This window comes from Cryobacterium sp. MP_3.1 (assembly GCF_035984795.1).
Classification (GTDB): domain Bacteria; phylum Actinomycetota; class Actinomycetes; order Actinomycetales; family Microbacteriaceae; genus Cryobacterium; species Cryobacterium zongtaii.
In genome coordinates this window covers 1-162,752 of sequence record NZ_JAXCHV010000005.1, presented here as the reverse complement: position 1 = coordinate 162,752, position 162,752 = coordinate 1, and the positions used below count along the sequence as shown (strand labels likewise).

Here is a 162,752-nt window from a genome sequence, read left to right as displayed (position 1 = left end):
AAATCAACAAACGACGACCGCGTACCTGCAGGAAACGTCTTCGGCATCAGCAACTCCTTCGAATCAGGATGTTGCAACGACCGTATGACTTTGCCGACGTCCAGGGGGCCTCAACTGGCAAGTCGGCGCAGCATCTCCCCGGCGGACCGTTGGTGAGGGCGGCGCCAGCTTGCGCGTTTTGCGGCAAAGAAGCCCTTCGCGAGCGGGTTGAGGGGTCCTGTGAAGCACGTCGACGCAATGCTCATCGCCGAGATGCCGCAAAGATGCGCTTCCCGGGCGGGCGCGGGCGATTTTTCCGCAAGTGGGCACCGCGTGCGTTGCCGAGATGAAGCAAACGGCCCCTTGACGCACTGTCAAGGGGCCGTTTGCGGCAAGTCGATGCGCGGGGCGCGCGAGTTACGCGGTGGGCGCCTGCGGGGAGCGGCGGCGGGTGCGGCTGCGGCGACGCGGCGCACTGTTGCCGTCGTGGTGCTCTGAGCCGCCACCGTCGTGGGTGCCGGCCGCCGGGGTGGCGGCGGGGGCATCCGGGTTGGTGCTCGAGCCCACGCGCACGCGGGTGCGGGGAGCCTGGTCCGCGGAGCGACCCGAACCGGAGCGATCGGCGGAACGACCGTCAGAGCGACCACCGGAACGGCTGTCGCTGCGGCCGCCACGACCGGAGTCGCGTCCGGCCGGTGCACCGGCGACGGCTTCCTTGATCGGGGTCGCACGCAGGCGGCCCTTCGACCCGGCGGGGATCTTCAGGTCGGTGTAGAGGTGCGGCGACGAGGAGTAGGTTTCCTGCGGCTCCGGGGTGCCGAAGTCGAGGGCCTTGTTGATCAGTGTCCACTTGGGCATGTCGTCCCAGTCCACGAAGGTGACGGCGATGCCGGTCTTGCCGGCGCGGCCGGTGCGACCCACGCGGTGCAGGTAGGCCTTCTCGTCCTCGGGGATCGTGTGGTTGATCACGTGGGTGACGTCGTCCACGTCGATGCCGCGCGCGGCGACATCCGTGGCGATCAGGATGTCTTTCTTGCCGGCCTTGAACGACGCCATGGCGCGCTCGCGCTGCTCCTGGTTGAGGTCGCCGTGCACGGCGGTGGCGTTGAAGCCACGGTCACCGAGTTCTTCGACGAGCTTGGCGGCGGCACGCTTGGTGCGGGTGAAGATCACGGTCTTGCCGCGGCCCTCTGCCATCAGGATGCGGCCGATGACCTCGTCCTTGTCCATGTTGTGCGCGCGGTACACGAGGTGCTCGATGTTGGCCTGCATGAGGCCCTCGTCGGGGTCGCTCGCACGGATGTGGATGGGCTTGGTCATGAACCGGCGGGCCAGCGCCACGATCGGGCCCGGCATGGTGGCCGAGAACAGCATCGTGTGGCGGGTGGACGGCGTCTGCGAGAACAGCTTCTCGATGTCGGCGAGGAAGCCGAGGTCGAGCATCTTGTCGGCCTCGTCGAGCACCATTTCGCGCACGTTGGCGAGGCTGAGCAGGCGCTGGCTGGCGAGGTCGAGCAGACGCCCGGGGGTGCCGACGACGATCTGCGCGCCGGCCTTGAGCTGCTCGATCTGGCCCTCGTAGGCCTTGCCGCCGTAGATGGAGACGATGGTGGTGCCACGGTTGCTCGCGGCGAGTTCGAGGTCTTCACTGACCTGGACGCACAGCTCGCGGGTGGGCACGACGACGAGCGCCTGCACACCGGGCTCGGGGTTGAGGCCGAGACGCTGGATCAGCGGCAGACCGAAGCCCAGGGTCTTGCCGGTACCGGTCTTGGCCTGGCCGATGATGTCCTGGCCGCTGAGGGCGAGGGGGATCGTCTGGGTCTGGATGGGGAACGGTTCGAGGATGCCCTTGGCGGCGAGAGCCTCGACCATGTCCTGGTCGATATTGAGTTCGGAAAAGGTCACGTTTTGGTTGCCTGTCTAGCTCGAAGCGGGATGCGCCCGTCTTTGCCTCAGGCGCAAGTCCACCGATCCTGCGCCGGTGAATGACACCAGACTATAGTGCGGCCCTGGGCAACAGCCCGTGGGCGCACCGCACCAGGCTCGTTATTCGCAACGAAGCCGGGGACGTGGACCTATGCTTGGCAAGTGATCTCCTGGTTAGGTGAACGCCCGAAACGGGCAGAGACGCCGCGGCTGTCGGCCCGGGGCGACCGGCGCGCCACCACGAAGGTGGACATCACCGAACTGGTGCCGGACCTGCTCACCTACCTCGGCCAGGCCGCATATTTCGAACTGGGCATGTTCGAGAGCCTGTCGACGGCGGTCATCACGGCGCCCACCCTCGCCGCCAAGGAGGGCCTGAGCCTGGCCGCCGGGCGTGCGCTGTCCAAGCACCACGGACTCATCGACGAGATCCGCCGCCGCGACGGTGAACCGGCCAGTGTGATGGGCCCGTTCGTTCCCGCACTGGACAACTTTCGCGCGATCACCGCGGGCGAGGACTGGCAGGAGCTGCTGCTCAGCTGCTACCTGACCGGCGGCCTGCTCGACGACTTCTTCATCAGGCTCTCCGACGCGTTGCCCGGCGATGTCGGCCCGCGCATCGCCCACCTGCTCGGCGAGCACGGCGGCGCCGACGTGCTGGTGCACGAGCTGGCCGCGGCCATCGCCGCGCAGCCGGCGCTCGAGTCCCGTCTGGCACTGTGGGGTCGACGCCTGGTCGGCGACACCCTGCTCGTGGCACGCTCGGCCATGGCGGTGACGCAGGACTCCCGCATCGAACCGGTCTTCACCGAACTGATCGCCGCGCACACCCGACGGATGGACGGCCTCGGCCTCACCGCGTGACAGCCGCTCGCGGCCACGCGAAAAAGACCCTCATCGAGATCGATGAGGGTCTTTTCGTCAGCTGACGTTACGCCGGCAGCCCGGTCCGGCTGATCGTGTGCAGCATGGCCAGGTCCGCGGCCTCGCGGCGACGGCCCAGAACCACGTCCACCACGACGGCCGCGACGGCGGCGACCACGAAGGACACCCACCAGATCCAGCCGCCGTCCCACGCCCAGCCGAGCCAGGTCAGCACGACCCAGACCAGCGACGCGACACCGGTACCCACGGCCGGCACCAACACGGAACCGTGCGTGAGGCGACGGGGCAGGGCGTACCGAGCCGCCAGCCCGAGCAGCGCGCCGCCGAGGGCGACGAACAGGAGCTCCATCGCTGGTTTAGGCTACGAAGCCGACGCGGCGGGAGGACTCAGAGCCCAGCTCGACGTAGGCGAGGCCGATGGTGGGGACGATGTACACGTGCCCCTTCTTGTCACTGAGCTTGAGGTATCCGGTCTGCCCCGCGAGGGCGGCCGCGACGGTCTCCTCGATCTCGTTGGCGGGCTGGGCCGTCTCGAAGCTGATCTCCCGGGGGGAGTTGAAAATGCCAATGCGAATGTCCACGGATGCGCCTTTCGGTTGCCTACCCGCTCAGATTACGACATGCCCCACGCTCGGCCCGCTACGTTCACTGTCGGCGCAACCCGTTACCGTTGGACCGTGATGAACCCGGTGTCCGAACTGCTCGACGATCCCGCCGTCTCCGACCCTGCTGAGGCACCGGCGCGGTCGGCCGAACCGGGTGTGCCCGGCCATACCCTCGGCCTGGATACCTCCCAGGATGCCGTTCTGCGGCTGGACCTGGACAGGTCGGCCGCCGTGATCGGCGCCCCGGGCTCTGGCAAGACCCACACCCTCGTCGAGTTCGTCGCCGACAGGGTGCTGACCCACGGAATCTCGCCCAGCGAAGTGCTGGTGCTGGTGCCCACCCGCACCGGCGCCACCGTGCTTCGCGACAGGCTGGCCCTGCGCCTCAGGGTGCCCACCAACGGCCCGCTGGCCCGCACCATGAACTCCGTGGCCTTCCAGATCGTGCGGGACGCCGAGGTGGCGGCCGGCCGCACCAGCCCGACCCTGCTCACCGGCGGCGAGCAGGACCAGATCATCGCCGAGATCCTGGCCGGGGACATCGCCTCCGGCACCGGACCGGCCTGGCCCAGCCCGCTCGACGCCGAGGTGCGCAGTCTGCGCGGCTTCCGCACCGAACTGCGCGACCTGATGATGCGCGCCGTGGAGTACGGCGTCACCCCGGCACGGCTGGCCACCCTCGCCGCCGCGAACGACCGCCCGGAGTGGGCCGCCGCGGCCGCCTTCATCGACGACTACCAGGACATCAAGGACCAGAGCCGGCCCGGCCAGTTCGACTCCACCGAGCTCGTGCAGTTCGCCGCGGCGATCGTGCAGAACGCCCCGCGCCTGCCGGCCAGGCCGGCGGGCACCGCCGGACCCACGACCCTGGCCGCCGTGACGCCGGGCAACCCGCTCGGCCCGCTCGGTGCGCTCAAACTGATCGTGCTCGACGACGCCCAGGAGGCCACCGAGTCCACTCTGGCGTTGCTGGCCCAGTTCGCCGCCCGTGGCGTCACGATCGTGGCGTTCGGCGATCCCGACCTGAGCACAGGGTCGTTCCGCGGCGCCCACCCGGATGCCCTCGGCCGGCTCGGCCACTACCTGCGACTGCCCGACGTGGCCACCCTCACCCTCGACACCGTGTACCGGCACGGCACCGAGCTGCGCGCGGTCATCCGCGAGTTCACCGGCCGGATCGGCGCCGCCGCCGCCGGCACCCAACGCGCGGCCGCCAGTGCCGAGCTCGCACCGACCACTCCGGAAACCGCCGCAGCGCCGCTCGCCGTGCAGACCGTCGTCACCGCCAGCCCCGCCGACCAGCTTGCCGTGATCGCCCGGCGCCTGCGCGAACGCCACGTGCTCGACGGCCTGCCCTGGGGGCGGATGGCCGTGATCGTGCGCACCGGCGCGCTCGTGCCGGCGCTGTCCAAGGGGCTGGCCGCGCTCGAGGTGCCCACCCAGGTGGCCGCCGCGCAGACCGCCCTCCGCGACGAACCGGCCGTGCGCGCCTTCGTCCTCGCCCTCGACATCACCCTGGGCCGCCGCCCGCTCGACGCCGACGCGGCGGTGGACCTGCTCCGCGGCCCGTTCGGCGGCCTCGACCCGATCACCCTGCGACGGCTGCGCGCGGCGCTGCGCCAACAGGAACTCAGCCACGAGGAACTCACCGCCGACGGCGCCCGCACCGCGGACGACCTGCTTGTGGAGGTCTTCCACAACCCGGCCCTGCTCGAACGCATCGACAACCGCACCGCCCGGCGCGCCGCATCCTGCGCCAAGAACCTCCGGCAGACCCGCACCGCCTACGCCGCCGGCGCCACCATCGAGGAACTGCTCTGGGGCCTCTGGCAGCGCAGCGGCCTCGCCCCGGCCTGGGCCGAGCAGTCCACCGGCACCGGCATCGACGCCGACGAGGCCAACCACAACCTCGACGCCGTCGTGGCCCTGTTCTCCGCCGCGCAGCGTTTCGTCGAACGCACCCCGGCCGCCCCGCCCGTGCTCTTCGTCGAACACCTCGTCGACACCGATGTGCCCGAAGACACCCTCGCCCCCCGTGCCCTGGCCGAGTCCGTGCTCGTCTCCACCCCCAGTGGCACCATCGGCCGCGACTTCGACCTGGTCGTGCTCGCCGGAGTGCAGGAGAACGTCTGGCCCGACCTGCGCATCCGCGGTTCGCTGCTCGGCGCCGGCGACCTTGCCCTGCTGGCAGCGGGGGAGACCCCCGACCCGGCCGGCGCCCGCACGAGTGTGCTGCACGACGAGCTGCGGATGTTCGCCCAGGCCGCCTCCCGCAGCACCACCGAGCTGCTGGTGACCGCCGTCGACAACGACGAGAACCAGCCCTCCGCGTTCCTGCGTCTGCTGCCGGAGCCTGACCCCGCCCCGCTGGCCCGGTACCCGCTGTCGCTGCGCGGGTTGGTCGGGCGCCTCCGCCGGGACCTCACCCAGACCCTGCGACCCCGGCTGCAGCCCGCCACCGGGGCCGAGGCCGACCCCGTCGCCGCGCTGCCCGCCGTGTTGCCGGCCAGGGCCACGGATGCCGCGGCCACCCTGGCCCGCCTGGCCAGCGAGAAGGTGCCCGGCGCGTCACCCGACGACTGGTACGGTCTCCGCCCGGCCAGCACGGTCCGACCGCTCAACGATCCCGAGGCCGGCGACGGACCCGTGCGCGTGTCGCCGTCGCGGATGAGCGCGTTCGAAACCTGCCCGCTGCACTGGCTGATCGGCCAGATCGGCGGCGGCGACTCCAGCACCGCGGCCAACCTCGGCACCATCATCCACAAGGTGATGGAGGACGCCACCGACCCGGCCCGCACGCCGGACCCGGCCGGGATCACCGCCGACGCGCTCTGGGCCGGCGTCGAGGCCCGCTGGGACGAACTCGTCTTCGACGCCGACTGGCAGTCCAGGGTGCAGAAGACCCAGGCCCGCGAACTCACCGACAGGCTCGCCGCGTACCTCGGCGACGGTGCCCGCGACGGCACCCGACTACTCAGCGCTGAGGGCCGGTTCGCCCTGGAGCTGGACGGCGCCGTGCTCTCCGGCACCATCGACAGGGTGGAGAGGCTGCCGGACGGCCGCGCCGTGATCGTGGACCTGAAGACCGGCAAGGGCGACCCAACCAGCGACACCGGGGTGGCCGAGCATCCGCAGCTCGGCGCCTACCAGTTGGCCTTCTCGGCGGGTGTCATCGACGGCCTCGAACCCGGCATGGAGCTGGCCGGTGCGCGCCTGGTGATCGTGTCCTCCGGCACCCAGAAGCAGAACTACCGAAATCCCACCCAGCCGGCCTTCAGTCTGGACGAACTGGCGGCCTTCACCACCAGGGTCACCGACGACGCCGCCGGCATGGGCGGGGCCACCTTCGTGGCCGAGATCGCCGACCACTGCCTCAACCCCCGCTCCTACGGCTCGTGCCGGATCCATGTCATCAAGCAGGTCAGCTCATGAGTACTCCGTCTTCTTCTCAGAACCGGGCGGTCTCCGCCCTCGACATCGCGGCGGCGCTGAAGATGTTCCCGCCCACGAGCGAGCAGCAGGCCGTGATCGAGGCGCCTCTCACGCCCACCCTGGTGGTGGCCGGTGCCGGCAGCGGCAAGACCGAGACCATGGCCAATCGGGTGCTCTGGCTGCTGGCCAACGGGCATGCCAGACCGGACCAGATCCTCGGCCTCACCTTCACCCGCAAGGCCGCCGGCGAGCTGGCCGAACGCATCAACGATCGCATCCGCCAGCTCAGCGAGGCCGGGCTGATGCCCACGGGCGACGATGCGGACACCACACCGTCGGCGCCCGGCTCCGTGCCTAGCCTCGACTCAGCCGACCTGTTCAACGCTCCCGCGGTCTCCACCTACAACTCGTTCGCCAGCCGGCTGTTCACCGACAACGCGCTGCTGCTCGGCCGCGAACCCGAATCGGTGCTGCTCAGCGAAACCAGCGCCTGGCTGCTCGCCCGCCGGGTGGTCGTGGCCAACGGCGACGGTCGGCTCGTGCAGTACGGCAAGGGCGTCGACGCCGTCACCGACGCTGTGCTCTCGCTCAGCCGCGCCCTGGCTGAGAACCCGCCCCCGTTCGTGCCCGGCGAGGAGCCGGTGCCGCACGACCTCGCGCGCCTGGCGAACAGCTTCGGCTACCTCGCCGACCTGCCCTACGGCAACCCGCGTAAGAAGAAGGCCTACGACTCGGTGCTCGAGGCCATCAGCGCCGTCGCTCCGCTGCCGGTGCTGGCCGAGCTGGCGGATGCCTACGGGTCCGAGAAACGCCGCCAGGGCCTGATCGAGTTCTCCGATCAGGTGGCCCTGGCCCTGCAGGTCTGCCGCAAGGTGCCGGCCGTGGTGGCCCGCTACCGCGAGCAGTACCGCATCGTGTTGCTCGACGAGTACCAAGACACCTCGGTGCTGCAGACCGAACTGTTGCGCACCCTGTTCGCCCACCACCCGGTGATGGCCGTCGGTGACCCGCACCAGTCCATCTACGGTTGGCGGGGCGCGAGCTCCGCCAACCTGCTCGGCTTCTCCACCGACTTCGCCGCTCTGGCCAACACCGAGGCGCCGTCGATGTCGCTCTCGTTCACCTGGCGGAACCCGGTCGCGGTCCTCGAGACCGCCAACACCCTGGTCGCGCCGCTGAGCGCGCAGCTGCGCGCCCGCCCCGACGGCATCCAGGTGGAGACCCTCAAGGTGCCGCCCGGCAAGGCCGCCGGCCGGGTGGACGCGGCAATGTACGAGAGCATCGCCGACGAGGCCGCCGCGATCGCCCGCTGGTTCGCCGCCAGGCTCGGCACGGCGCCGGCCGATGTGGATGCTGAGCCGGAGTCCGGCGCGATGCTGTTCCGCGCCCGCCGGGACATGGAGTTCTACGCCGAGGTGCTGCGCGAACACGGTGTGCCCGCGCACGTGCTCGGCCTCGGCGGCCTGCTGTCGACCCCGGAGGTGGCCGACGTGCTCGCCGTGCTGCGCGTGGTGCACGACCCGTCGGCCGGCAGCGACCTGATCAGGCTGCTCACCGGCGGCCGCTGGCGGATCGGCGTGCGCGACCTGCAGGCCCTCTCCGGTGTGGCGGGCTGGCTGGCCACGCACGACTGGGCGCAGAAGGCCGTGACCGACGAACTCAAGGCCAAGCTGCGCGCCTCCGTGGCCACCGAGGAGAGCCGGTCGCTCGTGGACGCTCTGGACTTCGTCGCCTCCGTGCCCGAAACGCACGGCCAGCTGGCCGCCTTCAGCGACGAGGGCCGCCAGCGCCTGCGCCAGGCCGGTCGGCAGCTGGCCTGGCTCCGCAGCCGATCGGGCCTGGGCCTGCTCGACTTCGTGCGTTTGATCGAACAGGAGACCCTGCTCGACCTGGAACTGGTCGCCAACGAGAGCCACGGCCGGGCCCTGGCCAACCTGTATGCCTTCCACGATGCCGTCTCGGCGTTCCTGGACAGCGACGAGCTGGGCACCCTGGCCAGCTTCCTGCGCTGGCTGGCCCGCGCTGAACGCCAGGACGACCTCGGCCCGCGCGGCGAGGCCGCCGAACCGGGCACCGTGCAGCTGCTCACCATCCACGGCTCCAAGGGGCTGGAGTGGGACTACGTCGCCATTCCCGGGCTGACCGAGAAGACCCTGCCCGCGCCAAGCCGGGAGACGACGGGCTGGTTGCGCTTCGGTGAGCTGCCCTACCCCTGCCGGGGCGACCGGGCGGAGCTGCCGGAACTCAAACGCCTCGGCCATGAGACCCAGATGTCGTTCGACATCGATTTCGGGCTGTACAAAGAGCAGCTCGCCGACCGGCACGACGCCGAGGAACGCCGGCTGATCTACGTGGCCACCACCCGCGCCCAGCAGCAGTTGCTGCTCACCGGGGCGTTCTGGGGCGGCGGCACGACCGTGCGGAAGGCCAGCCGGTACCTGCTCGAACTGGCCGAGGCGGGGCTCATCGACACCCTGCCGGAGGGCAGCGAGTTCGAGGAGAAGCCTCAGACGGACCAAGACGCCACCGAGGTGTGGCCGTTCGACCCGCTCGGCACCCGACGCCCCGTCGTCGAGGCCGCCGCCGCCCTGGTGCGCGCGCACGACGACACGGGCACGGATGCCGACAACGACGTCGCCCGCATCGAAACGCCCTGGTCGCGGGAGGTGACCCTGCTGCTGGCGGAACGTGCCCAGCGCCTGGCCGGACCCGGCACCCTCGACGTGCCCACCCGCATCCCGGCCTCCAGGTTCAAGGACTACGTCGACGACCCCGCCGCGGTGCTCGCCAGGCTGCGCCGGCCGATGCCGGAGCGGCCGTACCGGGCCACCCGCCTGGGCACCCTGTTCCATTCCTGGGTCGAACAGCGCTCCGCCGGGGCCTCATCCGGTGACCTCATCGACGTCGGGCCGGACGAACTCGACGTCGACACCGACACCGACACCGGTGACGGGCTGCCGCTCGAGCTGGAACAGCTGGACCGGTTCAAGGCCACCTTCGAGAGGTCGCCCTGGGCGACGCTGGCACCAGAGGAGGTGGAGATCGAGATCCACCACGTGCTGGGCGACCAGGTCTTCATCTGCAAGCTCGACGCCGTCTACAAGACCCCCACCGGCTATCAGGTGGTGGACTGGAAGACCGGCAAGGCGCCCAAGGACGCGGCCGATCTCGAACTCAAGCAGACCCAGCTGGCCCTGTACCGGCTCGCCTACGCCCGGTGGAAGGGCATCGACCCGGCCATCGTCGACGCCGTCTTCTACTTCGTCGCCGACGACCGCATCGTCGCGCCCGAACGGCTCTACTCCGAGGCGGACCTCTTGGCGGCCTGGTCGTCGGTGGCCGCGACATCCGCGCCGCCGGCCGTGGCGATCGGGCCCGTCGTGTCGTCGGTGTAGTCGGTGTCGAAGCCGGTGCCGTCGAAGCTGGTGACCCTGCTGAACGACCCCGTGTCGGCGAACTCGCTGGTGCCGTACTCGGAGCTGTCGTCGCTGTTGCGACCGGCGGACCCGGTGGCCTGGGTGCGCGGGGTGTCCTTGAGCATCGACTCGACGTCGGAGACGCTGAGGATGGGCCCGGTGTCGGGAGAGAGCGAGTTCATGGTGTGGCTGTGCACGTTGTCGACCAGACCGTCGAGCATCGACACCGCGTCGTCGACGATGGCCTCGTCGTGGGTGTCGACGCCGTGCAGCAGCCAGCGGACCAGTTCCAGCTCGGCGTAGAGCATCGCCCGCTGGGTGATCAGCGGGTCGTTGCCCTGCCGCGCCGCGGTGTAGGTGGCCACGGCCGTCTCGGCCGCATCGCCGCGCGCGGCGAGCAGCCAGTTGAGGTCGCGGGCCGGGTCGCCGACACAGAGTCCAGACCAGCCGAGCACCCCGCACACGGCGTCGTCGCTGATCAGGAAGGACTCCGCGGTGAGTGACCCGTGGATCACCGTCGGCGCGAACTGCCAGAGAGCGTTGTCGTCGGTGGCGAGTTCCCAGCGCCGCAGCAGCGCTGCGGGCAGCTTGCCGGTGTTCGCGGCCCGGTCGATCAGGTCGATGGTGGCGGTGCGGCAATCCTGGGCGCTCTGCTGCACGAGGCCGGCGTCGCCGATGAATGCCGACGGCAGCCCGTGGATGGCGGCGATCGCGCGGCCGATCGACCCGGACACTCCCTCATGGCCGGTGAGGGCATCCGCATCATACGAGGCGCCGGGCAGACGCTCGTAGACCACGGCCCTGGTGCCTTCGAACGGCGCCTGGCCCACAAAGACCGGCACGTCGAACGGCAGCCTGCTGCGGTTGCCCGTGGTCAGGGCGCGCAACGCCACGAGGTCGGCTGACTGCTCGGTTTCGGCCGCCTGCGACGTGGGAACCCTGATGATCAGTTCCTTCTCATCGCGGGTGATCAGCAGGGCAGAGTCGAACAACCCGCCGCCGCCGAGACTGTGGTTTCGGGCGTGGGCGACGTCGAGCTCCGGCACTGCATTGGTGGCCAACGCGGCTAGAGTGAGGTGGGATCTGGCCATGCCTTCTAGGTTAGGTCGAGTTCCTCCCGGTGAGGCCATTCGCCACGCCTGCAGACAACTTCGGCACGTGTTGCCCGATTCTTGAGGGGTCTCATGTCGTTCAGGTTCACGGCCACGCTGCCACTGTCCAGGCACGCCGTTGATCGCGACAACGACGCCCGCGCCCAACCCGATTTGTTCGAGCGGCTCTGGGCGGATGCCGGCACCCGGGTTCTGCCGCTCTGGCGCGGTACCGTGCTGCTCGCCGCCGCCGCCGGGAACGACCGACCCCGGCTGTTGTTGGTCGCGCCGGCCGATCTCAGCACCGACCCGGCGGCCGCCCTGCGGGTATACCTCGGCCTGTCGCTGGACGCCGACGCCGCCGAACCCGTCGGCACCCCGCTCGTGGCCGTGCCGCTGGACGATGACCAGGCTGCCGCGCTGGAACCCGACGCGTCCAGGTGGGTGGGCCTTCGCGACTACGCCACCCTGCTCTCGGACCGGGACACCGGCATCCTCACCGAATCCCTCGGCATCCTGCACTGGCACGATTCGCACCCGCACTGCCCGCGCTGCGGCGCGGCGACCGACGTGACCACCGGCGGTTGGGTGCGACACTGCCCCGAGGACGGCAGCCAGATCTTCCCTCGCACCGACGCGGCCGTGATCGTGCTGATCACCGACGACCGTGACAGGGTGCTGCTGGGCTCGAACGCCATGTGGGAGGCGAACCGGTATTCGCTGCTGGCCGGCTTCGTCGAACCCGGCGAATCGTTCGAGTCCGCCGTGGTGCGCGAGGTGTTCGAGGAATCCGGCATGCGGGTCACCGACCCGGTCTACCGCGGGTCGCAGCCGTGGCCGTTTCCGGCGTCGATCATGGTCGGCTTCACCGCCCGCCTGGCCGATGGCCGGCAGGCCGGCTCTCTGGTGCCCGACGGCACCGAGATCCTGGATCTGCGCTGGTTCAGCCGCGCCGAGCTCGCCGACCCCGAAAACGGCATCATGCTGCCCGGCCCATCGTCGATCGCCCGCGCGCTCCTCGACGACTGGCTGGCTCAGCCGGAGCAGCCCGGTGTCTGACCGGTTGACCCCCACCGCCGAGTCCTTGCTCACCGGACTCGACGAGCAACAGCGCATCGCCGCCGAAGCCCTGATCGGGCCCGTCTGCATGCTCGCCGGCGCCGGCACCGGCAAGACCCGCGCCATCACCCACCGCATCGCCTACGGCGTGATGAGCGGCGCCTACTCCCCGAACCGGGTGATGGCGCTGACCTTCACCGCCCGCTCCGCCGCGGAGCTCCGCGGCCGGCTCCGCCAGCTCGGCGCCGGTGGCGTCGCCGCGCGCACCTTCCACGCGGCCGCGCTGAGCCAGCTGAACTACTTCTGGCCGCACGTCGTCGGCGGCCAAGCGCCCCGCATCCTCGAGGGCAAGGGCCGGCTGCTCGGTCACGCCGCCGAGGTCCTCAAACTCAAGCTGGACACCGCCACCCTGCGTGACCTGGCCGGCGAGATCGAGTGGCGCAAGACCAGCGGCCTCAGCCTGGACCAGTACGCCACCGCCGGCCGCGCCCTGCCCGGTCGGCTCGACATCGACCAGACCCTGGACATGCAGGCCGGCTACGAACGGCTCAAGGACGACCGCAAACAGATCGACTTCGAGGACGTGCTGCTGGCCATGGCCGGCATGATCGAAGCCGAACCCTCCGTGGCGCTGCAGGTGCGGGAGCAGTACCGGTTCTTCGTCGTCGACGAGTTCCAGGACGTCTCCCCGCTGCAGTACGACCTGCTCAAACTGTGGCTCGGCGACCGGCGGGACCTGTGCGTGGTCGGCGATGCCAGTCAGACCATCTACTCCTTCGCCGGTGCCCGGAGCGACTACCTGCTCGACTTTCCCAAGCACTACGAGGACGCCACCGTGGTGCGCCTGGAACAGAACTACCGGTCAACCGCCGCCATCGTCGCCACCGCCAACCAGCTGATGCGCGGCCGGCCCGGCGCGCTGTCGTTGCACGCCGCCGTCGCCGAGACCGGGGTGGAGCCCGCCGTGCGGGAGTACCCCAACGACATGGCCGAGGCCCGCGGGGTGGCCCAGAGCATCTTCGAACTCGTCGAAGCCGGGGTGCCACCGGAGAACATCGCGGTGTTGTACAGGGTCAACGTGCAGGCCGCGCTGCTCGAGACCGCACTCGGTGATGTCGGCGTGAGCTTCCAGATCCGCGGATCGAAGCGGTTCTTCGACCTGCCCGAGGTGAAGCAGGCGGTGATGTCGCTGCGCGCGGCCTCCGTGTCGATCATGGGCGAACCGCTCTTCAAATCGGTCAGCGACGTGTTGCGGGGCCTGGGCTGGAGCCAGACCGCGCCGGAAACCCGCGGCGCGGTGCGCGATCGTTGGGAGGCGTTGAACGCGATCATGGGGCTCGTCGACCAGGCCGCCCCCGGCACCACCTTCCGTCAGTTCACCGACGAGCTGATGGAACGACAGGCCGGCCAGCACGAACCGACCGTCGCGGCGGTCACCCTGGCCACCCTGCACTCGGCCAAGGGACTGGAATGGGACGCCGTGTTCGTGGTGGGGCTCTCCGAGGGCCTGGTGCCGATCAGCTACGCCGGCACCTTCGAGCAGGTCGACGAGGAACGCCGGTTGCTCTACGTGGGTGTCACCCGGGCGCGGAAACGCCTCTCGCTCAGCTGGTCCGCGGCCGGAAGCCAGCAGCGTTCCCCGCGAGAACGATCACGCTTTCTGGCAGAAATCGGCATCCGCACCGCTCGTGCGGCCGGTGCGCGCGGCGTCTGACCGTCAACGCTTCAGCGTCGATCGCCAGCGATGCGGCCGCGAACTCGTTCGAGGACGCGAACACCCGCTCGTGCACGATGCCGGCCGCCGTCGCGGCCACCTCGATGCCCAGCCGAGGCGTTTCGGTGGGTGCCGTGCGGTGCAGCAACTGGCTGGCGATCGCGGGCCAGGCCGGGTCGTGGTCGACGTGCTCGAGGTCCAGGCAGGTCAGGCACGGGCCGGCCCCGGGCTCCACGAGCGGGCCGACCCGAACCTCGGTGTCGCTGAACAGCACCGGCAGGTGCGGCACATCCCGCCGCAACCAGTGACCGTGCCGCTCCGGGGCGAGCACGAAGTGGTCCACGATCACGGCCAGGTCGGGGAGCTGCCCTGGCGTCGCAACCGTGATGCCCAGGTCGACCAGCAGGTGCCGGATGCGGTCGGCGGTGGCGCCGGCGCCGTCCACGCAGACCACCGGACGGGCGCCGCGGCGCACCGGGGTGGCCCTCCTGCTGCCGAACCAGGTGGCGGTGAGCGGGGCGGTGTTCGTACCGGGCTCCGCCGGCTGCGTGTCGAGGCCGACCAGCGCGGGGGCCAGGGCGGAGAGCAGGGCGGCGGTCGCCGCATCCGTCGCGCCGGACTGTCGCCCGAGCATCAGGGCACCCGACCGGGGAATCCCCACCCGGAGAGCAGCGATGACGCTCTCCAGCGGAGCCGTCACCCCCGGCACGATCGCCAATGGCCGGTCGATTCCCAGCTGGATGGTGTCCGGCGTGCGCCAGACAAGCGGATACCGCGGGTCGAGTCGAAGGATCATCCGGCGATCTTCCCTCAGACCGGCCGGCGCCGTCGGATCCATCCACAGGTCCGGATTGCCGCCCGGGAATATGCAGGTCCAGCCCAGACTCCACCCCTAGGCTGACGCAATGATTGAGAAGACCGCACGCCGCGTACTGGTCACCGGAGCCACAGGCTACATCGGGGGCCGACTGGTTCCCAAACTCCTCGAGGCCGGTTATACGGTGCGGGTGCTCGTGCGCTCGCCCCAGAAACTGACCGACGTGCCGTGGGCCGACGACGTCGAGATCGTCGAAGGCGACCTCGGCGACCGGGCCTCGGTGGCCAGGGCCAGCGCCGACATCGACGTGCTCTACTACCTGGTGCACTCGATGGGAGCCAAGGGCGACTTCGAGCAGACCGAACGCACCGCGGCCCTGAACGTGGCCGGCGCCGCGGCCGAGGCGAAGGTTTCGCGCATCGTCTACCTCGGCGGCCTGCACCCCGACAGCCCGACCCTCTCGCCGCACCTGCGTTCCCGCGCCGAGGTCGGCCGCATCCTGCTGGACTCCGGCGTGCCCACTGTCGCCTTCCAGGCCGGGGTCGTCATCGGCTCCGGGTCGACGTCGTTCGAGATGATCCGGCACCTGACCGATGTGCTGCCGTACATGCCGGCGCCACGGTGGGTGCGCAACTTCATCCAGCCCATCGCGGTGCGCGACGTTTTGCACTACCTCGTCGCCGCCGCCGAGGTGCCCGCGGACGTCAACCGCACCTTCGACATCGGCGGCCCCGACGTGCTGCGGTACGGCCAGATGATGAACGGCTACGCCGTCGAAGCCGGCCTGCATCAGCGCCCGATCGCGCCGCTGCCGGTGCTCACCCCGTGGCTCGCGTCGCAGTGGGTCAACCTGGTCACGCCCATCCCGCGCAGCCTGGCCGTGCCCATCATCGCGTCGCTGCAATACGACTGCGTCATGCACGAACACGACATCGACGCGGTGATCCCGCCGCCGGCCGGCGGCCTCACCACCTATCGCCGGGCCGTGCGCCTGGCGCTGGGCCGGGTGCGCGACGGCGACGTGGAAACCAGCTGGCAGAACGCCGCGACGGAAGGGGCGTCGAGCAACCCGCTGCCCAGCGACCCCGACTGGGCCGGTCACCTCGTGTACACCGACCTCAAGGAGAAGCGCACCTCCGCCAAGCCGGCGGACCTGTGGCGGGTCATCGAGAGCATCGGTGGGGAGAACGGTTGGTACTCGTTCCCGCTGGCCTGGGCGGTGCGCGGTTGGATGGACAAGGTCGTCGGGGGAGTGGGCCTGCGCCGCGGCCGCCGGCATCCCGACCGCCTGCAGACCGGCGACGTGCTCGACTTCTGGCGCGTCGAACGCATCGATCGGGGCAGCTTTCTGCGGTTGCGCGCCGAGATGCGGGTGCCCGGCCGGGCCTGGCTCGAGATGCGTGCCGAACCCACGGATGACGGTGGCTCGATCTACCGCCAGCGTGCGGTGTTCTTCCCGCGCGGACTCGGCGGCCGGCTGTACTGGTTCTCGATCCTGCCGTTCCACGGCGTGATCTTCAGCGGCATGGCCAACCGCATCACCGCCGCCGCCGAAACCGAAGCTGCCGAAACCGAAACCGCAACCCTGGACACCCAGCCGGGGACCCCGGTCGGTGCCCCGCCGGCGGCCACGACAGCGGAGGCGGCCGTCGGCTCCTGACCCGGCCCCGCTGACCGCTCATCCGTCCGGCGAGCTCGACGGGGAGCCGGCTGACGGGACCTTGCCAGCTTCGACCCTAGCCACCGTGCACCGCGGAGCGCATCATGGAAGCAAGCGGTGAGGAGTCCAGATGTCCGGTGCGGTGGTGTTCGTCGGCGATGGCCTCAGCGCGGGTGCTCGATGGGAGGAACGGTTCCCCGACCTCGAGGTGCGGAACCTGGGCGTGAACGGGGACACGACCGACGAGGTCCTGGGCCGGCTCGATCAGGTTGTTGACGCCGACCCCGATGCCGTCGTCCTGCAGGTGGGTACCAACGACGTGGGCTGGAACCGTTCGGACGAGTACATCGTGCGCAACATTGAGACCATCCTGTGCACCCTGCGCAAGCAGCTGCCCGGCACCCGTCTGCTCATCCAGTCCGTGCCCCCGAGGGAGAAGGAGTTCGTGCCCGTGATCCGGTCGGTCAACCGACACCTGCGCCAGTTCGCGCCGACCGTCAAGGCTCGCTACCTGGATCTCTGGCCGGTGTTGGCCGCCGAGGACGGTACGCTCAGCGCCGAATGGTCGGCCGATCACCTGCACCTCATCGAAGCCGGTTACGTCGTCTGGTTCACCGAGCTTCGGCCCGCACTCGTCGACCTGCTCGAACGCCCGCCGGAAACACTGTCCGTCAGCCGGCACCCCGCCTGACGCACCCGTCGCGGCACTGGAGCGAAACGCACGCCGCCGGTGACCGGTGCCCGACCGCCTCGCTAGCATGAGAGCATGCACCGACCTGTCAGTTTCCGCCTCCGACTGTCGTTGGCAGCGACGATTCTCGCCGGGCTCACCCTCCTGGGCGCGGGCCCTGCGACGGCACTGGCCGCCCCGGCCGGCACTGCCGGCGCGACATTCGCGCCCCAGTCGGTCTCGGCCGGCGTCGACGATTTCAGTTTTGCGTCCCTGCACGCCGACTACAGGCTCGGCCGCGACGAGGAGGGCCATTCCACCCTGGCCACCACCGAAACCCTTGTCGCCCAGTTTCCCGAGACCGACCAGAACAAAGGCATCCGGCGGCAGATCCCCACCCACTACCGGGGCGAGCCCACCAACCCGACCAACGTCAGGGTCACCGACGAGAACGGTACCGAGCGGGACTTCGACACCGACACCGACAGCGACGACTCCGATGACGAGTTCCTCACCATCACCATCGCCGCCGACGACTTCGTCCACGGCGAACAGACCTACGTCATCAGCTACACCCAGAAGAACATCGCCCACTTCCCCGACGACACCACGGATGAGGAGTTCTTCTGGGAGGTGAACGGCACCGGATGGGCGCAGCCGTTCGGCACCGTCTCCGCCACGGTGCACGTGGCAGCTGACCTGGTTCCCGCCCTCACCGGTCAGACCGCCTGCTACCAGGGCGTGTCGACATCCGGCGCGACCTGCGACACGCTCCAGAGCGCCGCCGACGGCGACGAATGGGTCATCGAGGCCACCGCACGCGACCTGGGTCCGCACGAGGGCCTCGCCGTCGCTGTGGGCTTCGACGAGGGAACCTTCGTCCCCAGGGACGATTCGTTCACCGCCAACGCGTTCCCGACGATCGCGTTGCTCGCGGCGCTGGCCGCGCTGGCCACGGCCGTGATCGGCGTCGCCCTGCGCAACACACGCTGGCGCAACCAGCCGGGCCGACCCACCATCATCGCCGAATACCTGCCGCCGACGGGCGTGAACCTGCTGCAGGCCGGCGGCGTTCTCGGCGCCAAGGCCGACGGCAAGTCCCTCACCGCCCAGTTCCTGCAGTTCGCCGTGAACGGAAATGTGCGGGTCCTCGAGGGCGACGGCAAGAACCACTACCTCCTCGAGCTGCGCAGCCGGGCGGGCCTTGACCCCACCGAGCGTGCCGTTCTCGACGCCCTGTTCGCCGCCCATCGGCCCATCGGCATCACGCGGGACTTCAAGAAGACGGACGCGAAACTGGGCACCGCCCTGACGGCCGCCAAGAGTGAGGCCCGCAAACAGCTGCTCACCGACGGACTGCGCGAGAAGAAGGGCGGCGCCCTCCGCGGGTGGCTGCTCGGTGTGGCCATCGTCGCCGGCTTCGTCGCGATGATCGCGAGCATAGTGTCGTTCGCCACCGAGGTCGCCGGCGCGTGGCCCGCGCTGCTCCTGGTCGTTGGCCTGGTCGCCGCGATTGTCACGATTGCCGTGACCGCCGACGTGCGCCCGCTCACGGCCCGCGGCGCCGAACTGCGCGACTACCTGAAGGGCGTCTCCCTGTACATCTCACTGGCCGAAGCGGACCGACTTCGGGTGCTGCAGAGCCCCGAAGGCGCCCTGCGCACCCCCTCCCGGCCGAAGGAGACTCCCGGTGCGGTGGCGACCGACCCCGTGCAGGTGCTCAAGCTCTATGAGCGACTGCTGCCCTTCGCCGTGCTGACCGGTCAAGAGAAGGAGTGGTCCAAGGTGCTGGGCGACTACTACGCCGGTGCCCACCAGCAGCCGGACTGGTACGTCGGCACCGCGCCGTTCAGCGCCGCGTATTTCGCCACCGGCGTCTCGGCGTTCGCGACGTCAGCGTCGACGGGGATCGCAACCAGCTCGGCCGGTTCCGGTTCGAGCGGTGGTGGCTCCGTCGGCGGCGGCGGAGGCGGCGGCGGGGGAGGGGGCGTCTGATGGGCACCCCGGCAGAACCTACCTACACCCGCTCGGCCCTGGCGCCCGGCCTGCTCGGCGCGATAGCCCTGCTGGCCGGACTGGCCCTGCTCGATGTCGACAGCTTTGTGATCATCCGCTACATCGTCAGCATCCTGGCCCTCATCATCTGCGTCTTCGTCATTCAGGCCAGGGCATGGTGGTGGCTCATCGGGCTGGTGCCGATCGCGGTGCTGTGGAATCCGATCGTCGTGATCGAACTGCACGGGCAGGGCTGGGTGTCCGCTCAGTTCATCGCCGCTCTGGTCTTCATCATCGTCGGAATCCGGACCAAGGTCCCGACCGCTGTGCACCGCTAAATCCGGGGGCGGGCATAGACTAAGGATGCGTCTGGAGCCGGGCTCGACCGTGGCCCCGCGGCCATCAGTGCACAAGTGACTGAAAAGCTGCGGCGTCCCGCTGTTCGATCATGGGGTTCGGCGTATCGATCGCACAGGCATCCTGCGGATGCGCAACACGACCAGCGCGCATTGAGTGATGCGCTGGTGTGAAGTGGAGAAAAATGGCACACACCCGCCCCAACGGAGCGGGCCGCGCTGGAGCCGGCAGCGGTCGAACACGTCAACGACCGCGCTCGCGCGACGACGACGCCCCGATCATCCCGATCCTCGCCCGCAAGGTGCGCGAGGTCGAAGCCAAGGCTCAGAGCGGCACCAAGCTCGGCCCCACCAACCGCACGAAGTACCAGGTCATCGCGCTGCTGATGCGCGAAGAACGCGCCCGCGTGAAGACCGACCCCGAACTGACCGACGCGAACCGCGCCGAACTTCTCAAACGCCTCGACGGTATCGCCCAGATCCTTGCGAAGACCGCCGCCCGCGACACCAGTCTGATCACCCTGCTCGAACCGGATGCCGGCGTCTCCACCGTCGCGCAGCGGTTCCGCCGCGACTGGCTGCTGGAATCGGGCGCGGAACTCAGCCCGGACGAGCTCATCATCACCCGCGAACCCGAGGCCAAGCCTGAGGTGCCGCAGAACCAGGTCATCCCGCAGTCCGTGCGTGCCCGCCAGATGGCCAATCCTTTCCTGGCCCCCGACTTCAGCGCCGTGAAGGCCGCACCGGTGTCCTCGGCTCGTCGCCTGGCCAACTGGGAGCTGCTCGGCCCGCTGTTCAAGGCCTTCGAGTTCGGTTCCGGCGGCCAGGCCGCCAGCATGGACCTGCCCGAAGCGCCCAACGTCGACAGGTTCTCTCCGCGCGGCATGGAGCTCATGCGCCACCAGGCACGGTTCGTCGAAAGCGCCCGCCTCGGCCACCGCAGCTACCTGCTCGCCGACGAGCCCGGCCTGGGCAAGACCGCGCAGAGCCTGCTCGCCGCCTCCGTCGCCGGTGCCTACCCGCTGCTGGCGATCGTGCCCAACGTCGTGAAGATGAACTGGGTGCGGGAGGTCGAACTGTGGACGCCGCACCGGCGCGCCACGGTCATCCACGGTGACGGCGACACCCTCGACGCCTTCGCCGATGTCGTCGTGGTCAACTACGACGTTCTCGACCGGCACCTGGCCTGGCTCGGCACCCTGGGCTTCAAGGGCATGGTCGTCGACGAGGCCCACTTCATCAAGAACCTGCAGTCGCAGCGGTCCAAGCACGTGCTCAGCCTCGCCGAGCAGATCCGCCGCCGCACCCCGGGCAACAACCCGCTGCTGATGGCGCTGACCGGAACCCCGCTGATCAACGACGTCGACGACTTCCGCGCCATCTGGCAGTTCCTCGGCTGGATCGACGGCGACAAGCCGACCGCCAAGCTCATGACACGCCTGGAGGAAACCGGGCTCACCCCCGCTGATGCCGGCTTCTACACCGCGGCCCGCGCCGCGGTCATCGACATGGGCATCGTGCGCCGCCGCAAGGTCGACGTCGCCGCCGATCTGCCCGCCAAGCGCATCGCCGACCTCCCGGTGGAGCTCGACAGCGAACTGGGCCGCTCCATCCAGAAGGCCGAACGTGAGCTCGGCGCCCGCCTGGTGCAGCGGTACAAGGCCCTCGTCGCCGCGCGCCACCCCGGCGTGCGCAACCCGGAGATCGACGACGAGCAGCGCGCCGCGTACATCCGCGCCGTCGCCCACGCCGATCTCGAGGAATCCAAGGGCACCAGCACCGGTGAGAACGTGTTCACCATGGTGCGCAAGATCGGTCAGGCCAAGGCCGGGCTCGCCGCGGACTACGCGGCCCAGCTGGCCCACTCGGTGGGCAAGGTGGTGTTCTTCGCCAAGCACATCGACGTGATGGATGCCGCGGAGGAGATCTTCGCCAAACGGGGCCTCCGCACGGTATCGCTGCGGGGCGATCAGAGTGCCCTGGCCCGCCAGGCCGCGATCGACTCGTTCAACACCGACCCCGAGGTCGCCATCGTGGTGTGCTCGCTGACGGCGGCCGGAGTCGGCGTGAACCTGCAGGCAGCATCCAACGTGGTGCTCGCCGAACTGAGCTGGACGGCGGCCGAGCAGACGCAGGCCATCGACCGGGTGCACCGGATCGGCCAGGCCGAACCTGTCACCGCCTGGCGGATCATCGCCGCTCACACTATTGACGCGCGCATCGCCGAACTCATCGGCAGCAAGCAGGGCCTCGCGGCCCGCGCGCTCGACGGGGCAGACGAAGACGTCTCCGCGGCAGATTCAGTTCAGGCCAGCGCGTTGGTCTACGTACTCACGCAGGCGCTGGACGGTGAGCTGTAACACCGGGCCGGAAGTCCCTATCTCAGAGCAGCGCCGCCGGTGTTGACTTGATCCAGGCCAATGCTCGCCGCCATGATGGTGGACGGGCGATCCGCCGAAACACACATGCATGTAATAAGGAGTAGCCAAGAAATGAAGATCGGTATCCTCACCAGCGGCGGAGACTGCCCGGGCCTCAACGCAGTGATTCGGGGTGCCGTCCTCAAGGGAGGACGCGCATACGACTCAGAGTTCGTGGGCATCCGCAACGGCTGGCGCGGGCTGGTACAGGGCGAGTTCATGAAGCTCGACCGGCACAGCGTTCGTGGCCTGTCCCGCCAGGGCGGCACCATCCTGGGTAGCTCGCGCACCAACCCTTACGAGGGCGAGAACGCGGGCCCGGAGAACATCCAGAAGACCATGGACGCCGAGGGTATCGACGCCATCATCGCCATCGGCGGAGAGGGCACCCTCACGGCGGCCCGCCGCCTCACGGATGCCGGTATCAAGATCGTCGGCGTGCCCAAGACCATCGACAACGACCTCGCCGCCACCGACTACTCCTTCGGCTTCAACACCGCGGTCGAGATCGCCACCGAGGCCATCGACCGTCTCCGCACCACCGCTGACTCCCACGGCCGCTGCATGGTCGTCGAGGTCATGGGCCGCCACGTGGGCTGGATCGCCCTGCACTCCGGCATGGCCGGCGGAGCACACGCCATCCTCATCCCCGAGCAGCCGCAGACCATCGAGCAGATCTGCGAGTGGGTCGAGAGCGTCCGCGACCGCGGCCGCGCGCCGGTCCTCGTGGTTTCCGAAGGATTCCTGCTCGCCGAAATGGGCGAGGCGCACTCGCACAAGGGCCTGGACGCGTTCAACCGTCCGCGCCTCGGCGGCATCAGCGAGCTCATCGCCCCGATGATCGAAGAGCGCACCGGCATCGAAGCGCGGGCGACCGTGCTCGGCCACACCCAGCGTGGTGGCGCCCCCTCGGCCTACGACCGGGTGCTGGCCACCCGTCTCGGCATGTCAGCGGTCGACGCCGTCATCGAGGGCAAGTGGGGTTCGATGGTTTCCCTCAAGGGCACCGACATCCGCAACGTCAGCATCGCCGACGCCACGATGGACCTCAACCGGGTCACCCAGGAGCGTTACGACGAAGCGGCCGTGCTCTTCGGCTAAACCCGTACTCGTCACAGAACTGCCCGGACGACTCAGGTCGGCCGGGCAGTTTCTGTGTGACGAAAAGTCAGGCGGCGGGTGCGAGCTTGGCCTGCACCTGCGCGAGCGACGGGTTCGTCGCGGCCGAGCCATCCGGGAACAGCACTGTCGGCACGGTGCGGTTGCCGCCGTTGAGGCTCATCACGAGCTCTGACGTGCCGTCGACCTCTTCGACGTTCACCTCGGTGTAGCCGATGCCGACCTTGTCGAGCTGGCTTTTCAGGCGCGAGCAGTAGCCGCACCAGGTGGTGGTGAACATCGTGATAGTTCCGGTCTCAGGCACAAAATCCATGGGTACAGCGTAACCGAGGATTCTGGAGCCACGCGGGGCGCTCGCTACGATGACACCATGACCGACCTGCCCCAGGTGTGCGTGTGCTACCTCACCCGCCTCTCCGAGACCGGCGAGCCCCAGGTTCTGCTCGGCCGCAAGAAGAAGGGTCTGGGTCTGGGCAACATCGTCGGGCTCGGCGGCAAGCTCGAACCCGGCGAATCCGCCCTGGATGCCGCGGTGCGGGAGATCGAGGAAGAGTCGGGCCTGACCGTGGGAGCCGACGCGCTCACCCCGATGGGGGTGCTCACCTACCTGTTCCCGCACAAACCTGCCTGGAGCCAGCGGTCGAACGTCTTCGTCACCGACCGGTTCAGCGGCATTCCGCGCGAATCCGACGAGCTGAACCCTGAATGGTTCACGATCGCCCGGCTACCCGTCGACGAGATGTGGGATGACGCCAAGCACTGGCTGCCCGGTGTGCTGGCCGGACAGCGAGTCGAGGCCACCTTCACCTTCGGTGCGGACCTCGCCACCGTCGTGGCCCGCGACTGACGTCCTGCCGCCTGAATTCCGGGTGAACGGCGAATGAACGCACCCTGAATTGACCTGCCCGCCTCAGGCTGTCAGGATCAACGAGGCCCGGTTTCGAGCCAGCCATCTCTCTTGCGTGCCGGTTATGTATGTACCCGACCACGGTTCGGGTAATACAAGGAAAGACGCCGGTGGATTTCACCCTTATCGTCGCGCTGGTCATCGCACTGGCACTCATCTTCGACTTCACCAACGGATTCCACGACACGGCCAACGCCATGGCCACCCCGATCGCAACCGGGGCCATGAAGCCCAAGGTCGCGGTCGGTGTTGCGGCAGTCCTCAACCTCGTCGGAGCGTTCCTGTCCACCGAGGTCGCCAAGACGGTCTCCGGCGGCATCATCAAGGAGGGTGACGGAGGAATCCAGATCAGCCCGGAAATGATCTTCGCCGGACTGATCGGCGCGATCGTCTGGAACCTGATCACCTGGCTGCGCGGCCTGCCGTCCAGTTCCAGTCACGCCCTGTTCGGCGGCCTCATCGGCGCCACCATCATCGGGGTGGGGGCGCAGGCCGTGGCCTTCGACGTCGTCCTGGCCAAGGTGATCCTGCCCGCGCTGATCGCTCCGATCACCGTCGGCATCGTCGCGTACCTCGCCACCCGCCTGGCCTACGCCATCACCCGCCGCGACGCCGGCAAGCCTGATGGCCGCGGCGGCTTCCGCTACGCGCAGATCTTCTCCTCGTCGCTGGTGGCCCTCTCGCACGGCACCAACGACGCACAGAAGACCATGGGCGTGATCACACTGACCCTCATCGCCGGCGGTTACCAGGCCGTGGGTTCGGGCCCGCAGTTCTGGGTGGTGGCCTGCTGCGCCCTCGCGATCGCGATCGGTACCTACACCGGCGGCTGGCGCATCATCCTCACCATGGGCCGTGGGCTCACCGAGATCAAGCCCGCCCAGGGCTTCGCCGCCGAGACCAGCACCGCCGCGACCATCCTCGCGTCCAGCCACCTCGGCTTCGCTCTCTCCACCACCCAGGTCGCCTCCGGGTCGGTCATCGGCTCCGGCTTGGGCCGACGCGGCTCCACGGTGCGTTGGGGCATGGCCGGCCAGATCGCGCTGGGCTGGCTGCTCACCCTGCCGGCTTCCGCCATCATGGGCGCGTTCGCCGCAGGTCTCGCCCTGCTCGGCCCGATCGGCATCGTGCTCGACGTCGTCATCGGCACGGCCGTGGTCTACGTGCTCTTCCAGTGGTCCAAGCGCGACAGGATCTCACACGACAACCTGCACGACATCGATGACGCGGGCCACGTCGTGAAGATCAAAAAAACGCCCCGCAAACCGTCCCGCAAGGACCGACAGAAGGTTGCACTGTGATCGACTGGGCCGCTTTCCTCGTTGTCGCGGCAGCCGCGCTGGTATCCTCGGCCGTCGTCGTCTCGCTCTACTCGCTGGGCCTGCGCCTGCTCACCACGGCCGGGCGCATCCCGACGGTGGAACCCGCCGAGTTCACCGGCGCGATCACCGTGCTCAGCCCGGCGCGGGCCGCTAAGGACGCCAAACGCGCCCGTAAGGCCCTCAAGGCCAACCCGCTCACCGACATCCAGAAGTCGGTCGCTCAGTACGCCGGCTACCTCTGCTTCGCGCTGTGCGGCCTGATCGTGCTCTACGGCGTCTACCTGATCGTCCCCGCCCTGCACCGGTAACGACCAGCCCCGCGAACCGAGAGAAAGCCCCGAAAAACCGCTCGGGAAGGTGCTCAGCTCACAGTTCGCGGGCCGGAAGCGGGCTACGCCGTGCGGCGCACCCGGGCCACCCAGGTCATCACGTGGTAGATCACGATGGCGGCCACGGTGCCCAGCGCGATGCCGTTGAACGTGAGGGTGCCGGCGCTGAAGGTGTAGTCGGCGATGCCGATGATCAGGGCGGTGGCGGCGGTGAACTGGTTGACCGGCTTACTGAAGTCCACCTTGTTGTCGAGCCAGATCTTCACGCCGATGATGCCGATGAGCCCGTACAGGGCCGTCGTGACGCCGCCGAGCACTCCCGCCGGGATGGTGCTGATGACGGCGCCGATCTTGGGGGAGAGGCCCAGCAGCACCGCGGTGATGCCGGCCACCCAGTACGCGGCCGTGGAGTAGATCCGGGTGGCGGCCATCACGCCGATGTTCTCGCCGTAGGTGGTGGTGCCGGAGCCGCCGCCGAAGCCCGCCAGCACCGTGGCGAGACCGTCGGCGAGCAGCGCACGGCCGGTGAGCTTGTTGACCGAGCTGTCGGTCATCTGCGCGACACCGCGGATGTGGCCCACGTTCTCGGCGATCAGCACCAGCACCACGGGCAGGAACGCCGGCAGGATCGCCCACACCGCGGGATTCTCGAACGGGTTCGTCGGCAGGGTCAGCGGCGGCAGGCCGACCCAGGCGGCGTCACCGACGGCACTGAAGTCCACCTCGCCCTGGATGACCGCGGCGATGTAACCGACGATGACGCCCAGGAAGATCGACAGCCGGCCGAGGATGCCGCGGAACAGCACCGTGGAGAGGATGACGGCGGCGAGGGTGATCAGCGCGGTGAGCGGCGCCAGGGTGAAGTTGGCCTTCGCCACCGGTGCCAGGTTGAAGCCGATCAGCGCGACGATCGCACCGGACACCACCGGCGGCATCAGGGCGTCGATCCAGCCGGCCCCGGTGAACTGCACGATGGCGCCGACCACGGCCAGCAGCACTCCGACGGCCAGGATGCCGAACAGCGCGCTGCCCATGCCCGCGGTGGCGACGGCGGCAGTGATCGGGGCGATGAACGCGAACGACGACCCGAGGTAGGACGGCAGTTTGTTGCGCGTGATCAGCAGGAACAGGATGGTGCCGATACCGGAGAAGAGGATGGTGGTGCTCGGCGGGAAACCGGTGATCAACGGCACCAGGAAGGTGGCGCCGAACATCGCGACCACGTGCTGGGCACCGATGCCGATCGTGATCGGCCAATTCAGGCGTTCGCCGGGGGCCACGACGTCGGTGGGGCCGACGGTCTTGCCGTCGCCGTGCAGGGTCCATGGCAGTGCCATTGCTGTCTCGTTTCTCTGGGATCCGGCCGCCCGCATACCTCGCGCGGCCCTAGCTGAGCGTAGTGCTCCGCCGGCCGGGCCACCGAGTTTGCCCCGGGGTCAGCGGACCGGATTAGGATCACCCCATGACTTCGCATACCGGCGCCCGCGCTCTCGATCCGCTCGAGATCCGGGTGTCCGGCGGGCTGGTGCGCGGCGTCAGCGAGCGCGGAATCCGCGCGTGGCGAGGCATTCCCTATGCGGCTGCTCCGGTGGGCCCACTGCGTTTCCGCGCCCCCGCGGCGTCTCCGCCCTGGCCGGGCGTGCGCGACGCGACGGAGTTCGGACCCGTCGCCACCCAGAGCCATAAGGGCCAGTTCCTCGGCGCGCACCCGCGTATCCCGCAGAGCGAAGACTGCCTGGCCCTCAACGTGATCGCCCCGGATGCGCCGATCGACGACGGTGCGCTTCGCCCCGTGATGGTGTTCGTGCACGGCGGTGCCTACAGCGTCGGGTCGTCGCGCGAGAATCCCCGCCAGGGTGAGGGACTGGTCCGCCGCGCCGGGATCCTGTACGTGAGCATGAACTACAGGCTGGGCGCGCTCGGTTACCTCGACTTCAGTCGCTACTCCACGCCCGAGCGGCCGTTCGAGAGCAACCTGGGTCTCCGAGACCAGGTCGCGGCGCTCGCCTGGGTGCGCGCCAACATCCGTGCGTTCGGCGGCGACCCGGAGGCGGTGACCCTGTTCGGCGAATCGGCCGGCGGCAACGCGGTGACCACCCTGATGACCGTGCCGGCGGCCGCGGGGCTGTTCCAGCGGGCCATCGCCCAGAGCGCCCCGCCGAACGCCGTGTACCCGCCGGCGCTGACCGCCGAGTGGGCGGCGACATTCGTGCGCATCCTCGCCGAGCAGGCCCCGGCTGCCCCGGCAGCGCCGACCGCCGGCGCAGGGCACCAGGCCGAACCGCCGGTGAGCTCGGGCCTGACCGACGCCGAGGCCGTGCGTCTGCTGGTGGACGCCGACCCCGCCCGCCTCGCCCAGGCCACCACCACCCTCACCGTGCGCTCGCCCGACCAATACCCAGGCACCATCCCGCTCTGCCCTGTCATCGACGGTGACTTCCTGCCCGAACGGCCGCTCGACGCGTTCCGCGACGGCCGGGCGCACCGCATCCCGCTGCTCATCGGTACCAACCAGCGCGAGGGTTCGCTGTTCAGCGGCCGCATCGACATTCTCGCGTCAACGCCGCCGCGCATGCGGGCGGTCTTCGCCAACACCAAGAAGAAGGCCAAGAAGGCCCTCAAGGCGCAGTACCCGGGCATCCCAGCGTCGCGGGCCGCGCTCGACTTCGGCGGTGACTACTCGTTCTGGTATCCGAGCGTGAAGGTGGGCGAGCGGCACTCCAGGTACGCCCCGGTGTACTTCTACAGGTTCGACGCCGCGCCCCGGCTGCTGCGTCGGATGGGCCTGGATGCCACCCACGGCCTCGAACTCTTCCCGCTCTTCGACAGACTGGACGGCTGGTTCGGCCGGGGCATGACGGTGCTGGGCGGCCGGCGGGAGTTCAAGGCCATCGGTGCGCGCATGCAGGGTTGGTGGCTGGGTTTCGCCGGCACGGGCGTTCCGGATGCCGCCTGGCCGCCGTACACCGAGGCCGACAGATTGACGCTGGTCATCGACAGCCGCGACCGGATCGAGGCCGATCCGCAGGCCGAACGGCGAGTCGCCTGGGGCAAATTCGTGCCGCACGTTTAGCCAGCCAGGTTGGGCCGATTATCACGGCCGCGGGACGCGTCGTAGAATAAGGCGTTTGGCACGCCGCCGCACACCGACCGGGAGAGCATCATTTCCGCATCAGAGCACGAGTCCACCGCCGCAGCCCCAACCGCCACGACAGGCACCTCGACCGGAACCCCATCGGCGTCCGGTCCATCCGAGCCCACGGGGCGCGGTACCAAGTCCGTGCTCGACCGGTATTTCGAGATCACTCGCCGCGGCTCCACCTGGGGCCGTGAGGTGCGTGGCGGCCTGGTCACCTTCGTCACGATGGCCTACATCGTCATCCTCAACCCGCTGATCCTCGGCGGCTTCAGCGCCGACCAGGCCGCGGTGGATGTCGCCGGCAACTGGCTGCCCAACGGCCAGGTCGCCGCGGTGACCGCGCTGACGGCCGGTGTGATGACCATCCTGTTCGGTGTCATCGCCCGCCTGCCGTTCGGTTTCGCCGCCGGGCTCGGCATCAACTCGTTCCTGGCCGTGAGCGTCGTGGGCCAGGTCACCTGGCCGGAGGCCATGGGCCTGGTCGTCATCAACGGCCTCATCATCGTGCTGCTGGCCTCCACGGGCCTGCGCGAAATGATCTTCACCGCCGTGCCCCGTCAGCTCAAGATCGCCATCACCGTGGGGATCGGCCTCTTCATCGCGTTCATCGGCCTGGTCGACTCCGGTTTCGTGCGCTCCAGCGGCGTCGCCTCCCCGCCCGTGCAACTGGGCGAGTCCGGTTCGGTCGCCAGCCTGCCCACCGCGGTGTTCGTGATCGGGCTTTTGCTGATCGGTGTGCTCGTGGCCCGCAAGGTCAAGGGGGCCCTGCTCATCGGTATCGTCGGCACCACGGTGCTCGCCGTGATCCTGGAGGCCGTCTTCAAGGTCGGTCCGTCGCTCGGCACCAACCCGGCCGGCTGGAACCTCAACGCCCCGGTGCTGCCGACCAGCTTCGTAGCGCTGCCCGACCTGTCCCTCGTGGGCGAGGTGAGCTTCGGCGCGTTCGAGCGCATCGGTGTTCTTGCGGCAGTGATGCTGGTCTTCACCCTGGTGTTCACGAACTTCTTCGACGCCATGGGCACCATGACCGGGCTCTCCAACGAGGCCGGGGTCGCCGACAAGGACGGCAACTTCCCCCGGCTCAAGTCGGCGCTGATCGTCGAGGGCGTCGGTGCCGTCGTCGGTGGCGCCACTTCCTCCTCGTCGAACACTGTCTTCATCGAGTCCGGCGCCGGAATCGGTGAGGGCGCCCGAACGGGCTTCGCGAACGTCGTCACCGGGCTCCTGTTCCTGGCCGCGATGTTCTTCACCCCGCTCACTCAGATCGTTCCGCTCGAGGTGGCCGCAGCGGCCCTCGTGATCGTGGGCGCCATGATGGTGTCGCAGATCCGGTTCATCGACTTCAGCGACTTCTCCATCGTGCTGCCGGTGTTCCTCACCATCATCGTGATGCCGTTGAGCTACTCGATCGCCAACGGCATCGGCGCCGGCTTCATCAGCTGGGTCATCGTGCGCTCGCTTTCCGGCAAGGCGCGCGAGATCAGTCCGCTGCTCTGGGTCGTCGCGGTCGGCTTCCTGGTCTTCTTCGTGCGCGGTCCCGTCGAGGTCCTGTTCGGGGTCTAACGGATGCTGGCTTCTGGTGCGTGCGCCGTGCGAGGGGTGCGCTACTCCGGTAAGCCGCGGAGCTCCGCTGAAGGCTACGACGCCAGGGAACACGACGTCTTTCCCGAGGAGCCCGCCGCCGCGTAACTTGTGGGGTCGCACCTGCGTTTTCTTGCACAGACCCTGCCCGGAGACGACGGTTCCCTGCGTAGGGCAGGCGAAACGTGCGGCTCCGGTGCCGGGCCGGGGCCTCGCGATAGAGTGGGTCGGTCATGAGCCACAAGCTCTTCACCGACGGCAATGGAGCCCACGTGCACCCCACCAGCAGCATGTCCGCAAGAACCGAAACGACGAACGCCGAATTGACCATAGAAGACACGACCAGCCCACAGGATCTCAGCGCCGACATCCCCGCCGTCACCCCCGGCTTCCGCATCGAGCGCGACTCGCTCGGCCGCGTCGAGGTCCCCGCAGACGCCTACTGGGGTGTGCACACCAAGCGGGCGCTGGAGAACTTTCCCATCGCCAAGCGTCCGATCTCGGTCTACCCCGACTTCGTCGTGGCCCTCGCCTCGGTGAAGCAGGCCTGCGCCCGCGCGAACGCCGAGGTGGGTGCCCTCTCCCAAAAGCGGGCCGACTGGATCGACGCCGCCTGCCAGGAGATCATCGAGGGCAAGCACCACGACCAGTTCGTGGTGGGAGTCATGCAGGGCGGCGCCGGTACCTCCACCAACATGAACGCCAACGAGGTCATCTGCAACCTCGCGCTGGAAAACGCGGGCTACGGGCGCGGCCGCTACGACATTCTCAGCCCGATCGACCACGTCAACCGCAGCCAGTCCACCAACGACACCTATCCCACCGCGATCAAGATCGCCCTGGCGTTCTTCCTCAAGCACCTGCTCCGCGAACTGAAAGCGCTGCAGGGCTCCTTCTCGGTCAAGGCCGACGAGTTCGAGCAGATCCTCAAGGTGGGACGCACCCAGATGCAGGACGCGGTGCCGATGACCCTCGGCCAGGAGTTCCACGGCTTCGCCACGACCCTCGGCGAGGACTACGACAGGCTTACCGAGACGATCTGGCTTCTCGCCGAGGTCAACCTGGGCGCCACCGCGATCGGCACCGGCATCACGGCCGATCCCGGGTACGCGGCCGCGGCCATCCGCCACCTCAATCTGATCACCGGGCTCAAGCTGGAGGCGGCGCCGGACCTGATCGAGTCGACCAGCGATGCCGGCAGCTTCATGTCGTTCAGCGGCAACCTCAAGCGCAGCGCCATCAAGCTCTCCAAGATCTGCAATGACCTGCGCCTGCTCTCCTCCGGCCCGCAGGCCGGGTTCGGCGAGATCAACCTGCCGCCCCGCCAGGCCGGTTCGAGCATCATGCCCGGCAAGGTCAACCCGGTCATCCCCGAGGTCGTCAACCAGGTGGCCTTCGCCGTCGCCGGGGCGGATGTGACGGTGACGATGGCCGCAGAGGGCGGGCAGTTGCAGCTCAACGCTTTCGAACCCGTTATCGCGCACTACCTGTTCCAGAGCCTCACCTGGATGACCCAGGCGATGTGGACCCTGCGGGTGAACTGCATCGACGGCATCACCGCCAACGAGGACCGGCTCGCCGCGATGGTCGGCTCGAGTGTCGGCGTGATCACCGCGCTCATCCCGCACATCGGCTACGCGGCCGCCGCGGCGCTCGCTCAGACGGCGCTGCTCACCGGGCGCAACGTGTCCGACCTGGTGGTCGAGGCCAACCTGATGACCAGGGAAGACGTGATGCGCGAGCTCGAACCGGCCCGGTTGTCCGGGATGCGGCCCGACACCGGAACGTCCTCGATCCCCATCATCGAGTAGGCCCGCCGAGGAAAGGCGGGCGGCGCTACTCTGGTGCCGTGTCCCTGCGTGTGAGGCAACCGCTCCACAGGAACGAGCCGATCCGGCCCGATCGTCTCGCGATGCTCGACGCCGCCCTGCCCGACCTCGACTGGACGATCCTGCCGCCGGGCACCGAGCGGTTTAGGTTCCCCGCGCCCAGCGGCCGGCTGGCCGCCATCGCGCTGGGCCGGCGGGGCGACCCGCGGGTGCTGCTCGTGCCGGGGGCCACCGGGTCGAAGGAGGACTTCGTGCTGCTCGCGCCGCTGATCGCCGACGCCGGCTACAGGGTGGAGAGCTTCGACCTCGCCGGCCAGTACGAGTCCGCAGCGGCCGGGCCGGTGCCGGGCCGGCGTTTCGATTACGACCTCTTCGTTGCCGACCTGGTCGCGGTGCTGGAATCGGGGGAGAGGCCGGTGCACGTGCTCGGCTACTCGTTCGCCGGCCTCGTCGCCGAGCTGACCCTGGCGCGCCGGCCGGAACTGTTCGCCTCGCTGGTGTTGCTGACCACGCCACCGGGGCCCGGCCAGACCTTTCGCGGCGTGCGCTGGCTCGGCTCGATCAGCGGCCTGGTACCCGCGCACACCATCGCGTCCCTGATGATCTGGGGCATCGTCACCAACCGCAACCACACCCGGCCCGGCCGTCTCGACCTGGCGCGCAGGCGGTTCGGTTACACCCGGCGAGCCAGCCTCGACCAGATCATGGCTCTGATGAAGCACACCCCCGATGTGCGCAGGGAACTGGCCCGCAGCCGGGTGCCCAAGCTCATCGCCGTGGGCGACCGCGACCTGTGGAAGGTGGCGCAGCACCGGCGCTTCGCCCACCGGATCGGCGCGGACCTGCGCGTCTACCCGGCCGGGCACAGCCCCTGCGAGACCACCCCGCACCAGCTGGCCCGCGACCTGCTGGCTCTCTACGGGCGCGGTCGCTGACGGCGCAGCTTGCTGTGGTGAGTTGCCGCAAAACGACCCGTCAGGGCGCGCGAAGCAGTCTTTTGCGGCGACTCGCCGCGCGCCGGCGGATGCGCCAGGGCGAGTAGTCCGGCCAGCCTGAGAAGAGAGTGCGGCCGGCCCACGCCACCCGGCGGCCGAGCCCGCGCGGGGTCTCGAACGGGCGGGCGGAGATCGCGACCCTGAGGGAGCGGTCGAGAGTGACCGGTTCGTCGCGGCCCAGGTGCATGCTGAAGTCGAGGTCGTCGTGGACATCGTTGCGGGTGCGGCGAACTTTGTCGCGGTTGGCGGCCCAGACCCGTCGGCGCATCGCGAAATTCGATCCGAACAGCGGCGGGTGACCCAGCCAGAACCCCATCCAGCGGAAGTAGCCGCCGATGTAGATCCGGCCACCCAACCAGGCTGTGACGGGACCGCAGTTGTAGAAGTCGCCGGGACCGGTGTACACGGCGGTGTCGGGATGGGTCGTGAATCGGGCCTCGATCCGCTCCAGCCAGTCCACCGGCGGCACCGAGTCGGAGTCGAGCCGGGCGATCACGTCGCCGGTGGCCGCGTCGTAGCCGGCCGCGGTGGCCGGCCAGATTCCCCGCAGCGGTTCGCGGATCAGGCGCACACCGGCAGCGGTGGCCACGGCGGCCGTCGCATCCGTGCTGGCGTTGTCGACCACAATGATCTCGTCGGCCGGCCGACGCTGCTGAGACAGTGCGCGCAGACAGGTGCGCAGGAAGTCGGCATCGTTGTAGACCGGGATGACCACCGAGATGGTGACCGGTGGCCGGCCAGGCTCAGATCTCACGGCAGTGGGTCGTGAGGAGCCCGATCCGGTCGATGGAGACGGTGACGGTCGAGCCGTCCTTGAGGAACACCTGCGGCTTGCGGCTGTAGCCGGCGCCGCCGGGACTGCCGGTGGAGATCAGCGTGCCGGGCAGCAGCGTGGACGTCAGCGACAGGTAGGCGATGATCTCGGCAACCGTGCGCACCATGTCGCCGCTGGACGCGTCCTGCAGGATACGCCCGTCGACGTGGGTGGTCAGCCAGAGGTTCTGCGGGTCGGCGATCTCGTCTGCGGTGACCACCAGCGGGCCGGTGGGGGTGAACCCGTCGAATGACTTGCACCTGGACCACTGCGCCTCGGAAAACTGCAGGTCGCGGGCGGTGATGTCGTTCACGACGGTGTACCCGAAGACGTAGTCGAGGGCGTCGCGCACCGACACGTTGCGGGCGGGCCGGCCGATGATCACGCCGAGTTCGGCCTCGTAGTCGACCTGGCCGGTGAGGTCGCTCGGCCAGGAGATGATCGATTCGTGGCCGGTGAGCGAGTTCGGCCACAACGAGAACACCGTCGCGGCGGTCTCGCTGCGCAGCTTGAGCTCGGAGGAGTGGGCCGCGTAGTTGGCGCCGATCGCGATGATCTGCGGGGGGCGCAACACCGCAGACGAGTGCCGCAGATCGTCGATGGGGGTGAGGCTGGCACCGTGGGTCAGCGCGTTCGCGGTGAGCGCCCGCACCCTGTCGTATTCCGGGGCGCCCTTCTCGAGGAGGTCCTGGAGGTCGCGCGGGGCGTCATCGATCACCTCGTCGAGGAAGAGCGCCGCGTCGTCCACCACGATGGCTAGACGGGGGGTGGATTGGCCGTCAACTCTGAGATGCGCAAACTTCACTTCTTCAGCGTAACCGGCCAGAACCGTTCTCGCCGTGAACTGCCGGCCCGGCCGGTCGTGGGGCTCCCGCCGCCCGCCAGAGGTGCATGCCGGCGTAACTGCGCCACGGCGCCCAGACGCTGCCGTGAGCGGCGAGGTCCCTGGCCGTGGCGGGCAGGCCGAGTCGATCGGCGCCCTGGCGCAGGGCGAGGTCGCTGGTGAGCAGGATGTCGGGGCTGCCGAGAACCCGCATGGCCACGTACCCGGCCGTCCACGGTCCGATGCCGGGCAGGGCGGTCAGACGGGCTTGGAGATCGTCGCGGGTCTCGCCGACGTCGAGCACGAGGTCGCCCGCGGCCAACGCCGCGGCGACGCGGATGATCGTGTCGATGCGGGCCGCCGGGCCGCGCAGCACCTCGCGGCCGTGTTCGGCGATGCGGGCGGCGGTGGGGAAGAGCAGCTGTGGGGTCGCTGTGTCTGTGTCTGTGTCTGGGGCGGTGGCGGTGACGCCGGGCACCGGCTCGCCGAGGGCCGCACTGAGCCGGCCGAGGGCGGTGCGGGCGGCGGCCACTGACACCTGCTGGCCCAGCAGGGCCCGGAACAGGGTCTCCTCGGGGTCGAGGCTGCCCGGCACCCGGATGCCGGGGGTACCGTGCACGGAGCCGGCCAGGGCCGGGTCGTCGGCCAGGGCGCGATCGATGGCGTGAGCATCCGCGTCGAGGTCGCACAGGCGGCGCACCCGGCTCACGAGAGGTGAGAGGTCGGCGAGGCTGCTCAGCCGGGCGGTGCAGGCGACTGCGGGCGCCTCGAGGGTGCCCGCGACGGCCAGCTGCAGGGTGGCCCAGCCGTGGGGGAGCCGTAGGGTGCGTTCGTACCCGGCGGAGGTGGACCGTTCGACACCGTCGATGGCGCGCACACCCAGGAAGCCGAGCAGGCCCGTGCCGTCGAACGGTGCACGGGCGGGCAGCAGCAGGCTGATCCTCGTGCCGGTGCCGGTGCCGGTGCCGGTGCCGGTGCCGGTGCCGGTGTCCCGGTCGCGGCTGCCGGCCCGAACCCGGGCGGCGGCCCGCAGGGCCGACGGTGTGCGCTCGTACACCGCGGCGATGGTGTCGTTGAACTGCCGCACGCTGCCGAAACCGGCGGCGAATGCAATGTCGGCGACCGGCAGGTCGGTGCTCATGAGCAGCACGCGCGCGGTCTGCGCGCGGTGGGCGCGAGCCAACGCCAGGGGGCCGGCGCCCACCTCGGCGACCAGCACCCTGGTGAGGTGTCGCGGGGTGTAGCCGAGCCGGTTTGCCAGCCCGGGCACGCCCTCGCGTTCCACGGTGCCGTCTCCGATCAACCGCATCGCCCTGGCGGCGAGGTCATCACGGATGTTCCACGCCGGCGACCCCGGCACGGCGTCGGGCAGGCAGCGTTTGCACGCCCGCAGTCCCGCCTCATGAGCCGCGGCGGCCGTGAGGTAGAACGACACATTGCCGGGCTTGGGGGTCACGGCCGGGCAGCTTGGTCGGCAGTAGATGCCCGTGGAGTGCACGCCGGTGATGAACTGGCCGTCGAAGCGGGCGTCGCGGGAGGACATGGCCCGGTATCGTTCGGCGAAAACCGGGTCGTCGGGGGAGCTGGGCGCTGGTGTCACCCCCCAAGACTGACACGCGCACCGCACGACCGGTAGCGGGAATCAGACATCGGCGTTCGGGGCCTTCGCAGGGGCGGAAACTGTCCGGTTCGAACCGGTCCGGTCCCCGTAAACTGGCGGGCATGACCCTCGACCCGACCGGCCGACCGCTCGCCGTGCCCCAGCAGGACACCCCCATCCAGACGCCGGTGTGGAGTTCGCCGGTGCGGCGCACGAACCTGAGCACCGTCGTGTGGGCGAGCATCGGCATCGTGGTCGCCGCGCTCGCGCTGTTGCTGGTCCTGGTGTACCTCTCGACCTTCCTCGGTCCGGGCGCGGTGCTGGTCTGTCTGCTGCTGGCGCTCGTGCCCCTCACCCTGGTGGTGCTGGCGGTGCGTTGGATCGACCGGTGGGAACCGGAACCTCGGCCGGCGCTCTGGTTTGCCTTCCTCTGGGGCGCCGGCGTCTCAATCGTGACGGCGCTGGTGTTCGACCTCGGTGTGCAGATCGTCGTCGCGACCAGCGGCGTGGCCCGACCGGCGGGCGACTTCACGGCCGCCGTCATACAGGCTCCGCTCGTGGAGGAATCGGCAAAGGGATTCGGCATCCTGCTGTTGTTCTGGGTGATCCGCGGCCAGTTCAACGGACCGATCGACGGAGTCGTCTACGCGGCCATGATCGCCGCCGGCTTCGCGTTCTCGGAGAACATCCAGTATTTCGGTGTGGCGATGCTCGACGGCGGGATCGCCGACCTCGGCGTGACCTTCCTGTTGCGCGGGGTGATCTCCCCGTTCGCGCACGTGCTGTTCACGGCCTGCACCGGCCTGGCCATCGGCTTCGCCGCCCGGCGTGCGAGCGGGTCCAGTTATCTCGGCGCCGTGTTCATCGGCCTGGCCGCTGCGGTTCTGCTGCACGCGGTGTGGAACGGGGCGTTCTTCCTGCTCACCGACGACGCCTCCCTGGTGGGCTACTACTTCCTCGTACAGGTACCGATGTTCCTCGGCGCGATCCTGGTCATGGTCATGCTGCGGCGCAAGGAGGAGGCGCTGACGGTGCAACGGCTCAGCGACTATGCCGCCGTGGGCTGGTTCACCCCGGCGGAGGTGGCGATGCTGGCCACTCCCCGCGGCCGGCGCCAGGCACGGGCATGGGCACACGGCCAGCCGCAGGCGCGTCGCCTCGCGATGAACCGCTTCATCACGGATGCCACCCGGCTGGCTTCGGTGCGGCAACGACTGGTCAGCGCCCAGCTGCGCCCCTCCCGGCGCAGCGGCGCAGCGGCAGAGCCGGGGCCCACCCCCGACCAGGTCGAGGAGGCCCGGCTGCTGGGCCTGCTGATGGACGACCGCGCCCAGGTCATCGGCTGACCGTGCCCCCCGGCTACTCGGGCCCACGAGAAAACTCGCCGCCCGGTGGTGTGGCACTGCCGACAACTCTCCCGGTGCGGCGAGTTTCTATGCACTAAGACTGCACCTGGCCACGGCGTTCGCGCAAGGGGGAATTTCCAGGTGTGCGTCCGGAGCCGGAATCCGATTGGATGGTCTCATGACTGATTTGAACTCCAAGCCCGAACTCGACTTCCCGGAGGGCCCCGCGCCCGAACAGCTCGACATCGTCGACATCGTGGTAGGTGACGGTGCCGAGGCCACCGCCGGCGCCACCGTCGACGTGCACTACCTCGGCGTCGAATACGACACCGGCGAAGAATTCGACTCGTCCTGGAACCGCGGCCAGTCGATCAACTTCCCGCTGGGGTCCCTCATCGCCGGCTGGCAGCAGGGCATCCCCGGAATGAAGGTGGGCGGCCGTCGCAAGCTCACCGTGCCGCCGCACCTGGCCTACGGCCCGGCCGGATCCGGTCACCGGCTGTCCGGTAAGACCCTGATCTTCGTGATCGACCTGAACGGCGTCAGCTAGACCGTTCGACCCGCACCCGCCTGATGGGTGAGTGGTGGCCCCGGAGAATGCTGACGGCGCTCCGGGGCACCCCGGAAGATGTGGCACGCAGGCGCACCTGCGTGCCATTCTTCTGTGCCTGACGGCCTGGTGTGAGTGCGAAAAACGCCCTCGCGCTCAACGGTATCCCGCGCCGATAATGGGTCATGATCTCAATCGACTGTGCCCGTGCCCTGCAGCAGGCCGGATTGTCCTGGCATCCGGTATCCGGTGACTCGTTCCGCATCGAACGACCCGGCTTCGACTCCGAGGTCTTCACGGTCAGCGAGATGACCATCGAGGCGCACGAGTTCGATACCGGCACCATCCTCGGTTTCAACGGCACGACGGAGTGGGCGCTGGATTCGCTCGCGCTCGAGGATGCCCTGTGGCTGCCGCGGGAAGACCAGATGCGTGCGCTCCTGCGCGGCACGTTTCGCGCCCTGCACAGGCTCAGCGACGACCGGTACCGGGTGAGCGTGCACGTGCGCGGCGTCGACGAGGTGTTCGAGGCGGCCACCGCGGCGGATGCCTACGGCACTGCGGTGCTGATGCTCATCGGGCTCTCCGGCGAGGGCCGGGTGGCTCCGGCGGCGGCCAGCGACTAGCGCGGCTAGTACCGCTCCGGTTCCGGTTCCAGAGCGAACCGGCGCCCGCTCAGCTCGGTCGGGGTGATCTCAACCCAGATGTACTTGAGTGTGGGCACCAGCGGGCGGAGCGGGAGCGCGTTGGCGGCTTCGATCTCCGCCTGGGTGTCGAGGACCCGGGCGAGACCCTTCACGACAACGCTCCAGGCGTCGCCGCGCCCGATGGCGTCGGTCTCCAGAGCCACCTTGTTGTTCACGGTGAGGGCGAGAAGCTTGGTTCCCTCGGCCGTGCGGAACAGAAGCCGGTTGTCGGCCACGACGAAGTTCAGTGGAAAGATCTCGATGTCATCCGCGACGGCGGCGGCGAGACGGCCGAAGCTTGAGGACAGCAGCAACTCCCAGCACTCGTCCTCACTGAGAATGCGAACGGGATCAAGGTCGTTGTTGTCCATACCTCATAGTCCCACTTTGCGGTCCACTCGGCGAGTATGCCGAGTGGACCGCGGCGTGTTGCCCTACAGCTGGGTGGACCGGCGACGCACCAGCATCACGGTGAGGAGGATTCCACCGATCAACAGCGCTCCGGCCGCGATCAGGAACACCGGCAGGGCATCCGTACCGGTCTCGGCCAGTTCGGTGCCATAGCCGGCGCCGCTGCCGCCACCGCCGGCGACGGGGATCAGGGGGTTCGCCGACGGGGTGGGGGTCTGGCCTGCCTCGCCGGCAGGAGGCGTTGCCGAGGGGGTGGTGACCGGAGGCGTCGCCGAGGGGGTGGTGACCGGCGGTGTCGGGGTGGGGATGACGCTTCCGGCGGGCAGGATCCGGTGGGTGAGGGAAGCGGTGCAGGTCAGCAAGGAGCCGCCGCCGTTCACGGAATCGTTGCACTGACGGATGGTCACGGGCAGCGCCGCGCTGACCGTCGACGGATCGACCGTGCAGGTGACGCGAAGTGCGGCGCCGCCACCGTTGACGGAGCCGTTGCACTGGGTGATGGTGGCCGAGGTGGTGGTGGACACCGGAGCGCAGTTGAGCGTGGGCTCGGGTCCTTCCGCACCGGAACCGCCGCACTGGTCAACGGTTGCGGGGGACGTCGTGGCATCGCCGACGATGACGTTCTCCACCGATACGTTGCAGGTGGCGATCGACCCGCCGCCGTTGGCGGAGTTGTTGCACTGGTCGACGACGGTGGTGGCGGTGGGGAAGCTCACCGGGATGGTGGTGCAGAGCAGTTCGCCGACCGGGCCTTCACAGGTGCGCACGGTGATGTCCGAGCGGGACAGGCCGGTGTTGAGGTCGAGGTAGTTCGTGATGGTGACGTCACAGGCGATTTCGTTACCGCCGCCGTCCTGGATGTAGTTGCACTGGTTGACCGTGCCGGGCACCGGAGCCGCTGAGGCGGGCGCCTGGGTGGTGCCGAGGATCGCGGCGGCGGCAACCACCAGGCCGAACGTGACGGCGAGGCCGCGCCGCAGCAGGGCACCGGGTCGCCCGGCGGCTGGCCGGCCGGCTCTGCGGCGTGAAGCGGCGGCGCCCGCGACGCCAGGAAGTGATGATGCAGACGAATATGCCGTTGCCATGATGGCCCCCCTTGATGGGGCCCCGTGACCCCCTTTCGAGTCACGCTATCAGTATCGCCGGGCGTGCGTTATTACAGGGTGCTAACGACACGATGTTCGGTGGCCCGAGTCAGCGTTCGCTCGCCGCACGCACCCTGTCGATCAGGTCTTTCCAGGCGCCGTGCACCTGCGGTTCGGCGAGCACCACCTCGTGCGGGGCACACCGGATGCGGTACACATAACGGTCCGGCATCGGCGCGCTGTCTTCGGCCTCGTCCCAGGGCAGTTCCTCGAGGAAACGCACCCACGCGGCAGCATCCGGTTGCTCGTCAACCTGCACGTCCCAGGTGACCCGGAGCCCAGCGATGCCTCCGCTGCGTGAGACGACGACCTTCATGGCCCCATGGTACGTCCGGCCGGGGCCACGATCGGGGATGTCGGCATGATCGGAGGCGGCTTGCCAGCGAACGTTGAACCGACGCTGCCGCGTCAGGACGCAGCTCGCAGCGGATCGAGGACCACACCCACTCCGGTCCAGCCCGCCAGAACCGCGTCGTGCTCGGCAGAGCCGGCGCCGTAGCGGGTGATCGCGGCCGTCGCCGTCGCCGTCGCGAAAGCGGCGAAGTCGGCGTTCGCGGTGAGGGTGGGGCCGGTGAGTGTGTCGTACCAGATCTGCCCCGGTGCCTCCCACGCGTTGCCGCCGAGAGCCTCGGCGACCAGATAGAACGCCCGGTTCGGGATGCCCGAATTGAGGTGCACTCCGCCATAGTCGTCCTCGGTGTCGATGTAGCCGTCCATCGAGGCCGGCTGCGGATCGGTGCCGAGGACATCGTCGTCATAGGCGGTGCCCGGAGCCTTCATCGAACGCAGCGCCTGGCCCTGCACCTGCTCGGTGAAGAGCCCTGCACCGATCAACCAGCTCGCCGACCGGGTGTCCTGGCCGGCGGCGTACTGCTCGACGAGGGCGCCGAAGACATCCGACACCGATTCGTTGAGCGCACCGGACTGGCCCTGGTAGGCGAGGTTGGCGCTGTACTGGGTGACACCGTGGGTGAGCTCGTGCGCGATCACGCTCAACGAGATCGTGAACCTGTTGAAGACCTCGCCGTCGCCATCGCCGAACACCATCCGTTCGCCGTCCCAGAAGGCGTTGTCATAGTCCCGTCCGTAGTGCACCGTGGCGTCCAAAGGAAGGCCGCGCCCATCGATCGAGTCCCGCTGGTACTGGCTCCAGTAGAGGCCATGGGTGTCGCCCAGGCCGGTGTATGCCTCGTTGACCGCTACGTCGGCGACCGGGGGCTGGCCTTCGGTTCGCACGGTGCGGCCGGGCAGCCGCTGCAGCTGACCGGCGTCGCTGATGGTGCGGGTGCTGACGCCCGGCACGGCCTGGACGGGTAGCGCAGGCAGCGCGCTGGTGCGGCGCTCGACGCGCAGGCTGCGAATGGGGTCGTCGACGCGCAACGATCGCCGAGCGGCCTCGGCCGCGGCCTCGAAGCGCGGGTCCTCGACCGCGGCCAGGTGCTCGAGGAGGTAGGGCGGCACGACACCGCAGCGAAACGGCGGGGCGGATCGGCCATGGCGGTGCGGCCGGCCGGGGAACGGGACGGGGCTCTGAATCTGGTCTGTGCCTGTCATGCGGTGAGTCTGGCAGCACCGTCCGACATCCGCACCCCTCTCAGGTGACGACAGGGAGGTCGGTCGTCATATTGCCGACCAGCCGCCGTCCGACGCCAGGACGATGCCGGTCACATTGGCCGAGTCCGGACTGGCGAGCCAGGTGATGGTGGCTGCGAGTTGCTCCGAGGTGGCCACCGGAGGTAAAACGTGCTGGAACACCGGGCCGAGCACCGACCCGGCCAGGGGAGACCGCATCGGAGCCTCGATGTTCGTCTGCACCCCGCCGGGCGCGACGGCGTTGCAACGGATGCCCTGGGCCGAGTACATCACGGAGGTGTTGCGGGTCAGACCGATCACGGCGTGTTTGGACGCCGTGTAGGCGACCCCGGCCGCGCCGCCGCGGAGGCCGGCCTCGGACGTGACGTTGACGATCGACCCGCCGCCGCCGGCCACCATGATCGGCAGTGCCCCGCGGATCAGGCGCATCATGCCGGTCACGTTGATGCCGAAGACCCGCTCCCAGGTGGCGTCGTCGACCTCGGCGATCGGGAGGAAGCCGTCCATGACGCCGGCGACGTTGGCGACCACGTCGATGCGTCCGTTCGCCGCGGCGACCAGCCGGGTGGTGGTGTCCTGGTGACTGATGTCGCCGTCGACGGTCACGATGTCGAGGTCGCCGAACTGGTCGAGGAGTTCCTGCAGGCGGGCGGGAACCACGTCGCCGGCGATGACCCTGGCGCCCTCCCGAGCCAGTCGCACGGCTGTCGCCTTTCCGATCCCGGAGCCGGCTCCGGTGACGATGGCGGTCTGGCCGGCGAACCGGCCCGGGGTCACAATCGGGTCCATCGGAGTGCTCCTTTGCAGATCTTCCTCGAGTGCGGCGCGGCGCCGACGCACCAGTCATAGCACCGTCTGGTCGCCCCGGCGCGGGGCAGGCGGATGCGGGGACTCCGGCCGCCCGGCCGCCCGGTCGGTTTGTAGACTGCCGGTATGCGCCACGGAATCGTCATCCTGCCCCAGTTCGACTGGCCCCAAGCCCGCCGGAAATGGCAGGGCGCCGAGCAGTACGGTTTTGATCACGCCTGGACCTACGACCACCTGTCTTGGCGCAGCCTCGCCGATCAGCCGTGGCAGGCCACCATCCCCACCCTGGCGGCCGCGGCGGCGGTCACCGACCGGATCCGGTTGGGCACCTTCGTCGCCTCGCCGAACTTTCGGCATCCGGTGCCGTTCGCCAAGGAGGTCGCCACCGTCGACGACATCTCCGGCGGGCGGATGCTGCTCGGGCTGGGATCGGGCGGAACGGGCTTCGATGCCTTCGTTCTCGGGCAACCGACCTACACCCCGCGTCAGCGGCACGAGAGGTTTGCCGAGTTCGTCACCGACCTCGACCTGCTGCTGCGCCACGAGACGCCGGGAGCGGGTGGTTTCGACTTCGCGGGCGACTGGTTCACCGCGGTGGACGCCCGAATGGTGGGCCGGCCGGCGCAGCAGCCCCGGGTTCCGTTCGTGATCGCCGCCAACGGGCCGAAGGGCCTCAAACTCGTCGCCGAACACGGTGCGGGCTGGGTGACCACGGGCGCAGACGGTGCCGTGGGCGAAGAGTGGTGGAGCGCGGTGGCGGCGCTGGTCCACCGGCTGGAAGACACCCTCGCCGCGGCGGACCGGGCGCCGGGCTCTCTGGACCGCTACCTCTCGCTCGACAGCGGCGGGGCGTACTCGCTGGAGAGTGTCGGTGCCTTCGACGACGCCGTCGGCCGGGCCGGCGAGCTCGGCTTCACCGACGTGATCAGTCACTGGCCCCGGCCCGACGGCATCTATGCCGGCTCGGAGTCGGTCCTCGACGAGGTCGCCAGCCGCCTCGCCTGAGCGCAGCCCACACCCCACACCCCACTCGCCACGCGCAGCAGGCTCGCCGAATTGCCGCAAAGTGCCCCTTCGGTGCGGGCGAAGCGGCACTTTGGCGCAAGTCGGCGCCGCACGCTTCGCCGAGTTACTTCACAGGGCCGCTTCAGGGCGGGCGAAGGGACATTTTGCGGCACGTGGTTGCCGGCGGGCTCGCAGAGCGGGTTCGCAGGGCGGGCTCGCGGGCAGCGGCGCCCTGTCTAGACGTCGATGCGGTAGCCGCGTTTGATCACCGTGGCGACCAGCGCCGGCGCCGGCAGGGACTGGCGCAGCCGGCTGATGGCCACATCGACGGCGTGGTCGTCCTGGATCTCGGGCAGCGCGGCCGTCAGATCGGCGCGGGAGAGTACCGACCCCCGTGCGGCGAGCAGGGCGCGCAGAAGAGTGAGCGACGTCGGGGGCAGCAGGGCGGATGCGCCGGCGACAGACACCCGCCGTCCGCGCAGTTCCACCGGACCGTGCCGGCTGTCCAGGCGCAGAACCCGCTCGTCGGCGAGGTAATCGCAGACCAGCTTGATCAGCGCACCCATGCGGAACCGTTCCGGCACGATCGGGGTGATCCCGGCCGCGAGCAGGGGGGCGGCGGTGACATGCCCGACCGCGGCGGCCACGACAGGTCCGCGCAGGGCCTCCTGCAGAGCTTCGAGCCGGCCGACGCCATCCGCCGCGCCGAAGAGCGCCTCGACAGCGGGTGCGCTGGTGAAGGTGACGGCGTCAAGCGACCCGGTGCAGACCGCGTCGATGAGTTTGAGCACCCGGCTGGAGTCGTCGGGCAGCAACCACCGGTACGGCGCGACGGTGAGCACCGTGGCACCGGCGTCGAGCAGCCGCCGGATCTGGGACTCGTCGGTGAACCCGTGCAGCTGCACGGCCACCGTCAGCCCGGCCGCGCCCTCGCCGAGCACCTTGTCCACGAGCGAGCTGGTGGTTTCCTCGTCGCTCATGCCGGAGTCGTCAAGGTTGGCGGCGCGGATGGCGCCGCGAGCCTTGGGGCCGCGCACGAGGATGCGGCTGTTCTCGAGGGTCTCGGTGAGGTCGTGGCCGAGCCCTGCCGCATCCGCTGCTTCGAGCCAGCGACGGATGCCGTACGACGTGGTCGCCAGCAGGATGTCCGGCCGGCCGGCGATGATCGCCGCGGTATCGGCGGTGATCTGCGAGTCGTCGGCCGCGGCAGCGATGCGGATCGCCGGGGCATGCAGAACATCGGCGCCGCGTCGTTCGAACGCGGCGATGAGGTCCTCACTCCGGCGGTCGGACGTGACTCCGATGCGGAAGCCCTCGAGCTGGTCCGGTCGGAAGCCGGGCAGCCCCGCTTCTGTTCCGATGTCGTTAACTGTGTCTCCGATGGTTCTGGTGGCTGACGTGTCAGGCAGGGTTACCTCTGGCCTGAGAGTGTAGCGGCGTTTGCGAGCACTTCAACGGCCGCGGCGTCGTCGCACTGGGCCAGCCGCACGACCTCGCCGATCACGAGCACGGCGGGGGGAGCGGGCGCCGACCTCGCCGGCGACCCTCACCACGGTTTCGATGTCGGCAATGGTGGTGCGCTGGTGCGCGGAGAAGCCGCGCTCGATGATGGCGATGGGCATGTCGGCGCGCATGCCGTGCCGGGCCAGGCCGCTGGCCAGGTGCGGCAGGGTACCCACGCCCATCAGCACCACGATGGTGCCGCCCAGGCCCACCAGGTGGGCCAGCTCCTCCTCGCTGAGCGGCAGGTGACCGCTGAGCACCGTGAACAGGCGGGAGACGTCGCGGTGGGTGACCGGGATACCCGCCAGCGCCGGCACGGAGATGGCGCTGGTGACCCCGGAGATCACGGTGACCGGAACTCCGGCGGCGCGGCAGGCGGCCATTTCTTCACCGCCACGGCCGAACACGAAAGGGTCGCCGCCCTTGAGGCGCACGACGGTGAGGCCGGCGCGGGCGCTGGTCACGAGCAACTGCTCGATCTCGGCCTGCGGTACGGCGTGGTGGCCCGGATGTTTGCCCACGTTCACCAGTTCGGCTCCGGGCGCCCACTCGTCGAGCCTGTCGTGCGGACCGAGCCTGTCGTAGTAGACGATGTCGGCGCCGCGGAGCGCGGTGAGCGCGGCGACGGTGAGCAGGTCGTCGTCGCCGGGACCGCCGCCGACGAGGGTGACGTGCCCGGGCCTGGACACCGGGGCGGCCGCCTCCCGGGTGAGCCAGACCGATTTCTCGGCGCAGGCGGCGACGAGCAGCGGCTCGTCGTGCGCGGGCAGGTCGACGGCCACGACGAGGTCAACGGCGGAGACCAGGTCGCGCCAGCCGCGCGGCGAATGCGGCCAGGCCACGGCGCGCACGAGAGGGTTGGGCACCTCGTAGGTGTCTGCCGCGAGGTAGAGCACGGCGCCCGCAGCGCGGTACCGGGCGATGACCCGGCGGGCGGGGCGGCTCCCGCCGATGATGAGCACGCGGCGACCGGTCACGTTCAGACCGATGTCGAGGGTTGGATTCGGCATGGCACTATTCTCCGTCTACTGGAGCGGTGTGAGCGGTTGTGTGTCGCCCGGAGTCGTTCCGCCCGGTTGAAGGCAGGTCGGTGTCGTTCCGGTCGGCCGGCCGCAGAGGGATCCGGGCGCCGGAGAGCAGCACCGGCCCGGTGACCGGGGCGGTGTCGTCGGGCTCGTTGACGCTGACACCGAAGAAGTCAGCGCCGGTCTGCACCGTGCCGGTCTGTACAGTGCTGGTCTGACCCGCATCCGTCGGTGCCGCGTCCGCCAGCGCCGCGCGCTCGCCGGGCCAGGCCGGGCGCGGCTGGCCGCGCTCGAGCACCTGCACGATCGCCGGGTCCGGCGTGGTGGGCGCGTTCACGAACGAGCGGAACCGGCGGAGCCTCTCCGGATCCTTCAGGGTCGCCGCCCATTCGTCCTCGTAGCTGCCCACGTGCGCGGCCATGGCCAGTTCCAGTTCGGCGGCCAGGCCCAGGCTGTCGTTCACGACAACATCGCGCACATGCTCGAGCCCACCGGGCAACTCCTCCTGCCACCGCGCGGTGCGCTGCAGCCTGTCGCCGGTGCGGATGTAGTACATCAGGTACCTGTCGATGTAGGCGATCAGGGTGTCGTCGTCGAGGTCCTGGGCGAGCAGTTGTGCGTGCGCCGGCTGGAAGCCGCCGTTGCCGCCCACGTACAGGTTCCAACCCACATCCGTGGCGATGATGCCGATGTCCTTACCACGGGCCTCGGCGCACTCACGGGCGCAGCCGGAGACGCCGAGCTTGAATTTGTGCGGCGACCGCAGCCCCCGGTAGCGCAGCTCCAACTGGATGGCCATCGATACCGAGTCCTGCACGCCGAACCGGCACCAGGTGCTGCCCACGCAGCTCTTCACCGTGCGCAACGACTTGCCGTAGGCCTGACCGGATTCGAAACCGGCGTCCACCAGGATCGTCCAGATCTCGGGCAGCTGCTCGAGACGGGCACCGAACAGGTCAATCCGCTGCCCGCCGGTGATCTTCGTATAGAGGTTGTACTGCTCGGCGACCTCGGCGATCACCTTGAGCTTGGCCGGGGTGATCTCCCCGCCCGGGATGCGCGGCACCACCGAGTATGTGCCGTCCTTCTGCATGTTGGCCAGGGCGCGGTCATTCGTGTCCTGCAGGCCGCCACGGCCGGCATCCAGCACATAGCCGTTGGTCTGGGTGGCCAGGATCGACGCGATGGTGGGCTTGCAGATGTCGCAGCCGAGGCCGGTACCGAAGCGCTCCATGATGTCGTCGAACGAGGTGAGCTGCAGGATGCGCACACTCTCGAACAGTTCGCTGCGGCTGAACGCGATGTGCTCGCAGAGGGCCTTGGACACCTCGACGCCGGCCTTGCGCAGCTCGGTCTCGAGGATCTTCTTGACCAGGGGGACGCAGGAGCCGCACTGGGTGCCGGCACGGGTGCAGGCCTTGAGCGGGCCTAGTTCGGTGCAGGCCTCGCCGTGGTCGCCGCGGACGGCTTCGCGCACCGCGCCGACCGACACGTTGTTGCAGGAGCAGAGCTGCACATCGTCGGGCAGGTCGCTGTTCGCGGGCGGTTCGGCGCCGGCGGCGGAGAGGTAGGCGCCGGGCTCCGCGGGCAGTTCGCGGCCCAACAGGGGCCGGAGCGAGGTGTACGGCGAGGCGTCGCCGACGAAGATGCCGCCGAGCAGGGTCTTGGCGTCTCCGGTGACCACGATCTTTTGGTACAGGCCGCGGGCCGGGTCGGCGTAGACCACCTCGAGACAGTGTTCGGTGCGGCCGAGGGCGTCACCGAAGCTGGCGACCTCCACCCCGGAGAGCTTGAGCTTGGTGGCATCGTCGATGCCGGGGAAGACGGCTTCGCCGCCGTGCAGCCGATCGGCGGTGACCTCGGCCATGGCGTTGGCCGGGGCGACCAGTCCCACGCAGACGCCGTCGATGCTGGCGACCTCGCCGATGGCCCAGATCCCGGCTACCGAGGTGCGGCAGTCGTCGCCGATGACGATGCCGCCGCGCGGGCCGAGCTCCAGACCCGCGGCCCTGGCGAGTTCGTCGCGCGGGGTGATGCCGATGGAGAAGACCACGAGGTCGGCGTGCAGCTGGCTGCCGTTGGTGAGCGAGACACCGAGGACCCGGCCGGTGGGGGAGCGCAGGATCTCGGTGGGCCGGGTGCCGAGCGCCAGGGCGATGCCCTGCGCGCCGATCAGTCGGCCGAGCGCCTGGCCGGCGCCCTCGTCGAGTTGCGCCGACATCAGCCAGTCACCCGAGTGCACCAGGGTGGATGCGGCGCCGAGCCTGGCGAGACCGCCGGCGGCTTCCAGGCCGAGCAGTCCGCCGCCGACGACGACGACATTGGCCGGGCGCCCCAGGCGCTCGCGCAGCCGGCCGATCTCGCCGACGAGGAAATCGACGTCTTCGATGGTGCGGTACACATGACCGGCCTCGGCGCCGGGGATGGGCGGCACGGTGGCGGCGGAGCCGGTGGCGAAGACGAGGTCGTCGTACCGCACCCGTTCACCGTCGGCGAGGGTGATCGCCTGTGCCGCGGTGTCGAGGCCGACGACGCTGCTGCCGCCGCGGTAACTGATCAAGGCGGCGTCCCACAGGGCGGTGTCGCCGAGGGTGAGGTCTTCGGAGTCGACCAGGCGGCGGGACAGCGCCACCCTGTCGTAGGGCAGGTGCGGTTCCTCGCCGAATACAGTCACGGTGTGCTCGACGGTCCCGGTGTTGCCGGATGCGGTGGCGCGGGCGGCCATCGCCTCGGTGAACCGGTGCGCGGCGGGGCCGCCGCCGATCACCACGACGCGTCGGGGCGTGCCGGGGACGTCTGCGGCGGCGTCGGCCGCTGCGGGGGTGACGTGGTCCATGGAGTGCCTTTCCGAGTGGTGAGCTGTTCCGTCAGCCTAAATTTCGGCGATTTCCCGACCGTGTCGCCCGGGTAACGGAGTGTGACGGGGTCCTCACGTCGTTTCGGGCAGCGTGAGAGGTCTTCGTTACGCGATCGTCACGGCCCCGCACGATGACCGACACGAGGTCTGCCTACCGTGGATGCCAGGCCGCACCGACGTCGCCGTGACCCAGACCGTGTCATTCGCCCGCAGAACCACTGGAGGACCCCGTGCACACAACGCCCACCCACCCGCACGACTCTGCTGGCTCCGCGGACTGGACCAGCGTCTGCGACCTCGACCGACTCGAACCGCTGTGGGCCGAGGCAGCGCTGATCGACGGCGTGCAGGTGGCCCTGGTGCTGCTGCCCGACGGCCACCTGTTCGCAGTATCCAACCAGGACCCCGCCACGGGCTCCTGCGTGATGAGCCGCGGCATCGTCGGGTCGCGCGGGGACCGGCCCACCCTGGCCTCCCCACTGCACAAGCAGGTTTATGACCTCGAAACCGGGGAGTGCTTCACCTCTGCCGACTACGCCCTGCCCACCTTCCCGGTGCGCGTCGATCACGGCACCGTGCAGATCCAGGTGCCGGGCAGCGCGCACGGCCGGGCCGGCGAGCGGGCCGAGACCGAGCTGTCCGACACCGTGGAATTCGCCGCAGCATGACGACCGCCCCGGTGTTGCTCGCGACCTCGCACGGCACCAGCGACCCGGCCGGTCAGCGGGCCGTCCTGGCCCTGGTCGACGCCGTGGCCGCCGCGGCGCCGCACCTCACCGTGCGGGGCGGTTACGTCGATGTGCAGAGCCCGGATGTGCCCAGCTGCCTCCGCGCCATCGCCGCCGAGTCCTGCCCCAGCGACACCGGCCCTACCGACTCAGGCCCCGCCGATGGAGCCGACCGCCCCGTCGTGATCGTTCCCCTGCTGCTCTCGGCCGGCTACCACGTGCGCGTCGACCTGGCCGAGGCCGCCGACGACGCCGGGCAACCCGTCCGGGTCACCGGGGCACTCGGCCCCGACTGGCGGCTGGCCCGCATCCTGGCCGACCGCTTGCACGAGGTCGGCCTCAGGCCCGACGACACCGTGGTGCTGGCCGCGGCCGGATCCACCGATGCCGACGCGGTCGCCGACTGCCACGCCATGGGCGACCGCCTCGCCGCCGTGCTCGGCCGCCCGGTGACCGTCGGGTTCATCTCTGCCGCCCAGCCCCGCCTCGCCGCAGCCGTGCTCGCCGCCCGCGCCGCAGCACCGGTGCGGGTCGTGGTGGCCACCTACCTGCTGGCCCCCGGCTACTTCGCCGGCTTGGCCGAACGGTGCGGCGCGGATGTGGTGAGCCGCCCGCTGCTGGTGGACGGCGAGGCACCGCCGCGCGAGCTGGTGGACGTCGTCATCGACCTCTACTCCTCCAGCGCTCGACTCGAGCTGGCCCTGGCCGGTCTGCCCTGGTCGTTCAGCCGCGGCCGCACCGACTGACGCGAGCCGGTACCGGTACGCCGGTGTCGGTACGCCGGTGTCAGTACGCCTCTGTCAGTAGGGTCGAGGCATGAACCTCGATGCCTATCCGACCAGAGTGATGCTGATGGCCGAGTACTGCGCCGGGCTCCCGTTGTGGGACCGCTCCCCGTCGCCCGACGCGTGGGGCGGTCCATTGCCTCGCGGTGTCCTCGGCCTGTCCGACGACCTGGAGAACCGTCTGGTCGGCTGGAACTCGCGATACGAGCTGCTGATGGGGCAGAACCAACAGGAGTGGCCGTCGCCGGCCGAGCACCTCGCTTTTGTCGTCGACGGACACCTCCTTGCCGCGGAGCTCCAACAAGAGTTCGGATCAGCCGTCGTCGTTCTCTACCTGGACGCGGACGCGGAGCGCTCCCGTGCTCCCCAGACCTCACGTGCTCCCCAGGCCTCCCGTGCTCCCCAGACCTCCCGTGCTTCCCAGACCGCCACCCCGCCTGCCGCGGCCTGGCACGCCGTCGGCGGGGACGGTCAGACGTTCAGCCCGGCGCCCCCGCGATCGTCAATCGTGGAGCAGATGTGGGCGATGCCCGACGCCGAGTTCAGAGCTATGACCCGCACCGTCGATGTTGCGGCGTGGGTGTGGACGCCCGGCCGTACACCGACGCGGATTCTCCTCGAGCCGCGGGACGGCGGCCTCCCGCTGCGGAACCGGTCGCCTCTCCTCGACTTGGTCGACGACAGTCTTGAACCGGCGGTGCTGGGCCTGTCCGGGCCGCTCGTCGGCCGACTGGCCGACTGGAACGAACGCTGGATCGCGGTGACGGAGCCGACTCTGGGTTACCTGATCGACGGGCACGACCTTGCCGCTGCGGTGCAAACCGAGGTGGGACCCGACATTCAGGTCTTGTTCCCGGAGGCCGATCGGGCCACGTCACAGCCCAGCAACGAGATGCGCCAGATGCTGCACCGAGTGCAGGCCCTCCGCGCCGCGGACGGCTCCGAGTAGGCCCGCGTTCCGGCGAGCGCCGGAGGAGGATGTGAGGCCGGGACCGACCGGGATACCCGGTCCCGCCTGGCTTTGTGTCGGTCATGTGACGGAGGCCTATCAGCGGCCCGTTGCGGGTGTGAGTACACGGTGATCGAACGGTAACTGCGGCATCCGCTGCCGGAAACACTGCCTGCGTAACGTCGGCGACACGTACTCACAGTGCACCATTTCTCGCGAGGAGAACCTGATGACCCCGACGACCGGCACCGCGACAGCCCCGCCCGCCACGTTCACCGCCCCCGCCGCATCCGCCGAACTGGTGCACCGCCCGGGCCGGTGGATCGACAACTGGAACGCCGAGAACCCCCAGCAGTGGGCCAATGGGGGCAAGGCCATCGCCTCCCGCAACCTCAAGTGGTCGATCTTCGCCGAATTCCTCGGCTTCGTCATCTGGCAGCTCTGGAGCATCGTGGTGGTGCAGCTGCCGAACGCGGGCTTCACCTTCGACACCGGCCAGATCTTCTGGCTCATCTCCATCCCCACGCTCGTGGGGGCCACCATGCGGTTTCCGTACACCTTCCTGGTGCCCAAGTTCGGCGGCCGCAACTGGACCATCATCTCCGCGGGCCTGCTCCTCATCCCGTCGATCGCCCTGGGCTTCGCTGTGGGCAACCCGGACACCCCGTTCCCGGTCATGCTTCTCATCGCAGCGCTCGCCGGGCTCGGCGGCGGCAACTTCGCCAGCTCGATGTCGAACATCACCTACTTCTACCCGCAGAGCCAGAAGGGTTACGCACTCGGCCTCAACGCCGCCGGCGGCAACCTCGGTGCCGCTGTGGCTCAGTTGATCGTTCCGATCGTGATCACCCTCGGCGCCCTCGGCACGCTCAACCTGCCGCTGGCGGGGTTCTTCTGGGTGCCGTTCATCCTGCTCGCCATGTTCGGCGCCTGGAAGTACATGGACAACCTCTCCAACGCCAAGGCCGACTTCGCCGGCTCGATCGCCGCGGTGAAGGAACCGCACCTGTGGATCATGGCGTTCCTCTACATCGGCACCTTCGGCTCGTTCATCGGCTTCGCGAGCGTCTTCCCCAAGCTGATCGCCGACCAGTTCCCCGACTACTCCTCCTTCCAGGTCGTCTCCGCGTCACTCTCGCTCGCCTTTCTCGGCGCGCTCACCGGCTCCCTGGCCCGACCGTTCGGCGGCCGCCTCGCGGACCGGTTCGGCGGCGCCCTGGTCACCGTCTTCGCCTTCGGCGTGATGGCCGCCGGGGCGGTGCTGGTGAACCTGGTACTGCCACTCGGTAACTTCTGGCTCTTCCTGGTCACCTTCCTGCTGATCTTCGTGGCCACCGGGGTCGGCAACGGCTCCACCTACCGCATGATCCCCAGCGTCTTCGCCGCCAGGAGCGGGGTCGCGGATGCGCACAAGGACTCCGGCGATGTCGGCACGCAGCGGAAGACCGCGGCCGCGCTCGGCCTGATCTCCGCGATCGGGGCCTACGGCGGGTTCGTCATCCCGCAGGTGCTCGGCTTCTCGAAGACCTCCACGGGTGACTACTCCAGCGCGATCTACGCCTTCGCCGGCGCCTACCTGGTGATGATGGCCGTCACCGCGTTCGTCTACCTCCGCCGCAACTCCTCCGTGGCCGGACACCGCATCTAGCTCCCGCAGCATCCGCGAAAGCGGTCGTTCGGTTGCTTCAGCACGACCGAAGCAACCGAACGGCCGCTCTCGCGAACCCGTACCAACACGAAAGGCACCTCCGTGACCCCCGTCGACACGCACTGCCCGTACTGCGCACTGCAGTGCGCGATGACGCTCACACCCTCGCCCGCCAGCACCCCCGCCCGGCCCGCGGATGCGATCGGACTGCCGGTCACCATCGCCGGCCGGGCCTTCCCCACCAACCGCGGTGGCCTCTGCAAAAAGGGCTGGACCGCGGCCGACCTGCTCGGCTCGGCCGACCGCATCCGGCAGCCCATGCTCCGTGCGTCCGACGGCAGCTTCGCCCCGGTCTCCTGGACCGAGGCGCTCGACCTTGTTGCCGAAAAGCTCCGCACGAGCCGGGCCGAGCACGGCGCCGACTCCGTGGGCGTCTTCGGAGGCGGGGGCCTGACCAACGAGAAGGCCTACCAGCTGGGCAAGTTCACCCGGCTGGCGCTCGGTTCCTCCCGAATCGATTACAACGGCCGGTTCTGTATGTCCAGCGCCGCGGCGGCCGGCAACCGCGCCTTCGGCCTCGACCGGGGCCTGCCGTTCCGGGTGGAGGACCTCGACGCGGCCGACACCATCCTGATGCTCGGCTCCAATGTGGCGCAGACCATGCCGCCGTTCATCGGCCACCTCGATGGTGCCCGGCAGGCCGGCGGTCTCATCGTCGTGGACCCGCGCCGCACCGCCACCGCCCGGCTCACCGACGACGGCGCCGGCATGCACGTGCAGCCGGCCCCCGGCACCGACCTGGTGCTGCTGCTCGGGCTCACCCACCTGGTCCTCGCCGAACGTCTCGCCGACACCGACTACCTCGCCCGGCGCACCACCGGCCTCGACCAGTTGCGCTTCAGTGTCGCCGGCTGGTACCCGCAGCGGGTGCAGGAACACACCGGTGTTCCGGTCTGGCAGCTGCAGGGCCTCGCCCGTCGGCTCGCCGCCGGAAAGGGCACCTACATCCTCACCGGCCGGGGCGTCGAGCAGCACGTCGACGGTACCGACACCGCCACCGCCGCGATCAACCTCGCGCTGGTGCTCGGCCTCGTCGGCACGACGCACTCCGGCTACGGAACCCTCACCGGCCAGGGCAACGGGCAGGGCGGCCGGGAGCACGGCCAGAAGTGCGACCAGCTGCCCGGCTACCGCAAGATCACCGACCCCGCCGCCCGCGCCCACGTCGCCGGGGTCTGGGGTGTGACGCCCGAGCAGATCCCGGGTGCGGGCATCCCCGCCGTCGAACTGTTGAACGCGCTCGGCCAACCCGGCGGCATCCGCACCCTGCTCGTGCACGGTGCCAACGTCGTGGTCTCCGCGCCCGACGCCGACAGGGTGCGCCAGGGCCTGGCGGCTCTCGACTTCCTGGTGGTCAGCGACTTCTTCTTCTCCGAGACCGCCGCCCTGGCCGACGTAGTGCTGCCGGTCACCCAGTGGGCCGAGGAGGAGGGCACCATGACCTCGCTCGAGGGCCGGATTCTCCGCCGCCAACGTGCGATCGACCCGCCGGCCGGGGTGCGCAGCGAACTGTGGATCTTCCAGGAGCTCGCCCGGCGCCTGGACGCCCCCGGCGTGTACAGCGCCGAACCCGGCGAGGTCTTCGACGAACTCTGCCGGGCCACCGAGGGCGGCATCGCCGACTACTCAGGCCTCGGCTACGCCCTGCTCGACACGGGGGAGCCCGCGTACTGGCCCTACCCGGCCGGCTCCGGCGGCACCCCGCGGCTCTTCCTCGAGCGGTTCGTTCACGACGACGGCCGCGCGCGCATCGTCGCCGTGACCCCGCGCGCCGTGGCGGCGCCGGCCCAGACGCGGGGTGCGCTCACCCTGATCACCGGCCGGCTGCTCGAGCACTACCAATCCGGTGCGCAGACCCGCCGGGTGGCCGAGCTGTCGGAGGCCCAGCCCGAGGCCCGGATGCAGGTGCACCCGGCCACCGCCGCGAGCCTGGGTCTGATCGACGGCGGTTGGGTCGAGCTGGCCAACGAGCGTGGCATCGTGCGGTGCCGCGCGCAGCTGAGCGCCGACATCCGGCCTGACACTGTGTTCCTGCCCTTCCACTTTCCCGCCGACCAGCGCGCCAACCTGCTCACCGCCGGCGCCACCGACCCGGTCTCCGGCATGCCCGAGTTCAAACGCACCGCCGTGCGGGTACGGGCAATCGATGCGCCCGGCCTGTCGGCTCCCGACCACGAGAGGGCGATGGCGGATGCCTGACCACACTTCTGCCGAGCTGCCCGATTCCCCCGGCCCGGCCGCCCCCGAACGCATCGTCGTCGTGGGCTACGGCCCGGTCGGCGCCCGGTTCGTCGACGAGCTCCTGCCGCTCGTCGAGGCCGGTCTGGCCGAGCTCACCGTCGTCGGAGTCGAAGAGGTGCACGCCTACAACCGGGTGCTCCTGGCCGATTACGCCGTGGGTCGCACCGACCGGGACACCCTCGACCTCACCGACGGCAGCCGGGCCCTGGCTGCCGGCGCGCGCATCCTCACCGGCACCACGGTGACCGAAGTGAAGCGCACCATCCGTACGGTCACGCTCGGCGACGGCAGCTCAGTGCCGTACGACAGGCTGGTGCTGGCCACCGGGGCGCGCGCGAATGTGCCCACCCTGGACGGCGTCAAGCGGGTGCGGCGCGGCCTGATAAAACCCGGTGCGGATGCCGGCGGCCTCGGCGCCGCTGCACTGGATTGGGCCGGCGCGCCGCTGCCCTGCGGTGTCAGCGCGCTCCGCGACCTCGCCGACGCCGCCACCGTGCTGGCGGCCGTGCAGGCCGGTCAGCGCATCGTGGTGCTCGGTGCCGGAGTGCTCGGCATGGAGATCGCGCTCGCGGCCGCGGCCGCCGGCGCCGAGGTCTGCGTGGTCTTTCACGGCGAGATTCCGATGAACCGCAACCTCGACCGCGGCGGCGGCTCGGTGCTCACCCGGAGCGCCCGCCGGGCGGGCGTCACCATGGTCAACCACGCCCGCGCCGAGAGCGTGTTGTTTCACCACGACGACGACGGCGTGGAACGCTTCGAAGCCCTCATCTGCGCCGACGGCAAGCAGATCAGCGGCGACCTGCTGCTGCTTTCCTGCGGTGTGGGTGCCCGCACCGAACTCGCCCACCTGGCCGGGCTGCCCGTATCCACCGGCATCCTGGTCGACGAGTCGCTGCGAAGCTGGGCGGATGCGGCGATCCACGCCATCGGGGACTGCGCTCATGTGGCTGGCCGTCCGGCCGATGCCGACTCCGGTGCAGCGTGGAACGGCGCCAGGATGGCACCGGCCGGTGGGCCGTCCGGTCTGATCGGGCCGGGCTGGCGGCAGGCCGACAGCCTCGCGGCCCGGTTCAGCGCCGAGATCAGGGCGGGTGTCGCAGCGGGCCGGCCGGCCGTGCTAGCTGCCGCCGTGACCGCTGAACCGGCACCGGCGCTTGCGGCCGGACCGGGCGCATCCGTCGTGATGCTCAAGGCCGAGGGCATCGACGTGGTCGCCGCCGGTGATACCGCGGCCGACCCGTTCGACGTCGATGCCAGGTGCGACGACGCCGGATACGGCGGCACCGCGCACACGCACGGATGCTCGTCCGATCCGGCGCCCCTGGCCGTCGCGCAGTGGGCCGACCCCGAGCACGGCCGCTACGTGAAAATGGTCACTCGCGGCGGCATCCTCACCGGCTTCGTCTGTGTGGGCATGCCCCGTACCGGTGCCGAGCTCACCCTGTTGTTCGAGCGCGGCAGTGAGCTGCCCGCCGATCGGTCGGTGCTGCTGCGGTTCGATGGTCCCGACTACGACCCCGCGACCGCGGGCGACGCCTTCGCGCCGGAGTCCACGGTCTGTTGGTGCAACGGTGTCACGGTGGAGGCGATCACCACCTCGGCGCAGGCCGGCAACACCACCGTGGCCTGCATCGGCACGGCCACCCGCGCGGGGACCGGCTGCGGCGGCTGCAAGGGCCGCATCGGCGAGGTGCTCGAGCGCTTCGCGGCGCAGATCGTCGGCTGAGCCCGCAGCGCCGACGTGCCGGAAAGCAGCCCGTCGGCGCCAAAAGGGAGGAGGGTGCGACATCTCGGCGCAGGGCCCTGCGATGACTTGCCACTTGAGGCCCCTGCAGCGCAGCGGAGAGGGCGTGAACTGGCAAGTCGCGGGGCGCGCTGCAGGCGAGATGGCAGTTGGCGCCCCTTCGGGCTTGCGGAGAGGGCCCGAAGTGGCAACTCGGGTGGGCTGGGGGTCCCATGCGCCCGAAGGAGCGTTTTGGCGGAACTCGGCGTTGCGGGCTCGAGCGCTTCGCCGCCCAGAGTGTGCCCTGAACGTTGCCGGGTCCTTGCCGTGAGCGCCGGATGCTGATAGCCCTGAGGGGGTAAGTCCAGTGTTTCCGGGCTCCGGCGCGACAGTGCCGGCTGATCCCGGCCGGCGAAAGGGATGCCCAGGATGACGCCCAAAAAAGTGACCACGAACCCACCGTTTGGGGCCAACCAGGCGCGCGAGAAGAGCCCGGTCCACCTCGACGACGCCGACGAGGCGGGGGAGTCCACCCTCGAGGTCGGTTCGCCCAAGTCCTGGGCGGCGGGCGTGCCCGGAGTGCTGCACTCCACCATCCCGGCGCTGGCGGGCATGGGCGTCAGCCGCAGCCGCAAGACCCTGCTGGCGATGAACCAAAAAGACGGCTTCGACTGCATGAGCTGCGCCTGGCCTGACCCCACCCACCGCAAGACCTTCGAGTTCTGCGAGAACGGCGCCAAGGCCGTCACCTGGGAGGCGACTCCCGTCACCATCGGGAGCGAATTCTGGGCCGAGCATCCGGTCAGCGACCTGCGTGACCGCTCGGAATACTGGCTGGGCATGCAGGGGCGGCTGACCGAACCGGTCTACAAGGCCGCCGGCGACGACCACTACCGGCCGCTGAGCTGGGCCGAGGCGTTCAGACTGCTCGCCGAGAAGCTCAACGGGCTGGACTCGCCGGATCAGGCCGCCTTCTACACCAGCGGCCGCACCTCGAACGAGGCCGCGTTCGCCTACCAACTCTTTGTGCGCGCCTTCGGCACCAACAACCTGCCCGACTGCTCCAACATGTGCCACGAGTCGTCCGGCTGGGCGATGGGGCAAACCATCGGCATCGGCAAGGCAACCATCACCTATGACGACTTCGGCAAGGCCGACCTGATCATCGTGATGGGCCAGAATCCGGGCACCAACCATCCCCGGATGCTGACCGCCCTGGAGGAGGCGAAGGAGAACGGCGCCGAGATCGTCGCGGTCAATCCGATGCCGGAGGCCGGGCTCAGACGGTACAAGAACCCGCAGAAGGTGAAGGGCATCATCGGGCACGGCACCGAAATGGCCGACCAATTTGTGCAGGTGCGGCTCGGCGGCGACATGGCCCTGTTACAGGCGGTGTCCAAGCGGGTGCTCGCCGCGGAGGCCGCGAACCCGGGCACCGTGCTCGACCACGAGTTCCTGCGCGAGCACTGCCAGGGGCTGGAGGAACTCACCGCGCACCTCGCCCAGGTCGACGAGAAGGCCGTGCTGGCCGCCACCGGCCTGCAAACCGCCGACATCGACGAGCTCGCCGCCCGGTACCTTCGGGCCGAAAAGGTGATCATCACCTGGGCGATGGGGCTCACCCAGCACAAAAAGGGCGTCGCCACGATCAAGGAGATCATCAACCTGCTGCTGCTGCGCGGCAACATCGGCAAGCCCGGCGCGGGTGCATCGCCGATCCGCGGGCACAGCAACGTGCAGGGCGACCGCACCATGGGCATCTGGGAGCAGATGCCGCCGGCGTTCCTCGACGCCATCGAACGGGAGTTCGGCTTCGATCCGCCCCGGGAGCACGGGATGGACTCGGTCGAGACCATCAGGGGACTGCGGGACGGCCGGGTTAAGGTCTTCATGGCTCTCGGCGGCAACCTGGTCGGCGCGATCAGCGATACCGGGGCCGCCGAGGCCGCGATGCGCGGTGCCGAGATGACGGTGCAGGTCTCCACCAAACTGAACCGGTCGCATGCCGTGGTCGGCGACGAGGCGCTGATCCTGCCGACCAAGGGGCGCACCGAGATCGACCGGCAGGCCACGGGGGAGCAGTTCGTGTCGGTGGAGGACACCGTCTGCGCCGTGCATCCGTCCTGGGGCAAGGTGCGCCCGGTCGCACCGAACCTGCTGTCGGAGGTCGCCATCGTGAGCCGCCTGGCCCGGGCGGTGCTGGGCACCAAGGTGGGCGTGGACTGGGTGGGATTCGAGCGTGACTACGACCTCGTCCGGGAGCACATCTCCCACGTCGTCGCCGGCTGCGACGACTACAACGCCAAGATCCGGCAGGACGGCGGCTTCCTGCTGCCGAACGGGCCACGCGATTCCCGCACCTTCCCCACCCCCACCGGCAAGGCCATGCTCACCGTCAACGACCTCGAGTACCTGGACCGGCCCGTCGGCACCCTGATCCTGCAGAGCCTGCGATCGCATGACCAGTTCAACACCACCATCTACGGGCACGACGACAGGTATCGCGGCATCAAGAAGGGCCGTCACGTGGTGTTCATCAACCCCAACGACCTTGTCGAACTCGGCCTCGACGATGAGCAGATGGTGGATGTTCATGGCGTGTACGACGACGGCGTCGAGAGGGTGCTGCGCGGGTTCCGGGCCGTGTCATACCCCACCGCACGGGGCTGTGCGGCGGCGTACTACCCGGAGGCGAACGTGCTTGTGCCTCTCGACCATGTGGCGGAGGGCAGCAATACGCCGGTTTCGAAGGCGGTGATCGTGCGGGTGGAGCCGGCGCGCACCGTCGAGGCGGTGCCGACCATGTAGGGGAGGGCGCCTGTGCTGACGGCTCTGGACTGACGGCTACTGGACTGACGACTACTGGGCGGTGTTCGCCCACCCGTCGTCGATGCCGCCGTCACCGCTCTTCCGGGTGGCCTGCCTGGCTACTCCAACGGCGCGCTCGACGGCGTCGGTGGTGGCCTGTTTGCTCGAGGTGCTCGTCATGCCGGCCGCGTATCCCACCAGGAAGGTGCTGATCGGTCCGCCGGCAGGGCCTACGGCGCGGGTGGTCTCGGCGGCCAGGTCGAGTAGCAGCGGGTAGTCGACCTTCAGGTCCAGAATCTGCAGTGCCTGGGTCAGCCGTTGACTCAGGTCGTCCAGCCGGCCGGTGTCGTTTTCGGGGGCGTTCATGGGGTCTCCTTCTGGCCGGGTACGGCACGGAACGTGCGCTTCAGGAATAGCATCTCAGCGGCGGCGCGGCAATCGTTCGGGGGCGATCGGTCCCCGTCGACCCGGGGCCTTGTGTCGCTCGCCGCTCCTCCACAAGCACCCGGTCAGCGAACCTTTCCACACTCGTTTCTGCGGGGGTTGGAGTGTCGGTGGTGGGTGCGATTATCGGGGTATGAGCAGCCCAGCTGAGCAGTTCCCGGCCGACCCGGATGGCCCGGGTCACGACGCCCGCGATGACCAGAGCGATCGCGCGGGCGGACCCGATGCCGGCGCGCACGCGCAGGCGCACCGGCGTCGCCTCGCCCTGCAGGCGCAGGCGCAGGCCACCCTGGCGCGGAAGGTCGCCCAGGCCAGGAAGGCCCACCGGAGGATCGCGAAGGCGACCGCCGAACGGGCTCGCGCGCTCGCGGAGTTGCAGCGGTGGAGTTCCGACCCGGCCACCGCGAAACTGCTCAACCCCGACTATGCCGCCGAGTCGGCCCGAGGGCCGGTCCGCACCGACGCCGACGCGAGCCCGCGGAAGATCGCGGTGTGGGAGGACCAGGAGATCGCCCGCCGCACCATCACGACCGAGGTGGCCTGCTCGCTGCGGCTGGCCGATCGCACCGCGGAGAACCTGATCAGTGAATCCAGCATGTTCGCCGGCCCGATGCAGGCCACCCTCACGGCGATGAGAGCCGGGGAGATCAGTTACCGGCACGGGCAGGTGCGGATGGACCAACTCAGCTTCCTCCCGCTTGAGGAAGCGGCCGCCTTCGAAGCGAGGCTGCTGCCCGAAGCGAAGGACCTCACCGTGGGCAAACTCGCGGTGAAGGCACGGCGGCTGCGGGAACGAGCGCACCCCGAGACCCTCACCAAACGGGCCACCGCCGCGATCGCCGAACGCGGGGTGTGGTGGGAGGGCCGGGCCGATGGCATGGGCACCCTGACCTGGTACGGCACCGCGGTGCAAACCCAGGCCGCTCACGACAGGTTGACCAGCATCGCCGAGGCCACCTCGGCCCAGGAACAAAAGGACGCGTCGATTCCGGAGGAAGAGCGGCGCACGATCGGGCAGATCTGTGCCGACGCGATGGCCGACCTGGTCCTGGACGGCGTCACCCCGACCGGCACCGGCGGCGGCATCCGCGGCAGCGTGATGGTCACCGTCCCCGTGCTCACCGCGATGGGAAAAAGCGAGGCACCCGGCTTCCTCGAAGGGTACGGGCCGATCCCAGCCGACACCGCCCGGGAGATCGCCGCCGGAGCGCCCAGCTTCACCCGGCTGCTGGTACACCCGGAGACCGGGGCGGTGCTCTCGGTCGGCAAGGAACACTACCGGGTCCCGGCCGACACGCGCCGGTGGTTGAGGCTGCGCGACGGCACCTGCCGCTTCCCCGGCTGCACCCGACCCGCATCCCGCAGCGATATCGACCACACCACCGCGTGGGAACACGGCGGACCCACCGACTCCGACAACCTGGCCCACCTCTGCCGCGCCCACCACCGCGTCAAACACCACACGCTGTGGGCCGTGGTGCACGAACCCCGCGGGGTGCTGCGCTGGACCTCCCCGGCCGGGGAAACCCACCGCACCTACCCCGAAACCACCCTCGGACCACCACCCACCCTGGCCCCGACGACACAGCCGCCGGCTCCGCCCACGGTTCCGCCCGTGTCGCCGGCGGTGTCACCTGATCGGTCCGACGAAACGCCACCCTTTTAGGCGAAGCGAAGGGTTCCGGCCTGAACGGCTGGAGTCACTACCGTGTGACTCACTTTCTGGAGTTGGGGTCCTCGTCACCGATGTGTCCAGGTGCGTTCGCGGTGAGCACCCGTTGCACGAAAGCCGAATACTCCTCCATATAGTGGCGAAGGAATGACCGGGTGGACTCGTCGGTGACCTCGCCGTTGGGCCCATAGACGGCAGCGTCGAAGCTGATGTAAGCCTCGGGCGAATTCAGCTGAGGCGCATCGAGGAAGCTCAGGACACTCCGCATCGACGACTGCATGACCGCGGTTCCGATTCCGCCAGGTGACGCGCCGATGATGCCGGTGGGTTTGCGTGCGAAGGAGTTCGTGCCCCACGGCCTGGACCCCCAGTCGATCGCGTTCTTCAGAGCGCCGGGGATCGAGCGATTGTATTCCGGGGAGACGAAGAGGATTCCGTCCGACGAGTCGATGGCCGCCTTGAGGGTTCGGCCGGCCGGCGGGAAGTCCGCGTCGAAGTCCGGGTTGTACAGGGGCAGGTTCCCGATCGTGATCTCGGTGAATTCAAGTTCCTGTGGTGCGAGAGCGATCAGCGCCGTGGCCAGGGTGCGGTTGATGGACGTACTGCTCAGGCTGCCGACGAAGTAGCCGATTGTGTAGGTCGCCATGTCTGCCTTCTTTCCCGATTCGGTCGACAGGGCATTCGAAGTTCACGCAGCGAACCCATGGCCTCCGTATCTGTCGATCCCTTCCGGTTTAGCACTCCGACCCGGTCACCGACAGGGTCAGCACTGCGGCTACCAGGGCAGCGGAATCGTGGCGACGGGCTCGGGGGAGCACGCACCGCCGGCCGGCACCACGGCCACACCGTCGGCCTCGGCAAGTCCGCGCAGCATGCCGGAACCCTGACGCGCCGTCGGCACCGCGCCGTCGTCCGTGAGCCGGTACGCCACCAGCCGGGTCGACCCGCTGAGGTTGGCGATGTCGTGCGCGAGGGTCACGCGGCCCAGCGGCACCAGCGGGCGGCCGAGCATCCCGTCGATCAGCGGTACGCCCAGGCTGGCCAGCACGAGCATTGCGGCCAGCGGATTGCCGGGCAGGCAGAGCAACAGGCGGCCGTCGGCGAGGCGGGCGAGCATCACGGGGTGGCCGGGGCGCATCCGCACGCCGTCGATGAGCACCGTGGCGCCGAGTGCGCCGAGTGCGGCGCGCAGGTGGTCGGCTGGGCCGCGGGCGCTGCCTCCGGTGCTGATCACCAGTGCCGCGGTGCTCGACCGGATCGCGTCGATGGTCTGGTCAAGGTCGTCGGGCAGCCGCCGTAGTGCACTCAGCCGCACACCCAGTCCGCTGAGCAGGGCCGGAAACTCTGGGGAGTACGCGTCTCGCACCTGCCCGGGACCGGGGATGCCGGACTCGATCACCTCGGTGCCGAGAAGCAGCAGCTCCACGGTCGGCTGTGTGGTCACGGTGAGGGTGTCGTGGCCCGTCACCGCGGCGAGAGCGATCCGGGGAACGGTGAGCAGGCAGCCGGGCTCGAGCATCCGTTCGTCGAGACCGCATTCCTCGCCGCGGGCGCGCACATGCTCGCCGCGTGCCGGCTCGTGTTCACCGGTCTGCGCCGAGCGGATGAGCGTGGGCACGGTGCCGGCCGCAGACCCCGGCACCAGCTCACCGTTTTCCGAGCGCAGGATGCCGTGGGTGCCGGCCGGCACGCAGGCGCCGGTGGCGATGGGCCGCGCGGTCCCGGCCGCGAGGACAGTCGTCGGCGGAGGGTCACCCGCCAGGATCGGTGGGCCCAAAATCCACGGCTCGTCGCCGCTGACGGCCCAGCCGTCCATGGCCGAGGACGCGAAGCTCGGCAGGGCCGTCAGCGAGTGCACCGCGCCGGCAAGGGTGCGCCCGACGGCGTCCTGGAGCGCCACCCTCTCAGTGGCGCGGGGCATCTCCGCGCCGACCCTGTGCACGGTGGCCCTAGCCTCCAGCCACTCCATCAGAGGACCACGCCGCGGGCCAGGTCGCCGGTGCCGCGGGAACCGAGTCGGACCGATCGGCCGGTGTGGATCATGGGCATGACGAGCTCCTCGAGGATGGTCGACGACAGTGTCGCCTGAGTCAAGGCTAGCCAGTATTGGGCAGGACGATGCCGAGCCTGGCTGCGTCGGCCGGGGTGTCGACGTCGTCGGCCAGGGCATCGGGAAGGCGCAGTTCCACCAGGTTGAGTGGGTCGATCAGGCCCATCACCGAGAGGTTGTCCGCCGGACGCAGCAGCGCGGAGGAGGCCAGGGCCGCACGCCGGTAGACGGCGAGCAGCGGTTGGCGCCGGCCGCCGGCATCGACGCTGATCAGGCCGTCGATGGAACGGTACGCCACGGCGTCGGTCTGCACGGCGTCGGTCTGCACGGCGTCGGTCTGCGCGGCGTCGGTCTTCGGGGCGGTCAAGAGCCTGTCGAGTTCGCCCAGCAGGTAGGGCAAGGCGTCGTCAGCGTGCACCAGGTCGCCGGCGAGCACCACGATCCACTCCGCGAAACCGGTGCCCGCGGAACCCGTGCCCGCGGAACCGGTGCCCGCGGAACCCGTGCCCTCGGAGTCGCGGGCCAGCGCCTCGAGGCCTGCCACCATCGCCGCGGCCGGACCGCCCCAGCGCGGCTGCTCGACCGCGCGCAGCACATCGGCGGGGAAGACGGCGTCGGATCCGACCACGCAGGTGCGCCGAGCGCCGGTGGTCGCGGCCAACACTCCGTCGAGCAGGCTGCGGCCTCGCCAGACCAGGGCGGTCTTGTCGATGCCGCCCAGCCGCCTGGCCCTGCCGCCGGCGACGATGATCGCCTCCCAACCCAGGCCGGAGCCGTCCGTCCGCTCAGCCTCGAAGGGCGTGGTGGGGGTGTCTTGGCGGGGCATCGGGGGCGGTCCTTGCGCTCGGAGCCGCAGGTACGCGACCAGATCAGGCTACCCGCGCCTGGCACAACACACCGGGATCGGGCCGCCTGCTGCGGCCCGATCCCGGATGCTGCCTACCGGCCAGCCAGGTCTGAGATCACTCAGTCCTTGAGATAGCCGTTCGGGTTGAGCACGTACTTCGTCGCCGCACCCGCATCGAACTCGGCATACCCGCGCGGGGCATCCTCGAGGCTGATCGGCTGTGCGTGCACGGCCTTGGCGATCTGCACGCGATCGTGCAGGATCGCCATCATCAGCTGCCGGTTGTACTTCATCACCGGGCACTGTCCGGTGGTGAACGACAGCGACTTGGCCCAGCCGGTACCCAGGCTCAGCGACAATGAACCCACCTTGGCTGCTTCCGTCGCCGCTCCCGGGTCGCCCGTGACGTACAGCCCCGGAATACCGAGCGCACCGCCGGCCGCAGTGATGCTCATCAGCGAGTTCAGCACGGTTGCCGGCTTTTCAGTTCCGGCATCCTTGCCGTGTCCGTGTGCTTCGAATCCGACGGCGTCGACCGCCGCATCCACCTCTGGCACCCCCAAGATCTGTTCGATCTGATCCTGCGGCTCACCCTTGGTGAGGTCAACGGTCTCACAGCCGAAGCTACGGGCCTGTGCGAGGCGCTCGGGGTTGAGGTCACCCACGATCACCACGGCGGCACCCAGCAGCTGCGCCGAGACTGCCGCGGCGAGTCCCACCGGTCCAGCGCCGGCGATGTAGGCCGTTGAGCCCACGCCGATGCCGGCGGTGAAGGCACCGTGGAACCCGGTCGGGAAGATGTCCGACAGCATGGTGAGGTCGAGGATCTTCTCCAGCGCCTGCTCCCGGTCGGGGAACTTCAACAGGTTCCAGTCCGCGTACGGGACCAGCACGTACTGCGACTGCCCGCCGACCCAGCCACCCATGTCGACATACCCGTACGCACTACCCGGACGGTCCGGGTTCACGTTCAGGCAGACACCGGTCTTGCGTTCCTTGCAGTTGCGACAGCGACCGCAGGAGATATTGAACGGGACCGACACGATGTCGCCGACCTTGATGAACTCGACGTCCCGGCCGACTTCGACTACCTCGCCCGTGATTTCATGGCCGAGGACCAGACCCATCGGAGCCGTGGTGCGTCCGCGCACCATGTGCTGGTCGGACCCACAGATGTTGGTGGTGATGGTTCTCAGGATGACACCGTGCTGAACCTGGCGGCCGATGTTCGCCGGGTTGACGCCGGGTCCGTCCTTCAGCTCGAAGGTGGGGTAGTCGATGTCGATAACGTCGACCTTGCCCGGACCTTCGTAAGCAACTGCTCTGTTTCCTGCCATTATTTGTATCCTCCTTGATACCTGTCGTGACACCTGAACCGGTCGGTTCGCGCTTGTGGCGCGCGGCATCCTCAGTGGTGTTCCTCGGTGGTTCGCTCTCAGCAACACAGGGCGCCGGAACACCCTCCATGGCACTCCACCACACTGGGAATTTCAAGGGTGTCGCTGGAGCAAAACGTGTGTATCGTGTGGGTGTCGAATCCCAAAATCCGCCTGAGGCTGTGCACAAACTCGCGCGTTTTACCGAGCTATGTCGGAGAACCTTGTTTAGGGTGGTCACATGCGAATTCCCGACAACACCGGTGCCCGCAGGGCCGAGCCCCGAACCGACGGTCCGACGACATTGCGTACCTTGCTGACCGACAAGCTGGGCTGGCTGGGCCTCCGCAGCGGCCAGATCCTGCTCGCTCTCGCTCTCGTCGCCGTGGTGATCTTCGTCCTCGTGCAGGTGAAGCTCGTGGTGATCCCGCTGCTGATCGCGATCATCCTGGCATCCGCTCTGAGCCCGGTCATCGGATGGCTGCGCCGCCGGGGGCTGTCGCCGATCCTGGCGACCTGGGTCACCCTGCTGACCGCCATCGTCGTGTTCGGCGGAATCGTGACCCTGATCGTCGTCGCCGTCGAGAACCAGTGGAGCGAGCTGGTGACGAGCGCCTCTGACGGCATCGACCAGCTGTTCACCTACCTCACCGAGGGGCCGTTGGCCCTCGACTCCGCCCAGCTCGAGGACATCCGCGATCAGGGCATCGACTTCCTCACCAGCAGCCAGTTCGGCTCCGGTGCTCTCGCCGGGGTGTCCGTGGCGACCGAGATCATCACCGGCGCCGTGCTCGTCGTCGTGATCCTGTTCTTCTTCCTCAAGGACGGCGACGTCATCTGGAAGTTCTTCCTGCGCCCGTTCCACGGCGAGCGCCTGCAGCGCGGCCGCCGCATCGGCACCACCTCGGTGCGGGTGCTCGGCGGGTATGTGCGCGGCACGGCGATCATCGCCTTCGTCGATGCCGCCGCGATCGGCATCGGCCTCGCCGTGCTCGGGGTGCCGTTGGCGCTGCCGCTGGCGGTCATCGTGTTCCTCACGGCGTTCATCCCGCTGATCGGTGCGACAGTGGCCGGGATCCTGGCCGCCCTCGTGGCGCTCGTCGCCACCGACTGGGTGATTGCGCTGATCGTGGTGGGCATCGTGATCGTCGTCAACCAGCTCGAGGGCAACTTCCTGCAGCCCGTGGTGATGGCACAGTCGCTCAAGCTGCACCCATTGGTGATCCTCGTCGCCCTGACCGCCGGCACCATCGTGGCCGGCATCATCGGTGCCGTGCTCGCCGTGCCCATCGCCGCCGTCGGCTGGGCCATCATCAAGACCTGGAACGAGCCGCCGGCGCTCACCGGGCAGGCCAAGCTGGCCTAGCCGCTCGCCCGGGCCTTCTGGCCGCGAGCACGATGGTGCGCCGCGCGCCGCCACCTCATTCCTGGTGTTTGGGCGACCCTGCCTTGAGCGCGGACTCCTCCACATCGATGAAGGCCAACGCCGAGCGGATGGCCGGCTCCTGGTAGCGGCCGTCCGCCCGGGCGGCCAGCACGGCCTCCCGCTCGGCCTCGATCATGGCCCGCCGCAGCCGGTTGTACGCGGCCGGCAGCGGCTCCGCCTCATCCGGAGCCGGGTTGTCGAGCGCATCCGTGAGGAACACGGCGTTGGTGCGCAACCGGCCGATCACCCGGTCCTCGTCGGCGTCGGTCACCTCGGTGTCGAGCCGGGCCAGGCCGGCGGTCTGCGCCTCGGCCAGAAGCATCTGCGCCTCGATCCGCTCCTGGGTCCGGTCCGGCGGCGGCAGACGCAACCGGCGGATGATCCACGGCAGCGCCAGCCCCTGCACGAGGGTGCCGACCACCACCACGAAGGCCAGCAGCTGCAGAAGTTCGCGCTGGGGTGTCTCCGGCGGGAGTAGGAAGACCGCCGCAAGGGTGACCACCCCGCGCATCCCCGCGAACGACACGGCCACGCCGGTGCGCCAGCTCCAGCCGCGCTCCCGCAACCGCCGCGGTCCGTACCGATAGATCGACGTGGTGATGGCCATCCACACGAAACGCGACACGAGCAGGGCGGCGAGGATCACCAGAGCGATCCACACCGTGGTCCAGAACCCCGTGCCGGTGAGCCGCACCCCCTCAAGAATCGTCGCCAGGTTGAGGCCGATGAACAGGAACACGGCGTTCTCCAGCAAGAACTGGATGGTGCGCCAGTTGATCGACTCGGCGATGCGGGCCTCCGCCGACTGGATCACCGGCGCGCGGTAGCCCAGGAACAGGCCGGCGATCACCACCGCCAGCACCCCGGAACCGTGCACCAGCTCGCCGAGGATGAACGCCAGGTACGGCGTCACCAGCGACAGGCTGGTGTCCAGCACCGGCGCGTGCAACTGCCGACGGATCACGGCCAGCACGTACCCGACGGCGAGCCCGACGCCCACACCGCCGACGACGGCGACGACGAAGTCGCCGGTCACCGAGAGCGGGCTTACCGTGCTCAGGATGGCCGCGATCGCCGCGTTGAGGGCCACCAGCGCGGTCGCGTCGTTGAGCAGGCTCTCACCCTCGAGCACCGTGACCACCCGCCGGGGCAGGCCCAGCCGCCCGGCGATGGCCGTGATCGCCACGGCATCCGTCGGTGCCACGACAGCGCCGAACGCGAACGCGGCAGCGAGCGAAATCGCCGGCACCACCAGCCACGCGGTCAGCCCCACCGTCACGACGGTGAAGGCCACCAGACCCACCGACAGCAGCAGGATGCCGTCCCGCCGGGCCCGCACGTCCACGATCGACGTGCGGATCGCCGCCGCGAACAGCAGCGGGGGCAGCAGCCCGTAAAGCACGAGCTCCGGCTCGAGCTCGATGCGCGGCACCGACGGCAGGAACGACGCGGCCGCGCCGACGACCACCAGGACGAACGGCGCCGACCAGCCGATGCGCCGGGAGAAGCCGGTCACCGTGACGGTGACCAGGACGAACACGACGATCCAGACAATGGTGCTGACGGGGTCCATAGCGACAATTATGCGCGAGCGCCGCGCCGTCGCGGGAGGGCCGTGCGGCGAGGGGGTGCCGCAGCATCCAGTCAGGTCCGCCATTGCCCGTTGCTGTGTTGACGCCTACGATCCCCAGCAACACGCGAGGAAGCGAGGCGCACATGGCCGTGAGCACTCTCAAGGAGATCGTCGATCGTGCGTTCGCCGAGAAATACGGCGTTCCCGCGATCAACGTGGTGAACGACCTGACGATGGAGGCGGTGCTGGCCGGGGCCGTCGAAGCCCGCTCGCCGGTGATCGTGCAGACGTCGGTGAAGACCGTCAAAGCCATCGGCTCCGAAGTTCTCTTCGCCATGTGGTCGTCGATGACCGCCGGCATCGAGGTGCCGGTGGCGCTGCACCTGGACCACTGCCCGGACCGGGAGGTGATCACCGAATGCCTCATTCAAGGCTGGAACTCGGTGTTGTTCGACGCCTCCACCCTGCCGGTGGAGGAGAACCAACGCCAGACCATTGAGGTGGTGCGGCAGGCCCGCAGGTTCGGCGCCCACGTGGAGGGCGAGATCGAGTCGATCACAGGCGTCGAAGACGGTGTCGGCAGCGACACCGAAGCGGCCAGGCAGAGCCTCGCGGTGTCGCTGAGGTTCCTCGAGGCCACCGGCGTGGACGTGTTCGCACCGGCGATCGGCAACGCGCACGGGGTGTACAAGCGGGAACCGGTGCTCGACTTCCAGCGGGTGAGCGACCTCGTCGCCGCCCACCCGATCCCGATCGCCCTGCACGGCGGCAGCGGCATGACCGACGCCCAATTCACCGACCTGATCGCGCGGGGCTGCGCCAAGGTGAACATCTCCACGGCGCTGAAGATCACCTACATGAAATCCAACCTCTCCTTCCTCACGGATGCCCAGGCCCGCGACAAGTGGGACCCACCGTCGCTGTTCGCGAAGGTGCGCACCGACATCGTCAACCTCACCCGGGGACTGGCCGAACAGTTCGGCAGCGCGGGGAAGGCCTGAGATGCCGGCACTGATCTTCGACTGCGACGGAGTGCTTGCCGACACCGAACGGGACGGCCACCTGCCGGCGTTCAACCAGACCTTCGACGAGTTCGGGGTGCCCGTGCACTGGAGTGACGCCGACTACGCCGAGAAGGTGAGGATCGGCGGGGGCAAGGAGCGGATGCGGAGCATCCTCACCCCGGACGTCGCCCGCGAGTTGGGCCTGCCCGAGGACCCGGCGGCCTGGGACGAGACCATCCTGGCCTGGCACCACCGCAAGACGGCGATCTACACCGAACGCGTGGCCGCGGGGGTGCTGCCGGCCCGGCCCGGCATCCGTCGCCTGACCGAGGAAGCCGCCGCGGTCGGCTGGACCCTCGCCGTGGCCTCGACCTCGGCCGAGGCGTCGGTGCGGGCGGTGCTCACCCACGCGGTGGGGCCCGACCTCGCCGCGGGGTTCCACGTCTTCGCGGGCGACATCGTGCCGGCGAAGAAGCCCGCCCCCGATATCTATCTGTACGCGCTTCGCGAGCTGGGCGTCGACCGGAGCGAAACGCTGGTGATCGAGGACAGCGAGAACGGGCTGCGGGCCGCGCTCGCCGCCGGGCTTGCGACCGTGGTGACCGTGAGTAGCTACACGGCCGACGAGGACTTCGACGGCGCCGCCCTCGTGGTCTCGTCCCTCGGCGACCCCGCCGGGCCCACCGCCGAGATCCTGGCCGACCCGGCCGGCATCCACCCCGGCCCGTATCTGCGGCTGGCGGACCTCGTCACGATCCTCACCCTGCCCGGCACCTCCAGAACAGGAAGCGAGACCCCATGACCAGCCTGGCCGACACCGAATTCGTCGTGCACAGCATCGCCCAGACAGCGGTCGACAACGAGAAGGAGTTCGGTGACCTCGACGCCGTCGTCGGCGACGGTGACTTCGGCTACTCGCTCGCCAGAGGCTTCGAAATCGTCCTCGCCGACTGGGACGAGTACGACCGCAGCAGCCCGAGCGCGTTCCTGCAGAAGGTGGGCATGGTCATCTCCGGGCGGATCGGCGGGACCTCCGGGCCGCTCTGGGGCACCGCATTCCTGCGGGCGTCCCTCGCGGTCAAGGGCAGGGACGAGGTGCGCGGCGGCGACGCCGTTGCGATGCTGCGCAGCGCAATCGCCGGCATCAAGTCGCGCGGTAATTCCGACGTGGGCGACAAGACCCTGCTCGACGCCCTCGTGCCGATGACGGATGCCCTCGAGGAGGAGGTCACAGCCGGCACCGACGCGCCCGCCACCCTGCACCGCATGGCCGCGGTCGCCCGGCAAGCCTCCGACCAGACCGCCATGATGCAGGCCCGTCGGGGCCGGGCCAGCTACACGGGGGAGCGGAGCATCGGCTCGCCGGACCCCGGCGCGGTGGCGGTGGCCGTGATCCTCGAGCGGCTGAGCGCCGAGTGGGATGCCCGGGTGGGTTCATCCGCCGGCGCCCCGAACGACGCGGAACGGCCATCCCGTCACACCGACTGAGCGTCGCATCGCACTCGCACACCCACCCGCAAGGCACACGCACCGACCGACCACACGACCGACCGAGCACCGCCCAGAGAGGGAGCCATGAAGAAATTCGTCAATGATCCGAAGCAGTACGTTCCGGAGATGCTCAAGGGCATCGCGCTGGCCAACCCCGACACCCTGAAGTATGTGCCCGCGTACAACCTGATCATGCGAGCCGACAGCCCGAACCCCGACAGGGTGTCGATCATTCAGGGCTCGGGCTCCGGGCACGAATCGGCGCACGTGATGACGGTCGGCAAGGGCATGCTCGACGCGGCCTGCCCCGGCGACGTGTTCTCGGCGCCGCCGATGGACTACGTCTACGAGACCACCAAGCTGCTGGCCTCGCCCAAGGGTGTGCTGTTGCTGGTGAACAACTACACGGGCGACCGGATGGCCTTCGAAATGGCGCAGGAGCTCAGCGCGGCCGACGGTGTCAACGTGAAGACCCTGTTCATCGACGATGACGTCGCTGTGCAGGACTCCACCTACACCGTGGGTCGGCGCGGGGTGGCGGGCAACTTCTTCGTGATGAAGGCCGTCGGCGCCGCCGCCGAGCAGGGCGCGGACCTGGACGAGCTGGTCCGGATCGGGGAGAAGGTCGACAGCGTCACCCGCACCATGGGGATCGCCCTCACCTCCTGCACCCCGCCGGCGAAGGGATCACCGCTGTTCGAGCTCGGCGACGATGAGATCGAGGTCGGCGTGGGCATCCACGGCGAACCCGGCCGGCGGCGGGCCAAGCTCACCACGGCCAACGAGATGACCGACGAGATGCTGGATGCCGTCGTGAAGGACCTGCCCTATGTGTCAGGCGACAGGGTGGCCCTGATGATCAACGGGCTCGGTGGAACCCCGATCAGCGAGCTCTACATCCTGTTCGGGCGGGCGCACGAGCGGCTGACCGAGCTGGGCATCACCGTGGGACGCAGCTACGTGGGTGAATACTGCACCTCCCTCGACATGGCGGGGGCATCACTGACCCTGGTGCGGCTCGACGACGAGATCGAGGCGCTGCTGGCGGCGCCGGCCGAGATCGCGGCGCGAGTGTTCTAGCCCGGCGGGTTCTGCACGAGCGGGCACGGTGCGGCTACTCTGTGGGCATGAGTGAGACTCCCAGGGACTGGTCAGACACGGTTTTCGCTTTTGATTCGGCCGCACGGTGGTTCGTGGCGGTCACCGCAGGCATCGCCGAGCGCGCCGCCGGGGACGACGAGGTCTGGGGGCAGCTGGGCCTGGGCGAGTGGAGTGTGCGCGACCTCGTCGGGCACACCAGCCGGGCCCTGTCCACCATCGAGGCCTACCTCGATCTCGCGGCAGAGGAGGATGCCGTCGGCGTCGCCGCCACGATCGAGGTGACAACGCCGGCGGCCTACTTCGAGCGCGCGCTCGCCGCGGGAACACCCGAGCAGATCGCGCAACGCGGTCGGGAGACCGCCGCCACCCTCGGCGCCCAGCCCGCCGTCGCGGTCGCGGAGCTCGCCGCCAGGGTGCTGGCCCGGGTGGCCACCCTCGACGGCTCCGAGCCGGCGGATACGCCGGCCGGGCGCATCCGCATCGCCGAGTACCTGCCGTCGCGCACCCTGGAACTCACCGTGCACACGAGCGACCTGCTGCAGAGCCAGGGGGTACCCGCCGCCGACCAGACCGTGCCCGAGCCCGCCGCCGCCGCGACCCTGCACGTGCTCGCCGACCTGGCCGCCCACAAGGGCCCGTCCGCACCCCTGTTGCGCGCCGCCACCGGCCGCGCCCCGCTGCCCGCCGGGTTCTCCGCGCTCTGAGCTGCGCCGGTGTCGCGGCCCGTGGTGCTCCCCGCGGCCCGTGTTGTGCGCGGCGGCCCGCGTTAGAACGGGTGCCGGCGGGACGACGACGTGCCGCGGGAGCGTAGACCTGCCGCGAGGGAGGCCAGGCCTCGGCGGCCCGGCTACGCCAGCGCGGCGGCCTCGTGCGCCTGGCGGGCGGCGTCGAGGGCGTCGAGTTTCTCGGCGAGACGATCCAGCACCGCGTCGCGGTCGCCCAGCCACTCGGGCAACCACACCCGCTCCACGGCCGGCCAGCCCATCAGCCTGGAGAGCACCTCGACGGGCAGGCCGTCCCGGTCCGAGACCGTGCGGCGGGCGGCCCAGGTAGGGCCGTCGAGCAGCACGGCCATCACCGGATGCCCGGGCGCCCCGGTCGTGGCCACGCTGAGGTCCACCCGGAAGTCGGACAGCCCCACGTCCGCCTGCACCGCGAAGCCGCGCTCGCGCAGGGCCTCGGCGATCTCCTCCCGGTGCCGGTCCAGCGCCCCGGACTGGCGTAGCGGGGTGGCGAGCCCGTCGGAGCCGCCGGCGGCCAGGTCCAGGTAGGCCCGCAGGTCTTTCACCCCGGCCGAGATGGTCTCCTCGGCGCGCAGGTCGGCGGGCGCGAAGCTGCTGAACACGATCACCTGGCGCCGGGCCCGGGTGATCGCCACGTTCAGGCGCCGTTCGCCGCCGGGCAGGTTGAGCGGACCGAAGTTCAGCGGCAGCCGGCCCGAGGCATCCGCGCTGAACGCCGTGGAGAACAGGATGGTGTCGCGCTCGTCACCCTGCACGTTCTCCAGGTTCTTGACGAACAGGCCATCGGTGTCGGTGTCCAGGGCGTGCACGATGCGCTCATCGCCGCTGTCGCGGAGGCTGCCCTCGATGAGGGCCCGCTGCTGCACGTTGAAGGTGATCACGCCGATGGACGGGGTCTCGTCGGGCTCGGCGGCGAACCGGGCCAGGATCTCGGTCACGATGGCCTGGGCCTCGACCGGGTTGGTGCGCAGCGACTTGCCCTTGCCGCTGCGGAGGAACTGACCGTCGACCCGGCGGAGGCTCACACCGTAGCCCGCGGAGCCGGAGCCGGAGCCGGAGCCGGAGCCGGTATCCGTGCCCGCACCGTGGTGCGGAGCCGGGAACGAGGACAACCGGTCACGGTAGTACGCGCGGTTGCTGAAGGCGATCAGCGATTCATCCTGGCTGCGATAGTGCCAGGACAGCCACTTGCTGGGCACCTGCGCCTGCACGCACTCCGACAGGATCGACTCCTCGTCGCGCACGAACTCGAGGGTGTCGCCGTCCTCCTCGCCGGAGCCGATGGTCGACTCCGCGAACGAGGTGGGCGGCATCTGCTTGCTGTCACCGACGACGACCACCGACCGGGCCCTCCCCATGGCGCCGACGGCGTCGGACACCCGCACCTGGGAGGCCTCGTCGAAGACCACGATGTCGAACAGGCCGGCCTGGGCGGGGAAGAACCTGGCCACCGACTCCGGGCTCATCAGCATGCACGGCAGGATGTCGGTGATCAGGTCGCCGAACTCGTGCATGAGCTCACGCACCCCCATGCCGCCGCGCTGCCGGTCCAGCTGCCGTTTGAGCAGGCCGAGCCGGGCCGCCGTCTCGGTGCCCGGGTTCCCGGAGTCGCCGGCGGCGTCCGGGGTCGCGCCGATGGTGCGCCGCCGCAAGACGCTGTACGGGATGAAGGTGGGCAGGTGCCGGCGCACCGCACCGGATGACGTGGTGAAGCGGGTGATCGAACGGTTCTGGGCGGCGGCGTCGAACTGGTCCAGGGTGGTGGCCGAGCCGCGTTCGGCGACGGATGCCGCGGCGAGCCCCTTCTCGAACGCCAGACCGGCGTCGTCGGCGTCGACCTCGCCGCGGAGCACGGCGGTGTGCGCGGCCGTGAGCCCGAGCCGGGTCAGCGGTTCGAGGTGCTCGAGCAGGGCGATCCACCGGGTGAGGGTCGGCAGTCCCGGTGCCTGGGCGTCCCGTTCCTCGCGGCCGCGGGACCAGACGGCGACGAGGCCGCCGTCCGCGGCCCAGCCGGCCATGGCGGCCGGGCCGGCGCCGGTGGCCGTCATCACGGCCTGCAGGGCGAGAAGCGCACGGTTCAGTGCGGTGGCGAGTGCGGCATCCGGTTCGGTGCTGGCGTCGAGATAACCACGCAGGGCGGCCACGAAGTCAACGCTGAGGTCGCGGTGCTCGGATGCGACGACACCACCGGCCCAGCGCAGCCAGGCCAGGCGGGCGGCGAGCTCGTCGCGGCCGGTACGGCCGGTCGGCGAAGTCTGCCCGGTCTGGCCGGTCTGTGCCGGAGCAACCGGCGCGGAGCCGACCAGGGGGTTCCACTCCTCCGCGATGCTCACGCCATCCACGGCCCGCACCAGGCCGCGCAGGGCGTGCAGCCGGGCCTGGCTGTCGGCGAGCTGGCCGGTGACGGTGGTGAGGGAGCCGAGGGGCAGCTTCGCCCCAGGCCGCACCTCCGCGGCCAGCCGCGCGAGCACGGCCTTCCGTCGGCCGCGACGGCCGAAGAAGCTCGAGGCATCCGCCGCCTGCGCGTCCCGGTGCAGGGCCGCGGCGTCCAGCCGTAGGGCGCCGGGTTCGAGCACGGTCAGCGCCGGGTGTTCGGCCTGCACAAAGGTGTCGGTGGCCTGTTCGGCGGCGGCCGCGGCCGTGGCCCAATCCGGGGAGCGGGTGCCGTCCAGGGTGGCCAACGGCACCCGGTCGGCGGTGGCGAGACTGCTCAACGTGACGAATTCGGTAGGGCTCGCCGCGGCGGCCACGACGCTCGCCGCGGCGCCGGAGCCGGCAGTCTCGTCGGCGCGGGGGAGTGCGGCCAGGGCTTCGTCGAGCTCCAGGGCGGCGCGGGCGACGGTCGCCAGGTCGAGGGGGCCGGCGGGCGGCGTGGTGATGAACGCCCACGGATGCTGCGGCCGCGGCCGGGCCGGATCGGTCACGTCGGGCAGATCCCGCAGCATCCGCCGCAGCTCGTCGAGCTCGTCGGCCGTGATGCGCGCGGGCAGGTCGGCCGGTACGGGCAGGGCCCGCACGTCGTCGTCGGCGGTGAGCTGTGCGGTGCGGGCGGAGTAGAACGACAGGCCGGCGCCGTTCTGTTCGTGCAGCCGGTCGGTGTACCTGGCCAGGCTGCGCCGGGCGGTGCCGAGCACGTCGAGGTCGTTCTTCAGCCCCTGGCCGTCCACCGTCACCTCGTGTTCGAGAGCCTGCCGGATTTGGGCTCGCACCGCGGCGGGCTTGCTGGCCTTGTCGTGCAGGTCGAGCGCGAACGGGCCCATGCCCACCTCGTTCAGCCGGGCCTGCACCACCTGCAGGGCCGTGCGTTTTTCCGCGACGAACAGCACCTTCTTTCCCTCATAGACCGCGCGGGTGAGGAGGTTGGTGATGGTCTGCGACTTGCCGGTGCCGGGCGGGCCCTCGAGCACGAAGGTGCGCTCGGCGATGGCCTCGGCCACGGCGGCCAGCTGCGACGAGTCGCCGGGCACCGGGCACTCGGCGCCGAGAGCATCGAGGTCGGCGGGCGCCGGCAGGGCCACCGGGTCGACGAACGGCTGGGTGGGGGTGTGCACGAGGTGGCTCACCAGGGAGTTCTCGGCCAGGGTCTGCCAGTTCTCGTCGAGGTCCTTCCAGAGCCGGAACTTGGCGAACTGCAGGATCGAGAGGTCGAGGGTCTCCTCGACCCGGTAGGGCAGACCGGCTGCCAGCAGCGCCTCGCGGGTGGCGCGGAACGCGGCGGCCAAGTCGATTCCGGCCGTGTCGGCGGCCGGGGTCGCCAGACCGTCGATCGTGAGGCCGTGCAGCTGCCGAAGCTTCTCGAGCAGGCAGTAGTTGGGCGTGGACGCCCCGGCCTCGTCGAGCCGGACCCGGTAGTCGCCGCCGCGGCCGGCCGGTTCGAGCACCACCGGAACGAGCACCAGGGGGCTGCGGAGCTCTCGGTCGTTCGCGGTCCACACCAGCGAGCCGAAGGCCAGGTAGAGATTGTTGGCACCGGTCTCCTGCACCACGGTGCGGGCCTTGTAAGCCAGCGCCCGCAGCTTGGTGGCGTAGGCGGCGTCGGTGACGTCGGCATACACGGCCTTCTTGTCGGCGAGCAGGGCCGCGAGCTGGTCGGCGGGCAGATCCCGGCCGAACCGGATGCCGCGCTCCCGGTCGGTCGTCGTCATCCGGTCGGCGGGCAGCAGGGTCAGCCCGGCACCATCGGTGACGAGGTCTTCGACGCCGGCCAGGTGCTGGTCGGGCACCGTCAGGGCCAGGGCGCCGCGTTCGGTGAAGTTGATCAGCCGGTTGCGCAGGCTCAGGTCGAGTAGGGCCTTCTTCCACTGTGAGATGCGGGGCGGGGTGATGCGGGGCGGCGTGCTCGAGGAGTGGCCGGACGGGGCGCCTGCGGTGGCCGCGTCGGCCGCATCGTTCGCGGCCGCATCCGTTTCGTTGACGGCGACGGGCCCGCCGGGCGAGACCCCTGCCGGCCGGTATTCGGTGACGACCACGGTGCCGTCGCCGCTCACGGTGCGCGCCGGCAGCGGCAGGATGTGGGTGCGCCGCGCCTGCACCACATCGACCACGCCGATCACGGTGCTCAGGTCCGCGAGCCAATCCAGATAGGGGGACCGCTGGGCCTGGGCGAAGGTGACCGGAGTGCCGGTGTCCCGGTCGGTGACCTGGGTGGTCTCCACGAGCCGGATCAGGTCGAGGTCGATGAGGTTGATCACCTCGGCCACGTCGGTGAGCGCGGGCGCTCCCAGGGTCTCCTCTTCACGCCAGTAGCCGAGGAAGGCGTGCCCGGCCACCACCCAGAGCAGCGGATGCAACCCGGCCTGCTCGAGGGCGGCGGCCATCACCACGACGGTGTCGAGGCAGGTGCCGACGCCACCCGACGTGCCCTCGCCCGTCGTGGTGCCCAGCACCTCGCCGGGCGTGCGCACCTTCTGGCCGTCGTCGGACCAGCTGGCCGGCGGGGTGGCGTAGCGGATGCTGCGGGCCCGCATGGCCACGAACACCGCCTCGACCATCTGGTCGACCCTGTCGGGGCCCGACTGGTAGCCGGGCATGGCCGCCGACCCGGTGCGGGCCTCGAGCGCGGCAGCGGCCTCGGCGAGCAGGGTGGTGATCTCGGGGTGGTTGGGCAGCACGTGCGCCGAGAGCATTTCCAGCGCCAGGTCCACCGGCTGGGCGATCCACTGCTGGGCGGCGAGCAGCTGGATGGGCTCGCCCGCCTCGGCCACGACGACGCCGTCGATGAGCAGGCTGGCCCGGATCTCGGCCGGGCGCTGTTCCTCGATGAGCAGCATCGCGGCGGGATCGACGGTCAGGGAGACATCCGTGAAGGTCGCGGTGCGCTCGGCGGCGAGGTCCACAAGCAGATCACGGGCCGTGCCGAGGGTGTCGCCGGCGCTGAGTACCTCGAGCCGCAACACGGCCTCCCGTACGGCGGGCCCGCGGTTGTCGACGCCCACCCGGCCGACCACGTTGATGCGATTGTGCGCCAGGGCATAGCTGAGCACCGGCGTCGCGGTGAGGGACAGGGTGATGTCGCCGTTCGTGGCCGGGCGGCCCGTGTCCAGGGCGGTCGAGTCCGGTGCAGTCGAGTCTGGTGCAGCTGAGTCCAGGGTGGTCGAGTCCGGGCCGGTCGATTCCATGGGTGCTCCTCGTGTCGTACGGGTTGGTGCTGGTGTTACTCGGCCCCCGTGCGGGGGACCATTCAATCATCGGCGAGTGGGAGCCCGACGTGGTGCACCCCGTGCCCGAACGAACCGGTGTGTCCGGCGTCACGCCTGCGCTCCCGCCGGAGAGGGGAACCCCGATCCGAACGGGGTGGCCGAACTCTGCTAAGCTCTTGAGGTTGCCGTTCAACGGCCGCGGATAAAGAGAGCTCAGGCATTCTGCCCCGAGCACCGCGCAGTGAGAGAAAGGGGATCCCATCTATGGCACTCGAAGCTAATGCTAAGAAGGCGATCATCGAAAAGTACGCTACCCACCCGGGCGACACGGGTTCCCCCGAAGTCCAGATTGCAATGCTCACGCAGCGCATTCTCGACCTCACGGAGCACCTCAAAGAGCACAAGCACGACCACCACTCGCGTCGTGGCCTGCTCCTCCTGGTTGGTCAGCGTCGCCGTCTGCTCGGCTACCTGTCCGACGTGGACATCAGCCGCTACCGCTCGCTCATCGAGCGTCTCGGCCTGCGCCGCTAGGTAGTAGCCGAATGGTTCGCTGATAACGCGATCTTCTTCGAAACGGGCCGTCACCCTTGAGGTGGCGGCCCGTTTTGTGTACCCGGATGCCGTCAGGCCGCCGCTGTCAGGCCGGCTCGGCCGCCGAGTCCAGTGCCCGGGTGTAATAACCCCACGGGAACGTCGTCTCGCCCACCAGACGCCAGCCCTCGGCCTCGAGGTGTCGTCTAGCCGCGTTTCCCGGTGTCCACAGCAGCCGGCGGTGCTCCCACTGCCGGTCCGAGGCCTCCAGCACGTGGTAGAGCGTGCCGTAATCCACGACGTGCCAGCCGCGGCGGCCCTCGATCGCCAGGATGGCCATCTCGTCGAACGCGGTGACCGGGCTGAGCACCTTGCGGCGCGGATGCCCGGGCTCGCCGTCGTGTGCGGCCGCGGCCGGGCCGGCGGAGCCTGTGTGGCTCGCCGCGGAGAATCGCTGCTGGGCGGCCTGCCGGCTGACCCCGAGCACCCGGCCCAGGGCGTCCCAGCTGTGCCCGGCGGCCCGCGCACCGTTGATCGAGTCCCGCAGCAATCGGCTGGTTTCCTCCGCGGCGGTGCGGCTGGCACCGACCAGACGGAGGTACGCATCCGGGTCGCTCTCGAGGTTGGCGCGGAGCCCGGTCGGGGTGCCGAGCACCGCTTCGGCGACGGCGTCGCGCACCGCCGCGGCCTCGGCGGCCGTCAGCGACGTCGGTGACTGTTCGGGTGTCGGCGCCGTCATCGCTCGTCCGTCCGCTGGTCATGTCGCTGGGCAGGCCGCTGTTCCGCGCTGTCGGCGTCGGTCGCGGCGCGCAGCGGTTCCAGATTGTCGAGTGCCACGGTGTCGCGCAGCCTGGCCACCCTCTGGCGGCCGATCTCGGTCCACAGGATGACGGTGACCAGCAGGACGCTGAGCATTCCGGTGAGGAAGCCCAAGACGGAGTCGGCCGGGTCGTGGTCGACGAGGATGGCCGCGGTGGAGAGTGCGGCGATCGCCATCACCCCGCCGACCACGGCCGCGGCATACCAGCGCGGGCGGGAAAGGGAACTTTTCGCGTTCATGTGTCAAGGATGCATTGACAGCGAAGTTCTGTCAAGCATTCCTTGACACCCCGGTCTCCCCGTAGCGCCGGACGGGGCAAGCGGTAAGAGTGGAGGGATGAATGACTTCGTCAGCTCACCCGGCGGCGACCCGCGGGGCTTCGACAAGCGGCACCACGGTGCCCCCTCCGGCTTCTTCGAGGCCGAGGCCGCCGGCCTGGCCTGGCTGGCGATACCCGGGGGAGTGCGCACCGCCCAGGTGCTCGACCTCGAGCCCGGGCACATCGTGCTGGAGACCATCGACGAGGTGCCACCCAGCCGGTCGGCCGCGCGAGCGTTCGGCGCCGAGCTGTCGGTGACCCACTCGGCCGGCGCCGCGGCGTTCGGCGCCCCACCCGACAACTGGAGCGGCCCGTTGTTCATCGGTAATCGCAGCCTCCCCAGCGCCTACGAGAGCAACTGGGGAGTGTTCTACGCCCGTTACCGGGTGCTGCCGTACCTGGATATCGCCGTCGACGTGGGCGGGATCACGGCCCGGCAGGCCGAGGCCGTGCACGCGGCCTGCGCGCGCATCGAGGCCGGCGACTTCGACGACGGTGCCCCGCCGGCCCGGATACACGGCGACCTGTGGACCGGCAACGTGCTGTGGTCCGCCGACGGGGTCGTGCTGATCGACCCGGCCGCGCACGGCGGCCACCGCGAAACCGACCTGGCGATGCTCGCCCTGTTCGGCTGCCCGAACCTCGAGGAGATCACCGCCGGCTACGAGTCGGCATCGCGGCTGGTGCCGGGCTGGCGGGCACGTACGCCGCTGCACCAGCTGCATCCGCTGGCCGTGCACGCGGCCGGACACGGCGCGGCGTACGGCCGGGCACTCGAGCAGACCGCCGAGGCCGTGCTCGAGCTACCCGCCACCCGCCCGCCCGCGGAGTGACCGGCCGGGGTGAGTGCTACAGCGTCTGCCCCGCGTGGGTGCCTTCGCGCGCCTCTTCGATCACCTTCGCGTTGAACGCCGGCAGGTCGGTGGGGGTGCGGCTGGAGACCAGGCCCTGGTCGACCACGACTTCCTCATCGACCCAGGTGGCCCCGGCGTTCTGCAGGTCGGTCTTCAGGCTCGGATACGAGGTGAGCGTGCGCCCCTCCACCACGCCGGCCTCGATCAGGATCCAGGCGGCATGGCAGATCGCCGACACCGGCTTGTGCGCGGCGAAGAAGTCCCGGGTGAAGGAGACCGCGTCCTCGTCCATGCGCAGATGATCGGCATTGACGACGCCGCCGGGCAGCACGAGAGCGTCGAAGTCGTCGGCTTTGGCCTCGGCGACGGCCAGGTCGACGTACTGCGAGTGTCCCTTCTTGCCCGTGACGCTTTCGGTGGCGGGGGACACCAGCACGGCGGTGGCCCCGGCATCCGTCACGGCCTGCCAGGGGCTGGACAGTTCGCTGTCTTCGTAGCCATCGGTGAGTAGAAAAGCGATGCGCTTGCCGGAAAGCTCGGTGGTCGTCATGGTTCTCTCCCTGTCATCGGTGTTCACGATCGTGTTCGCCGGCCGGGTGAACCGGACGACCATTCCACGGTAGCCACGAGCCGGCGCGCCTGCAGTGAAACTCACGAAACATTGAGGTTGCACCGGCACCCGAATCGGTATCGCTTGCCGGGCCCGGCCCGACCTGCAGCCCCCTGCAGCCCCCTGCAGCGCCGGGTTGGGACTTTTTGGTCTGCCGCAGGTGGACGTGTCGCCCTAAACTTGAGCTTTACACGGAATGGACACCCCCATGAGTCTCTGGCGCACGAAGAGCATCGAGTCATCGATCGAGGATTCCCTGGAAAAGGGGCACAGTCTTAAACGCACCCTCGGCACCTGGGACCTGATGATCATGGGAGTCGCGGTCGCCGTCGGCGCCGGTATCTTCTCGGTCGGTGCCAAGGCCGCCGGCAGCTACGCCGGACCATCCGTGACGTTCGCCTTCGTGCTCGCCGCCGTCACCTGCGCCCTCGCGATCATGTGTTACGCCGAGTTCGCCTCCGCCGTGCCCGTGGCCGGCTCCGCGTACACCTTCACCTACGCCACCCTGGGCGAGTTGTTGGCCTGGATCATCGGCTGGGACCTGATCCTGGAGATGCTCACCGCCGCGGCCGTGATCGCCAAGTACTGGGGCATCTACCTCAGTAACGTCTTCGCCCTCTGGAACTGGGACATCCCCGCCACCATCAACGTGATCGGGCTCGACGTGAGCTGGGGCGCGTTCGTGATCGTTGCCGTCTTCACCACGCTGTTGGTGCTGGGCACCCAGCTCTCCGCCCGCGTCGCCAGCGTGTTCACCATCATCAAGGTGGCGATCGTGCTCTTCGTCATCGTCGTCGGCGCGTTCTTCATCAACCCGGCCAACTACTCGCCGTTCATCCCCGAGTCGGTGCCCACCACGGATGGCGTCGGCAGCGACGTCTGGACCCAGTCGCTGTTCTCGTTCATGACCGGCGCCGCCCCGGCGCAGTACGGCATCTTCGGCCTGCTCGCCGGCGCCTCCCTGGTGTTCTTCGCCTTCATCGGCTTCGATGTGGTCGCCACCAGCGCCGAAGAGGTCAAGAACCCGCAGAAGACCCTGCCGCGCGGCATCTTCGCCGGCCTGGCCATCGTCACCGTGCTCTATGTCGGTGTCAGCCTCGTACTCACCGGCATGGTGCCGTACACCGTGCTCGCCGATGACCCCAACGCGTCGCTGGCCACCGCCTTCATCGCCGTGGGCGCCGGCTGGGCCGCCCAGGTCATCTCCATCGGCATCCTGGCCGGCCTCACCACGGTGATCATGGTGCTGCTGCTCGGGCTCTCGCGGGTGCTGTTCGCCATGAGCCGCGACGGCCTGCTGCCGCGCTGGCTCAGCGTCACCTCGGAGAAGCGTCGCACGCCGGTGCGCATCCAGATCATCACTGGCGCGGCGGTCGCTCTGATCGCCGGACTCACCGACGTGGGTGTGCTCGAGGAGATGATCAACATCGGCACCCTGTCGGCGTTCGTGCTCGTGAGCATCGCCGTCGTGGTGCTGCGCAAGAAGCGGCCCGACCTCAAGCGCTCCTTCAAGGTGCCGCTGTCGCCGTTCCTGCCGATCCTCTCGGCAGTGCTCTGCTTCTGGCTGATGCTGAACCTCACCACCCTCACCTGGGCGCGTTTCGCGGTCTGGCTGGCCCTCGGCTTCGTCGTCTACTTCGCCTACGGTCGCCGCCACTCCCTGGTGGGCATCAACGCCAAGCTCATCGTCGACGCCACCCGGCGCGAGGAGATCGAACGCGAGGAGCGCTCGCTCAAGGGCAAGTAGCCACACAACTGTTGCTCAAGCGGACTTCTGCGTCCGGTACGCCGGACGCAGAAGTCCGCTTCGGCAACAGAAGCGCGCCGATGCCGTTAGAGCCGATACAGCCGGGCCTCCCACGGCCGGAGCGCCGCGGAACCGTCACCCGGATAGTTGCCCAGCAGCAGCTCGGCACCGGAGATGTCATCCGGCAGCCATTCGCCCTGCACCGTCAGCGGCGCATCCGACACGTTCGCCAGCACCAGCAACGTCACGCCGTCCAGGATGCGGGTGAACGCGTACAGCTGCTCGTGGTCGGGTTCGATCAGCTCGAATGCTCCGAGCGCCACCACCGGGTCGGTGTGCCGCAGCTCGATCAGCCGCTGGTAGAACGCGAACACGCTGCGCGCCGCCGCCCGGTCCGTTGCCACGTTGATGCGCGGAAAATTCGGGTTGGCCGCGAGCCACGGCGTTCCGGTGCTGAACCCGGCGTGGGCCGAGTCGTCCCACTGCATCGGTGTGCGCGCGTTGTCCCGCCCCATGGCGTGCACCCCGGCCAGAACACTCGCCGGCGACTGGTCGAACTGCTCCACGGCCTCCCGGTAGTGGTTGAGCGACTCGATGTCCCGGTAGTGGTCGATGGTGTCGAACGTCACGTTCGTCATGCCGATCTCTTCGCCCTGGTAGATGTAGGGCGTGCCGCGGTGCAGGTGCAGCACCAGCGCCCACAGGGTGGCCGACTCGTACCGGAACTCGGTGTCATTGCCGAACCGCGACACCAGCCGCGGCTGGTCGTGGTTGTTCAGGTAGAGGCTGTTCCAGCCGGTCTCCGCCAGGCCGACCTGCCAGCGGGCCAGGCTCTGCTTCAGCGGCACCAGGCTGCGCGGCAGCGGGTCGAACTTGTGCGTGCCCTGGTCGAGCGAGACATGCTCGAACTGGAAGATCATGTCGACCTCGGCGCGGGCCGCATCCGTGAACAGCACGGCATCCTGAATGCTCACACCGGGCATCTCGCCCACGGTTAGGTGCTCTCCGGTGCGTCCGGCGAACACCGCCCGGTGCATCTCCTGCAGGTACTCGTGGATCTGCGCGCCCATCGGCGAACCACCCCCGGTCGCCGCGGCCGGCCCGCTCACCAGCTCCACCTGCTTGGCGATGAAGTTGATCACGTCCATCCGGAACCCGTCCACGCCGCGGTCCAGCCACCAGTTCATCATCGAGTAGACCGCCTGGCGCACCTCGGGGTTCTCCCAGTTGAGGTCGGGCTGCTGCGTGGCGAACAGGTGCAGGTAATACTCACCGGTGGTCTCATCCAGAGTCCAGGCCGGGCCGCTGAACGCGCTGCCCCAGCCGTTCGGCTCGGCGCCCGCCGCTCCGGGCTGGCGCCACCAGTACCAGTCGCGCTTGGGGTTGTCGATCGACGAGCGCGACTCGACGAACCACGGATGCTCGTCGCTGGTGTGGTTGACCACCAGGTCCATCACGATCTTGATGCCGAGCTCGTGGGCCTCGGCCAGCAGCAGGTCGAATTCGGCCAGGCTGCCGAACACCGGGTCGATGTCCTGGTAGTCGCGGATGTCGTAGCCGTTGTCGTGCTGCGGGGACGGGTAGACCGGCGAGAGCCAGATCGCGTCCACGCCGAGCTCGGCGAGGTAACCGAGCTTGCCGCGCACCCCGCCGAGGTCGCCGACGCCGTCGCCGTTGGAGTCCGCGAAGCTGCGCGGATAGACCTGGTACACCACGGCCGTGGTCCACCACGGCGCCGCGGTGTGCGGGCCGTCCTGGGTGTCGGCGGGGTCGGTGCCGGCGGTGCGGCTGTGCAGATTGGTCACGGGGTCCTCCCTGGCCGGGGCCGGCGCGGGTCAGCGCGGGCGATCCGGTGTCACGCGAATTGGTTTAGCTGCAGAAAAAAGTCGTCCGTCCAATGTAGCGTCCGGTGTTCGGGCGGCACCACTGCGGGGGTGCCTCGGGGTGGTGCGCCAGTCGGTGCGCGGGCGGGGCGGCTATGTCAAGATGAGAGCCAACCCGATTCGGGGGCCAGGAAAGGGCGACCGCGATGTACGGCAGTACCGGGGCCGCGCCATCGATCGGTGACTCCGCGATGGGCCTCGCGCGTGCCGTTCTCATGCACGGCCCGATCTCGCGCAGCGACCTGGGGCGCCGCCTCGGCCTGTCCCCGGCGAGTCTCACCCGGCTGAGCAAGCCGTTGTTCGACAGCGGTCTACTGGTGGAGGTCAGCAACACCCTGATCAGCGGGGTCGGCCGCCCCACCAAGCCGCTGGATGTGCGCCTGGACGGTCGCCGCTACGTCGGGGTCAAGCTCACCGGCGACAGCGCCTTCGGCGTGCTCACCGACCTGCGCGTGAACGAGCTCTCCTCGGCCCACCGCCGGCTCGACGGCACTGACGTGGCCGGGGTGGTGCGGCAGCTGCGCTCGCTGGTGCTCGAACTCGCCGACGGCGCGCCGATCACGGCACTCGGGGTGACCGTCGGCGGCCAGGTCGTCGGCTCACGGGTCGTCGCCCGGGCACCGTTCCTGGCCTGGCGTGACGTGGACCTGGCCTCCGCGCTGGAAGCCGGCCTGGGCATCCCGGTGCTGGTCGAGAATGACGTGGTGGGACTGGCGGCCGCCGAACAGTGGTTCGGGGCGGGCCGGGGCGCCGCCAGCTTCGCCGTGCTCACCATCGGCGTCGGCGTGGGTTACGGCCTGGTGGTCAACGACCGGGTGATCAGCACCCGGGATTCCGGTCTCGGCCTCGGGGGACACGTGCCGTTGGATGCGACCGGGCCGCTCTGCGGCAGCGGACACCGGGGCTGCTCGGACGCCATGCTCACCCAGGGCAGCATCCGGGCGCAGGTGGGCGATGCCCTGGGCCGGCCGGTGGAGTACGACGAGGCGCTCGCGCTGGCCGCGGCGGGGGTGCCCGCCGCACTGTCCGTCGTCCAGGCCTCCGGACGCGCCCTCGGCCGCCTGGTGGCCCTGATCGCCAACATCGCCATGGTCGACACCGTCGTGCTCTCCGGCGAGGGCATCGGGCTGTGGAAGGTGGTGGCGGACGAGATCGTGGCGGCGGCCAACGGGGACCGCGATGCCGAGGCGACGCCGCTGCAGATCACCGTCGACGACAGTGGCACGTCGTCCTGGGCCAGGGGAGCGGCGGCCGTCGCGATCCAGCACACCCTGACCCGGTTCGCCGTCGCGGACTGACCCGGCGGGCCGTCGGGACAAACCGTCGCCCCCACCCCACGCCGGCTCGGGAATAGGATCGGGCCATCCGCCGTTGACACCTATATACATGCAGACGCATTGAGTTTTGGAGGCTGGAAATGCAGTTCGGAATCTTCACGGTCGGGGACCTGACCACCGATCCCACCACGGGTCAGACGCCGACGGAGCACGCCCGCATCAAGGCCATGCTCACCATCGCGCAGAAGGTCGAAGAGGTGGGGCTGGACGTGTTCGCCACCGGCGAGCACCACAACCCGCCGTTCGTACCCTCGTCGCCGACCACGATGCTCGGCTACATCGCCGCCAAGACCGAGCGCATCATCCTCTCCACCGCCACCACGCTGATCACCACCAGTGACCCGGTGAAGATCGCCGAGGACTTCGCGATGCTCCAGCACATCGCCGACGGCCGGGTGGACCTCACCCTGGGCCGCGGCAACACCGGCCCGGTCTACCCCTGGTTCGGCCAGGACATCCGCCAGGGCATCCCGCTGGCGCTGGAGAACTACGCTCTGCTGCGCCGGCTCTGGCGCGAGGACTTCGTCGACTGGGAAGGCCAGTTCCGCACCCCGCTGCAGGGTTTCCAGTCCACCCCGCGCCCGCTCGACGGTGTGGCGCCGTTCGTCTGGCACGGCAGCATCCGCAGCCCCGAGATCGCCGAGCAGGCCGCGTACTACGGCGACGGTTTCTTCTCGAACCACATCTTCTGGCCGGCCTCGCACACCGCGAAGATGGTCAAGTACTACCGCAACCGGTTCGAGCACTACGGCCACGGCACCGCCGCGCAGGCCATGGTGGGGCTCGGCGGCCAGGTGTTCATGAGCAAGAACTCGCAGGATGCCAAGCGTCAGTTCCGGCCGTACTTCGACAACGCACCGGTCTACGGCAACGGCCCGAGCATGGAGGAGTTCACCTCGCAGACCCCGCTCACCGTCGGCAGCCCGCAGGAGGTCATCGACCGCACCCTCGGCTTCCGCGACTATGTCGGCGACTACCAGCGCCAGCTCTGGCTGATGGACCACGCCGGACTGCCGCTGAAGACCGTGCTCGAGCAGCTCGACCTGCTCGGCGAGGAGGTTGTGCCCGTGCTCCGCAAAGAGTTCGCCAAGAACCGTCCGGCCGACGTGCCGGATGGGCCCACCCACGAATCCCTGGTGCTCGCCGCCTCCCGGGCACCGGGGGCCGCCGCATCCGTCGGGCGCACTGACCTCGACACCTCCGCCGCCATCGCCCCGCACCGCCGGGCGACCGGTGCCGCCTTCGGCCTGGCCGGCGCCGGCACGACGGGGGCGCAGCGATGACCGAGCGCACCCTGGCGGTCATCTCCGCCGGGCTCAGCCAGCCGTCATCCACCCGGCTGCTCGCCGACAAGCTGGCCACGGCCACCGTGACGCGGCTGGCCGACGAGGGCGTCAGCACCACGGTGCTGACCTACGAGCTGCGTGACTACGCGCAGGACATCATGAACAACATGCTCACCGGGTTCGCCAACCCGCGGCTGGAAGAGATGATCGAGGCCGTCACCGCGGCCGACGGCCTGATCGCCGTCACCCCGATCTTCACCACCAGCTACAGCGGACTGTTCAAGAGTTTCTTCGATGTGATCGACAACCGCTCCCTCACCGACCAGCCGGTGCTGATCGGCGCGACCGCGGGAACGCCGCGGCACTCGCTGGCGCTCGACTACGCGCTGCGGCCGATGTTCACCTACCTGCACGCCGTGGTGGTGCCCACCTCGGTGTTCGCCGCGTCGGAGGACTGGGGCACCGGTGACGGCGGCCGCGTCGACAGCCGGGTGCAGACCCTGCCGGCCCGGATCGAACGCGCGGCGGGGGAGCTGTCGGCTCTCGTCGCCCGCTCCGACCGCTCCAGCCGGGTGCGCGACCCCTTCGAGCTGCCCGCGGACTTCAACCCCGCCGGGATGTTCCCGCCGCGCTAGCGGTTTTCGCCACCACCCGCGGTCCCGCGGTCGTCTCACTCGAGGCGGCCCCGGGGTCGCTGCGGCGTGTCGTCCGTCCGGACGGGCTGCCGCGGCACGTGCTCTGCTTCGCGGCACGTGTACTGCTTCACGGCCCGTGTAGGAACCCTGGCCGCCGGGACGAAGGCGGGCCGCGGCGGCGAAGGCGGGCCGCGGCGAGAAGTACCCGGCGCCGCAAGCGACAGTGCGCGGCGAGAGCGCCGGGACCTTCTGCTCTGACACGGCCTGGGCCGCGGGGGTCAGACTGGAACACGGTGCGCCGGAGAGAGTGCTTCCGCGAGACGGAAGCCGTGACAACCGCGCAGACAGGTCGTCCCATGGTCGCCGTACGTGCAGACACCGCGTCCCCGGATGCCCGCGCCGTGTTCTTCGCCGCCGCACCCGCAGATGCGACGACCGCGAACGCCCTTCCCGCTGACGCAGCCATGCCGGGAACCCCGGCCGTTGACCTCTCCGTTCGGATCGGCAGCCTCACGCTGCGTACCCCGGTGATGCCGGCCTCCGGCTGCTTCGGCCCGGAACTGGGCGCGCTCATCCCGGTCACCGAACTCGGCGCCACCGTCACCAAGACCGTCTTCGGCTCCGCCCGCGGCGGCAACCCCGTGCACAGGCTCACCGAGATCCCCGCGGGCATGGTCAACAGTGTCGGCATCCCCAGTCGTGGCCCGGCCGGCTACCTGGCCTCGCTGCATCCGCGTTACGCGGCCCTCGAAGTGCCCACCATCATCAGCGTCGGGGGCCACCGGCCGAGCGAGTACGCCCCGGTCGTCGCGGCCCTGGGCGGGAACGGCGCCGCCTTCGAACTGAATGTGTCGTGCCCCAACCTCGACCGGGACGGCACCGACATCGGCTCGGATCCGGCGGCCATCCGTGAGGTGGTCGCCGCCGTTCGCCTCGTCACCGCCAAGCCGATCATCGTGAAGCTGCCGGTGTTGGTCGCCTCGATCGCCGACTGTGCCCGCGCCGCCGAGGAGGCCGGCGCCGACGCCGTCTGCGTGGCCAACTCGATTCCGGCGATGCCGCTGGATGCCCTCACCCGCCGTCCGATTCTCGGCAATGTCATCGGCGGATTGTCCGGGCCGTCGATCAAACCGATCGTGCTGCGCCTGGTCTGGCTGGCCTCCCGGGCGGTGCGGATCCCGGTGATCGCCTGCGGTGGCGTGCAGACCGTTGACGACGCCCTGGACTACTTCTCGGTGGGAGCCAGCGCCGTGCAGGTGGGCACCGCCAGCTTCGCCCGGCCGTTCGCGGCGGTGGAGGTGGCGCGGGGGTTGCGGCAGCGGTGTCAGGACGCCGGGGTCGGCAGTATTCGCGAGTTGCTCGAGTTGGAGGCTGCCCTGTGAACCCGAACCTGTCTTCGGACCGCAACCAGTGGGTTGGGGACGGTCGCAGGCGGGCGACGGCCGAGTACACGGCTGGTCGCGAGGCCGCCGCCCGGGCCCGGGCGTTCGCCGAAGCGGATGCCGCGGCTCTTGACGGGCTCATCTCCGTTCGCCCGCGCCAGGCCGTGCCCCGCCCACAACCGGTCTGGGACGACGCCGAGGTGCTCGTGCACGAGCCGGTGGGGGAGCGCTACCGCCGTTTGGTCGTGGCCAGCAGCACCATCGCCCGCACCGCGCTGGCCGGACAGTTCCTCATGATCACGGTGCCTCCGCACGCCGGCGAAACGATTCTGCTGCCCCGCCCCATGGCCATCCATCGCCGCCGACCGGCGACCGCCGACCGGCCCGGCACCGTGGAAATGATCTACGGCGTCGTGGGCCGCGGCACCCGCGCTCTGGCCGCCGTTCCCGTCGGCGGCACCCTGCAGATCACCGGTCCGCTCGGTCGCGGCTTCGAATTCGACAGCGGCACCCGCTCCGCCCTGCTGATCGGCCGGGGCGTGGGCATCTGCGGCGTGATGGGCGCAGCGGAGGACGCCCGCACGAGGGGCATCCGCACCACCATGGTGCTCAGCGGACGCAGCGCCGAGCAGCTGCTCGGCCGCGCCGACTGCGCCGAACTGGGCGTCGACATCGTCGAGGCCACCGACGACGACGGCTCCAGCGACCTGCTCACGCTGCAGAACAGCCTCCGAGCCCACTTCGACGGTGCCACCCCGGAGCGCACCGCGCCCGACGTGATCATGGTCTGCGGCGCCGGCGTCCTCGCCAGGCTCGCCGCGGAACTCGGCGCGTACTGGGGGGTACTCGTGCAGGCCTCGCTCGAGGCCCACATGGCGTGCGGGCTCGGCTACTGCCACGGTTGTGCCGCCCCGGTGCGCACCGATCCGAGTGTCGAGGGCCCGCTGGTCTGCGCGGACGGGCCGGTCTTCGACGCCCGCATCCCTATCGTTTAACCCCTGCTCTGCTAGGCTTGACGAGGTGGATCTTCGGATCCGCCGGCAGTACCCGGAGCAGACCGGCAGGACGCTGGTCCTCGGTGGTGGTTTCCCAACGCACAGCGCTTGACACAGAGCCTCGTTGGTGAATTTCTACTGGTGGCCAGCAACGTCAGCGCCCAACACATGTTCGGCAGCTAGTCCTGCTGCGTTCCTGCTCCGATGTCCCACTCGCGCGCCACACGGGCAAACGAGTCTAAACAAAGGAGAGAACCCCCATATGGAGGGTCCAGAAATCACGTTCGCCGAGACCGTTATCGACAACGGCAAGTACGGCAAGCGCACCATCCGTTTCGAAACCGGGCGTCTCGCCCAGCAGGCACAGGGCTCCGCCGCTGCCTACATCGACGAAGAGACCATGCTTCTCTCCGCCACGAGCGCCAGCAAGCAGCCGAAGGACAACTTCGACTTCTTCCCGCTGACCATCGATGTCGAAGAGCGCATGTACGCCGCCGGCCGCATCCCGGGCAGCTTCTTCCGCCGCGAAGGTCGCCCGTCGACCGAGGCGATCCTCACCTGCCGTCTGATCGACCGGCCGCTGCGCCCGTCGTTCGTCGACGGACTGCGCAACGAGATCCAGGTTGTCGTGACCGTTCTGGCCATCGCGCCGGACGAGTACTACGACGTCCTGGCCATCAACGCCGCGTCCATGTCGACCCAGATCGCCGGCCTGCCGTTCTCCGGCCCGATCGGTGGCGTCCGCGTCGCCCTCATCCCCGACGACAACGGTTCCGGCCAGTGGGTCGCCTTCCCGAAGCACTCGCAGGTTGAAGAGGCCGTGTTCAGCATGGTCGTCGCCGGCCGCGTTGTGACGGATGCCGATGGCAGCGAAGACGTCGCGATCATGATGATCGAGGCCGAAGCGACCGACAACGCCTGGACCTTGATCCAGGGCGGCGCCATCAAGCCGAACGAAGAGGTCATCGCCGAGGGCATCGAGGCGTCCAAGCCGTTCATCAAGCAGCTCATCGTCGCCCAGCAGCAGGTGGCCGCCGCGGCCTCCAAGCCCACCGGCAACTACCCGCTGTTCCCGCCGTACACCCCGGAGACCTACGACGCCGTCGCAGCCCTGGCCTACGAGGGACTCAAGGACGTCTACGTCATCGCCGACAAGATCGCGCGTCAGGACGCCGACGATGTGCTCAAGGCATCCGTCAAGACCGCCATCGCGGCCAAGGTCGAAGCCGGCGAGCTGCCCGCAACCGCCAACAACCAGGTCGGCGCGGCGTACAAGTCCGTCACCAAGCTCGTCGTGCGCTCCCGCGTGCTCAACGAGGGTGTTCGTATGGACGGACGCGGCCTGGCCGACATCCGCCCGCTCGACGCCGAGGTTGCGGTCATCCCGCGCGTGCACGGTTCCGCTATCTTCCAGCGCGGCGAGACCCAGATCCTGGGTGTCACCACGCTGAACATGCTCAAGCTCGAGCAGACCATCGACTCCCTGAGCCCGGTCACCAAGAAGCGTTACATGCACAACTACAACTTCCCGCCCTACTCCACCGGTGAAACCGGTCGGGTCGGTACGCCGAAGCGTCGCGAGATCGGCCACGGAGCGCTCGCTGAGCGTGCCCTGGTCCCCGTGCTGCCCAGCCGTGAGGAATTCCCGTACGCCATCCGTCAGGTCTCCGAGGCGCTCAGCTCCAACGGATCCACCTCGATGGGTTCCGTCTGCGCCTCCACCCTGTCCATGCTGAACGCCGGAGTGCCGCTGCGCGCCCCGGTCGCCGGCATCGCGATGGGCCTCATCTCCGACACCGTCGACGGCAAGACCCGCTACGCGGCTCTGACCGACATCCTCGGTGCCGAAGACGCCCTCGGCGACATGGACTTCAAGGTTGCCGGCACGAGCGAATTCGTCACCGCGATCCAGCTCGACACCAAGCTCGACGGCATCCCCGCGTCGGTCCTGGCCGGCGCGCTGACGCAGGCGAAGGATGCCCGCACGACGATCCTCGCCGTGCTGAACGCCGCGATCGACAAGCCCGACGAGATGGCACCGACCGCGCCCCGCGTGATCAGCGTGCAGATCCCCGTCGACAAGATCGGCGAGCTCATCGGCCCGAAGGGCAAGATGATCAACTCGATCCAGGACGAGACCGGAGCCGACATCTCGATCGAGGAAGACGGCACCGTGTACATCGGCGCCGTCGATGGTCCCTCGGCCGAGGCCGCTCGCATCATGGTCAACTCCGTCGCGAACCCCACCAACCCCGAGGTTGGCGAGCAGTTCCTCGGAACTGTCGTGAAGATCGCCGCTTTCGGCGCCTTCGTCTCGCTCCTCCCGGGCAAGGACGGCCTGCTGCACATCTCTGAGGTGCGCAAGCTCGCCGGCGGCAAGCGCGTGGAGAACGTCGAAGACGTCCTCGGCGTGGGCCAGAAGGTCCTCGTTGAGATCACCAAGATTGACGACCGTGGCAAGCTTTCGCTCGCCCCGGTCCTCGCCGATGAAGCCGACACGCACGGTCGTGACGCTGCATCCGAGGGACCCGAAGCTCCGGCCGAAGGTTAGTCACTAGTTCTGCCGGCCACCTCTCGCCAGGTGTGCCGGTCAGACGGAAGGCCCGTCCTGCTTCGGCAGGGCGGGCCTTTTCGCGTCTGCAGAATGCAGCTAGCCCGACCTGGGCTGCACGCCCCGCTCCAGCAGGGGAACGATGCGATACGGGATGAGCTCGCCCATCGCGAGGGAGGTCTCGGTGCGTTCGACGCCCTCGCAGGCGAGGATCGTGCGGTCGATCCTGAACAGGTCTTCGGAGTCGGCGCAGGCCACCCGCACCAGCAGGTCCGCTGCGCCGCTCATGCCGTGCGCCTGCACGATCTCGGGGATGCGGCTGAGCTCGGCGATGATCTCGGCGGCGCGCTTCTGCACGATGTGGACCTCGATGAACGCGGTCAGCGGATAGCCGAGCACGGCCGGACTGACCCGGCGATCGAAGTTGAGAAACACCCGGGACTCCTCGAGCCGGCTCATCCGGGCCTGCACGGTGTTTCGGGAGAGCCCGAGCGTGTTGGCGAGCCCCACATAGGTGCTGTCGGGGGTGGCGCACAGCGCACGGAGCAACTCGAGATCGACTCTGTCCAAGTGGTGCATAGTGCCTGACCGTAGCATGCGCGCTGGCCCCTGAATAGGGCACAGTGCACCCCGTGACCCACATTCGCTGCGCGGGCGGGAAGTTCGCACCGATCAGGGTGCGGCACGACGACGATTCGCCCAGGGTTGACCGGGTCGACGCCGCACGGAAGAGTGGTCGGATGGACGACACCCGCCAGACCCTGACTCCCGCTCAAACCCGCTCGGTGCTCTCCGGGGGTGATTTCCTGCATCTGGAGGGAACGCTGTATGCCACCTACCGCACGGCGGATTTCGCCGCGGCCGTGCAGCTGGTGGATGCCGTCGCTGCCGACGCCGATGCCCAGAATCATCACCCAGACGTGAAACTGGGTTACGGGTCCGTGGAGTTCGAGCTGACGAGCCACGATGTGGGTGGTATCACCCAACGGGATCTGCGGCTCGCCTTGCGCATCCAGGAACTCGCCGCGGAGCAGGAGGCGCACGCCACCCGGCTGGTGCCCAGCCGCGCCGACGTGGCCATCGACTGCACCGACGCCGAGGCCGTGCGCCCATTCTGGCGGGTGGGGCTGGGTTATCTGGAGTCCGGTCCCGCGGACGACATCGAACTGCGTGATCCTCGCGGCGGCGGCCCCAAAGTGTGGTTCCAGCACATGGAGATCCAACGCACCGAGCGCAACCGCATCCACCTCGACGTGTACGTGCCCGTCGCCGACTGTGAAGACCGGGTGCAGGACATCATCGACGTCGGGGGAGTGCTGCTCACCGACGAACACGCCCCGGACTGGTGGGTGCTCGCCGACCCGGAGGGCAACGAGCTCTGCGTGTGCAGCTGGGACGCCTGACCGGCGTGGCTCAGGCCGCTTCGCGCGCCAGGGCCTTCTCGATCGCGGCGACGAGCTGTGCCGATTCAGGCTCCACCGTCGACGCGAACCTGTCGACGATCACGCCGTCGCCGTTCACCAGGAACTTCTCGAAGTTCCACTTGATCAGCCCCGGCAGCATGCCCTTCCGGAACGCGGTGAGCTGACTGTACAGCGGATGCTGATTCTTGCCGCGCACATCCACCTTGGCCGTGAGCGGGAAGGTGACCCCGAAGTTGAGCTCGCAGAACTGCTGGATGTCTTCTTCGCTGCCGGGTTCCTCGCCCATGAACTGGTTGCACGGCAACCCGAGCACCACCAGGCCGTCGTCAGCGAAGCGGCGGTAGAGCGCCTCCAGGCCGGCATACTGGGGCGTGAAGCCGCACTTCGATGCCACGTTGACCACGAGAACGGTCTTGCCGGCGAACCGGCCGAACGTGGTCGGGGTGCCGTCGATGAGGGTGAGCGGGACGCCGTACAGCGGTGAGTCGGACATGCCGGAAACACTACTCCCCGACCCTTCGAGAGAGCTCACCGCAGGCCTTTTTTCGGCTAAACGGGGGGTAAAGCCGCACATTTGTGTAACGCTTGCCGCGCGCCCCCGGCGGATTGGCCGGATCGGGTTATTCTCGGCTTTACACGGGTCGGCGCGGCAGCCGCGCTGGTCCGTCCGAGGGGCGGTGAAGGCATGAGAGGCAGCGTGGCGACGGGGCGTGTGTCAACGGGGCAGGTGGCAACGGAGCACGTGGCAACGGAGCAGGTGACACCGGACAGCCTGACGACAGCCGATCTCATCCTGCAAACCCGCCCGGTGGAGGTCCAGCACACCGCTCCGGTTCAGCTGCCCGACCACGACCGCCCAGCCGCCCCGGACATCCGGCGCACCATCGGCGACACCGACCTCACCGTGCACCCGCTGGCGCTGGGCTGCAGCGTCTTCGGCTGGACCACCGACGGCGACACCGCCATGGCGATCCTCGACCGGCACTGGGAACTCGGCGGCAACTTCCTCGACACAGCTGACAGCTACGCCGCCGGCCGCAGCGAGGTGCTGATCGGGTCGTGGATGCGCACCCGTGGTCTGCGCGACGACACCATCGTCTCCACCAAGATCGGCCGCAACCGCGACAACCCCGGTCTCTCGCCGCGCAGCATCGTCGGCGCGGTGCACGCCTCCCTCGAGCGGCTCGGCACCGACCACATCGACCTTCTGCACTTCCACTACGACGACCTCGACGTGCCGCTGGAGGAGAGCCTCGGCGCCATGGAGATGCTTATCGCCAACGGCACCGTGCGGCACCTCGCGGCGTCCAACTTCACGGCGGAGCGTCTGATGGAGGCCCGCGTCCTCGCCGCCAACGGCCTGCCCAGGTTCGTGGCCCTGGAGACCCCGTACAACCTGATGAACCGGGTCTCGTTCGAATCGTCGCTGGCCCTGGTCAGCCGGGCGCAGGGTGTCGCGGTGATGCCGTACTTCGCCCTCGCGCACGGCTTCCTCACCGGCAAGTACCACTCCAAGGCCGACCTCACCGACACCATCAGGGCCGGCCGCGCCTCGGCCTACCTCAACCGGGCCGGCCTCAAGGTGCTGGGCGTGCTCGAACGCATCGCGGAGGACCACGGAGTGGCGCCGTCGACGATCGCGCTGGCCTGGCTGCTGGCCAAGGACGGTGTCGTGGCCCCGGTCGCCAGCGCGAGCCGGCCGGAACAGGTGGATGCCCTGGTCGCCGCGGCCGCCGTGCGGCTGGGCCGTGCCGACACGGTCGACCTCGACAAGGTGTCGGCCTGACCGGCGGCCAGGCCCGCCGCGTCCAGCGGGGCCCGGTCCCGGCGGTGTCGTAAGGTTGAGGGGATATGAACGGTGCCGTGGAATTTCCCCTTGACCTGACCGAACTCTCGTTTCGGGCCGCTGGTGAGTCCCTCGTCAGGCGCACCGTCCTCCCCAGCGGGGTGCGCATCGTCACCGAACAGGTGCCGGGCAGCCGCAGCCTCACCATCGGCTACTGGGTGGCCGTGGGATCCCGCGACGAACAGCCCGGCCACTTCGGCTCCACGCACTTCCTCGAGCACCTGCTGTTCAAGGGAACCGCAGAGCGTTCGGCGCTGGACATCGCCATCGCGTTCGACGCCGTCGGTGGCGAACACAACGCCATGACGGCCAAGGAATACACCTGCTACTACGCCAAGGTGCAGGACCGCGACCTCCACATGGCCGTGGAGGTGCTCACCGACATGATCACGTCGTCGCTGCTGGACCCCGCGGAGTTCGAAACCGAGCGCGGCGTCATCCTCGAGGAACTCGCGATGGCCGACGACGACCCGGCCGACGTCGCCAACGAACGCTTCTTCCAGGCCGTCATGGGCGCGCACCCGTTGGGCCGACCCATCGGCGGCAGCCCGGACACCATCCGCGCCGCGACCCGAGACGCCGTCTGGGAGCACTACCGGGCCAACTACCGCCCGCAAGACCTTGTCGTGACCGTTGCCGGCGCCGTCGACCACGACGTGCTCGTGGCCGCCGTCACCCGGTCGTTGCTGCAGGCCGGTTGGGACCTGGGCGAGTACGCCGCACCGGTGGGACGCCGCTCCGGCGCCGCCGCGGTGATCAGCCAGGGCCAGCCCATCAGCGTGGTGCACCGTCCGCTCGAGCAGGCCAACCTGTTGATCGGCGTGCCGGGCCTCGTGGCCGCCGACGACCGCCGCGTGGCGATGAATGTGCTCACCTCCATCTTCGGCGGCGGCATGTCGTCGCGCCTGTTCCAGGAGGTGCGCGAAAAGCGCGGCCTGGCCTACTCCGTCTACTCGTTCGCGCCCGGCTACTCGGATGCCGGCATCTTCGGCATGTACGCCGGCTGCACCCCGGCCAAGGCCGGGCAGGTCACCGAGATCATGCTCGACGAGCTGCACCGCCTCGCCGAGCACGGGGTGACCGCCGACGAGATGAAGCGGGCCTCCGGTCAGCTCTCCGGCGCATCCGCCCTGGCCCTCGAAGACTCCGACACCCGGATGTCCAGGCTCGGCCGCTCCGAGATCACGCTGGGCGAGTTCGTCGACCTCGACGAGGCCCTGCGGCGCCTCGCGCTGGTCACCGCGGACGATGTGCAGCAGCTGGCGGCCGACATGGTCTCCCGGCCGTTCTCCGTGGCCGCCGTCGGCGCCCTCGAGGAGGACGCCTTCGACGCCGTGCTGTCCCGCCGGGCGGCGCCCCTCCCGCCGAACTGATCGGTTCACGGCGAGCCCCGTTCGACTTCCTACGACATCAACCGAAAGGGCGATGATGCCCCAGTACCTCTACCTCGTGCGACACGGTGAACAGCAGGATGCCGAATACGGCCTGCCGGACGGCCCGCTGTCACCGCGGGGCAAGCGTCAGGCGCACCTCATCGCCGAACGCCTGGGCGGGGTGCCGTTCACCGGCGCCTGGCATTCGCCGCTGCAACGCGCCGCGGAGACGGCGGCCATCATCGCCGACCGGCTGCCGTCGCTCACCTCGGAGCCGTCGCCGTTGTTGTTCGACTGCGTTCCCTCCGGCCGGGCGCCGGAGATGCCCAAGGCATACGCACCGTTCTTCAACTCCGTCAGCGAGGAATCCATCGAGGCCGGCGCCGCACAGATGGAAGACGCCGTCGCCGAGTTCCTGCACCCGCATCGCGGCCCCAGACACGACCTGCTGATCACCCACAACTTCGTGATCGCCTGGTTCGTCCGCGAGGTGCTCGGCGCCCCGGACTGGCGCTGGATCAGCATCAACCAGGCCAACTGCGGCCTCACCGTGCTGCAGCAGAAGCCCGGCCGGCCGTGGTCGCTGGTCACCCACAACGACCTCGGCCACCTGCCGGTGGAGCTGCGCACCGGCCTGCCGGACCCGCTGTTGTTCTAGCGGCGAGGCGGCAACCCGCCTCCGTCGAGGATCTTCCACAAGGAATCCTTGCGGCGGATCTTCTCGGCGGCATCGAATTCGAGCAGGTCGACGCCGCGCACGTCGAGTCGCTGGCCGGACACTGACGTGCCGGTCAGCGTCCATTCGGAGACACCGAGCTCATCACCGCACACCCCGTGCCGGTCGTCGCCATAGTGCACGTCCGGGATGCCCTCGAACCGGCTGGCGGGCCCCGCCCGCACGTCCGCCAACAACCCTGCCAGCGTGTCGCGTGTGACCGTCATCTCGACCGACCTCCTCCTGCCGCGCATCCGCGCCGCCTGCTGTGAGAGTAGCCAGCACTGACGGGTCAGGGGGTCGGGGCGAGCACCTTCCGGTACCAGTTCGTGGCGTTCGGGTTGTCGTTGTATGGCGGCACATCCTGATACCCGGAGCGCTGGTACAGCGCCCCGGCCGCCTCGAGGCTCGAGTTCGTGTCGAGCACCAGCTCGGTGGCCCCGAACGCCCTGGCCCGGGTTTCGAGTTCGGCGAGCAGCAGGGTGCCCCAGCCGCGGCCGCGCACCTCCGGTTGCAACCAGAGGTGTTTCGCCTCGAACCGCACCGCACCATCCGCGCCGTCGTCGATGCGACGGATACCGCCGCAGCCCACGAAGGTGCGTGACCCCGGCGTCTCGCTCACGAGCAGGAACTGGCCGCGCGGCGGGACGAACTGTTCGGGAGTCGGGAACGTGGTGCGGTAGCCGCCGGCGGAGGGGAACGTGGACGCACGATCGCTGAAGTACTGGGTGAGCAGGGTGATGGACCCCGCATCCGTGACGGAGACCGCGGTGAATTCAGGCATGCCCCTAGGGTACGTGCCCCGGTGCCGGGGGCAACCGCCCCGGTTGGTAGATTGGCAGTATGACAACACGGGTGGCCATCGTCGGCGCAACGGGCAAGATGGGCCGCCTGGTCGGCGGTCTGGTCGAGAATACGCCGGGTTACGATGTGGTCGCCCGGCTCGATTCCACCAGCGCCCTGTCCGAGATGCTCGGCGCGGATGTGGCGATCGACCTCACCGTTCCGGCGGTCAGCCAGGGCGTGGTCGACTTCGCCATCGACAACGGCATCCGGGTGCTTGTCGGCACCTCGGGCTGGTCCCAGCCCCGCATCGACGCGCTCGGCCACAAACTCAAGGGCCGCACGGATGTCGGCGCCGTGATCATCCCCAATTTCTCACTCGGCTCGGTGCTCGGCACGGCCTTCGCGGCCCTCGCCGCCCGATTCTTCGACTCCATCGAGATCGTCGAGGCGCACCAGGCCGGCAAGGTCGACTCCCCGTCGGGAACCGCCGTGCGCACCGCCGAACTGATGGCCGCCGCCCGCGCCGGCCTCGGCCCGGTCTCCGCGCCGCACGTCGACCAGCGTGCCCGCGGCCAGCAGGTCGCCACGGTGCCGGTGCACAGCCTGCGCCTGGCCGGCGTGCTGGCCCGCCAGGACGTGATCTTCGGCGGCTCGGGGGAGACCCTCACTATCACGCACAACACGCTCTCCGCCGAGGCCTACGAGCGCGGCATCCTGGTGGCCCTGGCCGCCGCCCGCGACTGCGTCGGGGTGACCGTCGGACTCGACCAGCTCATCGACCTGGGGCTCACCGATGCGGTGCTCGAGCCCGCCGCGGCGTCCGCCGGGTCGCCGGACGAGCCGCCTGCTGGGCCACCGCCGGGCCCCGAGGATGCCGAAATGGAGCCCGGCGAATGAAGGGCCGCATCGCCGTCGTCGTGATGGCACTCCTGCTCGTGTTCTACCTGGTGCTCGTCGGCTGGCGCGCGGTGCTCTTCGTGCAGAGCGGTGACCCTGTCGGCATCCTCATCGGCGTTGCGCTCATCGTGCTGCCGCTGATCGGAGCGTGGGCGCTCGTGCGCGAGATCAGCTTCGGCATCCGGTGCGAACGCCTGGTCAAGCAGCTTGACGCCGAGGGTGCCCTGCCGGTCAACGACCTGCCCAGCCGCCCGAGCGGCCGGCCGTACCGCGAGGCTGCCGACGCGCAGTTCCCGCAGTATCAAGAGGCCGTGGATGCCGCGCCGCAGGATTGGCGGGCCTGGTTCCGCCTCGGCCTGGCCTACGACGCGTCGGGCGACCGGCGCCGCGCGCGCTCGGCGCTTCGCACCGCGATGGCCCTGGAGAAGTCCGCGGCCTGAGCCCGGCGCATTCGCCGTCATGCGGGTGCAGCGCCGTCATGCGGGTGCCGCGCCGTTATGCGGGTGGCATGCCACCCGCATAATGGCGCCTTACCCGCATGCCTCGAGTCGCCCACCTCGCGCCCACCTCGCGCCCACCTCGCGCGCACCTCGCGCGCACCTCGCGCCCAGATCGCGCCCGGCCTGCTCCGCGCCGCACCGGCCCGCTCAGCGCCCGTCCAGCCGGGGGCGCCCCGGGGTGAGGCCCAGGTGCGCCAGCCGCGCCGACAACCGCGGCGCGCTCATCCCGGTGGCGTGGTCCCAGCGAACGAAGCCGAGCACCTGCAGCCGAATGGCATCCTCGCGGAGCTTCTCCTCGTACACCACCTCTGTCGGGGTGCGTCCGGCGCGCAGCACGGGATCGAAGTACTTCACTCGACCGTCGCTCTCGCCCACACCCCGCACGCCCCGCCAGAAGAAGTCTGAAAAGACGGTGCGGTCCTCGATCACGAACGGATGCTGCAACTCAGGTTCGGGAAGTCCGGCCAGCGCGATCGTCACCCGACTGCCGGATTCGTCGGGAGAGCCCGAGAGCGGCGTGGCAAAGTCGATCACCGTGCGCGCCCGCACCGAACCGCGGAACGGCAACATCCGGTGCCAGGTTTCGAGCAGGGTCACCCGGTCCGTGAGCGGCGGGATGCGACCGGTCCGATCCACCGCCAGAGCCCGATCGGCCGCGGCGACCGCCGACCGGAGGTCCACAATCGTCGCGAGCTCGATCACCGTACGGGCTACCGAGGTGACCAGCACTCCGTCTTTCAGCTCCACATCGCGAGCGTCGAAGCCCACCGTGTGCTTGCGGATGCCCGGGTCCGAGCGGCCGCCGGCTGCACGCGGGCCCAGGAAGTGCACCTCATCGGGCCACGGTGCCTGCAGCGGTAGCTGCCACAGCACCGCGGCCGACTGGTGGGAGAGCGGCAGCGCGCCTCGTCGGGCCAGCGCCGCCGCCCGCACTCTCAGTGCATACCGCTGGTCACGGTCGAGGCCGGCCCAGACGCCTGCTGGGCAGTACTGGCCCCAGCCGATGCGGTGCAGGTAACCGCGCTCGGCACCGCGACGCAGCCGAAGATCGGCGCCGAGGGCTCGCCGATAGTCGGCGGCCAGGAGCACCTCGGGTGGGAAGGACGGGTGTTCTCGACGATCGGTCATCCAGCGAGTGTCGGCGCCGGGTGCCGCGGCCACGGCGCTCGAACCGTGGTCGTTCACAACATCGGGCCGGCGCCCCTGTGGAGGACTGCCCAGCCATCGCGTCGGGCTGGCCCTTCGAATGCGTAATGCGGGTCACGCGCCGTTATGCGGGTGGCACGCCACCCGCATAACGGCGCCTACCCCGCATAACGAGATCGCGCCACCCAAACGACTAGCGCAGCATCCAGGTGACGGCTTCGGCGGCCGTACGGTGGGTGAAACGGAACCCGTCGGCCTGCAGCTTCGCCGAGCTCACCCGCTGGTCGGCGAGCAACAGCTGCCTGGCGGCATCCTGCAGCGCCAGGGTCAGCACGAACTCCGGCACCGGAAGGAAGAACGGCCGGCGCAGCGCCGAGGCCACGGCCCGGATCACTTCGTTGGCCGTCGCCGGGGTGGGGCCGGTGAGGTTCACCGGGCCGCTCAGCTCCGAGGTGAGCAGGTGCACGATCGCGGCGGCTTCGTCGTGCAGGCTCACCCACGGCCAGATCTGGCTGCCACGGCCGAGCGGACCGCCGAGGCCGAGCCGCACGATCGGCATCAGGGGCTTCAGCGCGCCGCCCTTGGCGAGTACCAAGCCGGTACGCAGCAGCACCACCCGGGTGCCCTCAGGGGCCAGCCGGGCCTCCGCTTCCCAGGTCGTGACGACGGTGGAGAGGAAGTCGGAGCCCGGGGCGGACTCCTCGGTGAGCTCCTCGCCGGGCCGGTTGCCGTAGATCCCCACGGCGGACGCGTTCAGCAGCACCGTCGGCGGCGTGCCGGCCCGGCGCATGGCGTCGGTGAGGGTACGAGCTGCCTGCACCCGCGATTCCATGATCTGGCGGCGGTAGGACTTGGTCCAGGGCAACCGCCCGATCGACGCGCCGGACAGGTTGATCACCGCATCCACGCCGTCCAGCACGGTGGGATCCAGGGTCAGTGTCGCCGGGTCCCAGCGCACCTCAGACCTGGATCGCGCGGGGCGTCGCACCAGACGCAGCACGGTGTGCCCGGCCGTTTCCAGCTGGCGGGTCAGTTCGGTGCCGATGAGCCCGGAGGCTCCGGAGATGAGTACGCGCACCGCTCAGGCCAATTCGGCTTCGATGGTGATCGGGATGCCGGTCAGCGCTTGCGAGATCGGGCAGTTCACCTTCGCGTCCTGCGCGAACGCCTCGAATTCCGCCTCGGTGACACCGGGAACGTTGGCACTGACGAGCAGGTGGCTGCCGGTGACACCGGTGCCGGCCACGAACGTGACCGCCGCAGTGGTCTGGATGCTCGTGGGGGTGTGCCCGGCGTCGGCCAGGATCAGGGCCAGAGCCATCGAGAAGCAGGATGCGTGCGCCGCGCCCAGCAGCTCTTCCGGATTGGTCGTGTTGGCGGTGCCCTCGGCCCGGGCCTTCCAGTTCACCGGGAACGACCCGCCGTGCGAGGAATCGAGCGTGACGGTGCCGGAACCCGTCGTCAGGTCTCCGGTCCATACGGTGGTTGCTTCGCTGGTCAGGGCCATGGTGATACCTCCTGGAAGTGGAGCACCAGCCTATCCGCCGGGCCTGAACCGTTCACAGGGAATCCTCGGACGACGGGCAGGTTCGCCAGACCCGCCGGTCAGGGCGCCGCCGGGCTGCGCCCGAGGACGCCGGCCCGCACCAGCAGGAGGTACAGCTGGCAGCCCAGGCAGTAGTCGAAGGCCGCGTTCAGGAAGGCCGCCACGAACGCGGCCGCCGCCGCGAGGGGCACGGCCACGACCACTCCGGCCAGGCCGAGCAGCACCCCGGTCAGGGCGACCAGCAGGCCGACACCCTGGGCGAAGGTGGGCGGCGCCGGGTCTTCGAGTTCGGCCGGCGGGCCGAGCCGCGGGCGCACGAGGGCCTTGTAGAGCCACCCGTACGGATGCCGGGCGGCCCCGGCGATCGTGCCCCAGGCGAACACTGCGGTCTGCACGGCGAGCAGCGCCAGGGCGGCGTCGGAGGCTCCGACAAGGGCGAGGAAGATCACCGCCAGCAGCACGACGGCGGTGACGGCCGCGCCGAACCGGGGACCGCGCGGGTCGATGCCCGTCCGCTTCCCGGCAGCGGCAGCAGTCGTCGCGGATTCTGGCTGGCTCATCGGGACTCCTGAACGCTTCGGGCAAGGTCATCGAGGTGCGCGTGCAGGGCGGCCCGGTTCGGCACACCGCCCACCCGGGCGCGCACCCGGCCGGCCCTGTCGAGCACCAGTGTGGTGGGCGTCTGCAGCACCCTGAACCGCCGGGCGAGGTCGGCGCGATGGGTGAGGTCCACCTCCACGTGCCGCACGCCGGTGCGGGCATCCGCCACCTGGCCCAGCAGCACGCTGGTGCCGGGGCAGCGGGCGCAGAACTCGGTGGAGAACTGCAGCAGCGTCGCCTCGGCGCCGAAAACCCTCGGAGTGTTCGACACGGACAGGCCCAGCTGCGCGGCCGTGACGGCATCCGCCGAGTCGGTCGAGCTCGTGAGCCGGCCCTGCCGACGGCGCCAGACCAGTCCCAGCGCGGTGGTCAGCGCGACCAGCAGCACCAGAACGAGCAGGGCGGCGGCGGGGTTCATGCAGGCGAGGTTACGCCGCGGCCGGCCTCAGACCCCTCGTATGACGGCAGATGACGCGCGCGAGGGCAGGCGTGGAGGCGCGGGAGGGCGCGCTAGACGATAACCTGTAAAACGTGTCTACTCCTTACAACCCCTTCGGGCAGGTCCTCGTCGCCCTGGTGACACCTTTCACCGCTGACGGTGAGGTCGCCTGGGCCGACGTCGAGAAGCACATCGACGACGTCATCACCGCCGGGGCCGACGGCATCGTCGTCACCGGCACCACCGGCGAGACCTCCACCCTCACCGACCCCGAGAAGATCCGGCTCGTCGAGGTCGGCAAGGACGTCGCGGCCGGTCGCGCCAAGATCATCACCGGCGGCGGCTCGAACGAGACCGCCCACGCCATGCAGCTCGCCAAGCAGAGCGAGAAGGCCGGCGCCGACGGCAACATGATCGTCACGCCGTACTACAACAAGCCCACCCAGGCCGGTGTGCTCACGCACTTCCGCATGATCGCGGATGCCACCGACCTGCCGGTGATCCTGTACGACATCCCGGGACGCACGGGCATCCCGATCACCTACGAGACCATTCTGCGCGCCGCGAAGCACCCGAACATCCTCGCCGTCAAGGACGCCAAGGGCGACCTGGCCCAGGTCAGCCGGGTGCTCAACCAGACCGACCTGCTCTACTTCTCCGGCGACGACCCCAACGTGCTGCCGCACCTGTCCATCGGCGCCACCGGCCTGATCGGCGTCACCGCGAACATCGCGGCCAAGCCGTACCGCCAGATGGTGGATGCCGTCAACGCGGGTGACCTCAAGGCGGCCACGCTCGCGCACCAGCAGCTTGAACCCCTCGTGCGCGCCGTGATGACCCACGTGCCGGGCACCGTGGCGGCCAAGTACATCCTGCACGGGCTGGGTCGCATCAGCAGCCCGCGCGTGCGCCTGCCCCTGGTCGGCCCCGAGGAATCCGAGGCCGCCATGATCGAAGACGAAATCGACCTCGTCCGAAACATCCCCGGCGTCGACTTCACCAACTTCCGCCCCGACCGCAACGCCGCCGCCGGCGGAGCGCTGCCCAAGGTCGCCGGAACCACGCGCTAAAAGATAAACGCACCACCGATCAACAGCAGCACCAACTCCGCCCACCACTTACTTCACGCACCACCAACTCCACAATAGGAGGGCTTATGCCCAACGACGTATACGCACCGCCCGCGCTCCCCAAGGGAACACTCCGCGTCACGCCCATCGGCGGACTCGGCGAAATCGGCCGGAACATGACCACCTTCGAGATCAACGGCAAAATCCTGATCGTCGACTGCGGCGTGCTGTTCCCCGAGGAGCACCAGCCCGGTGTCGACCTGATCCTGCCGGACTTCACCCCGATCAAGGACCGCCTGAAAGACATCGTCGGCGTCGTGCTCACCCACGGCCACGAAGACCACATCGGCGCGGTGCCCTACCTGCTCAAGCTGCGCCAGGACATCCCGCTGATCGGCTCCGGCCTGACGCTGGCGTTCATCGAGGCCAAGCTCAAGGAACACCGCATCACCCCCTACACCCTGCAGGTGAAGGAAGGCCAGAAGGAACGCCTCGGCCCGTTCACCCTCGAGTTCGTCGCGGTCAACCACTCGATCCCCGACGCCCTCGCCGTCGCCATCAAGACCGAGGGTGGCAGCGTGCTGCACACCGGTGACTTCAAGATGGACCAGCTGCCGCTGGACAACCGCATCACCGACCTCCGCGACTTCGCCCGTCTGGGCGAAGAGGGCATCGACCTGTTCCTGGTCGACTCCACCAACGCCGACGTTCCCGGCTTCACGCCGTCCGAGCGCGCCATCGGCCCGGTCCTGGAAGACGTCATCGCCCGCGCCCCGCGCCGGGTGGTCATCGCCAGCTTCTCCAGCCACGTGCACCGGGTGCAGCAGGTGCTCGACGCCGCTCACGCCAACGGCCGCCGGGTGGCCCTGCTGGGCCGCTCGATGGTGCGCAACATGACCATCGCCGCCGACCTCGGCTACCTCAAGGTGCCCGACGGTGTGCTCATCGACTTCAAGAAGGCCGGGAACATCCCGGACAACAAGATCGTCTACATGTCCACCGGGTCGCAGGGCGAGCCGATGGCGGTGCTCAGCCGCATCGTCAACAAGGAACACCAGATCGAGGTCGGCCCCGGCGACACCGTCATCCTGGCCTCCAGCCTGATCCCCGGCAACGAGAACGCGGTCTACCGCATCATCGACGGCTTGACCAAGCTCGGCGCGAACGTCGTGCACAAGGGCAACGCCAAGGTGCACGTCTCCGGACACGCCGCCGCCGGCGAGCTGCTCTACGTGTACAACGTGCTGCGCCCGAAGAACGTGCTGCCCGTGCACGGCGAATACCGCCACCTGGTGGCCAACGCCAAGCTCGCCGTGCAGAGCGGGGTGCCCGTCGAACGGGCCATCCTCGCCGAGGACGGCACCGTTCTCGACCTGCGCAACGGCAACGTCACGAAGGTCGGCCAGCTCGACCTCGGCTACGTCTACGTCGACGGTTCCACCGTCGGTGAGATCACCGAAGCCGACCTCACCGACCGGCGCACCCTGTCAGAGGAAGGCTTCATCTCGATCATCGTCGTGGTGGACAAGTCCACCGGCAAGGTCATCGTGGGCCCGGAGATCCACGCCAAGGGCTTCGCCGAAGACGATTCGGTCTTCGACTCCGTCCGGCCCAAGATCGAGGCCGCCCTGGCCGAGGCCGCGCAGAACGGCACCCACGACACCTACGCGCTCACGCAGGTCGTGCGCCGCACCGTCGGCCGCTGGGTGCAGGCGTCGTTCCGCCGCCGCCCGATGATCGTTCCGATGATCATCGAGGCGTAAACCGCCCGCTGCACAGCACCACTGTCAACCCCCGGCCGCCCTCGGCGCCGGGGGTTGACGCGTTCTTGGGTACCCCGCACACCGGGGGTCATCCTTCAGGAGGATTTTGCCCGAAAGCCGCCCCGACGGGCCGGAACTGCCCCTAGGCTCGTGCCAGTCGACACCGTCAGGTGCGATGCGAGCATGGGGGAAATCAGTGAATGTGATGCGCAAATGGGTCTTTCCGATCCTCCGATTGCTCGTCGTCGCGGCCATCGCGGTGGCCCTGGTGAAGCTGGCATTCTTCGCCGACGCCGCGGAGGCCCAGGACCCGGCCCAGCCGACCGGCCAGGTCGTGGAACCGCAGATCCCGGTTGCCCTGGGCACGATCACCAACGATGTGACGCTGCCCGGGACCGTGTCGGCGGATGCCGCCGTGCCCGTCAAGGCCGTCGCGGCCGGCACCGTCGACGAGATCTTCTTCGCCGCCGGAGCCACCGTCGCCGCCGGCGACAAGATCTACGACATCAAGGTCGAAACCGTGCGCGACCCCGTTGAGACGACGGACCCCGCCACCGGGATGATCGCCATCACCCAGCCCAAACCGGCGGTCACCTTCGAGAAGGTCTTCGCCCCCGCCGACGGCGTGCTCAGCGCCCTCACCGTCATCCACGGCCAGTCCGTCGCCATCGGCGACACCACCGGCCAGGTCGCGCCGCCCAGCTACTCGGTGAGCGGATCGCTCAGCCCCGAGCAGCAATACCGTCTCGTCACGCAGCCCATCGAGGCGTCCATCGCCATCACCAACGGTCCGGCCCCGTTCACCTGCACGGGCCTGCGCATCACCACCCCGCTGGCCGGGGCGGATGCCGGCGGATCCGGCGGCGGCACCGATCCGGCGTCGGGCACGGGCACGGGTACGGGCGCGGGCGGGGCGGGCGGCACCACCGTCAGCTGCGCCATCCCGGCCGAGGTCACGGTCTTCCCCGGCCTCGCCGCCCAGATCACCATCGCCGGCGGCAAGGCCGAGAACGTGCTCGTCGTGCCCACCACGGCCGTGAAGGGCTCTGCCGAAACCGGGGTCGTCTGGTTCGTGTTGCCCGACGGCACAACCGAGGAACGCCCGGTGACACTCGGGATGAACGACGGTACCTCGGTGCAGGTCGTCGAGGGGCTGGCCGAGGGCGACCTGATCAACCAGTTCGTGCCCGGCGCCACCGCCGTGAGCGGCTGCAGCACCGCCCCGGACGGCAGCGAGGTCTGCCCCGAGCCCGGAATGACCCTCCATTGACGCTCCTGCACCTGGCCGGCGTCACCCGCACCGTCCAGCTCGTCGACGCCCCACCGCTGACGATCCTCTCCGGCGTCGACCTCGACGTGGAGGTGGGCGACAGGGTCTCCATTGTGGGCCGCAGCGGCTCCGGCAAGTCCACCCTGCTCAACCTGCTCGGCCTGCTCGACAACCCCACCTCGGGTGACCTCGAGTTCGACGGTCGACCGGTGAAATCGTTCTCATCAGGAGAGCGCGACAGGGTGCGCGGCCGCGACGTGGGCTTCATCTTCCAGCAGTTCAACCTGCTCCAGGGCCGCACGGCCCTCGAAAACGTGATGACCCCGCTGCTCTACGCGCAGGGCAAACAATTCTGGCAGCGGGCCCGCATCGCCACCGCGATGCTGGAACGGGTCGGCCTCGGCCACCGGCTGGGCGCCATGCCTGACAAACTCTCCGGCGGTGAACAGCAGCGGGTGGCGATCGCCCGCTCGCTCGTGCGCGGTCCGCGGTTGATCCTGGCCGATGAACCCACCGGCGCCCTGGACCTCGAGACCGGGGCGGATGTGATGGCGCTCCTCGACGAGGTCGCCACCGGCTCCGGCGCAGCCCTGATCACCATCACCCACGACCCGGCCATCGCGGCGCTGGCCAGCCGGCATCTGCGCCTGGACCACGGCGTGCTCACCGTGGCCGGCGGCCCGATGGCCCCGGTCGTCCGCGCCGACGAGCTGGCGACGGTGCCGGCATGAACCGGCTGGTCAGCAACGTGGTCGGCTCCTTCGTGGAGGCCTGGCAGGAACTGCGCATCCACAAGACCCGCGTGATGCTCTCCCTCATCGGCGTGGCCGTCGCGGTCTGCGCCATCACCACCGTCGTCGGCCTCGGCGCGGTGGCCCAGCAGTCCATCGTGGAACAGAACGAACGCAGCGGCGGCCGCAGCGCCACCCTCTCGCTCTACGCCGGATCGAACGACGGCAGCGCCATCGACCCGGATGTCATGCAGGAGTTCTGGGACACCTCGCTCGAGCGCTACGGCATCGACTACGCCAGCCGGGTGCTCTACACCACGCAGACCGTGCAGTTCACGGATGGCGCGGTGCCCGTTCAGGTGATCGGCGTCGACCAGCCGTACGGCACCATGCACCGCGTGACGCTGACCGAGGGTGACTGGTTCAGCGTTGACGACGCCGACCGCCTCGCACCGGCGGTGTTGGTCAACCAGGTCTTCTGGGACCGACTCGGCCGGCCTGACCTGGCCACGCACCCCACCACCACGCTGTTGGGCGCCACCCCGACCACCGCCGTGATCACCGGGGTCTACCCGGTGAGCGTCTGGGAGACCGAGCCGGCCATGTACCTGCTCATGGATACCATCAGCGCTCTCACTCCCGCCGACCAGCTCGCGGCCAGCGGCAGCGTCCCCAATTACGAACTGTGGGTGCCGCCGGAAATCAGCGAGGACCTGATCGTTGCGCTGCAGCGGGACGCCCAAGGGGCGCTCGGTGCCGGAACGAACGTGTCGGTGAGCCGACAGGACTTCGCCGCCTACAACGAGGACCCGTTCGCGTCGATCAAGCTGCTCGTCGGGGGAGTGGCCGGCCTGGTGCTGCTGCTCGGCGCGCTGGGTCTGGTGAACATCGCCCTGGTCACGCTCAAGCAGCGCATCCGGGAGATCGGGGTGCGGCGCAGCTTCGGCGCCACCGCCGGCCGGGTGTTCTTCTCGGTGATGATGGAGAGCATCGTGGCGACCCTGGTGGCCGGCGTGGTGGGGGTGATCGGAGCCGTGCTCATCGTCACCAATCCCATGCTGCAGGAGTTCATCAGCCAGGGCATGGTCACCGACTTTCCGCCGTTCCCCGTGGAGGCCGCCATCCTCGGCCTGGTCTGCGCCACCGTCGTGGGCGCCCTCGCCGGCCTGCTGCCCGCGCTGGTGGCGGTGCGCGTCAAGGTCATCGACGCCATCCGCTATTGACCATTCACGAAAGCGGCCGGGTGGTCGCCGCGGCCCTCCCGCTGCAGCCACAGGGCCGCTTTCGTGGGCTCGGGGAGCCGTCGCGGCGGGGTAATTGGGCGTGGGCTCACACCGATGTCGGCCGTCGGCGGTACCGTGGAACACATGGCTACGAGCACTAAGTCGACCGGGCGTGCCCGCAGCACGCCTGCGCGCGGCACCGGAACGACCGCGCGCACCAAAGCCGGCAGCACCGCGACCCAGAAGACCGTCAAATTCGCCCCGACCGAGCCCAAGCCGGCCATCGCCGTGCGCATGTGGATGGGCCTGGCCCACGTCGCCGGCGGCGCCGCCCGCGCGCTCGGCCCCGAGCAGCTCTCCAAGGAGGAGCGCCGCGACGGCCTGCCCTTCTTCCTCGTGCTGCTGGCCGTCGCCGGCGCCGTGATCGAGTGGTTCCTGATCAACGACCCGGTGGCCCAGACCCTGGATGCGTGGACCTTCGGCGCCCTCTTCGGCCGGCTGGCCTTCGCCCTGCCGGTGATCCTGCTGCTCTTCGCCATCTGGCTGTTTCGCAATCCGAGCTCCGTGCACGACAACGGCCGCATCGGCATCGGCCTCTCGCTGCTCCTGGTCACCGTCTCCGGCCTCTGCCACATCTTCGGCGGGCAGCCCACACCCACCCAGGGCGTGGAGGTGCTCGCCCTGTCCGGCGGTGTCCTCGGCTGGATGATCGCGGCCCCGCTGATCTTCCTGATCACCACCGTCGGCGCGGCCATCGTCGTGATCCTGCTCCTGATCCTCAGCCTCTTCATCATCACCAAGACTCCGCCGAACAAAATCGGCGAACGCAGCCGTGAGCTCTACGCCTGGCTCTTCGGCACCCCGCTGCCGGCCCCAGAAGAACGCGCGGCCGCCAAGGAGATCCGCCAGGAACGCATCCAGGCCCTCAAGACCAAGCAGATCGAACTCGACGGCCTCGACCCGGCCCACGACGACGACACCGACGAGGGCGCCCTGCCCTGGTGGCGACGCAACACCAGCAAACGCGAAGAAGACCCCGACTTCTCCAGCGCCATGTCGTCGGAGTCCGACGAGGCCCGCCCGCCCGCCGCCGACCCGCTCAGCACGCTGCTCAACGGCGGGGCGGATGCCGCCAAGGGCGGTTTCGAGACGGCACTCGAGTCTCCCCAAGCCCACGTTCCCCCGGTTCACACCGACCACTACGGCACCGAGGTGCTCGAAGACCTGCTCAAGGCCGAGGAAGCCATCAAACGCTTCACCGGTGAAGTCGCCGCGGTGCCGCACGCGACGGGACTGCAGGCCGACGACCCGGTCGGCCTCACCGAGGTACTGCCGGGCCTGGACGACCTCGACGAGGCCGCCTCGGCGGTGGACCGGTCCGCGACCGAGCTCGGCTTCGGCGAGCAGCCGAACCTGCCCTACGTGCTGCCGTCGTCCACGACCCTCATCGCCGGTCCGCCGGCCAAGGCGCGCTCCGCCGCCAACGACGAGATCGTCAAGTCCATCACCGAGGTGCTCAGCCAGTTCTCGGTCGATGCGAGGGTCACCGGTTTCTCCCGCGGCCCGACCGTCACCCAGTACGAGATCGAACTCGGCCCCGGCGTCAAGGTCGAGCGGGTCACCGCGCTGAGCAAGAACCTGTCCTACGCCGTCGCCTCCAACGAGGTGCGCATCCTCTCGCCGATCCCCGGCAAGAGCGCCATCGGCATCGAGATCCCCAACACCGACCGTGAGATCGTCACCCTCGGCGACGTACTGCGCTCCAGCACGGCCACCAACAGCACCCATCCGATGACCATCGGCGTCGGCAAGGACGTCGGCGGCGGCTTCGTCATCGCCAACCTCGCCAAAATGCCCCACCTGCTCGTGGCCGGGTCCACCGGCTCGGGTAAGTCCAGCTTCGTGAACTCGATGATCACCAGCCTATTGATGCGGGCCAAGCCCAGCGACGTGCGCATGGTCCTGATCGACCCCAAGCGCGTCGAACTCGCCGCATACGCCGGTGTACCGCACCTGATCACTCCCATCATCACGAACCCCAAGAAGGCCGCCGAAGCGCTGCAGTGGGTCGTGAAGGAGATGGACATGCGTTACGACGACCTGGCCAGCTTCGGGTTCCGGCACATCGATGACTTCAACAAGGCCGTCGTCAACAACGAGATCGTGCTGCCGGCCGGCAGTGCCCGCAAACTCAAGCCGTACCCCTACCTGCTCGTGGTGGTGGACGAGCTCGCCGACCTGATGATGGTCGCCCCGCGCGACGTCGAAGACTCCATCGTGCGCATCACCCAGCTCGCCCGTGCCTCCGGCATCCACCTGGTGCTGGCCACCCAGCGGCCCAGCGTTGACGTCGTCACCGGCCTGATCAAGGCCAACGTACCCTCCAGGCTGGCCTTCGCCGTCACCAGCGTCACCGACTCCAGGGTCATCCTCGACCAGCCCGGCGCCGACAAGCTGATCGGCCAGGGCGACGCCCTGTTCTTGCCGATGGGCGCTTCCAAGGCCCTGCGGGTGCAGGGCGCCTGGGTGAACGAGGCCGAGATCGAACGGGTCGTCAAGCACGTCACCCAGCAGGCCCGGCCGGACTACCGGCCCGACGTCTCCGCCGAGGCGCCGCGTAAGGAGATCGACTCCGACATCGGTGACGACCTCGAGGTGCTGCTCGCCGCCGCCGAACTCGTGGTGTCCACCCAGTTCGGGTCCACCTCGATGCTGCAGCGGAAGCTCCGGGTGGGCTTCGCCAAGGCGGGTCGCCTGATGGACCTGCTCGAATCCCGCGAGATCGTCGGCCCGTCCGAAGGCTCCAAGGCCCGCGACGTGCTTGTCACCGCCGAACAGCTGCCCAGCGTCCTGGCCAAGCTGCGCGGCTCCGACGCCGAGCACCACGCCGCCACTGCCCGATCGCAGTTCGAAGAGTCCCAGCGGTCGCAGGCGCACGAGCAAGCCACCCCCGACCCGCGCTACGCCGACGACCCGGTGGCGAAGATGAGCGAAGGGTACGCTGAGGAAGACGGCGACTCGGACGAAGACGCCTGGCAACTCACCGACAGGGAATAACCCCATGGCTACACCGACACCTGCGGCTACGCCGTCCAATTGGAACCTGCCGAACATCATCACCATCGTGCGCATCCTGCTGGCACCGGTGTTCTCCTGGATGCTGCTGGCCGACAACGGCGCCGACGAGTCCCTCCGCTGGTGGGCCGCCGTGCTCTTCATGGTGGCCATCGCCACCGACGGCGTCGACGGGGCCATCGCCCGGCGGTACAACCTGGTCACCGACCTCGGCAAGCTGCTCGACCCGATCGCCGACAAGATCCTCACCGGCGCCGCGCTGATCGGCCTGTCCATCCTCGGCGAGCTGCCCTGGTGGGTCACCCTGGTCATCCTGGTTCGCGAGATCGGCATCACAGTCTTCAGGTTCGCCATGCTGCGCGACAGGGTCATTCCGGCTTCCCGCGGCGGCAAGCTCAAGACCATCGCGCAGTCCGTGGCGATCTCGCTGGCCCTGCTCCCGCTCTGGCTGGTCTTCGGCGACTGGATCCACTGGGTCAACACCATCGCCATGACGATCGCACTGGTGCTCACCGTCTACACCGGCGTCGAATACCTCGTTGCCGCGCGGCGGGAGAACAAGCAGGCCAAGCCGACCAGCAATGCCTGACCCGTCCGGCGCGGAACCGACGTCGGGCCCGGATGCCGCGGCCGCCCTCGTCGCCGCCCTCACCGCCAGACACCTCACCATCGCCGTGGCCGAATCCCTGACCGGCGGACTGCTCGTGGCCGAGCTCGTGCGCATCCCCGGCGCATCCGTCGTCGTGGCCGGGGGAGTCGTGGCGTACCAGACCCCGCTCAAGCACACCCTGCTCGGCGTGGACGCCGAGCTGCTGGCCGAGCACGGTGCCGTGCACCCCGAGGTCGCCAGACAGATGGCCACCGGTGTGCGCACCGCGCTGGCGATCGACGGGCGCCCCGCCGACATCGGCATCTCGACCACCGGGGTCGCCGGCCCCGACGAACAAGACGGCCAGAGCGTCGGCACGGTCTACCTGGGCGTGTCTTTCGGGGATAGGGTGCGGGCCATAGCGATTAGTCTCACCGGCGACCGGGCAGCGATCCGGACGCAAACCGTTGCGCACGCGATCGAAGCTGTGTGTCAGCTGATTGAATCCACAAAGCTTCAGATCGCGGAATAGTTCCTGTTACCGGTGGGTTACAGAACACATATTCACAAGTAAAGTCCAGTCATCCTCGGTAATCTGAGGTGTCGGATGGATAGAGTACTGTTGGCCATCCGCCACACAAAACTGACCGGTTGAGTGGGCCCCAGCAGACTAGACAGCACGAAGAAGGAGGTTCCGATGATTCTTGTTCGTCAGGAAATCGGCGATGTGCTCAGGGACTTCCGCCTGCAGAAGGGTCGCACCCTGCGTCAGGTTGCGAGCAAGGCAAGTGTGGCCCTCGGCTACCTGTCTGAAGTTGAACGCGGTCAGAAGGAAGCGTCTTCCGAGATTCTTGCTTCGGTCGCAGACGCGCTGGACACACCGATCTCGGTGATCATGCGCGAGGTCGGCGATCGGCTGGCCGTCATCGAGGGAATCGATCGTTTCCCCGACACCGTACCCGACGAGCTGGTTGCCAAGTTCGACGCCAGCATGATGATGCGCTAATCGGTCTTCTCCACGTTTCGCACCGAGTGCGCGTCAACCGAGTGAGCATCAACCGAGTGAGTTCCGCATGCGATTGAGTGAGTTCCGCCAGGCCCTGAAAGACGAGTTCGGCGAGAGCTACGGCAGAGTGCTCACCCGGGATCTGGTGCTGGGTCCGCTCGGCCGCACCGCCGACCAGGCCCTCGCGGGCGGGGTTCCCGCCCGCGACGTCTGGTTGGCCCTGTGCGCCGAAACGGATGTTCCGCCGGCGCGCCGTCACGGCGCCGGGCTTCCTCCGGCCCGCAGCTGATCCGGTCACGCCGGCAGCACCCAGACAGCACCGAACCATGAGCCAACACCGGCCCGGCCTTCCAGCCGGGCCGTTCTTCGTTTCGCGACGAGATTCCGACACACCACGCCAGCGTCGAATGTCTGTTCGGTTCTTGGTAGGCTCCTCCACAGTAGAAGTCGAAGACGGATTGTCCACCGTCGCGGTGCCTGCCGGCCAGTGTCGGTGGTGCTGCGTACAGTCGGATTCGTCAACGACAACCGCGCACTTGCCTTGTCGAGGGCGGTCGCCGGGATCCTCCCGCTGATCGAAACGACAGCCTATAGGCGCCACGCGCACGACCCAAAGGAGCACACCATGGCATCAGCAGCAGACCGCGAGAAGGCACTCGACACCGCCCTCGCCCAGATTGACCGCCAGTTCGGCAAGGGCTCGGTCATGCGCCTCGGCAGCGACGATCGCGCGCCCGTCGAGATCATCTCCACCGGGTCGATCGCCCTGGACGTCGCGCTCGGCATAGGTGGCCTGCCCCGCGGTCGCATCGTGGAGATCTACGGCCCGGAGTCCTCGGGTAAGACCACCCTCACCCTGCACGCCATCGCCAACGCCCAGAAGAACGGCGGCATCGCCGCGTTCATCGACGCGGAGCACGCCCTCGACCCCGACTACGCGAAGAAGCTCGGTGTCGACATCGACGCCCTTCTCGTTTCCCAGCCCGACACGGGTGAGCAGGCGCTGGAAATCGCCGACATGCTTGTGCGAAGCGGTTCGATCGACCTCATCGTCGTCGACTCTGTCGCAGCCCTGGTTCCGCGCGCCGAGATCGAGGGCGAGATGGGTGACTCCCACGTGGGCCTGCAGGCCCGCCTGATGTCGCAGGCGCTGCGCAAGCTCAACGGTGGCCTGAGCCAGACCAACACCACCATGATCTTCATCAACCAGCTGCGCGAGAAGATCGGCGTGATGTTCGGCAGCCCGGAGACCACCTCCGGTGGAAAGGCGCTCAAGTTCTACGCGTCGGTGCGTCTGGACATCCGTCGAATCGAGACCCTCAAGGACGGCACGGAAGCCGTCGGTAACCGCACCAGGGTCAAGGTCGTCAAGAACAAGATGGCACCGCCCTTCAAGCAGGCCGAATTCGACATCATCTACGGCATCGGCATCTCCCGCGAGGGCAGCCTGATCGACTTCGGTGTCGACCAGGGCATCGTCAAGAAGTCCGGCGCCTGGTACACCTACGACGGCGACCAGCTCGGTCAGGGCAAGGAGAACTCCCGCAAGTTCCTGCTGCGCAACCCGGACATGGCCAACGAGATCGAGACCAAGATCCTCAACAAGCTCGGTGTGGGCGCGGAGGGCAAGGCGGCCAAGAAGGCCGCAGACGACGCCGCCACCGCCGCAGCGGCTGCCGCGTCCGCGGCATCGGGTGCCGCCACGGGCACGGATGGCGCCAAGGTTCCGTCCATCGCGGCCAAGGCCGCCGCACGCAAGGGCGCTTAGCCGCCATGGTTCACTTCGAACCCTCCCGAGGCAAGACCGCCCACGGCTCCGCGGCCGGCCGGGAGGGCCTCGCCCCGGTGACGTACCTGCCCGGGGCGAGCCCGGCCGATCAGGCCGATGACGCCGAGGACGAGGCGGCCGAGGAACGCGAGCAGGCGGAGAAGCTCCTGCTGCAGCGTCTGCGGGGCCGGTCCCTGTCGATCGTCGAGGCCCAGAAGCTGCTGCGGTCCACCGAGATCGACGAGGAATCCGTGCAGGACATCCTCGAACGCTTCACCGAGCTGCACTACCTCGACGAGGAGAAGCTCGCCGACCAGATCATGCACAGCCACCACGAACGCAAGGGCCTGGGCCGCAGCGGCGTCGGCGCCGAAATGCGCCAGCGCGGACTCGACGCCGAACTGATCGCCGAGAAACTCGACGAGATGCCCGACGACGAAGCCGAACGGGCCACCGAACTGGCGCTCAAGCGGGTGCAGCAGCTGGACAGGTTCGACGATGCCACCATCGATCGTCGACTCACCGGCTTCCTGATGCGCAAGGGATACGCCTCCTCCGTGGTGCGCGACGCCGTCAAGGCCGCTCTCGCGTCCCGGCGGGGTTCCGGCCGCACCTCCACGGTGCGGTTCCGCTGAGGTCTGTTCACGACGGCACGCGTAAGCTGGGGGAACTATGAGCAGCGTCACCGCACCATCCCTCGCCACCCCGTCATCCCTCGACCCGTCGCCGCACAACGCGACCGTGATCGCGCCGTCCTCGGCGGCGAGGGATGACGAGGGCCGGGCGCGTACCTATGAGGTGCGCACCTTCGGCTGCCAGATGAACGTGCACGACTCTGAGCGACTCAGTGGCTCCCTCGAGGCGGCCGGCTACGTGTCGGCGGCGGGCGCCGAGGCCGACATCGTCGTGATCAACACCTGCGCGGTGCGGGAGAACGCCGACAACAAGCTCTACGGCAACCTCGGCTACCTCGCCTCGGTCAAGCGCAAGCACGCGGGCATGCAGATCGCCGTCGGCGGTTGCCTGGCCCAGAAGGACAAGGCCACCATCCTGGCCAAGGCGCCGTGGGTGGACGTGGTGTTCGGTACCCACAACATGGGGTCGCTGCCGAGCCTGCTCGAACGCGCCAGGCACAACGGTGAGGCCCAGCTGGAGATCCTCGAATCCCTGGAAACCTTCCCGTCCACTCTGCCGACCAAGCGCGACTCGAGCTACAGCGGCTGGGTCTCGATCTCGGTCGGCTGCAACAACACCTGCACCTTCTGCATCGTGCCCGCCCTCCGCGGCAAGGAGAAGGACCGCCGTCCCGGCGAGATCCTCGCCGAGATCCAGGCGCTCGTCGACGACGGCGCCATCGAGGTGACCCTGCTCGGCCAGAACGTGAACTCCTACGGGGTGGAGTTCGGCGACCGGCTGGCGTTCGGCAAGCTGCTGCGCGCGGCCGGCCAGATCCCGGGACTCGAACGCATTCGCTTCACCAGCCCGCACCCCGCCGCGTTCACCGACGACGTCATCGACGCCATGGCGGAGACCCCCGCCGTGATGCCGCAGCTGCACATGCCGCTGCAGTCCGGCTCCGACCGGGTGCTCAAAGCCATGCGCCGGTCCTACCGGTCCACCAAGTTCCTCGGCATCCTCGAGCGCGTACGCGCGCAGATGCCCGACGCGGCGATCAGCACCGACATCATCGTCGGCTTCCCCGGCGAGACCGAGGAGGACTTCCTCGAGACCATGCGGGTCGTCGAAGAGTCCAGGTTCGCCACGGCGTTCACCTTCCAGTACTCCATCCGGCCGGGCACCCCCGCAGCCACCATGGCCGACCAGGTGCCCAAGGCCGTCGTGCAGGACCGCTACGAACGGCTCATCGCCCTGCAGGAACGGATCTCCTGGGAGGAAAACCGCGCCATCATCGGCCGTGAGGTCGAGCTGCTCGTCGCCAACGGTGAGGGCCGCAAGGACGCCGACACCCACCGGCTCAGCGGCCGGGCCCCCGACAGCCGGCTCGTGCACTTCGACGTGCCCGCCGGCTCCGACCTGCCACGGCCCGGCGACATGGTCACCGTGACCGTCACCCAGGCCGCACCGTTCCACCTCATCGCCGACTCCCTCGACGGCACCCCCTTGCGGATCCGCCGCACCATCGCCGGCGACGCCTGGGACCGGGAGCAGGCCGAGTCCTGCGGTGTACCCGCCCCGGCGGCGACCACCGGCGGCGCGGTCTCGTTGGGTCTGCCGACCCTGCGGGTGGGCGGGCCCAGCCTGACGCTGCACGGTGGCGCCACGACGATCCCGATCTACCCGGTCGACGACGCGGAACGCTAGGACCCGGTGCTCGTTGTCATCGTCGGGCCGACCGGTACCGGCAAATCCGAGCTGTCCCTGGACGTCGCCGAACGGCTGATCGCGGCCGGACAGCCGGCGGAGATCGTGAATGCCGACGCCATGCAGCTGTACCGGGGCATGGACATCGGCACCGCCAAGCTCGCCCCCGCCGAGCGCCGCGGGGTGCCGCATCACCTGCTCGACGTGCTCGACGTGGCCGACGAGGCCACCGTCGCCCGCTATCAGGTGGAGGCACGCGCCGCCATCACCGGCATCATCGACCGCGGCGCCGTGCCCATCCTCGTGGGCGGGTCCGGGCTCTACGTGTCCTCCGTCGTCTACGACTTCCAGTTCCCCGGCACCGACCCGGTGCTCCGCGCCCGACTCGAGGCCGAGCTCGTGGAGCAGGGCCCCGGCCTGATGTACGACCGGCTCAAGGCCGTCGACCCCGGCTCCGCGGCCCGCATCGGCGCCAGCAACGGCCGCCGGCTCGTGCGCGCCCTCGAGGTCGTCGAGCTCACCGGCGCCCCGCACACCGCGGTGCTGCCCGGCGACCCGGTCTACTGGATGCCCGCCGTGACGCTCGGGCTGCGCCTGCCCCGCGAGGTGCTCACCCCGCGCCTGGACGCCCGGGTGGACCGCATGTGGACGGCCGGACTCGTCGAGGAGGTGCGGGCCCTCATCCCCGCCGGCCTGGAAGGCGGCGTCACGGCCAGCCGGGCCATCGGCTACGCCCAGGCCCTCGGCCAGGTGCACGGCACACTGTCGCAGGCGGATGCCGTCGAAGCGACCCAGCAGCTGACCCGGCGATACGCCCGCCGTCAGGTGAGCTGGTTCAAACGTGACCCGCACACGCACTGGATCGACGCCGACGACGCGGACCGTGTCGACCAGGCCGTCAGCCACCTGCCCTGACGCCGAAGACCGCAGCCCGAGTCCCTAAACTGAACACATGGGCATCGATCTCCACTTCACCAAGGGCCACGGCACCGGCAACGACTTCGTGCTGTTCGCCGACCCCGACGGCCTACTCGACCTCACCCCGGAGCAGATCCAGGGCATCTGCGACCGCCAGTTCGGCGTCGGCGCCGACGGCATCATCCGCGCGGTGCGTTCGGCCAACCTCGATGCGGGCGCCGCGGCCCTCGCCGAAGACGACGGCGCCGAGTGGTTCATGGACTACTGGAACGCCGACGGCACAGTCTCGGAGATGTGTGGCAACGGCATCCGGGTGTACACCCGGTTCCTCCTCGAACAGGGCCTCGTCGACCTCGGCCCCGGCGACACCCTGGCCATCGGCACCCGCAGCGGTGTGCGCGACGTGCAGCAGAACGCCACCGGGTTCCAGGTGGACCTCGGCCGCTGGCGGCTGGAACCAGGGGAGACCCTGGTGCGTGCCAAGAACCTCGCCGTGGCCCGCCCGGGCCTCGGCATCAACGTGGGCAACCCGCACGTGGTGGTGGCCCTCGCCGACGAAGACGAGCTCGAGAGCGCCGACCTGACCTTCATCCCGCAGCTGGACCCCGAGCCCGTCGAGGGCGCCAACGTGGAATTCGTGCTGCCGCATGACCCGCTGGTTGTCGACGGCGTCGGCCGCATCCGCATGCGCGTGCACGAACGCGGCAGCGGAGAGACCCTCTCCTGTGGCACCGGTGCCGTCGCCGCGGCCCTGGCCACCCGGCACTGGGCCGGCCAGGGCGCGCCGAACCAGTGGCGTGTCGAGGTCCCTGGCGGCGTTCTGGGCGTGCGGATGTTCCCGACCGAAGACGGCGAGCACGTCTCCCTGTCCGGCCCCGCCACCCTGGTCTTCGACGGCACCCTCGCCCTCGCCTGACCCTCTCGCGAACCGTGACTCAGGCCCCCGGGTTGTGGGGCCTGTCTCACAGTTCGCGGGGGGAGTGTCAGGCGGGTTTGTGCGCCTGCAGGATACGGAAGCCCTTGTCGGTCGCGTAGCGGGAGACCTCGAGGGCGCCGGGCTGCGCGGGGAACTCCTCGGCGAGCCAGCGGTGCAACGAATCGGAGCCGAGGTTGCGCTGCACGACGAGCCAGGCATCCGAACCGGGATTCAGACGCGGCAACCAGTGCTCGAGCATCGTGTGCAGCTCGGCCTTGCCCACCCGGATCGGCGGGTTCGACCAGATGCCGGCGAACACGACGGAATCGGGAACATCCGCCGGCAGGACCGCGTTGATGTTGGTGAGCCCCAGGCCGGCGGCGTTCATCCGCACCAACTCGAGGGCTCGCTCGTTGACGTCGACGGCCCACACCGTGGCCGTGGGATCGGCCAGCGCCAGATGCAGGCTGATCGGTCCCCAGCCACAACCGAGGTCCAGCACATCCCCGCCGCCGGAGGGCAGCGGAGCCTCACGCATCAGCACCTTGGTACCGGTGTCGATGTGCTCGGGGGAGAAAATCGCGTTCGCGGTGGTGACCGCCCGGATGTGACCGGCGATCTTCACGGTGATCTGCCGCAATTTCAGGTCGCTGCCCGGAGTCGACGAGAAATAGTGTTCGGAAGCCATACAGCGAACTTATCGAAAAAAGAGGAACTAGAGTTAAAGCAATGACTGATATAAACGCTCCACACGATGGCGATGACGATGTAGTTGCGCGCGTGCTGGCCAGCGCCGAGAGCCGGTCCTCCGGCTACTCGCTGTTCGCGAGCGGATCGGCGCAGGCCCTGTCGGCACGCCCGGCCAACGGCGGTTTCGACGGCGGCGACCACGACGGCGAACAAACCGAACGTGAAGACCGCAACGCCCTGCGCCGCGTCGGTGGGCTCTCCACCGAACTGCAGGACGTCACCGAGGTTGAATACCGCCAGCTGCGCCTGGAAAACGTCGTCCTGATCGGCGTCTACTCCGCCCGCAGCCTGCTCGACGCCGAGAACTCCATGCGCGAGCTCGCCGCCCTGGCCGAAACCGCCGGCGCCACGGTGCTGGACGGTCTCCTTCAGCGCCGCGCCACCCCGGACCCCAGCACCTACCTCGGCAAGGGCAAGGCCCTTGAGCTCGCCTCCATCGTGGCGGCGCTCGGCGCCGACACCGTGATCGCCGACACCGAACTCGCGCCCAGCCAGCGGCGTGCCCTGGAAGACGTGGTCAAGGTGAAGGTCATCGACCGCACCGCCGTGATCCTGGACATCTTCAGCCAGCACGCCAAGAGCCGGGAGGGTAAGGCGCAGGTCGAACTCGCCCAGCTCGCCTACCTGCTGCCCCGACTGCGCGGCTGGGGTGACTCGATGTCCCGCCAGGCCGGTGGCCAGGTCGGTGGCGCCGGTGCCGGCATGGGCTCGCGTGGACCCGGTGAGACGAAGATCGAACTCGACCGGCGCCGCATCCACACCCGGATGTCGCGGCTGCGCAAGCAGATGCTGGAGATGAAGCCCGCCCGCGAGGCCAAGCGCGCCAACCGCAAGCGCAACGCGGTGCCGTCGGTCGCGATCGTCGGGTACACCAACGCCGGCAAGTCCAGCCTGCTCAACCGCATCACCAAGGCCGGCGTGCTCGTGGAGAACTCCCTCTTCGCCACCCTGGATGCCACGGTGCGGAAGTCCACCACGGACGACGGTCGGCTGTACACCTTCACCGACACCGTCGGTTTTGTGCGCAACCTGCCCCACCAGCTGGTGGAGGCGTTCCGCTCCACCCTCGAGGAGGTCGCGGACTCCGATGTCATCATCCACGTCGTTGACGCGTCCCACCCCGACCCGGCCAGCCAGCTGGCCACGGTGCGCGAGGTCATCGGCGAGGTCGGTGCCAGTGACATCCCCGAGCTGGTGCTGTTCAACAAGAGCGACCTGGTCAGCGACGACGACAGGCTCGTGCTGCGCGGCCTCGCCCCCCAGGCGATCTTCGTGTCGGCGCGCAGCGGCGAGGGCATCGACGAGGTGCTGCGGGTTCTCGAGACCATGCTTCCCCGTCCGGAAATCCGCCTGGAACTGCTGATCCCCTACGACCGCGGTGACCTCATCCCGATCCTGCACGAGCAGGGCAAGGTTCTCGCGTTGGACTACTCCGAGACCGGCACCCAGGTCACGGCACTCGTATCGCCCGGTATCGAGGCCCAGTTCACCCCGTTCGTGGTGGCACCGGCCATCGCCGGCTAACCCCGATCCGCTTGAAGGCGGCACCCGCTCCTGAACCAGGAGCGGGTGCCGCCTTCGCCCGTTAACGCCCCAGCTGCGGCCGTGAACGTAACAATCGGCCACGCAGCAGCGCGCTCGAAGGTGCGTTGTTAGAGTCATCACATTCGTTGCCGGCGGGATATTCTGCCCGGCATGGAGCGACAGCCGAGCCCGGCACCCGCCCGCGAGCAGCCGCCCGGTATCCGTGGCGGTCCGCGGCCGCCAGGCCCTTCGAACTGAACCCACCGTGCCGAATGAGGAACCATGACAGCGACCCCCACGACCCCGCCGGCGGACCCCGACTGTCGGTCGAGCATCCCGTTCTCGTTTGAGCTGTACCCGCCCAAGACGGATGCCGCGACGACGGCCCTGCACACCACCATCGACGCCCTGGCTGCCTCCCGTCCCAGGTTCATCTCGGTGACCTACGGCGCCAGCGGCTCCTCCCGCACCTCGTCCCTGGACGTATTGCGCTACATCCGCCGGGCCACCACCGTGGACCCGATGGCGCACCTCACCTGCGTCGGTTCCTCGCACGCCGAGGCGAGCAGCCTGATCCGCGAGTTCCTCGATGCCGGCGTGAGCAGCTTCCTCGCCCTCCGCGGTGACCCGCCCGAGGGCCTGACCGAGAACGACGCCTTCCTCGGCGACCTGCACAGCGCCGGCGAGCTGGTGCAGCTGATCCATCGGGTGCAGGCCGAGCGAGTGCCGTACCAGGAGACCCCCATCCCCGGACTCCCTCGCGCCCGCGCCGTGAAGACCGAACGTGAGCACGTGCGCATCGCCGTGGCCGCGTTCCCCAACGGGCACCCGCGCTCACGATCCACCGCGCAGGACATCGACACCCTGCTGGCCAAGCAGGCGGCGGGCGCCAACCTCGCCATCACCCAACTCTTCTTCCACGCCGACCACTACCTCAGCTTCATCCAGCGAGCCAGGGAAGCCGGAGTGGAGTTTCCGATTCTGCCCGGCATCATGCCCGTCACCAGCCCCGGCCGGCTGCGGCGCATCCTCGAGCTCTCCGGGGAGGAACTGCCCGCCGAACTCTCGATCCAGCTCGAGGTGGAACCCACCCTGGAGGGCCAGCGCGAGATCGGCATCAGCCACGCCGCCGCCCTCGCCGAGAAGCTCATCGCCGGCGGGGCTCCCGGCCTGCACCTTTACGCCTTCAACCAGCACGAGACCGTGCTCGCCGTGCTCGACCGCGCCGGCGCGCTCGCACCGGCACAACCGGTCGTCTCCGCTCACACCCCGCCTCCGACCCATCCCTCGACCAGCCCTGCCGACACCCGTGCCGGAATCCACTCCACGAAGGACCATTACTGATGACCATCACCGTCCCCGCATTCCCCACCGGAACGATCCTCGGCTACCCGCGGATCGGCCGCCGCCGCGAACTGAAGAAGGCCGTCGAAGCCTTCTGGGCCGGCCGGATCGACGCCGCTCAACTCGAAGCGACCGCGGCAGGCCTGCGCAACACCACCCGGGAGCGGCTCGTGGGCCTCGGCCTCGGCCGCAGCGACTCCTCGATTCCGGAGAGCTTCTCCTTCTATGACCAGGTGCTGGATGCGGCGGTGACCGTCGGCGCCATCCCCACCCGCTTCGCCGGTCTCGTCGACGCCGACGGACACCTCGACCTCGCCGGCTATTTCACCCTGGCCCGCGGCGCCGGCGAGAACCTGCCGCTCGAAATGACCAAGTGGTTCGACTCCAATTACCACTACCTGGTGCCGGAAATCGGCCCGGAGACGAACTTCCACCTCGCCAGCGACCGCATCGTGCGGGAGTTCGACGAGGCTGTCGCCGCCGGCTTCCTCACCCGACCCGTCATCGTCGGTCCGGTCACCTTCCTGCTCCTGGCCAAGCCGAGCGAAACGGCCCCGGCCGGCTTTCACCCGCTCGATCGCCTCGACGACCTGCTGCCGGTCTACGCCACCCTCATCGAGCGCCTCGCCGCCGCGGGTGCGGAGTGGGTACAGCTGGACGAACCGGCCCTCGTCAGCGAGAGCATCGACATCCCGCGCGACCGTGCCCTCGCCGCCCTCGCCCGGGCCTACGACACCCTCGGCGGCCTCGACAGTCGGCCCGGACTGTTCGTGGCCGCGCCCTACGGCAGCCTCGACGACGCCCTACCCGTTCTGGCCAAGACCCCTGTCGAGGCCATCGGCCTGGACCTCGTGCGCGGCACCGTGCCCGCCGACGTGCCCGGCCTGGCCGACACCACCCTCGTGGCCGGCGTGATCGACGGTCACAACATCTGGCGGGGCGACCTCGCGGCGGCATTCGACAAGGTGGCCCAGCTGGGCGCGCTGAGCGACCGGGTCGCGGTCTCCAGCTCCACCTCGCTGCTGCACCTGCCGCACGACGTCACCGACGAGACCAAGCTCGGCGCCGACCTCACCGGCTGGCTGGCGTTCGCCGACCAGAAGATCGGTCAGGTCGCCACCCTCGCCCGCGGCCTCTCCGAGGGGCAGGCTGCCGTGCAGGCCGATCTCGACGCGGCCACCGCGTCGCTGGAGGCGCGCCGGGTCTCGCCCGGCGTGCGTGACGGCGCCGTACGCGCCCGCCTCGACACCCTCACCCCGGCCGACTTCAGCCGCGGCGACTACGAGGCCCGCCTGGCCGCTCAGGATGCCGTGCTCGACCTGCCCCCGCTGCCGACCACGACCATCGGCTCGTTCCCGCAGACGAGTGATATCCGCCGCGCTCGCGCCCGCCTGGTCTCGGGCGAACTCGCATCCGCCGACTACCAGGAGCTCATGCGCGCCGAGATCGGCCGGGTCGTGCAGCTGCAGGAAGACCTCGGCCTCGACGTTCTCGTGCACGGTGAACCCGAGCGCAACGACATGGTGCAGTACTTCGCCGAGAACCTCGATGGCTTCACCGTCACCGAGAACGGCTGGGTGCAGTCCTACGGCAGCCGGTGCACCCGACCGTCGATCCTGTGGGGTGACGTATCCCGGCCCGCGCCCATCACCGTGGAGTGGTCCAGCTACACCCAGACCCTCACCGAGAAGCCGGTCAAGGGGATGCTCACCGGACCGGTCACCATCCTGGCCTGGTCGTTCGTGCGCGACGACCAGCCGCTGGGGGAGACCGCCCGGCAGGTGGCGCTCGCGTTGCGCGACGAGATCGGTGACCTCGAGGCGGCCGGTATCCGGGTGGTGCAGGTCGACGAGCCCGCGCTGCGCGAACTGCTGCCCCTGAAGAAGAAGGACCACGCCGACTACCTGGATTGGTCGGTCGGGTCGTTCAGGCTCGCCACCGCGGGGGTCGCCGACCAGACCCAGATCCACACCCACCTCTGCTACTCGGAGTTCGGGGTCGTCATCGACGCGATTCGCAACCTGGACGCCGACGTGACCAGTATCGAAGCCGCCCGCTCGAAGATGGAGGTCGTGGCCGACCTGCAGACCAGTGGCTTCGACCACGGCATCGGCCCGGGCGTCTACGACATCCACTCGCCGCGGGTGCCCGGTGTGGCCGAGATCACCGAACTTCTCGAGCGGGCCCTGCAATCGATCCCCGCTCGCCAGGTCTGGGTGAACCCGGACTGCGGACTGAAGACCCGCGGCTATGCGGAGACCGTGGAGTCTCTGCGCAACATCGTCGACGCCACCCGCGCGGTTCGGGCGACGCTGGCCTGACCTCGCTCGCTCTGACTTCGCCGGCACAACACGAAGGCCCGACCCCTCGCGGGGTCGGGCCTGTTGCGTGCCTGGAGCGGTGCGGATCTAGACCGAACGCAACACCGCGACGACCTTGCCGAGGACCTCGGCGAAGTCGCCCAGGATCGGCTCGAAGTTGGTGTTGCGGGGGAGCAGCCAGGTGTGGCCGTCGCGCTGTCGCAGCACCTTCACGGTGGCTTCGCCGTCGAGCATGGCGGCGACGATCTCGCCGTTCTCCGCGGTCTTCTGCTGGCGGATGACCACCCAGTCGCCATCACAGATTGCGGCGTCGATCATCGAATCACCGACGACCTTGAGCATGAACAGCTCGCCCTTGCCCACCAGTTGCCGGGGGAGCGGGAAGATCTCGTCGATCTGCTGGTCGGCCATGATCGGGATACCGGCGGCGATGCGGCCGACGAGCGGCACCATCGCCGCATCACCTACCTGGATGCCGGACTGATAGTCGTCGGCGGCGCCGGGCGTGACCTCCTCGGAGGACTGAGGCAGCTCGATGAGCACCTCGAGTGCTCGCGGCCGGTGCGGGTCGCGACGCAGGTACCCGCTCAGCTCGAGCTGGTGCAGCTGGTGGGTCACGCTCGACAACGAGGACAGACCAACGGCGTCGCCGATCTCGCGCATGCTCGGCGGGTAACCGCGGTCGCGCACCGAACGCTGGATGACGTCCATCACCGCGCGCTGTTTGTCGCTCAGGCTCTTGCGGCGTCGCGTGCCGCCCTTGTCCCGAGGTGTGCTCTGTTGTGCCACGTTGACGCTCCTCTGGTTAGTCGGTTCGGGCTGGTGCTGGTGGGGCTCGTGCTCGCCGGGCTGGTGCTCGTCGGGCTCAGACTTCTCGGGCTCAGGCAGCAATGTCGGTGGTGTCTGTTTGAGTACAGCTACCCGATCGAAACTGTAGCCACAGAGCAGCGGTTCGTAGACATGCATTCGAGTGTGTTGCGGAATCTGTCTCCATAATATCCGGAAACAGGGTTGATTGTTCGAACACTCGAAGATATATTCGGAACATAGATTCGCATCTGGCCCTCCCGGCCGAGGGCCAGATGCGTTACCAGGAGGTTTGACATGAGCGCAGCATTTGCAGCACCGGACAACCACAGCCCGGCCACCCCGCCCACCACACACCTGCGGCTGACCCGCCGCGGGCGGGCCGTTTTCACGGCCCTCGCCGCAGTGCCCCTGGTACTCGGCGTCATCGGCATCGCCGTCAACGGCGGCATGGCCGCGGCAGAGGGCAGCGCGGGTGTCGGCGCGGCCGCGTTCGACTACGTCACCATTGAGGCCGGCCAGTCGCTCTGGCAGCTGGCCGAGTCTGTCGCCCCCGGACAAGACCCGCGCGACGTGATCATCGACATCGTCAACCTCAACCAGCTGTCCTCCGAGGCCGTGCAGCCCGGCCAGCGCCTCGCCCTTCCCGCCGAGTACTGAGCCGCTCAGCCCGGAGCCGATCAGCCCGGAGCCGATCGCCCCTCCCGCCTCGGACAAGAGAGCTCGGCCGCGGGCGCAACTAAGCTTGTTCGGGTGACCAGCCTCAACGACCTGCCCCTGCGTGCCAACCTCCGCGGACAAATCCCCTACGGAGCACCCCAGCTGCACGTGCCGGTGGCGTTGAACGTCAACGAGAACACGCACCCGATCCCGCCCGCGGTCGCCGCCGACATCGCGGAGGCCCTGGCCGAGGCCATTCTCACCGTCAACCGATACCCCGACCGGGAATTCAGCCAGCTGCGCGACGCCCTCGCCGGCTACCTCGGCCACGGTCTCACCCGCGACAACATCTGGGCCGCCAACGGTTCCAACGAGGTTCTGCAGCAGGTTCTGCAGGCCTTCGGCGGACCGGGCCGGTCGCTGCTCGGCTTCGCGCCGACCTACTCGATGTATTCGATCCTCGCCTCCGGCACCGATACCCGCTGGATCCCCGGCGGCCGTGACGCCGACTACGAACTCTCGCCCGAGACCGCCGCCCGTTGGGTGGAGGAGACCTCGCCCGACATCGTCTTCCTCTGCTCACCGAACAACCCGACCGGCACCCCGTTGTCGCTGGAGACCATCGCGGCCGTCTACGACGCGACCCCCGGCATCGTTGTCGTCGACGAGGCCTACGCCGAGTTCGCGCCGGACGGCACCGACAGTGCGCTCACCCTGCTGCCCGGCCGGGAGCGCCTGCTCGTGTCACGGACCATGAGCAAGGCCTTCGCCTTCGCCGGCGTGCGGCTGGGTTACCTGGCCGCCGACCCGGCGGTCACGGATGCGCTCCGCCTGGTCCGGCTGCCGTATCACCTCTCCGCTCTCACCCAGGCGGCGGCGGTGGCCGCGCTCGCCCACACCGGTGAGATGCTCGCCATGGTCGACGACATCCGGGTGCAACGCGATCGCCTGGTGACCGAACTGACAAATCTCGGCTTCAGCCCCCTGCGCAGCGGAAGCAACTTCGTGTTGTTCGGCGGGGTCGCCGACCCGCACGCGATCTTCGAGGCACTCCTGGCCGAAGGCATCCTGATCCGCGACGTCGGTATCCCCGGCCACCTCCGGGTCTCGGCCGGCACCGAAGCCGAGACGGGCGCGTTCCTGGCCGCCATCGCACGGCTCCGCCCGATAGCCGAATAAACTAACGCCATGAGCAACGTCACGCCCTCGCCTCGCCGTGCCCACCTGCAGCGCGAAACGAGCGAATCGAGCATCGACCTCTCGATCAACCTCGACGGCACCGGGGTGAGCGACATCCACACCAGCGTGCCGTTTTACGACCACCTGCTCACGGCGTTCGCGAAGCACTCGCTGACCGATCTCACCGTGCACGCCAAGGGCGACATCGAGATCGATGTGCACCACACCGTCGAGGACATCGGCATCGTCCTGGGCCAGGCCATCAAGCAGGCCCTCGGTGACAAGGCCGGCATCTCCCGCTACGGTGACGCCCTGGTGCCGCTGGACGAAGCCCTCGTGCAGGCCGTGGTGGACATCTCTGGTCGGCCGTACCTCGTGCACACCGGCGAGCCCGCCGGATTCGAATTCCACCTCATCGGCGGGCACTTCACCGGCTCGATGGTGCGGCACGTTTTCGAGGCCATCTCCTTCAACGCCGCGTTGACGGTGCACGTCACCGTCCTCGGCGGCCGCGACCCCCACCACATCGCCGAGGCCGAGTTCAAGGCCTTCGCCCGCGCCTTCCGCCAGGCCAAGGCCTACGACCCGCTGGTCTCCGGCATCCCGTCCACCAAGGGCGCACTGTGACCTCGGTCGTCGTCCTGGACTACGGCACGGGCAATGTGCACTCGGCCGTCAAGGCGCTCGAACTCGCCGGTGCCGACGTCACCCTCACCGGCGACCGCAAGCTCGCGCTCGAGGCCGACGGACTCCTGGTCCCCGGCGTCGGCGCGTTCAGCGCCGTGATGGCGGCGCTGAACGACGCCCACGGCGGCGACATCATCGACAAGCGCCTCTCCGGCGGGCGGCCGGTGATGGGCATCTGCGTGGGCATGCAGGTCATGTTCGAACACGGCGTCGAGCGCGGCATCGACACCGCGGGCCTCGGCGAGTGGCCGGGAACCGTCACCGCCCTGCCGGCACCGGTACTGCCGCACATGGGCTGGAACACCGTCACGCCCGACCCGGACACCGTGTTGTTCCGCGGGCTGGAAGAGGAACGGTTCTACTTCGTGCACTCTTATGCCGCCCAGGAATGGAGCCTCGACGTGATGCCGCCGTTCCCGGTTCCCCGCCTCACCTGGGCCGAGCACGGCGCGCCGTTCCTCGCCGCCGTGGAGAACGGTCCGCTGTCGGCCACCCAGTTCCACCCCGAGAAGAGCGGCGACGCGGGCATCCGGCTGCTGAAGAACTGGCTCGGCACGCTCCGCGACTAGACATTCCCCCGTCGGTCGCTCCATCGCGGCCGCACCAACACGAAAAGGTCACCACAGCACATCATGAGCGAGTTCAACAAGACCCCGAAGCTGGTCCTCCTGCCTGCCGTCGACGTCGCCGACGGCAAGGCCGTCCGTCTCACCCAGGGTGAGGCCGGTACCGAGACCAACTACGGCGACCCGATGGATGCCGCCCTCGACTGGGCGAACCAGGGCGCGGAGTGGATCCACCTCGTCGACCTCGACGCCGCATTCGGGCGCGGTAACAACACCGCTGTGCTCAAGAAGGTCATCAAGCAGCTCCGCGGCGTGAACGTGGAGCTCTCCGGCGGCATCCGCGACGACAAGTCGCTCGAAGCGGCGCTGAACACCGGCGTCAAGCGCATCAACCTGGGCACCGCCGCACTGGAGAACCCCGAGTGGGCCGCCAGCGTGATCGCCCAGTACGGCGACGCCATCGCGGTGGGACTGGATGTGCGCGGCACCACCCTGGCCGCCCGCGGTTGGACCAAGGACGGCGGTGACCTGTGGCAGGTGCTGGAGCGCCTCGAAGAGGCCCGCTGCACCCGCTACGTCGTCACCGACGTCACCAAGGACGGCACCCTCAAGGGACCGAACATCGAACTGTTGCGCGAAGTAATGGAACGCACCCACCGCCCCGTGATCGCCTCCGGCGGTATCTCCAGCCTCGACGACATCGCCGCGCTGCGCGAACTGGTACCGCTCGGCCTGGAAGGCGCGATCGTGGGCAAGGCCCTCTACGCGGGCGCCTTCACCCTCGCCGAGGCGCTGGATGTCTCCGGCGCGTAACCTCGGCTCGACCGGTCGGCCTGACCCCGCCGGCGGCTCTGCCGGTGGGGCTGCCGGCGACACGTCCGCGGATTCGGCCGGCCAGCCCTGGGCGAACCGGTCCCTGGACGACACCGCGTTCGCCGACGACGACGGCCTCGCGCCGCCCGCCCTGCTGCGCGCGCTCCGCCGCTTCCAGGCCCGCGAGACCGGCGAGGAGGACGTCGTCGACGCCTTCCGTTCGGCGCGCCTGCTGATCCCTCTGGTCACCGCCCTCGGCGCGGATGAGGCCGGCACCGCTTCCGACGGAGCCGCCGGCCCGCACGGGCTGCGGGTGGACAAGACCCAGGAACTGTCGATCATCACCGTGGCCGGCCCGGACGGCCGCGCGGTGCTCCCGGTGTTCTCCTCGGCCGCGGCCATGCACCGGTGGAACGCCCAGGCGCGCCCGGTGCCCGCCGACGCCGTGCGGGTGGCGCTGGCGGCGGCCCAGGAAAGCACCGACCTCGTGGTGCTCGACCCCACCGCCGACACCGAGTTCGCGGTGCGTCGGCCGGCGCTCTGGGCGATCGCCCAGAGCGGGCCGTGGACCCCCAGCTACGCCAGCCGCTCCGTCGCCGTGGCGTTCGAGGAGTCCATCGCGACCGAGCTGTCCGTGCTCTCCGTGAGCCTGACCGCCGGCGACCCGCAGTCCCGGCTGGCGGGGCCCGAACTGCTCGTGCGCCTCGAACTCGTCGACGGGCTCAACCGTGCCGTGCTGGACGCGACCCTGGCCCGCCTCGCGGCGCGCTGGGCGGCCAACGACGTGATCGCAACCGGGGTGGACTCCCTGCGGGTGCAGCTCGTCGCCTCGGCCTGACCCTCCACGCCTGCCGCCCGCCCCCCCCCCGGCCCATCCGTCGCCCGCAGAAACAACTGTTGCCCAAGCGGACATGTGCGCCCGGCGCACCGGGCGCAGATGTCCGCATCGGCAACAGATAAGAGCGGCTTCCGGGCCGATGTCGGGGGTATCGGCAAGGATGGGTAGATGACGGAGATCCTCCAGCGCCTCTCACCGGCCACCCGCACGTGGTTCTCCGGCGCGTTCGATGCGCCCACCGAGGCCCAGCTCGGCGCCTGGGACGCCATCTCCCGCGGATCGCACACCCTCGTCGTCGCCCCCACCGGGTCGGGCAAGACCCTGGCCGCGTTCCTCTGGGCCCTCGACAAGCTGTACTCGACCTCCACGACACCGGCTACACAGGGTGAGGCCGCCGCGCCCACCGGCACCCGGGTGCTGTACATCTCGCCGCTGAAGGCTCTCGGCGTCGACGTGGAACGCAACCTGCGTGCCCCGCTGGTGGGCATCGGCCAGGCGGCCGAACGGCTGGGCCTGGCGCCGGTGCGCGTGACCGTGGGCGTGCGCAGCGGCGACACCCCCGCCGCGGACCGCCGGGCGCTCGTGAAGACACCGCCAGAGATCCTCATCACCACCCCCGAATCGCTCTTCCTGATGCTCACGTCCGCCGCCCGCGAGTCCCTGCGCGGCGTCGACACCGTCATCATCGACGAGATCCACGCCGTCGCGGCCAGTAAGCGTGGCGCCCACCTCGCCGTGTCCCTCGAACGCCTCGACGCGCTGCTGGCCACCCCCGCGCAGCGGATCGGCCTGTCTGCCACGGTGCGGCCGGCGTCGGAGGTGGCCCGGTTCCTCGGCGGTCAAGCGCCCGTGGAGATCGTGGCGCCCAAGAACGAGAAGCGGTTCGACCTGCGCGTCGTGGTGCCCGTGGACGACATGACCCAGCTCGGCGCCGTGCCCGCGTCGGAGGGCGCCACCTCCGCCGCGGCCCCGCAGACCGGGTCGATCTGGCCGCACGTGGAAGAAGCCATCGTGGACGCCGTGCTCGCGCACTCCTCGTCGATCGTGTTCGCCAACTCCCGCCGCCTCGCCGAACGGCTCACCGCCCGGTTCAACGAGATCTACACTGAGCGGCTCGCCGCGGCCGAGGAGGCTGAGCTGGTGCTCGCGGGCGGCCCGGATGCCGGGGGAGCGGCCGGTGCCCAGGCCGGCGCAGCATCCGCTGCCCGAACGGCCACCGCCGCAGCGCCGCCGCGGCCGCCCGCCGAGCTGATGGGCGGCAGCGGCCAGACCGAAGGTGCCGAGCTGCTCCTCGCCCGCGCCCACCACGGCTCGGTCAGCAAGGAACAGCGGGCCATGATCGAGGACGACCTCAAGTCCGGCCGGCTGCGTTGCGTGGTCGCCACCTCGAGCCTGGAACTCGGCATCGACATGGGTGAGGTCGACCTGGTGGTGCAGGTGGAATCGCCGCCGTCGGTGGCCAGCGGCCTGCAGCGCGTGGGCCGGGCCGGCCACCAGGTCGGCGAGGTGTCCAGGGGCATCATCTTCCCCAAGCACCGGGCCGACCTCATCCACGCCACCGTCGCCGCCGAGCGGATGGTGTCGGGCATGATCGAGTCGCTGCAGGTGCCCGCGAACCCCCTCGACATCCTCGCCCAGCAGACCATCGCCGCCGTGGCACTCGAACCCATCGACGCCGAGGAGTGGTTCGACGCCGTACGGCGCAGCGCCCCGTTCGCCACCCTGCCCCGCTCGGCCTACGAGGCCACCCTCGACCTGCTCGCCGGACGCTACCCGTCCGATCAGTTCGCCGAACTGCGCCCACGGATCATCTGGGACCGCGACAGCGGCCTGCTCACCGGCCGGCCCGGCGCCCAGCGCCTGGCCGTCACCAGCGGCGGCACCATCCCCGACCGTGGCCTGTTCGGTGTCTTCATGGTCGGCGGTGACCAGCCCACCGGCCGCCGGGTCGGCGAGCTCGACGAGGAGATGGTCTACGAGTCCCGCGTCGGTGACGTCTTCGCGCTCGGCGCCACGAGTTGGCGCATCCAGGAGATCACCCACGACAGGGTGCTCGTGCTGCCCGCGTTCGGCGAACCGGGCCGGCTGCCGTTCTGGAAGGGCGACGGTCTGGGCCGGCCCGCCGAGCTCGGCGCGGCCATCGGCGCGTTCCTCCGCGAGGTGTCCGCGCTCACGCCAGCGAAGGCCCGAGCCCGCTGCCTGGCCGTCGGCCTGGACGAACGGGCGGTCACCAACCTGCTGGTCTTCCTCGACGAGCAGCGTGCAGCCACCCGCTACCTGCCCACCGACCAGACCCTGGTCGTCGAGCGCTTCCGCGATGAGCTCGGCGACTGGCGGGTCATCCTGCACTCACCGTTCGGCCTCACCGTGCACGCCCCCTGGGCCCTGGCCGTCGGCGCACGGGTGCGGGAACGCTTCGGCATCGACGGCGCCTGCGTCGCCAGCGACGACGGCATCGTCGTGCGCATCCCCGACACCGAGGCCGAACCGCCCGGCGCCGACCTCTTCGTCTTCGACCCCGACGAACTCGAGCAACTGGTCACCGACGAGGTCGGCGGCTCCGCCCTGTTCGCCTCCAGGTTCCGGGAGTGCGCCGCCCGGGCGCTGCTGCTGCCCCGGTACCGGCCGGGCAGCCGCTCACCGCTCTGGCAGCAACGCCAGAAGGCCGCCCAACTGCTCGACGTGGCGCGCGAATACCCGTCGTTCCCGATCATCCTCGAAACCATCCGCGAATGCCTGCAGGATGTCTACGACCTGCCCGCCCTCGTGGCCCTGGCCAAGCAGGTGGCCAGCCGCGCAATCCGCCTGGTGGAGACCAGCACCGACTCGGCCAGCCCGTTCGCCAACGCCCTGCTCTTCGGTTACGTCGCCGCGTTCATGTACGAGGGCGACTCGCCACTGGCCGAACGCCGGGCCACCGCCCTCTCGATCGACTCCGGCCTGCTCGCCGAACTGCTCGGCCGGGTGGAACTGCGGGAGCTGCTCGACCCCGTCGTGATCGACCGGACCGACGCGGAACTGCAGCGCCTGGCCCCCGACCGCCGGGCCAAGGGCCTGGAGGGAGTGGCCGACCTGCTCCGCGGGCTCGGCCCGCTCACCGTGGCCGAGGTCGCCGCCCGCCTGCAAGCCGTGACCGGCGTGGTCGAACAGGGCGAGCCGGCGGAGGCGGTCGGTGAGTCGGAGTCCGACGGCGCCGACGCCTCCGCCCCGCCCGCCGCCGGCGAGGCCGAGGCGCGTGCACACCTGGATGCGCTCACCGCCGCCCGCCGCGCCCTCAGGGTGGGCATCGCCGGCGAGGAGCGCTGGGCGGTGATCGAGGACGCCGGCCGGCTGCGCGACGCCCTCGGCGTTCCGCTGGCACCGGGCATCCCCGAGGCCTTCACCGAAAGTGTGAAAGACCCGCTCGGCGACCTGGTCAGCCGGTACGCCCGCACCCACGGCCCGTTCACCACCGCCGATGTCGCCGCCAGATTCGGGTTCGGCACCGCCATCGCCGTGGGCGCCCTGCGCCGGCTGGCGGATGCCCGCAGGATCGTCGAGGGCGAGTTCCGCCCGCACGGCAGCGGCAGCGAATGGTGCGACGCCGAGGTGCTGCGGCGCCTGCGCCGACGCTCGCTCGCCGCGCTCCGACACGAGGTGGAGCCTGTCGACCAGGCCACCCTCGGCCGATTCCTGCCGGCCTGGCAGCATGTGGGCGGCAAGTTGCGGGGCGTCGACGGTGTGGTCTCCGTGATCGAACAGCTCGAGGGCGCCCGCATCCCGGCCTCCGCCTGGGAGACCCTGATCCTGCCCGCCCGGGTGAGCGACTACAACCCGGGCATGCTCGACGAACTCACCAACGCCGGCGAGGTGCTCTGGGCCGGCGCCGGAACGCTCGCCGGCAACGACGGTTGGGTGAGCCTGCATCTGGCCGACACCGCCCCGCTCACCCTGCCGGTGCCCACCGAGCTGGACACCACGCCGCTGCAGCGGGAGATCCTCGCCACGCTGGGCGGTGGCGGTGGCTACTTCTTCCGGCAGCTGGCCGATTCCGTCGGCAGCCAGGACGACGGCGCCCTCGTCGACGCGCTGTGGGACCTGGTCTGGTCCGGCCTGGTGAGCAACGACACCTTCGCCCCGGTCCGCTCGCTGGTCTCCGGCGGCAAGACCGCGCACTCCACCCGCCGGGCCGCACCGCGCGCCCGGCTGCACCGCGGCCGCGCCCTGCCCCGTCCCAGCCTGCCCAGCCGGCAGGGCCCGCCCACTGTCTCCGGCCGCTGGTCGATCGTGCCCGTCGCCGACACCTCGGCCACCCGCCGCGCACACGCGCTGGGCGAGACCATGCTCGAACGCTACGGCGTGGTCACCCGCGGCGCCGTGATGGGCGAGAACGTGCTGGGCGGCTTCGCCCTGGTCTACAAGACCCTCAGCGGCTTCGAGGAGATGGGCCGCTGCCGCCGGGGCTACTTCGTGGAGGGCCTCGGCGCCTCCCAATTCGCCACCGCCGGCACCATCGACCGGATGCGCGGCTACGTCGACCAGCGGGAACGCGCCGAACGCGGCGACAGGTCGGTATCCGCCGCGGTCACCCTCGCCGCCACCGACCCGGCCAACCCGTACGGCGCCGTGCTGCCCTGGCCGGCCCTGCCCGAGGGCACCGGTCACCGGCCCGGCCGGAAGGCCGGCGGCCTGGTGGTACTCGTCGACGGGCACCTGGTGCTCTACGTGGAGCGCGGCGGCAAGTCGATGCTGGTGTTCGATCCGACCGCCGCCGCTGACGGAGACGCCGGCGAGACCGGTGCGGGTGCAGCAGAAGACGCACCCGCACCCGCCGCGACGCCGCGTTCGGCTCCGGCGACGGCACCGGCCTCCCGCGCGGCACCGGTCCCAGCGGGCACCGCACGACCGGCAGCATCCGAGACCGTGCTCGCCGCAACCCGGTCGCTGGCCGCCACCGTCACCGCCGGCCGGGTGCCCAAGCTCGCCGTGGAAACCGTCAATGCCGAGTTTGTGCTCGGCACCACGGTGGGCGACGCGTTGCGCGCCGCCGGCTTCACCGAGACGCCGAGGGGGCTGAGGCTCAGTGCCTGAGGGTGACACCGTCTACCGCAGCGCCCGCAGCCTCGACGACGCCCTCCATGGCGCCACCCTCACGCGCTGCGACATCCGGGTACCCGCCTTCGCCACCGTCGACCTGACCGGCCAGACCGTGCACGAGGTCATCAGCCGCGGCAAACACCTGGTGGCGCACGTGGGGGAGACCAGCATCCACTCGCACCTGAAGATGGAGGGCACCTGGCACCTCTACCGGCACGGCACCAAATGGCAGCGGCCCGCATTCCAGGCCCGCATCGTGCTGGAGACCGCGGACTGGGTGGCCGTGGGATTCGAGCTGGGCACCCTCGAGCTGTTTCCCACCGCGGAGGACGAGCAGCACCTCGGCTATCTCGGTCCCGACCTGCTCGGCCCGAACTGGGACGCGGCGGAGGCCGTGCGCCGGCTCCGCGCAGCCGGAGACAGCGGAGCCGGAGACAGCACTGCCGGGGACAGCGCTGCCGGGGACAGCGCAGCCGGGGACAGCGCTGCCGAAGGCAGTGCGGCGGGGGACCGGCCGGTGGCGGTCGCCCTGGGCGACCAGCGCAACCTCGCCGGGCTCGGCAATGTGTACGTCAACGAACTGTGTTTCCTGCGCGGGCTGCTGCCCACCCGGCCGATCGCTGAGGTCACCGATGTCGACGGCCTGGTCGCGCTGGCGCACCGGCTGATCACGGCCAACCGGGACCGTTCGGAGCGCACCACCACCGGCAACCTGCGCCGGGGCGCGCGCACCTTCGTCTACGGGCGCGAACGGCAGCCGTGCCGGCGCTGCGGCACGAGCATCCGTAGTGGCCGGCTGGGCCGCAGCGAACTCGAACAGCGGGTCACCTACTGGTGCCCGCGCTGCCAAACCTGAGGTAACTGTTGCCCGTCCGGACAATTGTGCCCGGCGCACCGGACGCACATGTCCGATTCGGCAACAGTTGCGGGGGAGGGTGCTAATTGACCGGGCCGGTGAACTTCTCGCCGGGGCCCTGGCCGATCGGGTCCGGGATGCTCGACGCCTCGCGGAACGCCAGCTGCAACGACCGCAGCCCGTCGCGCAGGCTCCGCGCGTGCATGTCTGAGATATCGGGGGCGGATGCCGTGATCAGGCCGGCGAGGGCCGTGATCAACTTGCGCGCCTCATCCAGGTCGATCTGCGTGTCGGGGTCGTCGGCAAGGCCCACCTTGACCGCCGAGGCGCTCATCAGGTGCACCGCCGCGGTCGTGATGATCTCCACCGCCGCCACATCCGCGATGTCTCTCGTGGCCTGGCCGGACTGGTCCTGATCGTAATTGTCGCTCACTGGTTTCCTCTGCTATGCTTACCCGGGCTCCGAGATGAAAGTCTCGGTACGAAAGTGGATAATCTCCCACCCGCGCTTGACCGCTTCATAAAGGTTACCGGGTAGTTTGCACTCCGCCGTCGCTCGCTGGTTTCCAGCTTGCACGGTAGATAGGGTGCCGTACGCGGTTGATGAGTGACGGAACAAGGAAATGTTCCAGATCCCAGGAATTGCGCGCGCGATTGTCTCCTCTTCGTCTCCGGACGACATCCGTTGTCAGGCTGTAGCCACGATGCTTGAGTAGAGGAGAGACGCATCAGCGATCCCCGTACAAATGACCGTATCCGCGTCCCCGAAGTCCGTCTCGTTGGTCCCAACGGCGAACAGGTTGGGGTCGTGGCGATTGATGTCGCCCTGCGCCTGGCACAGGAGGCTGACCTCGATCTGGTCGAAGTAGCCCCCACGTCCAAGCCGCCGGTCGCGAAGATCATGGATTACGGCAAGTTCAAGTACGAAGCTGCGCAGAAGGCGAAAGAAGCCCGGCGCAACCAGGCGAACACGATCCTCAAAGAGGTTCGTTTCCGTCTCAAGATTGATAAGCACGACTACGAGACCAAGCGCAAGCGCGCCGAAGGCTTCCTGAAGGCCGGCGACAAGGTCAAGGCCATGATTCTGTTCCGTGGCCGTGAACAGTCCCGTCCCGATCAGGGTGTACGTCTGCTTCAGAGATTTGCCGAGGATGTCGCGGAATTCGGTTCTGTGGAATCGAGCCCGACCATCGACGGTCGAAACATGGTCATGGTGATTGGCCCGCTGAAGAACAAATCAGAGGCCAAGGCAGAGGCCAATGCACATAGAGCTGCTGATAAAGCAGCCAAACAGGAGGAAAAGAATGCCTAAGCAGAAGACCCACTCTGGGACAAAGAAGCGTTTCAAGGTCACTGGCTCCGGCAAGATCATGAAGCAGCAGGCCGGACTTCGCCACAACCTCGAGGTCAAGAGCACGCAGCGCAAGTCCCGCCTGAACCAGGACCAGGTTCTCGCCAAGGCCGACGTCAAGGCCATCAAGAAGCTTCTCGGCCACTAGGCCCCGTACCCCTAAAGGAATTAGAAAATGGCAAGAGTAAAGAGGGCCGTCAACGCCCACAAGAAGCGTCGCGTAATCCTTGAGCGCGCCCAGGGTTACCGCGGTCAGCGTTCACGCCTGTACCGCAAGGCCAAGGAGCAGGTCACTCACTCCCTCGTCTACAGCTACCGTGACCGTCGTGCACGCAAGGGTGACTTCCGTCGCCTGTGGATCCAGCGCATCAACGCTGCGTCGCGTGCAAACGGCCTGACCTACAACCGCCTCATCCAGGGCCTCGCCCTGGCCGGCATCCAGGTTGACCGTCGCATCCTCGCCGACCTCGCCGTCACCGAGCCCGCCACCTTCGCGGCCATCGTTGAGAGCGCCAAGGCAGCACTGCCCGCTGACACCTCCGCAGCCAAGGTTGCCAAGTAGTCACACCTGCTTGTTTCACGGGAGCGACCATCACTGATGGTCGCTCCCGTTTTGCGTACCCGGCGGCGCATTAGATGGCCGGGGTGCACGGCACCTAAACTGAGTGCATGCTAGATAACCCCCGATCTCCTCGCGTGCGTGCCGTCGCGAAACTTGCGAACCGAGCCGCCCGCTCCGAGACGGGACTGTTCCTCCTCGAGGGTCCGCAGGCCGTCTCCGAAGCCCTCACCTTCCGCCCCGAACTCGTCGTGGAGCTGTACGCCACTCCCACTGCCCTCGAGCGGTACACCGAGATCGGCGATGCCGCGGTCGCCGCCGGCGTGGACGTTGAATTCGTCACCGAACAGGTGCTCGAGACGATGGCCGACACCGTCACCCCGCAGGGCTTCATCGCGGTGTGCCACCAGTTCCCCACCTCGATCAAGAAGATCTTCGCCAACGAGCCCAAGCTCATCGCCATTCTCGAAGAGGTGCGCGACCCCGGCAACGCCGGCACCATCATCCGGGCAGCGGATGCGGCGGGCGCCGACGCCGTGATCTTCACCGGCCGCAGCGTTGACCTGTACAACCCCAAGGTGGTGCGCTCCTCCACCGGGTCGATCTTCCACCTGCCCGTCGCCGTTGGCGTCACTCTCACCGATGTGCGTGAGCGGGCTAAGTTCGCCGGTATGCAGATCCTCGCCGCCGACATCAAGGGTGAAGACCTGCTCGAGGCCCGCAACAGCGGCCTCCTTTCCGAGCCCACCGCCTGGTTGTTCGGCAACGAGGCCCGCGGTCTCACCGAGGAAGACCTGGCCATGGCGGACCGCTCGATCAGCGTTCCCATCTACGGCCACGCCGAATCGATGAACCTCGCCACGGCCGCCTCTGTCTGCCTGTACGAGAGCGCTTTCTCGCACCGCGCCTAGCATCTTTCCCGGTCGGGCGTCTATTACGTTTGGGTTACCGACCGGGCCAATGCCGCGCTAAAGGTGGTCTGTCGGGCCTACCCGGGCATAAGTTGGGGGGTATGGAGCCAACAGACGCATCACCGGCGACGTCCAATATCACCGTACGCCGGGGGGAACCCCTGGTCGTGATCACGGACGTCAACAAGAACTACGGGGAACTGCACGTTCTGAAAAACATCAACGCCACGGTCAACCGGGGCGAGGTGGTCGTGGTCATCGGCCCCAGCGGGTCGGGCAAGTCCACCCTCTGCCGGGCGATCAACCGCCTCGAAACGATCGACAACGGCACGATCACCATCGACGGCAAGGAACTGCCGAACGAGGGCAAGGCCCTCGCGCAGCTACGCGCCGACGTAGGCATGGTGTTCCAGGCGTTCAACCTGTTCGCACACAAGACCGTGCTCGAGAACGTCACCCTCGGCCCGATCAAGGTTCGCGGCATGAGCAAGGCCGACGCCGAGAAGAAGGCCATGGCGCTTCTGGAACGTGTCGGCGTGGCCAACCAGGCCAAGAAGATGCCGTCCCAGCTGTCCGGCGGCCAGCAGCAGCGGGTGGCCATCGCCCGCGCCCTGGCCATGGACCCCAAGCTGATCCTGCTCGACGAGCCCACCAGCGCGCTCGACCCCGAGATGATCAACGAGGTCCTCGAGGTCATGGTCGACCTCGCCAACGAGGGCATGACCATGATCGTCGTCACGCACGAGATGGGCTTCGCCCGCAAGGCGGCCGACCGGGTCATCTTCATGGCCGAGGGCGACATCGTCGAGGAAACCACCCCGGAGAAGTTCTTCACCAACCCCCAGAGCACGAGAGCGAAAGACTTCCTCTCCAAAATACTTGCCCACTAATCGGTCGGCGAGACACACAGCACACAGGAGGAAACCATGAGACGCAACAAGGGTCTAATGATCTCTGCCATCGCCCTGGTCGGAGCGTTCGCGCTGAGCGGCTGCACCGACTCCGGCGCCAGCACGCCGTCGGCCGCACCGGTTGAGGAAGATGTCACGTTCGAGGAGGGCACCACAATGGCCGCCCTGAACGAAGCCGGTGCGATCACCATCGGCACCAAGTTCGACCAGCCGCTGTTCGGCCTCAAGGGCCCGGATGGCAACCCGGTCGGCTTCGACGTCGAAATCGGCAAGCTCATCGCGTCCAAGCTCGGCATTGAGGCGTCGGACATCACCTGGACTGAGACTGTCTCCGCCAACCGCGAACCGTTCATCCAGAACGGACAGGTCGACCTGGTCGTCGCGACCTACACGATCAACGACGCGCGCAAGGAAGTTGTCTCCTTCGCCGGCCCGTACTACGAAGCCGGACAGGACCTGCTGGTGCTGGCGGGCAACGAGGCCGGGATCGAAGGTCCCGACGACCTGGCCGACAAGAAGGTCTGCACCGTGAGCGGCTCCACGTCGGAGAAGAACATCGCCGCGTACACGACCAACATCATCGCCACCGACACCTACTCGAACTGCCTCGGCCCGCTGCGCAGCGGTGAAGTCGACGCTGTCACCACCGACAACGTGATCCTGGCCGGCCTCGCCGACCAGAACGCCGGTGAGTTCGAGGTCGTCGGCAACCCGTTCACCGCCGAGCCCTACGGCATCGGCCTGGCCAAGGACGACACCGAGTTCCGCAACTTCATCAACGATGTCCTCGAAGAGGCCTACGAGGACGGTTCCTGGGCCGCAGCCTGGGAGGCCACCGCGGGCTCCGTGCTCGAGACGCCGGAACCGCCGGCGGTCGACCGCTACTAGCAGCACCGCACAACCGATCGGGGTGGCCGCACCGGCCGCCCCGATCGGCAGTTTTCGCTCGAATTACCATGAGGCCCCAAGGCCTCGACAAACACAGAGGAGGTGAGTCTTGGACGCAGTCATCGAAAACCTGCCGGTCTTTCTGGAAGGCTTCAAGAACACGCTCGGGTTGCTGGTCTTCTCCGGCATCGGCGCACTCGTGCTCGGAGTCATCGTTGCCGCCCTGCGCATCTCGCCCATCGCGTCATTCCGGGCGTTCGCGACCGTCTACACCGAGCTGGTCCGCAACACGCCGCTCACCCTCGTGCTGTTCTTCTGCGCGTACATCCTGCCGTACCTGCAGTTCTCGCCGGGCTACTTCCTGCTGGCGCTGATCGGTCTCACCGTCTACACCTCGCCGTTCGTCGCCGAGGCACTGCGCTCCGGCATCAACGGCGTGCCCGTCGGCCAGGCCGAAGCCGCCCGCAGCGTCGGACTCACCTTCGGCCAATCGCTCAGCTTCGTGATCATGCCGCAGGCCGTGCGGATGGTGATCCCGCCGCTGATCAACGTCTTCATCGCCCTCACCAAGAACACCTCGGTCGCCGGCGCCTTCTTCGTCTTCGAGCTCTTCCAGGCGTCCCGCCAGGTCGTCAACGATCGCGGCGACGAGGTCATCGCGATCCTGCTGGCGGTCGCGTTCTTCTATCTGATCATCACGGTCACACTCGGGCAGATTGCCGCCAGGGTGGAAAAGAAAGTGGCGGTGCTCCGATGAGCTCAGTACTCTACGACGCACCCGGCCCCAAGGCCCGTGCCCGCTCCCGGGTCATCTCCGTCGTCGGCGTGATCATCATCCTCGCCGGTCTCACCTGGCTGATCCTGGCCCTCGGCGCCCCCAAGCCCAGCGCCAACGGCGCCATCCAGCCCGGCATGTGGGACCCGACCCGCTGGGACGCCCTGCTCGACGTCGAGGTGTGGCGCACCCTCGGGCGTGGCGCACTGGCGACCCTCACCATGGCCGGTGTCGCCGCGTTCTTCGCGCTGATCCTGGGCGTGCTGTTCTCGTTCCTTCGTTCGGCCGACCACGCCGCCATCCGGGTGCCGACGACAATCGTCCTGGAGTTCGTGCGCGGCATGCCCGTGCTGCTGATGATGCTCTTCATCCTGCTGGTGTTCTCCACCGGGTCGTTCTGGGCCGGTGTGGCGGCGCTGTCCGTCTACAACGGCGCGATCATCGGCGAGGCGCTGCGAGCGGGCATCAATTCGCTTCCGCGTGGCCAGCGGGAGGCCGGTCTCGCGATCGGCCTGACGCCCATCGCCACCCGGTTCCGCATCGAATTCCCGCAGGCGTTCCGGCAGATGCTGCCGATCATCATCGCGCAGCTCGTGGTGCTGCTCAAGGACACCTCGCTGGCGTTCATCGTCGGCTACGAGGAACTCCTGCGAAGCGGCCTTTACACGATGACCAACTTCTTCGGCCAGCGGTACCAGTTCTCGTTCTTCCTCATCGTGCTGGCCATCTACCTGGCGATGAACCTGTCGCTGTCCTGGCTGGCGCGGGTGATCGCCCGACGTTCGGGACCCAAGGCAGGCAAGCTCGTCGACCCAGCTCCTGAGCCCATGCCGAACGCCGCCGGCGTAGGCGGCGGCTTCTAAGACGACAGGTCCCGGCCGCCGCAGTTCGTGCCGCGGCCGGGCACTAAACTTGGGTCTCGTGTCTGCCCCCACTGAAATAACCGAACCCGTCGTCACCGCGGCCGTCGACGCCGCCCTCGCGGCCATCGACGCCGCGACTGACTCCGTCGCCCTCAAGGCCGTGCGCTCGGCGCACGTCGGCGAGGCCTCGCCGCTGGCCGCGCTGAACGCTCTGATGCGCAGCGTGCCCGGCGACCAGAAGGCCGCCGCCGGCAAGCTCGTCGGCCAGGCCCGCGCCCGGGTGAACCAGGCGCTGGCTGCCCGCGAGGCCGCCATCGTCGAAGCCGAGGCTACCGCCCAGCTCGCCGCCGAAGCCGTGGACGTCACCGCCGCCGCCTCTACGTGGCGGGCCGGCGCGCGCCATCCGCTCACCCTGCTGCAGGAACGCGTCTCTGACGTGTTCGTCGGCATGGGCTGGGAGGTCGCCGAAGGACCCGAGCTGGAGAGCGAGTGGTTCAACTTCGACGCGCTCAACTTCGACGAGGACCACCCGGCCCGCGCCATGCAGGACACCTTCTTCATCGACCCGCCCGAGGCGCACCTGGTGCTGCGCACCCACACCTCGCCCGTGCAGCTGCGCGCGCTGCTCGGCACCGAGCCGCCCGTGTACCGCATCGCGCCCGGCCGGGTCTACCGCACCGACGAGCTCGACGCGACCCACACCCCGGTGTTCCACCAGATCGAGGGCATCGCCGTGGACAAGGGCCTCACCATGGCGCACCTGCGCGGCACCCTCGACCACTTCGTCAAGGCCCTGTTCGGCGACGAAGCCAAGGTGCGCCTGCGCCCCAACTATTTCCCGTTCACCGAGCCGAGCGCCGAGCTCGACCTCTGGCACCCCACCTTCAAGGACGGTGCCCGCTGGATCGAGTGGGGCGGCTGTGGCATGGTCAACGCCAATGTGCTGCGCTCCGCCGGCCTGGACCCCGAGGTCTACTCCGGATTCGCGTTCGGCGTCGGCGTCGAACGAGCACTGATGTTCCGCAACGATGTGAAGGATATGCACGACATGGTCGAAGGCGACGTTCGGTTCAGCCAGCAGTATGGGATGGCCGTCTGATGCGCGTTCCCCTGAGCTGGCTCGGCGAATTCGTCGACCTCGAACCCGGCACCACCCCCGAAGCCGTGCACGCCGCCCTGGTGAGCGTGGGCCTGGAAGAAGAAGAGATCCACCGCTTCGAGCTGACCGGACCCATCGTGGTCGGCCAGGTTCTCGAGTTCGTCGGTGAGGTGCAGACCAACGGCAAGACCATCAACTGGTGCCAGGTGCGCGTCGCCGCGGACGGCGAAGTCGCCGCCGACGGCGGCCCCGCCATTCACGGCATCGTCTGTGGCGCGCACAACTTCGTCGTCGGCGACAAGGTCGTCGTGACCCTGCCCGGCGCCGTGCTGCCCGGCCCGTTCCCGATCGCGCCGCGCAAGACCTACGGCCACGTCTCCGACGGCATGATCGCGTCGGCCCGCGAGCTCGGCCTCGGCGACGAGCACGCCGGCATCCTGGTGCTCGGCGACCTCGGGCTCGACCCCGAGGTGGGCACGGATGCGATCAGCCTGCTGGGCCTGGACGACTCCGCCGTGGAGATCAACGTCACCCCCGACCGCGGCTACGCCTTCTCGATCCGCGGTGTTGCCCGGGAGTACTCGCACGCCACCGGTGCGACCTTCCGCGACCCGGCCCTGGCCGTCACGGCGACAGCGTCCACCGAGGTCTTCCCGGTCTCGATCGAGGACACCGCCCCGATCCGCGACCGCATCGGCGCGAGCGTCTTCGTCACCCGCGTCGTTCGCGGCGTGGACCCCACCCGGCCGTCGCCGGCCTGGCTGATCGCCCGGCTCAAGCTGGCCGGCATCCGCTCGGTCTCGCTGATCGTGGACATCACCAACTACGTGATGATCGAACTCGGCCAGCCGATCCACGGCTACGACCTCGACAAGCTCACCGGCGGCCTCGCCGTGCGTCGCGCGCAGCCCGGCGAGAAGCTCGTCACCCTCGACGACGTCACCCGCACCCTCAACCCCGAAGACCTGCTGATCACCGACGGTTCCGGCCCGATCGGCCTCGCCGGGGTGATGGGCGGCGCGACCACCGAGATCGGCGCGGACACCACCAACGTGCTGATCGAAGCCGCGAACTTCGACCCGGTGTCGATCGCACGCACCGCCCGCCGGCACAAGCTGCCCAGTGAGGCGTCCCGCCGGTTCGAACGCGGCGTCGACCCCGAGGTTGCCGCCGTGGCTGCCGCCCGGGTGGTGCAGCTTCTCGTGGAGCTCGCCGGGGGAGTGGCCGACGGCCTGGGCTCCCTGCACGACGCCACCCCGGAACGCGCCCCGATCGACCTGCCCACGGGCTTCGTCTCCGGCCTGATCGGCCTGGAGTACACCCGCGACGAGGTGCGCACCTCGCTGGCCGAGATCGGCGCCTCGATGACCGAGACCGCGACCGGCCTGGCCGTGACCGCGCCGAGTTGGCGTCCGGACCTCACCGACAAGTGGACCCTCGCCGAGGAGGTCGCCCGCATCGTCGGATACGACCGCATCCCGTCGGTGCTGCCCGTCGCCCCGCCCGGCCGCGGCCTCACCCGCACCCAGCAGCTCAAGCGCTCGGTCGCCACGGTGCTCGCCGCCACCGGCCACACCGAGGTGCTGGCCTACCCGTTCGTGGCCGAGAAGGCGAACAACCTGTTCGGCGACCCCGCCAGCAGCACGGTTCCGCAGATCAAGGTCGCCAACCCGCTCGACGGCGAAGCCCCGTTCATGCGCACCTCGATGCTGCCCGGCCTGCTGCAGATCGCACACCGCAACCTGTCCCGCGGCTCGACCGACCTGGCGATCTTCGAGCTCGGCTCGGTCTTCCGCCCGGTCGAGGGCGTCAGCTACGGCAGCACCGTCGTGCCGCCGGCCGCCGTGCGGCCCAGCGCCGAACTCGAGGCGAAACTGAACGCCGGCATCCCGCCGCAGCCGTTCACCGCCGGTATCGTGCTGCTCGGCAACACCGTGCGGCACCAGCCCGGCCAGGCACCCATCGCCGCATCCTGGCAGGACGCCCTCACCGCCGTCGCGCAGATCGGCCTCGCGGTCGGCCTGCCGATCCTGGTGCGCCAGGGCACCCACCAGGCCATGCACCCCGGCCGCACCGCCGAGCTGTTCGTGGCTACGGATGCCGGCGAGCTGTCGGTGGGCTTCGCGGGCGAACTGCTGCCCGCCGTGGCCCGCGGCGCCGACCTGCCCGCCGTGGTCGCGGTCGTCGAGCTGAACCTGTCCGCGGTCTTCGCCCAGGTCACCGGGGAACTGCAGGCCACCGTGATCGGCACCAAACCCGCCGCCACCCAGGACCTCTCGCTCGTGGTGGGTGTGCAGGTTCCGGCCAGCGACGTGCTCACGGCCGTGCGAGAGGGCAGCGGCACGTTGCTGGAAAGCATCGAGCTGGTCGACGACTACCGCGGAACGGGCATCGAGGCCGGGCAGAAGTCGCTCACCTTCGCGCTGCGGTTCCGGGCGCCGGACCGCACCCTCACCGCAGCAGAGGCCAGTGACGCGAAGCTGGCCGGCGTGCAGCTCGCCGCCGCCCGCTACGGCGCGCACCTGCGCGAGTAGGTTCCGCCCTGTCAAGCCCTGCCCTGCCCCTGTCTCTCGTGTCGCCAAACCGGTTTGACGGGGTCGGGCAGGGTCGCGGCACGTCTTGAGTGCGGCGGCACGTCTCGAGTGCGGCGGCACGTGTTGTTGCGCGTGCCGCGGGGACTAACACGTGCCGCGGGGACTAGCACGTGCCGCGGGAGTTAGCGCGTGCCGCGGGGGTTAGCGCGTGCCGCGGGAGCTGACGCGGTCAGGCAGGGTCGCGGCGCGTGTTGTGCGTCGTGGCAGGTCTTGAGTTCGGCGGCACGTGTTGTTGCGTGTGCCGCCGGGGCCGGCACGTGCCGCCGGGGCCACCACGGGCCGCGGGGACTTGCGCGCGCCGCGGCGGCTTCACCGGGCACCGCGATTGTCGGGCTGTGCTGGCGTCCGGGTAGGTTTGGTCCATGGTCTTTTCGGTAGCGGTTGCGGGCGCCAGCGGGTATGCGGGCGGTGAGCTGCTGCGTTTGCTGGCCGCTCACCCCGATTTCGAGGTGCGCACGGTCACCGCGCACAGCAACTCCGGCCAGCGCCTTGTCGACGTGCAACCGCACCTGCGCTCACTGTCCCACCTCGTGCTGGCCGACACGGATGCGACCACCCTGGCCGGCCACGACGTCGTCTTCCTCGCCCTCCCGCACGGCGCATCCGGGGCACTGACCGCCCAACTGAGTGCCGACACCCTCGTGGTGGACTGCGGCGCGGACCACCGCCTCGAGAGCGAGTCCGACTGGGCCGCGTTCTACGGCGGCGACTACTTCGGCGCCTGGGCCTATGGTGTGCCCGAACTGCCCGTCGCCGGCGGCCGGCAGCGTGACCGGCTGATCGGCGCCCGCCGCATCGCCGCGCCGGGCTGCAACGCCAGCACGGTCGCGCTCGCCCTGGCCCCCGGCATCCTCGCAGGCGTGATCGAACCGGCCGACATCGTCGCCGTGCTCGCCGTCGGCCCCTCCGGCGCCGGCAAGAGCCTCAAGGTGCCCAACCTCGCCGCCGAGATCCTCGGCTCCGCCAACCCCTACGCCGTCGGCGGCAGCCACCGGCACATCCCCGAGATCCAGCAGAGCCTGCGCTGGGCCGGCGCGACCGGGCCCACGGTGTCGTTCACCCCGGTGATCGTGCCGATGTCGCGTGGCATCCTCGCCACCGCGACGGCCCGGCTGGTGCCGGGCACCAGCGCCGCCGCCGTGCGCCGCGCCTGGGAATCCCTCTACGCCGACGAGCCGTTCGTGCACGTCCTGCCGACCGGCCAGTTCCCGCGTACCGCCGACGTTCTCGGTGCCAACACCGCCCTCATCGGCCTCGCGATCGACGAAGCCGCCGGCCGGGTGGTCACGGTCACCGCCGTGGACAACCTCGTCAAGGGCACCGCCGGCGCCGCCATCCAATCCGCCAACATTGCCCTGGGGCTGCCCGAAACCCGGGGCCTCAGCACGAATGGAGTTGCCCCGTGAGCGTCACCGCCCCCGCCGGATTCGCCGCCGCCGGCGTCACCGCCAGCCTCAAGAAATCCGGTGGCCTCGACCTGGCCATCGTCGCCAACCTCGGCCCGCTCGCCAACGCCGCGACGGTGTTCACCAGCAACCGGTGCAAGGCCAACCCGATCATCTGGAGCCAGCAGGTGATGAGCGACGGCCGCGTCAGCGCCATCGTCCTCAACTCCGGCGGCGCCAACTGCTACACCGGCAGCATCGGCTTCCAGACCACCCATGCCACCGCCGAGGCCGTCGCCGAACAGCTCCAGGTCTCCTCCGGCGACGTTCTGGTCTGTTCCACCGGCCTGATCGGCGAGCAGCTCGATCTTGGCAAGATCACCGCGGGCGTCTTCGATGCCGGCGTGGCCCTCAAGGATGCCGCCGCATCCTCTGCCGCCGCCGGCCTCGCCGCCGCGCAGGCGATCATGACCACCGACACCCGGCCCAAACAGGCCACCCAGGTGTCCCCGGCCGGCTGGACCATCGGCGGGATGGCCAAGGGTGCCGGGATGCTCGCCCCCGGCCTGGCCACCATGCTCGTCGTGATCACCACCGACGCCGTCCTGACCTCCGCACAGCTGGATGCCGCGTTGCGGGAAGCCACCCGGGTCACCTTCGACAGGCTCGACTCCGACGGCTGCATGTCCACCAACGACACCGTCAGCCTGCTGGCCTCCGGCGCCAGCGGCGTCGACGCGGACCCCGAAGAATTCACCACCGCGCTCACCAACCTGTGCCGCGACCTCACCCTGCAGCTGCAGGGCGACGCCGAGGGCGCCTCCCACGATGTGGCCATCGAGGTTTGTAACGCCGCGTCCGAAACCGAGGCCGTCACGGTGGCCCGCGCCGTGTCGCGCAGCAATCTGTTCAAGGCCGCGATCTACGGCAACGACCCCAACTGGGGCCGGGTGCTCGCCGCGGTGGGCACCATCCCCGAGGCCGACGCGGCATTCGACCCGTATGGCATCGATGTGGCCATCAACGGCATCCAGGTCTGCACGGCGGGGGAGCCTGACCAGCCGCGCGAGCTGGTCGACCTCACCCCGCGCGCCGTCTCGGTGGTCATCGATCTGCACGCCGGCACCGCGGGCGCCACGATCTGGACCAACGACCTCACCCACGACTACGTCGAAGAGAACAGCGCGTACTCCAGCTGATGAGCACCGAGCCGATGAGCACCGCCACTCCCGCCGCACCGCCGCAGGTTCCCACCCTCGACGACGTCGACAACACCCCCGCGGAGGCGAAGGTCAAGGCCGCCACGCTGATCGAGGCTCTGCCCTGGCTGAAGAAGTTCCACGACCAGATCATCGTCGTCAAGTTCGGCGGCAACGCCATGGTCAGCGAGGAACTGCAGCGCGCGTTCGCCGAGGACATGGTGTACCTGCGCTACGCGGGCATCCGCCCCGTCGTGGTGCACGGGGGCGGCCCGCAGATCTCCGCGATGCTCGCCCGCCTCGGTATCGAGAGCGAATTCCGCGGTGGCTACAGGGTCACCACCCCCGAGGCCATGGACGTGGTGCGGATGGTGCTCACCGGACAGATCAACCGCGACCTGGTCAGCCACATCAACGCGCACGGCCCCCTCGCCGCCGGCCTCAGCGGCGAAGACGCCGGCCTGTTCCGCGGACGCCGCCGCGGTGTCGTCATCGACGGCGAAGAGGTGGACCTCGGCCTGGTCGGTGACGTGATCGGCGTCGATCCCGAGGCCGTGCACGCGCAGCTGAGCGCCGGCCGGATCCCGGTGGTCTCGTCGATCGCGCCGGACGTTGAGGTGCCGGGTCAGTCGCTCAACGTCAACGCGGATGCCGCCGCCGCGGCCCTCGCCGTGTCGCTGAACGCCGCCAAACTTGTGATCCTCACCGACGTGGCCGGCCTGTACAGCGACTGGCCCAACCGCGACTCTCTCGTGTCCGTCATCGACGTCGATGCGCTCCGCACCCTGCTTCCCGATCTCGAATCGGGAATGATCCCCAAGATGACAGCCTGCCTGGACGCCGTCGAGGGCGGCGTCGCCAAAGCGGCGATCATCGATGGTCGAGTGCCGCACTCGATCCTGGTCGAAATCTTCACCGGAAGCGGCATCGGTACTGAGGTGGTTCCCGCATGACCCTGCACGAACGCTACGCAGACGCAATGATGAAGACGCTGTCGCCCCCGCTGGCCGTGCTGGTGCGCGGTGAGGGCTGCTACGTCTGGGACGAGGACGGCACCAAATACCTCGACTTCCTGGCCGGCATCGCCGTCAACTCGCTCGGCCACGCCCACCCCGACATGGTCGCCGCCGCCCAGCAGCAGATCGGCACCCTCGCGCACATCTCCAACTACTTCGCCTCGCCGTCGCAGATCGAGCTCGCCGAGCGGCTCAAACGCCTCACCGGTGCGGGCGACGCCGGCCGGGTCTATTTCTGCAATTCCGGAGCCGAGGCCAACGAGGCCGCGTTCAAGCTCGCCCGACTGAACACCGCCGGCGGTCGCCGCAGCCGGATCCTCGCGCTGAACGATTCCTTCCACGGCCGCACCATGGGCGCGCTCGCCCTCACCGGCAAGCCGCTGATGCGCGCCCCGTTCGAACCCGTTCCCGGTGGTGTGCAGCACATCGAGACCACCATCGCCGCCCTCGAGCGTGAACTGGACGACACCGTCGCCGCGCTGTTCCTCGAACCCGTCAAGGGTGAGGCCGGCGTCATCGACCTGCCGGAGGGCTACCTGCGCCGCGCCCGCGAGCTCTGCACCCAGCACGGGGTGCTGCTCATCATCGACGAGGTGCAGACCGGCGCCGGCCGCACGGGCAAGTGGTTCGCCTACGAACACTCCAACGTGCTGCCGGATGCCGTCACCGTCGCCAAGGGCATCGGTGGGGGAGTGCCGATCGGAGCGCTCGTGACCTTCGGCGACACCAGCGACCTGTTCCTCCGCGGCCAGCACGGCTCCACCTTCGGCGGCAACCCGTTCGTCACGGCCACCTCCAATGCGGTGCTGGGCGTCATCGAACGCGACGACCTCGTCGGCAATGCCGCCCGCCGCGGCGAGGAGATCCGTGAGCTCATCGTCGGCATGGATTCGCCCCTGATCAGTGAAGTGCGTGGCCGCGGGCTGCTGCTGGGCATCGGCCTGAGCGAACCGGTGGCCCTCAAGCTGGCCGCCGCCGCGCTGGCCGAGGGCCTGATCGTGAACGCCGCGAACGAATCCAGCATCCGGATCGCACCGCCACTGATCGTCGGCGATGCCGAGCTGGCCGACTTCGACGAGCGTTTTCGGGCGGCCCTGGCCCGTGTGACCAGTTCGGGTCTCATCCCCGCCATTAGGTAACCCGCCACGAGATAAGGTGGAGGAATCCCGCATTACACCTCAGAATTCAGCGAAAGTGACCCCGTGACCCGCCATTTCTTGCGCGACGACGACATTTCTCCGGCCGAACAGGCCGAGATCCTCGATCTGGCCCTGGAACTGAAGCGAGACCGATTCTCGGTCCAGCCGCTGGCCGGACCGAAAACTGTCGCCGTGATCTTCGACAAGTCCTCCACCCGCACCCGGGTCTCGTTCGCCGTCGGCATCGCCGACCTCGGTGGCAGCCCGTTGATCATCAGCACCGCGAGCAGCCAGCTCGGCGGCAAGGAAACCGCCGCTGACACCGCCCGGGTGCTCGAGCGTCAGGTCGCCGCCATCGTGTGGCGCACCTACGGCCAGGCCGGACTTGAAGAGATGTCCCTGAACACCACGGTGCCCGTGGTCAATGCGCTCTCCGACGACTTCCACCCCTGCCAGTTGCTCGCCGACCTGCTCACCATCCGCGAGCACCGCGGCGACCTCGCCGGTCAGACCCTGACGTTCCTCGGCGACGGCGCCTGCAACATGGCGCAGTCCTACCTGCTCGCCGGCACGACCGCCGGTATGCACGTGCGCATCGCCTCTCCGGCCGGGTACACACCCGACCCGCAGGTCGTCGCCGACGCTGAGGCCATCGCCGCCCAGACCGGCGGTTCGGTGGCCCTGTTCACCGACCCGGCCGCGGCCGTTGCCGGCGTTGATGTCGTCATCACCGACACCTGGGTGTCCATGGGCAAGGAAGAGGAAAAGGCCATCCGGCTCGGCTCCCTCGGCAGCTACCGCGTCGACGCCGACCTGATGGCCCTGGCCAAGCCCGATGCGCACTTCATGCACTGCCTGCCGGCCGACCGTGGCTACGAAGTCACGGCCGACGTCATCGACGGCCCGCAGAGCATCATCTGGGACGAGGCGGAAAACCGCCTGCACGCCCAGAAGGCGCTGCTCGTCTGGCTGCTCGCGCACAACGCGCGCTAACCGCCGGCTCGCACGCACCACCAATAAACTTGAATCACGCAAAACTTATGAAGGAGAACCATGGCTGAGCGGGTTGTACTGGCATATTCCGGGGGCCTTGACACCTCGGTGGGCATCGGCTGGCTGAAGGACGCCACCGGCAAAGAGGTCGTCGCACTGGCCGTCGACGTCGGACAAGAGGGCGAGGACATGGATGTCATCCGACAGCGCGCCCTCGACTGCGGTGCTGTGGAGTCGATCGTCGTCGACGCCAAGGATGAGTTCGCCAACGACTACATCGTCCCGGCGCTCAAGGCCAACGCGCTGTACCAGAAGCGGTACCCGCTGGTCTCCGCGATCAGCCGCCCGCTGATCGCCAAGCACCTCGCCGCCACCGCCCGCGCCCTCGGCGCCGACAGTGTCGCGCACGGCTGCACCGGCAAGGGCAACGACCAGGTGCGCTTCGAAGCAGCCGTCACCGCCCTGGCCCCCGAGCTCACCTCGCTCGCTCCGGTGCGCGACTTCGCGCTGACCCGCGACAAGGCCATCGAGTACGCCGCGCTGCACAACCTGCCGATCGCGCAGTCGAAGAAGAGCCCGTACTCCATCGACCAGAACGTCTGGGGTCGCGCCGTCGAGACCGGCTTCCTGGAAGACCCGTGGAACGCGCCGATCGAGGACCTCTACACCTACACGCAGGACCCGTCCATCCCGCGTGAGGCCACCGAGGTCATCATCACCTTCGACCAGGGTGTTCCCGTTGCCGTTGACGGCAAGCCGGTCACCCCGCTCGAAGCCGTGGTGCTGCTGAACAAGCTCGCCGGCGACCAGGGTGTCGGCCGCATCGACATCGTCGAAGACCGTCTCGTGGGCATCAAGAGCCGCGAGGTCTACGAGTCCCCGGCCGGAATCGCCCTGATCACGGCGCACGAAGAGCTCGAGAACGTCACCGTCGAGCGCGACGTCGCCCGCTACAAGCGCGGCGTCGAAGCCAAGTGGAGCGAGCTCGTCTATGACGGCCTCTGGTTCTCCGGCCTGAAGAAGTCGCTGGACGCCTTCATCGACGACACCCAGAAGTACGTCTCCGGCGACATCCGGATGACGCTGCACGCCGGCACCGCCGTCGTCACCGGGCGTCAGAGCAAGCAGAGCCTGTACGACTTCGACCTGGCCACCTACGACACCGGCGACTCGTTCGACCAGTCGATGGCCAAGGGCTTCATCGAGCTGTGGAGCCTGCCGAGCAAGATCGCGGCCCGCCGCGACCAGGCCGCGAAGTAGGTCCCGGCATGACCGGCGACACGAGCATCAACCGTGCGGGTGAGGCGGGCGCCCTCTGGGGCGGCCGCTTCGCCGGCGGACCGTCGCCGGAGTTGGCGCGCCTCAGCAAATCCACCCATTTCGACTGGCAGCTGGCCGGGTACGACATCCGCGGGTCGCGCGCCCACGCGCGTGCCCTGGCCGCTGCCGGCTACCTCACCGAGGACGAACTGGCCGGCATGCTCGCCGGCCTGGACACCCTCGATGAGGCCGTCAACGATGGCCGGTTCCAGCCGGCCGCGACCGATGAAGACGTGCACTCGGCGCTGGAGCGCGGGCTGATCGACATCGTCGGCACCGAACTCGGCGGCAAGCTGCGCGCCGGCCGCAGCCGCAACGACCAGGTCGCCACCCTGGTGCGGATGCTGCTGCGCGACCACGCCGCCGTCATCGCCCGGCTCGTCGTCGACCTCATCGACGCCCTCGCCGCGCAGGCCGAGGCGAACGAGACCGCCATCATGCCCGGCCGCACCCACCTGCAGCACGCCCAGCCGGTGCTGCTGGCCCACCACCTGTTCGCGCACTGCTGGCCGCTGGTGCGCGACCTCGAACGGTTCACCGACTGGAACAAGCGGGCGAACTTCTCCCCGTACGGCTCCGGCGCGCTGGCCGGCAACACCCTCGGCCTCGACGCGACCCTCATCGCCACCGAACTCGGGTTCGGCGCCGTCGTGGAGAACTCCATCGACGGCACCGCCAGCCGCGACCTGGTGGCCGAATTCGCCTACATCACGGCGCAGATCGGCATCGACCTGTCCCGCCTGGCCGAGGAGATCATCCTCTGGAACACCCGCGAGTTCGGTTTTGTCACCCTGCACGACTCGTACTCCACCGGGTCGTCGATCATGCCGCAGAAGAAGAACCCCGACATCGCCGAGCTCGCGCGCGGCAAGTCCGGTCGGCTGATCGGCAACCTCACCGGGTTGCTCACCACTCTCAAGGGCCTGCCGCTGGCGTACAACCGCGACCTGCAGGAGGACAAGGAGCCGGTTTTCGACTCCATCGAAACCCTCGAGGTGCTGCTGCCCGCGTTCACGGGCATGATCGCCACGATCACCTTCCACACCGACCGCATGGCCGAGTTGGCGCCGCAGGGCTTCTCCCTGGCCACGGATGTTGCGGAGTGGCTGGTGAAACGGCACGTCAGCTTCCGGGACGCGCACGAGATCACCGGCACCCTGGTGAAGGTCGCCGAGGCCCAGGGCCTCGACCTGCACGAGATCGACGACGCCGGGCTCGCGGAAATCTCGCCGCACCTCGTTCCCGAGGTGCGCGAGGTGCTCACCATTCAGGGCTCCGTCAACCGCCGAGACGGCCAGGCCGGCACCGCTCCCGTGCGGGTCGCCGAGCAGCGCGCCGCGCTGGTGGCCCGGGTGCATTCCCTGGCCACGGCGTTGGCTCGCTGAGCCGTCCCGCTGAGCACCGGCACGCCCCGACGAAAACGCTGCGGATGACCGTCGACCCTGACCTGTTCGCCCGGGGCGCGGTCGACGTGGCTCCGCTGCTGCTGGGCGGCCTGCTCCGGCACGGCGACACCGTGCTGCGCATCACCGAGGTAGAGGCGTACCTGGCCGGAACGGACCCCGGCTCGCACGCCTTCCGTCGGCGCACCGATCGAAACACCACCATGTTCGGGCCGCCGGGTCACCTGTATGCGTACTTCAGCTACGGCATGCACGTCTGCGCCAACATCGTCTGCTCTCCCGAGGGCGAGGCGTCGGCGGTGCTGCTGCGGGCCGGCGAGATCGTGGCGGGCCACGAGGCGGCTCGCGCCCGTCGCGGTCCGACGGTGGCCGTGCGGGACCTGGCGCGCGGTCCGGCCCGACTCACCCAGGCGCTGGGCATCGGACTGCACCAGGATGGTGCCGACCTCGGCGCCGAACCGTTCGAGCTGACCCTGGCCGAGGCGGCTCCGCCGGTGCAGACCGGCCCGCGGACCGGAGTGAGCGGGCCCGGCGGCGGCACCGAGTACGCCTGGCGGTTCTGGATTCCGGGGGACCGGACGGTGTCCGCGTACCGACGGCATCCGCACGCACCTCAATGATTCTCATACCTACCGGCCAGTTACTCTGGCCATCCCCAGAAAAGCGACACAGAAGGAAGCATCAATGCCCACACGTACCGCCCGCACAGCCTGGACCGGAACTCTCGACGACGGCGCAGGCCAGGTCGAACTGACGAGCTCGCAGCTCGGCACCCACGACGTGTCGTTCCCCCGGCGCGCCGCTGACGACGCCAATGGGATCACCAGCCCCGAGGAACTGCTCGGCGCCGCCCACTCCGCGTGCTACTCCATGCAGCTCTCCGCCGAACTGGCCGCCAGCGGCGGAACCATCGAGGCCCTGGACGTCTCCGCGGATGTCACCCTCGGCGCCGACCCCGCCGGTGGCTTCCGCCTCACCGGCATCCACCTCACCGTCTCCGGCGAGGTTTCCGGCATCGACAGTGAGACCTTCCTCGCCGCCGCGCAGGCCGCGAAGGAGAACTGCCCGGTCAGCAAGGCGCTCACCGGCGTGGAGATCACCCTCGACGCGGTGCTCGAAGACTAAGCACCCCGCAACCAACAAGCCCGGCCCGCAGGATGATCCTGCGGGCCGGGCTTGTTTTCACGTATGCGGGCGGTCGCAGCCGACGTCAGGACTGCGCGAGGCTCACAAGGATGGCGCAGGCGCACGCCCAGATGAGGCTGGCGAAGGTACCGATGATGAACCGTTCGCGCGCTTCAGAGGATGCCAGCTCGGTGAAACGGCCGACGCCCTTGATCGCGACGACAACAGCGAGGGCTTCGGGAAACCCGGCCAGGATCGCGCCGGCGACGGCCAAACGCTCCAGGATGCCGATGGTGAGACCGCCCCGCAGCACCTCGTGCACCGCGGTCGACGGGACCGTATCGCCGACCGATGCCGTGTCGGCGGTGGGGGAGGACTCGGCGCCGACGAGGATGCCGCCGTGGCTGCCGGGCGCCACCGAGTTCTTCGTGGCCAGTTGCAGGGCGAGTACGGCCGCCGGACCGCCGCCGATCACGGCCAGCGCCAGCGCGGCCAGGCCGATGACCACCCCGAAGACCACCGGCGCCTCGCCGAGGGGGAGGGCGGCGAGCAGCAGGGCCCCGCCCAACGCCCCGGCCGACGCGATCGCGAACGGCTGCTTTCCCAGCCGAAAGGCGAGGACGGCCAGGATCAACGAGGCCATTGTGACCAGGAGCAGGAGCACCCAGTACAGGTACTGCACGACGTCGAGGGAAGTCAGGGCATTCATCGGCGGAGGCCATCCATTTCGCTGGTGTCGCTGTCGTGGGTGTCGTTGTCGAGGGTGTCACTGGTGAGGGTGCCACTGTCAAGATTGTCTAGCAGCCTAACCAGTGCCGGGTGCGCGGCGCGCTCCACCTTCCACTGCGCGCTTTTCACCCGCTGGCTCACCGCGGCCGTGGAGATGCCGAGCCTGCGGGCGATGTCGGTCTGCGCGAGCCCATTCTCGAGCAGGTCCACCGCCTCCCACCCCTCACCGCTGCGGCGCTGGCGCAGCAGGAGCAGCATCGTCACGAGTGCTTCCACTTCCGTGGCTGTGGAAGTTCCGGGCCGGTCCGCGGCGGGCGGGGTGTCCAGCGCGAATCGGGCCTCGGCCCGTTTGGCCCGGGTCACTGCGGCCCTGGCGGCGATGAACGCGTCACCCGTGGCCTGCCGGGTGGTGGCCGGCAGCGGGGTACGCACCGGGCCGACGCCTACCCCGACGCTCCAGAATCCGGTGCGGTGCAGATCGAGCACAATAGCGAACGCGTCGGCGGCCGTGGCGACGAGCAGCTGGATCTCGTCGCCGGAGGTCTGGTCGGGGGGGAGCGTGAAGGCCTCGGCGTGGCGCTGCACCAGCTCGGCGATCATGTCGCTGGCGCGATCACGATCGTGGCGGCTGTCGATTTGATCGGCGGTAATCACAAACATGGGTTAAGCCTCCGTCCTAATCACAGCCTAATCAAGCTTCAAGCATTAATCCAGCTGTATTTAGCTTCAGGGCTTGATCACCACCCGTGTCGGATGCTGAATCCCGAGAACCCGGCCGCCTGCGCTGGTAATCTGGCTGCGTGTCAGACCCCAGCATCCTTGCTCAGCAAGCCAACGATCCCACCTTCGCCGACGTCTGGGAGGAAATCTCCTGGCGTGGCCTGGTCCACGTCTCCACCGATGAGGCCGCGCTGCGCGCCCTGCTCGCGGGGGACCCGATCACGTACTACTGCGGATTCGACCCCACCGCGGCCAGCCTGCACCTCGGCAACCTGGTTCAACTCCTGCTGATGCGCCGGCTGCAGCTGGCCGGCCACCGGCCGCTCGGGCTCGTCGGCGGGTCCACCGGGCTCATCGGCGACCCGCGCCCCACGGCGGAGCGCACGCTGAACACTCCGGAGGTCGTCAACGAGTGGGTCGGCTACCTGCAGGCTCAGGTCACCCGCTTCCTCAGTGCCGAGGGCGACAACGCCGTCACCCTGGTGAACAACCTCGACTGGACGGCGCCGTTGTCGGCGATCGACTTCCTGCGCGACATCGGCAAGTACTACCGGGTGGGCACCATGCTCAAGAAGGATGCGGTGAGCGCCCGGCTCAATTCCGACGCGGGCATCAGCTACACCGAGTTCAGCTACCAGGTGCTGCAGGGCATGGACTTCCTCGAGCTCTACCGCAGTCACGGCTGTGTGCTGCAGACCGGGGGCAGCGACCAGTGGGGCAACCTCACCAGCGGCACCGACCTCATCCACCGCGCGGAGGGCACCAGCGTGCACGCGATCGGCACCCCGCTGATCACGAACACCGACGGCACCAAGTTCGGCAAGAGCGAGGGGAACGCGGTGTGGCTGGACCCCACTCTCACGAGCCCGTACGCGATGTACCAGTTCTGGTTGAACACCGACGACGCCGACGTCATCGCCCGGCTCAAGATCTTCACGTTCCTCACTCGCGTGCAGATCGATGCGCTCGAGGAGCTGGTGACCACCGAGCCGTTCAAGCGCGAAGCCCAGCGCACCCTCGCCTACGAGGTGACCAGCCTGGTGCACGGTGTCTCGGCGACGGATGCGGCCATCCGGGCCACGCAGGCCCTCTTCGGTCAGGGCGAGCTCGCCGATCTTGATGCCGAAACCCTCGAGGCGGCGCTTCGGGCGCTGCCGAACACCACGACGTTCCCGCAGGCGCAGGTGATGCAGCTACTCGTGGACACCGGACTGACCAAGAGTCTGGGTGAAGCACGCCGGGCGATCGGCCAGGGCGGCGTCTACCTGAACAACGTGAAAGTCACCGATGAGACGGCCACGGTTGAGGGATCCGTCCTGCCCGGGGGAGTGGCCGTGCTCCGTCGTGGCAAGAAGACCCTCGCCGGCGTTTTCGTCGAATAGACCCGGCGCGCCCGCTGTGTGACCGGCAGGTTACGGCTGCATTGCGGGCGGGTGTCCATCTGCGACACGCCCGGGATGCTCCCGGGATTGCGGGGCATTCGGAACCCGCGTAATGTCATCTCTTGTCACCCCACAGGTGCGGAAAGCCGAAGAGCTTCCCGGCCTCAAGCGGGACCACTTCCAAGTGTTGGCAGCGAATTCATTCGAACTGCCGGGCTTGACGGAAACAGAACTACATCGAAGTGCCTCAGTGCAAAGGTCAATTGGCCGGCGGCTGGGTGCGTCCGATCCTTGAGAACTCAACAGCGTGCACAATGTCAAATGCCAAAAACCTCGGTCGTAGGGTCCCTTTCTAGGGGATACCGCGAAAG

Annotated in this window: 141 protein-coding genes; 97 read left to right on the top strand and 44 right to left on the bottom strand. The window is 69.3% G+C overall.

Annotation, left to right across the window (positions count from 1 at the left end; translation table 11 throughout):
* Positions 1-396: 396 nt before the first annotated feature.
* Positions 397-1,887, bottom strand: a complete 1,491-nt coding sequence (locus RCH12_RS05470) for a DEAD/DEAH box helicase (RefSeq protein WP_134409533.1) — start codon at positions 1,885-1,887, stop codon at positions 397-399.
* Positions 1,888-2,070: 183 nt separating this feature from the next.
* Here RCH12_RS05470 and RCH12_RS05465 point away from each other — a divergent pair, with 183 nt between their 5' ends.
* On the top strand, positions 2,071-2,772 hold the full coding sequence (locus RCH12_RS05465; protein WP_243399154.1) for a ferritin-like fold-containing protein: 702 nt from the start codon (positions 2,071-2,073) through the stop codon (positions 2,770-2,772).
* A 67-nt stretch (positions 2,773-2,839) separates the two neighbouring features.
* Here RCH12_RS05465 and RCH12_RS05460 read toward each other — a convergent pair whose 3' ends face one another.
* Together RCH12_RS05460 and RCH12_RS05455 are read right to left on the bottom strand one after the other, a co-directional pair.
* Entirely contained in the window at positions 2,840-3,142 is a 303-nt protein-coding gene (locus tag RCH12_RS05460) for a hypothetical protein (RefSeq protein WP_103431217.1), read from the bottom strand.
* 7 nt (positions 3,143-3,149) lie between these two features.
* Complete coding sequence (locus RCH12_RS05455; protein WP_088455638.1) at positions 3,150-3,374, bottom strand: DUF3107 domain-containing protein; 225 nt, start codon at positions 3,372-3,374, stop codon at positions 3,150-3,152.
* Positions 3,375-3,473: 99 nt separating this feature from the next.
* On the opposite strand from RCH12_RS05455, the gene RCH12_RS05450 reads away from it, so the two are divergent.
* Positions 3,474-6,830 carry an ATP-dependent helicase gene (locus tag RCH12_RS05450; protein WP_327016269.1) on the top strand — a complete coding sequence of 1,119 codons (3,357 nt, stop codon included), beginning with the start codon at positions 3,474-3,476 and terminating at the stop codon, positions 6,828-6,830.
* Positions 6,827-10,225 (top strand): ATP-dependent DNA helicase, encoded by a 3,399-nt coding sequence (locus RCH12_RS05445; RefSeq protein ID WP_327016267.1) that lies wholly within the window; start codon positions 6,827-6,829, stop codon positions 10,223-10,225. Before RCH12_RS05450 ends, RCH12_RS05445 begins: the two co-directional genes overlap by 4 nt.
* Here the strand turns inward: RCH12_RS05445 and RCH12_RS05440 are convergent.
* Positions 10,129-11,337 carry a phosphotransferase gene (locus tag RCH12_RS05440; protein WP_103431220.1) on the bottom strand — a complete coding sequence of 403 codons (1,209 nt, stop codon included), beginning with the start codon at positions 11,335-11,337 and terminating at the stop codon, positions 10,129-10,131. The two genes, RCH12_RS05445 and RCH12_RS05440, sit on opposite strands and share 97 nt — an antisense overlap.
* A gap of 93 nt (positions 11,338-11,430) precedes the next feature.
* On the opposite strand from RCH12_RS05440, the gene nudC reads away from it, so the two are divergent.
* Together nudC and RCH12_RS05430 are read left to right on the top strand one after the other, a co-directional pair.
* Complete coding sequence (gene nudC, locus RCH12_RS05435) at positions 11,431-12,396, top strand: NAD(+) diphosphatase (protein WP_327016266.1); 966 nt, start codon at positions 11,431-11,433, stop codon at positions 12,394-12,396.
* On the top strand, positions 12,389-14,110 hold the full coding sequence (locus tag RCH12_RS05430) for an ATP-dependent helicase (RefSeq protein WP_241980347.1): 1,722 nt from the start codon (positions 12,389-12,391) through the stop codon (positions 14,108-14,110). Before nudC ends, RCH12_RS05430 begins: the two co-directional genes overlap by 8 nt.
* Here the strand turns inward: RCH12_RS05430 and RCH12_RS05425 are convergent.
* The gene (locus tag RCH12_RS05425; RefSeq protein WP_327016265.1) at positions 14,001-14,906 is read right to left on the bottom strand and encodes a TOMM precursor leader peptide-binding protein; all 906 of its coding nucleotides are present in this window, start codon (positions 14,904-14,906) and stop codon (positions 14,001-14,003) included. The genes RCH12_RS05430 and RCH12_RS05425 overlap by 110 nt on opposite strands.
* Before the next feature lie 109 nt (positions 14,907-15,015).
* Here RCH12_RS05425 and RCH12_RS05420 point away from each other — a divergent pair, with 109 nt between their 5' ends.
* The 6 genes from RCH12_RS05420 (at position 15,016) to RCH12_RS05395 (ending at position 23,129) form a co-directional block, all read left to right on the top strand.
* On the top strand, positions 15,016-16,587 hold the full coding sequence (locus RCH12_RS05420) for an SDR family oxidoreductase (protein WP_327016264.1): 1,572 nt from the start codon (positions 15,016-15,018) through the stop codon (positions 16,585-16,587).
* Between the two features lie 130 nt (positions 16,588-16,717).
* A complete protein-coding gene (locus RCH12_RS05415; protein ID WP_103431224.1) occupies positions 16,718-17,278 on the top strand; it encodes a GDSL-type esterase/lipase family protein in 561 nt (186 codons plus the stop codon).
* A 75-nt stretch (positions 17,279-17,353) separates the two neighbouring features.
* Positions 17,354-19,252: a DUF2207 domain-containing protein gene (locus RCH12_RS05410; protein ID WP_327016263.1), complete on the top strand. Its 1,899-nt coding sequence runs from the start codon at positions 17,354-17,356 to the stop codon at positions 19,250-19,252.
* Positions 19,252-19,590, top strand: a complete 339-nt coding sequence (locus RCH12_RS05405) for a DUF6804 family protein (protein ID WP_243399157.1) — start codon at positions 19,252-19,254, stop codon at positions 19,588-19,590. The genes RCH12_RS05410 and RCH12_RS05405 overlap by 1 nt, the downstream gene beginning before the upstream one ends.
* Before the next feature lie 203 nt (positions 19,591-19,793).
* A complete protein-coding gene (locus RCH12_RS05400) occupies positions 19,794-21,968 on the top strand; it encodes a DEAD/DEAH box helicase (protein WP_103431226.1) in 2,175 nt (724 codons plus the stop codon).
* Positions 21,969-22,100: 132 nt separating this feature from the next.
* Positions 22,101-23,129: a 6-phosphofructokinase gene (locus RCH12_RS05395; protein ID WP_088455648.1), complete on the top strand. Its 1,029-nt coding sequence runs from the start codon at positions 22,101-22,103 to the stop codon at positions 23,127-23,129.
* A gap of 67 nt (positions 23,130-23,196) precedes the next feature.
* Here the strand turns inward: RCH12_RS05395 and RCH12_RS05390 are convergent, their stop codons facing one another.
* Complete coding sequence (locus tag RCH12_RS05390) at positions 23,197-23,460, bottom strand: mycoredoxin (protein WP_088455649.1); 264 nt, start codon at positions 23,458-23,460, stop codon at positions 23,197-23,199.
* 57 nt (positions 23,461-23,517) lie between these two features.
* On the opposite strand from RCH12_RS05390, the gene RCH12_RS05385 reads away from it, so the two are divergent.
* The 3 genes from RCH12_RS05385 to RCH12_RS05375 all read left to right on the top strand — a co-directional run bounded on the left by RCH12_RS05385 (position 23,518) and on the right by RCH12_RS05375 (position 25,684).
* Positions 23,518-23,994, top strand: coding sequence for an 8-oxo-dGTP diphosphatase (locus RCH12_RS05385; protein WP_327016262.1), 477 nt, complete (start codon positions 23,518-23,520; stop codon positions 23,992-23,994).
* A 170-nt stretch (positions 23,995-24,164) separates the two neighbouring features.
* Positions 24,165-25,355, top strand: coding sequence for an inorganic phosphate transporter (locus tag RCH12_RS05380; protein WP_103431228.1), 1,191 nt, complete (start codon positions 24,165-24,167; stop codon positions 25,353-25,355).
* A complete protein-coding gene (locus tag RCH12_RS05375; RefSeq protein WP_103431229.1) occupies positions 25,352-25,684 on the top strand; it encodes a peptidase in 333 nt (110 codons plus the stop codon). Before RCH12_RS05380 ends, RCH12_RS05375 begins: the two co-directional genes overlap by 4 nt.
* Positions 25,685-25,767: 83 nt before the next feature.
* Here the strand turns inward: RCH12_RS05375 and RCH12_RS05370 are convergent, their stop codons facing one another.
* Positions 25,768-27,042 carry a uracil-xanthine permease family protein gene (locus RCH12_RS05370; protein WP_327016261.1) on the bottom strand — a complete coding sequence of 425 codons (1,275 nt, stop codon included), beginning with the start codon at positions 27,040-27,042 and terminating at the stop codon, positions 25,768-25,770.
* Positions 27,043-27,167: 125 nt separating this feature from the next.
* Here RCH12_RS05370 and RCH12_RS05365 point away from each other — a divergent pair, with 125 nt between their 5' ends.
* The 4 genes from RCH12_RS05365 to RCH12_RS05350 all read left to right on the top strand — a co-directional run bounded on the left by RCH12_RS05365 (position 27,168) and on the right by RCH12_RS05350 (position 33,189).
* A complete protein-coding gene (locus tag RCH12_RS05365; protein ID WP_327016260.1) occupies positions 27,168-28,778 on the top strand; it encodes a carboxylesterase/lipase family protein in 1,611 nt (536 codons plus the stop codon).
* Between the two features lie 87 nt (positions 28,779-28,865).
* The gene (locus tag RCH12_RS05360; protein ID WP_103431231.1) at positions 28,866-30,407 is read left to right on the top strand and encodes an NCS2 family permease; all 1,542 of its coding nucleotides are present in this window, start codon (positions 28,866-28,868) and stop codon (positions 30,405-30,407) included.
* Positions 30,408-30,715: 308 nt separating this feature from the next.
* Entirely contained in the window at positions 30,716-32,236 is a 1,521-nt protein-coding gene (locus tag RCH12_RS05355; protein WP_103431286.1) for an aspartate ammonia-lyase, read from the top strand.
* A gap of 101 nt (positions 32,237-32,337) precedes the next feature.
* The gene (locus RCH12_RS05350) at positions 32,338-33,189 is read left to right on the top strand and encodes an alpha/beta fold hydrolase (RefSeq protein ID WP_103431232.1); all 852 of its coding nucleotides are present in this window, start codon (positions 32,338-32,340) and stop codon (positions 33,187-33,189) included.
* Positions 33,190-33,229: 40 nt separating this feature from the next.
* On the opposite strand, the gene RCH12_RS05345 is transcribed toward RCH12_RS05350, so the two are convergent.
* From RCH12_RS05345 to RCH12_RS05335, 3 genes are read right to left on the bottom strand one after another with little or no spacing between them, the layout of a single operon-like run.
* Positions 33,230-34,003, bottom strand: coding sequence for a glycosyltransferase family 2 protein (locus RCH12_RS05345; protein WP_103431233.1), 774 nt, complete (start codon positions 34,001-34,003; stop codon positions 33,230-33,232).
* A complete protein-coding gene (locus RCH12_RS05340) occupies positions 33,993-34,868 on the bottom strand; it encodes a fumarylacetoacetate hydrolase family protein (RefSeq protein WP_103431234.1) in 876 nt (291 codons plus the stop codon). Before RCH12_RS05340 ends, RCH12_RS05345 begins: the two co-directional genes overlap by 11 nt.
* 4 nt (positions 34,869-34,872) lie before the next feature.
* Positions 34,873-36,486, bottom strand: coding sequence for a DNA-3-methyladenine glycosylase 2 family protein (locus tag RCH12_RS05335; RefSeq protein WP_327016259.1), 1,614 nt, complete (start codon positions 36,484-36,486; stop codon positions 34,873-34,875).
* 122 nt (positions 36,487-36,608) lie between these two features.
* Between RCH12_RS05335 and RCH12_RS05330 the strand changes: the two genes are divergently transcribed.
* The 3 genes from RCH12_RS05330 (at position 36,609) to RCH12_RS05320 (ending at position 39,008) form a co-directional block, all read left to right on the top strand.
* On the top strand, positions 36,609-37,832 hold the full coding sequence (locus tag RCH12_RS05330) for a PrsW family intramembrane metalloprotease (protein ID WP_327016258.1): 1,224 nt from the start codon (positions 36,609-36,611) through the stop codon (positions 37,830-37,832).
* 178 nt (positions 37,833-38,010) lie between these two features.
* A complete protein-coding gene (locus RCH12_RS05325; RefSeq protein ID WP_103431237.1) occupies positions 38,011-38,382 on the top strand; it encodes an FKBP-type peptidyl-prolyl cis-trans isomerase in 372 nt (123 codons plus the stop codon).
* A gap of 185 nt (positions 38,383-38,567) precedes the next feature.
* Entirely contained in the window at positions 38,568-39,008 is a 441-nt protein-coding gene (locus RCH12_RS05320) for a hypothetical protein (protein WP_103431238.1), read from the top strand.
* 5 nt (positions 39,009-39,013) lie between these two features.
* On the opposite strand, the gene RCH12_RS05315 is transcribed toward RCH12_RS05320, so the two are convergent.
* The 5 genes from RCH12_RS05315 to RCH12_RS05295 all read right to left on the bottom strand — a co-directional run bounded on the left by RCH12_RS05315 (position 39,014) and on the right by RCH12_RS05295 (position 43,006).
* A complete protein-coding gene (locus RCH12_RS05315) occupies positions 39,014-39,439 on the bottom strand; it encodes a pyridoxamine 5'-phosphate oxidase family protein (protein WP_103431239.1) in 426 nt (141 codons plus the stop codon).
* Between the two features lie 63 nt (positions 39,440-39,502).
* Positions 39,503-40,564 (bottom strand): hypothetical protein, encoded by a 1,062-nt coding sequence (locus RCH12_RS05310; protein WP_133163816.1) that lies wholly within the window; start codon positions 40,562-40,564, stop codon positions 39,503-39,505.
* Between the two features lie 109 nt (positions 40,565-40,673).
* Entirely contained in the window at positions 40,674-40,940 is a 267-nt protein-coding gene (locus RCH12_RS05305; protein ID WP_103431241.1) for a protealysin inhibitor emfourin, read from the bottom strand.
* A 92-nt stretch (positions 40,941-41,032) separates the two neighbouring features.
* Positions 41,033-42,178 (bottom strand): M4 family metallopeptidase, encoded by a 1,146-nt coding sequence (locus tag RCH12_RS05300; protein WP_327016257.1) that lies wholly within the window; start codon positions 42,176-42,178, stop codon positions 41,033-41,035.
* A gap of 66 nt (positions 42,179-42,244) precedes the next feature.
* The gene (locus tag RCH12_RS05295; RefSeq protein ID WP_103431243.1) at positions 42,245-43,006 is read right to left on the bottom strand and encodes an SDR family NAD(P)-dependent oxidoreductase; all 762 of its coding nucleotides are present in this window, start codon (positions 43,004-43,006) and stop codon (positions 42,245-42,247) included.
* A 144-nt stretch (positions 43,007-43,150) separates the two neighbouring features.
* Between RCH12_RS05295 and RCH12_RS05290 the strand changes: the two genes are divergently transcribed.
* Positions 43,151-44,029, top strand: a complete 879-nt coding sequence (locus RCH12_RS05290; RefSeq protein ID WP_327016256.1) for an LLM class flavin-dependent oxidoreductase — start codon at positions 43,151-43,153, stop codon at positions 44,027-44,029.
* Between the two features lie 236 nt (positions 44,030-44,265).
* Here RCH12_RS05290 and RCH12_RS05285 read toward each other — a convergent pair whose 3' ends face one another.
* From RCH12_RS05285 to nirB, 3 genes are all read right to left on the bottom strand, one after another.
* Positions 44,266-45,297, bottom strand: a complete 1,032-nt coding sequence (locus tag RCH12_RS05285) for a uroporphyrinogen-III synthase (RefSeq protein WP_243399162.1) — start codon at positions 45,295-45,297, stop codon at positions 44,266-44,268.
* Between the two features lie 183 nt (positions 45,298-45,480).
* Positions 45,481-46,542: a uroporphyrinogen-III C-methyltransferase gene (cobA, locus tag RCH12_RS05280; protein WP_327016255.1), complete on the bottom strand. Its 1,062-nt coding sequence runs from the start codon at positions 46,540-46,542 to the stop codon at positions 45,481-45,483.
* A 4-nt stretch (positions 46,543-46,546) separates the two neighbouring features.
* Complete coding sequence (gene nirB / locus RCH12_RS05275; RefSeq protein ID WP_327016254.1) at positions 46,547-49,393, bottom strand: nitrite reductase large subunit NirB; 2,847 nt, start codon at positions 49,391-49,393, stop codon at positions 46,547-46,549.
* 251 nt (positions 49,394-49,644) lie between these two features.
* Here nirB and nirD point away from each other — a divergent pair, with 251 nt between their 5' ends.
* From nirD to RCH12_RS05240, 7 genes are all read left to right on the top strand, one after another.
* Complete coding sequence (gene nirD / locus RCH12_RS05270; RefSeq protein WP_327016253.1) at positions 49,645-50,082, top strand: nitrite reductase small subunit NirD; 438 nt, start codon at positions 49,645-49,647, stop codon at positions 50,080-50,082.
* Positions 50,079-50,888 carry a sirohydrochlorin chelatase gene (locus RCH12_RS05265; RefSeq protein ID WP_103480109.1) on the top strand — a complete coding sequence of 270 codons (810 nt, stop codon included), beginning with the start codon at positions 50,079-50,081 and terminating at the stop codon, positions 50,886-50,888. The genes nirD and RCH12_RS05265 overlap by 4 nt, the downstream gene beginning before the upstream one ends.
* Positions 50,889-50,958: 70 nt before the next feature.
* Positions 50,959-51,876, top strand: coding sequence for a hypothetical protein (locus RCH12_RS05260; RefSeq protein ID WP_327016252.1), 918 nt, complete (start codon positions 50,959-50,961; stop codon positions 51,874-51,876).
* Positions 51,877-52,105: 229 nt separating this feature from the next.
* Entirely contained in the window at positions 52,106-53,524 is a 1,419-nt protein-coding gene (locus RCH12_RS05255; protein WP_103459460.1) for an MFS transporter, read from the top strand.
* Positions 53,525-53,626: 102 nt separating this feature from the next.
* On the top strand, positions 53,627-55,783 hold the full coding sequence (locus RCH12_RS05250; RefSeq protein ID WP_327016251.1) for a molybdopterin oxidoreductase family protein: 2,157 nt from the start codon (positions 53,627-53,629) through the stop codon (positions 55,781-55,783).
* Positions 55,776-57,551: an FAD-dependent oxidoreductase gene (locus RCH12_RS05245; RefSeq protein ID WP_327016250.1), complete on the top strand. Its 1,776-nt coding sequence runs from the start codon at positions 55,776-55,778 to the stop codon at positions 57,549-57,551. The genes RCH12_RS05250 and RCH12_RS05245 overlap by 8 nt, the downstream gene beginning before the upstream one ends.
* A gap of 426 nt (positions 57,552-57,977) precedes the next feature.
* Positions 57,978-60,356 carry an FdhF/YdeP family oxidoreductase gene (locus RCH12_RS05240; RefSeq protein ID WP_134480639.1) on the top strand — a complete coding sequence of 793 codons (2,379 nt, stop codon included), beginning with the start codon at positions 57,978-57,980 and terminating at the stop codon, positions 60,354-60,356.
* 51 nt (positions 60,357-60,407) lie between these two features.
* On the opposite strand, the gene RCH12_RS05235 is transcribed toward RCH12_RS05240, so the two are convergent.
* Positions 60,408-60,722, bottom strand: a complete 315-nt coding sequence (locus RCH12_RS05235; protein ID WP_088455679.1) for a DUF6457 domain-containing protein — start codon at positions 60,720-60,722, stop codon at positions 60,408-60,410.
* A gap of 211 nt (positions 60,723-60,933) precedes the next feature.
* Here RCH12_RS05235 and RCH12_RS05230 point away from each other — a divergent pair, with 211 nt between their 5' ends.
* Positions 60,934-62,466, top strand: a complete 1,533-nt coding sequence (locus RCH12_RS05230; RefSeq protein ID WP_327016249.1) for an HNH endonuclease signature motif containing protein — start codon at positions 60,934-60,936, stop codon at positions 62,464-62,466.
* A 49-nt stretch (positions 62,467-62,515) separates the two neighbouring features.
* Here RCH12_RS05230 and RCH12_RS05225 read toward each other — a convergent pair whose 3' ends face one another.
* The 5 genes from RCH12_RS05225 to fdhA form a co-directional block, all read right to left on the bottom strand.
* Entirely contained in the window at positions 62,516-63,118 is a 603-nt protein-coding gene (locus RCH12_RS05225; protein WP_327016248.1) for an NADPH-dependent FMN reductase, read from the bottom strand.
* A 129-nt stretch (positions 63,119-63,247) separates the two neighbouring features.
* Positions 63,248-64,441 carry a molybdopterin molybdotransferase MoeA gene (locus RCH12_RS05220; RefSeq protein WP_327016247.1) on the bottom strand — a complete coding sequence of 398 codons (1,194 nt, stop codon included), beginning with the start codon at positions 64,439-64,441 and terminating at the stop codon, positions 63,248-63,250.
* The gene (locus tag RCH12_RS05215; RefSeq protein WP_327016246.1) at positions 64,441-64,566 is read right to left on the bottom strand and encodes a hypothetical protein; all 126 of its coding nucleotides are present in this window, start codon (positions 64,564-64,566) and stop codon (positions 64,441-64,443) included. Before RCH12_RS05215 ends, RCH12_RS05220 begins: the two co-directional genes overlap by 1 nt.
* Before the next feature lie 2 nt (positions 64,567-64,568).
* Positions 64,569-65,348, bottom strand: coding sequence for a molybdenum cofactor guanylyltransferase (mobA, locus tag RCH12_RS05210; protein WP_327016245.1), 780 nt, complete (start codon positions 65,346-65,348; stop codon positions 64,569-64,571).
* A 140-nt stretch (positions 65,349-65,488) separates the two neighbouring features.
* Positions 65,489-66,706 carry a formaldehyde dehydrogenase, glutathione-independent gene (fdhA, locus tag RCH12_RS05205; RefSeq protein ID WP_088455683.1) on the bottom strand — a complete coding sequence of 406 codons (1,218 nt, stop codon included), beginning with the start codon at positions 66,704-66,706 and terminating at the stop codon, positions 65,489-65,491.
* A 280-nt stretch (positions 66,707-66,986) separates the two neighbouring features.
* On the opposite strand from fdhA, the gene RCH12_RS05200 reads away from it, so the two are divergent.
* A complete protein-coding gene (locus RCH12_RS05200; RefSeq protein WP_103431261.1) occupies positions 66,987-68,111 on the top strand; it encodes an AI-2E family transporter in 1,125 nt (374 codons plus the stop codon).
* A gap of 55 nt (positions 68,112-68,166) precedes the next feature.
* Here RCH12_RS05200 and RCH12_RS05195 read toward each other — a convergent pair whose 3' ends face one another.
* A complete protein-coding gene (locus RCH12_RS05195; protein ID WP_327016244.1) occupies positions 68,167-69,744 on the bottom strand; it encodes a Na+/H+ antiporter in 1,578 nt (525 codons plus the stop codon).
* A 143-nt stretch (positions 69,745-69,887) separates the two neighbouring features.
* On the opposite strand from RCH12_RS05195, the gene RCH12_RS05190 reads away from it, so the two are divergent.
* From RCH12_RS05190 to RCH12_RS05170, 5 genes are all read left to right on the top strand, one after another.
* Positions 69,888-70,745, top strand: coding sequence for a class II fructose-bisphosphate aldolase (locus RCH12_RS05190; RefSeq protein ID WP_103431262.1), 858 nt, complete (start codon positions 69,888-69,890; stop codon positions 70,743-70,745).
* Position 70,746: 1 nt separating this feature from the next.
* Positions 70,747-71,550, top strand: coding sequence for an HAD-IA family hydrolase (locus RCH12_RS05185; protein WP_327016243.1), 804 nt, complete (start codon positions 70,747-70,749; stop codon positions 71,548-71,550).
* Positions 71,547-72,236: a dihydroxyacetone kinase subunit DhaL gene (gene dhaL, locus RCH12_RS05180; protein ID WP_103431264.1), complete on the top strand. Its 690-nt coding sequence runs from the start codon at positions 71,547-71,549 to the stop codon at positions 72,234-72,236. The genes RCH12_RS05185 and dhaL overlap by 4 nt, the downstream gene beginning before the upstream one ends.
* 87 nt (positions 72,237-72,323) lie before the next feature.
* Positions 72,324-73,319 (top strand): dihydroxyacetone kinase subunit DhaK, encoded by a 996-nt coding sequence (gene dhaK / locus RCH12_RS05175; protein WP_327016242.1) that lies wholly within the window; start codon positions 72,324-72,326, stop codon positions 73,317-73,319.
* Between the two features lie 47 nt (positions 73,320-73,366).
* Positions 73,367-74,044 (top strand): maleylpyruvate isomerase N-terminal domain-containing protein, encoded by a 678-nt coding sequence (locus RCH12_RS05170; RefSeq protein ID WP_327016241.1) that lies wholly within the window; start codon positions 73,367-73,369, stop codon positions 74,042-74,044.
* Between the two features lie 143 nt (positions 74,045-74,187).
* On the opposite strand, the gene RCH12_RS05165 is transcribed toward RCH12_RS05170, so the two are convergent.
* Positions 74,188-79,701 carry a DUF4011 domain-containing protein gene (locus RCH12_RS05165; protein WP_327016240.1) on the bottom strand — a complete coding sequence of 1,838 codons (5,514 nt, stop codon included), beginning with the start codon at positions 79,699-79,701 and terminating at the stop codon, positions 74,188-74,190.
* A 285-nt stretch (positions 79,702-79,986) separates the two neighbouring features.
* Between RCH12_RS05165 and rpsO the strand changes: the two genes are divergently transcribed.
* On the top strand, positions 79,987-80,256 hold the full coding sequence (gene rpsO / locus RCH12_RS05160; RefSeq protein ID WP_088455691.1) for a 30S ribosomal protein S15: 270 nt from the start codon (positions 79,987-79,989) through the stop codon (positions 80,254-80,256).
* A 106-nt stretch (positions 80,257-80,362) separates the two neighbouring features.
* Here rpsO and RCH12_RS05155 read toward each other — a convergent pair whose 3' ends face one another.
* The gene (locus tag RCH12_RS05155) at positions 80,363-80,995 is read right to left on the bottom strand and encodes a hypothetical protein (protein WP_327016239.1); all 633 of its coding nucleotides are present in this window, start codon (positions 80,993-80,995) and stop codon (positions 80,363-80,365) included.
* Entirely contained in the window at positions 80,992-81,315 is a 324-nt protein-coding gene (locus RCH12_RS05150) for a hypothetical protein (protein WP_327016238.1), read from the bottom strand. The genes RCH12_RS05155 and RCH12_RS05150 overlap by 4 nt, the downstream gene beginning before the upstream one ends.
* Positions 81,316-81,412: 97 nt before the next feature.
* On the opposite strand from RCH12_RS05150, the gene RCH12_RS05145 reads away from it, so the two are divergent.
* Positions 81,413-82,228, top strand: a complete 816-nt coding sequence (locus tag RCH12_RS05145; protein ID WP_327016237.1) for a fructosamine kinase family protein — start codon at positions 81,413-81,415, stop codon at positions 82,226-82,228.
* A gap of 16 nt (positions 82,229-82,244) precedes the next feature.
* Here RCH12_RS05145 and RCH12_RS05140 read toward each other — a convergent pair whose 3' ends face one another.
* Positions 82,245-82,799: a type 1 glutamine amidotransferase domain-containing protein gene (locus RCH12_RS05140; protein ID WP_327016236.1), complete on the bottom strand. Its 555-nt coding sequence runs from the start codon at positions 82,797-82,799 to the stop codon at positions 82,245-82,247.
* Between the two features lie 268 nt (positions 82,800-83,067).
* Between RCH12_RS05140 and RCH12_RS05135 the strand changes: the two genes are divergently transcribed.
* A complete protein-coding gene (locus RCH12_RS05135) occupies positions 83,068-84,606 on the top strand; it encodes an amino acid permease (RefSeq protein WP_327016235.1) in 1,539 nt (512 codons plus the stop codon).
* A gap of 86 nt (positions 84,607-84,692) precedes the next feature.
* Here the strand turns inward: RCH12_RS05135 and RCH12_RS05130 are convergent, their stop codons facing one another.
* Positions 84,693-86,402: a glycoside hydrolase family 13 protein gene (locus RCH12_RS05130; protein WP_327016268.1), complete on the bottom strand. Its 1,710-nt coding sequence runs from the start codon at positions 86,400-86,402 to the stop codon at positions 84,693-84,695.
* 233 nt (positions 86,403-86,635) lie between these two features.
* Here RCH12_RS05130 and RCH12_RS05125 point away from each other — a divergent pair, with 233 nt between their 5' ends.
* The 6 genes from RCH12_RS05125 (at position 86,636) to RCH12_RS05100 (ending at position 94,675) form a co-directional block, all read left to right on the top strand.
* Positions 86,636-87,787 carry an ROK family transcriptional regulator gene (locus RCH12_RS05125; RefSeq protein ID WP_327016234.1) on the top strand — a complete coding sequence of 384 codons (1,152 nt, stop codon included), beginning with the start codon at positions 86,636-86,638 and terminating at the stop codon, positions 87,785-87,787.
* 119 nt (positions 87,788-87,906) lie between these two features.
* Positions 87,907-89,109 (top strand): LLM class flavin-dependent oxidoreductase, encoded by a 1,203-nt coding sequence (locus tag RCH12_RS05120; RefSeq protein ID WP_327016233.1) that lies wholly within the window; start codon positions 87,907-87,909, stop codon positions 89,107-89,109.
* The gene (locus RCH12_RS05115) at positions 89,106-89,747 is read left to right on the top strand and encodes an FMN reductase (RefSeq protein ID WP_327016232.1); all 642 of its coding nucleotides are present in this window, start codon (positions 89,106-89,108) and stop codon (positions 89,745-89,747) included. The genes RCH12_RS05120 and RCH12_RS05115 overlap by 4 nt, the downstream gene beginning before the upstream one ends.
* Positions 89,748-90,103: 356 nt before the next feature.
* The gene (locus RCH12_RS05110) at positions 90,104-91,129 is read left to right on the top strand and encodes a dihydroorotate dehydrogenase (RefSeq protein WP_327016231.1); all 1,026 of its coding nucleotides are present in this window, start codon (positions 90,104-90,106) and stop codon (positions 91,127-91,129) included.
* Positions 91,126-92,124 (top strand): iron-sulfur cluster-binding protein, encoded by a 999-nt coding sequence (locus tag RCH12_RS05105; protein WP_327016230.1) that lies wholly within the window; start codon positions 91,126-91,128, stop codon positions 92,122-92,124. The genes RCH12_RS05110 and RCH12_RS05105 overlap by 4 nt, the downstream gene beginning before the upstream one ends.
* A gap of 262 nt (positions 92,125-92,386) precedes the next feature.
* A complete protein-coding gene (locus RCH12_RS05100; RefSeq protein WP_103431275.1) occupies positions 92,387-94,675 on the top strand; it encodes a polyribonucleotide nucleotidyltransferase in 2,289 nt (762 codons plus the stop codon).
* A gap of 99 nt (positions 94,676-94,774) precedes the next feature.
* On the opposite strand, the gene RCH12_RS05095 is transcribed toward RCH12_RS05100, so the two are convergent.
* A complete protein-coding gene (locus tag RCH12_RS05095; protein WP_103431276.1) occupies positions 94,775-95,254 on the bottom strand; it encodes an Lrp/AsnC family transcriptional regulator in 480 nt (159 codons plus the stop codon).
* Between the two features lie 161 nt (positions 95,255-95,415).
* On the opposite strand from RCH12_RS05095, the gene RCH12_RS05090 reads away from it, so the two are divergent.
* Positions 95,416-96,078, top strand: coding sequence for a VOC family protein (locus tag RCH12_RS05090; RefSeq protein ID WP_103431277.1), 663 nt, complete (start codon positions 95,416-95,418; stop codon positions 96,076-96,078).
* Positions 96,079-96,088: 10 nt separating this feature from the next.
* Here the strand turns inward: RCH12_RS05090 and RCH12_RS05085 are convergent, their stop codons facing one another.
* Entirely contained in the window at positions 96,089-96,592 is a 504-nt protein-coding gene (locus tag RCH12_RS05085; RefSeq protein ID WP_088455704.1) for a glutathione peroxidase, read from the bottom strand.
* A 249-nt stretch (positions 96,593-96,841) separates the two neighbouring features.
* Between RCH12_RS05085 and RCH12_RS05080 the strand changes: the two genes are divergently transcribed.
* From RCH12_RS05080 to RCH12_RS05070, 3 genes are all read left to right on the top strand, one after another.
* A complete protein-coding gene (locus tag RCH12_RS05080) occupies positions 96,842-97,885 on the top strand; it encodes an aldo/keto reductase (RefSeq protein WP_327016229.1) in 1,044 nt (347 codons plus the stop codon).
* 65 nt (positions 97,886-97,950) lie between these two features.
* On the top strand, positions 97,951-99,318 hold the full coding sequence (locus RCH12_RS05075; protein ID WP_088455706.1) for a M16 family metallopeptidase: 1,368 nt from the start codon (positions 97,951-97,953) through the stop codon (positions 99,316-99,318).
* A 55-nt stretch (positions 99,319-99,373) separates the two neighbouring features.
* Positions 99,374-99,976, top strand: a complete 603-nt coding sequence (locus RCH12_RS05070; protein ID WP_103431292.1) for a histidine phosphatase family protein — start codon at positions 99,374-99,376, stop codon at positions 99,974-99,976.
* Here RCH12_RS05070 and RCH12_RS05065 read toward each other — a convergent pair.
* Together RCH12_RS05065 and RCH12_RS05060 are read right to left on the bottom strand one after the other, a co-directional pair.
* The gene (locus RCH12_RS05065; RefSeq protein WP_327016228.1) at positions 99,973-100,260 is read right to left on the bottom strand and encodes a hypothetical protein; all 288 of its coding nucleotides are present in this window, start codon (positions 100,258-100,260) and stop codon (positions 99,973-99,975) included. The genes RCH12_RS05070 and RCH12_RS05065 overlap by 4 nt on opposite strands.
* Positions 100,261-100,325: 65 nt before the next feature.
* A complete protein-coding gene (locus RCH12_RS05060; protein WP_103431281.1) occupies positions 100,326-100,817 on the bottom strand; it encodes a GNAT family N-acetyltransferase in 492 nt (163 codons plus the stop codon).
* Positions 100,818-100,876: 59 nt separating this feature from the next.
* On the opposite strand from RCH12_RS05060, the gene dapB reads away from it, so the two are divergent.
* Both dapB and RCH12_RS05050 read left to right on the top strand, forming a co-directional pair.
* On the top strand, positions 100,877-101,716 hold the full coding sequence (dapB, locus tag RCH12_RS05055; RefSeq protein ID WP_327016227.1) for a 4-hydroxy-tetrahydrodipicolinate reductase: 840 nt from the start codon (positions 100,877-100,879) through the stop codon (positions 101,714-101,716).
* Entirely contained in the window at positions 101,713-102,156 is a 444-nt protein-coding gene (locus RCH12_RS05050; protein WP_088455710.1) for a tetratricopeptide repeat protein, read from the top strand. The genes dapB and RCH12_RS05050 overlap by 4 nt, the downstream gene beginning before the upstream one ends.
* 207 nt (positions 102,157-102,363) lie before the next feature.
* On the opposite strand, the gene RCH12_RS05045 is transcribed toward RCH12_RS05050, so the two are convergent.
* From RCH12_RS05045 to RCH12_RS05025, 5 genes are all read right to left on the bottom strand, one after another.
* Positions 102,364-103,344: a hypothetical protein gene (locus RCH12_RS05045; protein WP_327016226.1), complete on the bottom strand. Its 981-nt coding sequence runs from the start codon at positions 103,342-103,344 to the stop codon at positions 102,364-102,366.
* 211 nt (positions 103,345-103,555) lie between these two features.
* Complete coding sequence (locus tag RCH12_RS05040; protein ID WP_327016225.1) at positions 103,556-104,440, bottom strand: TIGR01777 family oxidoreductase; 885 nt, start codon at positions 104,438-104,440, stop codon at positions 103,556-103,558.
* Positions 104,441-104,443: 3 nt separating this feature from the next.
* Complete coding sequence (locus tag RCH12_RS05035; RefSeq protein WP_088455713.1) at positions 104,444-104,869, bottom strand: OsmC family peroxiredoxin; 426 nt, start codon at positions 104,867-104,869, stop codon at positions 104,444-104,446.
* Between the two features lie 98 nt (positions 104,870-104,967).
* Entirely contained in the window at positions 104,968-105,468 is a 501-nt protein-coding gene (locus RCH12_RS05030; protein ID WP_327016224.1) for a DUF4395 domain-containing protein, read from the bottom strand.
* On the bottom strand, positions 105,465-105,926 hold the full coding sequence (locus RCH12_RS05025) for a TlpA family protein disulfide reductase (RefSeq protein WP_327016223.1): 462 nt from the start codon (positions 105,924-105,926) through the stop codon (positions 105,465-105,467). The genes RCH12_RS05030 and RCH12_RS05025 overlap by 4 nt, the downstream gene beginning before the upstream one ends.
* A gap of 113 nt (positions 105,927-106,039) precedes the next feature.
* Between RCH12_RS05025 and dapA the strand changes: the two genes are divergently transcribed.
* The 15 genes from dapA (at position 106,040) to dapF (ending at position 122,598) form a co-directional block, all read left to right on the top strand.
* Positions 106,040-107,017, top strand: coding sequence for a 4-hydroxy-tetrahydrodipicolinate synthase (gene dapA / locus RCH12_RS05020; protein ID WP_088455716.1), 978 nt, complete (start codon positions 106,040-106,042; stop codon positions 107,015-107,017).
* An 86-nt stretch (positions 107,018-107,103) separates the two neighbouring features.
* On the top strand, positions 107,104-108,780 hold the full coding sequence (locus RCH12_RS05015; RefSeq protein WP_327016222.1) for a ribonuclease J: 1,677 nt from the start codon (positions 107,104-107,106) through the stop codon (positions 108,778-108,780).
* Positions 108,781-108,985: 205 nt separating this feature from the next.
* Complete coding sequence (locus RCH12_RS05010; protein WP_327016221.1) at positions 108,986-110,050, top strand: hypothetical protein; 1,065 nt, start codon at positions 108,986-108,988, stop codon at positions 110,048-110,050.
* A complete protein-coding gene (locus tag RCH12_RS05005; protein ID WP_327016220.1) occupies positions 110,047-110,781 on the top strand; it encodes an ABC transporter ATP-binding protein in 735 nt (244 codons plus the stop codon). Before RCH12_RS05010 ends, RCH12_RS05005 begins: the two co-directional genes overlap by 4 nt.
* On the top strand, positions 110,778-112,004 hold the full coding sequence (locus RCH12_RS05000; RefSeq protein ID WP_327016219.1) for an ABC transporter permease: 1,227 nt from the start codon (positions 110,778-110,780) through the stop codon (positions 112,002-112,004). Before RCH12_RS05005 ends, RCH12_RS05000 begins: the two co-directional genes overlap by 4 nt.
* A 144-nt stretch (positions 112,005-112,148) precedes the next feature.
* Positions 112,149-115,061 carry an FtsK/SpoIIIE family DNA translocase gene (locus RCH12_RS04995; protein ID WP_327016218.1) on the top strand — a complete coding sequence of 971 codons (2,913 nt, stop codon included), beginning with the start codon at positions 112,149-112,151 and terminating at the stop codon, positions 115,059-115,061.
* Between the two features lie 4 nt (positions 115,062-115,065).
* The gene (gene pgsA, locus RCH12_RS04990) at positions 115,066-115,668 is read left to right on the top strand and encodes a CDP-diacylglycerol--glycerol-3-phosphate 3-phosphatidyltransferase (protein WP_327016217.1); all 603 of its coding nucleotides are present in this window, start codon (positions 115,066-115,068) and stop codon (positions 115,666-115,668) included.
* Positions 115,661-116,200 carry a CinA family protein gene (locus RCH12_RS04985; protein ID WP_327016216.1) on the top strand — a complete coding sequence of 180 codons (540 nt, stop codon included), beginning with the start codon at positions 115,661-115,663 and terminating at the stop codon, positions 116,198-116,200. Before pgsA ends, RCH12_RS04985 begins: the two co-directional genes overlap by 8 nt.
* A 165-nt stretch (positions 116,201-116,365) precedes the next feature.
* Complete coding sequence (locus tag RCH12_RS04980) at positions 116,366-116,674, top strand: helix-turn-helix domain-containing protein (RefSeq protein WP_088455722.1); 309 nt, start codon at positions 116,366-116,368, stop codon at positions 116,672-116,674.
* A gap of 67 nt (positions 116,675-116,741) precedes the next feature.
* Positions 116,742-116,963 (top strand): DUF3046 domain-containing protein, encoded by a 222-nt coding sequence (locus tag RCH12_RS04975; RefSeq protein ID WP_088455723.1) that lies wholly within the window; start codon positions 116,742-116,744, stop codon positions 116,961-116,963.
* Positions 116,964-117,299: 336 nt separating this feature from the next.
* Positions 117,300-118,442, top strand: coding sequence for a recombinase RecA (gene recA / locus RCH12_RS04970; RefSeq protein WP_103429535.1), 1,143 nt, complete (start codon positions 117,300-117,302; stop codon positions 118,440-118,442).
* Between the two features lie 5 nt (positions 118,443-118,447).
* Positions 118,448-119,077, top strand: coding sequence for a regulatory protein RecX (locus tag RCH12_RS04965; protein ID WP_327016215.1), 630 nt, complete (start codon positions 118,448-118,450; stop codon positions 119,075-119,077).
* A gap of 184 nt (positions 119,078-119,261) precedes the next feature.
* Positions 119,262-120,764: a tRNA (N6-isopentenyl adenosine(37)-C2)-methylthiotransferase MiaB gene (gene miaB, locus RCH12_RS04960; RefSeq protein WP_442784557.1), complete on the top strand. Its 1,503-nt coding sequence runs from the start codon at positions 119,262-119,264 to the stop codon at positions 120,762-120,764.
* Between the two features lie 6 nt (positions 120,765-120,770).
* A complete protein-coding gene (gene miaA, locus RCH12_RS04955; RefSeq protein ID WP_327016213.1) occupies positions 120,771-121,679 on the top strand; it encodes a tRNA (adenosine(37)-N6)-dimethylallyltransferase MiaA in 909 nt (302 codons plus the stop codon).
* Between the two features lie 37 nt (positions 121,680-121,716).
* Positions 121,717-122,598, top strand: a complete 882-nt coding sequence (gene dapF / locus RCH12_RS04950) for a diaminopimelate epimerase (protein WP_327016212.1) — start codon at positions 121,717-121,719, stop codon at positions 122,596-122,598.
* Positions 122,599-122,665: 67 nt separating this feature from the next.
* Here dapF and RCH12_RS04945 read toward each other — a convergent pair whose 3' ends face one another.
* Positions 122,666-123,286, bottom strand: a complete 621-nt coding sequence (locus RCH12_RS04945; protein ID WP_327016211.1) for a class I SAM-dependent methyltransferase — start codon at positions 123,284-123,286, stop codon at positions 122,666-122,668.
* A gap of 41 nt (positions 123,287-123,327) precedes the next feature.
* On the opposite strand from RCH12_RS04945, the gene hflX reads away from it, so the two are divergent.
* The 3 genes from hflX (at position 123,328) to metE (ending at position 128,537) form a co-directional block, all read left to right on the top strand.
* Complete coding sequence (gene hflX, locus RCH12_RS04940) at positions 123,328-124,872, top strand: GTPase HflX (protein ID WP_103429541.1); 1,545 nt, start codon at positions 123,328-123,330, stop codon at positions 124,870-124,872.
* Between the two features lie 282 nt (positions 124,873-125,154).
* The gene (locus tag RCH12_RS04935) at positions 125,155-126,216 is read left to right on the top strand and encodes a methylenetetrahydrofolate reductase (protein ID WP_327016210.1); all 1,062 of its coding nucleotides are present in this window, start codon (positions 125,155-125,157) and stop codon (positions 126,214-126,216) included.
* Complete coding sequence (metE, locus tag RCH12_RS04930) at positions 126,216-128,537, top strand: 5-methyltetrahydropteroyltriglutamate--homocysteine S-methyltransferase (protein ID WP_327016209.1); 2,322 nt, start codon at positions 126,216-126,218, stop codon at positions 128,535-128,537. Before RCH12_RS04935 ends, metE begins: the two co-directional genes overlap by 1 nt.
* Positions 128,538-128,624: 87 nt before the next feature.
* On the opposite strand, the gene lexA is transcribed toward metE, so the two are convergent.
* Positions 128,625-129,248 (bottom strand): transcriptional repressor LexA, encoded by a 624-nt coding sequence (gene lexA / locus RCH12_RS04925; RefSeq protein WP_240632483.1) that lies wholly within the window; start codon positions 129,246-129,248, stop codon positions 128,625-128,627.
* Between the two features lie 393 nt (positions 129,249-129,641).
* Between lexA and RCH12_RS04920 the strand changes: the two genes are divergently transcribed.
* The 8 genes from RCH12_RS04920 to RCH12_RS04885 all read left to right on the top strand — a co-directional run bounded on the left by RCH12_RS04920 (position 129,642) and on the right by RCH12_RS04885 (position 140,019).
* The gene (locus RCH12_RS04920; RefSeq protein WP_103429545.1) at positions 129,642-130,004 is read left to right on the top strand and encodes a LysM peptidoglycan-binding domain-containing protein; all 363 of its coding nucleotides are present in this window, start codon (positions 129,642-129,644) and stop codon (positions 130,002-130,004) included.
* Between the two features lie 93 nt (positions 130,005-130,097).
* Positions 130,098-131,183, top strand: a complete 1,086-nt coding sequence (locus tag RCH12_RS04915) for a histidinol-phosphate transaminase (protein ID WP_327016208.1) — start codon at positions 130,098-130,100, stop codon at positions 131,181-131,183.
* Positions 131,184-131,192: 9 nt separating this feature from the next.
* Positions 131,193-131,810 (top strand): imidazoleglycerol-phosphate dehydratase HisB, encoded by a 618-nt coding sequence (gene hisB / locus RCH12_RS04910; RefSeq protein WP_088455735.1) that lies wholly within the window; start codon positions 131,193-131,195, stop codon positions 131,808-131,810.
* Positions 131,807-132,439, top strand: coding sequence for an imidazole glycerol phosphate synthase subunit HisH (gene hisH / locus RCH12_RS04905; RefSeq protein ID WP_088455736.1), 633 nt, complete (start codon positions 131,807-131,809; stop codon positions 132,437-132,439). Before hisB ends, hisH begins: the two co-directional genes overlap by 4 nt.
* 63 nt (positions 132,440-132,502) lie before the next feature.
* The gene (priA, locus tag RCH12_RS04900) at positions 132,503-133,249 is read left to right on the top strand and encodes a bifunctional 1-(5-phosphoribosyl)-5-((5-phosphoribosylamino)methylideneamino)imidazole-4-carboxamide isomerase/phosphoribosylanthranilate isomerase PriA (RefSeq protein WP_088455737.1); all 747 of its coding nucleotides are present in this window, start codon (positions 132,503-132,505) and stop codon (positions 133,247-133,249) included.
* Positions 133,233-134,087 (top strand): SseB family protein, encoded by an 855-nt coding sequence (locus RCH12_RS04895; protein ID WP_103429547.1) that lies wholly within the window; start codon positions 133,233-133,235, stop codon positions 134,085-134,087. Before priA ends, RCH12_RS04895 begins: the two co-directional genes overlap by 17 nt.
* 168 nt (positions 134,088-134,255) lie before the next feature.
* Positions 134,256-139,157 (top strand): Lhr family ATP-dependent helicase, encoded by a 4,902-nt coding sequence (locus RCH12_RS04890; protein WP_327016207.1) that lies wholly within the window; start codon positions 134,256-134,258, stop codon positions 139,155-139,157.
* Positions 139,150-140,019, top strand: coding sequence for a DNA-formamidopyrimidine glycosylase family protein (locus RCH12_RS04885; RefSeq protein WP_327016206.1), 870 nt, complete (start codon positions 139,150-139,152; stop codon positions 140,017-140,019). Before RCH12_RS04890 ends, RCH12_RS04885 begins: the two co-directional genes overlap by 8 nt.
* A gap of 82 nt (positions 140,020-140,101) precedes the next feature.
* Here the strand turns inward: RCH12_RS04885 and RCH12_RS04880 are convergent, their stop codons facing one another.
* A complete protein-coding gene (locus RCH12_RS04880; RefSeq protein WP_103429550.1) occupies positions 140,102-140,452 on the bottom strand; it encodes a DUF1844 domain-containing protein in 351 nt (116 codons plus the stop codon).
* Positions 140,453-140,746: 294 nt separating this feature from the next.
* On the opposite strand from RCH12_RS04880, the gene infC reads away from it, so the two are divergent.
* The 19 genes from infC to RCH12_RS04785 all read left to right on the top strand — a co-directional run bounded on the left by infC (position 140,747) and on the right by RCH12_RS04785 (position 159,550).
* A complete protein-coding gene (gene infC / locus RCH12_RS04875; RefSeq protein ID WP_084020755.1) occupies positions 140,747-141,331 on the top strand; it encodes a translation initiation factor IF-3 in 585 nt (194 codons plus the stop codon).
* The gene (gene rpmI, locus RCH12_RS04870) at positions 141,324-141,518 is read left to right on the top strand and encodes a 50S ribosomal protein L35 (RefSeq protein WP_066594389.1); all 195 of its coding nucleotides are present in this window, start codon (positions 141,324-141,326) and stop codon (positions 141,516-141,518) included. The genes infC and rpmI overlap by 8 nt, the downstream gene beginning before the upstream one ends.
* A 27-nt stretch (positions 141,519-141,545) precedes the next feature.
* Positions 141,546-141,932: a 50S ribosomal protein L20 gene (gene rplT / locus RCH12_RS04865; protein ID WP_088455742.1), complete on the top strand. Its 387-nt coding sequence runs from the start codon at positions 141,546-141,548 to the stop codon at positions 141,930-141,932.
* A gap of 107 nt (positions 141,933-142,039) precedes the next feature.
* Positions 142,040-142,840, top strand: coding sequence for a TrmH family RNA methyltransferase (locus tag RCH12_RS04860; protein ID WP_103429551.1), 801 nt, complete (start codon positions 142,040-142,042; stop codon positions 142,838-142,840).
* A gap of 101 nt (positions 142,841-142,941) precedes the next feature.
* Positions 142,942-143,730: an amino acid ABC transporter ATP-binding protein gene (locus tag RCH12_RS04855; RefSeq protein ID WP_103429552.1), complete on the top strand. Its 789-nt coding sequence runs from the start codon at positions 142,942-142,944 to the stop codon at positions 143,728-143,730.
* Between the two features lie 36 nt (positions 143,731-143,766).
* Positions 143,767-144,639, top strand: a complete 873-nt coding sequence (locus RCH12_RS04850; RefSeq protein ID WP_103429553.1) for a glutamate ABC transporter substrate-binding protein — start codon at positions 143,767-143,769, stop codon at positions 144,637-144,639.
* Between the two features lie 109 nt (positions 144,640-144,748).
* The gene (locus RCH12_RS04845) at positions 144,749-145,396 is read left to right on the top strand and encodes an amino acid ABC transporter permease (protein WP_103429554.1); all 648 of its coding nucleotides are present in this window, start codon (positions 144,749-144,751) and stop codon (positions 145,394-145,396) included.
* Positions 145,393-146,277: an amino acid ABC transporter permease gene (locus RCH12_RS04840; protein WP_103429555.1), complete on the top strand. Its 885-nt coding sequence runs from the start codon at positions 145,393-145,395 to the stop codon at positions 146,275-146,277. The genes RCH12_RS04845 and RCH12_RS04840 overlap by 4 nt, the downstream gene beginning before the upstream one ends.
* Before the next feature lie 58 nt (positions 146,278-146,335).
* On the top strand, positions 146,336-147,376 hold the full coding sequence (gene pheS / locus RCH12_RS04835; RefSeq protein WP_103429556.1) for a phenylalanine--tRNA ligase subunit alpha: 1,041 nt from the start codon (positions 146,336-146,338) through the stop codon (positions 147,374-147,376).
* Positions 147,376-149,910: a phenylalanine--tRNA ligase subunit beta gene (gene pheT, locus RCH12_RS04830; protein WP_327016205.1), complete on the top strand. Its 2,535-nt coding sequence runs from the start codon at positions 147,376-147,378 to the stop codon at positions 149,908-149,910. Before pheS ends, pheT begins: the two co-directional genes overlap by 1 nt.
* A gap of 422 nt (positions 149,911-150,332) precedes the next feature.
* Positions 150,333-151,376: an N-acetyl-gamma-glutamyl-phosphate reductase gene (argC, locus tag RCH12_RS04825; protein WP_327016204.1), complete on the top strand. Its 1,044-nt coding sequence runs from the start codon at positions 150,333-150,335 to the stop codon at positions 151,374-151,376.
* Positions 151,373-152,554: a bifunctional glutamate N-acetyltransferase/amino-acid acetyltransferase ArgJ gene (gene argJ, locus RCH12_RS04820; protein ID WP_327016203.1), complete on the top strand. Its 1,182-nt coding sequence runs from the start codon at positions 151,373-151,375 to the stop codon at positions 152,552-152,554. Before argC ends, argJ begins: the two co-directional genes overlap by 4 nt.
* Before the next feature lie 14 nt (positions 152,555-152,568).
* Positions 152,569-153,507, top strand: coding sequence for an acetylglutamate kinase (gene argB / locus RCH12_RS04815; RefSeq protein ID WP_103459640.1), 939 nt, complete (start codon positions 152,569-152,571; stop codon positions 153,505-153,507).
* The gene (locus RCH12_RS04810; RefSeq protein ID WP_103429560.1) at positions 153,504-154,709 is read left to right on the top strand and encodes an acetylornithine transaminase; all 1,206 of its coding nucleotides are present in this window, start codon (positions 153,504-153,506) and stop codon (positions 154,707-154,709) included. Before argB ends, RCH12_RS04810 begins: the two co-directional genes overlap by 4 nt.
* A gap of 63 nt (positions 154,710-154,772) precedes the next feature.
* Positions 154,773-155,702: an ornithine carbamoyltransferase gene (gene argF / locus RCH12_RS04805; protein ID WP_327016202.1), complete on the top strand. Its 930-nt coding sequence runs from the start codon at positions 154,773-154,775 to the stop codon at positions 155,700-155,702.
* Between the two features lie 60 nt (positions 155,703-155,762).
* Complete coding sequence (locus RCH12_RS04800; RefSeq protein WP_088455754.1) at positions 155,763-156,962, top strand: argininosuccinate synthase; 1,200 nt, start codon at positions 155,763-155,765, stop codon at positions 156,960-156,962.
* 8 nt (positions 156,963-156,970) lie between these two features.
* Positions 156,971-158,407: an argininosuccinate lyase gene (gene argH / locus RCH12_RS04795; protein WP_103429562.1), complete on the top strand. Its 1,437-nt coding sequence runs from the start codon at positions 156,971-156,973 to the stop codon at positions 158,405-158,407.
* 44 nt (positions 158,408-158,451) lie between these two features.
* On the top strand, positions 158,452-159,045 hold the full coding sequence (locus RCH12_RS04790; RefSeq protein WP_327016201.1) for a DNA-3-methyladenine glycosylase: 594 nt from the start codon (positions 158,452-158,454) through the stop codon (positions 159,043-159,045).
* Between the two features lie 64 nt (positions 159,046-159,109).
* Entirely contained in the window at positions 159,110-159,550 is a 441-nt protein-coding gene (locus RCH12_RS04785) for an OsmC family peroxiredoxin (protein ID WP_088455757.1), read from the top strand.
* Positions 159,551-159,635: 85 nt separating this feature from the next.
* Here RCH12_RS04785 and RCH12_RS04780 read toward each other — a convergent pair whose 3' ends face one another.
* Positions 159,636-160,259, bottom strand: a complete 624-nt coding sequence (locus tag RCH12_RS04780) for a hypothetical protein (RefSeq protein ID WP_327016200.1) — start codon at positions 160,257-160,259, stop codon at positions 159,636-159,638.
* Entirely contained in the window at positions 160,256-160,939 is a 684-nt protein-coding gene (locus RCH12_RS04775; RefSeq protein ID WP_327016199.1) for a DNA-binding protein, read from the bottom strand. Before RCH12_RS04775 ends, RCH12_RS04780 begins: the two co-directional genes overlap by 4 nt.
* Positions 160,940-161,079: 140 nt before the next feature.
* On the opposite strand from RCH12_RS04775, the gene tyrS reads away from it, so the two are divergent.
* Positions 161,080-162,381 (top strand): tyrosine--tRNA ligase, encoded by a 1,302-nt coding sequence (gene tyrS, locus RCH12_RS04770; protein WP_327016198.1) that lies wholly within the window; start codon positions 161,080-161,082, stop codon positions 162,379-162,381.
* Positions 162,382-162,752 lie beyond the last annotated feature (371 nt).

What these genes read in the sequence shown, in the direction of transcription:
- RCH12_RS05460 (WP_103431217.1), bottom strand. Translation starts at nt 3,142, where the DNA reads ATGGAGCTCCTGTTCGTCGCCCTCGGCGGCGCGCTGCTCGGGCTGGCG.
- RCH12_RS05450 (WP_327016269.1), top strand. Translation starts at nt 3,474, where the DNA reads ATGAACCCGGTGTCCGAACTGCTCGACGATCCCGCCGTCTCCGACCCT.
- RCH12_RS05445 (WP_327016267.1), top strand. Translation starts at nt 6,827, where the DNA reads ATGAGTACTCCGTCTTCTTCTCAGAACCGGGCGGTCTCCGCCCTCGAC.
- RCH12_RS05440 (WP_103431220.1), bottom strand. Translation starts at nt 11,337, where the DNA reads ATGGCCAGATCCCACCTCACTCTAGCCGCGTTGGCCACCAATGCAGTG.
- nudC (WP_327016266.1), top strand. Translation starts at nt 11,431, where the DNA reads ATGTCGTTCAGGTTCACGGCCACGCTGCCACTGTCCAGGCACGCCGTT.
- RCH12_RS05425 (WP_327016265.1), bottom strand. Translation starts at nt 14,906, where the DNA reads ATGATCCTTCGACTCGACCCGCGGTATCCGCTTGTCTGGCGCACGCCG.
- RCH12_RS05420 (WP_327016264.1), top strand. Translation starts at nt 15,016, where the DNA reads ATGATTGAGAAGACCGCACGCCGCGTACTGGTCACCGGAGCCACAGGC.
- RCH12_RS05415 (WP_103431224.1), top strand. Translation starts at nt 16,718, where the DNA reads ATGTCCGGTGCGGTGGTGTTCGTCGGCGATGGCCTCAGCGCGGGTGCT.
- RCH12_RS05410 (WP_327016263.1), top strand. Translation starts at nt 17,354, where the DNA reads ATGCACCGACCTGTCAGTTTCCGCCTCCGACTGTCGTTGGCAGCGACG.
- RCH12_RS05405 (WP_243399157.1), top strand. Translation starts at nt 19,252, where the DNA reads ATGGGCACCCCGGCAGAACCTACCTACACCCGCTCGGCCCTGGCGCCC.
- RCH12_RS05400 (WP_103431226.1), top strand. Translation starts at nt 19,794, where the DNA reads ATGGCACACACCCGCCCCAACGGAGCGGGCCGCGCTGGAGCCGGCAGC.
- RCH12_RS05395 (WP_088455648.1), top strand. Translation starts at nt 22,101, where the DNA reads ATGAAGATCGGTATCCTCACCAGCGGCGGAGACTGCCCGGGCCTCAAC.
- RCH12_RS05390 (WP_088455649.1), bottom strand. Translation starts at nt 23,460, where the DNA reads ATGGATTTTGTGCCTGAGACCGGAACTATCACGATGTTCACCACCACC.
- RCH12_RS05385 (WP_327016262.1), top strand. Translation starts at nt 23,518, where the DNA reads ATGACCGACCTGCCCCAGGTGTGCGTGTGCTACCTCACCCGCCTCTCC.
- RCH12_RS05370 (WP_327016261.1), bottom strand. Translation starts at nt 27,042, where the DNA reads ATGGCACTGCCATGGACCCTGCACGGCGACGGCAAGACCGTCGGCCCC.
- RCH12_RS05365 (WP_327016260.1), top strand. Translation starts at nt 27,168, where the DNA reads ATGACTTCGCATACCGGCGCCCGCGCTCTCGATCCGCTCGAGATCCGG.
- RCH12_RS05355 (WP_103431286.1), top strand. Translation starts at nt 30,716, where the DNA reads ATGTCCGCAAGAACCGAAACGACGAACGCCGAATTGACCATAGAAGAC.
- RCH12_RS05350 (WP_103431232.1), top strand. Translation starts at nt 32,338, where the DNA reads ATGCTCGACGCCGCCCTGCCCGACCTCGACTGGACGATCCTGCCGCCG.
- RCH12_RS05330 (WP_327016258.1), top strand. Translation starts at nt 36,609, where the DNA reads ATGACCCTCGACCCGACCGGCCGACCGCTCGCCGTGCCCCAGCAGGAC.
- RCH12_RS05325 (WP_103431237.1), top strand. Translation starts at nt 38,011, where the DNA reads ATGACTGATTTGAACTCCAAGCCCGAACTCGACTTCCCGGAGGGCCCC.
- RCH12_RS05320 (WP_103431238.1), top strand. Translation starts at nt 38,568, where the DNA reads ATGATCTCAATCGACTGTGCCCGTGCCCTGCAGCAGGCCGGATTGTCC.
- RCH12_RS05315 (WP_103431239.1), bottom strand. Translation starts at nt 39,439, where the DNA reads ATGGACAACAACGACCTTGATCCCGTTCGCATTCTCAGTGAGGACGAG.
- RCH12_RS05310 (WP_133163816.1), bottom strand. Translation starts at nt 40,564, where the DNA reads ATGGCAACGGCATATTCGTCTGCATCATCACTTCCTGGCGTCGCGGGC.
- RCH12_RS05305 (WP_103431241.1), bottom strand. Translation starts at nt 40,940, where the DNA reads ATGAAGGTCGTCGTCTCACGCAGCGGAGGCATCGCTGGGCTCCGGGTC.
- RCH12_RS05300 (WP_327016257.1), bottom strand. Translation starts at nt 42,178, where the DNA reads ATGACAGGCACAGACCAGATTCAGAGCCCCGTCCCGTTCCCCGGCCGG.
- RCH12_RS05295 (WP_103431243.1), bottom strand. Translation starts at nt 43,006, where the DNA reads ATGGACCCGATTGTGACCCCGGGCCGGTTCGCCGGCCAGACCGCCATC.
- RCH12_RS05290 (WP_327016256.1), top strand. Translation starts at nt 43,151, where the DNA reads ATGCGCCACGGAATCGTCATCCTGCCCCAGTTCGACTGGCCCCAAGCC.
- cobA (WP_327016255.1), bottom strand. Translation starts at nt 46,542, where the DNA reads ATGCCGAATCCAACCCTCGACATCGGTCTGAACGTGACCGGTCGCCGC.
- nirB (WP_327016254.1), bottom strand. Translation starts at nt 49,393, where the DNA reads ATGGACCACGTCACCCCCGCAGCGGCCGACGCCGCCGCAGACGTCCCC.
- RCH12_RS05265 (WP_103480109.1), top strand. Translation starts at nt 50,079, where the DNA reads ATGACGACCGCCCCGGTGTTGCTCGCGACCTCGCACGGCACCAGCGAC.
- RCH12_RS05260 (WP_327016252.1), top strand. Translation starts at nt 50,959, where the DNA reads ATGAACCTCGATGCCTATCCGACCAGAGTGATGCTGATGGCCGAGTAC.
- RCH12_RS05255 (WP_103459460.1), top strand. Translation starts at nt 52,106, where the DNA reads ATGACCCCGACGACCGGCACCGCGACAGCCCCGCCCGCCACGTTCACC.
- RCH12_RS05245 (WP_327016250.1), top strand. Translation starts at nt 55,776, where the DNA reads ATGCCTGACCACACTTCTGCCGAGCTGCCCGATTCCCCCGGCCCGGCC.
- RCH12_RS05240 (WP_134480639.1), top strand. Translation starts at nt 57,978, where the DNA reads ATGACGCCCAAAAAAGTGACCACGAACCCACCGTTTGGGGCCAACCAG.
- RCH12_RS05235 (WP_088455679.1), bottom strand. Translation starts at nt 60,722, where the DNA reads ATGAACGCCCCCGAAAACGACACCGGCCGGCTGGACGACCTGAGTCAA.
- RCH12_RS05230 (WP_327016249.1), top strand. Translation starts at nt 60,934, where the DNA reads ATGAGCAGCCCAGCTGAGCAGTTCCCGGCCGACCCGGATGGCCCGGGT.
- RCH12_RS05225 (WP_327016248.1), bottom strand. Translation starts at nt 63,118, where the DNA reads ATGGCGACCTACACAATCGGCTACTTCGTCGGCAGCCTGAGCAGTACG.
- RCH12_RS05220 (WP_327016247.1), bottom strand. Translation starts at nt 64,441, where the DNA reads ATGGAGTGGCTGGAGGCTAGGGCCACCGTGCACAGGGTCGGCGCGGAG.
- mobA (WP_327016245.1), bottom strand. Translation starts at nt 65,348, where the DNA reads ATGCCCCGCCAAGACACCCCCACCACGCCCTTCGAGGCTGAGCGGACG.
- fdhA (WP_088455683.1), bottom strand. Translation starts at nt 66,706, where the DNA reads ATGGCAGGAAACAGAGCAGTTGCTTACGAAGGTCCGGGCAAGGTCGAC.
- RCH12_RS05200 (WP_103431261.1), top strand. Translation starts at nt 66,987, where the DNA reads ATGCGAATTCCCGACAACACCGGTGCCCGCAGGGCCGAGCCCCGAACC.
- RCH12_RS05195 (WP_327016244.1), bottom strand. Translation starts at nt 69,744, where the DNA reads ATGGACCCCGTCAGCACCATTGTCTGGATCGTCGTGTTCGTCCTGGTC.
- RCH12_RS05190 (WP_103431262.1), top strand. Translation starts at nt 69,888, where the DNA reads ATGGCCGTGAGCACTCTCAAGGAGATCGTCGATCGTGCGTTCGCCGAG.
- RCH12_RS05185 (WP_327016243.1), top strand. Translation starts at nt 70,747, where the DNA reads ATGCCGGCACTGATCTTCGACTGCGACGGAGTGCTTGCCGACACCGAA.
- dhaL (WP_103431264.1), top strand. Translation starts at nt 71,547, where the DNA reads ATGACCAGCCTGGCCGACACCGAATTCGTCGTGCACAGCATCGCCCAG.
- dhaK (WP_327016242.1), top strand. Translation starts at nt 72,324, where the DNA reads ATGAAGAAATTCGTCAATGATCCGAAGCAGTACGTTCCGGAGATGCTC.
- RCH12_RS05170 (WP_327016241.1), top strand. Translation starts at nt 73,367, where the DNA reads ATGAGTGAGACTCCCAGGGACTGGTCAGACACGGTTTTCGCTTTTGAT.
- RCH12_RS05165 (WP_327016240.1), bottom strand. Translation starts at nt 79,701, where the DNA reads ATGGAATCGACCGGCCCGGACTCGACCACCCTGGACTCAGCTGCACCA.
- rpsO (WP_088455691.1), top strand. Translation starts at nt 79,987, where the DNA reads ATGGCACTCGAAGCTAATGCTAAGAAGGCGATCATCGAAAAGTACGCT.
- RCH12_RS05155 (WP_327016239.1), bottom strand. Translation starts at nt 80,995, where the DNA reads ATGACGGCGCCGACACCCGAACAGTCACCGACGTCGCTGACGGCCGCC.
- RCH12_RS05150 (WP_327016238.1), bottom strand. Translation starts at nt 81,315, where the DNA reads ATGAACGCGAAAAGTTCCCTTTCCCGCCCGCGCTGGTATGCCGCGGCC.
- RCH12_RS05145 (WP_327016237.1), top strand. Translation starts at nt 81,413, where the DNA reads ATGAATGACTTCGTCAGCTCACCCGGCGGCGACCCGCGGGGCTTCGAC.
- RCH12_RS05140 (WP_327016236.1), bottom strand. Translation starts at nt 82,799, where the DNA reads ATGACGACCACCGAGCTTTCCGGCAAGCGCATCGCTTTTCTACTCACC.
- RCH12_RS05135 (WP_327016235.1), top strand. Translation starts at nt 83,068, where the DNA reads ATGAGTCTCTGGCGCACGAAGAGCATCGAGTCATCGATCGAGGATTCC.
- RCH12_RS05125 (WP_327016234.1), top strand. Translation starts at nt 86,636, where the DNA reads ATGTACGGCAGTACCGGGGCCGCGCCATCGATCGGTGACTCCGCGATG.
- RCH12_RS05120 (WP_327016233.1), top strand. Translation starts at nt 87,907, where the DNA reads ATGCAGTTCGGAATCTTCACGGTCGGGGACCTGACCACCGATCCCACC.
- RCH12_RS05115 (WP_327016232.1), top strand. Translation starts at nt 89,106, where the DNA reads ATGACCGAGCGCACCCTGGCGGTCATCTCCGCCGGGCTCAGCCAGCCG.
- RCH12_RS05110 (WP_327016231.1), top strand. Translation starts at nt 90,104, where the DNA reads ATGGTCGCCGTACGTGCAGACACCGCGTCCCCGGATGCCCGCGCCGTG.
- RCH12_RS05100 (WP_103431275.1), top strand. Translation starts at nt 92,387, where the DNA reads ATGGAGGGTCCAGAAATCACGTTCGCCGAGACCGTTATCGACAACGGC.
- RCH12_RS05095 (WP_103431276.1), bottom strand. Translation starts at nt 95,254, where the DNA reads ATGCACCACTTGGACAGAGTCGATCTCGAGTTGCTCCGTGCGCTGTGC.
- RCH12_RS05090 (WP_103431277.1), top strand. Translation starts at nt 95,416, where the DNA reads ATGGACGACACCCGCCAGACCCTGACTCCCGCTCAAACCCGCTCGGTG.
- RCH12_RS05085 (WP_088455704.1), bottom strand. Translation starts at nt 96,592, where the DNA reads ATGTCCGACTCACCGCTGTACGGCGTCCCGCTCACCCTCATCGACGGC.
- RCH12_RS05075 (WP_088455706.1), top strand. Translation starts at nt 97,951, where the DNA reads ATGAACGGTGCCGTGGAATTTCCCCTTGACCTGACCGAACTCTCGTTT.
- RCH12_RS05070 (WP_103431292.1), top strand. Translation starts at nt 99,374, where the DNA reads ATGCCCCAGTACCTCTACCTCGTGCGACACGGTGAACAGCAGGATGCC.
- RCH12_RS05065 (WP_327016228.1), bottom strand. Translation starts at nt 100,260, where the DNA reads ATGACGGTCACACGCGACACGCTGGCAGGGTTGTTGGCGGACGTGCGG.
- RCH12_RS05060 (WP_103431281.1), bottom strand. Translation starts at nt 100,817, where the DNA reads ATGCCTGAATTCACCGCGGTCTCCGTCACGGATGCGGGGTCCATCACC.
- dapB (WP_327016227.1), top strand. Translation starts at nt 100,877, where the DNA reads ATGACAACACGGGTGGCCATCGTCGGCGCAACGGGCAAGATGGGCCGC.
- RCH12_RS05050 (WP_088455710.1), top strand. Translation starts at nt 101,713, where the DNA reads ATGAAGGGCCGCATCGCCGTCGTCGTGATGGCACTCCTGCTCGTGTTC.
- RCH12_RS05045 (WP_327016226.1), bottom strand. Translation starts at nt 103,344, where the DNA reads ATGACCGATCGTCGAGAACACCCGTCCTTCCCACCCGAGGTGCTCCTG.
- RCH12_RS05035 (WP_088455713.1), bottom strand. Translation starts at nt 104,869, where the DNA reads ATGGCCCTGACCAGCGAAGCAACCACCGTATGGACCGGAGACCTGACG.
- RCH12_RS05030 (WP_327016224.1), bottom strand. Translation starts at nt 105,468, where the DNA reads ATGAGCCAGCCAGAATCCGCGACGACTGCTGCCGCTGCCGGGAAGCGG.
- RCH12_RS05025 (WP_327016223.1), bottom strand. Translation starts at nt 105,926, where the DNA reads ATGAACCCCGCCGCCGCCCTGCTCGTTCTGGTGCTGCTGGTCGCGCTG.
- RCH12_RS05015 (WP_327016222.1), top strand. Translation starts at nt 107,104, where the DNA reads ATGCCCAACGACGTATACGCACCGCCCGCGCTCCCCAAGGGAACACTC.
- RCH12_RS05010 (WP_327016221.1), top strand. Translation starts at nt 108,986, where the DNA reads ATGCGCAAATGGGTCTTTCCGATCCTCCGATTGCTCGTCGTCGCGGCC.
- RCH12_RS05000 (WP_327016219.1), top strand. Translation starts at nt 110,778, where the DNA reads ATGAACCGGCTGGTCAGCAACGTGGTCGGCTCCTTCGTGGAGGCCTGG.
- RCH12_RS04995 (WP_327016218.1), top strand. Translation starts at nt 112,149, where the DNA reads ATGGCTACGAGCACTAAGTCGACCGGGCGTGCCCGCAGCACGCCTGCG.
- pgsA (WP_327016217.1), top strand. Translation starts at nt 115,066, where the DNA reads ATGGCTACACCGACACCTGCGGCTACGCCGTCCAATTGGAACCTGCCG.
- RCH12_RS04985 (WP_327016216.1), top strand. Translation starts at nt 115,661, where the DNA reads ATGCCTGACCCGTCCGGCGCGGAACCGACGTCGGGCCCGGATGCCGCG.
- RCH12_RS04980 (WP_088455722.1), top strand. Translation starts at nt 116,366, where the DNA reads ATGATTCTTGTTCGTCAGGAAATCGGCGATGTGCTCAGGGACTTCCGC.
- RCH12_RS04975 (WP_088455723.1), top strand. Translation starts at nt 116,742, where the DNA reads ATGCGATTGAGTGAGTTCCGCCAGGCCCTGAAAGACGAGTTCGGCGAG.
- recA (WP_103429535.1), top strand. Translation starts at nt 117,300, where the DNA reads ATGGCATCAGCAGCAGACCGCGAGAAGGCACTCGACACCGCCCTCGCC.
- RCH12_RS04965 (WP_327016215.1), top strand. Translation starts at nt 118,448, where the DNA reads ATGGTTCACTTCGAACCCTCCCGAGGCAAGACCGCCCACGGCTCCGCG.
- miaB (WP_442784557.1), top strand. Translation starts at nt 119,262, where the DNA reads ATGAACGTGCACGACTCTGAGCGACTCAGTGGCTCCCTCGAGGCGGCC.
- dapF (WP_327016212.1), top strand. Translation starts at nt 121,717, where the DNA reads ATGGGCATCGATCTCCACTTCACCAAGGGCCACGGCACCGGCAACGAC.
- RCH12_RS04945 (WP_327016211.1), bottom strand. Translation starts at nt 123,286, where the DNA reads ATGGCTTCCGAACACTATTTCTCGTCGACTCCGGGCAGCGACCTGAAA.
- hflX (WP_103429541.1), top strand. Translation starts at nt 123,328, where the DNA reads ATGACTGATATAAACGCTCCACACGATGGCGATGACGATGTAGTTGCG.
- RCH12_RS04935 (WP_327016210.1), top strand. Translation starts at nt 125,155, where the DNA reads ATGACAGCGACCCCCACGACCCCGCCGGCGGACCCCGACTGTCGGTCG.
- metE (WP_327016209.1), top strand. Translation starts at nt 126,216, where the DNA reads ATGACCATCACCGTCCCCGCATTCCCCACCGGAACGATCCTCGGCTAC.
- lexA (WP_240632483.1), bottom strand. Translation starts at nt 129,248, where the DNA reads ATGGACGTCATCCAGCGTTCGGTGCGCGACCGCGGTTACCCGCCGAGC.
- RCH12_RS04920 (WP_103429545.1), top strand. Translation starts at nt 129,642, where the DNA reads ATGAGCGCAGCATTTGCAGCACCGGACAACCACAGCCCGGCCACCCCG.
- hisB (WP_088455735.1), top strand. Translation starts at nt 131,193, where the DNA reads ATGAGCAACGTCACGCCCTCGCCTCGCCGTGCCCACCTGCAGCGCGAA.
- priA (WP_088455737.1), top strand. Translation starts at nt 132,503, where the DNA reads ATGAGCGAGTTCAACAAGACCCCGAAGCTGGTCCTCCTGCCTGCCGTC.
- RCH12_RS04895 (WP_103429547.1), top strand. Translation starts at nt 133,233, where the DNA reads ATGTCTCCGGCGCGTAACCTCGGCTCGACCGGTCGGCCTGACCCCGCC.
- RCH12_RS04890 (WP_327016207.1), top strand. Translation starts at nt 134,256, where the DNA reads ATGACGGAGATCCTCCAGCGCCTCTCACCGGCCACCCGCACGTGGTTC.
- rpmI (WP_066594389.1), top strand. Translation starts at nt 141,324, where the DNA reads ATGCCTAAGCAGAAGACCCACTCTGGGACAAAGAAGCGTTTCAAGGTC.
- rplT (WP_088455742.1), top strand. Translation starts at nt 141,546, where the DNA reads ATGGCAAGAGTAAAGAGGGCCGTCAACGCCCACAAGAAGCGTCGCGTA.
- RCH12_RS04860 (WP_103429551.1), top strand. Translation starts at nt 142,040, where the DNA reads ATGCTAGATAACCCCCGATCTCCTCGCGTGCGTGCCGTCGCGAAACTT.
- RCH12_RS04855 (WP_103429552.1), top strand. Translation starts at nt 142,942, where the DNA reads ATGGAGCCAACAGACGCATCACCGGCGACGTCCAATATCACCGTACGC.
- RCH12_RS04850 (WP_103429553.1), top strand. Translation starts at nt 143,767, where the DNA reads ATGAGACGCAACAAGGGTCTAATGATCTCTGCCATCGCCCTGGTCGGA.
- RCH12_RS04840 (WP_103429555.1), top strand. Translation starts at nt 145,393, where the DNA reads ATGAGCTCAGTACTCTACGACGCACCCGGCCCCAAGGCCCGTGCCCGC.
- pheT (WP_327016205.1), top strand. Translation starts at nt 147,376, where the DNA reads ATGCGCGTTCCCCTGAGCTGGCTCGGCGAATTCGTCGACCTCGAACCC.
- argC (WP_327016204.1), top strand. Translation starts at nt 150,333, where the DNA reads ATGGTCTTTTCGGTAGCGGTTGCGGGCGCCAGCGGGTATGCGGGCGGT.
- argB (WP_103459640.1), top strand. Translation starts at nt 152,569, where the DNA reads ATGAGCACCGCCACTCCCGCCGCACCGCCGCAGGTTCCCACCCTCGAC.
- RCH12_RS04810 (WP_103429560.1), top strand. Translation starts at nt 153,504, where the DNA reads ATGACCCTGCACGAACGCTACGCAGACGCAATGATGAAGACGCTGTCG.
- RCH12_RS04800 (WP_088455754.1), top strand. Translation starts at nt 155,763, where the DNA reads ATGGCTGAGCGGGTTGTACTGGCATATTCCGGGGGCCTTGACACCTCG.
- argH (WP_103429562.1), top strand. Translation starts at nt 156,971, where the DNA reads ATGACCGGCGACACGAGCATCAACCGTGCGGGTGAGGCGGGCGCCCTC.
- RCH12_RS04790 (WP_327016201.1), top strand. Translation starts at nt 158,452, where the DNA reads ATGACCGTCGACCCTGACCTGTTCGCCCGGGGCGCGGTCGACGTGGCT.
- RCH12_RS04785 (WP_088455757.1), top strand. Translation starts at nt 159,110, where the DNA reads ATGCCCACACGTACCGCCCGCACAGCCTGGACCGGAACTCTCGACGAC.
- RCH12_RS04780 (WP_327016200.1), bottom strand. Translation starts at nt 160,259, where the DNA reads ATGAATGCCCTGACTTCCCTCGACGTCGTGCAGTACCTGTACTGGGTG.
- RCH12_RS04775 (WP_327016199.1), bottom strand. Translation starts at nt 160,939, where the DNA reads ATGTTTGTGATTACCGCCGATCAAATCGACAGCCGCCACGATCGTGAT.